General features: G+C 44.1%; 221 protein-coding genes, 3 tRNA genes and 1 other RNA gene (1 of these 225 only partly in view). 119 read left to right on the top strand and 106 right to left on the bottom strand.

Annotated elements, in window-relative coordinates:
* Window positions 1-406: 406 nt before the first annotated feature.
* Window positions 407-931: a DUF1648 domain-containing protein gene (locus tag ACPD8L_RS08065; protein WP_423942865.1), complete on the bottom strand. Its 525-nt coding sequence runs from the start codon at window positions 929-931 to the stop codon at window positions 407-409.
* The gene (locus ACPD8L_RS08060) at window positions 928-1353 is read right to left on the bottom strand and encodes a hypothetical protein (protein WP_423942863.1); all 426 of its coding nucleotides are present in this window, start codon (window positions 1351-1353) and stop codon (window positions 928-930) included. Before ACPD8L_RS08060 ends, ACPD8L_RS08065 begins: the two co-directional genes overlap by 4 nt.
* 105 nt (window positions 1354-1458) lie before the next feature.
* On the opposite strand from ACPD8L_RS08060, the gene argS reads away from it, so the two are divergent.
* Window positions 1459-3237, top strand: a complete 1779-nt coding sequence (gene argS / locus ACPD8L_RS08055; protein ID WP_423942862.1) for an arginine--tRNA ligase — start codon at window positions 1459-1461, stop codon at window positions 3235-3237.
* 2 nt (window positions 3238-3239) lie between these two features.
* Window positions 3240-4043: a zinc-dependent peptidase gene (locus tag ACPD8L_RS08050; protein ID WP_423942860.1), complete on the top strand. Its 804-nt coding sequence runs from the start codon at window positions 3240-3242 to the stop codon at window positions 4041-4043.
* Here the strand turns inward: ACPD8L_RS08050 and ACPD8L_RS08045 are convergent.
* The 3 genes from ACPD8L_RS08045 to ACPD8L_RS08035 all read right to left on the bottom strand — a co-directional run bounded on the left by ACPD8L_RS08045 (window position 4040) and on the right by ACPD8L_RS08035 (window position 8133).
* Entirely contained in the window at window positions 4040-6604 is a 2565-nt protein-coding gene (locus ACPD8L_RS08045; protein ID WP_423942858.1) for a TonB-dependent receptor, read from the bottom strand. The genes ACPD8L_RS08050 and ACPD8L_RS08045 overlap by 4 nt on opposite strands.
* The gene (locus ACPD8L_RS08040) at window positions 6582-7496 is read right to left on the bottom strand and encodes a FecR family protein (protein WP_423942856.1); all 915 of its coding nucleotides are present in this window, start codon (window positions 7494-7496) and stop codon (window positions 6582-6584) included. The genes ACPD8L_RS08045 and ACPD8L_RS08040 overlap by 23 nt, the downstream gene beginning before the upstream one ends.
* Window positions 7497-7632: 136 nt before the next feature.
* Window positions 7633-8133, bottom strand: coding sequence for an RNA polymerase sigma factor (locus ACPD8L_RS08035; RefSeq protein WP_116218552.1), 501 nt, complete (start codon window positions 8131-8133; stop codon window positions 7633-7635).
* A 113-nt stretch (window positions 8134-8246) separates the two neighbouring features.
* Between ACPD8L_RS08035 and ACPD8L_RS08030 the strand changes: the two genes are divergently transcribed.
* From ACPD8L_RS08030 to folD, 3 genes are all read left to right on the top strand, one after another.
* Window positions 8247-10010, top strand: a complete 1764-nt coding sequence (locus ACPD8L_RS08030; protein WP_421810007.1) for a hypothetical protein — start codon at window positions 8247-8249, stop codon at window positions 10008-10010.
* 104 nt (window positions 10011-10114) lie between these two features.
* On the top strand, window positions 10115-11443 hold the full coding sequence (gene ffh, locus ACPD8L_RS08025) for a signal recognition particle protein (RefSeq protein WP_116218551.1): 1329 nt from the start codon (window positions 10115-10117) through the stop codon (window positions 11441-11443).
* A 118-nt stretch (window positions 11444-11561) separates the two neighbouring features.
* Window positions 11562-12449 (top strand): bifunctional methylenetetrahydrofolate dehydrogenase/methenyltetrahydrofolate cyclohydrolase FolD, encoded by an 888-nt coding sequence (gene folD, locus ACPD8L_RS08020; RefSeq protein ID WP_423942854.1) that lies wholly within the window; start codon window positions 11562-11564, stop codon window positions 12447-12449.
* Here the strand turns inward: folD and ACPD8L_RS08015 are convergent.
* Window positions 12446-12601 (bottom strand): hypothetical protein, encoded by a 156-nt coding sequence (locus ACPD8L_RS08015; protein ID WP_181898245.1) that lies wholly within the window; start codon window positions 12599-12601, stop codon window positions 12446-12448. The genes folD and ACPD8L_RS08015 overlap by 4 nt on opposite strands.
* A 118-nt stretch (window positions 12602-12719) precedes the next feature.
* Between ACPD8L_RS08015 and ACPD8L_RS08010 the strand changes: the two genes are divergently transcribed.
* Window positions 12720-13346 (top strand): DUF2306 domain-containing protein, encoded by a 627-nt coding sequence (locus tag ACPD8L_RS08010; RefSeq protein ID WP_423942853.1) that lies wholly within the window; start codon window positions 12720-12722, stop codon window positions 13344-13346.
* A gap of 4 nt (window positions 13347-13350) precedes the next feature.
* On the opposite strand, the gene ACPD8L_RS08005 is transcribed toward ACPD8L_RS08010, so the two are convergent.
* The 3 genes from ACPD8L_RS08005 to ACPD8L_RS07995 are packed head-to-tail and all read right to left on the bottom strand — an operon-like array spanning window position 13351 to window position 15470.
* On the bottom strand, window positions 13351-14166 hold the full coding sequence (locus ACPD8L_RS08005) for a 3-keto-disaccharide hydrolase (RefSeq protein WP_423942851.1): 816 nt from the start codon (window positions 14164-14166) through the stop codon (window positions 13351-13353).
* Between the two features lie 9 nt (window positions 14167-14175).
* Window positions 14176-14598, bottom strand: coding sequence for a VOC family protein (locus tag ACPD8L_RS08000; protein WP_423942849.1), 423 nt, complete (start codon window positions 14596-14598; stop codon window positions 14176-14178).
* Window positions 14599-14630: 32 nt separating this feature from the next.
* The gene (locus ACPD8L_RS07995; protein WP_423942847.1) at window positions 14631-15470 is read right to left on the bottom strand and encodes an alpha/beta hydrolase; all 840 of its coding nucleotides are present in this window, start codon (window positions 15468-15470) and stop codon (window positions 14631-14633) included.
* A gap of 92 nt (window positions 15471-15562) precedes the next feature.
* Here ACPD8L_RS07995 and ACPD8L_RS07990 point away from each other — a divergent pair, with 92 nt between their 5' ends.
* A complete protein-coding gene (locus tag ACPD8L_RS07990) occupies window positions 15563-15991 on the top strand; it encodes a winged helix-turn-helix transcriptional regulator (protein WP_116218739.1) in 429 nt (142 codons plus the stop codon).
* A gap of 9 nt (window positions 15992-16000) precedes the next feature.
* Here the strand turns inward: ACPD8L_RS07990 and ACPD8L_RS07985 are convergent, their stop codons facing one another.
* Together ACPD8L_RS07985 and ACPD8L_RS07980 are read right to left on the bottom strand one after the other, a co-directional pair.
* Window positions 16001-16546, bottom strand: coding sequence for a hypothetical protein (locus ACPD8L_RS07985; protein WP_423942845.1), 546 nt, complete (start codon window positions 16544-16546; stop codon window positions 16001-16003).
* Window positions 16547-16552: 6 nt separating this feature from the next.
* A complete protein-coding gene (locus tag ACPD8L_RS07980) occupies window positions 16553-18061 on the bottom strand; it encodes a helicase HerA-like domain-containing protein (protein WP_423942844.1) in 1509 nt (502 codons plus the stop codon).
* Between the two features lie 83 nt (window positions 18062-18144).
* Here ACPD8L_RS07980 and ACPD8L_RS07975 point away from each other — a divergent pair, with 83 nt between their 5' ends.
* Window positions 18145-18777 carry a 7-carboxy-7-deazaguanine synthase QueE gene (locus ACPD8L_RS07975; protein WP_423942842.1) on the top strand — a complete coding sequence of 211 codons (633 nt, stop codon included), beginning with the start codon at window positions 18145-18147 and terminating at the stop codon, window positions 18775-18777.
* Between the two features lie 10 nt (window positions 18778-18787).
* Here ACPD8L_RS07975 and ACPD8L_RS07970 read toward each other — a convergent pair whose 3' ends face one another.
* Both ACPD8L_RS07970 and ACPD8L_RS07965 read right to left on the bottom strand, forming a co-directional pair.
* Window positions 18788-19615: a hypothetical protein gene (locus ACPD8L_RS07970; RefSeq protein ID WP_116218542.1), complete on the bottom strand. Its 828-nt coding sequence runs from the start codon at window positions 19613-19615 to the stop codon at window positions 18788-18790.
* A 43-nt stretch (window positions 19616-19658) separates the two neighbouring features.
* Entirely contained in the window at window positions 19659-20366 is a 708-nt protein-coding gene (locus tag ACPD8L_RS07965; RefSeq protein ID WP_423942840.1) for a class I SAM-dependent methyltransferase, read from the bottom strand.
* Between the two features lie 74 nt (window positions 20367-20440).
* Between ACPD8L_RS07965 and ACPD8L_RS07960 the strand changes: the two genes are divergently transcribed.
* Both ACPD8L_RS07960 and ACPD8L_RS07955 read left to right on the top strand, forming a co-directional pair.
* Window positions 20441-20935, top strand: coding sequence for a YkgJ family cysteine cluster protein (locus tag ACPD8L_RS07960; protein ID WP_116218540.1), 495 nt, complete (start codon window positions 20441-20443; stop codon window positions 20933-20935).
* 22 nt (window positions 20936-20957) lie between these two features.
* On the top strand, window positions 20958-21788 hold the full coding sequence (locus ACPD8L_RS07955) for a sterol desaturase family protein (protein WP_423942838.1): 831 nt from the start codon (window positions 20958-20960) through the stop codon (window positions 21786-21788).
* On the opposite strand, the gene ACPD8L_RS07950 is transcribed toward ACPD8L_RS07955, so the two are convergent.
* On the bottom strand, window positions 21785-23011 hold the full coding sequence (locus ACPD8L_RS07950; protein WP_423942836.1) for an exo-beta-N-acetylmuramidase NamZ family protein: 1227 nt from the start codon (window positions 23009-23011) through the stop codon (window positions 21785-21787). The genes ACPD8L_RS07955 and ACPD8L_RS07950 overlap by 4 nt on opposite strands.
* Window positions 23012-23014: 3 nt before the next feature.
* On the opposite strand from ACPD8L_RS07950, the gene ACPD8L_RS07945 reads away from it, so the two are divergent.
* The 6 genes from ACPD8L_RS07945 (at window position 23015) to ACPD8L_RS07920 (ending at window position 32993) form a co-directional block, all read left to right on the top strand.
* Window positions 23015-24256, top strand: a complete 1242-nt coding sequence (locus ACPD8L_RS07945) for an ABC transporter permease (RefSeq protein ID WP_423942835.1) — start codon at window positions 23015-23017, stop codon at window positions 24254-24256.
* A gap of 73 nt (window positions 24257-24329) precedes the next feature.
* Complete coding sequence (locus tag ACPD8L_RS07940; protein ID WP_293302085.1) at window positions 24330-25310, top strand: PLP-dependent cysteine synthase family protein; 981 nt, start codon at window positions 24330-24332, stop codon at window positions 25308-25310.
* Between the two features lie 32 nt (window positions 25311-25342).
* Complete coding sequence (locus ACPD8L_RS07935; RefSeq protein WP_423942833.1) at window positions 25343-26638, top strand: M20/M25/M40 family metallo-hydrolase; 1296 nt, start codon at window positions 25343-25345, stop codon at window positions 26636-26638.
* Between the two features lie 3 nt (window positions 26639-26641).
* On the top strand, window positions 26642-27415 hold the full coding sequence (locus ACPD8L_RS07930; protein ID WP_423942832.1) for an aldose 1-epimerase: 774 nt from the start codon (window positions 26642-26644) through the stop codon (window positions 27413-27415).
* Window positions 27416-27740: 325 nt separating this feature from the next.
* Window positions 27741-29786 (top strand): BspA family leucine-rich repeat surface protein, encoded by a 2046-nt coding sequence (locus tag ACPD8L_RS07925; RefSeq protein ID WP_423942831.1) that lies wholly within the window; start codon window positions 27741-27743, stop codon window positions 29784-29786.
* A gap of 819 nt (window positions 29787-30605) precedes the next feature.
* Complete coding sequence (locus ACPD8L_RS07920; protein ID WP_423942829.1) at window positions 30606-32993, top strand: BspA family leucine-rich repeat surface protein; 2388 nt, start codon at window positions 30606-30608, stop codon at window positions 32991-32993.
* A 430-nt stretch (window positions 32994-33423) separates the two neighbouring features.
* Here the strand turns inward: ACPD8L_RS07920 and ACPD8L_RS07915 are convergent, their stop codons facing one another.
* The 4 genes from ACPD8L_RS07915 to ACPD8L_RS07900 form a co-directional block, all read right to left on the bottom strand.
* A complete protein-coding gene (locus ACPD8L_RS07915; protein ID WP_423942827.1) occupies window positions 33424-34785 on the bottom strand; it encodes an exonuclease domain-containing protein in 1362 nt (453 codons plus the stop codon).
* Between the two features lie 66 nt (window positions 34786-34851).
* Window positions 34852-37263 (bottom strand): outer membrane beta-barrel protein, encoded by a 2412-nt coding sequence (locus ACPD8L_RS07910; protein ID WP_423942825.1) that lies wholly within the window; start codon window positions 37261-37263, stop codon window positions 34852-34854.
* A 179-nt stretch (window positions 37264-37442) separates the two neighbouring features.
* The gene (locus ACPD8L_RS07905) at window positions 37443-38528 is read right to left on the bottom strand and encodes a sensor histidine kinase (RefSeq protein WP_421809993.1); all 1086 of its coding nucleotides are present in this window, start codon (window positions 38526-38528) and stop codon (window positions 37443-37445) included.
* Window positions 38525-39298, bottom strand: a complete 774-nt coding sequence (locus ACPD8L_RS07900) for a LytR/AlgR family response regulator transcription factor (protein WP_423942824.1) — start codon at window positions 39296-39298, stop codon at window positions 38525-38527. Before ACPD8L_RS07900 ends, ACPD8L_RS07905 begins: the two co-directional genes overlap by 4 nt.
* Window positions 39299-39570: 272 nt before the next feature.
* Between ACPD8L_RS07900 and ACPD8L_RS07895 the strand changes: the two genes are divergently transcribed.
* Genes ACPD8L_RS07895 through ACPD8L_RS07880 form a run of 4 tightly spaced genes read left to right on the top strand, consistent with a single transcriptional unit; the run spans window position 39571 to window position 46046 of the window.
* Window positions 39571-42192, top strand: a complete 2622-nt coding sequence (locus ACPD8L_RS07895) for a DUF5916 domain-containing protein (protein ID WP_423942822.1) — start codon at window positions 39571-39573, stop codon at window positions 42190-42192.
* A 28-nt stretch (window positions 42193-42220) separates the two neighbouring features.
* The gene (locus ACPD8L_RS07890; RefSeq protein ID WP_423942821.1) at window positions 42221-43564 is read left to right on the top strand and encodes a hypothetical protein; all 1344 of its coding nucleotides are present in this window, start codon (window positions 42221-42223) and stop codon (window positions 43562-43564) included.
* A gap of 11 nt (window positions 43565-43575) precedes the next feature.
* Window positions 43576-44022, top strand: coding sequence for a YybH family protein (locus ACPD8L_RS07885; RefSeq protein ID WP_423942819.1), 447 nt, complete (start codon window positions 43576-43578; stop codon window positions 44020-44022).
* 38 nt (window positions 44023-44060) lie between these two features.
* Window positions 44061-46046 (top strand): M13 family metallopeptidase, encoded by a 1986-nt coding sequence (locus tag ACPD8L_RS07880; RefSeq protein WP_423942817.1) that lies wholly within the window; start codon window positions 44061-44063, stop codon window positions 46044-46046.
* 54 nt (window positions 46047-46100) lie between these two features.
* On the opposite strand, the gene ACPD8L_RS07875 is transcribed toward ACPD8L_RS07880, so the two are convergent.
* On the bottom strand, window positions 46101-46946 hold the full coding sequence (locus ACPD8L_RS07875; RefSeq protein WP_423942815.1) for an AraC family transcriptional regulator: 846 nt from the start codon (window positions 46944-46946) through the stop codon (window positions 46101-46103).
* 132 nt (window positions 46947-47078) lie between these two features.
* On the opposite strand from ACPD8L_RS07875, the gene ACPD8L_RS07870 reads away from it, so the two are divergent.
* The 3 genes from ACPD8L_RS07870 to ACPD8L_RS07860 are packed head-to-tail and all read left to right on the top strand — an operon-like array spanning window position 47079 to window position 50574.
* Complete coding sequence (locus ACPD8L_RS07870) at window positions 47079-48002, top strand: dihydrodipicolinate synthase family protein (protein ID WP_423942813.1); 924 nt, start codon at window positions 47079-47081, stop codon at window positions 48000-48002.
* On the top strand, window positions 48002-49522 hold the full coding sequence (locus tag ACPD8L_RS07865; protein WP_423942811.1) for an aldehyde dehydrogenase (NADP(+)): 1521 nt from the start codon (window positions 48002-48004) through the stop codon (window positions 49520-49522). The genes ACPD8L_RS07870 and ACPD8L_RS07865 overlap by 1 nt, the downstream gene beginning before the upstream one ends.
* A 44-nt stretch (window positions 49523-49566) precedes the next feature.
* Entirely contained in the window at window positions 49567-50574 is a 1008-nt protein-coding gene (locus ACPD8L_RS07860) for a 4-hydroxyproline epimerase (protein WP_423942810.1), read from the top strand.
* A gap of 15 nt (window positions 50575-50589) precedes the next feature.
* On the opposite strand, the gene ACPD8L_RS07855 is transcribed toward ACPD8L_RS07860, so the two are convergent.
* Entirely contained in the window at window positions 50590-53751 is a 3162-nt protein-coding gene (locus tag ACPD8L_RS07855) for a WD40/YVTN/BNR-like repeat-containing protein (RefSeq protein ID WP_423942809.1), read from the bottom strand.
* Between the two features lie 251 nt (window positions 53752-54002).
* Here ACPD8L_RS07855 and ACPD8L_RS07850 point away from each other — a divergent pair, with 251 nt between their 5' ends.
* The 5 genes from ACPD8L_RS07850 to ACPD8L_RS07830 are packed head-to-tail and all read left to right on the top strand — an operon-like array spanning window position 54003 to window position 60115.
* Window positions 54003-54983 carry an ROK family protein gene (locus ACPD8L_RS07850; protein WP_293302043.1) on the top strand — a complete coding sequence of 327 codons (981 nt, stop codon included), beginning with the start codon at window positions 54003-54005 and terminating at the stop codon, window positions 54981-54983.
* A gap of 8 nt (window positions 54984-54991) precedes the next feature.
* Window positions 54992-56155: an MFS transporter gene (locus ACPD8L_RS07845; protein WP_147300864.1), complete on the top strand. Its 1164-nt coding sequence runs from the start codon at window positions 54992-54994 to the stop codon at window positions 56153-56155.
* Window positions 56156-56172: 17 nt separating this feature from the next.
* Window positions 56173-56934: a sugar isomerase domain-containing protein gene (locus ACPD8L_RS07840; protein WP_423942807.1), complete on the top strand. Its 762-nt coding sequence runs from the start codon at window positions 56173-56175 to the stop codon at window positions 56932-56934.
* Between the two features lie 9 nt (window positions 56935-56943).
* Window positions 56944-57585, top strand: a complete 642-nt coding sequence (locus ACPD8L_RS07835) for a ChbG/HpnK family deacetylase (protein ID WP_116218516.1) — start codon at window positions 56944-56946, stop codon at window positions 57583-57585.
* Window positions 57586-57610: 25 nt separating this feature from the next.
* Window positions 57611-60115 carry a bifunctional glycoside hydrolase family 9 protein/polysaccharide deacetylase gene (locus tag ACPD8L_RS07830; RefSeq protein ID WP_423942806.1) on the top strand — a complete coding sequence of 835 codons (2505 nt, stop codon included), beginning with the start codon at window positions 57611-57613 and terminating at the stop codon, window positions 60113-60115.
* A 23-nt stretch (window positions 60116-60138) separates the two neighbouring features.
* Here ACPD8L_RS07830 and ACPD8L_RS07825 read toward each other — a convergent pair whose 3' ends face one another.
* Complete coding sequence (locus tag ACPD8L_RS07825) at window positions 60139-60885, bottom strand: DeoR/GlpR family DNA-binding transcription regulator (RefSeq protein ID WP_423942805.1); 747 nt, start codon at window positions 60883-60885, stop codon at window positions 60139-60141.
* Window positions 60886-61199: 314 nt separating this feature from the next.
* Here ACPD8L_RS07825 and ACPD8L_RS07820 point away from each other — a divergent pair, with 314 nt between their 5' ends.
* Both ACPD8L_RS07820 and ACPD8L_RS07815 read left to right on the top strand, forming a co-directional pair.
* A complete protein-coding gene (locus ACPD8L_RS07820; protein ID WP_423942803.1) occupies window positions 61200-62276 on the top strand; it encodes a DUF4434 domain-containing protein in 1077 nt (358 codons plus the stop codon).
* Window positions 62277-62390: 114 nt separating this feature from the next.
* Complete coding sequence (locus ACPD8L_RS07815; protein WP_423942802.1) at window positions 62391-63803, top strand: sugar porter family MFS transporter; 1413 nt, start codon at window positions 62391-62393, stop codon at window positions 63801-63803.
* 2 nt (window positions 63804-63805) lie between these two features.
* On the opposite strand, the gene ACPD8L_RS07810 is transcribed toward ACPD8L_RS07815, so the two are convergent.
* On the bottom strand, window positions 63806-65047 hold the full coding sequence (locus ACPD8L_RS07810) for an ROK family transcriptional regulator (protein WP_423942800.1): 1242 nt from the start codon (window positions 65045-65047) through the stop codon (window positions 63806-63808).
* Between the two features lie 287 nt (window positions 65048-65334).
* Between ACPD8L_RS07810 and ACPD8L_RS07805 the strand changes: the two genes are divergently transcribed.
* The gene (locus ACPD8L_RS07805) at window positions 65335-66525 is read left to right on the top strand and encodes a n-acyl-d-glucosamine 2-epimerase (RefSeq protein ID WP_423942798.1); all 1191 of its coding nucleotides are present in this window, start codon (window positions 65335-65337) and stop codon (window positions 66523-66525) included.
* 36 nt (window positions 66526-66561) lie between these two features.
* On the opposite strand, the gene ssrA is transcribed toward ACPD8L_RS07805, so the two are convergent.
* Window positions 66562-66962, bottom strand: a transfer-messenger RNA (tmRNA) gene (gene ssrA, locus ACPD8L_RS07800).
* Between the two features lie 234 nt (window positions 66963-67196).
* Here ssrA and ACPD8L_RS07795 point away from each other — a divergent pair.
* Complete coding sequence (locus tag ACPD8L_RS07795; RefSeq protein ID WP_423942796.1) at window positions 67197-68402, top strand: NAD(P)-dependent oxidoreductase; 1206 nt, start codon at window positions 67197-67199, stop codon at window positions 68400-68402.
* 78 nt (window positions 68403-68480) lie between these two features.
* Window positions 68481-68756, top strand: coding sequence for a hypothetical protein (locus tag ACPD8L_RS07790; protein ID WP_423942795.1), 276 nt, complete (start codon window positions 68481-68483; stop codon window positions 68754-68756).
* Here ACPD8L_RS07790 and ACPD8L_RS07785 read toward each other — a convergent pair.
* Entirely contained in the window at window positions 68753-69874 is a 1122-nt protein-coding gene (locus tag ACPD8L_RS07785) for an Sb-PDE family phosphodiesterase (RefSeq protein ID WP_423942794.1), read from the bottom strand. The two genes, ACPD8L_RS07790 and ACPD8L_RS07785, sit on opposite strands and share 4 nt — an antisense overlap.
* A gap of 109 nt (window positions 69875-69983) precedes the next feature.
* Between ACPD8L_RS07785 and ACPD8L_RS07780 the strand changes: the two genes are divergently transcribed.
* Window positions 69984-70349, top strand: coding sequence for a DUF1801 domain-containing protein (locus tag ACPD8L_RS07780; protein ID WP_423942792.1), 366 nt, complete (start codon window positions 69984-69986; stop codon window positions 70347-70349).
* Here the strand turns inward: ACPD8L_RS07780 and ACPD8L_RS07775 are convergent, their stop codons facing one another.
* The 6 genes from ACPD8L_RS07775 to kdsA all read right to left on the bottom strand — a co-directional run bounded on the left by ACPD8L_RS07775 (window position 70350) and on the right by kdsA (window position 76640).
* The gene (locus tag ACPD8L_RS07775) at window positions 70350-71921 is read right to left on the bottom strand and encodes a PepSY-associated TM helix domain-containing protein (RefSeq protein WP_423942791.1); all 1572 of its coding nucleotides are present in this window, start codon (window positions 71919-71921) and stop codon (window positions 70350-70352) included. It lies immediately after the preceding gene.
* Window positions 71922-71925: 4 nt separating this feature from the next.
* Window positions 71926-72225 carry a hypothetical protein gene (locus ACPD8L_RS07770; RefSeq protein WP_116218398.1) on the bottom strand — a complete coding sequence of 100 codons (300 nt, stop codon included), beginning with the start codon at window positions 72223-72225 and terminating at the stop codon, window positions 71926-71928.
* A 3-nt stretch (window positions 72226-72228) separates the two neighbouring features.
* The gene (locus ACPD8L_RS07765) at window positions 72229-72561 is read right to left on the bottom strand and encodes a hypothetical protein (protein ID WP_116218397.1); all 333 of its coding nucleotides are present in this window, start codon (window positions 72559-72561) and stop codon (window positions 72229-72231) included.
* A gap of 3 nt (window positions 72562-72564) precedes the next feature.
* Entirely contained in the window at window positions 72565-73284 is a 720-nt protein-coding gene (locus ACPD8L_RS07760; RefSeq protein ID WP_293302009.1) for a DUF4198 domain-containing protein, read from the bottom strand.
* A gap of 53 nt (window positions 73285-73337) precedes the next feature.
* Window positions 73338-75659, bottom strand: coding sequence for a TonB-dependent siderophore receptor (locus tag ACPD8L_RS07755; RefSeq protein ID WP_423942789.1), 2322 nt, complete (start codon window positions 75657-75659; stop codon window positions 73338-73340).
* Window positions 75660-75821: 162 nt separating this feature from the next.
* Window positions 75822-76640: a 3-deoxy-8-phosphooctulonate synthase gene (gene kdsA / locus ACPD8L_RS07750; protein ID WP_423942787.1), complete on the bottom strand. Its 819-nt coding sequence runs from the start codon at window positions 76638-76640 to the stop codon at window positions 75822-75824.
* Window positions 76641-76710: 70 nt separating this feature from the next.
* On the opposite strand from kdsA, the gene ACPD8L_RS07745 reads away from it, so the two are divergent.
* From ACPD8L_RS07745 to typA, 3 genes are all read left to right on the top strand, one after another.
* The gene (locus ACPD8L_RS07745; protein WP_423942785.1) at window positions 76711-77268 is read left to right on the top strand and encodes a hypothetical protein; all 558 of its coding nucleotides are present in this window, start codon (window positions 76711-76713) and stop codon (window positions 77266-77268) included.
* Window positions 77269-77334: 66 nt separating this feature from the next.
* Window positions 77335-77874 (top strand): hypothetical protein, encoded by a 540-nt coding sequence (locus ACPD8L_RS07740; RefSeq protein WP_423942784.1) that lies wholly within the window; start codon window positions 77335-77337, stop codon window positions 77872-77874.
* A 100-nt stretch (window positions 77875-77974) separates the two neighbouring features.
* A complete protein-coding gene (gene typA / locus ACPD8L_RS07735; protein ID WP_116218393.1) occupies window positions 77975-79774 on the top strand; it encodes a translational GTPase TypA in 1800 nt (599 codons plus the stop codon).
* Window positions 79775-79867: 93 nt separating this feature from the next.
* Here typA and ppgK read toward each other — a convergent pair whose 3' ends face one another.
* From ppgK to ACPD8L_RS07695, 8 genes are all read right to left on the bottom strand, one after another.
* On the bottom strand, window positions 79868-80626 hold the full coding sequence (gene ppgK, locus ACPD8L_RS07730; RefSeq protein WP_116218392.1) for a polyphosphate--glucose phosphotransferase: 759 nt from the start codon (window positions 80624-80626) through the stop codon (window positions 79868-79870).
* 152 nt (window positions 80627-80778) lie between these two features.
* Window positions 80779-81441, bottom strand: coding sequence for a hypothetical protein (locus tag ACPD8L_RS07725; RefSeq protein ID WP_423942782.1), 663 nt, complete (start codon window positions 81439-81441; stop codon window positions 80779-80781).
* Window positions 81442-81453: 12 nt separating this feature from the next.
* The gene (locus ACPD8L_RS07720; RefSeq protein WP_423942780.1) at window positions 81454-82230 is read right to left on the bottom strand and encodes a dioxygenase family protein; all 777 of its coding nucleotides are present in this window, start codon (window positions 82228-82230) and stop codon (window positions 81454-81456) included.
* A gap of 105 nt (window positions 82231-82335) precedes the next feature.
* Window positions 82336-83019 carry a LytR/AlgR family response regulator transcription factor gene (locus ACPD8L_RS07715; RefSeq protein WP_423942778.1) on the bottom strand — a complete coding sequence of 228 codons (684 nt, stop codon included), beginning with the start codon at window positions 83017-83019 and terminating at the stop codon, window positions 82336-82338.
* Complete coding sequence (locus ACPD8L_RS07710; RefSeq protein WP_423942776.1) at window positions 83016-84041, bottom strand: sensor histidine kinase; 1026 nt, start codon at window positions 84039-84041, stop codon at window positions 83016-83018. Before ACPD8L_RS07710 ends, ACPD8L_RS07715 begins: the two co-directional genes overlap by 4 nt.
* 114 nt (window positions 84042-84155) lie before the next feature.
* Window positions 84156-84839 (bottom strand): cell division ATP-binding protein FtsE, encoded by a 684-nt coding sequence (locus tag ACPD8L_RS07705; protein ID WP_116218387.1) that lies wholly within the window; start codon window positions 84837-84839, stop codon window positions 84156-84158.
* Window positions 84840-84932: 93 nt separating this feature from the next.
* Window positions 84933-86045 (bottom strand): DUF3137 domain-containing protein, encoded by a 1113-nt coding sequence (locus tag ACPD8L_RS07700; protein WP_423942774.1) that lies wholly within the window; start codon window positions 86043-86045, stop codon window positions 84933-84935.
* A gap of 9 nt (window positions 86046-86054) precedes the next feature.
* Complete coding sequence (locus ACPD8L_RS07695; protein ID WP_293301982.1) at window positions 86055-86603, bottom strand: LemA family protein; 549 nt, start codon at window positions 86601-86603, stop codon at window positions 86055-86057.
* Window positions 86604-86932: 329 nt separating this feature from the next.
* Between ACPD8L_RS07695 and ACPD8L_RS07690 the strand changes: the two genes are divergently transcribed.
* The 5 genes from ACPD8L_RS07690 to ACPD8L_RS07670 all read left to right on the top strand — a co-directional run bounded on the left by ACPD8L_RS07690 (window position 86933) and on the right by ACPD8L_RS07670 (window position 95038).
* Entirely contained in the window at window positions 86933-89956 is a 3024-nt protein-coding gene (locus tag ACPD8L_RS07690; RefSeq protein ID WP_423942772.1) for a tetratricopeptide repeat protein, read from the top strand.
* A 13-nt stretch (window positions 89957-89969) separates the two neighbouring features.
* Entirely contained in the window at window positions 89970-91721 is a 1752-nt protein-coding gene (locus ACPD8L_RS07685) for a TonB-dependent receptor (protein ID WP_423942770.1), read from the top strand.
* A gap of 102 nt (window positions 91722-91823) precedes the next feature.
* Window positions 91824-92912 (top strand): OmpA family protein, encoded by a 1089-nt coding sequence (locus ACPD8L_RS07680; RefSeq protein WP_423942768.1) that lies wholly within the window; start codon window positions 91824-91826, stop codon window positions 92910-92912.
* A 50-nt stretch (window positions 92913-92962) separates the two neighbouring features.
* Window positions 92963-94582 (top strand): amidohydrolase, encoded by a 1620-nt coding sequence (locus ACPD8L_RS07675; RefSeq protein WP_423942767.1) that lies wholly within the window; start codon window positions 92963-92965, stop codon window positions 94580-94582.
* Between the two features lie 24 nt (window positions 94583-94606).
* Window positions 94607-95038 carry a hypothetical protein gene (locus tag ACPD8L_RS07670; protein WP_423942765.1) on the top strand — a complete coding sequence of 144 codons (432 nt, stop codon included), beginning with the start codon at window positions 94607-94609 and terminating at the stop codon, window positions 95036-95038.
* A gap of 46 nt (window positions 95039-95084) precedes the next feature.
* Here the strand turns inward: ACPD8L_RS07670 and ACPD8L_RS07665 are convergent, their stop codons facing one another.
* The gene (locus ACPD8L_RS07665; protein ID WP_116218382.1) at window positions 95085-95615 is read right to left on the bottom strand and encodes a DUF2911 domain-containing protein; all 531 of its coding nucleotides are present in this window, start codon (window positions 95613-95615) and stop codon (window positions 95085-95087) included.
* A 241-nt stretch (window positions 95616-95856) separates the two neighbouring features.
* On the opposite strand from ACPD8L_RS07665, the gene asnB reads away from it, so the two are divergent.
* The 3 genes from asnB (at window position 95857) to ACPD8L_RS07650 (ending at window position 100798) form a co-directional block, all read left to right on the top strand.
* Window positions 95857-97527, top strand: a complete 1671-nt coding sequence (asnB, locus tag ACPD8L_RS07660; RefSeq protein ID WP_423942763.1) for an asparagine synthase B — start codon at window positions 95857-95859, stop codon at window positions 97525-97527.
* Window positions 97528-97770: 243 nt separating this feature from the next.
* Entirely contained in the window at window positions 97771-99711 is a 1941-nt protein-coding gene (gene gyrB, locus ACPD8L_RS07655) for a DNA topoisomerase (ATP-hydrolyzing) subunit B (protein WP_116218380.1), read from the top strand.
* Between the two features lie 73 nt (window positions 99712-99784).
* The gene (locus tag ACPD8L_RS07650) at window positions 99785-100798 is read left to right on the top strand and encodes a DUF6588 family protein (protein WP_116218379.1); all 1014 of its coding nucleotides are present in this window, start codon (window positions 99785-99787) and stop codon (window positions 100796-100798) included.
* A 78-nt stretch (window positions 100799-100876) separates the two neighbouring features.
* On the opposite strand, the gene ACPD8L_RS07645 is transcribed toward ACPD8L_RS07650, so the two are convergent.
* Entirely contained in the window at window positions 100877-101248 is a 372-nt protein-coding gene (locus tag ACPD8L_RS07645; protein WP_116218378.1) for a hypothetical protein, read from the bottom strand.
* Window positions 101249-101498: 250 nt separating this feature from the next.
* Between ACPD8L_RS07645 and mdh the strand changes: the two genes are divergently transcribed.
* Together mdh and secDF are read left to right on the top strand one after the other, a co-directional pair.
* Window positions 101499-102425 (top strand): malate dehydrogenase, encoded by a 927-nt coding sequence (mdh, locus tag ACPD8L_RS07640; RefSeq protein WP_116218377.1) that lies wholly within the window; start codon window positions 101499-101501, stop codon window positions 102423-102425.
* Window positions 102426-102647: 222 nt separating this feature from the next.
* Entirely contained in the window at window positions 102648-105611 is a 2964-nt protein-coding gene (secDF, locus tag ACPD8L_RS07635) for a protein translocase subunit SecDF (RefSeq protein ID WP_116218376.1), read from the top strand.
* A 73-nt stretch (window positions 105612-105684) separates the two neighbouring features.
* Here secDF and ACPD8L_RS07630 read toward each other — a convergent pair whose 3' ends face one another.
* From ACPD8L_RS07630 to exaC, 8 genes are all read right to left on the bottom strand, one after another.
* Window positions 105685-106200 (bottom strand): GNAT family N-acetyltransferase, encoded by a 516-nt coding sequence (locus tag ACPD8L_RS07630; protein ID WP_423942760.1) that lies wholly within the window; start codon window positions 106198-106200, stop codon window positions 105685-105687.
* Window positions 106187-107446 (bottom strand): ABC transporter ATP-binding protein, encoded by a 1260-nt coding sequence (locus ACPD8L_RS07625; RefSeq protein ID WP_423942759.1) that lies wholly within the window; start codon window positions 107444-107446, stop codon window positions 106187-106189. The genes ACPD8L_RS07630 and ACPD8L_RS07625 overlap by 14 nt, the downstream gene beginning before the upstream one ends.
* A gap of 41 nt (window positions 107447-107487) precedes the next feature.
* Window positions 107488-108012, bottom strand: coding sequence for a GNAT family N-acetyltransferase (locus tag ACPD8L_RS07620; protein WP_423942758.1), 525 nt, complete (start codon window positions 108010-108012; stop codon window positions 107488-107490).
* Window positions 108012-108488, bottom strand: coding sequence for a DUF192 domain-containing protein (locus tag ACPD8L_RS07615; RefSeq protein ID WP_116218372.1), 477 nt, complete (start codon window positions 108486-108488; stop codon window positions 108012-108014). The genes ACPD8L_RS07620 and ACPD8L_RS07615 overlap by 1 nt, the downstream gene beginning before the upstream one ends.
* 2 nt (window positions 108489-108490) lie before the next feature.
* Window positions 108491-109459, bottom strand: coding sequence for a prolipoprotein diacylglyceryl transferase (gene lgt / locus ACPD8L_RS07610; RefSeq protein WP_116218371.1), 969 nt, complete (start codon window positions 109457-109459; stop codon window positions 108491-108493).
* Between the two features lie 124 nt (window positions 109460-109583).
* The gene (yidD, locus tag ACPD8L_RS07605; protein WP_181898255.1) at window positions 109584-109808 is read right to left on the bottom strand and encodes a membrane protein insertion efficiency factor YidD; all 225 of its coding nucleotides are present in this window, start codon (window positions 109806-109808) and stop codon (window positions 109584-109586) included.
* A 55-nt stretch (window positions 109809-109863) separates the two neighbouring features.
* Window positions 109864-110244, bottom strand: a complete 381-nt coding sequence (locus tag ACPD8L_RS07600) for a DUF779 domain-containing protein (RefSeq protein WP_116218369.1) — start codon at window positions 110242-110244, stop codon at window positions 109864-109866.
* 10 nt (window positions 110245-110254) lie between these two features.
* Window positions 110255-111778 carry an acetaldehyde dehydrogenase ExaC gene (gene exaC / locus ACPD8L_RS07595; protein ID WP_423942757.1) on the bottom strand — a complete coding sequence of 508 codons (1524 nt, stop codon included), beginning with the start codon at window positions 111776-111778 and terminating at the stop codon, window positions 110255-110257.
* 184 nt (window positions 111779-111962) lie between these two features.
* Between exaC and ACPD8L_RS07590 the strand changes: the two genes are divergently transcribed.
* Window positions 111963-112895, top strand: a complete 933-nt coding sequence (locus tag ACPD8L_RS07590) for a helix-turn-helix domain-containing protein (protein WP_293301952.1) — start codon at window positions 111963-111965, stop codon at window positions 112893-112895.
* A gap of 5 nt (window positions 112896-112900) precedes the next feature.
* Here ACPD8L_RS07590 and cysS read toward each other — a convergent pair whose 3' ends face one another.
* Window positions 112901-114382, bottom strand: a complete 1482-nt coding sequence (gene cysS, locus ACPD8L_RS07585; RefSeq protein ID WP_421809919.1) for a cysteine--tRNA ligase — start codon at window positions 114380-114382, stop codon at window positions 112901-112903.
* 14 nt (window positions 114383-114396) lie between these two features.
* Window positions 114397-115077: a GTP cyclohydrolase I FolE gene (gene folE / locus ACPD8L_RS07580; protein ID WP_116218365.1), complete on the bottom strand. Its 681-nt coding sequence runs from the start codon at window positions 115075-115077 to the stop codon at window positions 114397-114399.
* A 133-nt stretch (window positions 115078-115210) separates the two neighbouring features.
* Here folE and ACPD8L_RS07575 point away from each other — a divergent pair, with 133 nt between their 5' ends.
* Window positions 115211-117013, top strand: a complete 1803-nt coding sequence (locus ACPD8L_RS07575) for a T9SS type B sorting domain-containing protein (protein WP_423942755.1) — start codon at window positions 115211-115213, stop codon at window positions 117011-117013.
* Between the two features lie 113 nt (window positions 117014-117126).
* Window positions 117127-118566, top strand: coding sequence for a T9SS type B sorting domain-containing protein (locus ACPD8L_RS07570; protein ID WP_423942753.1), 1440 nt, complete (start codon window positions 117127-117129; stop codon window positions 118564-118566).
* A 53-nt stretch (window positions 118567-118619) separates the two neighbouring features.
* On the opposite strand, the gene ACPD8L_RS07565 is transcribed toward ACPD8L_RS07570, so the two are convergent.
* Together ACPD8L_RS07565 and ACPD8L_RS07560 are read right to left on the bottom strand one after the other, a co-directional pair.
* Window positions 118620-120119 carry an OmpP1/FadL family transporter gene (locus ACPD8L_RS07565; RefSeq protein ID WP_423942751.1) on the bottom strand — a complete coding sequence of 500 codons (1500 nt, stop codon included), beginning with the start codon at window positions 120117-120119 and terminating at the stop codon, window positions 118620-118622.
* Window positions 120120-120157: 38 nt separating this feature from the next.
* A complete protein-coding gene (locus tag ACPD8L_RS07560; protein ID WP_423942750.1) occupies window positions 120158-121450 on the bottom strand; it encodes a hypothetical protein in 1293 nt (430 codons plus the stop codon).
* 94 nt (window positions 121451-121544) lie between these two features.
* On the opposite strand from ACPD8L_RS07560, the gene proS reads away from it, so the two are divergent.
* The 4 genes from proS to rpsT all read left to right on the top strand — a co-directional run bounded on the left by proS (window position 121545) and on the right by rpsT (window position 123588).
* Complete coding sequence (proS, locus tag ACPD8L_RS07555; protein WP_423942749.1) at window positions 121545-123020, top strand: proline--tRNA ligase; 1476 nt, start codon at window positions 121545-121547, stop codon at window positions 123018-123020.
* A gap of 79 nt (window positions 123021-123099) precedes the next feature.
* Window positions 123100-123171 (top strand) — tRNA-Glu (locus tag ACPD8L_RS07550).
* 59 nt (window positions 123172-123230) lie between these two features.
* Window positions 123231-123302: transfer RNA gene (locus ACPD8L_RS07545), tRNA-Glu, on the top strand.
* Window positions 123303-123336: 34 nt separating this feature from the next.
* On the top strand, window positions 123337-123588 hold the full coding sequence (rpsT, locus tag ACPD8L_RS07540; protein WP_116218360.1) for a 30S ribosomal protein S20: 252 nt from the start codon (window positions 123337-123339) through the stop codon (window positions 123586-123588).
* A gap of 87 nt (window positions 123589-123675) precedes the next feature.
* Here the strand turns inward: rpsT and ACPD8L_RS07535 are convergent, their stop codons facing one another.
* The 3 genes from ACPD8L_RS07535 to rho form a co-directional block, all read right to left on the bottom strand.
* Window positions 123676-124365 carry a hypothetical protein gene (locus ACPD8L_RS07535; protein ID WP_423942748.1) on the bottom strand — a complete coding sequence of 230 codons (690 nt, stop codon included), beginning with the start codon at window positions 124363-124365 and terminating at the stop codon, window positions 123676-123678.
* A gap of 13 nt (window positions 124366-124378) precedes the next feature.
* Entirely contained in the window at window positions 124379-125056 is a 678-nt protein-coding gene (locus tag ACPD8L_RS07530) for a hypothetical protein (protein WP_116218358.1), read from the bottom strand.
* Between the two features lie 137 nt (window positions 125057-125193).
* Complete coding sequence (gene rho, locus ACPD8L_RS07525) at window positions 125194-126786, bottom strand: transcription termination factor Rho (protein WP_421809912.1); 1593 nt, start codon at window positions 126784-126786, stop codon at window positions 125194-125196.
* Between the two features lie 194 nt (window positions 126787-126980).
* On the opposite strand from rho, the gene ACPD8L_RS07520 reads away from it, so the two are divergent.
* Window positions 126981-127391: a DUF4293 domain-containing protein gene (locus tag ACPD8L_RS07520; protein ID WP_116218356.1), complete on the top strand. Its 411-nt coding sequence runs from the start codon at window positions 126981-126983 to the stop codon at window positions 127389-127391.
* A gap of 66 nt (window positions 127392-127457) precedes the next feature.
* Here ACPD8L_RS07520 and ACPD8L_RS07515 read toward each other — a convergent pair whose 3' ends face one another.
* Complete coding sequence (locus ACPD8L_RS07515; protein ID WP_293301931.1) at window positions 127458-127952, bottom strand: metallophosphoesterase family protein; 495 nt, start codon at window positions 127950-127952, stop codon at window positions 127458-127460.
* Window positions 127953-128040: 88 nt separating this feature from the next.
* Here ACPD8L_RS07515 and truA point away from each other — a divergent pair, with 88 nt between their 5' ends.
* A complete protein-coding gene (truA, locus tag ACPD8L_RS07510) occupies window positions 128041-128793 on the top strand; it encodes a tRNA pseudouridine(38-40) synthase TruA (RefSeq protein ID WP_423942746.1) in 753 nt (250 codons plus the stop codon).
* Window positions 128780-130552, top strand: a complete 1773-nt coding sequence (locus ACPD8L_RS07505) for an ABC transporter ATP-binding protein (RefSeq protein WP_423942744.1) — start codon at window positions 128780-128782, stop codon at window positions 130550-130552. The genes truA and ACPD8L_RS07505 overlap by 14 nt, the downstream gene beginning before the upstream one ends.
* Before the next feature lie 3 nt (window positions 130553-130555).
* Here ACPD8L_RS07505 and ACPD8L_RS07500 read toward each other — a convergent pair whose 3' ends face one another.
* From ACPD8L_RS07500 to folP, 3 genes are read right to left on the bottom strand one after another with little or no spacing between them, the layout of a single operon-like run.
* Window positions 130556-131320 (bottom strand): DUF3667 domain-containing protein, encoded by a 765-nt coding sequence (locus tag ACPD8L_RS07500; protein ID WP_423942743.1) that lies wholly within the window; start codon window positions 131318-131320, stop codon window positions 130556-130558.
* On the bottom strand, window positions 131320-132105 hold the full coding sequence (gene cdaA / locus ACPD8L_RS07495) for a diadenylate cyclase CdaA (protein WP_423942741.1): 786 nt from the start codon (window positions 132103-132105) through the stop codon (window positions 131320-131322). The genes ACPD8L_RS07500 and cdaA overlap by 1 nt, the downstream gene beginning before the upstream one ends.
* Window positions 132106-132149: 44 nt before the next feature.
* The gene (gene folP / locus ACPD8L_RS07490; RefSeq protein WP_421809908.1) at window positions 132150-132983 is read right to left on the bottom strand and encodes a dihydropteroate synthase; all 834 of its coding nucleotides are present in this window, start codon (window positions 132981-132983) and stop codon (window positions 132150-132152) included.
* A 93-nt stretch (window positions 132984-133076) separates the two neighbouring features.
* On the opposite strand from folP, the gene ACPD8L_RS07485 reads away from it, so the two are divergent.
* The 6 genes from ACPD8L_RS07485 (at window position 133077) to ACPD8L_RS07460 (ending at window position 137633) form a co-directional block, all read left to right on the top strand.
* Window positions 133077-133616: a DUF1599 domain-containing protein gene (locus tag ACPD8L_RS07485; protein WP_136565740.1), complete on the top strand. Its 540-nt coding sequence runs from the start codon at window positions 133077-133079 to the stop codon at window positions 133614-133616.
* A gap of 181 nt (window positions 133617-133797) precedes the next feature.
* Window positions 133798-134892: a BT_3928 family protein gene (locus ACPD8L_RS07480; protein WP_116218348.1), complete on the top strand. Its 1095-nt coding sequence runs from the start codon at window positions 133798-133800 to the stop codon at window positions 134890-134892.
* Between the two features lie 24 nt (window positions 134893-134916).
* Entirely contained in the window at window positions 134917-135666 is a 750-nt protein-coding gene (gene tpiA / locus ACPD8L_RS07475; protein ID WP_293301916.1) for a triose-phosphate isomerase, read from the top strand.
* Window positions 135667-135675: 9 nt separating this feature from the next.
* Window positions 135676-136509: a 50S ribosomal protein L11 methyltransferase gene (gene prmA, locus ACPD8L_RS07470; protein ID WP_423942739.1), complete on the top strand. Its 834-nt coding sequence runs from the start codon at window positions 135676-135678 to the stop codon at window positions 136507-136509.
* Between the two features lie 22 nt (window positions 136510-136531).
* Window positions 136532-136807 (top strand): ATP-dependent Clp protease adaptor ClpS, encoded by a 276-nt coding sequence (locus ACPD8L_RS07465; protein WP_116218345.1) that lies wholly within the window; start codon window positions 136532-136534, stop codon window positions 136805-136807.
* A gap of 223 nt (window positions 136808-137030) precedes the next feature.
* Window positions 137031-137633, top strand: a complete 603-nt coding sequence (locus tag ACPD8L_RS07460; RefSeq protein ID WP_116218344.1) for a hypothetical protein — start codon at window positions 137031-137033, stop codon at window positions 137631-137633.
* 53 nt (window positions 137634-137686) lie between these two features.
* Here ACPD8L_RS07460 and ACPD8L_RS07455 read toward each other — a convergent pair whose 3' ends face one another.
* Complete coding sequence (locus ACPD8L_RS07455; protein ID WP_421809905.1) at window positions 137687-138682, bottom strand: helix-turn-helix domain-containing protein; 996 nt, start codon at window positions 138680-138682, stop codon at window positions 137687-137689.
* A gap of 152 nt (window positions 138683-138834) precedes the next feature.
* Between ACPD8L_RS07455 and ACPD8L_RS07450 the strand changes: the two genes are divergently transcribed.
* Window positions 138835-140085: a hypothetical protein gene (locus tag ACPD8L_RS07450; protein ID WP_421809904.1), complete on the top strand. Its 1251-nt coding sequence runs from the start codon at window positions 138835-138837 to the stop codon at window positions 140083-140085.
* 175 nt (window positions 140086-140260) lie between these two features.
* Here ACPD8L_RS07450 and ACPD8L_RS07445 read toward each other — a convergent pair whose 3' ends face one another.
* The 3 genes from ACPD8L_RS07445 to ACPD8L_RS07435 all read right to left on the bottom strand — a co-directional run bounded on the left by ACPD8L_RS07445 (window position 140261) and on the right by ACPD8L_RS07435 (window position 142006).
* Window positions 140261-141028, bottom strand: coding sequence for a hypothetical protein (locus ACPD8L_RS07445; RefSeq protein ID WP_421809903.1), 768 nt, complete (start codon window positions 141026-141028; stop codon window positions 140261-140263).
* A gap of 127 nt (window positions 141029-141155) precedes the next feature.
* Window positions 141156-141749: a hypothetical protein gene (locus ACPD8L_RS07440; protein ID WP_421809902.1), complete on the bottom strand. Its 594-nt coding sequence runs from the start codon at window positions 141747-141749 to the stop codon at window positions 141156-141158.
* Window positions 141750-141932: 183 nt separating this feature from the next.
* Window positions 141933-142006, bottom strand: a tRNA-Arg gene (locus tag ACPD8L_RS07435).
* 67 nt (window positions 142007-142073) lie between these two features.
* Between ACPD8L_RS07435 and ACPD8L_RS07430 the strand changes: the two genes are divergently transcribed.
* A complete protein-coding gene (locus ACPD8L_RS07430; RefSeq protein WP_116218341.1) occupies window positions 142074-142586 on the top strand; it encodes an adenine phosphoribosyltransferase in 513 nt (170 codons plus the stop codon).
* On the opposite strand, the gene ACPD8L_RS07425 is transcribed toward ACPD8L_RS07430, so the two are convergent.
* Window positions 142583-142726, bottom strand: a complete 144-nt coding sequence (locus tag ACPD8L_RS07425) for an SsrA-binding protein (protein ID WP_293301902.1) — start codon at window positions 142724-142726, stop codon at window positions 142583-142585. The genes ACPD8L_RS07430 and ACPD8L_RS07425 overlap by 4 nt on opposite strands.
* Window positions 142727-142828: 102 nt before the next feature.
* Complete coding sequence (locus tag ACPD8L_RS07420; RefSeq protein WP_423942737.1) at window positions 142829-144607, bottom strand: DUF885 domain-containing protein; 1779 nt, start codon at window positions 144605-144607, stop codon at window positions 142829-142831.
* Window positions 144608-145255: 648 nt separating this feature from the next.
* Here ACPD8L_RS07420 and ACPD8L_RS07415 point away from each other — a divergent pair.
* Complete coding sequence (locus ACPD8L_RS07415) at window positions 145256-146194, top strand: calcium/sodium antiporter (RefSeq protein WP_293301900.1); 939 nt, start codon at window positions 145256-145258, stop codon at window positions 146192-146194.
* 66 nt (window positions 146195-146260) lie between these two features.
* Here ACPD8L_RS07415 and ACPD8L_RS07410 read toward each other — a convergent pair whose 3' ends face one another.
* A complete protein-coding gene (locus tag ACPD8L_RS07410) occupies window positions 146261-147271 on the bottom strand; it encodes a glutamine synthetase beta-grasp domain-containing protein (protein WP_293301898.1) in 1011 nt (336 codons plus the stop codon).
* Between the two features lie 210 nt (window positions 147272-147481).
* Here ACPD8L_RS07410 and ACPD8L_RS07405 point away from each other — a divergent pair, with 210 nt between their 5' ends.
* The 9 genes from ACPD8L_RS07405 (at window position 147482) to pyrF (ending at window position 156376) form a co-directional block, all read left to right on the top strand.
* Complete coding sequence (locus tag ACPD8L_RS07405; RefSeq protein WP_421809866.1) at window positions 147482-149668, top strand: glutamine synthetase III family protein; 2187 nt, start codon at window positions 147482-147484, stop codon at window positions 149666-149668.
* 58 nt (window positions 149669-149726) lie between these two features.
* Window positions 149727-150905: an AIR synthase related protein gene (locus ACPD8L_RS07400; protein WP_423942735.1), complete on the top strand. Its 1179-nt coding sequence runs from the start codon at window positions 149727-149729 to the stop codon at window positions 150903-150905.
* Between the two features lie 46 nt (window positions 150906-150951).
* Window positions 150952-151392, top strand: coding sequence for a QcrA and Rieske domain-containing protein (locus tag ACPD8L_RS07395; RefSeq protein ID WP_293301893.1), 441 nt, complete (start codon window positions 150952-150954; stop codon window positions 151390-151392).
* A 22-nt stretch (window positions 151393-151414) separates the two neighbouring features.
* The gene (locus ACPD8L_RS07390; protein WP_423942733.1) at window positions 151415-151852 is read left to right on the top strand and encodes a thioredoxin family protein; all 438 of its coding nucleotides are present in this window, start codon (window positions 151415-151417) and stop codon (window positions 151850-151852) included.
* 44 nt (window positions 151853-151896) lie between these two features.
* Complete coding sequence (locus tag ACPD8L_RS07385; protein WP_423942732.1) at window positions 151897-152847, top strand: FAD:protein FMN transferase; 951 nt, start codon at window positions 151897-151899, stop codon at window positions 152845-152847.
* Window positions 152848-152855: 8 nt separating this feature from the next.
* A complete protein-coding gene (locus ACPD8L_RS07380) occupies window positions 152856-153065 on the top strand; it encodes a DUF4266 domain-containing protein (RefSeq protein ID WP_116218332.1) in 210 nt (69 codons plus the stop codon).
* A gap of 15 nt (window positions 153066-153080) precedes the next feature.
* Window positions 153081-154373 carry a DUF3570 domain-containing protein gene (locus ACPD8L_RS07375; protein WP_421811001.1) on the top strand — a complete coding sequence of 431 codons (1293 nt, stop codon included), beginning with the start codon at window positions 153081-153083 and terminating at the stop codon, window positions 154371-154373.
* Window positions 154374-154438: 65 nt separating this feature from the next.
* Window positions 154439-155515: a peptide chain release factor 1 gene (gene prfA, locus ACPD8L_RS07370; protein WP_421809863.1), complete on the top strand. Its 1077-nt coding sequence runs from the start codon at window positions 154439-154441 to the stop codon at window positions 155513-155515.
* Between the two features lie 30 nt (window positions 155516-155545).
* Entirely contained in the window at window positions 155546-156376 is an 831-nt protein-coding gene (pyrF, locus tag ACPD8L_RS07365; protein WP_421809862.1) for an orotidine-5'-phosphate decarboxylase, read from the top strand.
* Here the strand turns inward: pyrF and ACPD8L_RS07360 are convergent.
* Window positions 156373-156567, bottom strand: a complete 195-nt coding sequence (locus tag ACPD8L_RS07360; protein ID WP_116218329.1) for a hypothetical protein — start codon at window positions 156565-156567, stop codon at window positions 156373-156375. The two genes, pyrF and ACPD8L_RS07360, sit on opposite strands and share 4 nt — an antisense overlap.
* Window positions 156568-156776: 209 nt before the next feature.
* Between ACPD8L_RS07360 and ACPD8L_RS07355 the strand changes: the two genes are divergently transcribed.
* Entirely contained in the window at window positions 156777-157283 is a 507-nt protein-coding gene (locus ACPD8L_RS07355; RefSeq protein ID WP_116218328.1) for a hypothetical protein, read from the top strand.
* Between the two features lie 224 nt (window positions 157284-157507).
* Here ACPD8L_RS07355 and ACPD8L_RS07350 read toward each other — a convergent pair whose 3' ends face one another.
* From ACPD8L_RS07350 to ACPD8L_RS07335, 4 genes are all read right to left on the bottom strand, one after another.
* Window positions 157508-158212: a DUF4197 domain-containing protein gene (locus ACPD8L_RS07350; protein WP_116218327.1), complete on the bottom strand. Its 705-nt coding sequence runs from the start codon at window positions 158210-158212 to the stop codon at window positions 157508-157510.
* A gap of 193 nt (window positions 158213-158405) precedes the next feature.
* The gene (locus ACPD8L_RS07345) at window positions 158406-160196 is read right to left on the bottom strand and encodes a RagB/SusD family nutrient uptake outer membrane protein (RefSeq protein ID WP_423942730.1); all 1791 of its coding nucleotides are present in this window, start codon (window positions 160194-160196) and stop codon (window positions 158406-158408) included.
* 31 nt (window positions 160197-160227) lie between these two features.
* Complete coding sequence (locus ACPD8L_RS07340) at window positions 160228-163482, bottom strand: SusC/RagA family TonB-linked outer membrane protein (protein ID WP_423942728.1); 3255 nt, start codon at window positions 163480-163482, stop codon at window positions 160228-160230.
* Window positions 163483-163511: 29 nt separating this feature from the next.
* A complete protein-coding gene (locus ACPD8L_RS07335; protein ID WP_423942726.1) occupies window positions 163512-164765 on the bottom strand; it encodes an alkaline phosphatase family protein in 1254 nt (417 codons plus the stop codon).
* A gap of 170 nt (window positions 164766-164935) precedes the next feature.
* On the opposite strand from ACPD8L_RS07335, the gene ACPD8L_RS07330 reads away from it, so the two are divergent.
* Both ACPD8L_RS07330 and ACPD8L_RS07325 read left to right on the top strand, forming a co-directional pair.
* Entirely contained in the window at window positions 164936-165538 is a 603-nt protein-coding gene (locus ACPD8L_RS07330) for a TetR family transcriptional regulator (protein WP_293301872.1), read from the top strand.
* Window positions 165538-165780, top strand: coding sequence for a CBU_0592 family membrane protein (locus ACPD8L_RS07325; RefSeq protein ID WP_116218322.1), 243 nt, complete (start codon window positions 165538-165540; stop codon window positions 165778-165780). The genes ACPD8L_RS07330 and ACPD8L_RS07325 overlap by 1 nt, the downstream gene beginning before the upstream one ends.
* 16 nt (window positions 165781-165796) lie before the next feature.
* Here the strand turns inward: ACPD8L_RS07325 and purU are convergent, their stop codons facing one another.
* Window positions 165797-166645: a formyltetrahydrofolate deformylase gene (gene purU / locus ACPD8L_RS07320; protein WP_423942724.1), complete on the bottom strand. Its 849-nt coding sequence runs from the start codon at window positions 166643-166645 to the stop codon at window positions 165797-165799.
* Between the two features lie 142 nt (window positions 166646-166787).
* On the opposite strand from purU, the gene ACPD8L_RS07315 reads away from it, so the two are divergent.
* The gene (locus ACPD8L_RS07315; RefSeq protein ID WP_423942722.1) at window positions 166788-170246 is read left to right on the top strand and encodes a methylmalonyl-CoA mutase family protein; all 3459 of its coding nucleotides are present in this window, start codon (window positions 166788-166790) and stop codon (window positions 170244-170246) included.
* An 8-nt stretch (window positions 170247-170254) separates the two neighbouring features.
* Here the strand turns inward: ACPD8L_RS07315 and ACPD8L_RS07310 are convergent, their stop codons facing one another.
* Window positions 170255-170656, bottom strand: coding sequence for a hypothetical protein (locus ACPD8L_RS07310; RefSeq protein ID WP_116218320.1), 402 nt, complete (start codon window positions 170654-170656; stop codon window positions 170255-170257).
* Window positions 170657-170779: 123 nt separating this feature from the next.
* Between ACPD8L_RS07310 and ACPD8L_RS07305 the strand changes: the two genes are divergently transcribed.
* Together ACPD8L_RS07305 and ACPD8L_RS07300 are read left to right on the top strand one after the other, a co-directional pair.
* The gene (locus tag ACPD8L_RS07305) at window positions 170780-171232 is read left to right on the top strand and encodes an Lrp/AsnC family transcriptional regulator (RefSeq protein ID WP_116218319.1); all 453 of its coding nucleotides are present in this window, start codon (window positions 170780-170782) and stop codon (window positions 171230-171232) included.
* Between the two features lie 94 nt (window positions 171233-171326).
* On the top strand, window positions 171327-172700 hold the full coding sequence (locus tag ACPD8L_RS07300; RefSeq protein ID WP_423942721.1) for an alpha/beta hydrolase: 1374 nt from the start codon (window positions 171327-171329) through the stop codon (window positions 172698-172700).
* Here the strand turns inward: ACPD8L_RS07300 and ACPD8L_RS07295 are convergent.
* Window positions 172684-173424, bottom strand: a complete 741-nt coding sequence (locus ACPD8L_RS07295; RefSeq protein WP_423942719.1) for a DJ-1/PfpI family protein — start codon at window positions 173422-173424, stop codon at window positions 172684-172686. The genes ACPD8L_RS07300 and ACPD8L_RS07295 overlap by 17 nt on opposite strands.
* Window positions 173425-173483: 59 nt before the next feature.
* Here ACPD8L_RS07295 and ACPD8L_RS07290 point away from each other — a divergent pair, with 59 nt between their 5' ends.
* The gene (locus ACPD8L_RS07290) at window positions 173484-174122 is read left to right on the top strand and encodes a DUF1684 domain-containing protein (protein WP_423942718.1); all 639 of its coding nucleotides are present in this window, start codon (window positions 173484-173486) and stop codon (window positions 174120-174122) included.
* A 39-nt stretch (window positions 174123-174161) separates the two neighbouring features.
* On the opposite strand, the gene ACPD8L_RS07285 is transcribed toward ACPD8L_RS07290, so the two are convergent.
* From ACPD8L_RS07285 to ACPD8L_RS07260, 6 genes are all read right to left on the bottom strand, one after another.
* Complete coding sequence (locus tag ACPD8L_RS07285) at window positions 174162-175214, bottom strand: outer membrane beta-barrel protein (protein WP_116218315.1); 1053 nt, start codon at window positions 175212-175214, stop codon at window positions 174162-174164.
* 122 nt (window positions 175215-175336) lie between these two features.
* Window positions 175337-176620: an ammonium transporter gene (locus ACPD8L_RS07280; protein ID WP_421809852.1), complete on the bottom strand. Its 1284-nt coding sequence runs from the start codon at window positions 176618-176620 to the stop codon at window positions 175337-175339.
* Window positions 176621-176653: 33 nt separating this feature from the next.
* A complete protein-coding gene (locus ACPD8L_RS07275) occupies window positions 176654-176992 on the bottom strand; it encodes a P-II family nitrogen regulator (protein WP_116218313.1) in 339 nt (112 codons plus the stop codon).
* Between the two features lie 278 nt (window positions 176993-177270).
* On the bottom strand, window positions 177271-177645 hold the full coding sequence (gene crcB, locus ACPD8L_RS07270) for a fluoride efflux transporter CrcB (protein WP_116218312.1): 375 nt from the start codon (window positions 177643-177645) through the stop codon (window positions 177271-177273).
* A 15-nt stretch (window positions 177646-177660) separates the two neighbouring features.
* Window positions 177661-177840 (bottom strand): hypothetical protein, encoded by a 180-nt coding sequence (locus tag ACPD8L_RS07265; RefSeq protein ID WP_293301855.1) that lies wholly within the window; start codon window positions 177838-177840, stop codon window positions 177661-177663.
* Window positions 177841-177955: 115 nt separating this feature from the next.
* On the bottom strand, window positions 177956-178144 hold the full coding sequence (locus ACPD8L_RS07260; RefSeq protein ID WP_116218310.1) for a hypothetical protein: 189 nt from the start codon (window positions 178142-178144) through the stop codon (window positions 177956-177958).
* Between the two features lie 40 nt (window positions 178145-178184).
* Between ACPD8L_RS07260 and ACPD8L_RS07255 the strand changes: the two genes are divergently transcribed.
* Window positions 178185-178571 (top strand): pyrophosphohydrolase domain-containing protein, encoded by a 387-nt coding sequence (locus ACPD8L_RS07255; RefSeq protein ID WP_116218309.1) that lies wholly within the window; start codon window positions 178185-178187, stop codon window positions 178569-178571.
* 29 nt (window positions 178572-178600) lie between these two features.
* Here the strand turns inward: ACPD8L_RS07255 and ACPD8L_RS07250 are convergent, their stop codons facing one another.
* Entirely contained in the window at window positions 178601-179668 is a 1068-nt protein-coding gene (locus ACPD8L_RS07250; RefSeq protein WP_116218308.1) for a branched-chain amino acid aminotransferase, read from the bottom strand.
* A gap of 150 nt (window positions 179669-179818) precedes the next feature.
* Between ACPD8L_RS07250 and ACPD8L_RS07245 the strand changes: the two genes are divergently transcribed.
* The 10 genes from ACPD8L_RS07245 to ACPD8L_RS07200 all read left to right on the top strand — a co-directional run bounded on the left by ACPD8L_RS07245 (window position 179819) and on the right by ACPD8L_RS07200 (window position 189227).
* A complete protein-coding gene (locus ACPD8L_RS07245) occupies window positions 179819-180244 on the top strand; it encodes a DUF4920 domain-containing protein (protein WP_421809850.1) in 426 nt (141 codons plus the stop codon).
* A gap of 2 nt (window positions 180245-180246) precedes the next feature.
* A complete protein-coding gene (gene mnmC2 / locus ACPD8L_RS07240) occupies window positions 180247-180909 on the top strand; it encodes a tRNA (5-methylaminomethyl-2-thiouridine)(34)-methyltransferase MnmC2 (protein ID WP_423942715.1) in 663 nt (220 codons plus the stop codon).
* A 136-nt stretch (window positions 180910-181045) separates the two neighbouring features.
* On the top strand, window positions 181046-182002 hold the full coding sequence (locus ACPD8L_RS07235; RefSeq protein WP_423942713.1) for a TIGR01777 family oxidoreductase: 957 nt from the start codon (window positions 181046-181048) through the stop codon (window positions 182000-182002).
* Between the two features lie 133 nt (window positions 182003-182135).
* Window positions 182136-182690 carry a nucleotide exchange factor GrpE gene (locus tag ACPD8L_RS07230; RefSeq protein WP_293301844.1) on the top strand — a complete coding sequence of 185 codons (555 nt, stop codon included), beginning with the start codon at window positions 182136-182138 and terminating at the stop codon, window positions 182688-182690.
* Between the two features lie 6 nt (window positions 182691-182696).
* Window positions 182697-183815 carry a molecular chaperone DnaJ gene (gene dnaJ, locus ACPD8L_RS07225; protein ID WP_116218303.1) on the top strand — a complete coding sequence of 373 codons (1119 nt, stop codon included), beginning with the start codon at window positions 182697-182699 and terminating at the stop codon, window positions 183813-183815.
* Window positions 183816-183998: 183 nt separating this feature from the next.
* Window positions 183999-184937 carry an ABC transporter ATP-binding protein gene (locus tag ACPD8L_RS07220; RefSeq protein ID WP_293301840.1) on the top strand — a complete coding sequence of 313 codons (939 nt, stop codon included), beginning with the start codon at window positions 183999-184001 and terminating at the stop codon, window positions 184935-184937.
* Window positions 184930-186267 carry an ABC transporter permease gene (locus ACPD8L_RS07215; RefSeq protein ID WP_423942980.1) on the top strand — a complete coding sequence of 446 codons (1338 nt, stop codon included), beginning with the start codon at window positions 184930-184932 and terminating at the stop codon, window positions 186265-186267. Before ACPD8L_RS07220 ends, ACPD8L_RS07215 begins: the two co-directional genes overlap by 8 nt.
* A 1-nt stretch (window position 186268) precedes the next feature.
* Window positions 186269-187153 (top strand): mechanosensitive ion channel family protein, encoded by an 885-nt coding sequence (locus ACPD8L_RS07210; RefSeq protein ID WP_293301838.1) that lies wholly within the window; start codon window positions 186269-186271, stop codon window positions 187151-187153.
* Between the two features lie 55 nt (window positions 187154-187208).
* Window positions 187209-188054: a DUF6268 family outer membrane beta-barrel protein gene (locus ACPD8L_RS07205; RefSeq protein ID WP_423942712.1), complete on the top strand. Its 846-nt coding sequence runs from the start codon at window positions 187209-187211 to the stop codon at window positions 188052-188054.
* A 9-nt stretch (window positions 188055-188063) separates the two neighbouring features.
* Entirely contained in the window at window positions 188064-189227 is a 1164-nt protein-coding gene (locus tag ACPD8L_RS07200) for a sigma-54-dependent transcriptional regulator (protein WP_293301835.1), read from the top strand.
* Here the strand turns inward: ACPD8L_RS07200 and ACPD8L_RS07195 are convergent, their stop codons facing one another.
* On the bottom strand, window positions 189228-189944 hold the full coding sequence (locus ACPD8L_RS07195; protein ID WP_147300853.1) for a hypothetical protein: 717 nt from the start codon (window positions 189942-189944) through the stop codon (window positions 189228-189230).
* Between the two features lie 177 nt (window positions 189945-190121).
* Between ACPD8L_RS07195 and ACPD8L_RS07190 the strand changes: the two genes are divergently transcribed.
* Window positions 190122-191006 (top strand): PPK2 family polyphosphate kinase, encoded by an 885-nt coding sequence (locus ACPD8L_RS07190; protein ID WP_423942711.1) that lies wholly within the window; start codon window positions 190122-190124, stop codon window positions 191004-191006.
* On the top strand, window positions 191003-192400 hold the full coding sequence (locus ACPD8L_RS07185) for a M20/M25/M40 family metallo-hydrolase (RefSeq protein ID WP_423942709.1): 1398 nt from the start codon (window positions 191003-191005) through the stop codon (window positions 192398-192400). Before ACPD8L_RS07190 ends, ACPD8L_RS07185 begins: the two co-directional genes overlap by 4 nt.
* Window positions 192401-192457: 57 nt before the next feature.
* Here the strand turns inward: ACPD8L_RS07185 and ACPD8L_RS07180 are convergent, their stop codons facing one another.
* Together ACPD8L_RS07180 and ACPD8L_RS07175 are read right to left on the bottom strand one after the other, a co-directional pair.
* The gene (locus ACPD8L_RS07180) at window positions 192458-193027 is read right to left on the bottom strand and encodes a PepSY domain-containing protein (protein WP_423942708.1); all 570 of its coding nucleotides are present in this window, start codon (window positions 193025-193027) and stop codon (window positions 192458-192460) included.
* Between the two features lie 82 nt (window positions 193028-193109).
* Entirely contained in the window at window positions 193110-193301 is a 192-nt protein-coding gene (locus ACPD8L_RS07175; protein ID WP_423942706.1) for a SymE family type I addiction module toxin, read from the bottom strand.
* Between the two features lie 95 nt (window positions 193302-193396).
* On the opposite strand from ACPD8L_RS07175, the gene ACPD8L_RS07170 reads away from it, so the two are divergent.
* The gene (locus tag ACPD8L_RS07170; RefSeq protein ID WP_423942704.1) at window positions 193397-193612 is read left to right on the top strand and encodes a helix-turn-helix transcriptional regulator; all 216 of its coding nucleotides are present in this window, start codon (window positions 193397-193399) and stop codon (window positions 193610-193612) included.
* Window positions 193613-193669: 57 nt separating this feature from the next.
* On the opposite strand, the gene ACPD8L_RS07165 is transcribed toward ACPD8L_RS07170, so the two are convergent.
* Window positions 193670-193957 (bottom strand): hypothetical protein, encoded by a 288-nt coding sequence (locus ACPD8L_RS07165; protein ID WP_421809842.1) that lies wholly within the window; start codon window positions 193955-193957, stop codon window positions 193670-193672.
* An 11-nt stretch (window positions 193958-193968) separates the two neighbouring features.
* Window positions 193969-194277, bottom strand: coding sequence for a hypothetical protein (locus tag ACPD8L_RS07160; protein WP_421809841.1), 309 nt, complete (start codon window positions 194275-194277; stop codon window positions 193969-193971).
* Window positions 194278-194570: 293 nt separating this feature from the next.
* Here ACPD8L_RS07160 and ACPD8L_RS07155 point away from each other — a divergent pair, with 293 nt between their 5' ends.
* Entirely contained in the window at window positions 194571-194786 is a 216-nt protein-coding gene (locus ACPD8L_RS07155) for a helix-turn-helix domain-containing protein (RefSeq protein ID WP_293301818.1), read from the top strand.
* 51 nt (window positions 194787-194837) lie between these two features.
* Here the strand turns inward: ACPD8L_RS07155 and ACPD8L_RS07150 are convergent, their stop codons facing one another.
* The 5 genes from ACPD8L_RS07150 to ACPD8L_RS07130 form a co-directional block, all read right to left on the bottom strand.
* The gene (locus ACPD8L_RS07150; RefSeq protein WP_423942702.1) at window positions 194838-195431 is read right to left on the bottom strand and encodes a DKNYY domain-containing protein; all 594 of its coding nucleotides are present in this window, start codon (window positions 195429-195431) and stop codon (window positions 194838-194840) included.
* A 113-nt stretch (window positions 195432-195544) separates the two neighbouring features.
* On the bottom strand, window positions 195545-195934 hold the full coding sequence (locus tag ACPD8L_RS07145; RefSeq protein WP_116218290.1) for a nuclear transport factor 2 family protein: 390 nt from the start codon (window positions 195932-195934) through the stop codon (window positions 195545-195547).
* A gap of 25 nt (window positions 195935-195959) precedes the next feature.
* Window positions 195960-196337, bottom strand: a complete 378-nt coding sequence (locus ACPD8L_RS07140) for a nuclear transport factor 2 family protein (RefSeq protein WP_423942701.1) — start codon at window positions 196335-196337, stop codon at window positions 195960-195962.
* A gap of 61 nt (window positions 196338-196398) precedes the next feature.
* Entirely contained in the window at window positions 196399-197022 is a 624-nt protein-coding gene (locus ACPD8L_RS07135) for a class I SAM-dependent methyltransferase (RefSeq protein WP_421809837.1), read from the bottom strand.
* A gap of 19 nt (window positions 197023-197041) precedes the next feature.
* Window positions 197042-198121 carry a redoxin domain-containing protein gene (locus tag ACPD8L_RS07130; protein WP_423942698.1) on the bottom strand — a complete coding sequence of 360 codons (1080 nt, stop codon included), beginning with the start codon at window positions 198119-198121 and terminating at the stop codon, window positions 197042-197044.
* A gap of 135 nt (window positions 198122-198256) precedes the next feature.
* Here ACPD8L_RS07130 and ACPD8L_RS07125 point away from each other — a divergent pair, with 135 nt between their 5' ends.
* Window positions 198257-199189, top strand: coding sequence for a peptidylprolyl isomerase (locus ACPD8L_RS07125; RefSeq protein WP_421809835.1), 933 nt, complete (start codon window positions 198257-198259; stop codon window positions 199187-199189).
* A gap of 469 nt (window positions 199190-199658) precedes the next feature.
* On the opposite strand, the gene ACPD8L_RS07120 is transcribed toward ACPD8L_RS07125, so the two are convergent.
* Window positions 199659-199853 carry a cold-shock protein gene (locus tag ACPD8L_RS07120; protein WP_116218286.1) on the bottom strand — a complete coding sequence of 65 codons (195 nt, stop codon included), beginning with the start codon at window positions 199851-199853 and terminating at the stop codon, window positions 199659-199661.
* Between the two features lie 87 nt (window positions 199854-199940).
* Window positions 199941-200579: a peroxiredoxin gene (locus ACPD8L_RS07115; protein WP_116218285.1), complete on the bottom strand. Its 639-nt coding sequence runs from the start codon at window positions 200577-200579 to the stop codon at window positions 199941-199943.
* A 165-nt stretch (window positions 200580-200744) separates the two neighbouring features.
* On the opposite strand from ACPD8L_RS07115, the gene ACPD8L_RS07110 reads away from it, so the two are divergent.
* The gene (locus ACPD8L_RS07110) at window positions 200745-201287 is read left to right on the top strand and encodes a YfiT family bacillithiol transferase (protein WP_423942696.1); all 543 of its coding nucleotides are present in this window, start codon (window positions 200745-200747) and stop codon (window positions 201285-201287) included.
* A gap of 1 nt (window position 201288) precedes the next feature.
* Here ACPD8L_RS07110 and ACPD8L_RS07105 read toward each other — a convergent pair whose 3' ends face one another.
* Genes ACPD8L_RS07105 through ACPD8L_RS07095 form a run of 3 tightly spaced genes read right to left on the bottom strand, consistent with a single transcriptional unit; the run spans window position 201289 to window position 202691 of the window.
* Window positions 201289-201810, bottom strand: coding sequence for a GNAT family N-acetyltransferase (locus ACPD8L_RS07105; RefSeq protein ID WP_423942694.1), 522 nt, complete (start codon window positions 201808-201810; stop codon window positions 201289-201291).
* A 2-nt stretch (window positions 201811-201812) separates the two neighbouring features.
* Complete coding sequence (locus ACPD8L_RS07100) at window positions 201813-202136, bottom strand: cupin domain-containing protein (protein ID WP_423942692.1); 324 nt, start codon at window positions 202134-202136, stop codon at window positions 201813-201815.
* On the bottom strand, window positions 202137-202691 hold the full coding sequence (locus ACPD8L_RS07095; RefSeq protein WP_423942691.1) for a thioredoxin family protein: 555 nt from the start codon (window positions 202689-202691) through the stop codon (window positions 202137-202139). It abuts the gene before it with no gap.
* Between the two features lie 107 nt (window positions 202692-202798).
* On the opposite strand from ACPD8L_RS07095, the gene ACPD8L_RS07090 reads away from it, so the two are divergent.
* Window positions 202799-203716, top strand: coding sequence for a bile acid:sodium symporter family protein (locus tag ACPD8L_RS07090; protein ID WP_423942689.1), 918 nt, complete (start codon window positions 202799-202801; stop codon window positions 203714-203716).
* The gene (locus tag ACPD8L_RS07085; RefSeq protein WP_423942687.1) at window positions 203716-204762 is read left to right on the top strand and encodes a lysophospholipid acyltransferase family protein; all 1047 of its coding nucleotides are present in this window, start codon (window positions 203716-203718) and stop codon (window positions 204760-204762) included. Before ACPD8L_RS07090 ends, ACPD8L_RS07085 begins: the two co-directional genes overlap by 1 nt.
* Here ACPD8L_RS07085 and ACPD8L_RS07080 read toward each other — a convergent pair.
* From ACPD8L_RS07080 to ACPD8L_RS07070, 3 genes are all read right to left on the bottom strand, one after another.
* Window positions 204737-207265: a M14 family zinc carboxypeptidase gene (locus tag ACPD8L_RS07080; protein WP_423942685.1), complete on the bottom strand. Its 2529-nt coding sequence runs from the start codon at window positions 207263-207265 to the stop codon at window positions 204737-204739. The genes ACPD8L_RS07085 and ACPD8L_RS07080 overlap by 26 nt on opposite strands.
* Window positions 207266-207350: 85 nt before the next feature.
* A complete protein-coding gene (locus ACPD8L_RS07075; protein ID WP_116218278.1) occupies window positions 207351-207722 on the bottom strand; it encodes a PUR family DNA/RNA-binding protein in 372 nt (123 codons plus the stop codon).
* Between the two features lie 83 nt (window positions 207723-207805).
* On the bottom strand, window positions 207806-209557 hold the full coding sequence (locus tag ACPD8L_RS07070) for an ABC transporter ATP-binding protein (protein ID WP_116218718.1): 1752 nt from the start codon (window positions 209555-209557) through the stop codon (window positions 207806-207808).
* A gap of 177 nt (window positions 209558-209734) precedes the next feature.
* Between ACPD8L_RS07070 and nusB the strand changes: the two genes are divergently transcribed.
* From nusB to ACPD8L_RS07045, 5 genes are all read left to right on the top strand, one after another.
* Window positions 209735-210682, top strand: coding sequence for a transcription antitermination factor NusB (nusB, locus tag ACPD8L_RS07065; RefSeq protein ID WP_116218277.1), 948 nt, complete (start codon window positions 209735-209737; stop codon window positions 210680-210682).
* 38 nt (window positions 210683-210720) lie between these two features.
* A complete protein-coding gene (locus tag ACPD8L_RS07060) occupies window positions 210721-211200 on the top strand; it encodes a DUF1573 domain-containing protein (protein ID WP_116218276.1) in 480 nt (159 codons plus the stop codon).
* Between the two features lie 13 nt (window positions 211201-211213).
* Window positions 211214-211501, top strand: a complete 288-nt coding sequence (gene yajC / locus ACPD8L_RS07055) for a preprotein translocase subunit YajC (protein WP_423942682.1) — start codon at window positions 211214-211216, stop codon at window positions 211499-211501.
* Between the two features lie 88 nt (window positions 211502-211589).
* Complete coding sequence (locus tag ACPD8L_RS07050) at window positions 211590-212936, top strand: Gfo/Idh/MocA family protein (RefSeq protein WP_421809830.1); 1347 nt, start codon at window positions 211590-211592, stop codon at window positions 212934-212936.
* 15 nt (window positions 212937-212951) lie between these two features.
* Window positions 212952-213869: a hypothetical protein gene (locus ACPD8L_RS07045; protein ID WP_423942681.1), complete on the top strand. Its 918-nt coding sequence runs from the start codon at window positions 212952-212954 to the stop codon at window positions 213867-213869.
* Window positions 213870-213871: 2 nt separating this feature from the next.
* Here ACPD8L_RS07045 and ACPD8L_RS07040 read toward each other — a convergent pair whose 3' ends face one another.
* Both ACPD8L_RS07040 and pepT read right to left on the bottom strand, forming a co-directional pair.
* Window positions 213872-214462: a YdeI/OmpD-associated family protein gene (locus tag ACPD8L_RS07040; RefSeq protein ID WP_421809828.1), complete on the bottom strand. Its 591-nt coding sequence runs from the start codon at window positions 214460-214462 to the stop codon at window positions 213872-213874.
* Window position 214463: 1 nt separating this feature from the next.
* Complete coding sequence (gene pepT / locus ACPD8L_RS07035; RefSeq protein WP_421809827.1) at window positions 214464-215693, bottom strand: peptidase T; 1230 nt, start codon at window positions 215691-215693, stop codon at window positions 214464-214466.
* Between the two features lie 100 nt (window positions 215694-215793).
* On the opposite strand from pepT, the gene ACPD8L_RS07030 reads away from it, so the two are divergent.
* The 7 genes from ACPD8L_RS07030 (at window position 215794) to ACPD8L_RS07000 (ending at window position 221260) form a co-directional block, all read left to right on the top strand.
* Entirely contained in the window at window positions 215794-216213 is a 420-nt protein-coding gene (locus tag ACPD8L_RS07030; RefSeq protein WP_423942679.1) for a hypothetical protein, read from the top strand.
* Window positions 216214-216267: 54 nt separating this feature from the next.
* Complete coding sequence (locus ACPD8L_RS07025) at window positions 216268-217308, top strand: quinone-dependent dihydroorotate dehydrogenase (RefSeq protein ID WP_423942678.1); 1041 nt, start codon at window positions 216268-216270, stop codon at window positions 217306-217308.
* 6 nt (window positions 217309-217314) lie between these two features.
* Window positions 217315-217974: a LysE family translocator gene (locus ACPD8L_RS07020; RefSeq protein ID WP_423942676.1), complete on the top strand. Its 660-nt coding sequence runs from the start codon at window positions 217315-217317 to the stop codon at window positions 217972-217974.
* 21 nt (window positions 217975-217995) lie between these two features.
* Window positions 217996-218859: a hydroxymethylglutaryl-CoA lyase gene (locus ACPD8L_RS07015; protein ID WP_423942674.1), complete on the top strand. Its 864-nt coding sequence runs from the start codon at window positions 217996-217998 to the stop codon at window positions 218857-218859.
* A gap of 118 nt (window positions 218860-218977) precedes the next feature.
* Window positions 218978-220156, top strand: a complete 1179-nt coding sequence (locus ACPD8L_RS07010; protein ID WP_423942672.1) for a hypothetical protein — start codon at window positions 218978-218980, stop codon at window positions 220154-220156.
* A 76-nt stretch (window positions 220157-220232) separates the two neighbouring features.
* Window positions 220233-220763: an FMN-binding protein gene (locus ACPD8L_RS07005; RefSeq protein WP_181898205.1), complete on the top strand. Its 531-nt coding sequence runs from the start codon at window positions 220233-220235 to the stop codon at window positions 220761-220763.
* Window positions 220763-221260 carry a hypothetical protein gene (locus ACPD8L_RS07000; protein ID WP_116218263.1) on the top strand — a complete coding sequence of 166 codons (498 nt, stop codon included), beginning with the start codon at window positions 220763-220765 and terminating at the stop codon, window positions 221258-221260. The genes ACPD8L_RS07005 and ACPD8L_RS07000 overlap by 1 nt, the downstream gene beginning before the upstream one ends.
* A 31-nt stretch (window positions 221261-221291) precedes the next feature.
* Here ACPD8L_RS07000 and ACPD8L_RS06995 read toward each other — a convergent pair whose 3' ends face one another.
* Complete coding sequence (locus tag ACPD8L_RS06995) at window positions 221292-221642, bottom strand: DUF6686 family protein (protein ID WP_116218262.1); 351 nt, start codon at window positions 221640-221642, stop codon at window positions 221292-221294.
* 146 nt (window positions 221643-221788) lie between these two features.
* Here ACPD8L_RS06995 and guaB point away from each other — a divergent pair, with 146 nt between their 5' ends.
* Window positions 221789-223261 carry an IMP dehydrogenase gene (guaB, locus tag ACPD8L_RS06990; protein WP_116218261.1) on the top strand — a complete coding sequence of 491 codons (1473 nt, stop codon included), beginning with the start codon at window positions 221789-221791 and terminating at the stop codon, window positions 223259-223261.
* A gap of 15 nt (window positions 223262-223276) precedes the next feature.
* Here guaB and ACPD8L_RS06985 read toward each other — a convergent pair whose 3' ends face one another.
* The 3 genes from ACPD8L_RS06985 to lysA form a co-directional block, all read right to left on the bottom strand.
* Window positions 223277-223792 (bottom strand): thioredoxin family protein, encoded by a 516-nt coding sequence (locus ACPD8L_RS06985; protein WP_116218716.1) that lies wholly within the window; start codon window positions 223790-223792, stop codon window positions 223277-223279.
* A gap of 70 nt (window positions 223793-223862) precedes the next feature.
* The gene (locus tag ACPD8L_RS06980) at window positions 223863-224276 is read right to left on the bottom strand and encodes a DUF3995 domain-containing protein (protein ID WP_421809819.1); all 414 of its coding nucleotides are present in this window, start codon (window positions 224274-224276) and stop codon (window positions 223863-223865) included.
* Window positions 224276-225514 carry a diaminopimelate decarboxylase gene (gene lysA, locus ACPD8L_RS06975; RefSeq protein WP_293301764.1) on the bottom strand — a complete coding sequence of 413 codons (1239 nt, stop codon included), beginning with the start codon at window positions 225512-225514 and terminating at the stop codon, window positions 224276-224278. The genes ACPD8L_RS06980 and lysA overlap by 1 nt, the downstream gene beginning before the upstream one ends.
* Window positions 225515-225675: 161 nt before the next feature.
* On the opposite strand from lysA, the gene ACPD8L_RS06970 reads away from it, so the two are divergent.
* The 5 genes from ACPD8L_RS06970 (at window position 225676) to ACPD8L_RS06950 (ending at window position 229375) form a co-directional block, all read left to right on the top strand.
* The gene (locus tag ACPD8L_RS06970) at window positions 225676-226314 is read left to right on the top strand and encodes an LON peptidase substrate-binding domain-containing protein (RefSeq protein ID WP_423942669.1); all 639 of its coding nucleotides are present in this window, start codon (window positions 225676-225678) and stop codon (window positions 226312-226314) included.
* Between the two features lie 128 nt (window positions 226315-226442).
* Entirely contained in the window at window positions 226443-227636 is a 1194-nt protein-coding gene (sucC, locus tag ACPD8L_RS06965; protein ID WP_421809818.1) for an ADP-forming succinate--CoA ligase subunit beta, read from the top strand.
* Window positions 227637-227974: 338 nt separating this feature from the next.
* Window positions 227975-228310 carry a hypothetical protein gene (locus ACPD8L_RS06960; RefSeq protein WP_293301759.1) on the top strand — a complete coding sequence of 112 codons (336 nt, stop codon included), beginning with the start codon at window positions 227975-227977 and terminating at the stop codon, window positions 228308-228310.
* A 121-nt stretch (window positions 228311-228431) separates the two neighbouring features.
* Entirely contained in the window at window positions 228432-228833 is a 402-nt protein-coding gene (locus ACPD8L_RS06955; RefSeq protein WP_116218255.1) for a TerB family tellurite resistance protein, read from the top strand.
* A 116-nt stretch (window positions 228834-228949) separates the two neighbouring features.
* Window positions 228950-229375: an Hsp20/alpha crystallin family protein gene (locus ACPD8L_RS06950; RefSeq protein ID WP_293301755.1), complete on the top strand. Its 426-nt coding sequence runs from the start codon at window positions 228950-228952 to the stop codon at window positions 229373-229375.
* 102 nt (window positions 229376-229477) lie between these two features.
* On the opposite strand, the gene uvrB is transcribed toward ACPD8L_RS06950, so the two are convergent.
* Window positions 229478-230686: the 3' portion of an excinuclease ABC subunit UvrB gene (gene uvrB / locus ACPD8L_RS06945; RefSeq protein WP_423942667.1), read on the bottom strand. Its footprint extends 780 nt past the window's final position; 1209 of the gene's 1989 nt are visible here — the last part of the coding sequence; its start codon lies beyond the right edge, outside the window; its stop codon occupies window positions 229478-229480.

The raw sequence follows: 230686 nt of genomic DNA, 5'->3' as shown, positions 1-230686 counted from the left end.
TTTTGACACGAATGCCACGGATTTACTCGAATTTCCCATGTCATTCTGAGTGAAACGAAGAATCTCTTTTGGGTTCAGATTTCTCAATCGATGCTTTGCATCTCATATCGAAATGACGATTTGCTTTTTTTGTCATTTTGAGCCTTGTCCTGAGGGTGGCCGAAGGAGCTGTGAGAAATCTCTTTTGGTTTGACACGAATGCCACGAATTTTCTCCAATGTCTTATGTCATTTCGAACGAATGTGAGAAATCTATGGGTTAGTTGGGATTTCTCAATCGTCCCAACTGCTTTCGGGACTCATTTCGAAATGACGATTTGCCTGTTTTGTCATTTCGAGCGCAGTCGAGAAATCTCTTTTGGTTTGACACAAATGCCACAAATGCCACAAATTTACTCGAATTGAACCTAGACCTCTTTTCTTGCCACCACTACCATTCTATAGGCGTAGTAAAGCGGTAGAAATCCATTGAACACCCATAGGGCGATCAGAAGCTTCACCTCCAAGGTGTCTACCCAGCCCTTTAGTTTTAGGAGGATGATCCCGGTGGTGATTAAAAAGCCTACCACAAAACAGAAGTTCATCACCGCCAGCATGCGAAGGGCCAATGGATATAATTTGGGGGCATTTTCCTCGGTGACCTTAACGGGGTAGTTCATGAGCCACGGTTTCAGTTTCATGACAACAAGTCCCATAAACAGGTGTAGCACGGCACTGAGAATAGGTATCACCCAAAGGGTGGATTTATGCCCGTACCCGTCCACTTCGCCCTGAAAGTTGAAATGGGTGGGGATGGTCTCCGGTAGGTCCATGTAGACCGCAAGGACCAAAACCGTATTGAAGGCCACGACCATCCATCCCGCACGGTGCAACTTTTGGTCAATGTGCGAGGGCTTTATGTCGACTCTTGGATTTTTTTTAAAGAAACTCATAGGTCTTCAATAGAGGTTGGTGCATTGTTTGCTTTATGGTCCAGCAACTTTTTGAAGAACTTTTGAACGGCCTTGGTGTCGGACATGACCTTGATGAAATGATGGTCCATATGGATGGAGTGTACGGCCATTTCGCCTTTGTACAGGGTCAGTTTGTAGTAGGGGATAATGAGCCCGTAGGTTTCCAACAGCGAACGGAACCGCACAATGATGCCCTTGGGCCGCAGTTCTATGTTGCAGGAGTTGAGGTTGTTGTCCAAAATGAGGAGATTGTGGATTTCTATGCTGGTCTCGGTGATAAAGAGTTTTGGGGAGCCAATACCGCCCATGGAGAACCTTTCCCTTAAGGGAAAAGGCTTGCCTACCGACTCGTCAATTTTTCGGGTGATGTCCTTGTTGGAGTAAGAGACGTTCAGAAGCATGCTTAAAAATACTCAAAATTGTGTGTATGTGATACGCTTGGAGGAAGGAATCCTGTGACAAAAGCGCAAAAAATGTGTAGTTTTGCGGGCTGAAATGCTTTAGAGATGAGTTTGCAGAACGATTTGAGCCTGAAGGTCATTGCGGCCGTAAAAGAACTGTACCAAGTGGAACTTCCCACAGTGGAGTTTCAACCTACCCGAAAGGACTTTGAGGGGGATATTACCGTAGTGGTGTTTCCCATGTTGCGCCATATCAAAGGGAATCCTGTACAGATTGGCACCCAAATCGGGGATTATCTGCAGGAGCATGTGGACGAGGTGGCCAAGTGCAACGTGGTGCAAGGCTTTTTGAACGTCGTTATCGAAGATGGCTACTATCTCGATTTTTTCAACAACATCAAGGATGTAAAGGATTATGGTTATGCCGAAGCGGGGTCCAAGGATGCCGTGATGGTGGAATATTCCTCACCCAATACCAACAAACCGTTGCATTTGGGGCATATCCGAAACAACCTATTGGGATATTCCGTGGCCGAAATCTTAAAAGCTTCCGGAAAGAAAGTATACAAGACCCAGATTATCAATGACCGAGGCATCCACATCTGCAAGAGTATGTTGGCCTGGCAACAATTTGGTGATGGGGAAACCCCGGAATCCTCTGGACTGAAAGGGGACCATTTGGTGGGGAAATACTATGTGGCATTCGACAAAGCCTATAAAGAACAGATTGCCGGATTGGTTGCTGATGGAATTGCCAAGGACCAAGCAGAGAAAGAAGCGCCCATTTTGTTGGAAGCCCAAGAAATGCTCCGTAAATGGGAAGCGGGTGATGCCGAGGTGGTTTCCCTTTGGAAAAAGATGAACAGTTGGGTATATGCCGGTTTTGATACCACCTATAAAAACCTTGGGGTGGATTTTGATCAACTCTATTACGAAAGCGATACCTATCTGTTGGGTCGTGATGTAGTCAAGGAGGGTCTGGAGAAGGGAGTCTTCTTTAAAAAAGAAGATGGCAGTGTGTGGATCGACCTTACCGATGAGGGACTGGATGAGAAGATTGTACTGCGCTCCGATGGTACCGCGGTCTACATGACCCAAGATATCGGTACCGCCATTCAGCGGGTAACGGATTTTCCCGATATCAACGGGATGGTCTATACCGTTGGAAATGAGCAGGACTACCACTTTAAAGTGTTGTTCCTCATCCTGAAGAAATTGGGATATACTTGGGCGGAACAATTGTACCATTTGAGCTATGGTATGGTGGACCTCCCCAGCGGCAAGATGAAGAGCAGGGAAGGCACTGTGGTGGATGCGGATGACCTCATCACCAACATGGAGGAGACTGCAGAGGCCATTTCGGCCGAGCTGGGTAAACTGGAAGGCTATTCCGAAGAAGAAAAGCAGCAACTGTACCGAACCATTGGGTTGGGTGCCCTAAAATATTACATCCTCAAAGTGGATCCCAAAAAACGGATTTTGTTCAATCCGGAAGAGTCTGTGGACTTTCAGGGCAACACGGGACCGTTCATTCAATATACGTATGCCAGGATTCAATCCATTTTGCGAAAAGCAGAAAATGTCAGGTCGAGCGCAGTCGAGACCTCTTTGGAACTGCACGAAAAGGAAAAGGAGTTGTTGAAAGGCATTCAGCAGTTTCCTGAAACCGTGCAGTTGGCCGCGGAAAACTTTAGTCCGGCCTTGATTGCCAATTACACCTATGATTTGGTGAAGGAGTTCAACTCCTTTTATCAGCAGGTGTCCATTTTGGGCGAGCCCGATGAAACCAAAAAACAGTTCCGGGTACAGTTGTCCCAAAAAGTAGGAGAGGTGATCCAGTCCGCTTTTAGACTTTTGGGGATTGATGTTCCTGAGCGGATGTAGTTTTGGGAGTCACTGGGGTTGACATATTTGCCATAGCCTGTATTCTCTTTATACTTTCCTATTTGGTTTATATCGTCAATTATGCCATTGACCTCTATGAGCTAAATCCTTTTAATAGACCAAAGCCACTTACCCCAAAGGAAATTTTTATCATTCAGTCCAAAATCCCCTCGATCAATAGGTTGGATTTGGAACAGCGTGAAAATTTATTCACAAGGGTTTCTTGGTTCAGGACAAGAAAACATTTTACTTTTAGAGGTCCTGTTGCTCATAAACAGGAATTAAAACTTTTGGTCAGTGCTGCTGCATGTTTATTGACACTGGGGATGAGAAATTATAAATTTCGAAGGTCCGTGCACCGTATAGTGATCTATCCCTCGGAATATTATTCCTTGATCAATAGAAAGCATCATCTAGGGGAGTATAACGTTGGTCTTAAAACTGTTGTTTTTGCTGCGGATAACTTACAAAAAGGTTTTGAGCGATCGGATGACAATGTTAATCTTGCAATTCATGAGTTTTCACATGCCTTGTACCATGAAACAAAAGGCAGGAATTCATGGGAGTCCTTGAAATTTCAAGCTGGATTCAGAAGGATGGAAAGAATGTTCTCGGATGAAAGTTTTATATCGCGGATGGAGTCCACAGGTTATTTTAGAGACTATGCCAAGGTGAACATATTGGAATTTTTTGCGGTGGCCTGTGAAAATTTTATGGAAACACCGGAACTTTTTAAAAGAGATTTTCCAACACTATTTGAAACATTCAAGAAGATGTTCAACCTTGATTTGGACAATCTTTCTTAGAAACTCACCCTAAAACTCACATTGGGGGTAATGCCCAAGGAAACACTTTCCACAGCTTCAATCTGGTTTTCATCATTAACACGGTAATACCGGTTCAGGCTATTTTTTCGGTTGGTCATATTTAAGAGGGATACCCCTGCATTGGCACGTATCCTTCGGGAGAGATCAAAACTGTAGATGGCAGAGGCATCGGCCCTGAAATATTCGGGAAGACGACTGCTGTTGGGGGATCTATAATTGATTCTGGCCGGGAAAAAAGAGTTGTCCAATGCCTCATCCCCATCCAAGGGTTCGGTATAGGGTTTTCCGGTCCGGTAATTGATCCCCAGACTCAATTTTAGGTTTTGGTAGTTGTAGGTTCCCGCAAAGGAGACGGTATGCCGGATGTCCAGATTGTTGGGGAAGCTATGGGGCACAATGGAGTCAAAAGTGTAATCATTTTTGTTGTAGGTATAGCTCAGCCATGTGCTATAATGGTCGCCTCTTTTGTTGATGAGGAACTCAATCCCCTTTACATCATAGCTACCTATTTCCCCACTGAATTGATTTTGGTTCTGGAAACCTTGGGTGCGGGTGCTGATCCCATCCACATTCTTATAAAACCCTTCAAGGCCCAGATAAAAATTGTTCTTTTCGTAATTGATGCCCACCGAACCTTGCATACTCTGTGTCACAGGAAGGGTGTCATCGTTGGATAAGGTCCATCGGCGTTTTTCAATCCCCAAAAAGTTTTGTTCCAAATCGATGATCTGGTTGGTGGTCTGACTTTTAAATTCCCCCAGCACTTGGGCACGCAGATAATTGGCCAACTTAAAGTTGAGGTTGATGCGAGGTTCCACCAATAGTTTGTTGAACGTGTACAGGTTTTCGATAAGGTTGACCCGGGCGCCAAATTTTCCAATGAATTTGTTTTCGTAAGTGCGGTATCCAATTTCGGAATAGGGTGAATGAATACGAATGACCCCCTTGATGTTCGTATCAAAACTGGGTTGGGTCACAAAAGCCCGATTGATAACCCCTGTTTCAATATATTGAAAGCCGTTAGTCCATTCTAGCTGGTCCGAGAACTGATATTCGGTGTTAAGCTTAATGGCCCTTTCGTCCACAATGTTTTTTTGTTCCAATTGTTGTATCTGGTTGGCATAGATGCTTTGGGCATCCAAATTGTACCTGGAATAATACAGGTTGAGGTGAGTGGAAAACCTATCGGACCACTGACTTAGCAATTGCCCACCAACGGAAATATTGGTCTGTTCCAAAATACTCTGGGTGGTTTCGTCATTGGTTTCATCAGTTTCCACATATTCCAGATTGTTGTTGATGTGGATGGCACTGAACCTTACTTTGTGATAATCATTGATGTCATAGAGCAATTTTCCGGTGAAATCATAGAAAAAGAAATTCTCGTTCCGGGAAATGTTGTCGTCCACCGTAACATTATTCTCGTCGATGACTTTACTGTCCTGAAAGGCCCTGTCAAAGAATTTGCTGTAAGTGGGGGTATTCAGAAAATCTGTAGTGGAGCGTCTCGCGGAAAACTGAAGCCCGATTTTATCGTTCAACGGAAATTGGCCAAAAATATCCCCACTGATAAAGTTGAAACCTGCACCACCTTCAAAACCGTCGGTGATGTGGTTGTTGGTCTCCATTTGAATGACGCTGCTCACCCCATCACCAAAGGCAGCGGGCGTCCCATTTTTTATAACGGAGACCTTATCGGTCAGATAAGGGTTAAAGGCAGATATCAACCCAAAAAAATGCCCAAACTGATACATTTTTATGCCGTTCCACAGTACGAGGTTCTGGTCGTTGGTGCCACCCCTCACATTGATGTCGGATACGGTCTCATCAATACTTTTTATACCGGGCAGCGCCTGAACGGTCTGTAACACATCGGGTTCTATAAGTCCTGGCAGGATTCCAAATTCAGCGGTGTTCAAGGTAATACTCCCATCTTGTTCTTTGAGGATTCCCGTGGTCAAATACTTGTATACAATGACCTCATCCAATTGTTCGTAGTGCGGGGCCATCAGGATTTTTGCACACGATTCTTGGCGGATCAAATCTTCAATGGGAATGTACTTGGTGAGATAGCCCAAATATCGAATTTTAAGAGAGGCATCCCTAGGTATGTTGTTCATGGAAAAACTGCCATTGGTATCCGTGGTCTGGGCAATCTTGGTTCCTAAAACCTCCAAGGAAGCACCGGGAATGGTATTTTCGGCAAAGTTGTCCAGTACCGTTCCGCAAAGGGATACATGGGAACTCTTGGTCAGGGTATAGTAGCGTTCATCAAGTTTTTCTGCCCGTATCTGAAATTTGGACTCGATATAGTTTAGAATGTCCTCCAAACTGACTCTGTTCTCCGGAACGGAGAGCTTGAAATCGTCCAAATCCTCATTGAGATATGAAAATTTGATATTGAACCGATCTTCCAAGGTTTTTATATAAGAAATAAGGTCAACAGGGGTTTGCTGTTTTTCCTGGGCGGGTAGGGTGAGGAAGAACAGTAAAAAGCCCAACAAAAGGCAGAACTGGCTATTGCGGAGTGTTCCCAGCATAGAAAAGTACATTATCACCCTCAAGTTTGTAATGGATTTGGGAGGGGGTACTTATACTTTTTAACGCCATATTGAGGTCTGTGTTGTTGAAAGTGCCTGTAAAAAGTAATGCTGTGTTTATATTCTCAGTTTTTACATGGACATTGAACTGTCTTTCCAGCTCGGCGAACACATATTCCAGGGGAATGCCCTCAAAGCTACTTTCATTGTTCATCCAAGAAGGTTGGGCTTCCTTGGGTTGGGATGTGTCCACCAATTTTCCATTGATAACCAAAAACGAAGAACCGGCGGGCAGTTTGGTCTCTTGGTTGTTGAACGCAACACTTACCAATCCTTCATAACAGGTGACCTCAAAAAAACCCTTGCGGTTTTCCACATTGAACTGGGTGCCCAATACAGCTACGGTTCCATGGTCTGTTGCCACAGTGAATTTTTTTCCTTTGGCCACCTTAAAGAAGGCCTCTCCATTCAAGGAGACGTTTCGTTCCTTGTCCCAATTCTTTTTACTGTAGGAAATCTGGGAATCGGCATTGAGGAAAATCTCGGAGTTGTCGGGAAGAGTCACCTCTGTGCGTTCTGCAAATTGCGTACTGATGGATTCATCCAAGGTGTTGAGGTAGAAATAGGAACCGGCAAGCATAATGGCAATGACGGCAGCCACCTTAAGGAATTTCTTGAACGGGTTAAGGGTAATGACCTTCGGGGTTTGGCCCATACGCTCCTCGTTGATGCGCTCAAAAGCTTGGTCCATATCAAAATCAGGAGCTTTCAATGTGCTTGAAACCTCCTTGAGTTTCTGATAGGAAGCATACTCGTCGGACTTTTTAAATTCCGCGAGTTCTTCCTCGGAAAGCTCTCCGTTGAGCCATTTTGCCAAGTAATTTTCTTGCATGGTTTCTATGCTTTACCTTATTATAACAACACTCTTCTAAAAAACCCTACTTTTTCAATTTACAATCTTGCAATGAGCAATGTTCAATAATAGTTAACCGCAATTGATTATTGCTAATTGTGAATTGTCCATTGTATCATATCCCATCAATCTGTTCCCTCAGACTTTTTAGGGCCAAATGCATTCGTTTTTCAATAGCTTTTATACTTACGCCTTCCATTTCGGCAATTTCTGCATATTTTTTCCCATCGATCCTATTCAATAAAAAAGTGGTGCGTTGGTTTTCGGGAAGTTCGTTCAGCGCATTTTCCAGTTTTTCCCTGTATTGCTTTTCCTCCATCAAAAATTCCGGGGAGAGATTAGAGGAATGGTCATCCACGGAGTTCGCATACTTCAACCGCACTTTTTCGGCCTTGATTACATTTAAATATAGATTGTTGGCCACTGTATAGACGTAGGATTTCGCCTTTTCCGGGCTTACCTTGGCGCAATTCTCCCAAAGCTTTACAAAAGCTTCCTGCACGGCATCATTTGCTTTTTCGGCATTGCCAAACTTATAATAGATGTAATTGAATACCGTTTTGGAATGGGCCTTGAATATGGAACTGAAGATCTGATCTTCGCAAACATTGCTCATAGGAAGGAGTTTGTTTCCTTCTCAAAGATATTTTAAAAAATTTAAGAAAGGGTAGGGTTTTTTTTTTGAGAGTTGTTTTAGGAATGAATTCTAACCCCAAAATTCAAATTGTTATGAAAAAGTTGATAAGCAACTTCTTTTACACCGGCCTTTTTCTTTTGGCCCTTAATTTTACCGCCTGCCAAGATGAGTTCGAAGAAGTTGGAGGCCCCCAAGAACAAGAAACTATCATCGCCAATTCCAATACGGCCCAATTGATCCAAAAAACATCAGCGAAAGATGGCTCGTATGACAATATCGTTGATCGCGCCAGTTGTTTCGCCGTTAACTTCCCCTATACCGTTGAAGTAAATGGTATTCAAATCACCATTGATTCCAAGGAAGATCTGCATACCATTGAAGAAATCTTTGATGAGTTGGAAGATGATGACGATATTTTGGATATCATTTTTCCCATTACCATTACCCTTTCCGATTTTAGTGAAATTGTAATCCAAAGCAAGGATCAACTGGAAGAAATGGCCAGGGATTGCCTTGAAGGAGGTGACGATGACGACATTGAATGTATCGATTTTGTCTACCCCATCACGCTCTTCACTTTTGATGTGAACAACCAATTGTCCGGTGAGGTCCAGATTGAAAGCGATGAGCAAATGAGAAAGTTTTTTGCCGAACTTGAGGATAATGCCTTGGTGAGCATAGATTTTCCCATTACCCTAAAAAAATATGACGGTACCGAAATTGTTGTCGAGAACAATACGGCACTGGCCGCTGCCTTGAGCAATGCCAAGGACGATTGTGACGAGGATGATGACGATGACTACAACGATGACGATTTTACCGAAGAGCGATTGGATGCCTATTTGGTGGAATGTCCTTGGGAAGTACGTGAAGTGATTCGTGATGATGTGGACCAAACCGGTCAATATTTTGAATATTTGATGACGTTTGCCGAAGATGGTACCGTAGCAGTAAAAGTGGCCAGCGGAAATACCATTAATGGTACATGGAGTACTAGCCAGTCCGATCATGGGCCCTTGTTGACCTTGGAATTTGATACCCTTGTTGATTTTAATTTGGAATGGGTGGTCTATGAAATTGGTGAAGGCAAAATCAAGCTTTATGCTGAAGGCGGCAATAGAATTGTCCTAAAACAACGATGTGACATCAATCCTGGGGAAGAACCAGACCCTGATACGTTGAGAGCTATCCTAAGTGAGTGTGAGTGGATCATTAAAAAGGTGAAAAACCAAGGGGAAGAGATTGAAAGATTGTTGGGCTATGAATTCAAGTTTATGGCAGAAGGTGTGGTTACCTTGAGCAATGGCGTATCAACTTCTGAAGGTACTTGGGAAATAGGTCTTAACAGCCAGTTGGTGTTGTCGCTTATGATTACTATGGGTGATGAACCTGGGGTCAGCTTTGAATGGCCTTTGAGGGACCTTGCCAATGATAGGCTTAAGTTCGATGTAGAGGATATCGGATATGAATTGATCCTACAACGGGTCTGTAATGATAATGCCGATGATGAGGACGTGGCCGAAATCAGAAACATCATGATGGGTGGACCATGGATGGTTGCGCAGTATAAAGAAAACAATGAAGACCTTACCAGTGAATACGCTACTATGGAATTCAATTTCGATACCATGCACCAAGTAGGGGTATCCATAAATGATGATCCAATTGCCGAAGGACTTTGGAGAGTATTGAGAAACCATGACGGGGTACTCAAATTCTACCTAAATCTGGGCGCAGAAGGCTCTTTGGGAGAGCTTACCGAGGACTGGTACATCAACATGGTTGAGGCCAACAGAATTGAACTGGTACACGAACAAGAGAACTCAACGGAGATTTTGGTCTTCGAAAAACCATAAAATTACCCCAATCTGTTAGTTTGAAAAGGACGGCTCTCCCCAAAGCCGTCCTTTTCTTTTTAATTATTCTTAAATTTGTCCCTCTTTTAAACTGAAGTAAGAACATGTTCGACAATTTAAGCGATAAACTGGATAAGGCGCTCCACGTCCTCAAAGGACATGGACAGATTACGGAGATCAATGTGGCGGAGACCCTTAAGGAAGTTCGTAGGGCCCTTTTGGATGCCGATGTCAACTTTAAGATAGCCAAGGAATTTACCAATACCGTAAAAGAAAAGGCATTGGGTCAGAATGTACTGACCACCCTGCAGCCTGGCCAGCTTATGGTCAAGATTGTCAAGGACGAGCTTACCCAGCTTATGGGTGGCGATGCCGAGGATATAGACCTGTCAGGAAATCCATCCGTGATTTTAATGTCCGGTCTGCAAGGTTCCGGTAAGACCACCTTTTCCGGAAAATTGGCCAATTACCTCAAAAACAAGAAAACCAAAAAACCATTGTTGGTAGCCTGTGATGTGTACCGTCCCGCTGCGATTGACCAGTTGCATGTGGTCGGGGAGCAAATAGGGGTAGAGGTATATTCCGATCGGGAGAACAATGATCCCGTGGCCATTGCCAAGGCCGGTATAAAACACGCAAAAAGTTTAGGTTGCAATGTGGTGATCGTGGATACTGCAGGTCGATTGGCCGTGGATGAACAGATGATGACCGAGATTGCCAACATCCATAAAGCCATTGAGCCCCAAGAGACCCTTTTTGTGGTGGATTCCATGACCGGTCAGGATGCGGTGAATACCGCCAAGGCCTTTAACGATGTGCTCAACTTTGATGGGGTTATCTTGACCAAATTGGATGGTGATACCCGTGGGGGTGCAGCCATTTCCATTAAATCTGTGGTGGACAAGCCCATCAAGTTCATCGGTACCGGTGAAAAAATGGAGGCCATAGACGTTTTCCACCCTTCAAGGATGGCCGATCGTATTTTGGGGATGGGAGATGTGGTTTCCTTGGTGGAACGTGCCCAAGAGCAGTTCGATGAGGAACAGGCCCGCAAGATCCAAAAGAAAATTGCCAAGAACAAGTTTGGTTTTGACGATTTCCTAAGTCAGATTCAGCAGATCAAGCGGATGGGGAACATGAAAGACCTTATGGGGATGATTCCCGGTGCAGGAAAGGCCCTGAAAGGTTTGGATATCGATGATGATGCCTTTAAGCATATTGAGGCCATTATCCATTCCATGACCCCAGATGAACGCTCTACACCATCCAAACTCAATGCCAGTCGTAAAAAGCGTATTGCTGCAGGTAGTGGTACTTCCATCCAAGAAGTGAATCAATTGCTGAAACAGTTCGACCAAATGAGCAAAATGATGAAGATGATGCAAGGCGGAGGCGGCAAAAAGATGATGCAGATGATGCAGAACATGCGATAATTTTATCAGACATCAGACATCAGACATCAGACATCAGACATCAGACATCAGACATCAGACATCAGACAATAGATAAAAGAGCCATTATTTAATTACCCAACAAAACCAAAACCAGACCATGGAAATCCTTGACGGAAAGAAAATATCAAACCAAATCAAAGAAGAGATCGCCGTTGAGGTGGCCCAAATGAAAGAAAGAGGGGAAAAAGTACCCCATTTGGCCGCTATTTTGGTAGGGAACGATGGTGCTAGCCTAACCTATGTGGGCAGTAAAGTACGTTCCTGTAAAAAAATAGGTTTCGAATCCACCTTGGTCCACCTTCCCGAAGACACCACGGAAGATGCCCTATTAAAGCAGGTAGCGGAACTTAATGCCAATCCTGATATTGACGGATATATTGTACAGCTGCCCCTGCCCAAACATATTGATGAGGAAAAGGTATTGTTGGCCGTTGACCCCAATAAGGATGTGGACGGTTTTCATCCCACCAATTTTGGTAGAATGGCGCTCGATATGGAGTCGTTTATTCCCGCTACTCCCTTTGGTATTATGGAGCTGCTGCGCCGATACGATGTGGATACCTCTGGAAAACATGCCGTAGTGATCGGGAGGAGCCATATTGTGGGAAGGCCCATCAGTATTTTGATGAGTCAGAAAGGAAAAGCGGCCGATGCCACGGTCACCTTGACCCATAGTAGGACCAAGGACCTTAAATCGATTACCTTACAGGCCGATATTGTGGTCTCGGCGTTGGGAGTCCCCAATTTCCTTAAGGCCGATATGGTGAAGGACGGCGTAGTGGTCATTGATGTGGGCATTACCCGTGTTCCTGATGAAACCAAGGAAAAAGGGTACTACATCACCGGTGATGTCGATTTTGAAAATGTAAGCAAAAAAGCATCGTACATTACCCCGGTTCCCGGAGGAGTGGGCCCCATGACCATTGCCATGTTGTTGAAAAACACCCTTTTGGCCAGGGAAAGGCACAAGACCAAAGAAGCCTAATTCACATTTTCGGCCTCCATACTTTTCAGTAAGGTCTGTTGCTCCTCATCAGGAGTGATACGATCAAATTCGGTTTCGCCCTCTTCATTGGTGCAACTGGTTACCGCCATAGATGAAAAAAGGACGGTGATCAAGAGTAATATTATTTTCATGATGATAGATTTGGGAGGCACAATGGCCGGTTCATCACTGTATATAACGATTTAGGTTTTTGATTCTTGTTTTTTCAACCAAATATTCGATAACTTACCTGTCTGAAAATCAAAAGGTATGGCCGCTATGGTTAGAAACAGGGTAGCTTGGATAGTATTCGCTTTATTGGCCATCGGTATTGGACTATACCCTTTGGCCTATGTGTTCTCATCTGGGGATTTTGGTCTATTGGCAGGGAAAACCAAGGAACTTTTGGCCAATCAAATATGGCGTACCGCCTTCTACGGGCATATTTCCTTTGGTGGGTTGGCCCTTTTGATGGGTTGGTCGCAGTTTAGCAAAAGCTTGCGATCCAAACACCTGAAGCTTCATCGAACCTTGGGAAAGATTTATGTGGGTTCAGCCATCATAAGCGGAACCTGCGGAGTATATCTGGGCTTTTTCGCAACAGGAGGTATTGTTCCAGCACTTGGATTTATAGGGCTGGGATTGATATGGTTGTACACCACGGGACGGGCATACGTGGCCATTAGAAAAAAAGACCTGTCCTTGCACCAGGGAATGATGATATACAGTTACGCGGCCTGTTTTGCTGCAGTAACCCTTCGAATTTGGCTGCCGATACTGACATTGATTTTTGGTGAGTTCTTGATTGCCTACAAGATTGTGGCCTGGCTTTGCTGGGTGCCCAATATGGTATTTGCCCATTTGTGGGTGAGGAGAAAAGGGCTCACTTTGGAATGAGTTCTTACTCCTCAAGAATCTTTAACTCCACTTTCCTAAAATCTATGGCTTGGCCTTCACTTTGAAGCGCAATGAATCCTTCTTTTAGAGGGGTCCCATCAATTTTAATGGATTCGTCATAGCGATTGGCCACACCACCGCCAATCTGGGGTTTGCTATATTCCAGCACCTTTTTGCCATTGATGGTGTGGGTAATCAAAGAATCGGCATGTACAATCAGCTCTGCACGTACCCATTCCCCAACGGGATAGGTGTCGCTGGAAGAACTAATGCAGTGCCTCGGATCAATCTGTCCTTCATAAACCACATCTGTGCCCGGGGAACACATGTTTCCGGTTGGTCTGGATTCTCCTTTGTTTACTTCCGCAAGAAACTGCATCTCCACGGAAATGGGCCAATCTTGCTCCTTGGGCATGGTTCTGGGGTCTTGGGAGTGGAACATGACCCCACTGTTTAGCAATGTATAATCTGGTGCTGTCCCGTACCATCCCTTCACAAACCGATATTCCACAACCAAATGATAGTTGGAAAAAGGCTGGTCGTAATACAAATGACCATAGCGTTCATTGAAATGGCCTTTATAGTTATCATACCTCACCTGAAGAATACTATCTTTTACCCTAAAGGTATCCCCAAAATTATCCCCAACCTCATAGTGGTGAATTTTTGCAGTCCAATTGTCCAAATTTGCCCCATTGAATAGTTGAATCCATTCACCTTGGTCTTTTCCAGTTTCCTTGTTTTTTTGCTTGCAGCCGAGGGCGAATACTGTTATTGCCAGTGTTGAAGCTAGCAGAAAAATGGGCTTTACGTTTTTCATGGTTGGCTTCTATTTGGCGAACAATTGTCCCATATCTTTAAAAGCCTTGAACTCTAGGGCATTTCCTGCAGGATCCAAAAAGAACATGGTGGCTTGTTCCCCAACCTCTCCCTTAAAACGGATATAGGGCTCAATGATGAATTCGACTCCTTTATGCTTCAATTTTTCAGAAAAGGATTCAAAGGTTTCCCAAGGCAATACCACTCCATAATGGGGCACGGGAACATTTTTGCCGTCTACCGGATTGGTATGGAGGTCTTCTTCCGATTTGGGTTTGTAATGGATGACCAACTGATGACCAAAAAGATTAAAATCTACCCAATGGTCACTGCTGCGGCCTTCTTCACACTCTAGAACATCCCTATAAAAAATCCGGCAATCATCCAGATTATGGACGGGAATGGCAACATGGAAAGGGGTAATTTGCTGCATGGTGATTTTTTCTGAAAATTAGGGTTTCTTCCCTAGGCTTCCAAAAATTCTATGATTTGATTGTTCACATCATCTTGGTGCATGGAATGGCCCAGTCCTTCGGTACTTACCAAAGTGCTTCCGGTCCATTGCTCATGTACCGCTGCCGAGGCATGGTACGGGGCAACGGCATCCAGCACATCATGGAAGAGCAACCCTTTTTTTTGGTTGGATTGGGCAAATTTGGATGTGGAAAATTCCTCTATATGGAACCCAAACCGGTCTAGGATATAGCTGTCCAAGGATTTCATGACACGGTCGTTGAACTTCAATATATTTTGAAAGTGGTCCATGATTTCATGGAATTCGGAAGGCGATCCAATGGTGATGATCTTTTCAACTTTTGGATTGGGGTTTTTGTATTCATTGTACATCAAGGTCATACCCCCAACCGAATGTCCGATAAGGTGTTTGGGGTCGTGTTTTTTGACCATATGGTGCACAGCTTGTTCATAAAGGGGTACATAAAGAAGGTTGCCGGTGGAGTGACCGTGCGAAGGAGCATCAAAGGCAATGATATTAAAATTGGCCTCCCGGAGTTTCTTGATGAGGTTTCGCCAGCGAAACGTATTGCTCTCCCATCCATGGACCAATAATACCGTTTCCTTTTCACCGGGCCAGTGATAGGACTGTATTTGATGTCCTGCCACTTCTTCGACCGTATGCTTGGCCTCTTCCAGATATTGGGCCTGTTGGGGCTGTACGCGTCCTTTTCGAACCGTACAGAACAAGCAAAAGGCCTTATGTGCTGCTTTTTTAGGGGCTACAAGGGTATAGACATTGAAATATTGTCCGTAGGCCAAGGGAACTATTTTGTTCAGCAGTTTTTTCATTCTGGTTACTTTTTGTAACTTACTCTTTAATGGAAACTAAAATTACAGATTCATTTCCAAAGAAAAAAGAAGTCACTCAACCCCAACTAAGTATGGAAACAGAAACTATTGCTGAAAATCAGAAAGTTAGGATGTCAAAAAAGTTGGAAAAAATGTTCGGGCACATCGATTATAAGAATCCGCCCGAGCTATGCCCGGTGCGGGATGTGATGTCCGTGGCCTCAGACCAATGGAGTACATTGATCATTCTATGGCTGGGCTATTTTCCGGAACTGCGTTTCAATAAGCTCAAAAAATATGTATACGGGATTTCCAATAAAGTCTTGAGCCAACGCTTGAAGGTGCTGGAGGCCGATGGTTATATTTCCCGAAAGGCCTATGCCGAAGTACCCATCAGGGTAGAGTACAGACTCACAGAATTTGGACAATCCTACGTGGAAAAATTACTGGAACTTACCGAATGGATGCAGGCCAACAGTCCAAAAGTATTGGCCAACCGCGAACGCTATGGATTGATTTGACGCATAAGGCTATTCCCAACCGAGCATCAAATATTTTATTTTGGCCTCGTTGGGTATTTGAACGGCCTCGATATCTGTTGTGGTAAAGCGTAAGTCGGATGGCAACTCTTCTTTCCCAAGGGTGAAATACAGGTTGCTTTGCTTTGGAAAGATCACGATACTGTTCAACGTGGTCACGATCTTTTTAATAGGATATTTCTTCTGAATCTCCCCAAACGTACTCTGCAGGCCAATGCCCTTGTCCGAAAGGTATCTGGGATCCATGATCCTTACATTGGAAATGGTGGGAATGCTATCGGTATTTGGGGTGAGTGTCAGCAAATGCTGTCCCCCTTTTTCAAAGACCTCTATCTTTTTGTTACTGGAACCCAACTGTGCCAATGCAGTGTCCCTTACAATGGAATCCCCGGCAAATAGGGTTTCCAGTTCAGAAACGGGGGAGCTTTTCTCCAGTGGCCCTACACTGTTTTCCGTGATAAGGAATGTGGTGTTTTTTTCACAGGATAATATCAACAAGGTGCCCAAAACGGTTAGGGCCTGTAATGTTCTTTTCATAAGTTGTTATCGGATTACTTTTTTCAATACGCCCATGACCCCCCTAATAAAGGTGGCACTGGTCAATACTTTGACCACGGGGTTCATCCGTGTGCTCCTTCGGGTAGAGGATCTACTGGAGGTAGTTCTTTGTTCTTTTTCCTTTTCGGCCTCTTTTTCGGCTTTTTCAATTTTTTCATTGAGGATTTCGTAGGCACTTTCCCTATCGATTTCCTCATTGTATTTTTTGATCAATTTGGATTGGCCCAAAGCTTCTTTGAGCTCGGCATCCGTTAAAATATCCATTCGGCTCATGGGTGCCCGCATCATGGTGGCCGCCAAAGGGGTGGGTCGTCCCTTTTCGTCCAATGCAGAAACCAAGGCTTCCCCGGTTCCCAATGAGGTGAGCACTTCCGCAGTATCGTAAAACTCTGAAATGGGGTAGTTTTGTGCGGTGAGCTTTATGGCTTTTCGATCCTTGGCGGTAAAGGCGCGGAGCGCATGCTGTACCTTGAGGCCCAATTGAGCCAGCACATCGTCCGGTACATCGGTGGGATTTTGGGTGACAAAATAGAGTCCAATCCCCTTGGAGCGAATCAACTTTACAATACTTTCTATCTGGTCCAACAGTGCTTTGGAGGCATTGTCGAAAATTAAATGGGCCTCATCGATAAAGAGGACCAATTCGGGGCGTTCACTATCGCCCTGTTCCGGAAAAGTGGAATAGATTTCGGCCAATAGGCTCAACATGAATGTTGAGAACAATTTGGGTCGGTCTTGGATATCGGTCAATCGAATAATGTTCACATAGCCCCTTCCATTTTCATCGATACGCACCAAATCTTCCACATCAAAGGATTTTTCCCCAAAGAAAATATCGGCCCCTTGTTGTTCCAATTCAATGATTTTCCGCAGAATGGTACCCGTAGAGCTAGTGGAGATACGGCCATAGGCTTTCTGGAATTCCTCTTTGCCCTCTCCGGTGGCATATTGGAGTACTTTCTTGAAATCCTTCAGGTCCAACAGCGGAAGCTTGTTGTCATCACAATATTTGAAGACTACGGCCACAATACCTTCCTGGGTTACCGAAAGGTCCAAAATCCGGGACAGTAGCACGGGTCCAAACTCGGAGACCGTGGCCCGTAGACGTACCCCATCCTGTTCGGAAAGGGACAGGATTTCAACAGGAAACCCCTTGGCCTCAAAAGGGAGCCCAATTTTTTCATGTCGTTCATCAATTTTGGGATGTCCGGGACTGGGTTGGGCAATTCCACTAAGATCTCCTTTGAGGTCCATGAGCAGAACCGGAATACCCTTATCGGATAGGTTTTCGGCAAGCACCTGCAAGGTTTTGGTCTTTCCCGTACCCGTGGCACCTGCAATGAGACCATGGCGGTTAAGGGTTTTCAAGGGAATTTTGATAAAGGCGTTGGTAATGGTCTCCCCCTCCAACATACCTGCTCCAACGGTAATATAGTCGCCTTTTGTAGTATAACCCTGCTCTATTTGTTCAAAGAATTTTTCTTTGTTGTCCATTGCGATGAATTTGAGATAAAAGTAGGGGAATTTATGGGAAAGAGAAAAGATGAGGTGAACAAGACTATGCCTATCTTTGCACTATGGTTGAAGACAATGTTATGGATTTGGTGGACAAGGGCTTGATGCTTCCCTTGATGGAAGAATTTTATACCATTCAAGGTGAGGGGTACCATAAAGGTACGGCCGCCTATTTTATACGGGTAGGGGGTTGCGATGTGGGATGCCATTGGTGCGATGTGAAGGAAAGCTGGAACGCCGAGACCCATCCTCCAACGGCCGTGGACCATATTGTGGACCATGCCGCAAAATATTCCAATACCATAGTGGTCACGGGAGGCGAACCTTTGACTTGGGATATGGGTCCCTTGACCGAGGGATTGAAAGCAAAGAACCTTCAAACCCATATTGAAACTTCTGGGGCCTATCCCTTGACCGGGATTTGGGACTGGATTTGTCTTTCCCCAAAAAAGAACAAATTACCTGAAGGTGAAATCTACGCAAAGGCAGATGAGCTAAAGGTCATTGTCTACAATAAACATGATTTTATTTTTGCCGAGGAACAGGCTGCGAAGGTCAAAGAGGATTGTATCCTTTATTTACAGCCGGAATGGAGTGTGCGTGACAAAATAGTCCCCATGATCGTGGAGTATGTAATGCAACACCCCAAATGGAAAGTTTCCTTGCAGACCCACAAGTATTTGAATATCCCTTAATTCTTGGTTGTCAGCGTCCCCCGTTGGATTGAAGGTCCAAGATGCATTCCGCGTCCAGTTCCGGTATTGCGGCCAAGCCTTTGGAAACATTGCTACGCATCATTTTGGCCAAGGAACCGCCAAATTGTAGTTCGGCGCGCATAAGGCATCCCTCCACATTGCAATGGTTATTTCCAATTTCACCTTGGGTTTCATCCACCTCAGTATCTTCGTGGTCAGGGTTTACTGGATCGCTGCCCAAATTAACAAGCCCCAATAAATGGCCAAATTCGTGATTTAGGGTAGCGGCCTCAACATCGGCGACACTGATGGTTACACTGTTTCCGACCAATTCGCGTATAGTGGCTTCATAGATGACCATGGAGGTATTTCGGTAAACCGCGCCAAGGGTCACCAGACCTTCACTTTTGTCATCGTTTTCAGAGGGTGCGTCTGCAAAGTAAATATATAGGGCCATAGTATTGCCTGTATTGTAGGCGGTCCTGTTTTCGCTTTCCATTTCAGCGATTTCCTCGTTGGTCAGCGACTCTTGGTTGGGGGAGGAAAGTTCCTTGTACGTAAACTCAACGGATTCCTTAAAGGTTCTGGCCCTCAGAAACGTTTCAAAGGTGGCAATGGCCTCCGCGGTTGGTCTAAACCCGGACACATAGCCTATCTCAATCAATAAATTGCTGTAGTTGGTATTGGCCAACAAGTCATTGGCCGATGCTCCCGTGGCCAATAGGTTGGCCGATTTGTTCACCCCGTTGGAACTAGGGTCGTTGTTTTCTGCATCTTTTGAGCAGCCCAAAAATAAGGTCAAAGCCCAAAAAAAATAAAGAGTGATTTTCTTTTTCATAACGGTGAATATAAGATAAAACGCTGCATTACAGAATCTAGTATCATTTTTTGGTGATTCGGGCCAGATAATCATAGTGCTTTCCTGAACTCACCAGCTCGCAATTGAGATTGTTGGACAGGCATGCATTGGACAAGGTATTATAATCCAAATAAAGCCATGTAAAAGAATCACTTTTATGTCCTTTATAGGTCATGGCAAACTCAACCTCCCCATAATATTGACCAGTATTGGGAATCCAATATCCCCCATCCTCATCTTGGTCGAACATATAAATGATATCGCTGGAATCCAACAATATCTGTCCATTGGGCAGCAATAATGAAGCCAAATGTTGTAAAAACTTGTCCAAATGGTTCAGTTTTCCCGTCAAACCTATGCCGTTCATGAGTAAGAGCAAGGTATCGAACCTTTCATCTGCATAATCGAGGATGGCACTGTTCACTGTTGATTTTACCCCACGTTCTTCACAAACCGTAATCGCCCCGGCAGAGTAATCCAAGGCAGTGACCTCCAAGCCCTTTTTTTGAAGGTATAAGGAATGACTGCCCGCTCCACAACCAATATCGAGCACTTTTCCTTTGGCCAAGGCAAGTGCTTTTTTTTCCAATGGGGGCATTTCTCTATAATTCCGGAACAAATAGGGAAGGGGAATGGTGTCTTCCTCATCCAAGGAAGAATGGGTGATAATGTCCTCTGTGTAGTTTCCTTGATGGTAATCCATCAAGGCCATTCCAAATACATCTGCCATGATTGGGATTTATCTGTTACAAAGGTGTGACTTTAATTGCAGAGTAAGGTTTAAAATGGATAAGTTTGTTTGTTATGGATGAAAATCTTGAAGAACTGCCCAAGCGGGCCAAGGAAAAACATGCCGAAAACAAGAAATTCTTCGCCAAACTAAAAAAGCGACCTCCCAAGGATTTGGACTACACTATGCAACAACTGCATGCTGAGGAGTTTGAGCGAACGGACTGTCTTACTTGTGCCAATTGTTGCAAGACCACGGGACCTCTTTTCACCAATGCTGATGTTGAACGCATTGCCAAACATTTTAGATTGCGACCGTCACAGTTCATTGACCAATATCTTAGGGTAGATGAGGAGAACGACTATGTTTTGCAGGAAGTGCCCTGTGCTTTTTTGGGAGCGGACAATTATTGTTCGATCTATGATGTCCGGCCCAAGGCGTGCCGTGAATTTCCACATACGGACCGGAAGAAGTTTCAGCAGATCAGTAACCTTACGCTGAAGAATGTGGCCATTTGTCCTGCCGCTTTTCATATTGTGGAAGAAATGAAAAGGCGTATCAAGCTTTGATGATTTTTCATATCTTGGGAATATGGAACAGTTAATGGCCTATTTTGAAACCATTCCCTCTTGGCACCGAAGCCTTATTTTGGTGGGTGGAATTACTTTTTTCTGGATTTTGGAAGGCATCATGCCTCTTTTTAGCGTACCGTATAAAAAATGGCGGCACTCCATTCCCAATTTTTTCTTTACCATGACCACCATTTTGGTGAACTTTCCTTTGGCCTTTTTACTGTTGAAAACTTCGGATTGGGCCGTGACCAATGATTTTGGGATCATCAATTGGCTCCCGGAAATGCCCTTATGGCTCTATGTAGTCCTTGGGGTCATGTTTTTGGATTTAATCGGTGCCTATACCGCCCATTGGGTGGAGCATAAGGTAAAACCATTTTGGATGGTTCATTTGGTGCACCATTCGGACCATAATGTAGATACCACTACGGCCAACAGACACCATCCTTTGGAAAGTTTGATTCGATATACGTTTACCTTGATCGGAGTTTTCGTGGTTGGCGCTCCCATTGGCATCATCATGTTGTACCAAAGCTTGTCGGTGGTGCTTTCGCAGTTCAACCATGCCAATATTAGACTGCCCAAAAAAATGGATATGGCCATAAGTTGGGTCATTGTAAGCCCGGATATGCACAAAGTGCACCATCACTACCAATTGCCCTATACCGATTCCAACTACGGCAATATTTTCTCCATTTGGGACCGTCTGTTCGGCACCTATATGGCCATGGACACTGACCAAATTGTGTATGGCGTGGATACCTTTCCGGATGAAAAGGAGAACAGTAGCATTAAAGGATTGCTAAAGCAACCCTTTCATAAATACAGACGACCGACCACTGAGGATTAGTCGTAAATCAGATATTTTTCCCGGATTTTTTTGAAAGCGGTAAGGTCATCTTGCCATGTGGCCTTGATCTCAGCTTCGGAGAGCCCTTGCTCTATTTGCTGCTGAAGCAAAGGTGTGCCGGCATGTTTGGTGAAGCCACTGGTGCGGAAAAACTTGGACTTGTCCAAGGTATTGTTGTACGCATCCATGACCCATTTCACGGAAACCTCGTTCATCCGTTCCATTTTGGATAGGTCTTTTCCATAACAGGTTTTCCCATCTTCCTTAGGGGTTTTGGACCCAAAATTAGGAGCTGGGACATAGCTGAAATCATATTGGGTACTGTCCATAAAAGAAGCCCCATACCGTTGAAACTGAAACTCCGTTCCCCTACCGGCATTGACGTGGGTGCCCTCAAAAAGTCCTAAACTGGGGTATAGGGTAATGGCCACATCACTGGGTAGATTGGGGGAAGGTCGTATAGGAAGGTGATAATCGGACTCGTGGGTATAGTTTTCAAGGGTGATAACGGTTAAATCGGCCTTTCTTCCATCTTCCAACCAATTTTCCCCATTCAACATTTGGGCATATTCACCAATGGTCATCCCATAGACCAGCGGAATGGGATTAAGGCCCAGATAGCTTTTGTGTTCCTCCATCATCGTAGGTCCATCCACATAATGCCCGTTGGGATTGGGCCTATCCAGTACAATAATAGGGGTATTGTGTTCGGCACAGGCTTCCATCACCAGTTGTAGGGTGGCAATATAGGTGTAGAACCTGACCCCAACATCCTGGATGTCAAAAATCATTACATCCAATTGGTCCAACTGTTCTTTGGAAGGCTTTCTGTTTTTTCCGTAGAGGGAAATTATGGGAAGCCCGGTCTTGGCATCAACCCCGTCCGTGACGTGTTCGCCGGCATCCGCCTCGCCTCTAAATCCGTGTTCGGGGGCAAAGGCCTGTTTTACATCGACCCCAAGTGAAAGCAAGGAATCCACTAAGTGGACATGCCCTTTATCATTGAAGACTACACTGGTTTGGTTGGCCACGACCCCTACCTTTTTGCCTTGGAGCAAAGGGAGGTAAACTTCCGTTCTATTGGCAGCCACCTTGATTTCGGGAACAGGCTCCGTTTGAACCGTTGCAACTTCTGGATTCTCCTTTTTTTGCTGTTCCCTACAGGAGGAAAGCACCAAAACCAACAATAAAACTGTACTTTTGAAAATAGATAAAATGGGCATTCGTTGAATTTAGAATTGTTTATTACTAAGCGCCTGATCACAGGGAAAGAAGATAAAATTAGCATTTCTGCCCCTATAATAAAAATTGCCATTGCCGCAATTGCCATTGGCGTGGTCATGATGCTCATTGCTTTGGCTACCGGCGTTGGACTGAAACGCAAGATACGGGAAAAGGTGGCTGCTTTTAACGGCCATATCCAAATTTCCAATTACGACAATAACATTTCCGAGGTTTCCCTCTCGCCCATACCGCTCCAGCAGGATTTTTATCCCGAGTTCAAGAATGTGGAAGGCGTAAGGCATGTGCAGGCCGTGGCCACCAAAGGAGGTATTATCCGTACCGAGGACACCTTTGAGGGGATGCTGGCCAAGGGTGTGGGCAAGGATTACGATTGGTCGGTCTTTGCCGAGTACATCGTTGATGGCAAATTGCCGGATTTTACCGGAAAACTGAATGAAGAAGCGTTGGTTTCAAGGACTATGGCCAATCGCTTGCAATTGAAAGTGGGCGACTCCTTCTTTTCCTTTTTCTTAAAGGATGGGGATGCCAATCAAGTACCCAATAACCGAAAGTTTGAAGTCGTTGGAATTTACGACAGTGGTTTTGAAGAGTTCGATGCTACCTACGTTTTTGTGGATATCCGGCATATCCAGCGCATGAACAAATGGGATGGGGACCAAGTGGGCAATTTTGAGGTTTTTCTGGACGATTTTGACCAGTTGGAGGACAAAAGCAATGAGATTTATGGCAAAACCATTTCCAGTTTGGACACCCAGAACATCAAGTCCAAATATTACCGGATTTTTGAATGGATCGGGCTGTTCGATTTTAATATTGCCCTGATCATTGGTATCATGATCATAGTGGGTGGAATAAACATGATCACGGCCCTTTTGGTGTTGATTTTGGAACGTACCCAAATGATCGGGATCCTAAAGGCATTGGGGTCCGCCAACTGGAGCATTCGAAAAGTGTTCTTGTACAATGCCGCCTATTTGATCACCATTGGATTGTTGTGGGGCAATGTCATCGGACTCGGTGTTTTGTTCCTTCAGAACAAATACCGCATGTTCAAGTTCCCCAATCCCGAAGAGTACTACATCGACTACATTCCCGTGTATTTGGACGCACCCATGGTCCTGCTGTTGAATCTGGGCGTTATGGCATTATGCCTATTGATGCTGTTGGTTCCCTCGTACATCATCACTAAAATTACCCCGGTAAAAGCCATCAAGTTCGAGTAAGGCAATCCTCTTTTTTACAACTAAATAGCGCAAAGTATAGCGGATTATCCAAAAAACTATCTTTGTAGGGACTATGGATTATGCAAACAACATTCTCGAGACCATCGGAAACACTCCAATGGTGAAAATCAACACATTGGTGTCCGAACTACCCTGTCTGGTTTTGGCCAAATACGAGACCTTTAACCCCGGAAACTCGGTCAAGGACCGTATGGCCCTTCAAATGGTGGAGGATGCCGAAGCTGCTGGAATCCTAAAGCCTGGCGGGACCATCATCGAAGGAACTTCCGGGAATACGGGGATGGGGTTAGCCCTAGCTGCAGTGGTAAAAGGGTATCAAATGATCTGTGTGATCAGTGACAAGCAATCCAAGGAAAAGATAGATATTCTCAAAGCCATGGGGAGCAAGGTGTATGTTTGTCCTACCGATGTGGCCCCGGACGACCCCCGAAGCTATTATTCCACAGCAAAGCGATTGTCCACTGAAATTCCCAATTCGTGGTATGTGAATCAATACGATAACCCAGGCAATACCAAGGCCCATTATTTGACCACTGGACCTGAAATCTGGAAACAGACCGATGGCAAGATCACTCATTTTGTGGTGGGTGTAGGAACAGGGGGCACCATTTCAGGAGTAGGGAAATACCTCAAGGAACAAAACCCAGATATCAAGGTTTGGGGAGTGGATACCTATGGCTCGGTCTTCAAAAAATATCATGAAACTGGCATTTTTGACCAGAACGAAATCTATCCATACATCACAGAAGGGATAGGGGAGGATATCCTTCCCAAGAATGTGGATTTTGACATTATTGACGGTTTCACCAAGGTAACGGATAAGGACGCGGCCATATACACCCGTCGTTTGGCCCGCGAAGAAGGCATGTTCTTGGGCAATTCTGCCGGAGCGGCCATTAAAGGGGTACTGCAGTTAAGGGAGCACTTCACCAAGGACGATGTGGTCGTGGTACTCTTCCATGATCATGGCAGTAGGTATGTGGGCAAAATGTTCAATGACGATTGGATGCGCGAAAAAGGGTTTATCGAGTAAAATTTGATAAATTCGGGGCAAAACATCGTATTATGAGCCTCAAGCACTTGGCAACTTTCATTGCCCTTATCGCAACATGTTCCATCACTGCACAAAAACTTTCCCGGACTGAAAAGAAGATCATCACTTCCATTGAAAAGAACAATACGGAAGCCATTCAATTTTTGGAGAAAGTGGTGAATATCAATAGTGGTACCCTGAATGCCGAAGGGGTCAGGGAAGTGGGTATGGTTTTCAAGGATGCCTTCGATGCCATCGATTTTAATACCCAATGGATAGAAATGCCCAATGACATGGACAGGGGCGGTCATCTATTTGCCGAAACCTCGGGCAAAAAGGGCAAAAAACTGCTTCTTATTGGGCATTTGGACACTGTTTTTGAGGAAGACAGTCCCTTCCAGACCTTTGAAATGGTGAACGATAGCATTGCCCATGCACCGGGCGGAAACGATATGAAAGGAGGAGATGTGATTATGCTATATGCCCTCAAAGCATTGCAGGAAAACGGACTGTTGAAAGATGCCCAAATCATTGCAGCCTTCACAGGGGATGAGGAAAGTACCGGAAAACCGCTGTCCATTAGCAGAAAGGATTTGATTGAAGCGGCCCAACGAAGTGATATTGCCCTTGGATTTGAGACTTCAACAGGATTCAACAATGCCACCGTGGCCCGAAGGGGCGCCTCGGGATGGGCAGTGGAAGTAGAGGGTAAACGGGCGCATTCCTCCGGGATTTTCAATGAAGATGTGGGGGCTGGGGCCATTTTTGAAATCTCACGTATCCTTCATCAATTTTATACCGATGTCAAAGGGGAGGACCTGTTGACCTTCAACCCCGGAACCCTTTTGGGTGGAACCTTTGTTAATTTTGATGCTTCCACAAGTAAAGGCGATGTGTTTGGAAAGACCAATGTGGTGGCACAAAAGGCCATGGTAAGGGGTGGACTTCGGTTCATTTCTGAAGAACAGAAAGAACGCGCCCGAAACAAAATGCGCGAAATTGTGGGGCAGAACCTACCACATACATCGGCCACCATCAGTTTTACGGATAGTTACCCCGCCATGAAGCCCACCGAGGGCAACCTCCAATTGTTGAATACCCTGAACCAAGTAAGCTTGGATCTAAAGCAAGGTGAAGTATTGGCCTATGACCCGGGAAAACGAGGCGCGGCCGATGTTTCCTTCGTGGCCCAATATGTGGATTGCTTGGATGGTCTGGGTACCATGGGTACAGGGGCGCATACCCCCGAGGAAACCGTTAACCTTAACACCATTGAGGCTTTGACCAAGCGTACGGCCATTCTTATTTACCGATTGATAAACCAATAATCCATGGTCCAGTTAAAAAGTAAAAGTGCCGTCGTAGGCATAGATGCCGGTGAATTGGTAAGTTTTTTGGTGGACGGCCATGAGTTCATCCATCAAAAAGGAAGTCCGGGATGGCGAAGTTCGGATACCGAAATGTTTCCCATCATTGGTCCCATGAACGAGGCAGGTTACCGTGTTCAAGTGCCAAATGGCATTGCCATTCAGGATCAACATGGATTGCTTCGGGAATTGGAATACCAGTTGCTTTCCCAGACCGAAGACTCGGCGGTTTTTGTAAAGGAATATAAGGCGGACACTCCTGTAAAAAATTCCAAATACCCAGAAAAGTCCCCCGAACCGCAACAGGTATGGCCCTATAGTTTTGGGTTTAAAAAATCTTTTTTGTTGAAGGGAGATACTTTGGAAATTACCTTCACAGTTTCCGGGGAAAGGGATATGCCCTTTATGCTGGGTTACCATCCGGCTTTTAAACTTCATACAAATTCCCCTGTCATTCTCGCCAATGGCAAGGAAATTTCATTGGATGATGTATTAGAGGTAGGGAACCGAGCCTTTCATGTGGAAGATTGTAGCAAAATCATGCTCAAAGATGAAAAGGAAATCACTATTGAAACAGAAGGCTTTGGTCAGTTCATGTGCTGGACCGAGGTACGCAACATGCTCTGTATTGAGCCCATCTCGTTTTACCCGTATTCGGTAGATCAACGGGAACTGTATTTGGGATTTCAATACTTAAAAGATACAGACGCTGTTTTTAAGGTCCGCATAACAGCTTGAGGTTACCTACGTTGTCATTTCGAGGGAGCTTGCGACCGAGAAATCTCTCTTTCATTTCAGATTTCTCACCCCCGATACATCGAGAGGTTCGAAATGACGGTAAGAGCATTCAGGCTAATTTGTGCAAGCCGTTTCAAAACCATAAAAGCCTAAAGAACAAGTTCAATGATTTGGTCCTAATAGGAAGATATTGGTCATTGTTGATTGTCCATTGAACATTGAAACCCCCATCCGTCAACCCAAAAGGGCCATCCGTCAATTCACTGCCCCAGATCACCTTCAAAATGGGCAAATTGTGGTTTTAATCCCAATAGACCCATTTATCATGAAAATCAAAAATCTGTTCCGCACTCTCCTTTTCGCATTTTTGGTGATTTCCTGTGGCAAGGAAGATGACCCAAAGCCACCAACCGGCACCAATGAGGCCCCCACCATTTCCGCGCAGGCCTTTACCGCCAATGAGAACATTGGAAGCGGGACTTCTTTCGGAGCGGTTGCTGCCAGTGACCCGGATGGTGATGCATTGGAATTTTCCATCACTGCGAACGACAACGGTCTTTTTGAGATTGGAAAAACGGATGGCAAGCTGACCCTGGCCAGCGGCAAGCAACTGGACTATGCCACCAAGGCGCAGCACAGCATCACGGTAAAGGTGGACGACGGCACGGACAATGCCCAGGCCAAGATGACAATCAACGTTACCAAGGCGGACCCAGAGAACCAAGCACCGATATTTGTTGAAGCCGAGTATAGCTTCTCGGTTAATGAGAACATAACAGATGCCGATGAAATAGGCTCAGTAATGGCAACGGACAATGAAGACAACGACCTCCAGTACTCTATCGTTCAAAACGTTTCCGGGCTTTTCAAAATTGGGGCCACGGACGGCAAGCTGACCCTGGCCGCAGGCAAGCAATTGGATTTTGAGACTACAGATACCTACATGATTACCGTACAAGTGAGCGATGGGGAACTTTCAGCAGATGTTGCAATTACGATCAGCGTACAGAATATCAATGAGATGCCTGTAATCACCAATTCTATGCCCATTACGGTAACAGTCAGTGAAGCTATTGCTGATGATGCGGTAATAACTACGCTTATGGCAACAGACCCTGAGGGAGGCACCTTGGAGTTTTCCATCGCAGAAGATGTGGACAATCTCTTTGAGATTGGAATGGCCAATGGGGAACTAAGCCTGCAAACGGGCAAGATAATGGACTATGAGACGGCTATCGAACATACCATATCTGTACAAGTAAATGATGGAGAACTTTCTACATATACAGAAGTGACCATTTCTGTAAAGAATGTACTGGAGGCGGACCCCAACGATGAGGTTGCCTTTGTGACCACGTGGAAGACCACATCAGCAATGGAAGAGGTGCAGATTGGAGTTTACATATATGCAGATTATGATTTTATTGTGAACTGGGGAGATGGTACTATTGAACATTATATTTTAAATGATCAAACCTTTTTTTCCCATGTCTATGAAAACGCGGGAACCTATAAAGTGGCCATAGAAGGTGATTTTCCTCATATTAGAATGGGCAGTGTTGATGATGTTTTCAAGGGAAAACTGGAGAGCATTGATCAATGGGGCAATTTGGCATGGTATTCTTTTGAACAAGCTTTCTTTGGATGCACCAATATGGTATATAATGCCACTGACGTTCCTAACCTATCCGAAGCTGTAAATATGGCCGAGATGTTCAGGAATGCAACAAAATTCAATGGGGATTTAAACTCTTGGGATGTTAAAAATGTGTGGATAATGAAAGGAATGTTTCAGGGAGCTTCTTTGTTCAATGGCAATATAAGCAGTTGGAATGTTTCTGCGGTTACCAATATGTGGGGTATGTTTTATGGAGCTTCCAAGTTTAATGGAGATATAAGTGAATGGTCCGTGGGTAATGTTACCACTATGAGGAATATGTTTTTACTTGCGAGTGATTTTGATGGGAATATTGGGGGATGGAATGTAGAAAAAGTTGTAGACTTTGGGAATATGTTTTTTGGTGCTACCTCTTTTAACCAAGATCTCAGCGAGTGGGTGTTCAATACCCATGAAAGTATAGATATGTCATCTATGTTCAGTGATGCAACGGCCTTTAATCAGGATTTGGGGAATTGGAACATTACAAAGGTAACCGATATGGCAAATATGTTTAATGATTCCGGTATGTCTGCCCCCATGTATGGCAATACCTTGGTTGGTTGGTCCCAGTTGGCCAATATTCCCCAGGATATAACCCTTAATGCCCTAAATGTTGAATATTGTGATACGCCAGAAGTACAGGGAGCAAGAACCCTATTGGTGTCAGCTGGTTGGACCATCACTGGGGATGCCCCTGTAAACTGCAATTGATCATGATTCATTTTTGTTCATTTAAGTAGGTTAAGTGGGAGGCTTTACAGTCTCCCTTTTTTATACACATCGGTTTCATGCCACATCGAGTTGATATCCAGAGCGTACGAAGGTGCAATCAAGATGTGCTTACTGGTACTGTCATTTCGAAATGAGCGTAGCGATTGAGAAATCTCTTTCCCATTTTAGATTTCTCACGTCACCCTTCGACTGCGCTCAGGATGACCGTTCTAAATGACCCAGAAAAACGAGCTGTCATTCCGCACTTGATGCGGAATCCACCGCAGTGCCTTGTCATTTCGAGGGAGCTTGCGACCGAGAAATCTCTTTTCCATCTTAGATTTCTCACAGCTCCTTCGCCAAACGCTCAGGACAGGATTTGAAATGATGGTAAGAGCATTCAGGCTAATTCGTGCAATCCGTGTCCACCCACTGTACTGCGATGCTGAAACCAGTTCAGCATGACGGTCGGGACAATGACTTTAATCGTGTAATCTTTGTTCCTCTGTCATTTCGAGGGAGCTTCGACTGAGAAATCTCTCTTTCATTTCAGATTTCTCACCCCCGATACATCGAGAGGTTCGAAATGACGGTAAGAGCATTCAGGCTAATTTGTGCAAGCCGTTTCAAAACCATAAAAGCCTAAAGAACAAGTTCAATGATTTGGTCCTAATAGGAAGATATTGGTCATTGTTGATTGTCCATTGAACATTGAAACCCCCATCCGTCAATCCAAACAGGGCATCCGTCAGATCAGGACCAGTATTCCTAAAAATAAGTACCTACTTGCCGTACAATAGTAATTAAAAAAGAGCATTTATGGACTTGAAAAGTTTTTTCACGATGATTTTGATGATGGCCCTTGTGTGGTCGTGTGGCAAGAATGACGATTCGGGAGCCCCGGAGGAAGAGAATACGCCTCCAATGGTCAATGCCAAAATTTTTAGTGTCAGTGAAGCTATTGGGCCAGAATACGCAATCGGTATTGTCGATGCCTCGGATGACGAAGGCGACGACTTGGTCTTCAGTACGGCGCATGAGCTGTTCGAAATCGGAAACGTATCCGGGGTTTTGAGCCTAAGAAATGGCAAGAGCCTGGATTTTGACCTTAAAAATCAACACATTTTGGAAGTCAATGTCAGTGATGGAAAAGCTACTTCCAGTGCCAATATGACCATCAATGTGATGGAAGTAGGTGGCACCAATCAACCTCCAACTATAACTGCGCAGGTATTTGAGGTGTCTGAGGACATCACGGATACAGATGAAATTGGAACGGTGACCGCATTGGATGAGGAAGGGGACGATTTGGAGTTCTTCATTACGGAAGATCTATTGGGTCTCTTTGGAATCACACCGGAAGGTGGACTTACGTTATTGCAAGATAAAAAGTTGGATTACGATTTAGCTACGGAACATGTCATCACCGTTAGTGTGTTTGATGGGAATAGTATGGCAAGTGCCATCATCACCATCAAGGTTACGCAAGGAAATCAGCCCCCTGTTGCGGAAGCCCAAATATTTGAAGCTTCGGAAGATATCACGGATGCAAATGAAATTGGAGTGGTGACTGCATTGGATGAGGAAGGGGACGACTTGGAGTTCTCTATAGTTGAGGATGAATCCGGTCTGTTTGTGATGAGTACTTCCGGGGAGCTCCATTTAGCGGAAGGCCAACAGTTGGATTATGAGACGGCCATCGAACATACTATTACCGTTGGGGTGGACGATGGCATTCATACCATACAAGTAGATGTGACCGTGAATGTGCTCAACGTAATCGAGAGCATGCAGGAAGAAGACACTTCTTTTGTCACCACATGGAAAACCATGAACAATGCGGAGACCATCTCCATTGGCACAAACGCTGCTTATACCTATGATTATACTATAGATTGGGGCGATGGCACTGCAGTGGAGCATATTACCTCATCAGAAGATGCAGAGCATATATATGACACTGCCGGCACCTATACCGTGGCCATACAGGGGGAGTTCCCAAAAATCAGTATGTCATTAAATTCAAGTGCTCCTAAATTAATGTCCATAGAGCAATGGGGCAGTATTGTATGGAAATCATTTTCCCACTCCTTTTCGGGTTGTACTTTCATGATGTACAATGCCAAGGATGACCCCATTTTGTCCAATGTTACCTCCATGACCAGTATGTTCAGGGATGCCAGTTCTTTTACAGGCGAAAATTTTGAAGATTGGGATGTTAGCACTATAGAGAGCATGGATCTCATGTTTGCTGGGGCCACCAACTTTAATGGGGATATTAGCGGATGGAATGTTACAGTTGTGGAGTTTATTAGCAGTATGTTTGAGGATGCCACCTACTTTAACCGTGATCTTAATGGTTGGGATGTAAGTAATGTAACGAACATGAATCGGGTTTTTAGAGGAGCCACCAGTTTCAATGGAAAAATCGATGAATGGGATGTCAGCAATGTTGATGATATGGAAAACATGTTTCAAGGGGCAACTTCCTTTAACCAAAGTCTTAAGGGTTGGGATGTGTCCGGAGTGTATCTAATGGGGAATATGTTTGAAAATGCAACGGCTTTTAATGGGGATGTTAGCGATTGGAAACCAATCCAAGCAGATGATATGGGAGATATGTTCCATGGGGCCAGTAGCTTTAATGGCGATGTCAGTGGTTGGGAAACCCCAAAAGTTAAAAATATGGTAGGTATGTTCGAAGGGGCTAGTAATTTTAACAGTCCCATGGGCGGATGGGATGTAAGTAATGTAGACGATATGCGAAGAATGTTCGAAGGGGCTACCAGCTTTGACCAAGACCTTACAGACTGGGATGTGGGCAAGGTGCAAAGCATGGGGCGTATGTTCAAAGGGGCTACCAGTTTTAATGGGGATATTAGTGGATGGAATTTGACCCAAAACGAACCAGAGGTTGAAATGTATAGAATGTTTGAAGGAGCCACCAGCTTTGACCAAGATCTTGGGGGCTGGAATATTGAAAAAGTGAGTACCATGAACTATATCTTTGACAATTCTGGAATGTCCAAGGAGAACTATAGCGCCACCTTGGTGGGCTGGTCAGCACAGGATAATGCATTTGGTGGAAACAATATAGGTGCCTTGAACATAGCATATTGCAATACCGCTGCGGTTATGACCGCAAGAACAACATTGGAAAGCAATGGCTGGGAGATAGTGGGTGATACCCCTGTAAACTGCAATTGATCATGATTCATTTTTGTTCATTTAAGTAGGTTAAGTGGGAGGCTTTACAGTCTCCCTTTTTTTATACACATCGGTTTCATGCCATATCGAGTTGATATCCAGAGCGTACGAAGATGTAATCAAGACATGCTTACTGGTACTGTCATTTCGAAATGACCCAGAAAAACGAGCTGTCATTCCGCACTTGATGCGGAATCCACCGCAATACCTTTGTCATTTCGAGGGAGCTTGCGACCGAGAAATCTCTTTCCCATTATAGATTTCTCACGTCACCCTTCGACTGCGCTCAGGATGACCGTTCGAAATGACCATGGGTATATTCGTGACAATTTGCGTAATTTGTGTCCAGAAAGAGATTCTTCGCTCTGCTCAGAATGACAGTAAAAGTGTCATGGATATTTGTGGAATTCGTGCAATTCGTGTCAATCACTTACAACACAAAAGACTCCAACTTGGGTAACAAGGCCTCCACAATACGTTGCGTTTCCAAAGTGTGTTTCTGTGGAATGATGTGCGCCTCAATATCCTTCAAAGAAGACACCTCCAGCTCTTGATCAATAAAACCATACCCTTTGTACACCCCTTCAGCAATGAGGACTACGGCACTTTCCTCTGGGTTTCTACCTTTCTCCTTGATGACCCTGACCTCTGTTTCCAAGGATTTGGTTTCTAGAATGGCGTTTTTCACTTTTTGGTTGTAATCATCGATGGATTCTTCGCCTCTACATATCCCCTCACAACTGGTAATCTCATGATGCGAACAGGCTGATTGCGTTTGTTGCAGATGGCAATACTTGGGACATAGCGCAAAATTTTTGCACATTTCATGCAAATAGGCCCTGCAATCGGTTTGGTTGTAAAAAATCTTTATGGGGTTGGGTGCCCCTTTCATGGAATTATAGGCCAAATGGGTGATTCCATTTCTATCCTCATACTGAAAAATGGCGTATTGCCGTACCGTTCGCTTTTGGGCCCGGTTGTATAAGGGAAATAAACGTTTAATTTCCGCTGATTCCATAAGCAGCGCCACCAATTCACTTCCTGAAAGTTTAAAATCGATATCGGCTGTTTCGCTACAGAGCTGGATTTCCTTGGTGCTCTTGTCGTAAAAATGGCCAAGCACCCTTTTTTTCAGGTTAATGGCCTTTCCCACATAAATGATTTCCCCATTTTGGTTCTTAAAATAGTAGATGCCCGGTTGGGCGGGGATTTTATTGAAAACCGATTTGGGCAAGTGAGGCGGCAAAGTGGCCTCTTGGCTTCGGGCATTGAGAAACTTTTGGAACACCGGTTCCGAATTGGGGGTGTTCAACAATTTTTGGAACAGCAGGGTAGTGGCATGGGCATCGCCCCGGGCCCGGTGTCGGTCCGTTAATGGGATTTGAATCGCGGAGCAGAGCTTTCCCAAGCTATAAGATCGCAATCCGGGAATGAGTTTTCGGGACAAGCGAACCGTGCACAGTTTTTTTCGGGTAAAGTCCATCCCTATGCTCCGAAACTCCTCCTTGATTACCCCATAGTCAAAATTCACGGCATGGGCCACAAAGATGCAGTCTTGCGTTAGGGCCAGAACCTTTTCTGCAATTTCAGGGAAAGTGGGGGCATTTTGCACCATCTGGTCATCAATTCCCGTAAGTCCGGTGATAAAATATGGGATGGGACATTGCGGGTTCACCAAGGAAGTGAATTCCTCTACAATCTGGGTGCCATCAAACTTAAAAATGGCAATTTCGGTGATTTTGTTCCCCTTGATTCCGTTCCCAGTGGTCTCTATGTCGATGATGGTATACAACTTCGCAAAAGTTCGAGCATTAAAGTTAGAACTTTTTTAAAGTAAACCCCAAGCAGAAATTTATGGTTACCCTTCGTTTTGTTGTCGTGCCCGGTCCATTTCCTGTTGGATTTCGGACTGCCTTCTACGAACCGGCTGTACCGACTGTTTTCCAAATCGCCAAGAAATGGAAAGGGTGGCGTAACGGGTGTCCCGGTAGCTGGTGAAGGAATCGTCCAGATTGCCAAAAGCGGTCCTTCCAGTGGGGTATTGGTTCCAGAAAATGTCATTGATATTGAACCGTAGCGTCATGGCATCCTTGAACAAGTTTTTCTGGAGTCCCACGGAAAAGGACGAAATGGTCTCGGCCCGGGTAATGCTTCCATAGTGGGGGAAGAGATAAAACGCCCCGGCCTGTAATCGGTAACCGTTCCCCAATCCAAAACTGTGGTTGGTGTTGAGACTTACCACAGGATTGCTGCGGTCAAAATTGAACCCATTGATCTCTCCATCAAAATCATTGATGGATGCGTTGAGGTTCCAATTGCTCTGCCACCAATTGCTGAACTGTATGGGAAGACTGGCCACAAAGGAATAGCTTTTCAGTCTGTCGATGTTGATGGGACGCACGATGACCACCTCTTGGTCCCCATCCCGAATGATGGCCATGGTCAAATGGTCTTCTGTAATCCCTACATTAAATGCAAAATAGTAACGCTGTTTGAAGGTGTAATTGACCTCACTTACCCACGTGAACTGGGGTTGCAGATAGGGATTTCCCTCACGGTAGGTATTGGTGTTCACAAAGGTGCGAAAGGGATTGAGCTGGCCATAACCGGGACGGTCAATACGCCTGCCCGCCGATACACCCAAGGTATGCTTTTCGTTAAACGTATAGTTGTAGGAAGCTGTGGGAAACAGGTTCAAATAATCCATTGTATTGACCGTGTTGGTGGTAATCTGGTTGCCAATAACAGAAGTGTTTTCGGCCCGTAGCCCCACTTGCGCATTCCATTTTTCACGGTTGATGTTATAGCTCACATAGCCCGCATATATATCTTCATCATAGATGAAATGGTTGCTGAGGTTGGTGTTTGGGGTGGTGACCCCGTTGTTCTCATTCACATAGGCCAAGTCGTTATCCGATTTCACCCAAGTGTTTTTCCAACCGGCCTCAAAACGATCTCCATTTTTAAAGGGCAGTTCATAATCCACAGTGATTCCGGTGAGGTTCAGGAAACCGTCCACATCCCCCAAAAGAATGTCTTGGGCAGTGGTATTGCTTTCAAAAAAGTCGAAATTGGAAACAAACCTTTGGTCGGACCAATTGCTGTAACGGGCATGGTCAAAATTGAAGTTCAGGGCACTTTTGTTCACAAAGTTGTGTCTGGCGTTAAGGTTGGCTGTAAACTGGTTCCATTCGGAGGCGATGTCCGTAGCGGTGTTCTCCTCCGAAATTAGATCCCAGTCCGTGTTGTACCCTAATACGTTGCTGGTGGAAATATTTTTGGTGTTGTTGTTGAGTCCGGTGAACAGAACCCCGAGTGTGGTCTTCTCGCTTACCGTATAGTCCAACCCTAACCTTCCGGTATGGGTTTTTAAAGGCAATTCAAAATCATTTTGAAGGTCGTAATAGCCTTGGGGCTCGTCTCCATTCAAGAATATCCTATCAATGACAATTTCTTGGTATTGATTGCGGTCGGTATAGGAATACTGACCGTAGAGATTCAATTTTTCGGTTCTGTGGTTAAAGTCCATGGCGCTGTTCCATCTGAAATAACGCCCGTATCCCGGGCTCAGGGTAATACTTCCATTGGTACCATACAGTTTCCCTTTTTTGGTGACAATATTGATGATACCCGCATTGCCCTGTGCCTCATAACGAACTGAGGGATTGGTAATGATCTCTATTTTCTCGATATTGGAAGAAGGCAGGCTACGCAGTAAATTGGCCAATTGTTCCCCTTGTAATCGGGTGTCCTTGCCATCCATATAGATTCGTACCCCGGTGCGACCACTGAGGGATATAACATCATCTTGATCTATGATGACCCCTGGGGCTTTTTCCAACAACTCCATGGTGGAGTTTCCCGTGTTCACGATACTGTTCTCTACATTGAGTACCAGCTTGTCCTGTTCTTTTTGAATGAAGGGTTTTTGACCTACCACGGCAACTTCTTCAAGCGCTTGGGTCTGGTCTTCCAAAGTAATGTTGCCCAAGCTAGTGTTGGATAGGTCGGTCACGGTTTTGGTCTGAAAACCTACATAGGAAATGGATAAATAGCTGTTCTGTGGTTGTTTTACATCAATGTTGAACACCCCATCCATATCGGTGATGGCACCTTTTAACAAGGTCGAATCGGACTTGCTCATGGCCACCACATTGGCAAAGGCGATGGCGGCATTATTGGAATCCACTATTTTTCCCTTGAACGAAGTTTGTGCAAACGCTTGACCTACGACTGCAAGAAATAGCAGTACCCCTATTTTTTTAACCATACCTGTGTAGCTATAAGAACTAAAGCCAACTTAAATAGTTGGCTTTAGCATAAATCATCAAACAAAACCATTGTTTTGAAAACTGTTGCTAAACTCGGATTTTCTAAACGTAATTGGATAAAATAGAATCTGTTGACCATGTATTTGATGTGAATGACTTTTAAGGTGCATTGAATGTTCTAGGTCATGGGAATGGTAATCACTGTCTTTACCCCATGGGGCATATTTTCAAAATGAAAATCGGATTTTCCATGATATAGTGCCTGTAACCGTTCCTTGATGTTGATGATGCCAATACCACTATTGGAGTAAATGGGGTATTTAGGGATTTTTTTTCCATTGTTTTCCACGGACAGCAAAATGGAGCCTTCCTTTTTCTGAATGGACAGGTGTATGTTCAATTTTTTGTTTTCCTGGGAGAATCCATGCTTGATGGAATTTTCAATGATGGGCTGTATCAACAGTCGGGGAATCTGTTTATGCAGAATGGACTCCTCTACTTCCTGTGTGATGACCAGGTCTTCTTGAAAACGCTGCTTTAAAATATTGGTGTAATACTCCAAGATTTCCAGTTCTTCGCGAATGGTGATGAAATTCTTGTCATCGATACTCAGGAACTTTCGCAATAGAAAACTGATATCGGCCACCATATCCTGGGCGGTATCCGGATTTTTGGGGATTAGGCTGGAGATACTGTTCAGGGTATTGAACAGAAAGTGGGGGTTGAGCTGGCTTTCCAAGGTTTTCAGTTTGAACTTGATCAGGCTGTTCTCAAGGACCTTATTCCGTATCTCCTGATTTTTTACCTGTTGCAGATAGAAATAGGCATAGATAATCAAGATCATGGAGCTGTAGAGCAAGATATTGGTGGTGACATTGAACAAAAAGGTATGGGTGACCTTTTCAAAAAAGCCAAGTTCAATGGTTATCAGTTCGTAAGTGAGCAACAAAGGTGAGATAAACCCAACAAGGTAGCTCTGCAAAATGCTCAGCACAATATGCAATGGGATGATCTTTGTCCAAGATACCCTTTTTATCAGAAGGTATTTGGTCAGCAAGGAAACGGAGCACATAAAAAGGATTACAAATGCCCAATCAACAACACTTACCAAAACCAATCCGGTAAAATCGTTGGTGACCCGTCTTGGACCACTGTACAAAAAGTAAAAGTTCCGCAGAAAATCCACAAAGGCAATAAAGGTGTAAAAGACCACCAAATAGATGATCAAAGGTCTTTCCCCGTATTTCTTCAAAAGCTTCTTCATGGTGCCAACCCCAATTTTTTAAGAAAATCCTTTTTGTATGATTTACTGATCCGGAACAGTTCCTGATCTTGCATCCGAACATCCATTTCGTTGTAATCCGAATGCACCAACTCCAACATATGGTCCACATTGATGATGGTAGATCGGTGAATCCGTACAAAATTGGAGGTATTCAACTGTACCATTAAGTTCTTGAGCGAATCCCTTACCGTATATTTTTTCTCAATACTGTAGATATCCGAATAATAGCTGGAGGCGCAGATATATTTGATGTGGTCCTTGTTCAAAAAAACCGTTCGGTTGTTCTCTCGAATGGGAAACCGGGAAGCCATGGTGTTGGGAGGATTTCCAAGATTTCCTTGGATATCCAACAAAAACTGCCTCATGTCGGTCCCGTAGTTATTGAGTTTCATTCGTTCCTCAATACGGTCCAAGGTTTCAAAAAAGCGGTGGTTCTTAAAGGGCTTTAGCAGAAAATCCAGCGCATAGTTGTTAAAAGCCTGGATGGCATAGCTATCGTAAGCGGTAATGAAAACAATGAGTGGGACGCTTTGGAGAGATAGGCTTTGGAGCACATCAAAACCGGTGAGGTCTTTCAGTTCCACATCCAAAAAAAGCACATCAGGGGCCAAGGTGTTGATCTGTTCAATGGCTTCCTCCCCATTGGCGCATTCTGCCTCAATCAGGAATTCCTTTCTTGTGCCCAACAGTTCGGTAATCCGTTTACGGGCCAATAATTCGTCATCTACAATGATTACCCTATATGCCATCGATGCAATTTAGGCGAAAATAGGAAACAATTGGGGTACGCAAACTGAAAATTGATTTTTCCATTTCAGGATAAGGGCATTTCAAATCAGATACTTGTACACTCATATCAAAATAATAGGCATCCAATTCTTTTTGGAAAGTTGGAAGGGGGCATCGGTTAAATTTAGCCGGAAATGTCAATCAAATCAATCAAAAAACGACAGTCATCACCTATATCAAAAACAATCCATCCGGATTGAAGTCAATGCAGGCTGGTGCGTAAAACAATCACATGGGAAAGATTTTTTTGTGGCCAGCTGTTTTGCTGGCTTCTATCCAGGTCTTGGATGCCCAGATCATTGAAAAAAAGAAGTATACCACCATGGCCATTGAAGATGGACGAACACCGATCATTGATGGGGCCATGGACGATCCAGTATGGGATATCGTGGAGTGGGGCGGTGATTTTATCGAGGTCCGACCAGATGAAAATACCCCACCTAGCTTTCAGACCAAGTTCAAGATCATTTACGATGCCAAATACATCTATTTTGGCATACGGGCCTTTGATGCGGCGCCGGACAGTATTGTTCGGCGCATGGGCCGTAGGGATACCTTTGATGGCGATTGGGTGGAAGTGGAAATTGACAGCTACCACGACCTACGAACTGCATTTTCCTTTACGGCAACGGTGGCTGGGGTGCGGGGGGATGAATTTATCTCTAACAACGGAGATGATTGGGACAGTAGTTGGAACCCCATTTGGGTAACCAAAACCCAGATTGATGATGAGGGTTGGATCGCCGAAATAAGAATTCCATTGAGCCAACTGAGGTTTAATGCTGATAAGGAACAGGTGTGGGGGCTTCAGGTGCTACGGCGTTATTTTAGAAATGAGGAGCGCTCCGTTTGGCAGCGCATTCCCCAAGATGCTCCGGGCTGGGTCAGTGAGTTTGGGGAACTCCATGGATTAAAAAACCTTACCCCTCAAAATCAGTTGGAAATACAGCCTTTTACGGTAACGCAGCTAAAAACCTATGAAAAAGAGGAGGGAAATCCCTTTAGGGATGGCAATGATTTTAAGTTGAACGGGGGAGTGGATGCCAAGATTGGGGTGACCAATGACCTTACGTTGGATCTCACCGTGAACCCCGATTTTGGACAGGTGGAGGCCGACCCTTCGGCCATTGCCTTGGATGGCTTCCAGATATTTTTTCAGGAACGGCGTCCCTTTTTTGTAGAGAACAAGAACATTTTTGATTACAGATTTTCGCATGCCTCGGACAATCTATTTTATTCGAGGCGCATAGGAAGGACCCCGCAAGGATACCCCAGTGTGTCTGGTGACCAATATGTGGACCGACCGGGAAACACTACTATTCTTGGTGCGGCCAAATTTTCGGGAAAGACCAAGAATGGGTGGTCCATTGGGGTTATGGAGAGTTTAACGGCCAAGGAGTATGCTGAAATCGACACCAATGGGGAGCGAAGCGAGGAATTGGTGGAACCGCTTACCAATTATTTTGTGGGGCGATTACAGAAAGACTTTAATAACAACAATTCATACGTAGGGGGTATCGTAACGGCCACCAATCGGTTTGATGTACCCGACCAACTCAATTTTTTGCATACCGATGCCTATTCGGGTGGGTTGGACTTTAAACACCAATGGAGCAACCGGAACTACTACCTCATGGGCTATTCCATTTTTAGTAAGGTAAAGGGGAGCAGGGAGGCCATTGCCGCCACCCAAAATACCTTGACGCACTTGTTCCAACGCACGGATGCCGATCATGTGGAGGTGGATTTCACCCGAACCTCCTTGGCGGGAACCGGAGGGAAATTGGAGTATGGAAAAGTAGGCGGTGGTAATTTGCGATATACCATTGGCGCTTTTTGGAAATCCCCTGAACTCGAGATCAACGATATTGGATTTTTGAGGCAGACCGATGAGTTTCGCCAATACAATACGGTGGCCTACGAATCTACCCGCCAAATGGGAAAGTTTAGGAGAGTAGGAGCCAATTTTAATTACTTCAACAGTTTTGATTTTGAGGGGAACCGCAATCGCATGCAATACCAATTTGGGGCCGATGGCACTTTTTTGAACAACTGGGGCTTTGATGTGGGCGGGGGGCATATTCCCATTAATTATCGTACAGCGCACTTGCAGGGTGGTCCACGATTCAAGCTCTCACGGGAAAATTTTGTCTGGTTCATTGCCAATACCGATTTACGTAAAAAACTACGGTTTAGTGCCGATCTGCTCTATTCGGAAGCCAAGCAAGGCCACTTCACCATTTTTGAATTTACCGGCGGGATTACCTATCAGCCCTCCAATGCGTTGAGCGTATCCTTTAGTCCACAGTATGCCAGATACCCCCATAGAACCCAATATGTCACGGAGACCCAATTCAATGGGATGCCCAGATACATTACTTCGGAAATAGACAATAAAACATTGAGCGCGGCCATTCGGGTGAACTACACCATAAATCCCAACCTCACCATTCAATACTATGGGCAGCCTTTTATTGCAAGGGGGCGGTATTCCCATTTCAATTACATCACCAATCCAGTGGCGGAAAATCTTTTTGATCGCTATGAATTGTTGGAAGAAGGGCAGATAGTTAGGCAGTCCGATACGGAAATGTATGTGGTGGATGAAAATTTGGACGGCACTGTGGATTACAGTTTCGATGATCCAGATTTTTCCTTGGTGGAGTTTCGGTCCAATTTGGTGGTACGTTGGGAATACATCCCGGGGTCGGAGCTGTTTTTGGTCTGGTCGCAGGGGATATCCAACTTCATGGACCCATCAGCCAGTTTGACCCGCGGATTGGAGTCGGGCATTTTTGGGCAAAAACCGGAGAATATTTTCTTGATGAAACTCACCTATCGATTGGCTTTATGATCATATCAAACCAGAAAAAAAGAGCTGAATGAGAAAGACAATAAACATAATCTGGGCAGTACTGATGCTGCTAAGTTGTGGATTGAAAGTAAAGGCACAGCACACCCAATATGCCATGGGTATTGTGTTCCGGGAAACCCCTTTTGCCGATATCAGAGGAGCCAAGATGGTGGCCAGGGAGGATGCGGGCAACAAAAAACATTTTGAATTGGATTATGATGAAAAGGGAAGGTTGGTGGAGTGCCGCTATGTACTCAATGATCAACTGGTTTCGTTTTCGGACCGATTTGTACGAGCGCCCAAAATTAAGGTCAGCTATCAGGAAAATAAAGAAATACGCACATTTTACAACGAGTTTGGTCATCGAACCTTGGTCTCCGGGGATGTGTATGAAGCACGGTTTGTTATTAATGAGAAAGAAGAGAGAACAGGTCTGACCTTCCACAATATTGCAGGGGACATCATTGATAATGATTTTGGCATCGCCAAATACGTTTGGGAGACTTTGCCCAATGGCGATGTTATGGAATGGCGTTACAATACCAAAGATGAGCTTGTCCGAAATCGGCCGGAATTTCAATACTTCGTAACCCTGTTCTCCTACAATACACATGGTCTACTGGCCCAAATGACCAATTTTGGAAAAGAAGGCAAGACCCCCACGCCCGATGAGGCAAATGTGGTCACTACCAAAGTTGGATACAACGCTCACGGACAGTTTACGGAATGGTCCAACTATGATGGGGAGGGCAGATTGACTCGGGGTATGACCAACATTGCCAAAATAGCCTATATCCCTTCCGATTTTTTTTCGGAACAGGAAGCTGCTTTCATTGATGAAAACAATGGGCCACAACTCACCAATTGGGGAGTTCATAAAGTAGTGTATCGTTTTGATGAACACGGCAATGAAGTAGGACGGGCTTTTTTGGATACGGAAGACAGGCCCACCAATTCCAATAGTGGTATTGGAATCATCAGAGCCACGTATAGTTCTGATGGAAGGTTTTTGGCTACAAGGTCCTTTTTTGATAAGGATGGAAACCCTATTGGATTGGGTGCGAACAAGATTCACGAATATAAGACCCAATTTGACGCAGAGGGGCGACCTATCCGCGGGTTTTACCATGATCTGGAAGGAAAGCTTGTCAATGGGTCGGGAGGTTATGCCATAGAAGAAAACCATTATGATGAAAGAGGAAGGTTGGCGGAGCGTAGCTATTTGGATGCTGATGAAAACCCGGTCAACAATACCCAAATAGGGGTTCATAGATTTGAATATCAATATAAAAATGGAACCGATTTGGAGGCGGTCAATACGTTTTTCGTAAATGGGAAAAAGGCCCAGCCCAATTGGAACCCCAACCACTAAAAATTGAAGTCATGAAAATAGTCAATGTATGTAGTGTATTGGTCATGGTACTGCTCATGGCATGTGGCCAGACCCAAGAACCACTTCCCCAAGTTTTGGAGACGTGGAAACAACAAATTGCCGATTCCGAGACCGCTTTTGCACAAATGGCCAAGGAAGAAGGGATGAACAAGGCCTTTCTGGCCTACGCCGCCGAAGATGCCGTTCTCATGAGGAACAATCAACTCATTGAGGGCAAGCAGGGTATTGCCGATTTTATGCAGAACCAAACCTCAAAAGGATTGGCTTGGAAACCGGAATTTATCGAAGTCTCCAAATCCGGGGACCTGGGCTACACCTATGGGTACTATACATTTTCCTATGAAGATGCCGAAGGCAATCCAGCAGAGGCCAAAGGCGTGTTCCATACCGTTTGGAAGCGCCAAGAGGATGGCACATGGAAATTTGTTTGGGATTGATATCGAAAAAAAACAGCAACAACTCAAAAAACGAACATATGAAAAACAGGATGATGGCAGTTTTAGCCCTAACGGCTACAACCATGGCCTTTGCACAGGGGAAACAACAGCTCCAAGACGATTTTTATACCTACGTGAACCACCAATGGTTGGACAGCACGGAAATCCCTGCGGCCTATGGCTCTTGGGGTAGCTTTCATGAGGTCTATTTTGCAAATCAGGACCGAATCAAGGGCATTTTTAAGGAGCTTACGGAGAGCAATACAACCTACGAAAAGGGTTCAACGGAGCAAATGGTGACCGATTTCTATGCCAGCTGTATGGATACCCTACGATTGGAAAATCTGGGGTTGAAACCCCTTAAAGCGTACTTGGACAAAGTGGAACAAATCACCACCAAAGAGGATTATTTAGCACTGACCGCACAGCTATATACCAAAGGTATTCAGGCGCCCATTGGGACCTACACCGTTCTGGATGCCAAGAACAGCTCCGTGTATGCCCTCTATCTAAGTCAGTCTGGCTTGAGTCTGGGCAACAGGGCCTACTACTTGGAAGACAATCCACAGTATCAGGAGTTTCGGGACAAATACCTGGAATTGATGACGGATATCTTCAAAATGCTGCAATTGCACCAAGGCAAGGAGCGGGAAGCGGCCCAAAAAATCTTCGAAATGGAAACCCGGATGGCCCAAATCCATAGAAGTCCGGTCCAACTTCGGGATTCGGAAAGGAACTATAACAAAAAGACCATGGCCGAGCTCAACCAACTCACATTCAATGTGGATTGGCCCAAGTATTTTAAGGATTTGGGGTTGAACAAGGAAGTGGACTATGTTATCGTGAACCAACCCGAGTTTTTGGCCATGTTCGACCGAATGTTGGATGATTTCTCCATTGCCGATTGGAAGACCTATATGCAATGGAAGGTGATTCGGGGAACAACCCCCATGTTGAACAATGCCATCCGAGATCGAAGCTTTGCTTTTTACCAAACCACATTGAATGGGGTGGAAGAGGAGTTTCCGCGTTGGCAATTGGCACAAAACTCTACAGACATAAATTTGGGTCAACCTTTGGGCAAGCTCTTCGTGGAAAAATACTTTCCCAAGCGGAACAAGGACAAAATGATTGGCCTCATCGATAATTTAAAGCAAGCGTTCCATCAACGGATAAATCGGTATACATGGATGACTGAAGAGACCAAAATCCAGGCCCGCCATAAACTGGATAAAATGGGAGTAAAAGTAGGGTACCCCGATAAATGGTTGGATTATACTGCGGTGGACATCAAGGCCAATGATTACTTTGGCAACGTAATCAGGTTAAGGGAGCATGACTATTTGCGGCAATTGAACCGTTTGGGAGACTCAATTGACCCCAATGCGTGGGGCATGACCCCGCCCACGGTCAATGCGTATTTTTCTGCCTATCGGAATGAAATTGTCTTCCCCGCAGGGATTCTTAACCCGCCTTTTTTTGATTATGATGCCGATGATGCCACCAATTATGGTTCTGTAGGGGTTATCATTGGGCATGAGATCACCCATGGATTTGATGACAATGGCAGTCTGTACGACGCCGATGGAAACCTGAAGTCCTGGTGGACCCCCGAGGATAGGGAACGGTTTGAGGCAAGGGCCAAAAAGATAGAGGAACAGTTTGATGCCTACGTGGTACTGGATTCCATCCATGTGAACGGCAAGCTCACTTTGGGAGAAAATATTGGCGACTTGGGCGGCTTGGCCATTGCCTTTGAAGCCATGAAAATCAATCAGGCCGAAAAAGGTGCCCAAGTCATCAACGGACTAACGGATGAGCAGCGATTTTTTCTCGCTTATGCCAAAATGTGGCGAGGTAAGTATCGGGATAAGTCCTTGGAAAACCTAGTAAAAACAGATACACATTCCCCTAGTTTTTATCGGGCCAATGGAGCATTGTCCAATTTTGAGGAATTCATCAAAGCTTTTGATATTCCCAAAGGCAGCAAAATGCGGCGTGAGGAAATCATAACTATTTGGTAGGGTTGTTATTTATGTTCATGGAAAGGGTCCGGCCATTTTGGTTTGGGTCCTTTTCTATTGAAATTGTCCCCTGTATTGGGTGGGAGTGCACCCTTTCAGTTCCTTGAATTTTCTATTGAAATTGGCCAAGTTGCTAAAACCACAAAGTTCAGAAACCAAGGAAATGGGAAGTTCGGGTTGGTAGATGATTCGTTTTCCGGCATTCTCTATCCGTATTTCAATCAAAAACTGAAAGAAGGTCTTGTTGGTACGCTTTTTAAAATACCTACAAAAGGCATTTTTGCTCATATGGGCTATTTCCGAAACCTCTTGCAAGGTAATTTGCTCGTGGTAGTGATCCATGACGTGATCGAATACCTTGTTCAAGCGTTTTCCCTCATCGTCCGAAAAAGCCTTGTTGTATACAAATGAAGAAAGAGGTTGGGTTTCGGATTTTGTTATTTGGTTGATAATCAAAAGTAGGGAGGCAATCTGTTCCAATTTGTTCTGTTGCCGTAACTGCTTAAAAAGAGCGATGGTATTTTCCTTATGGGAAACCACTTTCATCCCGTATACCGATTGTTGAAAGAAGGGGTGGGTGGCCGCGAGGTCGGGAAGAGCGAAAAAATCTTTTCCAAAGGAATCCTGGTCAAAAAACAATGTGCGCATGACGGATTTATTCGTGGTGTTGGTATCACTCCGGAAAACATGGGGGACATAACTCCCAATCACTAAAATGTCGTTGGTCTTATATTCATTGAAGGAATCCCCAACAATAAGGGTGCCTGCTCCCTTTTCAATGTAGCTTATCTGGATTTCGGCATGTTGATGGAGTTGATCATAGAAAACCTTTTCCCGGTCCTCTTGGTACACCAAGGCTTCATCTTTGGGTTTGGGTATTTTAAAGGGTAGTATTTTCATAAGAATGATACAAAAATCATCATAAAATACATAAAAAATATGTTTATAGGATAATATAATATTGGAACTGGGTAATTTTCAGACCGAAGATTGGGCTTGTCTCTTCTAATTTTGTGATTAAAACATATCGTTATGCTACAATGGAAAGGCGTAATGCCAGCAGTTACCACAAAGTTCACCGCTAGTGACCAATTGGACCTTGACATGTTTGAAAAGAACATCAAAGCGCAGATGGAGGCAGGGGTCCATGGAATTATCTTGGGAGGTACCCTAGGGGAAGCCAGTACCCTTGAACCGGATGAGAAAGAAACCCTGATCAAAACCTCATTGGCCATAGCGGATGGAAAAATACCTGTGGTCATGAATGTTGCGGAGCAAAGCACCAAGGGAGCCATTCTCATGGCTCAACAGGCTGAAAAGGCAGGTGCAGACGGACTCATGGTATTACCTCCCATGAGGTACAGGGCCACCGATTTTGAAACCGTGACCTACTTCAAGGCCATTGCCAACAATACTTCACTGCCCATAATGCTCTACAATAACCCTGTGGATTATAAAATTGAGGTAACTTTGGATATGTTGGAAGATTTGCTGGAATGCAGCAATATTCAAGCGATAAAGGAATCAACAAGGGATATTACCAATATCATCCGATTACAGAATCGTTTTGGGGACCGTGTAAAGGTGTTCACAGGCGTGGATACCTTGGGTCTGGAAAGTTTGGCCATAGGGGCCGATGGTTGGGTAGCCGGCCTGGTCTGTGCCTTTCCAGCCGAAACGGTTGCGATTTACGAATTGGTTAAAGCGGGAAGGATCAACGAGGCCCTTGAAATCTACAGATGGTTCATGCCCTTGTTGGAACTGGACATCAGCCCACAATTGGTGCAGAACATTAAATTGGCCGAAGTGGCCACGGGCATCGGTGCGGAAAATGTGAGGCCACCTAGATTGCCCTTGCAGGGTGGGGAAAGACAAAGGGTATTGAAAATCATCGAAACAGGCCTAAAGAATAGACCCACATTACCCGATTATAAAAAACTCAGTAGCAACGCATAATGATTACAGGCAAAAACTACATTGGAAACAACTTGAGTGGGAAAGGGGATGTGAAATTCACGACCTTGAACCCAAAATTGAACACGGAGAACCCTTCAACTTTTGTGGAAGCCACCACTGAAGAAGTGGATATGGCCGCTGAATTGGCTTGGGATGCTTTCAAAACATTCAGAAAGATTCCCGGAAAGCAACGGGCGGCGTTCTTGAATGCCATTGCAGACCATATTTTGGAGTTGGACGAGGAATTGGTGGAAAGATATACTTCCGAAACCGGACTTCCCGAAGGAAGGGCCAAAGGCGAGCGAGGACGGACCGTTTTTCAATTGCGGTCTTTTGCCGAGTTGGTTGCCCAGGACGATTGGCGGGAAAATACATTTGATGCGGCTGAACCGGACCGAAAGCCTATTCCCAAAGTGGATTTAAGAAAAACCTTGATTCCCATGGGACCTGTGGCGGTATTTGGGGCGAGCAACTTTCCGTTGGCCTATTCCACGGCAGGCGGGGATACAGCAAGTGCTTTGGCGGTAGGGTGTCCTGTGATTGTGAAGTCGCATCCCATGCATGCGGGTACCTCGGAATTGGTGGCTTCTGCCATTGTCAAGGCGGCCCAAGAGACAGGAATGCCCAATGGGGTATTTTCCTGTGTCAACGGAGGTGTGGACGTGGGAGTGAACTTGGTGAAACATCCCAAGATAAAGGCAGTAGGATTTACCGGAAGTATCACAGGAGGTCGAGCACTGTTCGATTTGGCCTCACAACGGGAGGAACCCATCCCGGTATTCGCGGAAATGGGGAGTATCAACCCCGTGGTCATCACGCCCAAGGCCATTTCCCGAAGGGCCGATGAAATTGCGCAAACCTATGCAGATTCCATAACATTGGGAACAGGACAGTTTTGTACCAATCCGGGATTGCTGTTGACCATCAAGGATTCCAATACCCGAAATTTTGTCGAAACATTGGCTGAAAAGACCGTGGCCATTACACCACAGTGCATGTTGCACCCCAATATTAAAAAGGGGTATTTGAAGAATGGTGGGGAGGTGACCTCCCAAAAAGGTGTGGAAAGTATTTCCAAAAGGGATGAAGATGTGAAGGTCAATGATGCCCCAGCGGAAGTTGCCACAGTTTCAGGAGCCGATTTTTTGAACAACCCCAAAATGCACAAAGAGGTTTTTGGGCCTTTTTCTTTGGTGGTACAGTGCAAGGATGAAGAAGAACTCTTTCAGGTCATTGAAAACTTGGAAGGCCAGTTGACCGGAACCTTGATTGCTGAAAAAGATGATGATTTGGATTTGGAAACCTTGGTGGATGTGCTCCAAAACAGGGTAGGGCGTATCATTTACAACGGTGTTCCCACTGGGGTTGAGGTGTGCCCGTCCATGCAGCATGGCGGACCTTATCCGGCATCTACGGATTCGAGGTTCACTGCGGTGGGCATCCATTCCATCAAAAGATGGGCAAGGCCGATCAGTTACCAATCCTTTCCAGAAGAATTGTTGCCCACTTACTTGAAGTAAGGTTGTATTTTTAAGCACGATATAATTTAGTTGAAGCGCTAGCCGTGGCAAGAAAGACGTTTTTTTGTGTGGATGCCCACACCTGTGGAAACCCTGTGCGTTTGGTAGCAGGAGGAGGTCCCATCCTTTTGGGACGGAATATGAGTGAAAAACGACAGCATTTCCTCAAGGAATTTGACTGGATTCGAAAAGGGCTTATGTTTGAGCCAAGGGGCCATGATATGATGAGTGGCAGTATCCTCTTTCCGCCACACGAGCCCGAAAATGACATTGCAATTCTTTTTATTGAAACCTCAGGCTGTTTGCCCATGTGCGGTCATGGGACTATTGGGACCATCACCATTGCTTTGGAGGAAGGATTAATTCAGCCTAAAATCCCTGGAAAAGTTAGAATGGAAGCCCCTGCGGGTTTGGTCGAGATCGAATACCAACAGACGGGCATGAAAGTGGATTGGGTGAAATTGGTAAATGTGAAATCCTATTTGGCGGCCGAAAACCTGACCGTGGAATGCCCGGAGTTGGGAGAAATCACCTTTGATGTGGCCTATGGCGGGAACTACTACGCCATTGTGGACCCGCAGGATAATTTTAACGGAGTACATGATTTTTCAGCATCCAAGATCATTCAGTATTCCAAGGTGGTCCGGGAACGAATCAATGCAAAATATCCCGATAGATTCATCCATCCTGAGAATACGACGATTCGGGATGTCAGTCACATGATGTGGACAGGAAACCCTTTAGAGCCAACCTCGTCAGGGAGAAATGCCGTGTTTTATGGAGACAAGGCTATTGATCGTTCGCCTTGCGGCACGGGAACATCGGCCCGTTTGGCGCAATTGCATGCGAAGGGCAAGTTGAAGGTAGGGGAAGACTTCATCCATGAAAGTTTTATTGGGAGTAAGTTTATTGGCAGGGTTGAAAAAGAGACTACTTTGACCAATGTCAATGCCATTGTACCCAGCATCCAAGGGTGGGCACAAATAACAGGGTATAACACCATCATCATAGATGATGACGATCCCTATGCCCATGGATTTCAGGTTTTGTAGAGCTTACTGTGTTGATTAAGACTTGATTTTCTTGTCCAATAGTATCTGAAGCTCACTTTTTTTCAATTGACTATTGAAATTTTTGACTTCTACGTTCATAAAGGTTTTGAATTTGTCATCAACGTCTTTGAGCCTTTTGTTGAAAATGGAGTAGACCTCCCCTTGTTGGTCAGTGGGTCTAAAGTCCAAACCGTTTCCGGTGATATCGCTGGCAAGGGCACTTAAACGACCGTATAGTTTCATCGGGGACCGAAAGGCATCTTCCCGGGCACCGGTCAAATGAATGTCATACAGGGAAGCAGCAATAGCTTCGGCCATGGATTGGAGCTGTTCTGCCTTTTTCTTATCGTTTTTGTTTCGCAACTGTGGAATGATCTCATTCAGTTCGGCCCGAATGGATTCAATATCATTGATCATGGTCACCGCCAAGTTTATGGCATCCCTGAGCTCTAGGGAAAAGGCCACTTGTTTTTTGATGTCCTCCAAGGTTCCTTCGGTGGAAGGGTCTTTCAGGACTTCCACTTCCCGGACATATGCTGTTTCCCCAACAATCAGTTTTACTTTATAGGTATCTGGCACCACTCTGGGACCGTATTGTCCCCGCATCAAATCCAAGTCCCAGGTGACCAAGGGACGCCAACCCTCACCGTTCAGTTGTACCCAAGGTCGGCCAGGGGGAGTGGATTGCAATTTGGGTTTGTAAGTGGGTTCGTATCTAAGGTCCCACATCACCCTATGGATGCCGGCGTCATTCTTTCCTTGGAGTGTGCGCACGATTTCATCATTGGAGGTAAGAATCTGGATTTCCACTTTTTGGTCGGTACTGTCTTTTAAGAAGTAGTTGATGTCTGCCCCATAGGCAGGATTGGTACCGGAGTTAAGACTGGGTCCGTCGGTCTTTATGCTCTGTTTTTCCTGAAACCGATAGGAGGGCCGTATGCTGAACAGATGGGCATCCTTGCCTTGGGCATTCATGTCGTATTCGCGTAGAGGCGAAATATTGTCCAGAATGTAATACCCTCTTCCGTAGGTTCCCACGACCAAATCATCAAACCGCTCCTGGATTTCCAACCAATATACCGGTGCTGGGGGGAGATTGTTTCGCAGGCGCATCCAACTTTGCCCATCATTGGTGCTCACATAGATACCATTGTCCACACCCAAATAGAGCATGCCCTCCCTTTTGGGGTCTTCCTTGATCACATGGGCAAAACTATGGACGGATTTAGGCACTGTGCCGCTGACCAGCTTCCAGCTTTCGCCATAATCCGAAGTTTTGTACACATAAGGGTCAAAATCGCCCATTTGGTGAAGGTCCACGGAAATGTATGCCGTTCCCTTCTTGAATCGGGAAGGCTCTATATTGGCAATGGTCCCCCATTGGGGAAGGTCTGGAATGTTTTGGGTTACATTGGTCCAAGTTTCCCCTCCGTTTTGGGTTAAATGTACCTGCCCGTCATTGCTTCCGGTCCAGATGTGTCCCGGTTCCAATTTGGATTCTGCAATACTAAAGAGCGTGGCGCCATCAAAAGTCATTAGGTTATCAATGGCCACCCCGCCTGAATTTTGTTGGTGTGTCTTGTCGTTTAAGGTCAAATCGGGACTAATGACCTGCCAACTTTGTCCGTCATCATCACTTTTATGCACAAACTGGCTCCCTACATACACCCGATGTGGGGTATGGGGCGAAAAAGCCAACGGAAAGTTCCAATGCCATCGGTACTTTAATTTGCCAGGTTCCCATCCATATCCGGCTTCGGGCCAAACGCGCACATCACGAGCATGGCCGGTTCGGGCATTGTACCGTTGAAGTCCACCATCATAGCAACCGGACCAAACTATATCATTGTCAAAGGGGTCAGGTTGGGCAAATCCACTTTCACAACCTCCCACACCTTCCCAGAGACCTAGGGGAATATAACCTTGAAGACTGTTGCTGGGCCCTTTGTACGAATACCCATCCTGACGGTTTCCATATACATTATACGGGATTTTGTCATCAACCGCGGCGTGGTACATTTGGGCAATGGGCAGGACGATTCGCTGAAAGCTTACCCCGTGGTTTAGGGTGATGCTCGCGCAACCGTCATGGGCGACCATCATACGGTCTGCATTGGTGGGGTCCAGCCAAATATCGTGATTGTCCCCGCCTGCGGCATATCCTCCGGATATGGTTTTTCCGGCATCTGTTGAGGTGCTGAATTTTACACTGGCAAAATAGATTTCGTCCGGGTCTGCCGGGGAAACGGCCATACGGGTGTAGTACGGTGCCCTTTCGGCAATATCATGGTTTCGGGTTTGAAGGGTCCATGTATTACCAAAGTCCTCGGAACGATATAGGGCCGGGCTGTCAATTTCAAAAAGGGCATAGACTACATCAGGTTGGGAAGGGGCAATGGCCACGGCTGTTTTCCCAACGGGTTGGTCTTTTCCTCCGGGCAAGCCGTATTTGGATAGCGCTTCCCAAGAATTGCCGCCATCGGTGGTGCGGTACACACCGCCTCCCGGTCCACCACTGTTCAGACCCCAGGTATTGATGTGAATCGACCACATGCCTACGAGCAGTCGGTCTGGATTTTTTAGGTCGATGGCCAGTTCTGCCGCTCCTGTATGCTCATCTATGAACAAGATCTGTTTCCAAGTTTTTCCACCATCAGTGGTTTTGTACACGCCACGTTCCTGTTGGGGGCCATAAGTATGGCCCAGTGCAGCGGCATAGACAATGTTCGGATTAGTGGGGTGAACGATTACCCTCCCGATACGTCCAGTTTTTTCAAGGCCCATTCTTTTCCAGGTTTTTCCTGCATCTTCAGACTTGTAGATGCCATCACCCATGGCGTGGGCTGGACGGATGACAAAAGTCTCACCCGTTCCTACCCATACGATGTTGGGGTTTGAAGGAGCCAAAGCCACCGATCCAATGGAGGAAACCTCTTGACCGTCAAAAATAGGATTCCAGTTGATGCCTCCATCCATGGTTTTCCAAAGGCCACCTGATGCTGCACCAATATAATTGACCATGGGGTCGCCCGGCACCCCTGCTATGGCAATGGCCCTATTGCCTTCGGGCCCTATAAACCGAAATGTAAGATTTTCAAAAAGCGTTGAATCTACTTGGGACCACGAAGTGGTGGTCTGTAGACAGAAATAGGATAACAACAGGAATAGGATTCTCATAAAGGTCTGTTTAGATGGGTCGTGCGAACTAAGATAACTAAAAAGGATGGTGCCGGGGAGGTATAGGCCACAAGAACATTTTTAGTGCAAAGGACTTTATTTAAATCCATTGACTAAATATGCGCGTTTAATGCAGTTATTGAATTTAAAAGAAAATAAAAATGCATAAAAACAGCATAAAATGAATTACAAAAGTACATTGAATGTATTTTTTGCTTAAATTGTGCACGTTGTTAAAGAAATCAAGAGGTATGGAGGACGATAAGAAGGTGGTGATCGGCATTGATCTAGGGGGGACCAAAGCGGCTGGAGGGCTTTTCCGGCTTGAGGGTGCCCTATTGACCAAAAGAGTAAAGAAGCTTGAGGGAAGAACGGGTGAGGCTGTTGGGGTCTTGATCGTGGATTTGATAAATGGGCTTTTGCGAATTGCAAAGGAGGAAGGATTGCAGGTGACCGCTATTGGAATTTGTGTTCCCGGAATATACAACGAAATAGACAACACGGTTTGGGCTCCAAATATTCCCGGATGGGAAGAATTTAGATTGAAGGAAGTCATTGAACAAGGTATGAGTGCTGCCAGAATACCGGTGGCTATCGACAATGACCGTTCCTGTTCCATTCTTGCTGAAGTTTGGAAAGGAAAGGCCAAAGGTTGTAGACATGCGTTGTTTGTTACTGTGGGTACGGGGATAGGCGTTGGTATCTGGGCCAATGGTATGGTCTTGAACGGTGCCCATGGAATTGCCGGTTCCATTGGATGGATGGGAATGGACGTAGCGCTCTCTTCCACCGACCGTCAAAGAGGGAATTTGGAACAATATGCGTCGGGAAGTGGAATTTCGAGTCATGCCGCCAAACTTCTCGAAGAATCCCCTGGGGTTGAGAGCAGTCTGCGAAGAATCCCCAAAAAGGCCCTTTCCGCAGAAGATGTATTCAAAGCTTATCAGGCAAATGACCCGATTGCAGTTTCTGCTTTGGAAACGGCCATTGCCTATTGGGGTGTCTTTACGGCCAATTTGATAAGCACATTCAACCCGGAGAAAATCATTTTTGGAGGAGGTGTTTTTGGTCCCGCTTCCCAATTTATGGATAAGATCGTATCGGTGTCCGAACAATGGGCCCAACCCATCAGTTTTGGCAAAGTGTCCATAGAGGCTTCTACCTTGGAAGGTGATGCAGGACTGGTGGGAGCGGGCTATTTGGCACTTAAGTCATTGAAGAATAAAGTTTAATTGTGGTAATGGAAGGCTCAAAATACAATTACAAAGTGGTTTTTGTGGCAGCATGTCTGGGCATGTTGCTGTTTGGGGTCGTGATGATTTCCTTGGGGTCATTGTTGCCTTCCATTTCAAAAAGAATCTATCTCAGCAAGCTAGAAACAGGGGCTACCCTGTCTTTGTTGCCCTTTGGTATATTGCTGGGGTCCATGGTCTTTGGTCCCTTGGTAGATCGGTTTGGGTACAAGTTTATATTGATTATTGGAGGGCTACTTTCATTTTTTGGATTTGAAGGCCTTGGTATTGCGGCCCAGTCTAATCATTTGAATTGGGCCATTGTTGTGATCGGACTGGGAGGTGGAATTTTGAACGGTGCCACCAATGCCTTGGTTTCGGATATCAGTAAGGATAAGCACAGTGCCAATTTAAGCCTGTTGGGCGTCTTCTATGGTGTGGGTGCTTTGGGTGTTCCTGCCATGGTGGGCTTTTTGCAAAAATATTTGGAACTGGATGTGCTCATTTTTTGGATGGGTATGGGGATGTTATTGCCCGTGATCCTTTTTGTCATAACCGCTTTTCCGAAACCAAAAAATGCCCAAGGGTTTCCTATTGCCCAAGGTTTTGGAATGTTGAAGGATCCCATTCTGTTGCTATTGGGCTTTGTCTTGTTTTTTCAAAGTGGACTGGAAGGGATAGCCAATAATTGGACCACAACATTTTTGGAATCTGAAAGGCAGTTTGAGGCAGCGGATGCTTTGTTTACCCTGTCCCTTTTTGTGGCCGGACTTTGTGTTGCCCGATTGCTGTTGGGGAAAATATTACGGGTGATGAACCCATATACAGTATTGCTTTTAAGTGTCTGTGTTCTTATGGCAAGTGCATCCGTTATCTGGATTTTTCAAACCCATTTACTTTCCTTGATTGGCCTTGTGGGCTTCGGATTTGGTCTTGCAGCTGGTTTTCCGGTGGTGTTGGGCTACGTAGGAAAAATGTACAAAGAATTAACGGGTACCGCCTTTAGTCTGGTCATTACCATAGCGTTGATCGGAAATGTATTGAGCAACCATCTTATGGGGTGGGTTTCCCAATACTTCGGCATAGGGTTTTATCCGGTGCTTCTGATGCTACTGGTATTGGTCATGGGTGGACTTATACTCGGATTGCGAAGAAAATTAAATCAATTTTAATATTAAATATATCAGTAATGTTAGCAAAACAGTGGCTTAACAATGCCAGGAATGTAATGTCCGAAATCGAGGAAACCCAAATGGAGAACATTCAAAAAGCGGCCGAGATCATGGCCGATTCAATAGAAAAGGGAAAATGGGTACATACCTTTGGGTGTGGCCACGCCACGCTGCCCATTGAGGAAATGTATCCCAGAATTGGTGGGTTTGTGGGCTTTCATCCCATTGTGGAGCTACCCCTTACCTTTTTCACCAACATTGTTGGTCAGATGGGGGTGGATCAGTTTATCTTTTTGGAGCGGGTGGAAGGTTATGGCCGTGAGATCATGAAAGGGCACAATTTTGACAAGGAAGATACCATGTGGCTGTTCTCCCATACCGGGGTCAATGCCGTAAACATCGATATTGCTTTGGATGCCAAGGAAAAAGGCATGAAGGTCATCGTGTTCGGTTCAGCGGCCGAAGCCAAAGATAAGACCACCAAACATTCCTGTGGAAAAACATTGTTTGAACTTGCCGATTTGGTGGTGGACACCTGTGCGCCAGGTGAAGATGCGTCAGTGCCATTGAAGAACCATGTGGACAAAGTGGGCCCGGTTTCCACTATGGCGTTTATCACGGCGGTGTGGATGACCGTTACCACAGTGGCCGAAATATTGGCCGACAGAGGGGTCAAACTCCATATCCATCCATCGCACAATGTCCCCGGGGATTCAACCTCCAAGCAGCGGTTGGCAGATGCGTTGAGTGAATACAAGAGAAGGATTGCAGGGGTTTAAGATTGAAACATGGCGTACTTGATAATCAACGCGGATGATTTTGGAATGAGCGATCATTTCAATGGGAGTATCATCCAACTTTTGTTGGAAAAGAAAATCACTTCCACAACGGTGATGGTAAACCGAATTTCGGATAGCCAGGCCGCAACGGTGAAGGAGCTAAAATATCTAAATGGATACAGTGATATCAGCGTTGGTCTGCATGTTGAGTTCACGTATGACAAGCATAGGGAACAAGTGGAGGGGCAATACCAGAAATTCATCGATATTTTTGGTATAGCTCCTAGCCATTTGGATGTGCACAAAGAGCATTTGCACACCAAGTACCACTCCATTGTGGCAAAGTTTTGTCGCGAGAAAGGATTACCGTTCCGGAATCATGGTAAGGCTTTTAGGGGAGTGGTGATGCCGGACAAAAAATATTTTTATGGTTCCGTGGAGGATTTTTTGGAAATAGATGATTGGCTAAAGGGACTGAAAAAGGGAAAGACCTATGAGTTGGTCTTTCACCCCGGTACCTATGACCCCAGTTGCTATTCCAGTCTTAATAGGGACAGACAATGGGATATTGACCATATTGGGAGAATCCATAGGGACTATTTGAATTATAATTTTGATTTGATCAACTTCAATGACCTTAAAAAGGATTGATTGGATCGTTAAACTACTTTTTGATATGAAAAACAGGCAGCTGTTGGTTCTTTTTCTTTTTTGCTTGACCTTGGGTAGTGCCCAAGAGGAAAAATCTTGGATACGGATAAATAATTTGGGGTATTTGCCCCAATCCATAAAAGTGGCGGTATTGGGGTCCAAAGCAAATATGGACGTAATATCATTTTCCTTGGTGGATGCGGTTACGGGAAAACAGGTGTATTCATCCAAAAAAGTGACGCCCAAGGGTGCTTACGGCCCTTTTGAATCATCGTATCGGTTGGATTTTAGTGACTTTGAGGGAACTGGAAAGTATTTTGTTCAGGCCAATGGCATTACCTCCCCAGAGTTTGATATCAACGCCGATGTTTACGACAACACGGCGGATTTTCTTTTAAAATATATGCGGCAACAGCGCTGCGGATACAATCCATTTTTAACGGATTCGTGCCATTTGGATGATGGTTATATCATCTATAACCCCAAAAGGGAAGGGGAACGCATTGATGTCACCGGCGGATGGCATGATGCTACGGATTATTTGCAATACACGGCTACTTCGGCCAATGCGGTATACCAATTGTTGTTGGCCTACAGGGAAAACCCGGGAGCATTCGGGGATAGGTTCCAAGCCAACGGACTCCCGGGAAAAAATGGCATTCCCGATGTGATTGATGAGGCCAAGTTCGGGATGGATTGGCTCAAAAAAATGAACCCTTCCCCAGAAGAGTACTACAACCAAATTGCGGATGACAGGGACCATGCTGGGTACCGTTTGCCCAACAAGGACACTGTGGTTTACGACGAGAACAGAAAGGGTAGGCCAGTCTATTTGGCCTCTGCTGAAAAGCAAGGACTTAAAAAATATCAAAACCGCTCCACTGGGGTGGCTTCCACGGCCGGTAAGTTTGCCTCTTCTTTTGCCATGGGAGGGATGATATTGAAAGAATTCTACCCAGATTATACCGAGGATCTTCTTTCCCGGGCGGTGGATGCTTATAAGTATGGCAAAAAGAATCCAGGGGTCAGTCAGACGGCACCGTGCAAGGGGCCTTATTTTTATGAAGAGGAAAACTGGTATGATGATATGGAACTGGCTGCCGGGGCCCTGTACAATCTTACAGGAGATGATAGGTATAAAAGGGAAGGGATTGATTTTGCCGATCAAGAACAGGTTTCCCCATGGATGGGAAGGGATACCGTTCGGCATTACCAATATTACCCTTTTTTGAATGCTGGACATTTTGAGCTAGGTGTTTCAGGAAAAAAAGAAAAGGCCAAGGATATGGCCGCACTCTACAAAAAAGGTCTGGAGGCCATTCGGCAACGGGGAAAAGACAATGCTTTCCTCATAGGAACGCCCTTTGTGTGGTGTTCCAATAACTTTGTCACCGCCGCGGTAACACAATCGCATATGTACCATGAACTTACCGGGGATGACACTTATTTGGAAATGGAAGCAGCGCTCAGGGATTGGTTGTTCGGGTGTAATCCATGGGGAACAAGTATGATCGTTGGGTTGCCAGAGCACGCCGATTCGCCTGTAAAACCCCATTCATCCTTGACCGTGCTGGAGGGATATGCTACCTATGGAGGGTTGGTGGATGGACCTGTGTATGGTTCCATTTTCAATAGCCTTATCGGTATCAAGTTGGAAGAGGATGATAGTTATGCAGAGTTTCAGTCCGATTTGGTGGTCTATCATGATGATGTTGGGGATTATTCCACCAACGAGCCCACCATGGATGGGACAGCCTCTTTGGTATATTATTTATCTTCCATGGAATCCAAAAGCCAAAAAACTGGGCATCAAAAAGCGAATTTCACCTATGATGATAGCGGAGCTTTGATACGTGGGAACACTTCCGAAAAGAAAATCAACCTAACATTTACCGGAGATCAATATGCCGATGGGTTGCCCACTATATTGACGGTGTTGGACAAACATCAAATCAAGGGATCGTTCTTTTTTACAGGGAATTTTTATCGAAATCCAAAGTATGCAGGCTTGATCAAGAAACTAAAGGACGGAGGACATTACTTGGGAGCACATTCGGATAAGCATTTGCTCTACAATGACTGGTCTGACCAAAAGATGCTGTTGGTAAGCCAAGAAGAGTTTCAGCAAGATTTGTTGGACAATTATAAAATCATGGCGCAACATGGGGTGCAAAAAGAGGATGCTCCCTTTTTCTTGCCTCCTTACGAGTGGAACAGTAGTGAAATTACGCAATGGACCAACCAATTGGACCTGAGTTTGATCAATTACACGCCCGGGACCATTTCCCATGCGGATTACACCACTCCAGATATGAAAAACTACCGGGGCAGTGATGAGATCATGGAATCCATTTTAGCTTATGAAGCAAAGGAGGGGTTGAATGGTTTCTTGCTTTTGACGCATGTGGGCACGGACCCCAAACGCACGGATAAACTGTATGCCAAGCTGGAAGAGCTTATAATTGCCTTGAACGGTAGGGGCTACGATTTTGTGGCCTTGGCCGAGGTGTTGGATAAAAAGAATCCGTGACGACGGAAAGTGTTTTTATAGTTCTAGAGTAGTGTAACGCCTGTGGCCCGGTACTCGTCCAACCTCTTGTCCGTAGGGTCCAAATCGGTGATAAGGGTGGAGATTTCATCAATGTCACATACAATATGACTCTGTTTTCGGTCGAGTTTGTCCGAGGTAACCAAGGAAATGGTCTGGTCCGAAGCGGCCACAAACTCCCGTTTAATGCTGGCTACCTCATAGGAGCCTTCGGTAATGCCGGATGGGGTGATGCTCCCTGTTCCCACAAAGGCGTAATCGACCTTGAGCCTGGAGATTTTTTGTATAACGTCCAAACTAATGGTGACCAAAGAGTTTTTGTTGATTTTTCCGCCCAAAAAGAAAAGTTCAATATTGGGGCGATTGGCCAATTCCATGGCAATGGGCAAACAATAGGTGTAAACGGTAGCCCGGATATCGTTGGGCAGAAAACGTGCCATGGTCAGGTTGGTTGTGCCGTCGCTTATGATCATGGAAGCGCCATCATCAATAAGGGTCACCGCCTTTTTGGCAATCGATTCCTTTTTGTCGTTGTTGATGATAAGGTTGTGATTGTAGCTGTAATATTTTTGGGTCTTGCTGATGGCTCCGCCATGCACCTTATTAATGAGACCTTCGGCCGAAAGGCTGTTCAAGTCCCTTCGTATGGTGTCTTCGGAAACATTCAGCTCCATGGCCAATTCATTGGAATACACTTTTCTTTTGGAATTGACCAGATTGAGAATGATGTCTTGTCTTTTGTCCTTGTTCATTGCGTGGAATAAAATGCTAAACTAAGGATTTGCAGGACTATTTACATGGAATACGTGCATTTTGATGCGATTTTGATGGTCATTGCATATGATTTTAGGGAAAATACATCAATATTGCGCAGATGATGCGGGTTTTTGGGTATTGTCAACAATTCAAATAGATCTATTAAATGGATTCTTTTATGGCGGACCATGTGTGGGGTGAATTGTATATTTTAGTGACTCGGATTATTTGGAGTCGCCTTGATGCCACATTTCTCCCGACCTTATAAATAACTCACTTAAACTTGATTGAAGAATACTAAAAACTTTTTATGGGAAAACAAGATTCAAAGCGTAGACAATTTATGAAGAATGCCGTGCTCGGTGGAACGGCTTTATTTGCAGAACCGTATTTAAATGCCTCAGAGCCTGGGGTTGTCCATGAAGAATCAAATTTGATAGTTCCGAAGCAACAGGGGCTACAGATAACGGGCACTTTCTTGGATGAAATATCCCATGATATTCCCCATCAGAATTGGGGTGAAAAGGAATGGGAAAAGGATTTTCAGCATATGAAGGCAATTGGGATAGATACGGTGATCATGATCAGGTCCGGTTACAGGAAGTTTATCACCTATCCCTCGGAATATCTTCTTTCAAAAGGGTGTTATAGGCCTTCGGTAGACTTATTGGAGTTATTTCTTCGGCTTGCGGAAAAGTATAAAATGAAGTTCTATTTCGGTCTATACGACTCAGGAGAATATTGGGATACTGGGGATCTGACCAAGGAAATCGATTCCAATCTGTATGTAATCGATGAGGTTTGGAAGAACTATGGTAGTCGGTACAAAAGTTTTCAGGGCTGGTACTTAAGTGGTGAGATCAGCAGAAGGACCAAGGGCGCCATTACATCTTTTCACAAGTTGGGCAAACAGTGTAAAGAGGTCTCTGGCGGACTGCCCACATTGATTTCCCCTTGGATAGATGGAAAAAAGGCCGTGGCCGCGGCTTCGGGAACTCTGACCAAATCCGAAGCGGTGTCCGTTGTGGAGCATGAAAAAGAGTGGGACGAAATATTTTCCGGAATCCATGAAGTCGTGGATGCCTGTGCCTTTCAAGACGGGCATATTGATTATGATGAATTGGATGCCTTCTTTGAAGTAAACAAAAAATTGGCCGATCGCTATGGAATAGAGTGTTGGACGAATGCTGAATCCTTTAGTAGGGATATGCCCATAAAATTTTTCCCTATAAAATTTGATAAGCTGAGAATGAAGCTCGAAGCGGCGCAACGGGCAAACTATCATAAGGCCATTACCTTCGAGTTTTCGCATTTCATGAGCCCGCAATCGGCATATCTCCAAGCGGGTCATCTATATAACCGATATAGGGAGTATTTTGGGATATAAACTTTGGGAAGACGAGTGTTGCGGTTTTGTGTATTTGAATTTGTAAAAAAAATTATTAATAAGGATTATTATAAAAATAAATATCATTAAGTTGCAGTTCATTAAGCGTGTATTATGAATCTTGATCAAATCGGCAAAGAAGGCAATCTGGGGTATGTGGTTTTTATTTCGGCTGTGGCGGCCCTTGGGGGGTTTCTTTTTGGCTACGACACTGCGGTGATTTCGGGAACCATAACCATGGTGACTTCGCAATTTGAACTGGATTCCGTCTTGCAAGGGTGGTATGTAAGTTCAGCTTTGATAGGTTCTATTGGTGGAGTGTTGGCCGCCGGCTACATTAGTGATTTGATCGGCAGAAAAAAAGCCATGTTGATTTCCTCCGTTTTCTTCTTCGTATCTGCGGTAGGTTGCGCGTTGGCAACGGATATGCTCCAGCTTGTCTCGTTTCGGATATGTGGTGGGATTGGTATTGGGATGATATCGATCATTTCCCCAATGTATATTTCGGAGATAGCTTTTGCAAAATACAGGGGGGCAATGGTCACCTTGTACCAATTGGCGATTACCGTCGGTTTTTTGGCGGCATATCTTGTGAATTTCGAGTTGCTCGATTTTTCGGATAGCGTTGGCCAACTTGAAGGAGCTCAATGGAATAAATTGCTTGTGGAGGAGGTATGGAGGGGAATGTTGGGCATGGAAGCGTTTCCTGCGCTGCTCTTTTTATTGATGGTATTCCTTTTGCCGGAAAGTCCCAGATGGTTGTTCTTTAGGGGTGATGAAAATAAATCGACAATGGTGCTGGGTAAGATTTACAGTTCTCCTTCGAAAATTCAGGAAGAAGTACATGAGATGAAGGTTTCTTTGGGTGAGGCGGATAAAGGAAATTGGAGGCTGTTGTTGAAGCCCAATTTCTTGAAGGCGATACTCATTGGTGCCGCAGTGGCCATATTGGGACAGTTCATGGGTGTGAATGCCGTGCTGTATTATGGTCCCACTATTTTCGAACAAAGTGGGATGTCTGGTGGGGATGCTCTGTTTTATCAAGTATTCGTTGGGGGTGTCAATGTACTTACCACTATTCTCGCGTTGTACATCATTGACAAGGTGGGGAGAAAGAAACTGGTGTATTTTGGTGTGACCGGGATGATACTTACGTTACTGCTGATCTCGGGCTACTTTGTTAAAGCTTCTGAATGGAATATCCCATCCTATGTGTTGTTGATCTTGTTCTTGGCATATGTTTTCTTTACGGCCATTTCCATTTCCGCAGTAATTTTTGTGCTGCTTTCCGAGATGTACCCAACCAAGATTCGCGGTATGGCCATGTCCATTGCGGGATTTTCGCTTTGGACGGGAACCTTTATCGTAGGGCAGTTGACACCATGGCTTTTGGAGGTGTTGAGCCCCCAGGGAACCTTTGTGTTATTTGCGGTAATGTGTTTCCCTTACATGTACATCATATGGAAACTGGTTCCGGAGACAACGGGCAAGACCCTTGAGGAGATAGAGCGGTTTTGGGAACAATAAAGTTAGGAGGGGTTTGGATTCAAAACCTTGTGTTTTGCCAAATAACAGGCACCCAGTACTCCGGCTCCCTCGTCACCTTTTGATAGCTCCAATTGTGTGTCGGCCCTTACAATGCTTAGGGAGTATTTGTTGACGGTCATTTGGAGGGGTAGAAAGAAATGGTCTTTGGATTTCGCCAAGGCACCTCCAAAAATGATGAGTTCCGGATTGTATAAATGTATCAGGGTAGTGATTCCCTTTCCGAGTTTTTCGGCCATGATTCCAATAAGTTCAATGCTTAGGGTGTCATCATTGTTGGCTGCTTTGATAATGTCGTCCATTCTGATATTATCAAGATTCTCAAAGCTATGCTGCAGGGATGAGGATTGCCCTTCCTTGAGTTTGTCCTTGAACTGTTTTTCAAGGGCCCTTCCTGAAACTTCCGTTTCCAGGCAGCCTTTTTTACCGCATATGCAGATAATTTCGTTATCGAAAAAAGGGATATGCCCAAACTCTCCTGCATAGCCCGATTTTCCATACAAAAGCTTCCCTTGGGCAAGTACGCCCAGTCCCAGACCATAATCTGCATTTATGTAAAGGATGTTTCCGCTGTCCTTGGATTTGTGGCTGTAAAATTCATAAAATGCCCTGGCCCGAGTGTCGTTTTCAATAAAACAGGGGATTCCAATTTTTTCTTCAAGGATGCTGCTTAATGGGGTTTTTGTGAAGTTGAAAAAATTGTGGCTATATCCGCTTAAATGGTTTACACGGCCGGAAAGGTTGACGCCGATGCGTACAATTTTGTTCCTCCAATCGGCATTTTTGTCTATAAAATGGTTGATGATGTCGCACAATTGAAGCAAGGACTTTTCTGAGTTTTCCAAGTTGAATTCAATGTCCTTGGAAAAATGGATGGGATTCTCATTGAAGTCCATTAGTCCAATTTCTATGGAGTTGTGTCCTAAATCAACCCCTAAAAAATACATGGAATCACCAATGAGCCCATAAAGGTGGGGGCGTCTGCCTACGTCGGTCTCTGCCTTGCCAAGATCTTCAATGAGCCCTTCATCTATGAGCTCTTGGATGAGTTTGTTTACCTTGGGGGAGCTGGAATTGAATTTTTTTGAGATGTCGTTGATCGTTGTGGCTCCTTTTTTGTCCAGCAGTCGAATGATCTTTTTTTTAAGCTGATGGTTTTTAAAAACGACACCGCTTTTTTGCTCGTCCGGAATATCGTTGAAAATACTATGCTTGTTTTGTTTCATTCTTTCTTTTTTGGACCGGGAGCGATGATAAAAATAGTAAGAAAACTATAATGACAATAAAAACGGACTATCTAAACAGGGCGGTTTTGTTGGTGGGTTTTCATGGGTGGTTGCTAAGATGTTAGCGGGTAGTGTTTTAAAAGGATTGTCAAACGAATTTGATTTCATCTCACACAATTATATTAATAAAATAATTTATTAACTATTGGATAATTAAGATTAAAAATTTAATATTGTTTGGTGTCGCTCAAGAAATACAAGAAAAATAAAATTAAAGGCTACAGGTTTTGGGTATAGGAAAAGAAGATTTTGGAAAGTACAAGGAGATTTACAAGGAAAATTTATTGGGGTATGTCCTGCCTTTTTGGGAGAAACATTCCATTGACAAAGAGGATGGAGGATTTTACACCTGTTTGGGTGTGGATGGGAGTGTGTATGATACGGATAAGTTTGTATGGCTTCAATGTAGGCAGGTGTGGATGTTTGCCAAACTTTACAATGAGGTTGAACCTAGGGGGAGTTGGCTTGATATAGCGCTCCATGGTGCCGACTTTTTGCAGAAATTCGGTAGAAGCGATTCTGGACGATGGTACTTTTCCCTGGATAAAAAAGGAAGTCCTTTGGTGCAGCCCTATAATATCTTTTCGGATTGTTTTGCATCCATGGCATTTGGCCAGCTGGGGAAAATCACGGAAAAAACCGAACACACTGCCATAGCAACCCAAACTTTTTATAACATCCTTGATGCACAGGATAATCCAAAAGGAAAATACGAAAAGACATATCCAGGTACCAGGGAGCTGCAAAGTTTAAGCTTGCCCATGATCCTGAGTAATTTAGTATTGGAACTCAGCCATATTCTGGATGCCAAGGTGGTGGACGATCAGCTTAACAGTGTCAAAAATAAGATCCTATCCTATTTTTATAAGCCGGAATACGGCCTGATCATGGAGAATGTGGGTAGGGACGGTAGTTTCAGCGATACATTTCAAGGCAGACTTGTCAATCCGGGGCATGGACTGGAAACCCTATGGTTTTTAATGGACATTGCCGAGCGGCAAAATGATAGGGAACTCATTCAAAAGTGCACGGATGCCGTGATATCCACATTGGAGTACGGTTGGGATTCAGAATACGGAGGGCTGTTTTATTTTATGGACCTCAAAGGCCACCCTCCCGAGCAATTGGAATGGGACCATAAACTTTGGTGGCCCCATATCGAAGCCATGATAGCCTGTGCAAAAGGGTATTATTTGACCGGTGATGTGCGTTGTTGGAAATGGTTGATGACACTACATGAGTATACATGGGCACATTTTGTGGATGAAGATCAAGGGGAATGGCTTGGTTATTTGTCCAGGGAAGGTAAAGTGACACATCACCTGAAGGGCGGAAAATGGAAGGGGTGTTTCCATGTGCCAAGAGGGGTGTTGTATTTATGGGAATTGATGGCCAAGTTGGAAAACCAAATAAAATAAAAAACCTGCAAATCAGAGATTTACAGGTTTAATGTTTTGTGGAGCCGGAGGGATTCGAACCCTCGTCCAAACAAGCAATAACTAGGCTTTCTACATGCTTAGTCCAAGTTCAATTTTCGATGCACGACCGACCAAGGACCGCCTATCGTACACTTAGCTTCTTTAGTTTAGGATTCTTGCCGAAGCCACAAAAATCCGGTGTTGACTTTTATGGTGCCCCAAAAAAGGTCGCCATCAACAAGGGCTACCAAGGGACATTCAGCTTTCCCGCCTTGCGGGACTAGGCTTGGACTTACTATAATTCAGTCAATTAAGCAGCTAAAGCGTAGTTAGACTCGCCATTTAAAAAAGTTGAGACATTGAATTAACGAGCATCATTCCCATAGCTCGACATGCTTACATAGCCATTGGTCTCGCTGTCAAAACCAGTCGGCCCCGTAATGAGATTTCATTCCTGCGTAGGCAGGAATCTTTCTCAATTTTTTCAAAGAACTAATACTAGCGTTTCCACCTTTCGCTTCGCTCTAGGCGGTCGGGCTATCGGCTATACTTGGTATTTGCCTCTATCCCTAACGCGGTTGGCAAAGGTAACTTATATCTTCAAAAGATAAAAAGTTTGCTTACCCTGTCCAATACTCTTATTTTGGTCAACAATTATACCAAAGCGTAGTATGAAGTTCGGAATTATACGTGAGCGGAAAAACCCGCCAGATCGTAGGGTAGTCTTGTCACCTGCGGAATGTCAAAAAGTCTTGGATAGCTTTCCTGATGCCCAAATTGAGGTGGAAACCTCCCCCATAAGGGTCTTTTCCGATGAAGAATATCAAGAGAAGGGCATTCTCGTAACCGATACCATGCAAGACTGTGATGTATTGCTTGGTGTAAAGGAAGTGCCCATTGAAGCCCTTCTTCCCCATAAAAAGTATTTCTTCTTTTCGCACACCATAAAAAAGCAACCCTATAATCGGGATTTGCTGCGTGCCGTTCTGGAAAAAAATATTGAACTCTACGATCACGAAGTGATCACCAATGTCAAAGAGCAACGTTTGGTGGCTTTCGGCCGGTATGCGGGTATCGTGGGGGCCTATAATGGTATCAGGGCCTATGGACTAAAGCTTGGTCTGTTTAACTTGCCCAAGGCTGAGAACTTGGAGGACCAACAAGCATTGATCAAAGCATTGAAAGGAATTAAACTGCCCGCCATCAAAATTGTTTTGACCGGCAGGGGAAGGGTAGGTAATGGTGCCCGGGAAATGTTGGATGCCATGGAAATAAAGCGGGTCAATGTTTCCGATTACCTGAACAAAACCTATCAAGAGCCCGTATACTGCCAGATTGATGCATCTGAATACAACAAACGAAAGGACGGGGTGCGTGGCAATAAGGTCGATTTCTTTCAAAATCCTCAGGAATATCAATCCAACTTCTTCCGTTTTGCCAAAGTGACCGACTTCTATATTGCAGGACATTTTTATGGGGATGGCGCCCCATATCTCTATACAAGGGAAGATGCAAGGCATCCTGATTTCAAGATTAAGGTGGTGGCCGATATCAGTTGTGATATAGATGGTCCCGTGGCTTCCACTATACGACCATCAACCATTGCCGATCCCATATATGGCTATGACCCCATTTCGGAAACGGAAATTGACTTTATGGATGCCAAAGCCATAGCGGTCATGGCGGTGGACAACCTTCCTTGCGAATTGCCAAGGGATGCCAGTAATGGTTTTGGGGAGGCGTTCTCCAAATATGTGATCCCAGCTTTTTTCAATGGGGATGAGGATGGTATTTTGGAACGGGCCCGGATGACCCAAAATGGAAAATTGACGCCCCGATTCGCCTATCTCCAAAAATATGTGGATGGGGTGGAATAGCCCATTTCATCGGTATACGGAACACGTTGTGGAACATAGCGTATTTTTTAGTATATTGATTCTCTTATTCTGCTGAAAATGAAGTTCAATTGGATATTGTCAGACCATGCCGATTCCTCCGATAAACGGGCATGCATAGACATGGAATATAGGCTTAGGCCCAGAATTACCAAGTTTCTGCTATCCAAGTTCGATGGGGATTGCTGTACCGATTTTTCCTGTTTTCATTTTGATGTGGATATGAAAAACCAATGGGTGTGGATTTCGGACAAGACCCCAGCGGACCACATTGAAAAAATCCGTATCGATTTTGATACGGAAATCAACGGACACGAACTCTTTTCCGTGGCTTAATCCTTGTTTTCAACGGTAATGTCCCACTGAACGATAGGATGCTGTTTGGGTGCTACATAGGCTCCCAACGCCTTTAGGTTTAAGGATAGGGAATCCAGTTTTTCCAAGGTTTTTATTTGAATCACTTTAGTGCCCTCTGCTGGAACGGTGAACACTGCAGGACTGGAGTAAAAGGTATACGGCATCTGGTTCTCAAAGATCAAATCACTGCTTGATAAATTCTTTAGGGTAACCTTTAAAATGGAGGTTTTGTTGATGTATGTGGCTTCCTCAATGGAAATGCATGCTTTGAGCAGGGGCAATAGGTTCTCTTCCTTCCCGACCAAAAGGGAGTTGTATACGGCAACGGTACGTCCTGCAAACAACGCTTCTTTAACCGATTCCGCTGTTTTTTCTTTTGCAAAAACCAAAGTAATGGGGCGATTATGGCCTTTTTCAGTATAGTCCCAATCAATTAAACCATGGATGTCACTGGTGCCCATAATGGTAAGATTGTTCTCTAGGGCCAAGGCCAAGGATTCTTCCGCGTAGTCTCCCATATTGATGACCTCTATACCCTGCAATTCCCCGTTTTTGATACGTTCTTTTTGGAAATCGCTTAAAATGGGATTTCCTTTTGGAGATTGCGGATACCATGCCGGGTGGTTCCAAAATACAAAGGCCCCTTGTTTTTTGGCTTCCCCAAAAACAGTTTCCGCCTTGTCATGCAACAACTTATTGGCATCTTGGATAAAAATGGCATTGTTGTGACCCATGGGGGCGCCGCGGGTGATTTCAGAACCATTGATGATCAAAAGGTCATGGTCCTTTGCTTCGGCCAAGGCCAACTCAAAAGAACGGTTTCTATCGGGATGGGGAATATCCTCCTTATGCGGTTGATACTCCAAATGCTCGGTTAAGGAAATCACGTCCAAATTTTCCCGTAGGGCTTCCGATACCCTAATGGTGGGCCAAACATTTCCATCCGAGAAAACCGTGTGCTGATGGAAATCTGTTTTTAGGGTTTTATAATTGGGAACATCTGGGAAGGTCATCGCTCTTGAGCTGGTGTGCGAATGCTCTTGGGCAAAAATCACAATGGAGGCAAAGAGGAGTAAAAAGAGAGGTTGGAGTTTCATGGTTTTTGGTTTTTTCAAATGTATGAAACAGCTGGGTATTATCACTTTGCAGGAATAATTATTTGGGTTAAGAAATGGTGAATTGAAATCAAATTCTGATTTTTGACACATGAATCCAGCTGAAGATTATATCATCAACCAAGAGGAACCTTTTAAAAGTATATTACTGCAACTGCAGGTTTTGGTGGAGAGCGAGGTACCTGATGTGGAACTCAAATACAAGTATCGCATTCCTTTCTATTATCTGAAGGGGAAACCATTTTGTTACCTAAATGTGTCCCCTAAAAAAGGCTATGTGGATGTAGGTTTTTGGAGTTCGGCACACCTTAGCGTTCATTTGGATAAAATGGTCACCGAGGGTAGAAAAGTAATGCGTTCACTTCGGTACCATACTCTGGAGGATCTTGATGCTGAAGTCTTTGTAGCCGTTATCAAAGATGCAGAAACCGTGAACCATAAGGGTTTTTGGAAATGATCAACCTTTGGTTGGCGTCAGTTTGGCCCTTTTTGTACTTAGTTTGAAGAAAGCGATCCAAAGTGAGGCAATACCCAAAACCAGCCAAAGCAAATCCACCAAAAGAATATGTTGATATCCATTTTGATAGGCTATCCACATCCAATTGCCTGTTGTGATTCCATTGGCAATCGGAACCAATAAGCCCAAAATGCCACCAGAGATCAAGGTCCATTTATTGGTAAAGGCAATATCCTTTTTAAGGATAAAGAACACGCTTGCGACCAACCAAATTGGAAAATAGGTTTGGTAGAGGAAACCCATATTTACTGTGGGTGCAAACTTTACGATGATAAATTCCAAAGCGGTAACGGGCAACAAGGTAAGGCAGATGGCCATATACCAATTCGCCACTTGTTGGTTAAACTTTCGGCGTTTTTCCGGGATGTTCTTTTTATCTCGTGCCACCAACCAAATCATAATCCCAGAGAGGATGACAAAGCAAGAAACCAGTCCAAGAATAAAGGAGATTACTCGTAAGCCATAGCCTGCGTAATCGCCAAAATGGAGACGGAACATCATATTTTTTACCCCATCCAAATAAGAAGTTTGGGCAATAGGTACTTTCTCCTGTTCTATGGAACCATCGGCAATTTTATAAATACGGTATCCCAGACCGTTCAGTTTGGTGTCATACCCAAGATATCCGCTAATGGCGGCGTGCATGTTTTGGTCGCCATAGTTGAAAATATGGGTCTCCGTAACCCTAAAATCACCCCATTCTTCTTTCATCTCGGCAATATATTGGTCCAAGTTGATGGTTTGGTCCAGTTTTTCGTTCTGGAATTCGTAAACCGGGTGGTTGTATTCCAAATCTTCAAACAATTGGTTTTGGTCACCATCGTAGAGCCCCGCTACAAGAGGAAGCATCAATATGCCCTTCAACAGGAAAAAGGCCCCGGTAACGGCATATACAAACTGGAATGGAAATCCTATCACCCCAAGGGCAGTATGGGCATCGGTCCACATTGCTTTTATTTTGGCCCAAGGGCGAAACACATAAAAGTTGGAGACAATTTTGTTCCAATGTACCAGTATGCCCGTAATGATCGCAAACAGAAAAAAGAAAGCCACCAATCCAGCCAAGTAACGGCCATAGGGGTATGGAATCTGATCGAGAAAGTGAAGTCGGTATAAGAACTCCCCCAAATGGTAATTGCTAGCGTAATTATTGGTCTTGGTCTTGGCCTCGGGGTCCAAATAGAAAAATACGGGAGTTTTTTCCTCTTCTGATGCCAATGAATCCTTGGAAGCCCCCAAGTTTACGGAAATACTTCTTTCGTTGTAATAATGTCGCAGTTCCACATCCCGACCGTACAAATTGTACTCTTTGGAAAGGTCGTTAAGATGCCCATCCATGCTGCCGGGCAATGCATCTTCCTGACTTACGGAATGTCCACGTTGCCAATTGGCAATTTCATCCCTGAAAAAAGAGAAAGATCCCGTAAAAAAAATGACATAGAGTGCCACACTGATCACAATACCACTCACGGTATGCGTATGGAACAAAATATTGTAAATGCGGTTTCCCATAGTTTTAAACAAGAGGGTTGGTTTGGTTTCCAAAATAAAATATGACAAAGAGCACTAAACTGGCCAAGAGATACATGCCCCAGACCTTCCATCCGTTCTTGCCCAAAAAAGCCAAGACCATCAGTACGGCCCAAAGGATGAAAGCGGAAAATGTACTGGTAATAATAACAGCTACGTGGTTGAACCAACTGGCCAAGGCCATATGGAACATAATGGCCACCATAAGACCTCCCAAAATGGCAGCGGTTATTTTGGCAAATCGTTGCGAGGGGGATGGGGTCAAATATTTTTTGTTGGCTGGCATAGGTTAAAACAATAAAGTTTCAAAAAGGATGGAACATAAAAAAAGGATACCCAAAAAGCGATAGTTCAACAAGCGTAAGGGGGCCAGGAGAATCACCAAACTGGCAACGGTCATCAAAAGGATGAAAAAAGTGAAGGTTCCGGAACCAAGACCCCATAAAAAACAGCTAAGCCCCAATGAAAAAATCATTAGGGCCAAACTGGCTGATTGAGCTATTTTTTTATGTTCACCTGTCCATTTTTCAGTGCCCAGTTCACCTATGGCGGCCATCTTTTTAGAGGTACCGTAAAGCAGATAAAAGGCCATAAAAGTGAGCAATGAAATAAGGGTCACCATAGCTTATGGTTTTATGCAATAGGTGGCGCAATGCCAAATAAACTCATAGTCATCCCCTTTGTATGTGCCAGGAACTTCTTCTTTGGTCGTGGTCTCCACAATGTACTTGGTGTTCCAAGGCAGGGCAAAGGATACTTCGCCATTGTCATCGGTGTGCAAGGTCTTTGACCAAAGGTCCGCCACATAGACTTGCAATTCGTTTTTTGCCAAAGGTTGGTCTTTGTACAGTACTTGAAGTTTGACTTCATTCCCATTATTGGCCAATTGCTTTACCACAATACCGTTGGGATTTGCTGTTTTGGTATCGGCATCCGTACTGCCTATCCGGACCTTGGCGGTTGAGTGATAATGGGTTTTGAAGATGCCAAAATCATACTGGGTGTAATCAATGACATCAATCTCATCATTGTTCATTACCACTGTGTACACACCATTCTTGTTTGGAGTGAAATGGGCCAGATAATGGTCTTTCTTGGGAGTGGTGTTCAGTTGGGTTTTAGTGCCATCGGGAGCAATTACCCAAAGGGTAAACTTTGAAACGGCTGGGAAAGCTTCCCCTTCCACCTCTTCAATAACCCCATAGGTGTATTCCCCAAAGTGCACACGGACTTCATGGGGCTGGCCCAAGGTTCCGTTGCCCTCGGTCTCTATCCATAGGTAATGGGCGTTGGCAGAAGCCAGTCCAAAAAGGAAGAGCAATAACGCAATGCAATTTGTTTTCATGATATCAGGTTTTTAAAGGCCCATATATGCAATGGGCCCAATGTTATGGTTGCTTAAAAGGTGTATGCTACGGTTACCCTACCGTTGATTCCCGGTTCTGATTGCCAGTACAGATAGGTTCCATAATCAGACCCGGAATACAGGTATTCATCAAGGATATTGTTGATGTTCAATTGAACCCTGAAATGGTCATTTCTCCATGATAGGGCCCCATCTAACCTGAAATAGTTGGGTAGGTCGGATTGGTTGTCAGCGGCCCAAGCCCATGTGGAACGGTCCAATTGGTATTGATATCCCAAGGATGCCCCAAATCCGCTCAATGCCGATGTCTCGGAAAAATTGTAGTTCAACCATCCATTGGTCACATGTTTGGAGTGGCCGGCCACAAGGCTGCCCGATTTATCTTTTACATTGGTGTTGGCATAGTTGAGAATGATGTTCAATTCTGGGGTAATCTGCCCTTGTGCATCAAATTCAATTCCCTTGGATTCGATTTCACCGGAGTAGATGGAGAAATTATCGTTGGGATAGGCTGGGTCGCCCACCAAGATTTTGTTTTTGTTGATTTTATAAACACCCAATGACGTCCGCAGTCTCCCATCAAAGAAGTTGGCCTTGATACCTCCTTCAATGTCTTTTCCTTCCACAGGGTCATTAAGCAATTCGCCTGAGCTGTTCACGCCACTTTGTGGTAAAAAGGATTGGTCGTACAATGCGTAGGCGGTCAAGGTGGGAACAATATCCACACTTAAACCTACCCGCGGGGTAAAAACATCATCTGTTTCTGTTTTGCCAAGGGTATAGAGATTGGTGTATCTACCAGCCAATGTAAATCGGATATGGTTATCGAGGAACCCAATCTCATCTTGGGCATAATAGGCCCTTACGGTATTCGCACCATAAGGAGTGCCACCATTACGATATTGAACAGAGGCAGAACGGTCAAAAACAGGCTCTGGACTGGTACCATAAACCGGATTGAAAATATTGAACGGGGTAGTGGTATCCACTACGGAAGATTCAAACCAATCGGCCCAGTACGACTTGTCACTATAGTCAAAGCCTCCCATGACCTTATGGGAAACACCACCCGTATTGAAATTTCCATAAAGATATACTTGTGCATACTTGCCCAAGGAAAGCGCATCCCATTTGGATACATAGCGATAGGCATCCCCATTTTCCTGAAGGGAAAGCAACCAGGTTGAATTACCTACTTGATCATAGCGCAAATACCCCAATTGTCCTTCCATACTCCAATTATCGGAAAACTCATGCTTTAGGTTGGCAAAGAAGGTCACCTCTTGGATGTCCGTTACTGGGTAATCGTTATTGGTGAATTTAAAATCCCTGTCCAAACTGGCATATCCGGCACTGGAGGGTGCAAAAACATAGGCAGAACCAATGTAAGATTCGGCTTGTTGCAGGTTCATTTCCGCGGTAACGGAAGTCCGGTCTGAAAATTTGTAGGTAAGAGAGGGGGCTATACCGTATCGGGTAACATCCTCATTGCCCCTATGGCTATCGCTGGTTTGCAACATGGCATTGAACCGTCCCAATAGTTTTCCATTTTCGGAGAGTTTTCCGCTAACATCAACAGTACCACGGTAAAAATCGAAACTTCCGACACTGAAAGAAGCATTGGCAATAAATTGCTCGGTAGGCTTTTTGGTGACTACGTTATAGAAACCGCCAGGTTCACCCGCAGACATCATAAATCCGGCAGGACCTTTGACAAATTCAATGCGTTCCACGGTGTTCATATCTTCAGACAATGGTCCCCAGCTATCTTGAACATTGATACCATTTCTGAAGGCAGGCAAACGAAAACCGCGCATGTTGATGCGGGCAAAATGTCCCCAGTGTTCCAACATGGTCACTCCACTGACATTACGGATAACGCCATCCATGATGCTTGTGGCCTGTTGGTCTTGAAGGATTTCAGAACTGATGACCTGTACATTTTGGGGCAGCTCCACCAATTTGGTCTTTAACCGTAAAGAAGTGGAAGGCTCATTTTCCACGTACTTGTTTTGATGGCCTTCAACAATCACCTCGTTCAATTGTTCGTTCTTTTCAATCAAGGCAATGGTGGTTACAGAAGTTGTTCTGTTGGCCAAAACATTTGCTGAAATGGTCTGGCTTTCATACCCTATCATTGAAAAGGTAAGGGTATAGGAGCCAGGGGACAGATCCTGAATCAGGTAACTACCGGAATCATCCGTAGTGGTACCCAGACTGGTATGTGAAATGGCAATGTTTACGTTGGATAGTGGATTGTTTCTTGAATCGATCACTTTGCCTTTAAGGCTTCCAGTTTGTGCGTGCGAAGCAAAACATACCGCAAAACTGAGGAGGAGAAATATATTCTTCATGAGGTTATTTATAATTGGTCTAAATAAATTTTGATTGCAAATGTATAAGCCGATGCCTACTTACGCAAGGAATATTTAGACTAATTAAAAATAAAGTTGAAAAAAAATTCTAATCACATGATTAACAATGGGTTAATCGTAGCACTTTACTTAATTTCTATGTTAGAGGGAGTTAATGGTACGTCGGATGGCCGTTAAATCGGTCAGTAATTTTTCCAATAAGCTTAGATCCAGCATGTTTGCACCATCACTTTTGGCATTGGTTGGGTCAAAATGGGTTTCCATAAAAAGACCGTCCACACCAGCTGCGATACCCGCGCGGGCCATGGTGCCGATCAGTGCTGGTCTACCCCCGGTAACCCCAGAGGATTGGTTGGGCTGTTGTAGGGAGTGGGTCACATCCAATACCACAGGTGCGTACTGCTTCATAGTGGGAATGCCCCTAAAATCAACAATCATGTCCTGATAGCCGAACATGGTACCTCTATCTGTAATAATGGCCTGTTCGTTGCCTGTTTCCGTAACCTTGGTAACGGCATGTTTCATGCTTTCAGGGCTCATAAACTGCCCTTTCTTTAGATTGACCACCTTTCCGGTTTCTGCAGCGGCGACCACCAAATCGGTCTGGCGTACCAAAAATGCAGGTATTTGAAGCACATCCACATACTCGGCGGCCATCGAGGCATCCGAAATTTCATGGATGTCGGTAACCGTGGGCACCTTGAAGGTCTCGGAGACTTTTCTCAGGATTTTCAATGCCTTTTCATCCCCGATTCCGGTAAAGGAATCAAGGCGACTTCGATTGGCCTTCTTAAAACTTCCTTTGAACACATAGGGAATTTGCAGTTTATCCGTGATGGCCACTGCCTTTTCCGCTATTCGCATGGCCATTTCCTCGCCTTCAATGGCGCAGGGACCGGCCAATAGAAAAAAGTTGTTGCTATCTGCATGTTTTATTTGGGGAATGGCATCTAATCGCATGGGCATATATTTTCAACAAAAATACTATTTTGAAAAAGTAAATGTTATAAGAATACCAAATTAACCTACCATGCGTCGTTTTCTTTATATGGTATTCTTGTTTTCCGGTATTTCTTCCTTTGCCCAATACGGTATGAATTGCGAGATTCGGCAAATCAAAATCAACATTTTTAACCCAGGGGTGGAGTACGAAATGGGTTTGGGAGTGAACAGTACATTGGATGTACGGGTAGCTTGGCAGATGGCTTTGGAACCCGCCAGTACAGCACCTATGGAAAATCTTGATTTTTTCCCCGCCATCACGGTCCAGAACCGATATTATCACAATTTCAATGGGAGACAGCGAAGAAGAAAACCCATCTATGGGAATTCCGGGAATTACTTGGCCCCTTCGGCGGCGATATTTTCACCCGGGAGTCGTGTGGTGGAGAACAGGATTGTGGATGGGGTTCATGGCTATGGAGGTCTGGTATATGGGGTACAGCGCAGCTATGATTCCGGAATAAGTTTCTCCATTGATGCCGGAGCAGGGTACTATGTGGGGCCTTTTAAAGGGGGCATTTATCCCGTGGTAAATTTGAGCTTGGGCTGGATTGTGAGTGAAAAAAGATGGTGTGTGGGGCGTTGACAGCATCAATAAATATGTTTTTTGGCGTGATGTTTGAGGAACCAAACCATACTCAATCCAACATCCATGAAAAACATTGCTTCCTTACTTTTTGTAGTATTCTTTGGAAACCTTGTTGTGGCCCAATCCACAAAGTATACTGAAGACCATCAATTGACCCTGAATTTCTTGCTTCCAGGAGTTGTGTATGAATATGGGGTTTCCAATAACTCTTCTTTGGCGGCAGAAGCAACTATTGGGTTTGCATATCGGGAATCCACCTTTTTTGATAGTGGGATCGGTATTTATCCAATTGGGCGCATACAATATCGGTACTACTATAATTTTGACAGACGTTTGAATAAGGAAAAGCGTATTGAGGGCAATACCGGAAATTATATTGCCCCCACCTTTGCCATTCAAGGGGGAAAGGCCGTAATCGGAGATTTGGACTACGTTTCTGACTTTTTTGGTGGCGTAGGCGTGGTGTATGGTCTTCAGCGGACTGGACAGAAAGGACTACAGTTTCGATTTGAGGTTGGCCCCGCCCTTTTTTTTGATGAATTCGACACTGGTCCCGGAATGTTGATGGCTCTAAAGCTCGGTTGGGTGATTCCAAAGAGATAAGGTTTTTGAAACTTTCTCAAAATCAATAAGATAAAAATAACACTTTAGCGTATTGACAAGTAGAAAATAGCAGTATCTTTGCGGGCTTAAAAAATAGGTTATGTCCAAAATCAAGAACATCGCAATCATTGCCCACGTAGACCACGGTAAGACTACTTTGGTTGATAAAATTATGTATCACTGCCAGTTGTTTCGGGATAATGAGAACAAGGGCGATTTAATTTTGGACAACAACGACCTGGAGCGGGAGCGCGGAATCACCATTGTTTCCAAGAATGTTTCCGTTCAATACAAAGACACCAAGATCAATATTATAGATACCCCTGGGCACGCCGATTTCGGTGGGGAAGTGGAACGTGTCCTCAACATGGCCGATGGGGTATTGTTGCTGGTGGATGCCTTTGAAGGCCCTATGCCACAGACCCGTTTTGTATTGCAAAAGGCCATTGACCTTGGATTGAAACCCTGTGTGGTGGTCAACAAGGTGGATAAAGAAAACTGTACGCCCGAAGAGGTACATGAAAAGGTATTTGACCTTATGTTTGAATTGGGTGCCGAGGAATGGCAATTGGATTTCCCAGTGGTATATGGCTCTGCCAAGAACAACTGGATGAGTACCGATTGGCAAAAACCTACCGAAAATATTGAACCACTTTTGGACATGGTGGTGGAACATATCCCGGAATTTAAACCTGAACAGGGTTCCACTCAGTTGCTGATCACATCCTTGGATTTTTCATCCTTTACCGGGCGAATCGCCATTGGTAGGTTGCAACGTGGTACTTTAAAGGAGGGACAACAGATTTCATTGGTGAAGCGGGACGGCAGCATTGTAAAGACCCGTATCAAGGAGCTGTTCACCTTTGAAGGTCTGGGCAGACAAAAAGTTTCGGAAGTAACTGCTGGCGATATTTGTGCCATTGTAGGTATGGAAGGTTTTGAAATAGGGGATACCGTAGCGGATTTTGAAAATCCTGAAAAGTTGAAGACCATCGCCATTGATGAACCCACCATGAGCATGTTGTTCACCATCAATGACAGTCCATTTTTTGGAAAGGATGGAAAGTTTGTTACCTCAAGGCATATCAAGGAAAGATTGGAAAAGGAGTTGGAGAAGAACTTGGCCCTTAGGGTACAGGAGACCAACAGTGCCGATAAATTCATGGTGTTTGGCCGTGGGGTATTGCACCTTTCCGTTTTGATCGAGACCATGCGTAGGGAAGGTTACGAACTTCAGATTGGACAGCCGCAGGTAATCATCAAGGAAGTGGATGGTGTAAAATGTGAGCCCGTGGAGCACCTCACCATAGATTTGCCAGAAGAGGTTTCCGGAAAGGCTGTGGAAATGGTTTCCGTAAGAAAAGGGGAAATGATCAGTATGGAGGCCAAAGGCTCCAGAATGGTATGTGAATTCATGATTCCTTCCAGGGGGATCATTGGATTGCGAAACCAATTGTTGACCGCTACTGCCGGTGAGGCCATTATGGCCCACCGATTTAAGGAATACCAACCCTTGAAAGGGGACATTGCACAGCGATTGAACGGTTCCTTGATTTCCATGGAAAATGGAACCGCTATTCCTTATTCCATTGATAAATTGCAGGAAAGAGGTAAGTTTTTCATTGATCCGGGAGAGGAAATCTATGAAGGTCAGGTAATTGGTGAAAACTCCAGGGGAGATGACATGACCATAAACGTGACCAAGACCAAGAAACTTTCCAATGTTCGTTCCGCCGGTGCGGATGACAAGGCCAAAATTGTACCGGCCATCAAGTTTTCATTGGAAGAAGCCTTGGAATACATCCAAAAAGATGAGTATGTTGAGGTAACTCCCAACCATCTTAGACTTCGAAAAATTTATTTGAAGGAAGTAGACCGTAAGCGAAACAAGGCAAGCTAAGGAGTCAAGACGTTTTTAGCGTCCCTTACTGGAGATTGCCAACGGAATTGTCCACTGGCGGTGGGTTTGTACTTGAACTTGATTCTTACTGGATCAATGCAAGTGCCCGTGATGCTGTTCGCGCAAACAACCTACGGCAGCCCCAATGATTCCGGCATGGTTCATCAGTTCCGCTTTTACCACTTTGGTTTCAACATCGATCAGATGTTTAAACTGATCCCAGTCCTTTGACGTACCTCCGCCAACAATGATCAGGTCGGGGTTTACGATCAATTCCACCAAATTCAGGAATTTATTGAAACGCTTGCCCCACTTTTTGTAGCTGAGCCCTTCGCGCTCCTTGGCAGAGGCCGCGGCCCACTTTTCAATCTTCTTGTATTTTTTATAGGGAATCTGTCCCAATTCAAAATTGGGAAGTAGAACGCCATTGTAGAAAGCTCCGCTGCCCAACCCGGTACCAATGGTGATCATGATTACAAGGCCATCCTGACCCTTTCCGGCACCGTAGTTCATGGAGGCATAACCAGCGGCATCGGCATCGTTCAAAACGGTAACCTCGTGCCCGGTGGCTTCGGTGAACAATTCATCAATGTTGACGCCTACCCAGCTAGGGTCCAAATTACCCGGGGATATACAGACTCCGTTTTTTACAATGGTAGGGAAGCCACAGCCCACAGGTCCACTATAATTGAAGTGTTCCACAATTTCGGCTACAACTTTGGCCATGTCCTTCGGTTTTCTGGACTTTGGAGTGGGAATGCGATACCTTTCGGTTAACATTTCGCCAGTTTCTGCATTCACCAAGGCTCCTTTAATGCCCGATCCACCAATATCAATACCAAGAATTTCCATAAATGGAAGGAATTTTTGTTTGGGCAAAGAAACAAAAAAGTTTTTGGGAATGATAATAATGTGTTTTGAAGACCATATGGTTTAATAGCAAAAAGACCAGAACAGTTACTTTTGGTAACAGTCTGGCCTTTGGGATCAAAAACAAAACCAAGTCAACATGAATTATTTTCTTCCACTATCAAAACAATGGCATTTTCTGAAAGAGCCTCCAGCTCCAACAGTCTTGTATGGCTTAATATCAAGCTATCCCTAGATTCCAACAACCGATTTTGTACTTCAAAAGCACCATTGATCACAAAGGTCAGAAGTATGTTTTCTTGTTCAGTGGTGGTAAAGAAGCCTTCCTTTCTTCCATCAAAAACCCCAAATAGGATATTAACGGGCTTCTTTCCATAAATGATGTTCAGTTGGTTATGGGAATAGGTGTCAAAAGTTATTTTTTCCGGGACCAAGTCCATTTTTACCCAAATCTGAAGATAGTTGACCAGAACATCTTCGTTTTTATTGGTAATGCGGAAAGCGTTTCCCTTTTTAAGGTTAATGACCTGCAATTCCTCTGGAAACGTGTGCAATTCATTTGAACCATTGGAACAATAGGTAATGCTACCTACCAATGGGATCAAAATAAGGGAAATGTCTTCCTCGGTAGTAAAAGATCTGGATGCTCTTGGAGCCAAGGTCTCATCGGAAAGCCGTACAACTTTTTTAAGCTTTTTATTGTTTTGTAGTGGTACGGAGAGGCATCTGTATTGTTCGGATCGATCACATGCTCTTTTGTGGCTCACAAATAGTTGGGCAGGGTGCTGGACAATCATCTTCAAAATGGTTTAGGCATTGACGTATATATCGTGGGTAAGAGTAAATCCTTCAGAAACACTGCCTCCAACACTGGCCAATTCTTCATCTACGCCATCGCTAAAAACGTTGTCTTGGGAATGGTAGGTGTACCCGTTCATACCCTTGGTATATCCATATTCACTGGCGGCATTTACGCGTACCACTGCACTGTTCTCTCCTTCCGGAAAAGCAATCTGGGTAACCAACAGAGAATTGCCATCCGCATCATAGATGTGAACGTGTATGTGTGTTGATCGTCCGTTGTACCATCCGGGAAAGATAGTCGCGAATTCTACAGTTCCACTGGAATTGCTTACCTGTCTGCCGCGTAAAAAGCTGGTATTGGTATAATTGGTGGACTGCATGCCACTGCCTCCATATTCTGAATAATTTCCATCCTTATCGCAATGCCATACATCCACTATGGCGCCTTCGAGCGCATTACAGCTATCATTGACGTTGCGAATGGTGATGTTCATGTCCAAATCAATTCCAGTACGGTCCCCAACAATGTCCACGCGTTCCAAATCTTCCGGGTCGTGGGTTGGGAATGGTCCTTCGGTCTCGCTTGGAGTTACCCCGCAGTCTCCAGAGGTGTTGTCATCGGTGGTAGACCCCGTATCACTTTCTGAAGTAGTATCAGTGCTTGATTCATCATCTATGTAAAGGGAGTCTTCATTGTCTTTTGAACAGGAGGTCAAAAGCGATAAACTGGTCACGGACAAGCCGGCCAACCCCATGCCTTTTAGAAATTCCTTTCGTTTCATATCACAATATTTTAATGATTATGGGGTAAATCTATATAGGCACCAAAGCTGATGGTAATTATTGCGGTCAATGCCTTGAAAGGTGAGGTGAAAGGAGTAGGGTTGTTAAAGGTTTTCTAAAATATTGGCTTTGTATGATTTACCCAATGGAATGGCGAATTCACCAATTTTAGCCACATCTTTATAGATGCCGGTTATTTTTTTTGTTGGGACGATGTAGGAGCGATGTGCCCTTAGAAACATGGGTTTGGGGAGTTTTTCATAGATGTCCTTCATGGTGGACCTGGCCACAATTTTAGTATCGTCCTCCAAGATAATCTTCACATAATCGTCAAAGGCCTCGATCAGTATAATATCCTCAAGGGGAATATGGTGCAGTTTATAGTCGGCCCGGATAGATAGGTGCGTTTGGACATTGGGGTTGGCCCGTTCCAGCTCCAGTTGTCTTTTGGTTTTTTCCACGGCGGTCTGAAAGCGTTGGAAGGAAAATGGCTTTAATAGATAATCAATGGCGTTTACATTGAAACCTTCCAAGGCGTAATGGTCATAAGCAGTGGTAAATATAACCTTGGTCTGCTGTTTCAGGGATCTATAAAGTTCCAGTCCATTCAACCCTGGCATTCGAATATCCAGAAAGAGTAGGTCTACATCGAACTTGTTGAGATAGCGGATGGCCTTGCCTTGTTCGGTAAAAGTATGTGCCAAATCCAAATATTCGATTTGGTCACAGTAGGCTTGAATGATTTCCAGTGCCAATACTTCATCGTCCAATGCCACAGCTTTTATCATGAAAGGTCGATTGAAAGGTTCACCATATAAAAATTGTCTCTTTGGTCTATATGCAATTGGTATTTTTCAGGATAAAAGTAATCCAGTCGCTTCCTGGTGTTTTTATTGCCCTCTGTTGTTGGTTCCATAAAGCTGCTATTCTTTACGGTGATTTTATTCTCAACGATAAGCTCAACATTATGGAATCCAATATTGATAAAAATACGGATATTGGAAAGTTCGTCCGGGTTAACTCCATATTTGAAAGCATTTTCAACATAGTTGATCAGTATGATAGGAGCGATTTTTTGGCCTTTGGGGTTTCCTTGTATCTCATAAACCAAGTTGGCATGTTTGCCTATTCGAAGCTTCTGTAGGTCTATGTAATCCGTTATGTACTGAATTTCACGTTCCAAGGATACTTTTTCGGCATGGCTTTCCGTGACCACATAACGCATCATTTCCGATAGCTTTAATACCGCCCATGGCGCCTCATCCGATTTCTTTAAGGTAAGGGCATAAACACTGTTCAGTGTATTGAACAAAAAGTGAGGATTGATTTGGGCTTTTAGATAGTTCACCTCGGCTTTCAATTTCTCATTTTGAATGGCATTGAGCCTATTGTCCAATCGAAGCAAAATTGAAAGGAAGGCAATCATGGAGAACTGGACAATGAACGTGTCCCTGAAACCAAAAAGGTCAATGGGAGCCGTTTTGTGGGGTGGAGTATTCGGAAAGGGGAGTGTAGATGGAGGTTTTGGGTTGTTTATAATGAGATTGGGGGTGAAGGAAACAACTATAAAGCAAGCCAACAGAAGAAATGCGTAGATCCATCTTTTTTCCTTTGAATAAAATTTGGGTATCAAAATATAGTAGTTCAGATAGAAGAAGGCAAATAGCAGAAAATATGCCAAAAGACTGCGTTGGAAACCAGGTGCCTTGGCCATATTCTGGAATGAGCCAAAATCCGGAGAGGTCAGTATGGGGACACTCAGTAATCCCATACCGATTAGGAAGTTGATCCAAAGGTTGCGATTTTTCAAATGTTTACGTTTAGGTTAACGATTAAACCTAGTCCAATGAGAATCAAAGATTAAAAAAATGAGGTGAACACCTTCCAGTGCAGGGTTAATGTCATTTTTTGGTCCTCAAAGAACTCAAACTGCCTTCTGTACAACCTCAAAAACCTTGCTTCCGTCACATTTCAAGGTTTTATGCGGGTATTTCAAGATCAATGCGTAGTCATGGGTGGCCATGATTATGGTGCGACCATTCTGGTTGATTTCCTGAAGCACTTTCATGACCTCCACGCTGGTCTGTGGATCCAGGTTTCCAGTGGGCTCGTCTGCCAAGATAAGTTCTGGGTCGTTCAAAAGGGCGCGGGCAATGGCAATGCGTTGCTGTTCCCCGCCGGAAAGTTCATGGGGATACTTGAATCCTTTGGATTTCATGCCGACCTTGTCCAGAACCTCTTCGATTTTGGCATTCATTTTTGACGGGTCTGTCCAACCGGTGGCTTTGAGCACAAAAAGAAGATTGTTGTTCACGTTGCGATCAGGGAGCAATTTAAAATCCTGAAAAACAATGCCCAGTTTTCTACGTAGGTAGGGGATGTTCTTTTCCTCGAGCTTTCTTAGGTCAAAATCTGCCACTTGGCCATTGCCTTGTTTCAGGGGAATATCGGCATAAAGTGTTTTCATAAAACTACTTTTACCGCTGCCCGTTTTTCCAATGATATATACAAACTCACCTTTTTTTACTTCAAGGTCAATGTTCTGCAGGACAAGGTTCTCATTTTGGAATACGGCTACGTCCTCTAATTTTACAATGGTTTCAGGCATAATATCTCTTCAGGAAACAATACAAAAGTATTTGAATTTACTGTAATAGTATCAAAATAAATCGTTAATGCAAGTTTTGGTGGGCAAACAAGGTCATTGTTTCCAGATTTTGGTATTCAGGTTCAAATCCTCCACAATGCCCATGGCGGCGCTGATATCTTCATAAAAGAGCTCAATGGCGTTGGACGTGGTCAAGTTCTTGCTGTCGTTCAAACTGAAAAAGCCATAGGGATGATGTACTCCCATATACAGCTTGTTTTCTTTGAATGAAAGCATGATCGGTTTGTTCACCTTTCTTTTTAGGTTGGTTATTCGTTCCATTAGGGAAGGGGTCAAAATATAGCGTGCCTCCACCTGATCGGTACTGTAGACCACAAACTCTTTTTCAAACTCAGGGTTTTCAAGGTTGACCAAAGGGTCTCGGTTCAGATTCAATTGTTGGATGGTCTTTGCAAGGTACCCCACTTTTTTTTCAAGCTGATCGGGAAGGACAATGGTGGTACCATTGAATTTTTTGTTGAAGTCCATGATGGCAAACATGCCTAGGAAACTGCTTCCGGTCTGTTCAAAGCTATGCTTTTTGGAAAGCCATGGTCTCAGGTAGGTGGAGAACAACATGAAATGGGTGAAAAAGGGAATATACATAAGATAGGAGCCATAAAGGCTTTGATTGAGGATCTTTACATCACCCATCTTTATGGAAGTCTCCCGTATTTTTCCCGATAAGAGGCCAAAGTTGAGATTGTGGACTTTGGGTCGTGTGTGATGTTTTGATGAATTGACCTGGAGATAGCTTGGGATGAGTTTACTGGCCTCTATTTCCTTGGAGGTGATCTGTAGGTTTTCATTGAATGCAAACTCAGGAGCTGTTTTCTTGAGAAGGGTTTTTAGAATTTCCCTTTCTGCCCCTTTATACTTGTTTTTCAGGTTTTGTGATGCTGTCAAGAACACAAAAAATGGAATCCAGTACAACACCATGATGGTTTGGAAGGAAAACCATGAATGGGCTTGGGACAATTGGCTCATCCATTTGAGATAACTGGCACTGCTGGTATACATGAAGATAGGCAAAGAGGTAAAGCCAACGAGTATGATGGCAATGAAGAATGCATTGCCAACCTTAAAGAAACGATAGCGCTTGCGTAGTTTCTCAGCCTTTGTCAGTAATGGCAGGAGTTCCTTTTTTAGGGTTGTAAAATCCATCATCCTAAAACTTTAGTCAAAGGAGATTGATGGGAGTTCCGCTTCCAAGGGGTCGATGATAAAAAAGGTTTTTGGGGAATACCCCATGATTTTGCCCACAAGATTGGAAGGAAACATTTCCAGGGCATTGTTAAAGGAGTTTACGGATGCATTATAAGCCCTTCTTGCGGCAGAAATTTGTTCTTCCACCTCGTTTAAACTGGATTGGAGTAGCAAGAAGTTTTCACTCGATTTCAGATCAGGATAAGCTTCAACGGCTATCTGGAGTTTCCCCAACATTTGGTTCATTTGGTTTTCTAGGTTCAACCGCTCTTCGTTGGTATGGTCTTGGGTCACGATTTTCTCTCGCAATTTGGTGATTTCGGTCAGGGTTTCCCGTTCATGGACCATATATCCCTTAACTGTTTTTACCAGTTGGGGAATCAGGTCTGTTCTCTTTTTCAGCATAACATCTATACTGCTATAAGCTTCGAGGGTCTTGTTTTTTTTGGCGATTAAATTGTTGAACAAAAAAATGATCAATAAAAGAAGTACAATAAAAAGAATAATGGCATAAGTCATGGCTCTGCATATTGGATTAAACATCAGATGAACAATGTGTTTGATCAAAGGCAAAAGAGGTTGTGGCCCTTGATCGGTACTGTGAGGTTGAACTGTGAAAACAAAAAAATGCCACAGATTGTCCTTGAACTTGGACAAGATGTTGATGACATTGTTATTTTTGAGGTATGAAAGCTCTAGAGGTAATCGAGCTTTGAAACCAAAAGTAGTAATTCTTGAAAAACCACCAAGGAATACCCAATGTAAATTCGACATATTACGATCTAAATATACTTTGGCTCAAATTTTGACGTTATGGTAAAAGTTAGTCGAGAACAGCGTAGAACACTATGAATCGAAAAAACCTCCTCCTTATTCCCATGGTATTGGGAACTTTTTTTGTGCTTTCGGCACAGGAAACCAAAGTATATACCCACGAAAACAAAGCATACCAAGACGCTCTGGCCTTGTACAATAACCAACAGTACCAAGCGGCACAGACCATCTTTGAAGAGGTGAAGACCAGCACCAAGGACCAAGAGACCGAGGCCAATAGCGCTTACTACGCTGCCAATGCCGCCATTCGTTTGAACCAGCGCGGAGCCGATAAAATGATGGAGGATTTTGTGGAGCGCTATCCCACCTCCACCAAACGGAACTCTGCATTTTTGGATGTGGCCGATTACTATTTTGAGACTGGAAAATACCCTTACGCCCTAAAATGGTACAAGAAAGTGGATGAATCCGCCATGGCCTATTCGGATAGGGAACGGTTTAACTTTAATAACGGATATGCCCTTTACGCTTCCAAAAGACCACAAGAGGCAGAACGCTATTTGAACAAGGTGAGCACATCCCAAAAATATGGGTCGCAGGCCAAGTACTATTTAGGCTATATCGCCTATGAGCAAGATGACTATGATCAGGCCACCGCTCGCTTCGACCAAATCACCGACCAAGATGTGCTAAACGAAAAATTATCGTATTACCAAGCGGACTTGAATTTTAAACTGGGCAAGTTCGAGGAGGCCATTGCCATGGCCAAAAAGCAATTGCCCAAATCCAATAGGCAGGAAGTTTCCGAACTCAACAAAATTATAGGAGAAAGCTATTTTAACTTGAAGCAATATGCCGAAGCTATTCCCTATTTGGAAGAATACAAAGGCAAACGGGGAAAATGGAGCAATACCGATTACTACCTTTTGGGCTATAGCCATTATAAGCAAGGTGACTATGAAAATGCAATCCAACAGTTCAATAAAATTATAGGGGGCAACAACAACGTGTCGCAGAATGCCTATTACCATTTAGCGGAATGCTACCTGAAGCTGGACAAAAAATCGGAGGCCCTCAATGCATTTCGGAATGCTTCCCAAATGGACTTCAGTCCGGAAATCCAAAAAGATGCTTTTCTCAACTACGCAAGGCTCAGTTATGAGATAGGCAACGCTTACGAACCCGTTCCACAAGTATTGACCTCTTATCTTGAAAAATATCCAAAGGATAAGTACCAATTGGAAATTCAAGAGCTTTTGGTGGATTCGTACATCACATCCAAAAATTTTGAGGGAGCCATGCAGCTGTTGGAGGAAAATAAAAACTACGCGAGTAAGGAGACCTACCAAAAAGTGGCTTTCTATCGTGGGGTGGAACTCTTTATCGATGGGGATTACGAAGCTGCATTGGAACGATTTTCCAAGTCGTTGAGGAGTGCGGAAAATAAAGGATTTGAAGCTAGGGCCCTGTATTGGAAGGCAGAATCGGCCTATAGATTGAACCGTTTTGAGGAAGCCTTGGTGGATTTTGTGAAATTACAAAGTCTTCCAGCAGCCCGATCCATGCCGGAATATCCAGAACTGGATTACAATCTGGGATACTGCTATTTTAAGTTGAAGGATTACAACAATGCCATTGCCTATTTCAAAAATGTGGTGAATTCCAATACCCTTGATGCCCAACGGAAGAACGACGGCTATTTGCGATTGGGGGACAGCTATTTTGTGACCAGCAAATACCAATTGGCCATGAGGGCCTATGATGAATCCTCCAAAATGAATGGCCCGGAACGGGATTATGCTGCTTTTCAGAAAACACTCAGCAGCGGATTTTTGGGGAACAATTCGGCCAAAATTGAAGGTTTGAACGAATTTTTGACCCGATATCCTACCTCTACCTTACGCGACGATGCCCTTTTTGAACTGGGGAACTCCTTGATTAAAAATGGTCAGGAAAGCGAAGGATTGAGAACCTATGACCGATTGGTCGCGGAGTATTCACAGAGCAAATTCGCTCCTCGTGGAATGCTAAGGCAGGGATTGGTGCACTACAACGCTAGTAGAAACCAACAGGCATTGGACAAGCTCAAGGAAGTGGTCCAGAAGTATCCCAACACCCCAGAGGCCAAACAGGCGGTGGCCACGGCCAAATTGATTTATGTGGACGAAGGAAGGGTAAGTGAGTATGCCGCTTGGGCCCGTAATCTGGATTTCGTGGAAGTTACGGACGCTGAACTGGACAATGCCAGTTTTGAATCGGCCGACCGGAAATATGTGGAAGGGAAAACCGATGCCGCCATTCGGGGATATGAAGATTATCTAAAGGAATTTCCCAACGGACTCCATGCCCAAAACGCCAATTTTTCATTGGCCCAATTGTACTTCTCCAAAGGAGAAAAGGACAAGGCCCTGCCCAAATATCAAACGGTGGCCAACAACGGAAATGGCGAATATACCGAACAGGCCCTTACCCGGGTCTGTGAAATCTATGTGGAAAAACAGGATTACAAAAGTGCCATTCCCTATCTAAAACGATTGGAAAGCAGTGCGGACATTGTGGAAAACCGAACCTTTGCCCAATCCAATTTAATGAAAGGGTATTACGGACAAGAGGATTACCGTCAGACCATTGCTTATGCAGAAAAAGTGTTGAAAGCACCCAAAATTGATGACCGCATCAAGAGCGATGCCCAAATCATGATAGCGCGATCTGCCATCGCAACAAACAATGAGGCCCTGGCCAAGACCGCATATCAGGATGTGAAGAAAATTGCCACGGGTGAGTTGGCGGCCGAAGCTTGGTATTACGACGCCTATTTCAAGAACCAAGAACAGGATTTTGAAGGCTCGAATGTAGCCGTGCAAAAATTGGCAAAAGACTATTCGGCCTACAAGAAATGGGGAGGCAAAGGACTGGTGATCATGGCCAAGAACTTTTACAATTTGGGTGATGCTTTTCAGGCCACCTATATCTTGGAAAGTGTGATCAGCAACTTTGCCGAGTTTGATGATATCGTCGCCGAAGCCAAAGGGGAGCTCACCGTGATCAAGGCCAAACAGGCCGAAAGCAATTCTTCAGTAGACCCCAACGGAAACTAAATCCAGACACAGCATGCAAAAGAGAACCTATATATTTTCACTGATATTTTTGAGCCTTTATGGAATCGTTGTCGCCCAAGAAACCGATGACATTGGTACGGAAACGGTAACGGTGGTAAAACCGTATTCCCCCACCGTTTCGGATGCCTTCAAAATAAAGTCGGCACCCAACCTCAATGATTCCATAGTACTGCAAAAGAAGAAAATCGATTACAGTATTTTTTCGGTCCCTGTGGCCTCAACCTTTACCCCGGCCAAAGGAAAAGCCTCTGGAGTGGAGCGGACGCCGCCCCCCACCTTGTACAATTCCTATGCTTCGGTAGGATTGGGCAATTACAATAATGCCCTTGTGGATGTATACACCAGTCGGGAATTTAATCGGGGGGAGGATTTGTTGGATTTTGGATTGACCCACCAATCTTCCCGTGGAGATTTGGATTCGACCCCCTTGGAAACCGATTTCTACAACACCAAATTGAACGCCTCCTACGCCAAAAAGGATCGGTACATGGATTGGGGTGCCAGCATCGGATTGCAACATCAATTGTACAATTGGTACGGTATTGAGAATGATGCGTTCGATGAAACTACCGTGGCTGCCATGGACGAACAGCAAAACTATTTCAATGCCGAGGCCAAGGCACATCTCAACATGGAGGATTCATTCTTCAAGACCGGAAACATCTTGTTGCGCCGGTTTTGGGATGCCACAGAGTCCGCTGAGAATCGGGTGGTCATCAATCCTACTTTGGAATTGCCCATTACCGAAGAATTGGTGACGATTGGGGCCAAGGTGGACTTTGTGAACGGGAATTTTAAGAATGCCTCCCTGAACAATACGGCCAATGACGGCGAAATCAACTACAGTCAATTGCAAGCAGGGGTCACACCCAGCCTTTTGATCTTGCGGGATGACCTTACCGTAAACCTTGGGGCCAGTTTTGTGTATGGATTGGATACAGAGAACAGCGACAGTAATTTCTATATCTACCCTGCGGTTACTGCTTCTTATAGGGTATTGGACGAAAACGTGATCGCCTACGGAGGAATCGAGGGCGAACTGAAACAGAATTCCTATCACGATTTTGTAATGGATAACCCCTATGTGTCACCCACATTGAATATAATGCCCACCGACCAACAGTATGAGGGCTATGTGGGACTCAAAGGACAGTTGACTTCCAATATCGGCTATAACATCAAGGGGTCGTACACGGCAGAGAACGGGAAACCACTTTTCTTTTTGAATCCACAGAACCTGCTTCGGGATGATGAAAAAAGCTACTATTATGGCAACTCCTTTCAGGTTTTTTATGATGATGTAAAAACCTTGGGCATTTTTGGGGAGTTGAACGTGGATGTGAATCGTAACTTTAGCTTGGGCGTCAATGCGGAATTTTATGATTATGATACCGAAACGGATAACCCTGCTTGGAACCTGCCCACCATCAAAGGGTCTTTGTTCATGGATTACCAAATCAATGATCAATGGTATTTTGGGGCCAATCTCTTCTATGTAGGGGAACGCGATGATTTGGTATCGCAGGCAACTGTGGGAGCGGAACCGTTCGAGTTTCCTTCGGCCATAGTTACTTTGGACAGCTTTTTTGATGCCAATGCCCATGCCGGGTATCACATCAATGAGCAGCTTTCGATTTTCATAAAGGCATCCAATATCGCCAACAGCGATTACCAGCGATGGGCCAATTTTAGGGTACAGGGCTTTCAGGCCTTGGCAGGGGTGTCTTACAAGTTTGACTTCTGATTTGTAGGTAAATACGCAATAATTTGTTAAAAATGGCGTTTTAAACCTTGCGCCAGTCCCAAATGTGTACCATGATTGGTTGCTCCAATTCAATTGGAAACCATGCAGCTACGACGCTTTCACATAGTGCTTTCCATTGGCTTTGTGCTAATGTTTTCTTCAACAAAGGCCCAGAACTTAGTTCGTAATGGGGGTTTTGAGGATTACAAGACCTGCCCCGTTAAAATGAGCAACCTGAACAAGGATGCGGAACATTGGAGTGCACCTACCTTGGGAACCACGGACTATTTCAACGAATGTAGCAGGACCAAATTGGGTATTCCCATGAACTTTAAAGGGAAACAGGAGGCCTTTGAGGGTACTGCTTATGCAGGAATGTATCTGTATGCCCCAAAGGATTACAGGGAATATATTCAGATACACTTGACCGAAACCTTGCAAAGAGGACATCGATATCGCTTGCGACTGGTTATGAGCCTTTCCGAAAAATCTGATGGGGCCGTAATGGATATGGGGGCCGTATTTGCGGAAAAACCTTTGTCCATTCACACGAAAAGACAACTTTCCCACAGGGCTTTGACGTCTCAGATTGTACAGACCACCCATATTAAACAGTTCTCTGCACCCCATTTTTATGATGACAAGCAAAATTGGACGGAACTTACCATGGATATTGTGGCTAAAGGATTTGAAACACACCTCATTCTGGGGAATTTCATGAGCAATGCCGCTACGCGTTATCTCGATTTTAAAAACAACAATCCCAATGCGGAAGGCTATGCCTATTACTATTTGGATGATATTTCGTTAACCTATCTGGGTCCCGAATACCAGCCCAATGAAGTTTATGTATTGGATCATGTCAATTTTAAATTTGACCGATTTGATTTACAGCCCAAGGCCAAGCAAAGCCTTCAGGATGTGTTTGAATACCTGGAAAAACATCCCAACCTCAAAGTGTCCATCAGTGGGCATACGGACGATTTGGGTTCCGATTCCTATAACGATGTCCTATCCAAGGAACGGGCCAGTAGCGTTGCCAAATATCTTATGGGTCTCGGCCTCGAAAAGAACAGGATTACCTACAAAGGATATGGGGACAAAGTTCCCTTGGATACCACCCTTACGGATAAAGCCCGAAGAAAAAACCGCAGGGTGGAATTCGTGATGACCGAGTTTGTGGATGAGTAACCCCTGAATATTCCCTACATTTTCTATTTTTGGAGGAAACCATCCGTTCCATGAAAAAGTATATCCTCCTGTTCTCCATAGGTTTATTCTTTGCCTGCAATCCAAAAGAAGAAGTAGATTTAATCGTTTACAATGCCAATATTTATACGGTTGATGGCGATTTTTCCAAGGCCTGTTGCATGGCCATCAAAGATGGAAAATTTGTGGCCGTGACCGAAACGGCTGATATCTATCAAAAATATACCGCAAAGGAAGAACTGGATGCCAAAGGGAAGACCATAGTTCCCGGTTTCATTGACGCCCATTGTCATTTTTATGCACTGGGACTGAACCAACAGGTAGTGGATTTGGTGGGGACCACCAGTTTTGAAGAAATCTTGGATAAGGTTGTGGCCTTTCAGGAAGAACGCCCGTCCGATTTTGTTTTTGGCAGGGGATGGGACCAGAACGATTGGGAAGTGAAGGAGTTTCCCACCAAGGACAAATTGGACGAAATATTTCCGGATACCCCTGTTGTACTGAGTAGAATCGATGGACATGCAATTTTGGTCAACCAAAAGGCTTTGGATTTGGCCGGAATCACTGTGGATACCAAAGCTGTAGGGGGTGATATCATCAAAAAGGATGGAAAATTGACAGGAGTTTTGGTGGATGGCCCCATGGGAATGGTCTACGCCATTATGCCCCAACCCGATAAACAAGCACAGGTACAGGCACTAAAAGATGCCGAAAAACTATGTTTCGATTATGGATTGACCACAGTGGATGACGCCGGTTTGGATCGGGAAACCATTGAGCTTATAGACAGTTTGCAGCAAGCTGGGGATTTGTCCATTCGGATATACGCCATGGTAAGCAGTTCTCCTTCGAACCTGGATTATTTCCTGAACAAGGGAATCTTAAAAACCGAGAAGTTGAATGTGCGCTCCGTAAAAGTATATGGAGATGGCGCATTGGGATCTAGAGGGGCGGCGTTAAGAGCGCCTTATTCCGATCAGCCCGGTCATTTTGGGGCCATGGTCACTCCGGTGGATCAAATTGGGGCGTTGGCGGAGCGTATTGCCGCATCGGACTATCAAATGAATACCCATGCCATTGGGGATTCTGCCAATGTAGTGGTATTGCGAGCCTACGAAAAAGCTTTGGAAGGAAAACAAGGCCGTCGTTGGAAGGTGGAACACGCACAGGTAATCTCTCCCGCGGATTTCGATTATTTTGAAAAAGGAATCATTCCATCCGTACAACCCACGCATGCCACCAGTGATATGTATTGGGCCGAAGACCGTTTGGGACCAGATCGCGTAAAAGGGGCCTATGCCTTCAAAGAACTATTGGACAAAGCGGGAACTGTAGCTTTGGGAACCGATTTTCCCGTGGAGCAAGTGAGTCCGTTCTTAACCTTTTATGCTGCGGTGGCCCGCAAGGATGTCAATAACTACCCTGAGGGAGGATTTCAAATGGAAAACGCCCTGTCCCGCGAAGAAACCCTGAAAGGAATGACCATTTGGGCGGCCCATTCCAATTTTGAGGAGCAAGAGAAAGGAAGCATAGAACCTGGTAAACTTGCCGATTTTGTGATTCTGAGCGAGGATATTATGAACGTTCCCATAGAGCAGGTTCCCCAACTGACGGCAGATCAGGTATATGTTGCGGGGAAGCAGGTAAAATAACGACTTCTTGTCATTCTGAACAAAGTGAAGAATCCATTTAAATCCTGGTTCATCAAAACTTTATTTGGGAGTTTTTTGTTGCTTGCCGCTTCCAATTGTAAAAGTGACCCGTCACCAAGATATGAGGATTTTGATGAGGAAGATTTTCTAATGGTACCAGGAATTGTTATCAAAAAGACAAGAACTCCAATCGTTGGAGGTCGTGGGTGGTATGAATATAATATTCATTATGCCTATAACCTTGATTCAGACACGGTGTTGGTTGGCAAGGAAATGGATGTGGAACTGGCAGTGAGTGAAGGGGATGGAATCTATGTTTTGGTGCACAAGGAAGATGAAAATGTAAGTTTTCTTGCCGGGGGGAGAATCTTACCAAGTCAAGAGCACATTATTGAGAATTATCTGGAAAAATCAAAAGAACACGGTGTTAAATATTATGGAGTTCAGATAGAATAAAAAAAGGAGGCTTATGCCTCCCTTTCCTTTTTCATAGCAATAAATTTTAGAAACTGATGGGTAGGAAAACACGGGTGGTTCCCCATCCTAAGACCATATCACCTTCATCTTCAAAGGTGATGGAAAATGCCTCCAACTCCTCATCATCGGTACCGGCCTTTGCCGTAACCCTTGCAACATCGGCGGCACTATCATACGAGTAAGCGCCCCATTGGTTCAAATTACTGTTTAGGATAACTGTCCATTCGTTGTCACCGGGAATAGTGAAAAGTGAATAAGTGCCCGCTTTAACGGCTTTTCCACCAATGTTGGCGTCCTTATACAGAATGATTTCCGTGCATTCATTGGCTCCGGTCCGCCATACCTTTCCGGCCGGGGCAAGCTCTGAAATGCTACGTCCTTTCAATTGTGGACGGCTGTAAATAACTTTTATGGCTTTGTCGGATTCCCTATAGCTGGTAGGGTAGGTGGCAATATCGGCCGGACTTTTGTCCAATCCGCTGAAGTTCTGTGCCGTTAGCTCAGAAGTAAAGACCAACGCCAAGGTTAAAAAAGTAAATAAGAATACATTTTTCATGATTGCGATTTTAGTTGTTTTCAAAACTAGGATGTAAAAAGATGCTGTTTTAATAAAGAGACGTTAAAATTTATGAACCTTACAAAGTGTTCAATATTTTAATGAAAACACATTTTATACTTTCAATACGTTTTATAAATCCATATAAATATGTTATAATGAAATTAAAAATGTATTATTTGTTTTATTTAAAAACATATAGGGTCATATTTGCATAGAAATTGTTACTAATACTCGATTTATGTGTGGAATTGTATGCGCATTTGATGTGAAGGAAAGTACAGAGGTACTTAGACCACAATTACTGGAGATGTCAAAAAAGATAAGGCACAGAGGTCCGGATTGGAGTGGAATTTATGCAGATGACAAAGCTATTTTGGCCCATGAGCGATTGGCCATTGTAGATCCGGCTTCAGGAAAACAGCCTTTATTCAGTGCCGATGGCAAGCTGGTTTTGGCTGCCAATGGTGAAATATATAATCACAGGGAACTCAGAAAGCAGTTTGAAGGGGAGTACGAGTTCAAGACGCAGTCCGACTGTGAGGTGATTTTGGCACTCTATCAGAAAAAAGGAATGGACTTCATTGATGAAATGAACGGCATTTTTGGCTTTGCCATCTATGATAGTGAGAAAGATGAATATTTCATCGCCAGAGATCACATGGGAATCATTCCCCTATATATTGGATGGGACAAGAACGGGACCTTTTATGTGGCTTCGGAATTGAAAGCCTTGGAGGGAACCTGTTCCAAAATAGAACTTTTTCCTCCCGGACATTATATGCACAGTTCGGATGGGGAGTTTAAAAGATGGTACAAGAGGGATTGGATGGAGTACGAGGCCGTCAAGGAAAACGAGACCAGTATTGAAGAAGTGAAAAAAGCTTTGGAAGACGCCGTGCATCGTCAGTTGATGTCCGATGTGCCCTACGGGGTTCTGTTGTCCGGGGGATTGGATTCCTCGGTTACCTCGGCCATTGCCAAAAGATATTCCCAAAAACGTATTGAGTCCGGGGATACTGCCGATGCATGGTGGCCCCAGTTGCACTCCTTTTCGGTAGGCTTGGAAGGTTCGCCGGATTTAGCCGCCGCACAAAAAGTGGCCGATCATATTGGGACCGTACATCACGAGATAAAATTCACCATTCAAGAAGGCTTGGATGCCATCAAGGATGTGATCTATAACCTGGAAACCTACGACATTACCACGATCAGGGCTTCCACGCCCATGTACCTTATGGCCAGGGTCATTAAGTCCATGGGGATAAAAATGGTCCTTTCGGGAGAAGGTGCCGATGAGCTTTTTGGAGGATACCTATATTTCCACAAGGCGCCAAGTCCAAAGGATTTCCATGAAGAGACCGTACGAAAATTGGATAAGCTCCACATGTACGATTGTCTTCGTGCCAACAAATCCTTGGCGGCATGGGGTATAGAGGGCAGGGTTCCGTTTTTGGACAAGGAGTTCATGGATGTGGCCATGCGAATCAACCCAAAGGATAAGATGATCAATGGAGAGCGTATGGAGAAGTGGGTAGTGCGTAAAGCATTTGAATCCTACTTGCCCGAAAGTGTGGCTTGGAGACAAAAAGAGCAGTTTTCAGATGGTGTGGGATATAGCTGGATAGATACGTTGAAGAGTTTGGTGCAGGAAGAGGTGAGCGATGAGCAATTGGCCAACGCCCACTTTAAGTTCCCTATCCAGACCCCAACGTCCAAGGAAGAATACTATTACCGTTCCATTTTTGAAAGTCACTTCCCTTCCGATGCGGCAGCGTTGAGTGTGCCACAAGAACCATCAGTGGCCTGTAGCACCAAGATTGCACTGGAGTGGGACGAAGCCTTCAAGAACATGAACGATCCATCAGGTAGAGCTGTGGCCAATGTACACACGGATGCCTATATTAAATAAGAATTTTAAGATTATGTAGAAGGAAGATGTTGTTTTGTTTCATTTTCAATTAGTCGGAAAAGCCCCTTGGAGAAGGGGCTTTTTGTTTTTGTTACGCTTTGGATGCCCAGAGCGGGAAGTTGTTGGTTTTCCACATTTTTTTGTTGATAACTTAGGGGGTTCAGGGGGCTTCTAGGGCCTATTTCATGGGGGTATTACTTATATTTGTAGGATTTGAAAATTTGAAGGCAAACACAAGAATATATGAGCGAAGAAGCAAATAAAAAACAGTACTCGGCGGATAGTATCCAGGCTCTTGAGGGCATGGAGCACGTACGTATGAGACCTTCCATGTATATTGGCGATGTAGGGGTCAGAGGGTTGCACCATTTGGTATATGAAGTAGTGGACAACTCCATCGATGAGGCCATGGCTGGATATTGTGATACCATTGATGTGATCATCAACGAGGACAATTCCATCACTACCAAGGACAACGGTAGGGGTATCCCTGTGGGCTTGCATAAAAAAGAAGGTGTTTCTGCCTTGGAAGTGGTTATGACCAAGATCGGTGCCGGGGGTAAGTTCGACAAGGACTCGTACAAGGTATCCGGGGGTCTTCACGGGGTCGGGGTATCCTGTGTGAACGCACTTTCAAAACATTTAAAGGCAACCGTCTACCGTGAAGGTAAGATTTGGGAACAGGAATATGAAAGGGGAAAAACACTGTACCCGGTCAAAAGTGTTGGGGATAGCAATGAAACCGGTACCATCGTCACTTTTGTGCCAGATGATACCATTTTCTCCCAAACCACGGAGTATAGCTACGAGACCCTATCCAATAGAATGCGTGAACTGGCCTATCTGAACAAGGGCATCACCATTACATTGACGGATAAACGGAATAAGGACGATAAAGGAGAGTTTATTTCCGAAACCTTCCATTCCGAAGAAGGATTGAAGGAATTCATCAAATTCTTGGATGGCAACCGTGAACCATTGATTCAAAGTGTCATCTCCATGGAAGGAGAGAAAAATGGCATTCCTGTTGAAGTGGCCATGGTCTACAATACAGGATATACCGAGAACCTGCATTCCTATGTGAACAACATCAATACCCACGAAGGAGGTACGCACTTGTCCGGTTTTAGAAGGGGTCTTACCACCACACTAAAGAAATATGCCGATAATTCCGGTATGTTGGACAAATTGAAGTTTGAAATATCCGGGGACGATTTTAGGGAAGGACTTACGGCCATTGTGTCCGTAAAGGTAGCAGAACCCCAATTTGAAGGTCAGACCAAGACCAAACTGGGTAACCGTGAGGTAACCAGTGCCGTTAGTCAGGCCGTTTCTGAAATGTTGACCGATTATCTGGAAGAGCATCCTGAAGATGCCAAACAGATTGTAGAGAAAGTAAAGCTGGCCGCGCAGGCAAGGCATGCGGCTGCCAAGGCCCGTGAGTTGGTACAGCGCAAAAACCCCATGAGTGTGGGGGGGTTGCCTGGAAAACTTTCAGATTGCTCGGAACAGGATCCTACCAAGTGCGAAGTGTTCTTGGTGGAGGGAGATTCCGCGGGAGGTACGGCCAAACAAGGTAGGGATAGGAACTTTCAGGCCATCCTGCCGCTTCGGGGTAAAATCCTGAATGTTGAAAAAGCCATGCAACACAAGGTCTTCGAAAATGAGGAAATCAAGAATATTTATACCGCCCTTGGGGTAACCATCGGTACCGAAGAAGATAGCAAGGCGTTGAACTTGGACAAATTGCGCTACCATAAAGTTGTGATCATGTGTGATGCGGATGTGGATGGTAGCCACATTGAAACCTTGATTCTTACGTTTTTCTTCCGATACATGCGTGAGTTGATCGAGAACGGACACGTTTATATTGCCACTCCGCCATTGTATTTGGTGAAAAAAGGAGCCAAAAGACGCTATGCTTGGAATGACAGGGAAAGGGATGAAATCATTGAGTCCATGAACGGTGGGGCCAGCATCCAACGTTACAAGGGTCTTGGTGAGATGAATGCCGAACAATTATGGGATACCACCATGAATCCTGAATTTAGGACCTTGCGCCAAGTAACTATAGACAACGCCACGGAATCTGACCGAATTTTCTCCATGCTGATGGGTGATGAGGTGCCTCCGAGGAGGGAATTTATAGAGAAAAATGCTGTTTATGCCAACATAGACGCATAGATATCAGCTGTTTCACAACAAAAACTCGCCCCTCAAAGGCGAGTTTTTTAGTTTTAGGTAAAAATTTTACAAAATGAAAAAAATAATTCTTTTGGTGACATTGTGCAATTTTTCCTTGGCAATGGCCCAATCCAATCTTAACGACATTCTGGCCGCAGGTCTTGATGATGCTGAACGGTTTACCACGGCATGGTTGAATCCGGTTACCGAAGCCGGGGTTTACAGCATTTCCAATGGATGGTACAATACCGCCGATGCGAAGCCCTTGGGCGGTTTTGAGATTTCCATTGTAGGAAACCTTACGGGATTCAAGAACAAAGACAATAAAAAAGCGTTCACCCTGGATACGAACGATTATGAAAATCTCCAGTTTGAAGATGGCAGTACCTCCAAATTGGTGTCCACTGCTTTAGGGGACATTGAAGGTGTAGGAGTCTATGTGGAAGCAGAGATAGCCCCGGGTGTTACCGAGCGTGTGGACTTTGAATTGCCGTCCGGTTTGGCTTCTGAAAATCTTAATTTTGTGCCTTCAGGGTATATTCAGGCCAGTGTGGGGCTCATTAAGGGAACCGAAGTGAAAGCGCGGTTTTTGCCTAAAATCAATACGGATGATGTGAAGATCGGTCTCTTCGGATTCGGGATACAGCACGATTTTACCAAGCACCTTCCAGCCGATAAGATACTTCCCGTTGCCATTTCCGCGGTAATCGGGTATACCAATCTGAGCGGGGAATACGATTTTACCGATACCGATGTCATTGATGGGGAAAACCAACGTATCGATGCCAAGTTCAGCTCATGGAATTTCAGTGCTGTGGCGTCCACACGTTTGCCAGTGATCAATTTCTATGGCGGATTGGGATACATCACCGGAAAATCCGATACCGACGTTCTGGGAACTTATCAGGTGCAGTCTGGACCTTTTCAGACCACTTACGAAGACCCGTTCAAAATCAGTAATAAAGTTAGCGGAGTAGTGGCCAATGTCGGCACCAAACTGAAGCTGGGGTTTTTTCGACTCAATGCTGATTACAACATAGGGGAATTCAACACCTTTACCTTTGGTGTAAACTTTGGATTTAGGTAAGACAGAAAATATAACCGACCATTAAAAAGGCCCCAACAAAGTTGGGGCCTTTTATTCTCATATAGGTAGTCTTGCCAGTTAATCCCTGGTGGCAAAGACCGAACCATTTTCCAGGGTTAAAATCTCAGGGTCGCTTGCATGTTCTAAATTGACCGTGATATCGGTAACCTGTGGGTCACCGTAAATTATGGTGTAGGTGCCGTTTTCTTCGGACCACTTAAAATCGGTATAAAAAACCAGTTTGGAATTGGAATAGCTTTGGTATCTTCCTAGGTAAACATCATTGAAAATCCATTCTTCGCGGGTGGTGTTGGAACTTTTTCCCTCAATGGATGAGGTTTGTGTTTTGGCCCAGATGCCCAAAATAGGGTCATTGTTCTCTGGGATTCGGCTACAGTTGCTTATGGCAACAAGGCCTATTATGGACAGCAATGAGAAGAGCTTCTTCATAGGTCAAGTAGGTTAAAACAGATTTTGGGACTATGAGAACGTTAATTTGTAGGAAAGTATTGCGTGAGGGATGGGGCTTACATCCAATTTGGACCATATCTTCGATGAACTGCATATTTTGTTAACAATTCAATGGATTTTGTCCATTTGTGTTATGTGTCAAGATTTGAAGCACTAAAACTGGTGAAAGTCAGTTTTTTTCTGGGCTAAATGCCTTATTTTTGAGCGATTAAAATTTAAACCTATAAACATGAAAGTTACCGTAGTTGGAGCAGGCGCAGTTGGAGCAAGCTGTGCGGAGTATATTGCAATGAAAAATTTTGCATCAGAAGTTGTTTTGTTGGACATCAAGGAAGGATATGCCGAAGGAAAGGCCATGGATTTGATGCAAACAGCGTCCTTGAATGGTTTCGATACCAAGATTACCGGGACCACCAATGATTATTCCAAGACAGCGGGTAGCGATATTGCGGTAATCACCTCTGGAATTCCACGTAAACCGGGAATGACACGGGAAGAACTTATAGGAATCAATGCAGGAATTGTAAAGACTGTGGCTACCAACCTTTTGGAGCATTCCCCAAATACCATCATCATTGTGGTGAGTAACCCTATGGATACCATGACCTATTTGGTGCACAAGGCTACAGGTCTTCCCAAGAACAGGATCATTGGTATGGGTGGTGCTTTGGACAGTGCCCGTTTCAAGTACAGATTGGCAGAAGCGCTTGAAGCACCCATCTCTGATGTGGATGGAATGGTAATCGGTGGCCACAGTGACGTGGGTATGGTGCCCCTAATTGAACATGCCACACGTAATAGTGTAAAAGTTTCGGAATTCCTTTCCGAAGATAAAATGCAGTGGGTCGTGGAAGAGACCAAAGTTGGTGGCGCCACGTTGACCAAGCTATTGGGAACCAGTGCTTGGTATGCCCCCGGAGCTGCAGTTTCCGGACTGGTACAGGCCATTGCTTGCGACCAAAAGAAAATGTACCCATGTTCCACATTTTTGGAAGGAGAGTACGGATTGGACGATATCTGTATAGGAGTTCCCGTGTTGTTGGGTAAAAACGGGATTGAGAAAATCGTTGAGATAGAGCTTAGCGATGCCGAAAAGGCCAAGATGCAGGAAAGTGCTGCCGGGGTTAAAAAAACCAACGGACTGCTTCAACTGTAATTTAGGTCAGGATACCATATAAAGTGTCATTTTGAGCCAAAAAAGCGGTGGATTTCCCGGAAATGATTCTAGGATTTCGCCTCTGGTTCAAAATGACATTTTTTGTTTTTATGGCGTAACCGTAAAGTAGAATTGCAATTACATCAATTTCTATTGGCAAATCTTATCGGAAATGATATATTTGCACGCTGTTTAAGAAAACTTCTAAAAATTTAATAATCCATGCAGAATAAAGGACTTATAAGGCTTTTCGCGATCCTTTTTGGCTTGGTGAGTATCTATCAGTTATCCTTTACTTTTATTACAAGTAAGTTGGAAAAGGATGCTGAGACTTACGCTGTTAGCCAAATTTCGGAAGCTGAGGAAGATTATGTCGCCAAGCGTGAAGCTTTAGAGGCATCGTATTTGGATTCCATCAGTGACAACACTGTTTTGGGCTTTACCAGCTATGATGATGCCAAGAAAAAGGAGCTGAACAAGGGGTTGGACCTTAAAGGAGGGATCAACGTTACCCTGCAGATTTCCGTAAAGGACATCTTGAAAGGTTTGGCCAACAATACCAAAAACCCGGTTTTCAACAAAGCATTGGCAGATGCCGATAATGCCTCCAAAAATAGCGATGCTACCTATTTGGAGCTGTTTTTTGAAGCTTTTGACAATATCAAGGGAGATACCAAACTGGCCTCTCCGGATATTTTTGCCAATAAGGGCCTTAGTGATGATATCAATTTTCAAATGACCGATGATGAGGTAAAACCTATCATCAGAAGAAAGATTGATGAGTCCATTGTTTCTGCATTTGAGGTACTCCGTGAGCGTATCGATGGTTTTGGGGTAACTCAACCAAACATTCAGCGTGAAGGAAACTCTGGCCGTATTTTGGTCGAACTTCCAGGCGCAAGGGATATTGCCCGTGCACAGGAATTGCTGTCCAGTACCGCCCAGTTGGAATTTTGGGAAACCTACGAGCAAGGAAACCAAAGTTTGGGGGCCTTCTTGGTAAGTGCCAATGAAAGATTGAAAGAGATTTTGGAGCCAGAAGTGGTTGAGGAAGTCATTGCCAAGCCAGAATCCGAAATAGATTCCTTATTGTCCGATGTGGCCCAAGATTCTTTGGATATGACTCCGCAGACGAATCCATTGTTGGGCAAATTGATTCCTGCCAACCCAGGAAGCCATGCCATAGCAAGGGCTTTGGTATCGGATACGGCGGAAATCGGTGGGTATTTAAGAATGCCCCAGATCAAAAGATTGGTGCCTAACGACATTCAGTTTGTCAAGTTTCTTTGGGAGAGACCGGCCCAAGATGCTGAAGTAGTGGAATTATATGCCCTTAAATCCAATAGGGACGGGGTTCCAAGAATCAGTGGTGATGTAGTTTCTGACGCTCAGGACACTTTTGACCAATATAACAAGCCTGCGGTGAACATGACCATGAACACTCGCGGTGCCAAGGAATGGGAGAAACTTACTGGGGATGCCTATGGTAACCAAACCGGTATCGCCATTGTTTTGGACAATAAAGTATATACAGCTCCCGGAGTTTCCACAGGACCCATTTCAGGTGGACGTTCTGAGATCACGGGAACCTTTACCGTAAACGAGACCAAGGATATTGCCAATGTATTGCGTGCGGGTAAACTTCCTGCATCTGCCGAGATTATCCAATCCGAGGTGGTTGGACCATCATTGGGGCAAGAGGCCATTGACAGTGGTTTTATGTCGTTTATGATAGCCATGGCCTTCGTGTTGGTATGGATGATTTTCTACTACGGAAGAGCAGGTGTCTTTGCAGACATAGCCCTAATATTCAACATTCTGTTGATTTTTGGGGTATTGACAAGTTTGGGAGCGGTATTGACCCTTCCCGGTATAGCAGGTATCGTGTTGACCATTGGTATGTCAGTGGATGCCAACGTGCTTATTTTTGAAAGGATAAAAGAAGAGTTGGTCCGAGGGAAAGGAAAGGCCCAAGCCATTGCTGATGGTTTTGGAAATGCATTGTCCTCTATTTTGGATGCGAACATTACCACTGGGTTGACCGCGATCATTCTTTTCGTTTTTGGTTCAGGACCCATTAAAGGATTTGCCACTACCTTATTGATAGGTATCGTAACATCTTTGTTCACGGCCATTTTTGTAACTCGATTGATGATTGAGGCCTATACGGCCAAAAAAGGTAGACGTTTGGATTTCTCCACAGCGATTACCAAGAACTTGTTCAGCAATCTGCATATTGATTTCTTGTCCAAAAGAAAGATAGCCTACATTATTTCTGGAATTTTGTTGGTGGTAAGTACATTTTCCCTATTCACCAATGGACTTCAGCAAGGGGTTGATTTCATCGGGGGACGCTCCTATCAGATTCGTTTTGAGAAAGCGGTGAACCCTTCAGAAATTGCTTCAGAATTGAATGAGGTATTTGGTAGCGGAACCAATGTGAAAACTTTTGGGGATGCCAACCAGATTAAGGTGACCACTCCATATAAAGTGGATGAGGAAGGTGTGGAAGTTGATAGCGAGATTCAGGACATGCTTTACACCACACTTCAAAAATACTTGCCCGATGGTACTTCCTTTGAAGACTTTACCGTAGGGGCATCTGAAAAATCCATAGGAATCTTGCAGTCGGTAAAAGTAGGACCTACCATAGCGGATGATATCAAGAAAAACGCCTTCTTGGCCATTCTGGGATCATTGGCGGTAGTATTCCTTTATATCCTATTGCGATTTAGAAAATGGCAGTTCTCATTGGGTGCCGTTGTAGCGGTGTTCCACGATGTGGTGATCGTATTGGGAATCTTCTCACTAACCGGTAGCGTGATGCCTTTTAACATGGAAATCGACCAAGCGTTTATTGCGGCCATTCTTACGGTAATCGGTTACTCGTTGAACGATACCGTGGTGGTATTTGACCGAATCCGGGAAATAGTGGGCCTTAAAGGTTGGAAAGCTGGTGAGAATATCAACGAGGCTTTGAACAGTACTTTGAGCCGTACATTGAATACATCCTTGACCACGCTGATTGTATTATTGGCCATCTTCATATTTGGAGGGGAGAGTTTAAGAGGATTCATGTTCGCCATGATCATTGGTGTGATTGTAGGTACCTACTCATCCGTGTTCATCGCAACACCTGTGATGTTCGATTCTTTGAAGAAGAAAATTGCTGGAGTGACAGCATAGATTAAGTTTTAGATTATATGAATAAAAGCCGCTCATTGAGCGGCTTTTATTTTTTGTATGGGTTATACTTTGCTTAGAGGAGTTTTTTACCCATGGCATGAAACTCAAAATGCTCGGCCCCAATTTGAAAAGAGTGGCTTCCAAGGAATGAAAAACCATTCTTTTCATAAAATGCAATGGCTCTTTTATTTTCCTTGAGCACAGAAAGCCAGATGTGTTCAAAACCATCCGATTGGGCTTTTTGTAGGAGTTCGGTCTGGAGGGCCAAACCTACTTTTTGGGATAGAAAATCCTTGAGGACATATATCTTTTGGAGTTGGCACACATTTTTGGAATCAATAAAAGGGGAAGGGGAATGCAGTTTGAGTTTTGCATATCCCACTGGAAGTCCATTAATATGGGCCAGCCAATAAGTATTGCTATTTTTTTGCAAACTCTTGGCCAGCTTTTCCACGGCAAAGGTTCGATTGTAATAGTCCAACAAATCGGTCTTGTCCTTAAAGAGATGACCAAAGGTCTCGGTAAAGGTAAATCTGCCCAAAAGGGCAATACTGGTGGCGTCTGCCTCGGTAGCTCTACGGATTTTCATAATGGATTACCTTTCCAACCGAACCTGTGGGTTTCATATTCAGTACATAGTTGAATTGGGGATTCAACCCGGCTTCGGTTCTATGTGAAACAAAAATAATAGTGGTATGGCTTTCTTGGGCAATTTTATTGACCAATGCCACGAAAAGGGCCGCACCGGCATCGTCCAGTCCGGCAGTGGGTTCATCCAAAATAAGAAGTGGAGGGTGTTTGATCATGGCGCGGGCAGTCATGACCAACCGTTTGTTCCCTGCAGAAAGCTCTCGAAATAGTTGGTCTCTTTTGTCGTACAGATTCAAAACCTTAAGCCATTCGCGGGCCAATAGTTTTTCGGTCTGTGTGGGCAGCACATATAGTCCAATGGAATCGTGAAGTCCTGAGATGACCATATGTTCCAGGGTGTGGTACCCTCCAAATTTGTCGGTCATGGCCGGAGTGTAATAACCAATCTTTTTTTTGAGGTCCCAGACACTCTCCCCACTGCCTTTTCTCTTGCCAAAAAGCGAAAGTTTTTCCCCGTACCCTTTGTGGCTGTCTCCGGTAATCATGGATAAAAGTGTGGTTTTTCCACTGCCGTTGGGGCCTATCAGTTGCCAAAACTCTCCCTGTTTTACTTTCCATTGGATGGTATCCAGGACTTTTCGGCCGTCAAAACTGACCGATACGCCATCAAAATGAACCAGGTCCAAATCGTCAAGGGGGATGGGGTCCAAAGGAGGGGGGATTGACCCGGAAAATGATGTGGTATTCTGTTGATTGGCTTCCCAAAAGGATTCTTTGGAGGTGTACTGAACTAAGGTATTTCCTACAAGCTTAAAAAAGTCCGTGGTAATAGGTAGGATGTCCTCCGACCGGCTTACCAGTTGAACCAATATTTTAGTTGTCCCAATAGTGCAAAATTCTTCCTTTAAATAGGTTTGCGTAGCCGAGTCCAAATTATCAAATGGATTCACCAAAACGAGAAAATCAGTGTTTTGATCCATTAAGTGGTTAAGCAGTGCCTTTTTTTGCTCCCCACTGCTCATGGATTTTAAAGACTGATGAGTGGAATGGGTCAAGATTTTGAGATCGTGCCGTTCTTCTTCGTCCATGAACCGTTCTATCTCCTTTCGTGAAAACAATGCTCCTTTTTTTTGGGTCAACTCTTCAAAACCTTCCACAAAAACTTGATGCAATAGATTGTGGATCAAGCTGGATGTGTTGGAGGCATTATTGATTAAAACGGCAAAATTTCTGGTGCTTTGCATGCTTTGGAGGAAAATCTATATTCAAGGCATGAAATTAGAGATTATGCCCGATCTACCCTAAAAATATGTACTGGATTGTTTTTGTAGGAAGTGGTCTTTTGTAAATGCATGCCATTTTTTAAGGCCACTTTTTGTGAAGGAACATTGTCTACATGGATGATGGAAATCAAGGAATCGGCAAAATGATGTTCAAAAGCAAATTCCTTACATTTTTGGGCCGCTTCAATGGCAAAACCCTGTTGCCAAAACTGGGGCAATACGGAATAGCCTATTTCCAGTTCCTCCATCTGGTCGACTGTTTGGACAAGTAGGCCGCAGATGCCCACCAATTGCCCGGTTTCTTGAAGGACCAAGGCGTTCATGCCGCCCAAATCATTTTCATAGCGTTCAAAAATACGATCAAATTGTAACTGGCATGCTTCAACGGGGTCTGAGGGAAGACCGTCCCAATACTGGATCGATTTGGGCTCATGGTAAAACGGCAGCCAATCATCAAAATCCGATGGTTGGATACTGCGAAAGAGCAATCGCTCCGTAGTTTGACCTTCCAGGAGATATTTCGACATTATTTTTTGGTAAAGGAAATACTGTCGCCCACTTGCAGTCCCAGCTTGTCCGAAAGCCCGGCATTAACTTCCAAGACGTATTTGATAGGGACCTCTGAGGAAAGACTAGTTTCATCATTGGGTCGTGCATTTTTCTGAAAGCTGGCAATTTTTAGAGCATCATCAATATAGATGATGTCCAAGGGAATCTCGGTGTTCTTCATGTAAAAATAATGCATGGCCACATCGGGGAAGATAAAGAGCATTCCTTGATTTTGTTCCATGGATTCCCGGTACATGAGGCCGGTTTGGGTCTCGTAGTCGGTATCGGCAATTTCAATGTCAAAATGGACCAAGAGGGAATCCGTTTCACGTTGCAGAATGGAAAGTTCTCCCTCTTTTTTGAATTCAATCGTAGCAGTCTTTATTTCTTTCTTGTTCTCCGTTTTGCACGAAACTACGATGAGGAAAAAAAAGACAATGGGCAGGTAACGCATAATCAGTGATATCTTGTTGAGGGTATCGGCTTGTACATGAAAAGAATCCCAAGAACGATCAAGGGGATGCTTAACCATTGCCCAGTGGAAAAAAGTCCTAGGTTTTCCTCAAACCCTCCTTGACTTTTCTTGAAAAATTCCACCGCAAAACGAACCGAGAACAAAAGTGCCAAGAACAATCCAAAAAGGAACCCTCTTTTATTTCCTTTGTTCGTTTTCCAATAGAGCAGATACAGGATAACGAATACAAATAGGTAGCAAATGCCTTCATACAACTGTGCGGGATGCCTGTAGGGTATAGATTGCAAAACATCGATGAATTCAGGGTTGTTTTCAATGGCATTGTATGCGGCCTGTTCCGTTTTTTCTTGGGTCAAGGCGATGGCCTTGTGTAAGGGCATGTCATCGGAATCCCGGATAAATCGAGTGGCCAGAAAAAAGGACTTGTCCACAATCTTTCCATTGATCTCGGAATTGAAAAAGTTGCCGATACGGACAAAGCAGGCACCAATGGCAGAGGGAATCACCAAACGGTCCAACAACCATACCACCCCTATATCATCCCATTTTCTGCAATAGAGCCATACCCCAATGATGGCGGCAATGGTGGCGCCATGGCTGGCAAGCCCTGTAAAACCTGTAAACTCATACCCGTTTATAAAGCCAAACAAGGTGCTGTTCGCACTCTCCCGAATGGGTAAAAGAATTTCCAACAAGTGTTTTTTGTAATACGCCCAGTCATAAAAAAAGACATGTCCCAAACGGGCGCCCAACATAATGGAAACCACGGTGTATATGAAAAGGGAGTCCAGTTTTTCCATGGACTTTTTCTCTCTTTCGAAAATCCTTTTCATAATAAACCAACCCACTACAAAGGCGGCAATCCAAAGTAGGTTGTAATATTTTATCTGAATGAATCCTATTTTGAACAGTGTTCCTTCGGGATTCCAATTAAAACCAAGAAAATACATCAAACTAATTTTTGGACTAATATAACTACTTTGAGTGGACGGGCCGTTGGATTATTGCATTTTTGACCCCTGTTGCTGTTACGACTTATAAAAGTTTACAGGCATTGCGAATTTATGGTTGTAGTCACGGTACAGGGTCATATCCTTTACCGCCCCATGGATTGCAGCTTGCTATTCGTTTTAAGGAAAGCCATCCTCCTTTGAACAGACCATGCTTCTTTAGGGCTTCCAAGGTGTATTGCGAGCATGTGGGGGAGTATCTACAGGTGGCGGGGAGGTAGGGTGAAATAAGGAGTTGATAGGCTCTTACCAGCAATACAAAAGGGGCTATCAAAATTCGTTTCATTATAGGGGATAAGGAGGTGCAAGGTAAAAAAAAGCCCCGACTTAAGCCGGGGCAAGAGTCATACTTCTTCTGACGCCAAATGAATCGGGGTCAAATGTTCCCGTTCCTGGTCCGTGAACATTCGGGATTTGATTACGAAACGGATGCCCAAGGGAATTTCCAAACTAAAGCTGGAACCACGCCCCTTGGTCACATCAACGGTAAGTTGGGTGTGTTGCCAATAGTCAAATTGGTCTTTACTCATGTAGAAATCACAGTCATGGATAGCCCCCAACCACACATCGGTCTCATTGAGCATCAACTCCCCTTTTGGAAAGCACATGGGAGAGGAACCATCGCAGCAGCCTCCACTTTGATGGAACATGAGCTGGCCATGTTCTTCCCTTAGCTGGTCTATGATTTTCATGGCATCTTCCGAAACCAAAACGCGTTCTGTCATCATCTGTGTTTTAGAAAAAGCCCAAAGCACTTTTGTCGTAGGAAATCAGCATGTTTTTGGTTTGTCGGTAATGATTGAGCATCATTTTATGGGTTTCCCTACCAATACCTGATTTTTTGTATCCCCCAAAGGGAGCATGGGCAGGATAGGCGTGGTAACAATTTATCCAAACCCTACCGGCTTGTATTTCCCTTGAGATTTTGTAGGCCTGGTGCATGTCGCGGGTCCATACCCCGGCGCCAAGTCCGTAGAGGGTGTCATTGGCTATTTCCAAGGCCTCGGCTTCATCCTTGAACGTGGTAACGCAGACCACGGGACCAAAGATTTCCTCTTGGAAGACCCGCATTTTGTTATTCCCTTTTAAGATGGTAGGCTGAATATAGTATCCACCCTCGAGTCCTTCGTTATAGGCAGCATCACCGCCGGTAAGCACCTCGCAGCCCTCTTCCTTTCCTATATTGATGTAGTTGAGGATTTTCTCATACTGATCGTTGGAGGCCTGGGCTCCCATCATGGTGTCCGGGTCGAGTGGATGCCCCAACTTTACTGCTTTGGTACGTTCAACCACACGTTCGATGAACTGGTCAAATATGCTTTCCTGAACCAGCATTCGGGATGGGCAGGTACAGACTTCTCCTTGGTTCAAAGCGAACATCACGGCGCCTTCCAGACATTTGTCAAAGAATTCATCATCGGCATCCATGATACTTTCAAAGAACACGTTGGGAGATTTGCCACCCAATTCCAAAGTTACGGGGGTGATATTTTTTGAAGCATACTGCATGATCAATTGCCCTGTAGTGGTTTCACCGGTAAAGGCCACTTTGTTGATACGCGGACTGGAGGCCAAGGGTTTTCCGGCTTCAACCCCAAATCCGTTGACAATATTGAGTACCCCGGCAGGAAGGATATCCTCGATCAGTTCCATGAATACCAGAATGCCCACAGGGGTCTGTTCTGCAGGTTTTAGTACCACGCAGTTCCCGGCGGCCAGTGCAGGGGCCACTTTCCATGCGGCCATTAGTAAGGGAAAATTCCAAGGAATAATTTGTCCCACTACGCCCAAAGGTTCCAAAATGTTCATGGAGACCGTGTTCGAATCCAATTCGCTGACCGAACCTTCCTCGGCGCGGATCACTCCGGCAAAATACCTGAAATGATCTATGGCCAATGGAAGATCGGCGGCACGGGTTTCCCTTAACGGTTTTCCATTGTCCCAGGTTTCTGCTCGGGCCAATACTTCAAGATTCTTTTCCATGGCATCGGCAATCTTCAACAATAGGTTGCTGCGGTAGGTGGCCGATGAGCTGTTCCATTCTGGTGCGGCTTCCCAAGCGGCATCAATGGCTTTCTCGATATCCTCGGCCGTAGATCGTGCAATTTTGGTGAACGCTTGTCCATCTACCGGAGAGATGTTGTCAAAATACTCACCTTTGGTAGGTGGGGTCCACTTGCCGCCGATATAGTTTTCATACTGGTTTTTGAACGTAGGTTTTTCCAAAACGCTACGTTCCGTAGTTTGTACATTGCTCATAATACTGGGTGTTTGTTGTAATTAATTTTTAGAAGGACATAAGGTCCAATGTGTTGATTCTAAAAGTATTGAATTTGATACCCGCTCATCTGACGTATTCTATTATTCTAGTGAACAATACTGTTCGTGGTTGTGTTTTTAACAATTAATGCAGCATAATTTTTTATATTTAATAAGTATTAGGTTGAAATTTTACGAAGTAGGTATCGATATGCAGCTTTCCGAACGATTTTTTAAGGATCGAAAACTGGAACATTTGGTGGAAAACCAAACTTCCTATACCCTGAACAATGCCGCCATGCATGTTTTTGAAACGCATCTGCAGGCGGAACGGGTCTTGCTTCAATTTGACCAGCCTGTATTGGCCTCTATGCTCATTGGAAAGAAGGTGATGCATCTTCGAGATAAGAAGTCATTCGATTTTTTACCTGGGGAATCCTTGATTTTGCCTTCCAATGAAATGATGTGCATAGATTTTCCCGAGGCCGATCAAGATAACCCTACCCGCTGTTTGGCCATGGCCATATCGGATGAGAAGATACGTAGGGTCATTGGGCTCATGAACGAGACCATGCCCAAACATGATGGGTCTGAATGGACCTTTGTGGATTACAATTTCCATTTTACCAATGATGCCAGTATCTATGGTATTATCCAGCGGTTGCTCTATCTTTTCACCGAAAACCACCCCTCCAAGGATTTCTTTGTGGACAATATGTTACAGGAGCTGATTGTTCGTATTCTTCAGGGGAGCAGAAGAGAGACCATTGGACAAAATGCTTCAAAATTGGCGGGTCATAACCGATTGGCCTATGCCATTGATTATATCTCCAGTCATTTGCATGAAAACCTATCGGTGGGTGAACTGAGTAAAAAAGCCTGCATGAGCGAATCCCATTTTCATAAGACCTTTAAAGAGGAATTGGGGGTAACGCCAATCGAATACATCAACAGTGAACGGATTAAAATGGCTGTAAAGCTTTTGCAGGACCCCAATAAAAAGATAAAGGAAATCTACTTGGAGTGCGGTTTTGAAAACCGTTCCTATTTCAATCGACTGTTCAAACGAAAAATCAAAGCATCTCCCGGAGAATATCAGTCCAAGTTTATGGGTTGATCCTATTAATTAATGCTGAACGTGGTGCCGTCCTTTCCATCCTTTAATTGGATGCCCAAGGTGGTCAATTCATCCCTAATTTTGTCCGAAGTGGCAAAATCCTTGTTGGCCCTGGCTTCATTACGTAGTTCAATCAGCAATTCCATGACACCGTTCAAAGCGTTGGAATCATTTTGGCCCATGGATTGGTTCTCAATACCCAGAACATCATAAACAAAACTGTTCATAGTGGATGCAAGCAAAGCTTTGTCCGCTTCAGTGATGGTTTCGTCACCTTCCTTAATCAGGTTGATGTGTTTTACGGCATCAAAAAGATGTGCAATAAGGATGGGGGTGTTGAAATCATCGTTCATGGCATCGTAGCATTTTTGCTTCCATGCTTCCACATCAAAATTAGAGGACGTGCCCGTTTTTAAACCTTCCAAACAGTTTAGGGCATCCATCAATCGGTTGTATCCCTTTTCCGAAGCCTGGAGCGCATCATCACTGAGGTCCAAGATACTGGTGTAGTGGGCCTGCATCATGAAAAAACGTACTGTGGCAGGGGAATAGGCCTTGCTCAAAATGTCGTTGTTACCACTTATGATTTCAGAGGGATAAATATTGTTGCCCGTGGATTTGGACATTTTCTTTCCGTTAAGGGTAAGCATATTGGCATGAAGCCAATATTTTACAGGAGATTTTCCTGTGCTGGCCTCGGCCTGCGCAATTTCGCATTCGTGGTGCGGAAATTTTAAATCCATTCCCCCGCCGTGAATATCAAAGGTCTCCCCCAAATATTTGGTACTCATGGCAGTACATTCCAAATGCCAGCCTGGGAAACCATCGCCCCATGGTGAAGGCCAGCGCATGATGTGCTGCGGTTCGGCTTTTTTCCAAAGGGCAAAATCCTGCGGATTTTGTTTTTCATCCTGGGCGGTAAGCTCACGGGTGTTGGCGATCATATCTTCCAACTTCCTTCCGCTCAACTTTCCATATTCGTGGTCTTTGTTGAACTTGACCACATCAAAATACACGGAACCATTGACCTCGTAAGCAAATCCTTTTTCCAGGATTTCCTTGATGATCTCTATCTGCTCAATAATGTGCCCTGTTGCCGTGGGCTCTATGCTTGGGGGCAATAGGTTGAATTGCTGCAGGGTGTTATGGAAATCCACGGTGTAGCGTTGTACCACTTCCATGGGTTCAATCTGCTCCAACTTGGCTTTTTTGGCAATTTTGTCCTCCCCGTCATCGGCATCGTTTTCCAAATGCCCTGCGTCAGTAATATTCCGAACATAGCGAACTTTATACCCCAAATGTTTAAAGTACCTGAAAATCATATCAAAGGACATAAAGGTGCGGCAATTGCCCAAATGTACATTGCTATACACCGTTGGGCCACATACATACATGCCCACATGGCCTTCGTTTATGGGTTGAAAAACCTCTTTTTTTCCAGAAAGTGAATTGTGTACTTTTAGATTTTGATCTTTAAAAAGTTGCATTTAAAAAGGTAGGATTAAAAGTCGGTATCCAGGTTAATGTAATCCAAAAACTCCCGTCTTACGGCTTCATCTTTGAATTTTCCACCATATTCAGATGTCACTGTGCTGCTTTCAATATCACGGATTCCCCTTGAATTTACGCAAAGGTGTTTTGCATCAATAACACAGGCTACATCTTCGGTGCCCAGTACCCTTTGCATCTCTTTCACGATCTGGATGTTCAATCGTTCCTGTACTTGGGGCCGTTTGGCATAATAGTCCACAATACGGTTCATTTTGGAAAGCCCTACCACCGTACCGTTGGAAATATAGGCAATGTGTGCCCTTCCCACGATGGGCAATAAGTGGTGTTCACAAGTGGAATACAGCACAATGTTCTTTTCCACCAACATTTCGCCGTACTTGTATTTGTTTTTGAATGTGGAGGATTCCGGCTTTCTTTTGGGATGCAATCCACCAAAAACTTCCTTAACGTACATCTTGGCCACTCTTTTAGGTGTTCCGGCCAAGCTGTCATCATCCAAATCGAGGCCGAGAGTCAACATAATTTCACGTACACTTTTCTGTATCCGTTCAATTTTTTCCTCATCACTCAATACAAAAGCATCTTCCCTCATAGGGGTCTCGGTTGAAGAGCCAACATGATCGTTGCCCCTATCTTCATACTGTTCTTCCAATGCCTGCTCTATTTTCATAGCTGTTTCTTCAAGAAAGCAAAGATATACATTAATGAACTATTTAACATCTGATAGCGGGGGTTTGACAACATAAATTATTGTTAAGGAGGGGGACTTTCTACTTTTATAATGCCCAAACCTACAGTCTTTTATGGTAAAACCCGTTTTAAAGATTCTATTATGTTGTCTGTTCTGGCAATTTGGATATGCCCAAGTATCGCCGGATTGTGCCACCGTTATTCCCATTTGTAACAACACGCCCATTAATGGGGGGACCAATGGTTTTGGTACGGATGACTTCTATGGGGCCGCTTCTAGCGGTTGTTTGGAGCAGACTGTCTCGGGAACCATAGAATCCAACTCGGCATGGTACCGTTTTCGTACTGGGGCATCAGGGCAATTGGGGTTCAATATTGGACACAATAGCTCGGAAGACTGGGATTTTGCACTCTACCAAGCCAGTGATTGCAGCTCATTGGGAGAGCCTATTCGATGTAATTTTTTTGATAATAGCGACTCCAAAAGGTTTATTGGAGTGGGGGTAGACCCAACGGGTGATGAGGAATCCGTCCACTATGAAGATTGGCTCCAAGTGGAACCTGGACAGGATTACTATCTGTTCATCAACAACTTTAGCAATGTCAATTCTGGATTTTCCATACAGTTTACAGGCGATATTTGGTTGACCAATCCCTATGATGCCTTGGACTGTTCCATCATCAACAATCTTTTGGGGCCACCGATAGCTGCTTGTGCGGATGAAACCGTGGTGTTGGATGCCACCACCTCTGGTGCGGTAAGTTATGAGTGGTACAGGGATGCGGGCAGTGGATTTCAATTGATCTCGGGAGCAAATGCTTCTACCTATACCGTGCCGAATTCTGCGCAATACCGGGTTGTGGTCGCAACCGGGACGGGTACCATTATAAGTGATGTCCAAGTGGGGTTCAATGCCATTCCTGTCACGGGAACCATGGGTGATGTGGCTTTTTGCCATACACCCGATACCATTTTTGACCTAGAAACAAAAGACGGGGAGGCCTTGGGTTCCCAAAGTCCAAACGATTTTATAGTGAGCTACCATAGTTCGCAAGCTGATGCCGATGCAGGAATAAATCCTTTGGAAAAGCAATACGCTAAAAGCCCTGGGCAAGAAACTGTCTATGTACGGACCACCTCATTGGCCAATCCGGATTGTTATGATGCTTCCGTGAGTTTCCTGTTGGACGCCATTGAGGTCCCGGAACTGACCTTTTCGGAACAGATGGTGATTTGTGAAGGAGCTGGTGCCATCGTCATTGGGGAGACCATGCCTAATCCCAATTATACCTATCAATGGAATACAGGGGAGCAAAGTCCAAGTATCATGGTTTCCCAAGAAGGGGAATATACGGTCACCGCTACCCATACCTCCAGTGGTTCCTCTTGCGAAACCACCAAGACCATTACCGTGAATATTTCAGAATTGCCGGTGATAACGGATGTGGAAATCGATGACTTTAAACCGAGGAATACGGTTAGAATCATCACTGAAAGCAATACCGAATTGGAATACCGATTGGATGATGGGGATTTTCAGTCCAGTAATACCTTTGAAGATGTCCTTCCCGGAAGGCATGAAGTCACCATGCGCGATATTTATGGGTGCGGTGAGGTCAAGGAAGATATTGTGGTGGTAGGCTATCTGTCCAGCTTTTCGCCAAACGGAGATGTGCTCAACGAACAGTGGCATGTGGAAGGGCTTTCAGAATTGAGCTCGCCCATAGTCACTATTTATGACCGCTATGGTAAATTGATCAAACAGATGACGGAGTTTGATGCTGGATGGGACGGAAACTTGAATGGTCAGCCATTGCCCTCCACCGATTATTGGTTCAAATTGTCCTATTTGGATGATAACGGTAATAGAGTGGACGCCAAATATCTTCAGAGCCATTTTTCTTTGGTACGGTAGGTGAAATGCATTTCATCGATTAACGGCATATTTTTTCGACAAAAAATACTAAAAGGGCTTACTATGGAGTTATAGAGGTTATATGTAGCATAACCTTTAGCCCCAAAAATTCTATGAGAGCTCTATTTAGCGCTGTATGTTGCTTTTTACTTTCCTTTTTGGCAGCAAGCGCTCAAAACTCCCCAGATTGTAGAACAGCTATTCCTGTGTGTGCAGATGCCCCTATTATGGGAACCACTGATGGGAGTGGAGATATTGACGATTTTGACCCCGAGGTAATCATCCAGACAGGTTGTTTGGAAAAAGGGAGCAATAGCTCGGCCAATATTGAGCACAATACGGGCTGGTACGTTTTTAGGGCAGGTACCGATGGGCAAATTGGATTTGATATTGAAGCGCTTCCCAGTCCGGGTGGTATTATTACGGCAGAGTGGGATTTTGCGGTATACGGACCTTTTGACCAGACCACGGGACAAAATTTTTGTACCATAGTGGGTGATGGAACCGCCCAGCCCATTCGATGCAATTACGAGACCAATGATACCGGTTTTACAGGAATTGGGGTCAACCCCGTGGATGGTAGGGAAGGAGCTCCCTTTGTAAAACAGAGCCAAAATACCTATGATGAATGGCTGGATGTCACCGCGGGTGAAATCTACTACCTGTACATCAACAATTATAACACCAATTTTGATGATGACCCAGAGTCGTTTATCCTGACATTTACCGGTACTTCGGTGGATAACGATCAAGATACGGCCTTGGATTGTACGCTTCGGGATGAATTTTTGGGCTTGGATATTTCGGCCTGTGAAGGTGACCCGGATATTGTATTGAGTGCACTAAACTCTCCTGCCGGTCCAAATATTACCAATGTGACTTGGGAGCTTGATGCCGATGATGACGGAACGTATGAAACCGTTCTGGCCAGTGGACCCACTGAGGTGGAATATACAGTGACCAGTCCCAATTCTGGACGATATCGAGTAACCATTGAACATACCTTTGGTGCTCCTATTACGGATGATATTTTAATCACGTATTATGGTATCCCAAGTTTAACGGTAACCATTTTGGATGATTTGGTATACAGCGACCAAACGGACCCCTATAACGTTGAGTTTGTACCCGATGGGGATGGGGATTATGAATATGCCATCAATGGCGGGGAATTTCAGGACGACCCCATTTTTATGGATGTACCTCCCGGAATGAACGAAGTGGTCATCAATGATAAGAATGGATGTGGCATGTCGGACCCGATTCCGTTTTTGGTGGTGGGCTATCCCAAATTCTTCACACCCAATGGGGATGGAGTGCACGATAGCTGGAATGTGTATGGTATTGACCAGTTGTCCAATCCAACGGTATTCATCTTTGACCGCTATGGTAAATTGTTGAAGCAGTTGGATATCAATGCGGGTTGGGATGGTACGTTCAATGGAAGGGACTTACCTTCTTCGGACTATTGGTTTAAGTTGGAATATGATCGTGATGACCAAGGGGTATTGGTGGCGCGGTCCGTTCGCAGACACTTTTCCTTGGTGCGCTAAAAAGAAAAAGGCCGGAATTCCTCCGACCTTATATTTTTTCAAAATGCTTTATGTTAGAACTTGACCGTATATCCCAAGGAGATATTGGTGTTGATTCTATTGATCATGGCTGCGTTGTTGATGCCGGAATCAAACAGGAAGGTATTTACATCCTGTTCTGTTCGGCTAAAGGCCAAGTCCAGTCTGCTTCCGCCAAAGCTGTAGCCAATACCGCCGGAGAAACCATTTAGGTCCCCGATGATCTCCCCATTTTCATAAGGACTTTGCTCGTAGCGATATCCTGCTCTTAAACTCACTTCATCAATACGGAATTCCCCACCCAATCGATAGGTGTTTACAACACCCAAGGCGTCAGCTATAAAATCGTTTTCCGAAGAAAAATTTGGATCTGATGTAGGTCTGAGCTCCGCCTGGGACATGTCTTGGTATCCATAGTCAAAACTCAACAGGCCATCCTGTCCAAATACAATCGCAACGCTTCCGGTAAGTTTACCCGGGGTCTTGATTCGATACTCTTCGTATAGGTTCACGATACCAAAGTCAATAAAATTGATGTCGGACACCGCCAATGAAGAGTTGATGCGCTGTGATGTGTCATCCGTCAACTCATACCAAGTAGGGGATTGATAGCTACCGCCAACACGGACACTTTCGTTCAATTTGGCAATGGCGCCCAAACTGAAAGAAAATCCATATCCCTCTGTGTGCAAAAGATTGTCAAAGGTGGTGAATTGCACGGGTGAATCCTGATCGTATCCAGTTTCATCCATAAGTGTGACTCTATCGTACAAAATATTATGGAAGTTCAGGGAAGCCCCTAAATAAAGGTTTTCTTGGTATTGCCCAGCAAAGTTCACGGTGAACTTGCTGTTGTAACCGCTAGTGCTCTGTCGGTATTCCTGATTGACACTATTGTATTCCGCATTGGAAAAATAGGAAGTGTTGTTATCATCGTCCACGGTAGGTTCAATAATACCTGCTTGAAACCCGAGAAAGGCTTGTTGGGCACCAAACCCAAGACCGGAACCAATGTCCAGATAGGCGTCCTCGATAAATTCGCCCTGTTGTACACGCAAGGGGCCAAGGGCTTGTCCTTGCGCAAAGTTTAAGAAGTAGTTGTCTATGCCCAAAGCGGTATTTCCTTCGGCAACAAATCTGTCATCAAAGTTTTGGACCATGTCATAGTTAAAGGCCAATGCAAGTTTCTGCCATGGACTGTTTGCGGATTTGAATACCAAAACCCCACCAATCTGATTGAATTCCAATGAGTTATCCGTTGTATTTCGAAGGCTGTTCCCAAAAAGGGCATCATTGTTTCTGTGATAGTTGGACCCGGTGACGCTCAGTTCACTAAAATTGAAGACCGCAGAGCCGGCAGGGTTCACATTCAAGGCCGATAAATCGCCACCAAGTGCGCCAAATGCACCGCCCATGGCTTGGAATCTGGCCGTTCCTTGAATATTTTCGGTACTGTACCGCAAAACGTCGTCTATGGTTTGCGCCGTTGCAAAAGTGCATGCCAATACCATTATGAAAGTTGAGATTCGTTTCATTTTCAATTTTTTAATGAGTTAAGATGGATTTCTGGGATTTACTGTCTTCCGCCACTTCTTCCTGATGAGCGCGAGCCGCCGCTAGATCTACCTCCAGAACTTCTGGAGCTACTACCGGAACTTCTGTAGCTTCCACTGCTTCTGGAACTGGAGCCACTGCTTCTATAGCCACTGCTTCTTGAGCTTGACCGAGAAGAAGATCTGCTATAGTTGCTTCGGCTTGGAGCACTACTTCTGGAAGATTGGTAACTTCTTGTGCTTCTTCCGGAGCTGCGATAGCTTGGTGAGGAAGAGCTGCGGTTCACGGTCCCACTTCGTCTGTAGGTGCCACTGCTTCTTGTGGAAGGAGAGCTTCCGTAAGATCTGTATGTGCTTGAGCCACCGTTGCTATATCTTGGAGTGGTCCGCGTACTTCTGCTGCTTCTGTAATCCCTGTTCCGTGCCATGGCATCGGCGCTTACGGTTCGTCTTGAACCCAAACCGCTATAGGTTCTGGAACTTCTTGAGGTAGTAGCCGTTCTTCTACTTAAATTGGAGCGTCCACTGTCCGTCCTGTATCTTGAGGTGTATCCGCTTGTTCTGGTCCTGGCGGCCAAATTGGAACTTCTTCTAAGAGTTGTTCCGGGAATGGTATTGTACCCTCTTCGAGTACGGTTATAGGCATAATTTCTACCGTAATGGTTGTTGTTGTAATAGGGTCTCCAGCCATAGTTGTAGTATCCACCCCAACCACCATAGTAGCCTGCATATCCCCAGCCACCATAGTATGGGTAACCGCCCCAACCGTAGTATCCGCCCCAGCCCCAACGGTTAAATCTCCAAGGTCTGTTCCAGCCCCATCCCCAGCCGTAGTAAGGATAGCCCCAGCCAAAATTCCAATAAGGGTCGTTCCAGCCGTAAAAGCCACCCCATCCCCAATTGTTGTCATATACATTGATGGTAAGGCTGGTAGGGTTGTCTCCCCATCCGGGGTTGCCATTATAGGTGTTGTTGTAGGCGAAATAGTCGGTTTGCTCACCCAATGGAATGGTGTCGTTTTGCATTTGACTGGAATAGCTATCAATATCGGTGAAGATTTCCTCGTCCAATATTTCGGCATATTCATCAGCCTTTTGGCCAAAATAATCGCCATATATGTTTTGTTCCTGTTCCTCAATGCGCATGGCCTCTGCAGATTTTTTCTCTACACGGACTACGCGGTCACCGCTTGAATAAATGCCATCTTCGTAATAGGAAGCTTGCTGATACGAACCACAGGAAGCCACAAGGAGGGTGGCCACTGGGAGTATGGCAAGAGCTTGAAATTTTCTGTGGGGTATTAACTTTATCATTGCGCAATTTTTATTGTTGAACATATTAAAAATAATTAGTTTTACCGAATTATTTCGCTAATAAAATCACAAGTTTTGTGCCAAACTATAGTAGATGGGTAAAAATTTAACGAGTAGAGCAGAGGATTATTCCAAATGGTATAATGAACTTGTCGTAAAGTCAGATTTAGCTGAGAATTCGGGAGTTAGGGGATGTATGGTCATTAAACCCTATGGTTATGCCATATGGGAAAAGATGCAGGCCCAATTGGATAAAATGTTCAAGGAAACGGGTCATGAGAATGCTTATTTCCCCTTGTTCATTCCTAAATCTTACTTAAGTAAGGAGGCAAGTCACGTAGAAGGTTTTGCGAAGGAATGTGCAGTGGTTACCCATTACCGATTGAAGAATGCGGAGGACGGTAGTGGGATCATCGTGGATGAGGATGCCAAGTTGGAAGAGGAGCTCATTGTGCGTCCTACTTCCGAAACCATTATTTGGGATACGTATAGAAGATGGGTGCAGTCCTACCGCGATTTGCCCATTATGGTGAACCAATGGGCCAATGTGGTCCGATGGGAAATGCGTACGCGGCTCTTTTTGCGCACGGCCGAGTTTTTATGGCAAGAAGGGCATACGGCCCATGCCACTCGGGAAGAAGCCGTGGCCGAAGCGGAACAAATGATGAACGTATATGCCGAGTTTGTTGAAGAGCATATGGGTGTTCCGGTAATGAAGGGAACCAAGACCGCCAGCGAGCGTTTTGCAGGAGCGGAGGAAACGTACTGTATCGAGGCATTGATGCAAGACGGAAAAGCACTCCAAGCGGGAACCTCACACTTTTTGGGGCAGAACTTTGCCAAGGCATTTGATGTGAAATTCGCCAATAAAGAAGGAAAACAGGAATATGTATGGGCTACCTCTTGGGGGGTTTCCACACGACTCATGGGAGCCTTGGTCATGACACACAGTGATGACAATGGTTTGGTGCTTCCGCCTAAACTGGCACCCATTCAAGTGGTGATTGTGCCTATTTATAAAGGACTGGACCAGCTGGATGCCATTTCTGAAAAAGTGGAACCTTTGGTGAAGGAGCTACGTTCCAAGGGTCTTTCAGTAAAATACGATAAAAGGGATACCCATAAACCGGGATTCAAGTTCAATGAGTATGAACTGAAAGGAGTTCCCGTGCGTTTGGCCGTTGGGCAACGCGATTTGGAAAATGGGACCTATGAAGTGGCTCGAAGGGATACCATGCAAAAAGAGTCCGTAAAGGCGGAAGATGTTGTGGAAAAGGTGGTGTCCCTTATGAACGAAATCCAAGAGAACATTTACAATAAAGCCCTTGCGTATAGAAAGGAGCATATCACCCAAGTGGATACCTACGAGGAGTTTAAGCGTGTGATTGAGGAAAAGGGTGGATTTGTCTCCGCACATTGGGACGGAACGGCCGAAACCGAAGAGCGGGTAAAAGAGGAGACCAAGGCTACCATTCGCTGCATTCCATTGAATGTGGAAAAGGAAGAAGGAGTCTGTATGGTAACCGGAAAACCATCAACCCAAAGGGTATTGTTTGCAAAGGCTTATTAAGTAGGTGCAAAAAATAATAATTACTGTTGCAAGACTTAAAAATAGTTGTATTTTTGCATCCGCAATTGTGCAACCTTATGGCCCGTTCGTCTAGGGGTTAGGACGCCAGGTTTTCATCCTGGTAACAGGGGTTCGATTCCCCTACGGGCTACAAAGTTCAATGGAATACTGGAAAACACTGGTCTTTGATCAGGTTTTCAAATTAATTACGGCCCGTTCGTCTAGGGGTTAGGACGCCAGGTTTTCATCCTGGTAACAGGGGTTCGATTCCCCTACGGGCTACAAAAAAAGGATTTAGAAAGTATAAATTTAGGCAATGGCAAACCATAAGTCAGCATTAAAGAGAATCAGAAGAAACGAAGCAGTACGCTTGCGTAATAGGTATCAGCACAAAACCGTGCGTAATGCCATCAAGAAATTGCGTAGCGAGGAAGACAAGAAAGCTGCAGAGGCTTTGTTGCCTACTGTTGTTGGAATGATCGATAAATTGGCGAAGAAGAATATTATCCACGCCAATAAGGCTTCCAACTTGAAAAGCAAATTGATGAGCAGAGTTGCAGGAATGTAACATTTGCCATAAATCAGTATAAAAAAAGCTCCCGATAAGGGAGCTTTTTTTATGGTCTAAACTTTTTTATTCTTCTTTGGATTGTGTTCAACGGAAGGCTTTTCTCTGTCCTAGCAACAAACCAATGATAAAAAAGGAATACAAGATTAAAATGAGAAAAAGTAAGGCGCTTCGCAAATGTAAATAGAACCATAAGTTGGCATTGGTGTGGCCAATCAGTAATATATAGGGTACTGTCAGGTAAAAGATAAAACTGCCCACACTTATCCAAAACAACAAATTGTTTTTTTGGGGATAGGGATTGATTTCCTGTCTTTTTTCCTTAAAGTAAAAAATGATGCTCATGATCAAAACCCAAGATCCTACAATGTCTCCATAGAAGAGGCCTTCATAAAAGGGGTTTTTAAAGAAAATGTTTACCACATACCCCAATAGCATCACCATGACCCCGTATCGTATCCATTTTTTATACTGCTTGGATTGAATGGTTTTGTAGTATATCCGACAGAAAAACAAAAATGTAATGATCTGGTAGATATTATAAATGATGATATTGCGCCAAGCGTACCGCTCATCCGAAAAGAACTGGAAATCTTCATAATATTTAATAAAATAGCCGAGCAACTCCGTAAAGAAGGTGTAGGCAATGAACATGGGTAAGTATTTTAAGACGGTGTCAAAATACCGTCTATACGTAAATACCGATATCAGCCATGTCAATAAGTACAAAGGAAGATAGTACTGATCCTTTAAAAAAGTGTAGAGCTCTTGGACCATGACGGTCTATTAATTAATAATCAGTCCATGGTGGAGGGGATGAGTTCCCTCTGTTCAGGGCAAGGCTTTGTTCTCCTGCGGCACTTGCGGGGCTACTGAGACTGGGCACGAAACTGGCTTGCGATTTTTGTTTGTTGTCCAAGGTACTACCCACTTCGGTTTGCCCTACGGCATTTTTGATGAGTTTTGCTTTGCCATCGGCACCAATATAGAATCCGTATTCACCGCCATCTGCTTTCATGGCAGGAACGATAAAAATGGAATTCTGTCTGGGATGCACAATCTTTTTTCCATCAGGGAAATCTTCCTGATCTGGATAATTGGCAAAATAAAAACGAAGTGAGGAAATGTCCACTTGCGCATTTTGGGCTTCTTGCTCCAAGAAAGCCATGTATTGTTTGATCTCTTCGTAGCTGAATGCGGTGAACCGGGCAACTTCAAACTTGCTTTCCGGGCTGCGTTCTGCTTCAAACTGTTGAATGATTTCAGCCCTGTTCTTGGTGTAATTATCGTACAGGGACTTTGATTCTTCCAAGGAAATGATTCCTTTGGGGGGCTCAATCCTTTCTTGGGATTGTTCAGCGGCATTGGATTCTGTGGATTCTTCCTTTTTTGGAGCTTGCTGACAGGCCCCAAGCATTAGTAAAAAAGCACCTAGAGCAATAGCTGCTATTTTTTTGTTTTTTTTCATCTTTTCAAAGTATTAAAGTTCGGTTTTGAGGAAACGATTTAAAGATATGCTTTTTCTTTAAAACGGGTAAAGAAAAAACCCTCAGGAATTTTCCTGAGGGTTTTTAAATTATTGAATTACAGTATATTGAAAAATAACTATTCATTCATGGTCAATAGGAACTCTTCGTTGTTCCTGGTTTGCTTTATACGCTGCTCCATAAACTCCATGGCTTCCACAGGGTTCATGTCCGCCAAATACTTGCGCATGATCCACATCCGTTGAATGGTATTTTCATCCAACAATAGGTCATCTCTTCGCGTAGAGGAAGAAATAAGGTCGATGGCAGGGAAGATCCTTCGGTTGGAAATACGTCTATCCAACTGAAGTTCCATATTGCCCGTACCCTTGAATTCCTCAAAGATAACCTCGTCCATTTTGGAGCCGGTCTCTGTCAATGCCGTGGCGATGATGGAAAGAGATCCACCATTTTCAATATTTCTGGCCGCACCAAAGAACCTTTTGGGCTTGTGTAGGGCATTGGCATCAACACCTCCACTCAATACCTTTCCGGAAGCAGGCTGTACCGTATTGTAAGCACGGGCCAAACGTGTGATGGAGTCCAAAAGGATCACTACATCATGACCACATTCCACCAATCTTTTGGCTTTGTCCAATACAATATTGGCTACACGCACGTGCTCGGAAGCCTCCTTGTCAAAGGTAGAGGCAACCACCTCGCCACGTACATTACGTTGCATGTCGGTAACCTCCTCAGGACGCTCATCAATCAAAAGGATGATCTGGTATACCTCGGGATGGTTGGCGGCAATGGCGTTGGCAATATCCTTCAAGAGCATGGTCTTACCCGTTTTGGGCTGTGATACGATCATACCACGCTGTCCCTTACCAATAGGTGAGAACAAGTCCATGATCCGTGTTGAGATAGTGCTTTGTCTTTCTGCCAATTTGAATTTTTCCTTTGGGAACAAAGGTGTCAAGTGTTCAAAAGCAACACGGTCACGGACCACTTGGGGATCCAAACCGTTGATTTTGTTCACCTTGATCAAAGGAAAATATTTTTCACCTTCTTTCGGAGGTCTAATGTTTCCTAAAACTGTATCTCCAGATTTTAGACCAAACAATCTAATTTGGGATTGTGACACATAAATATCATCGGGAGAGGAAAGATAGTTGTAGTCCGAAGAACGCAAGAACCCGTATCCGTCCTGCATAATGTCCAATACCCCTTCGCTCTCAATAATGCTGTCAAACTCAAACTCAGGCTCTTTATACCTGTTTTTCAAGTCTTTGTCAAAATTGCTGTTCTTTTTGTCGTGCGAATTGTTTTTTTGGTGTTGGTTGTTTCTCCTATTGTTTTGTCCCTTTTGTGGACTATTTTGTTTGTGCTCTTTTTTGGGAGCATGTCCTTTGGTTTCTTCTTTTTTCTCCTCGGAACCAGTTTCTTTTACATTCTCAGTGGTTTCTTTGGGGGTGTTTTTTTGCTCCTGGGCCGGAGCTTGCGCCTTGGGGCGTGGAGTTCTTTCGCGTCGGGGTTTTGGAGCTGCAGCTTTTTTCTCGGGAGCAGCTGCGGTCTCTACTACCGCTTTTGGGTTGGATGCCTGTACATCAAGAATTTGGTATACCAAGTCCAATTTTTTTAAAGACTTGAATTTGGGGACGTTAAGACCCTTTGCAATTTCTTGCAGTTCAGGAAGCTTTTTAGCTTTTAGATCTGAAATCTCGAACATTAAGTGATGAATAAGTTAAACGTGTCTAAATCTGAAAATAATTGAAGTAAAAGTTATTGGGGTGCTACTGGAGGAAAGATTTCCTGGGTAAGTACTTCGCTAATAACGCCACAAGTATACAAATTATTTTTTAAGAATATGGGCTCATTTTTCAAAAAGACGCCTATTTTTGCATTTCCAAAGCAATTTGCACAATGATTCAACGGATTCAGACGTTTTTTTTGCTGGTAGTCGCCCTGTTGACGGGTGTACTTCCCTTTTTTCTGAATTTGTGGGTAACGGTTGATGGTGCGGAAATCTATGCCCAAAACGAAGTGTTGGTCAGCATTGTGTTTTATGTATCTGCGGTCTTGGCCGTAGTGTCCATTTTAATGTATAAAAACAGACAAAATCAATTTGTGGTAAACAGATTGAATATGATATTGAATCTTTTTTTACTAGGATTTTTCGTTTATCGGTCGCTAAGTCTATCCGGAGAGACCCAGGTCTCTGAGAAGGGTATTGGGATGCTGATTCCTGTATTTTCTATCGTTTTTCTGGTCCTGGCCAACAGGGCTATCAAAAAGGATGAAGATCTTGTAAAATCTGTTGATCGCTTACGTTAAACCTAACATCTTAGTAGTATTAGTGCGAAGAAAATCCCGGCCTTGGTCGGGATTTTTGTTTTTCGGCTATCGTTGTCCCAATTCAATTACCTCCAAATCCGAGATTTTATCCCCGTCTATCACAAACCTGAGCATGGTTCGTATTTGATGAAACCCATGTTTGCCGCATGCGCCGGGATTCATGTGAAGCAACCCTAGTTTTTTGTCGTTCATCACCTTTAAGATATGGGAATGCCCACAGATGAATAGTTTTGGGGGATTATTGCGAATCTCATCCCGTACCCTGACATTATATCTGTTCGGATAGCCCCCTATATGCGTGATCCATACATCCACACCCTCACACATAAACCGATTGTTTTCTGGAAATTCCTTTTGAATCACATGGTCGTCAATGTTGCCGTGTACCCCACGAACAGGCTTTAAGGCCTCCAATTGGTCGGTCACCTCCAAACTTCCAATGTCCCCTGCATGCCAAATTTCATCGGCCTGCGCCGCATACTTTAAGATGTTGGAATCTATATGTCCGTGGGTGTCCGAGAGTAAAAGAATCTTGGTCATAACGCTAAAAATATGCTAAAAAATAGAGCTTGGGTTCGTGTTGGGTGGGATTGGATTATCTTTAACAACTTAAAAGTAAGGGATCCCTTTGAGATATTTTATCCAATTTTCCTATTTCGGGAAAGCATACCACGGATGGCAGAACCAACCCAATGCCATTACCGTGCAGGAAGTGCTTGAAAAAGCCTTGTCCACCCTTTTGCGACAGAAGTTGAGCGTCGTGGGAGCGGGCAGGACCGATACCGGTGTGCATGCGAAGGAGATGTTTGCCCATTTCGATTTTGATGAGATTAGGGACAGGGAAGAATTGGTGTATCGACTGAATGCTTTTTTGCCCGAAGATATTTCCGTTCAGGGGATATTTCGAATGGTTCCCGAGGCCCATGCCCGGTTTGATGCGGTTGAACGTACCTATGAATATTGGCTGGTTCAGAAAAAGAGTCCTTTTTATTTCGATTTTGCCCATTATGCAAAGCATTCCCTAGATTTTGAAACGATGAACCAAGCCGCTTCCCTTTTATTGGGGCATAAGGATTTTGAGTGCTTTTCCAAATCCAACAGCGATGTAAAGACCTTTTTGTGTGATGTGAAAGAGGCTGCTTGGGAAAAGAAGGACGATAAATGGGTGTTCACCATCACGGCAGATCGTTTTCTAAGGAACATGGTGAGGGCCATAGTGGGAACGTTGTTGGATGTAGGGATGGGGAAGATAAACCCTGAGGATATCAACACGATATTGGAGAGCAAGGATAGGGGTGAGGCAGGGGTATCCGTCCCGGCAAAAGGATTATATTTGACCAAGGTTTTATATCCAAAAGAACGATTTGATGAGCAAAAGTGACGAAATAGGAAAAGCATTTGATTTTGGCCTGTTCAAACGGGTTTTTGCACACACCAAACCCTACAGGGGCATCTTTTGGGTAGTGGCACTTGCGGCCATACTTTCAGCAGCTTTTGCAGTGGAAATTCCCATCTTGGTGCGTGACATCGTCAACGAGGCTTTGGAAAACAAGGACAGTCAAAAATTGTTGATCACCATACTTTTTATGTTGGCGGTATTGGTGGGGCAGGTGGTCACCCAACTCTTGTTCAGCTATTACGCCAACCTTTTGGGGGAATCCGTGATCAAGGATATCCGTATCCGTCTTTTTGAAAAGATGATGAGCTTTAAAATGACCTATTTTGACAACTCCTCCATTGGGGTTTTGGTCACAAGGGCCGTGGCCGATATGCAACGTATCGGTGAAATTTTCAGTCAAGGATTTTTTATGATCGTGGCCGATGTCCTCAAAATGTTATTGGGTGCGGCGATTATGCTCTATACCAATTGGAAGCTGGCTTTGATCGTTTTTGCCATCTTACCCGTGATCTTGATCGCTACGCGTTTGTTTCAGCAAGCCATGAAAGTGGCTTTTATTGAGGTTCGGGCGCAGGTGGCCAACCTCAATTCCTTTGTGCAGGAACGCATCGCGGGAATGAAGATCGTACAACTTTTTAACCGAGAGGAAATCGAAAAGGAAAAGTTCAGGGTCATCAATGAGAAACATCAAAATGCATGGCTCAAGACGGTTTGGTACAACTCCATCTTCTTCCCAGTGGCCGAGATATCCTATTCCATAGGAATTGGTATGGTGGTTTATTTTGGGGTGATCCAGAATATTGAAAATGTGGCCCTCAACGATACAGGTTCCATTTTTGCCTTCTTTTTCCTGATGGACCTTTTGTTCCGTCCGTTGCGACAGATTGCCGATAAGTTCAACACCCTTCAAATGGGAATGGTGGCTGCCAACCGGGTGTTCAAGATTTTGGATACGGATAGCCATATTGCCGATGAAGGCGATGTGGAAAAAGCAGAAGTCAAAGGAGATATCGAGTTCAATGATGTACGGTTTGGCTACATTAAGGATGAAGAGGTGCTCCATGGCATTTCTTTTAAGGTGGATGCCGGTGAAACCGTGGCCATTGTTGGGGCAACCGGAGCTGGAAAATCCACTATCATCAATCTGCTCAACCGGTTTTACGAGATCAATTCAGGTTCGATTTTAGTGGATGGTATCAATATTCAAGAGTACACCCTAAAATCCCTGAGGTCCCATATTGCCATTGTATTGCAGGATGTCTTCCTGTTTGCGGACACTATAGCCCATAACATTTCATTGCGTGATGAGTCCATAACCGTGTCCCAGATAGAGGATGCCGCCAAGCAAATAGGAGTACATGATTTTATTTCCAGCCTTCCCGGTGGATATCAATACAATGTGAAGGAAAGGGGTTCTATGCTTTCCAGTGGACAGCGCCAATTGATCGCCTTTTTGAGGGCCTACGTAAGCAATCCAAGCATTTTGATATTGGATGAGGCCACCTCTTCTGTGGATACGTATTCCGAACAATTGATTCAACAGGCCACGGACAAGATTACCGAAGGAAGAACGTCCATCATCATTGCCCATCGACTCGCCACCATTAAAAAGGCCAGCAAGATCATTGTCATGGATCAAGGGCAAATCGTTGAAATAGGCACCCATAAAGAGCTTTTGAAAAAAGGAGGGTACTACAGCGACCTATATGAGGCGCAGTTCTTGGCCGAAGAAGTTGCTTGATTTTTATGCTCTAAAATCCTCTAGGGATACTCGTCCCGTGGCCAAGGAAACGAACAAAATTAGTGTTCCAATGACCAGCATGAGTATGGTAAAGAGAATGAGGTAGATAAAACCACGGAGAAAAGCACTCCAAAAACCAATTTGATATATTTTTTTGAATACATAGAATTGGTAGGTTACTGTCAGGAGCAAAAAAATCCAGGTAAAAAGGTCATATCTTAGGTTTGTTAACCCAAATAACGGTAGGCAAACAATCACTTGAACCATGGAAACCTGGCCGGTGATATAGGCATTGGCCACCAAATGTTCCGTGAAATTCATTTTTTTCTTGTCAAAAAAAAGGAACCACGTCATCAAGGCATACATCGGGACGATCAAATAGGTAATGATACTCTGATAGTCGAATATATAATCCATATTCGGTGTTTTCCCATTGCGGGTGATGTTGCCCGGTGTCAAATCAATGTGATATACATTCCGAAGCACAAAAAACAGAATTCCCACCAACGTTATGGCTATGGCAAAGTAGCTAAAGGGACTCATGTGTTTTTTTCTGGTTCCAGAGATGTAACCAGTGATGACACGCTCTGGTTGTGTGAAGAGATGCCTGAAAGTTTTGAATAGGGTATTGTCTAGATTAAAGACCAGATAGACTAAATCCTGAGTAACGCTTTTAAGGGTGAGTCTATCGCGAACTACTTTCGCGCCACAAGAAGGGCAATAACCATAGTCAGGATGTAAACTGGTTTGGCAATTTTTGCATTCCACTATTCAAGGTCTTTTTTGATGAGGGCAATTAACTCTTCCACATTTTTAAAAGGAATGAATTCCCCATTTTTGATGTAGGAGATGGAACCGGTTTCCTCACTCACCACCAGACAAACAGCATCTGTTTTCTCTGTAATGCCCACGGCGGCTCTATGCCTCAAACCAAAACGCAATGGAATGTTTCGATCATTGGAAACGGGCAAAATTACCCTTGTGGCTGTAATAAAATTGTCCTGGATTACTATGGCGCCATCATGGAGTGGGCTGTTCTTGAAGAAAATACTTTCCAGAATAGGTTGGGTGATCTCAATGTTCATGACATCTCCAGTAGACTTGACGATATCCAAGGAATTGTTGCGCTCTATTACAATGATGGCCCCTGTCTTGGTGTCGGCCATACGGTCGCAAGCCCCAACAATGGCGTCCACGTCCGTGTCCGAGGGCATGGCTTCCTGTTTCAAAAACTTGAAATGACGGATAAAGCTTCGCTTGGAAGCCAGATTGGTGGAACCGATCATCAATAAGAACTTCCGGATTTCCTGCTGGAACACAATGATCAAGGCAATAAGCCCAATATTCATGAACCCACCCACCATACTGCTGATCATTTTCATTTGCAGCAGTTCCGTGAGCTTCCACAAGGCCCAAACAATGACGATTCCAATAAAGATATTGATGGCCACAGTGCCCCGCACCAATTTGTACACGTAGTAGAGTAGCGCGGCCACTAAGACAATGTCTATGATATCTGTGATTTTAAACTCGAGAAAATTTAGAAAATCCAACCGCGGTGTTTTTGTAAAATTAGCAAAAATAGAAGAACCAAAAACTAGAGGGCATTGGCTTTTAAGGCCGATACCAGTTTCACACATTCCATAGCCTCCTTGACATCATGGACCCGTAGAATATTTGCCCCTTTCAACAACGCAATCGTGTGGAGGGCGGTGGTGCCGTTCAAAGCTTCCTTTGGGTTGGAATCCAATACTTTATAGATCATGGATTTTCGGCTCAATCCAATCAAAAGAGGCAAGCCGAACGTCTTGAAAAGGTCCAAATGGTTCAACAGGGTATAGTTTTGTTCGGTGGTCTTGGCAAAGCCAAAGCCGGGATCTATGATGATGTCATTGATCTTTTTGGAAGTAGCTTCCTGCACTTTTTCGGAAAAATAATGCCGAAGATCCTTGATCAAATCGGTATAAGTGGCCTCTTTCTGCATGGATTGCGGGGTGCCTTTCAAATGCATCATGATATACGGTACCTGATATTGGGCAACCGTGCGGAACATCTCCTGATCTAAATTTCCAGCGGAAATATCATTGATGATGGCCGCACCTCTTTCCAAACTTTCGGCAGCGACCCTGCTCCGGAAGGTGTCCACGGAAATCAAGGTGTCCGGGAATTTTTTCAGGATCAATTCTATGACCGGTAGCATACGCTTCAGCTCCTCGTCTTCATCCACATGTTCCGCCCCTGGTCGTGAGCTGTAGGCACCCATATCTATAAAGGTGGCCCCATGATCTAGCATGTATTCCACTTGATTCAATATAGAAGCTTCGTCCTTGTAGGTTCCCCCATCAAAAAAAGAATCTGGGGTAAGGTTAAGAATACCCATCACTTTGGGCACCGTAAGATCTATAAGTTCACCTTTACAGTTTATGGTCATAAAAAATATCTCCTTTGTTGGGTTTCACTATCTTTGGCAAAGTGCTCTGGGCACATTTATTTGGACGAAATTTACGCAAATTAGCAACAATACATGCAGCAGACTTCCCAACAGTACGATGCGGTGATCCATACCTGCCGGGAATTGTTTTTGAAAAAAGCACAGGACTACGGTACCGCCTGGCGGATTTTGCGCCTACCTTCCCTGACCGATCAGATTTTCATCAAGGCCCAACGTATTCGTAGCCTACAACAGAACGATGTGCGAAAGGTGGACGAAGGGGAACAATCGGAATTCATTGGGATCATCAATTATGCGATTATGGCCCTGATCCAGATTAAAAAAGGAGTGGCGGAACAACCCGATCTGACCGCCGAGGAGGCTATTGCCCTATATGATGCCGAGGTGGCCATCACCAAAAAATTGATGGAAGACAAAAACCATGATTACGGAGAGGCATGGCGGGATATGCGGGTAAGTTCGCTGACGGACCTGATCCTGCAGAAGTTGCTTCGCGTAAAACAGATTGAGGACAATCAAGGTGCCACATTGGTAAGTGAAGGCGTGGATGCCAATTATCAGGATATGATCAACTACGCAGTTTTTGCACTGATTCATCTAAATTCCGAATAACAGATGATGACAAGGGAATTTGTGTTTAGGGGAAAAAGAGTCAAGAACCAAGACAAAGAAGATAGTTGAGTTTTTTACCAATCACATATCATATCTATAGCCATCAACCCATTGGTGAAACTTCGTGTGGTTTGTGTCAGATTAAGGTTTTTGATAAGTTGGAATTTATTTTGAAAAAAACATGAAATATTTAGTTTGGATTTCAAGGGTCTTTGTAGGGGTGCTTTTCATCATCAGTGGCCTTATTAAATTGAACGACCCCGTAGGATTTTCGTTCAAATTGGAGGAATATTTTAGCCCTGGGGTGCTGGACTTGCCCTTTTTTCTGCCCATGGCCTTGGGTATTTCGATTTTTGTGGTGATTGTGGAGGTGATCTTGGGGGTATTGCTCCTTATTGGCTTTAAACCGAAGCTTACGGTTTGGAGTCTTTTGCTGATGATCGTATTTTTTACCTTCCTTACGTTTTACTCCGCCTATTTCAACAAAGTGACCGATTGTGGATGTTTTGGTGATGCCGTAAAACTGACCCCTTGGGAATCGTTCACCAAGGATGTGGTGTTATTGGTTTTCATTCTGATTTTATTTTATGGAAGAAAATACATCACTCCACTTTTCAACACAAAAACCAATTGGATGGTGGGAGCAGCAGCTCTGCTGGCCTGTATTTTATTTGCCAACCATGTGTTGAACCATTTACCATCGGTGGATTTCAGGCCCTATAAAATTGGCGCCAATATCCAAGAGGGGATGACGGTTCCGGATGATGCGCCACAACCCCTGTACGAATATGCTTGGCGTTTTAAGGTGGATGGAGGCGAACAAACCATAGTCACCAATGGGGAATACCCGAGCGTGGAAGGTGAGTTCATAGATGTGGAGACCACACAGATCCAAGCAGGATACGAACCTCCCATCCATGATTTCACCATTGAAAAGGACGGTCAGGATTATGCTGCCGAACTTTTGGAAGAGGATAAGCTGATCATGGTGGTAGCATACGATCTGGCCAAAAGCAACTACGATTTTTTCCCCGAAGTGGCCCAAGTGACCAATGAAGCAAAGAAAAAGGGATATACGGTAATCGGTATGTCGGCCTCAAGTGACGATTTGGCCAATCAGGTGGAACAAAAATATAAGCTGGATTTCGACTTTTACTTTACGGATGAGACTACATTGAAGACCATTGTGCGTTCCAATCCCGCAATATTGGTTTTACGAAAGGGCACTATTCAGCAAAAAGTGCATTACAACGACTTAGATAAACTTACGCTTTAAACATAACCCACAAAAAAACAAAACATGAGAACGAAGATAGTGGCAGGAAACTGGAAGATGAACAAGAATAGGGAAGAGACCGAGGCTTTGTTGGCCGAACTTTCCGCAAAACTGCCCGACACCAAAGCGGAGGTCATTGTGGCTCCCACTTTTGTGAACCTGGAAACGGCCCAACGAAGCTTGGAATCCTCCACCATCAAAGTGGCGGCCCAGAATATGCATTTTGCCGAAAGCGGTGCCTATACTGGTGAAATCTCTGCGGATATGCTCTTGAACTTGGATATAGATACGGTTATCTTGGGTCATTCTGAGCGACGCTCTTACTTTGGTGAAACCGATGAGCTATTGGCAAAGAAAATGGACACCGCGGTTGCCAAGGGACTAAAAGCTATTTTTTGTTTTGGTGAAGAACTGGAGGACAGGAAATCCGACAACCATTTTTCCGTAGTGGAAAGCCAATTGAAAAACGGATTGTTCCATTTGGAGGCCAGTGCTTGGAAGAACATCGTTTTGGCCTATGAGCCTGTTTGGGCCATAGGAACTGGAGAGACTGCTTCCCCGGAGCAAGCCCAGGAAATGCATGCCTTTATCCGCAAGACCATTGCAGAGGCCTACAATGCTTCCATCGCTGATGAAGTTTCCATCCTCTATGGAGGAAGTGTGAAACCAAACAATGCAGAGGAGATTTTTTCCAAACCCGATGTGGACGGAGGATTGATCGGAGGGGCTTCCTTGGTGGCTTCGGACTTTGTGGCCATCATCAACGCCATTTGATCGGAAACTATGGGATTGGTATATCTCGAGTATGATTTTACAATAAAACCGGCTCAACCGGCAACGGATATTTTGATTGCCGAACTGGGAGAGGTGGGGTTTGAGAGTTTTGTGGAGAATGAAACCGGACTTTTGGCCTATATCTTAAAATCGGATTGGCGGGAGGATATTTTGAACGGACTTTATATTCTGCAACAACCGGGTTTTGAGATTTCATGGACCCAAAAAGAAATCCAACAACAAAACTGGAATGCCGAATGGGAACGGAATTTCCATCCCATTACCGTTGGGGACAGATGTATGGTGCGTGCCCCGTTCCATCCCGCAGCTGAGGTGGAGTATGACATTGTGATAGAACCCAAAATGAGTTTTGGAACCGGGCACCATGAAACCACCCATATGATGCTCCAGCATATTTTGGATATGGATGTTCAAGGGAAATCGGTATTGGATATGGGTTGCGGAACCGGGGTTTTGGCCATTTTGGCCAAAAAGAAGGGGGCAGGACCTGTAGATGCCATAGACATTGACGAATGGTGCTACTTGAACACCCAAGAAAACATAGAGCGGAATGATTGTGGGAGTATCAAAGCCTTTCAAGGCGATAGCAGTTTGTTGAAAGGAAAAGAATACGATGTGATCTTGGCCAACATCAACCGCAATATATTGATGGAAGATATTCCTGTCTATGTGGAGTGCCTTACTTCTGGGGGAACACTTTTATTAAGTGGCTTTTATTCGGGGGATTTGGATGCAATTTACTCAAAATGTGCAGCCTACGGATTACAATTTGAAAAAAATCTGGAAAAGAACAATTGGATTTCAGCAAAATATGTAAATTAGAAAGGCTTTAACTCCATGGATTATGGGCACTAGGGAAAAAGAATCGGAAGACCTGCTTCTCGAGGAAGAGGTTGTAGAGCAGAATGAGATTGTATTGTTCAATGACAATGTGAATACGTTTGACCATGTCATTGAAACCTTGATCAAAGTGTGTGAGCATACCCCTGAACAGGCTGAACAATGCTCCTTGATCGTACACTACAATGGCAAATGCACGGTGAAGACCGGGGAGTATTCCTATCTTGAACCCAAATGTTCCCAATTATTGGAGGCCGGATTGAGCGCTGAAATCGTTTAAAGCGTTTTTTATTTTTCGCCGTTCATTTTTATCCCAACAAGTTTAATGAGTGTTTTCCTTTTCAGGGAAAGTTCCTGAAAGGGTCATATATTTTAATGTATAAGCCGAACAATGGAGTAAAAATCACAAATTCTTTACTTGTGACTTGAGGTAATAATGAGCCAATCACTTTAATTTTACACATGAAAACCAATGCAGTATCGTAAAACATCGTATCTAGGGAATGGGCGAATTTTTTAAGGCAGAACTAAAGGACCGTTTTCTGGAATATGCATTGGACCGAAAGGATTATTTTGAGATACAGACTCTCTACGATGAATTTCTCCGACCCAATTACAGCCTACACTTTGTTGAGCGTTTGATAAAGGATATACAGGAGTACGATCCCAATTTACTAGATATTATGAGTGGCAATGGGGTGGAGATATTTTTGTTGGCCTCAACGCCCAGTACCCAGGATTTTTTGAATGATGGGGGGTTTATGGATATGTACGTCAAAGAGGAGGAAAAGTGGGATGTTTTTTTGGAGCAATTGCCTGCCGTTAAAAAAAACGGTAAAGAGAAAAAGCAATTGTTCAAGAAGAAGTCCCCTGTGCTTAAAAAGGAGAAAACGTTACTATTTGGACTCATAGCAGCGGTGGCCATAAGCTTTTTGTTCACCCTGTTCAGTATTTTAAAAGAGAGTTTGTTTGAACCCCAATATGTTCCCGCAGATGATTTTGAGCGCGAAATGGAACGCATTCGTTTGGAGTATCTGGAAGAAAACCAACGGTTACAGTTGGAACTGAAAGAGGCGCGCAGAAACCTGGATTCCTTAAAAAGATAAACCTTGAGCCATGATTTTGTTTAAAGGTTGAGGGAAGGTCAAAAGGGGTATGGTTAGGAAGATTTGTTTTGCTGCTGCCTTTGATAGGCCCGTGGGGTCATATTCGTTTCCTTTTTAAAAGCACTGTAAAAGGCAGAAGATGTGTTGAAACCTGCATCATAGGCCAGATTTTCAACCTTTTCATGGGCAAAATCAATATGGGAGAGTTTGGATGTGATTTCTTGAATCCTAAAGCTATTGATCACATCCTTAAAGCTTTTTCCATAAATGGATTTTACCCCATTTGATACCAAGTAAGCAGGGGTACCGATCATTTTAGAGAACTGTGCAATGGAAATCCCTGGTTGCACAAAAGCCCGTTCCACCTCAAGGGCATGGATTATTTTATCCTTCACCTCTTTTGGGGTGACTACTGGGCGATTTTTGCTTCGGAACATGGGGGTTCTCAATGCTATAAAAAACAGGATATAGATGGTCAGAGAAGCCAATAGGATGCCCCATATGTAAAATGTCCTACTGGAAATGTACAACTGGAGGGAGAATATCAGCCATAATCCAAGAACCCCATAAAATAGGGAATTGTGCCATTTTGATACCTTCCCCATGGACCACTTGCCAAACACTAAGCGATACCCCACAACAATAAGGTATCCCATTAAAAAGTGCCCCGCCCAAACGTAAAGTCCAAATGCAGGAAAGACTTCATTGGCCGCAAGGATAAATGCGACGAAGGGAATGATCATATGTAAAAGGTGCTGCCATTGAAACTTTTTCCCACCCGTAAGCGTGTATGTAAAGTAGAGGAACAGCAACGGTCCCATAAGAACCGAGCCTAATAGCCCAAATGAAATACCCACTACGGAAGACCCGTGAAAAACATAGGAGAACAATGATTTGGAAAGCCGCATCACCAAGGCCAAGAACAAGAGCCCCACGGCAAGGTCTCCCCATTTGTTTTCGTTGCGCACCAACAAAAAGTAAAGGGCCATCATCAATCCGCTGGAGATGGCTGCCCCGGAAAAAATGGTCAATGCTACGGAAGGTTCCATGTGTTTTGGTTTGGGCTCAAGTTAAAGCCTATGCCTTTCGTAATATGTTAAAATTCATATAAATGGATGTCCGCTTTTTTGTAAACAGGATAAAAAAACATCAGGCTACATCCATATTTGGGCATTGAGTCAAGTATAAGCCATCACATATCATGAAAGTTACAAAAACACTGATTTTGGCCTGTTTGGTCATAGTTTGCAATCTAGGTCATGGGCAACAATCGGATGGAACCCACCGAAGTGAATACTATGCTGTGTTGCCCTTTTGGGAATCTCCCTATCAACCTGTAAAAGGAGGGTATCCCATTACCGAAGAAGAGGCGTTGCACCGAATCAACCTAAAAGTGGACTATAATGCAAGCAACCAGGTTATCGCAACCCATGTTCGTATTGGAGAGGAGTACAAGGAGTTTGAAGGTCGATTTGGAAACCTGAACATCAATGCACCCCATACCAAAATCACCCATTCCCCGGATAAGGAAGTGCACCATTTTTTTGACCGTTTTGGGAACCGGGTTTCGGTGATGGGGAAGGTGTACGCCAAGATTTATGAAAAGGATGCATTGGGGAGAAACATCTCCTTGACTTTTATTGATGCCAACGATGAGCCGGTTTCTGACTGGTTTGGTGTGATGAGCTACCAATGGTTCCACGAGCCCAATGGAAGCATTATTGAGGAACGTTTGGACAGTAATGGGGAACTGATTCCTTTGCGAGGAGAGTTTCATTTTTTACGGACCCGTATGACCTTTGATGGATACGGATACTTCGGAACCCTTGAAAATGTTGATGCAGAGGGCAATTTGGTCAATACCGATAATGGAGCAGCTTTTTTTAAGTATTACTACGATTCCCAAGGACGTTTTGACCGTTGGGAGGTTTTTGATGCCAACGGAAAACCTGCCATTGGGCCTTCCCATACTGCCGGGGAACAAAATGTGTGGAATGGTTATGAATTGGAGGATATTGTGTTTTTTGACCAACAGAAGAATCCGGCTACCCATTGGTCCGGAGCGGAGAGGTGGCATTTTGAAACCGATGGATTTGGGAATAGGACCCTGTTGGAATTTCAAGATGGTGAGGGGAATCCCAAGAATGCCAATGGAGGATATGCAAAATATGTGGCCGAATGGACTGCAAATGGAAAGCATTTACTTTCCGAGACCTACTTGGATGAAAAAGGATTGAAAACCGTTCATAAGATTTCGGGAGTACACCGGGTGGAGTATGTTAGAAACCCTTTAGGGTTGATTTTGGAAAAACGATATCTGGATAAGGAACACAACCTAATGAATAGAAAGGATAGTGGGGTTGCCCTTGAAAAGAAACGTTATGATGTCAACCATGCTTTAATCACAACCGAATTGTTCGATGTTCATGGAAACCATATCCAAAATCCATAACGCCGATTGGAAAGTTGCTCTTTTGTTTCTTAGAGTTTTTATATCAATTATAGTCTCTTTGGTGATAACAATTTTATTGATTAGGGAACTTGAGATATTAACTATTTCAAGGTTCTTTGAAAAAGTATTTTTTGGCCTCTTCTTTTGTTTCTTTGTTTGGAGATACAATAGAGATTTATTCTGATATACGTTTACCTTTCCAATCTTCCCCAGTATATTCGAAAAGTCTGGGTATGGATGCCCAATAACCGTAGTTTTTCTCAACATCGTCTGACTGAAGCAACATGGTTGAGTCTCCTCTAATAATCATTCTACTGTTGCCATATTTTAGGATTCCCCTCATTTCTACTGTCGTACTATTCAAAAGGTTGAGGGAGAAAATGACATTTAAATGTTTGTCCACAATCTCCATTCCCCTATCATCATAGTTATATTTGTAATTATTGGGGTCTATATCGATTAGGTAGTTGTCTTTAATAATGGTAACTGGAAGGCCTTCAATGTCGTATAGTTTTGCAGTCAAAAGAAATTCGCCATCTTCTGATATTCTATAACTAAGTGTACACAGCTCATTAGCAGGGATTAATTTTCCAATAATACAAGATGACAACGATGATGGAATTTCATGTGTAACGAAGTATCCTGGTTTTCCGTCAAGTCCCACACTGTATTTGAACTTAATTTCAGGCTCCATTATTCCCCTCTCGAATATAATCCCACCGAGCCTTTCTTTTGGCCATATTAAATTATTTAACCAACCACCGATAGTGATTGGAATGAAAAGTTCCAGTACAATCCAAATTACTATGGTGATCAGCCCCCCTCTTAACCACTTTATTCTTTTAATATAGTGCTTGCGACAATATCCAAATTTGTGGGCATAATTTAAGCAATATCCATCTTCCTCCCGGACCTTGCACCATCTTTTAATTTTGTCAGTCATAATTTTGAATATAGCATTAAGAGTGATATTTGTTGTTTGGTTAATGGGCCAAATCAATAATGAGAAAAAAGATAGAATAACTGAGACAAACTTTTAAAGCAATCCTCGCTCCTAGATTCTATGTAGATTACTTCTTAACCTTTTCTGTCTTGTTCTTAACAATTTCAATTTTCATCTCTTTGATATTTTTCTTTAAAGCTCTTATCTCTTTTTCCATCATGCTTGTTTTTGCAGAATCTTGGATGATTTTAACATCAAATGGAGGTTGTGCTGGTTTATCGGACAGAAAGAAGATTATGATGTTAAATATTAGAAGTGAACAGGCAATAAAGATTGAAAAATTTGCTCTCTTTCGTGCTCTTGACGCTTGTTCCTTTGATTCTTTAAGTAGTAGGTAATTTACGTAATCTTTGGTTGAACCACCTTTAAGAAAAAATGGAAATGCAAAAACAAGGTGGATTCGATTAAAGTAGACATCATCAATTTTTCCGACCACAAGAATTCTCTTGGATGCATGCAAAAAAACTGACTTTTGTGTTTCAGTATCTAATTGCTCATTGGTAAAATTTTCTACTAACCATAAGCGAAAATTATATTCAGCATGGCTTGAAACATTTATTTTGCCATTCCTTAAAATCTTTTCATCAAAGTCTGAATAGAATACTCCCTGAGTCTTTAAGGCGCCTAATTCTAAAGCTTTTATAAAAATGTTACTGTCCATAACTTCTCTTTTTTTGAGTTCAAGCCAGATTAAAGCATAAATGACGTAAGCAAAAAGCAGCTATTGTCAAATAAGAAAATTCAATAACTTCTTTTCGTAATGAACAGGTAAGTCAAAGTATATGGGTATGGGCAAAAAAAAAGGAGTTGTTGATATTTCTTCTCCAACTCCTTCATTTTTCAGTGACCGCGGCAGGATTCAAACCTGCAACCTTCTGAGCCGTAATCAGATGCGCTATTCAGTTGCGCCACGCGGCCTTTTAACAGGGCTGCAAATATATTTCTTTTTACCTTTACTACAAAACCTGTGCTGTCAAAAAAATCTATGGATTTAGCTTCCTACATTCGTGATATAGAAGACTTTCCCAAAGCCGGTGTCATCTTCAAGGACATAACCCCACTTTTAAGTGATCCAAAAGCACTCAACAAAGCCTGCGATGTGCTTTGCGGTTTTGCAAGCCATATGCATATTGATAAAGTGGTGGGGGTAGACAGTAGAGGGTTCATCTTTGCGCCATTATTGGCCTCGCGTTTAGGAGCTGGATTTGTTCCGGTAAGAAAATCGGGAAAACTGCCCCATACTACCATTTCGGAGTCCTATGAACTGGAGTACGGTTCGGAAATTTTGGAAATCCATACCGATGCCATCAAAAAAGGCGAAAAGGTGTTGGTCCATGACGATGTGTTGGCCACTGGAGGAACAGCCAATGCCGTCTGCAAATTGATTGAAAAACTGGGAGGGGAAGTGGTGCAGTGCAATTTTTTAATAGAGCTTACCTTCCTAAATGGCGCCGAAAAACTGAATGGCTATCAGATAGAGGCCCTTTTGCAGTATTAGTCCAAAGCGTTTTTGGTAACATAATACCGCCAGCCTATAATGGCCAGCTGCAATTTGGAGGCCTTGGATAGGTCCAATCCTCTTTTGGTAAAAGAAGGAAGTACTACCTTGTTGATTTTTGCCAAGATTTTGAAAAGCATGGTGTTAGGTGTTGGTCAAAACAAATATAACCAAGATATTGGGTTACGGGCAACCGTGGTGCAAAAGAAAAGGGCCAATTCAATTGGCCCTTTTCTTAAATCCTATTGGTTGGAGGCGATCCAACGGTCAATTTTATCTTCCAACAATGCCAAGGGAACACAGCCGGTTTCCAAAACTTGATTGTGGAATTGCCCAATGTTGAACTGGTCTCCAAGGGCATCTTCAGCTTTTTTGCGAAGCTCCCTGATTTTCAGCTGTCCTATTTTGTAGGATAGGGCCTGACCAGGGTTGGCCATGTAGCGCTCAATTTCTGAAGTGATGCTGGCTTCAGATTCAGCTTCATTGTCCAACGAGTATTGAATGGCTTCTTCGCGGGTCCATCCTTTGGAGTGTAGACCGGTATCCACGACCAATCTAACGGCACGGTGCATTTCGGCACCCAACATTCCAAAATACTGGTAGGGGTCTGTGTACAATCCCAATTCTTTGCCCAATGATTCGGTATAAAGGGCCCAGCCTTCCCCATAGCCGCTGTACCAAAGGGTTTTTCTGAATTCTGGAAGTTCCTCGTTCTCTTGGGTCAATGATATTTGATAGTGGTGCCCGGGAATGGCCTCATGTAGGAATAGGGATTCATCCGAATAGGTGTTGTAATGGGTCACATCGGGGATGGGGACATAGAAAATACCAGGTCGAGTGCCATCCAGGGATCCTTGATTGTATTCGGCACTTGCCGAATTCTCACGAAATGCTTCGGTCCGCCTTACCTCAAAAGGGGTTTTCGGTTTTTTGTCGAACAGTTTTTCAATCTGGGGCTTCATGCGCTCATGGATGGCATTGAAATTGTCGATTACCTGTTGCGGGTCCGTAAAGGGCATAAGGTCCTTATTGTTTCGAACGTAATCGAAAAACGCCTTTAAGTCCCCTTCAAAACCGACCTGCTCCTTAATTTTTTCCATTTCGGAACGTATACGGGCCACTTCGCTCAATCCCAATTCATGGATTTCGGCGGCGGTCATATTGGTGGTCGTGTATTTTTTAATTTGATGGGCATAATGGGCATCTCCATTGGGTTCGCCCTGTATGCCGCTGGATTCACGGCCAGCCTCAAGATAATCGGTGCTCATAAAATTGTAGAGACTTTCATAGGCGGGAATGACCTTGTTGGTGATCATGTCCTCGTAGGCTTTGGTGAGCGACGCCTTTTGTTCCTCGGTAAAATCGGCAGGCATATTTTTTATGGGTTGGTAGAACAGATGCTGGTCCAAATCCTTTCCCGTTTGGGACTGGAGCTGGGGCAGGACTTTTACGATCAATGACTTTGGGAGGACATGGCCTTTTTCCATACCCTCTTTCATTTTGGTTTCCGTGCTGGACAGCCATTCCAAATAGCCATCTACCCGTTTCATCCAATTCTCGTAATCCTCTACCGTATTGAAGGGTTGTGCACTGGAGCCACTTGCCAATTGCCCCACAAATAAATTGGGGGACCACATTTGGTCAATGGGAGTAAGGTCCGCGTTAAAATTGAACTCATCCAGATTAATGTTGCATTCCCATAACAGGATGGCCTTGCTCATCTGTTCACTCTCCGTAAGGCTTTCATCTGGGAACTGGGATAGTTTTTCCTTATATCCTTCATAGTAGGCTTTTGATTCCCCCTTGTACACATCGGAAAGCATATTGGGGAAGGAGTCGTCGTACCTGTGGTCGCCGGCCATAGTGGCCTGTAAGGGATTCAGTTTGAGCCCATCCTCATAATAGTTGTCCAATACGGTAGCAAACTCAGTACTTTTTGAGGGGGTTTCCTCATTCTTCGGTTCATTTTTGCAAGAAGCCATGGCAATAAGTGCCATAGCTACAATTGTTATTTTTTTCACTTTTTTTGAGTTGATTTGTTAGAGGTGTAAAATAATCAAATCGATAGCATTTATATGCTAAACTTTTAATAAAAGTGAAATTCCGCATTGATGGGAATGTTTGGCATGTGAACCGATGTGCAAAAAAGCCTTTGGATTTTTGTTGGCATTAGACAAAAATAGTTTCAATGATAAGCATGAAGAGCATCACAAAAAGTTTGACAATGGTAATCATTATTGGATTGATTTTTAGGTTAAAAAATGATTGTTGGCCGATTACTTTTTTCAATTTAAAATGACAGAAATCATGTCTCCAAACTTTTCAATGAAAATCTATACAATTGCATACAAGATTGTAGGTTTTTAAATGAAATGCTCCTTGGATATTTTGTACTTCTCTTGAAAAAAGTTACATATTTAAATGTATATTGATAAAATGAATTATAAAATGTAACATTTGTAGGGCCATTTTTGATCCCTTTTTAAAAACCAAGGGGGATTTCGTTTAGAAATGGGGTGTTTTGAACGATTTCATTATTTGGAAATCACGTTTTGTTGTGTGTGGACCATGGTAATTCATGAGTCGTCATATTGAATTTGGATAAGCTTTTGTACCTCCCTATTCAAGACAATAAATCTTCCCATATCTTTGCCACAAAATCGAACTACTTGGAAAATACGCTTTATATAATTATTGGTCTTGTATTGCTTATCGCAGGAGGAAATTGGTTGTTGAAATCTGCTGTGGCCCTTTCGCTCCGTTTGGCTATTCCTAAAATTGTGATAGGGATGACGGTGGTCTCCTTTGCCACTTCGGCCCCGGAACTTATTGTAAGCATAAAGGCGGCATTGGATGGGTTCCCAGACTTGGCTTTGGGCAACGTGGTAGGGTCCAACATTGCCAATTTGGGTCTGGTGTTGGCCATAACGGTACTTATGGGGAGTATAGATGTTCGAAAAAGTTTTTATACCACGGATTGGCCGGTTATGATGGTGGCCTCCCTGCTGTTCTGTGGGTTTATTTATTTTGATGGGGTCTTGCAGCAGTACGAAGGAATTATTCTGGTTTCCTTTTTGTTCCTCTTTTTGGTATATCTGCTCCGGTTTCAAAAAACCGCTGTCGTGGATGAAATGCCGGAGGATGATGAATACTTGCCCATGTATAAGACCGCATTGTATTTAGGTATAGGGGGCACGGCACTTTGGGGAGGGTCTGAACTTCTTATTGAGGGAGCCGTGGGTATGGCCTCGGCCTTTGGTGTGAGCGATCGCGTTATTGGTATAACGGTGGTTTCTGTGGGAACCAGTATTCCAGAACTCGCTGCCTCGGTAATTGCCGTGTTAAAACAGGAAAAGGCCATTTCCTTGGGGAATTTGATAGGCTCCAATATTTTCAACCTTTTGGCAGTTTTGGGAATTACATCCATAATCACCCCGATTACTGTGGTGGACCAAGGATTGCTTTCCAGTGATATCTTCTGGATGTTGGGGATTTCCCTGTTGATATTGCCCTTGGTATTTTTTCCAAAGGGATTGCGCTTGGGCTGGCGGGACGGTTTAATACTGTTGGCCTTTTATGTAACCTTCGTATATATTACCCTAAACTAAAAACCGCCCCTTTGGAGGGACGGTTTTCAAATCAACAACTAATTTATACACAAACATTGGTGTGTCCTATACGTCGGCAGATTTCACTGTTTTAATGATTCTGGCCGCTACTCGGTATGGATCTGCGTTGGAAGCAGGTCTTCTATCTTCCAACCATCCTTTCCATCCTTTTTCAACGGTCAAGATTGGAATACGGATGGAAGCACCCCTATCGGATACACCGTAACTGAAATCTTTGATGGAAGCAGTCTCGTGCTTACCGGTCAAACGCTCATCATTGAACTCACCATAAACTTCAATATGCTCTTTGGTTACAGGTCGGAAGGCCTCACATACTTTTTCGTAGGTTTCTTTAGATCCACAAGTTCTCAAAAGTGTATTGGAGAAGTTTGCGTGCATACCGGAACCGTTCCAATCCCCTTTGATGGGTTTTGGGTGGTATTCAATATAGTATCCGTAGCTTTCTGTCAACCTTTGAAGTAGGTAGCGAGCCACCCAGATTTCATCACCGGCTTTTTTGGCGCCTTTGGCGAACAACTGGAACTCCCACTGTCCGGCAGCAACCTCTTGGTTGATACCTTCAAACTGTAGTCCAGCCTCCAAGCATAGGTCGGCATGCTCTTCAACCAAGTCCCTGCCCCAAGTGTTTCGGCCACCTACAGAACAGTAGTAAAGACCTTGTGGGCCAGGATAACCACCAACAGGGAAACCAAGTGGTAATTGCGTGGCTGTATCCATGATAAAGTACTCTTGTTCAAAACCGAACCAAAAATCATCATCTTCATCATCAATGGTGGCCCTGGAGTTGCTCGCATGGGCAGTTCCATCTGGATTCAACACCTCGGTCATCACCAAATACCCATTTCTTCTTGCAGGGTCAGGATAGATAGCAACAGGTTTCAACAAACAGTCAGAAGAACCACCCTCGGCTTGCTTGGTGGAGGAACCATCGAAAGACCACATTGGGCAATCTTCCAATTTACCGCTAAAATCCTCTTCAATTCGTGTTTTGCTTCTAATGTTGGCTGTTGGCTCATAACCATCCAACCATAAATACTCTAATTTAGATTTGCTCATAATTTTGGTAGTTATATGTTCTCAAATTCACGATTGACAAAAATAGTTTTTTCATTTGATAATATATCTTTTAGAGGGTTAAAATGGCTAAAATGACATTATAATTTTTATTACCCCTGTTTAAACGGGGGTAGCATGAAAAAAAAGTATTTTTAGGCAAATAAATTATTAAATTGTTAATTGTAGCTTTGTGGACTAAACTTTTTGAGAATGCCAAAAATGAGATTTGAGGCTTTGCTGGAAAGCCGTAAAAGAGAACATATACAGATGGACGAGACTGGAAAGCGGTCCGATTTGTTTGGCAGAAATGTGTTCAATGAAGACAAGATGCTTCAATTTCTGACCAAAGAAGCTTTTGAGAATGTAAAATCGGCCATTTTTCAGGGCAATAAGATAGATAGGAAGATAGCTGACCAAGTAGCGGAGGGCATGAAAGCCTGGGCGTTGTCCATGGGTGCTACCCATTATACCCATTGGTTTCAACCCTTGACCGGGGCCACCGCGGAAAAACATGACGCTTTCTTTGATATCATGTCCGATGGCAAGGCCATGGAAAAGTTTGGCGGTGCACAATTGGTGCAGCAAGAGCCCGATGCTTCCAGTTTTCCCAGCGGCGGAATACGAAACACCTTTGAAGCAAGGGGTTACACGGCTTGGGATCCCACTTCCCCCGCTTTTATTTATAAGACCACACTTTGTATTCCTACCATTTTTGTAGCGTATACCGGAGAGGCGTTGGACAATAAGGCTCCTTTGTTGAGGGCTTTGTATGCTATAGATCAAGCGGCCACGGATGTTGCACAGTACTTTGATAAGAATGTGCGTAAAGTATATGCCACTTTGGGGTGGGAGCAAGAATACTTTTTGGTGGACAAGGCCTTGGTGCAGTCCCGGTTGGATTTGGTAATGGCCGGTAGGACCCTTGTGGGGAGTTTGGCGGCGAAGGGCCAGCAGTTGGACGATCATTATTTTGGAGTGATACCACCAAGAGTACTCAGTTTTATGAGTGATCTGGAAAAACAATGCACCAAATTGGGCATTCCTGTAAAAACACGGCATAATGAAGTAGCTCCCAACCAGTTTGAGCTCGCCCCTGTTTTTGAAGAAGCTAATCTTTCCGTGGACCATAACTTATTATTGATGGATGTTATGGAAGAGATAGCCGACAAGCATAATTTTAGGGTGCTCTTCCATGAAAAACCCTTCGAGGGCATCAATGGTTCGGGAAAACACAATAATTGGTCTTTGGCCACAGATACCGGAGTGAATCTGCTCAGCCCCGGGACCACTCCTATGAAGAACCTTCAGTTTTTGACCTTTTTTGTCAATACCATAAAGGCGGTGGATACCTATGAGGAATTATTGCGCTCCTCCATAGCATCGGCAAGTAATGACCATAGGCTGGGGGCCAATGAGGCACCCCCCTCGATCCTATCCATTTTTATAGGAAAGCAACTGAGCGATGTGCTCGATGAATTGGAAGGGGTTTCCAAAGGAAAATTGTCGCCAGAGGAGAAAACGGAACTCAAACTCAATGTAGTAGGGAAAATCCCGGAAATCTTATTGGACAATACAGACCGAAACCGGACTTCTCCCTTTGCCTTTACGGGCAATAAGTTTGAAATGAGGGGAGTGGGCTCCAAGACCAATTGTGCCAAGCCTATGACCATTCTCAACACCATTATGGCCAAACAGCTCACCGATTTCAAGAAAGAGGTGGATGCACTCATTGATAAAAAGAACCTCAAAAAGGATGAGGCTGTATTCAATGTGCTGCGTGAGTACATCAAAACGTCCAAGCGAATCCGTTTTGAAGGCGATGGCTATGGGGAAGAATGGCAGTTGGAGGCACGAAGGCGAAAGCTGAGCAATAATAAAAACACTCCGCAAGCCCTAGAGGTAATCACTTCCAAGGAAAGTGTGGCCCTGTTCAAGGATATGGGGGTCATGAACGAAGTGGAGCTCAAGGCTCACCAGGAAGTGGAACTGGGAGCCTATATATTCCATATCCAAATAGAAGGAAGGGTATTGGGGGAGATGGTCTATAGTCATATTGTCCCGGCCGCCATTCGCTATCAAAATACCTTGTTGGAGAACATTTCCGGTTTAAAGGAAGTGTATGGGGCGGCCCACAAAAAAGTGGCCGAACCCCAATTGAACATCTTGGAGCAGGTAGGGGAGCATATTGTTGAGATCAAGAAATTGACCGATGAAATGACTGAGGCGCGAAAGCGGGCCAATGGACTTTCCACGGCCCAAAAGAAAGCGGAGGCGTATTGCGATAATGTAAAACCCTATTTTGATGCCATCCGTGAACAGTCCGATAAACTGGAAAAACTCATCGCGGACGATTTATGGCCATTTACCAAATACAGCGAGTTGTTGTTCGCAAAATAGGAAAGAACGGTTAACGATTAATTCGTGGCTTTCCGTTATTTTTGCCCAAAGCAAAGAAATGTCATCGGAAACCAGTAAAAGATATGCGCAGCGAGGGGTTTCGGCCTCCAAGGAAGATGTGCACAATGCCATCAAGAACATTGATAAAGGTCTCTTTCCCAAAGCCTTCTGTAAAATTGTCCCAGATTATTTGACCGGAAGCGAGGAGCATTGTTTGATCATGCACGCCGATGGCGCAGGTACCAAATCCTCCTTGGCTTATATGTATTGGAAGGAAACCGGGGATATCTCCGTTTGGAAAGGGATTGCCCAAGATGCCTTGATCATGAATGTGGACGACCTTATCTGCGTGGGGGCCACGGACAATATTATGTTGTCTTCTACCATTGGAAGGAACAAAAACCTGATTCCCGGGGAGGTCATTTCGGCCATTATCAATGGAACCGAAGAACTTATTTCTGATTTAAAAAAGCATGGGATCACCATACATTCCACAGGTGGTGAAACGGCAGATGTTGGGGATTTGGTGAGGACTATCATTGTGGATTCCACAGTCACCGCGAGGATGGAACGCTCCAAGGTGGTGGACAATGCCAATATCAAGCCCGGGGATGTCATCGTGGGACTGGCCTCTTTTGGGAAGGCCACTTATGAAACGGAATATAACGGTGGAATGGGCAGCAATGGGCTGACCTCTGCCCGCCATGACGTATTTGGAAAATATTTGGCCCAAAAATTTCCCGAAAGTTACGATGCTTCGGTACCAGAGGAATTGGTGTATTCTGGGGAAGTGGAATTGACGGACAAAGTGGCTAATTCCCCTTTGGATGCTGGAAAATTGGTGCTTTCGCCTACCCGGACTTACGCGCCCATCATAAAAAAGGTGCTGGAAAAATACAATACCGATCAGGTTCACGGAATGGTGCACTGCAGTGGCGGGGCACAGACCAAGATTCTCCACTTTGTGGAGAACCTTCATATCATTAAAGACAATATGTTCGCTGTTCCTCCGCTATTCAAGTTGATTCAGGAGCAATCCGGGACCGATTGGAAGGAAATGTACCAAGTGTTCAATTGTGGACACCGTATGGAATTGTATGTGGATGAAAAGATAGCTGAAGACATTGTTTCCATTTCAAGGCAGTTTGATGTCGATGCCCAGATAATTGGCAGGGTTGAGGCCTCTGAACAGAAAAAACTCACCATTCAAAGCACTTACGGAAAGTTTGAATATTAGGTATACGATTTAGCCTGATTTCACGTTCTTTTATAAACCTCACGCTATGGAAAGGAAGGAATTTCTTCGAAGTTTGGGGGCAGGTGCTGCATTTGCCCTAACATTTCCCTGTATTCACGGATGCTCCAAAGATGAAGTGGACGGCAATATCGTGGAAGAGCCCACCGGAGTGGATTTTACGGTAGACCTTACATCCCAAGAAGCCCAGGCCCTTGTGGCCAATGGAGGCTTCATCCTGAAAAATTTAGTGGTGATCGCCAAAAACTTGGAAGGCGACTATGTGGCCGCAAGTCAGGTGTGTAGCCACGAATCCTATGATCAAGTACGTTTTGTCAACCAAGATGGAGGGATTTTTTATTGTGATGTCCATGGTTCCCGATTTGCCCAAAATGGGACACCGCTGAACCAAGTGGATAGCAAACCGGCCAAAACCTTGAAAATTTATAATACCGAGCTCGAAGGCAGTGTCCTTCGAATTTTTGAATAAGTATCATTTTTACCCCAAATCCATGAAGCAGTTCCTAGGCATTATGTTCTTTGTAGCCTTTGGCGGCCTGCACGCCCAAGAATGGCAAAACAGTTTTGATGAGGCCGTGGTTCTGGCCAATGCTGAGGACAAACCTATTGTTTTGGTCTTTTCCGGGTCCGATTGGTGCGCACCTTGCATACGTTTAAAGAAACAAATTTGGGAATCCGAGGAGTTTAAGGCTTATGCATCTGAACACTATGTGATGTATAATGCGGATTTTCCCCGGAAGAAAAAAAATGAACTCCCCCCGACCTTATCGGATGCCAATGCATCCCTTGCAGAAAAGTACAACCCCAAAGGACATTTTCCATTGGTTGTGGTTTTGGATAAACATCAATCTGTTTTGGGCAAGACCGGGTTTAATGTGAGGACATCACCAAAAAAGTACATCTCCATTTTGAACGGTTTTATACAATGAGAATGTTTTTGGTCCTTTGCTGCAGTCTATCTTGTCTGCTGTCTATGGGACAGTTGGACCGAAAGGACATTACCGTAAAGAAAACCCTGAAGTTAATGGGAACCCGGTTCGAGATTACCGTGGTGGCCCCTAACGAAGAGATAGGCTACTTGGATATTGATGAGGCTGTTTCGGAAATAGAACGGATTGAAAAAATGATTTCGTCCTGGGACGAAGCCTCGGAAACCTCGCGTATCAATAAAAATGCAGGGGTACAACCTGTAAAAGTCAGTCCAGAGCTCTACGGACTTATAGAACGCTCCATAAAAATTTCAGAAATAACCGATGGTGCGTTTGATATCAGTTATGCTTCCATGGACAAGATTTGGAGGTTTGACGGAACCATGGACAGTATCCCATCTGAAACGGAAATCAAAAACTCCATTGCCAAAATAGGGTATCAAAAAATTATATTGGATCCGAGCCAGCAAACGGTCTTTTTAAAGGAGCGTGGTATGCGCATCAGCTTTGGTGCCATTGGAAAAGGATATGCCGCGGATCGGGCCAAGGAGCTTTTGTCCTCCAAGGGGGTCAAAGGAGGAATCATCAATGCATCGGGAGATCTGACCACTTGGGGCACCAAGGTGACCGGGGAGAAGTGGTTGGTGGGCATTGCCAATCCGTTGAGCAAGGAAAAGGTGTTCAGTTGGTTGCCTATTGTGGAATCTTCTGTGGCCACTTCGGGCAACTACGAAAAGTTTATAATGTTCAAAGGGATAAAATATTCCCATATCATTGATCCCAGGACAGGATATCCTACCACGGGCATCAACAGCGTATCCATTTTTGCCAAACAGGCCGAGCTTTGCGATGCCTTGGCAACGGCTGTTTTTATCATGGGAAAGGATAGTGGCATCCACTTGATCAATCAAATAGATGGTGTGGAAGCGGTGGTGGTGGATTCCGATAATAAAATCCACAAGAGTTCAGGGATTATTTTTGATACGAATCCGTAAATTTAACCATGGCAAAACCCATTCTTTTTGTGCTGATATTGATTTGTTCCAGTTCTTGTGTGGTGGTGCGTGAGTATGACAAGGCATACATCAATGACGCTGAAATGCAATTGAGTGCCAGACCTTGTGAACGGTTCGAGACCAATTTCCATATTTATCGAGAAGCTTCTTCCGGGGCCAATGGTGGCAAAACGGGAGGGGGCTGCGGTTGTAATTAAATTGATGCGCCAGTGATGTTCCAAAACAACCTTACAAAGAAATCAACCATCCTGATTTTTTTTCTGTGCCTGGCCATGGGGTGGTCCCAGCAAGACAATACCAGCTACAAAAGACGCGTGTTGGAAACCAGCGAGGTGGACCTGCTGTTCAGCTATTACAACCAAGATGGCAATCATGCGGCCGTAACTGGGGGAGAGGGCACCGAAGATCTTACGGATGCCACATCGAGCATTGTGCTGCGTATGCCCTTGAACGAGGATGATGTGCTTACGGTTGATGTGGGTATATCGGCCTACACTTCTGCGTCATCCAGTAATGTGAACCCTTTGGATGGTGGGCTCAATGTCACCCCATTCGATGCTTCTTCCGGGGAGTCCCGAAAAGACATATTGGCCTATGTCAAACCCACGTACCAGCATAGCTCCGAAGACCGTAACACCATTTGGAGTGCCAACGCGTATGTGTCTTCAGAATACGATTATTTCTCCATTGGCTTTGGCGGTAATTACACCCGATTGTTCAATGAGAAGAACACGGAATTGAGTTTGGGAGGTACGGTTTTTTTGGATAAATGGAATGCCATTTACCCCATTGAGCTACGACCAGGGTTCTTTGATGATAGGATAACTGGAAATGGGGCCTACATGCCCAACTTTACCGAGTTCGATAAGGAAAACCGAAACTCATACTCACTTTCATTGAGCTTTTCCCAAATATTGGGCAAAAGAGTGCAAGGGGCGCTTTTTGTGGATTTGGTATCCCAGAACGGGCTGTTGAGTACCCCGTTCCAAAGGGTGTACTTTGGGGATACGGAAGATTTTTTCATTGATGATTTTCAATTGGCGGATGATGTGGAGCACCTGCCGGACAGTAGGTTAAAGGTTCCTTTTGGAGGTAGACTCAATTATTATGTGAACGATTTTCTGGTGTTGCGATCCTATTATCGTCTGTATTGGGATGATTGGGGCATTACCTCACATACGGCCAATCTGGAACTTCCTTTTAAACTCACGGATAAGTTTACGCTCTATCCCGCGTATCGATATTACACCCAAACTGCGGCCGATTATTTCCATCCAAAGGAAACGGCCCTCTCCACGTCTGAATTTTATACCTCGGATTACGATCTGTCCAAATATGATGCCCATCAATATGGGGTTGGGGCCCAATACAAGGATATCTTTACCAGTGCCAAGGTGCTTAATTTTGGATTGAAGACCATAGACCTGCGTTTCAGCCAGTATGATCGTAGTGATGGCCTCAATGCCTTTATCCTTACTTTGGGGACCACTTTTGTGGGGAACTGAGACAAAGTAGCGAAACACAATCCAACCAAAAATCGTAAATTCGCAACCTTAACGAGGATGGATTTATGCTAGACAAGCTCAACATTGTAAAACAGCGTTTTGATGAGGTTTCGGACTTGATCATTCAGCCTGATGTAATTGCCGACCAAAAGCGATACATTAAGCTGAATAAGGAATACAAGGACCTGAAAGTGCTCTCGGATAAACGGGAGGAATATATCAACCTTACCAACAATATTACGGAGGCCGAGGAGATCATTGCGGATGGAAGTGATGCCGAAATGGTGGAAATGGCCAAAATGCAGTTGGAGGAAGCCAAAGGGGCATTGCCCAAATTGGAAGACGAAATAAAGTTCCTGCTCATTCCCAAAGACCCGGAAGATGCCAAGGATGTGGTCATGGAAATTAGGGCCGGGACCGGTGGTGACGAGGCCAGTATCTTTGCGGGCGACCTGTACCGCATGTATGCCAAATACTGCGAATCCAAAGGATGGCGTACCAATATCATTGACCTTAGTGAAGGAACCAGCGGTGGATATAAGGAAATCCACTTTGAGGTTTCCGGGGAAGACGTATACGGTACGTTAAAGTTTGAAGCAGGGGTGCACCGGGTGCAACGGGTGCCCCAGACCGAGACCCAAGGTAGGGTGCATACCAGTGCTGCAACGGTAATGGTTATTCCAGAAGCTGAGGATTTTGATGTGCAGATAGACCCCAAGGATGTTAGAATCGATTATTTCTGTTCTTCCGGTCCAGGTGGACAGTCGGTGAACACTACCTATTCCGCCGTTCGTTTGACGCACATCCCTACGGGATTGGTGGCGCAGTGTCAGGATGAAAAATCCCAGCACAAGAACAAGGACAAGGCGTTTAAAGTGCTTCGTTCCAGATTGTACGACATGGAGCTGGCCAAAAAACAAGCCGAGGATGCCGCCAAAAGAAATTCCCAAGTAAGTAGTGGTGACCGTTCGGCAAAGATCAGAACATACAATTATCCCCAAGGTCGGGTCACGGACCACAGAATCGGTCTCACGCTGTACGACTTGCAGAACATTATCAATGGGGATATCCAAAAGATCATTGATGAGTTGATGTTAGTGGAGAACACCGAGAAATTAAAAGAAGCCTCAGAAATTTTTTAACCGCCAGAAGTCGATCCAGAATACCTATCCATGAAAATAGAGCAGTTAGTTTCGCAGATCCATCAAAAAAAATCCTTTCTGTGTGTAGGTTTGGATACTGACCTTGAGAAAATCCCCCAACACCTGCTCCAAGAGGAAGACCCTATTTTTGCTTTCAATAAGGCCATCATAGAGGCTACCCATGAATATTGTGTGGCCTACAAGCCCAATATTGCGTTCTATGAAGCTTATGGTATCCAAGGTTGGAAATCCTTGGAAAGGACCATGGACTACTTAAATAAAAACCACCCTGAAGTTTTTACCATTGCCGATGCCAAGCGGGGAGATATTGGAAATACATCCACCCGATATGCCAAGGCCTTTTTTGAAACCTTGAATTTTGATTCCGTCACCATTGCACCTTACATGGGCCGCGATTCTGTGGAGCCCTTTCTGGATTTTGAGGACAAGCATGTTATTTTATTGGCATTGACATCCAACCAAGGAGCTTTTGATTTTCAGACCAAAAAAATAGGGAAAGAAGAACTTTACAAAGAGGTGTTGCGGACCTCCAAAACGTATAAAAATTCGGAAAGGTTGATGTACGTGGTGGGAGCTACCAAGGCTACTTATCTTAAGGAAATCAGGGAAATTGTGCCTGAAAGTTTTTTGTTGGTGCCCGGCGTGGGGGCGCAAGGGGGAAGCTTACAGGAAGTCTGCCAATACGGAATGGCCCAAAATGTAGGGCTATTGGTCAACTCTTCCCGGGGAATTCTCTATGCCTCCCAAGGGATGGATTTCGCAGATGCTGCTGCGGACAAGGCTAAAGCCATTCAAATGGATATGGCCGTTGAATTGGGAAAATTGCATCAAGGGTCTTAACGCAAAGCTTCCAATATCTTTTTGATGCCTTGGGCCTTTCTTTTGAAAAATTCGCCAAGATGGGTGTCCATTGATGAAACATTGGCCGCTTTTTCAAGAAAGTTGTTATATCTGAACTCCAAAATGGAGATGGCTTGATTTCCACTGGTGATCGGGGTCACTGTCCCAACTTTACAATACTGATTGTTCATATCTCAAGATTTGTTATAACAAAGATACGGTCAAAACAGGCTTGTGGATTATGGGGAAGAGGGGTATACGTCTAAAAATCAGGTACTTTATATAAAATTTAACATTGGTGGGTGGTTTGTGGGTGCTCCTTTACATTTATTAAGGGATAAATTAACGTACATTTAGGAGAGTCGTTTTATCGTTCCAACGAAAACTAAAATCCAGAGGTATGAAAAAATTGATATTGCCTTTTGTCCTATTATTTTTTCTCCATGCCCATGCCCAGAACAATGCTTCTTGCAATTGTTGTTCAGAGAATCAAAAAGCTTTTGATTTTTGGATTGGAGAATGGACCGTAACAAATTCCGCCAACGGTGCTCCTGCAGGAGAAAGTAGTATAAGTAGGGAGGAAAATGGATGTGTGATCCGCGAAAATTGGACCAGTGCCACTCCCGGGTATACAGGTACAAGCCTTAATTTCTTTAATATCGTTGAGCAGCAATGGGAACAGTTGTGGGTAGATAATACCGGCGCACACCTAAAATTAAAAGGAAATAGGGTGGGAAACCAGATGATGTTGACTTCCGGTGAGTTTGTCAAGGATGATGGCCTAATGTACAGAAACCGGATTACGTGGACTAAAAATGAGGATGGTACCGTTCGGCAACTTTGGGAGGTTTTACAAGGAGAACAGGTAGTGTCAGTGGCATTTGATGGGTTGTACAAAAAGAAGTGATATTGCTTTGGGGTGGTCCAACAAAAAAACCGGTGCGAACACCGGTTTTAAACTAACTAACTCAAAAAAATGCTAACTCAGATAATTCTAACTGTTGCAAAATTCCTGTTTAACCCTTGGACTAAGGTTAAATTAACTTTAGGATTTTGTTATAAATATCTAATTTTATTGAGTTTATAACGATAATTTTTTCCCCTTATTGTGTAATTCTGAAAAAATTATGATTAATCTTGAAGAGCAAACACCTTTTTTAACAAATCTGTTGTTCTAGAGGAAATTTTTGTCCGAATTTCCTTCTCTTCCACCGCAATCATAGCATACACTCCAGACAGGGCCTGATTGGTGGTGTAATCCGTTAAATCTGGGTTTACGTTGTTGGTAAGGGGCAAATTGTTGTACTTGGTAATGATATTGCTCCAAATCTGGTCGGCCCCCACCTTTTGAAATGAATTTTTAATGATGGGATTGAATTTTTGGTACAGTTTGGTCTTGGTGGAACCTTCCAGATACTGCGTGGCAGCATTGTCATTTCCCAATAGAATCTGTTTGGCGTCATTAAAAGTGATTCCTTTGACAGCTTCAACAAAAATAGGCGTGGCTTCGCCTACGGCATCTTCCGCGGCACGGTTGATGATTCGGAGGCCCTCATCGGCCAAACTCCCCAAACCTACGTCCCGCAAGGTCTTGTCAACCTTTTGTAACTCCTGGGGCAGTAATATTTTTACAAGCTCATTTTTAAAGAAGCCATTTTCCAGGGCCAGTTTATTTACCTGTTTCTCAATGCCCATGTTCAGGGCTTCCCTAAGACCTTGGGCAATTTCCGCATTTCCTATTCCTGTGGTCCCTTGGGGCAATTGGTTTACTACCTGTTGTAGTTCGGTGCATCCCACAAACTGAAATAGTAGAATACATAGCAGTGCTCGTTTCATGGTGTGTTTTTTATAGTTATGGGGTGAAAATACGCTATAACCATAAAAAAATAGTCTTTATGGGCAGATTTTCGAGGAAAGTTGAGGGGCAACGGTAGTTGGTTGGGAATTGGAAGGAACCTTTGTTGCACCAAAAATAAAGGAGACCACTAGGCCTCCTTTATTAAAGCAAACTAACTCAAACAACTGAAGCCTAATCCCATCCAAAAACCTGTTCCAAATTGGGGTTGAGGGTAACTTCTGTAGCAGGGATGGGTCTATAATAATCTTTGGGTTCTTCAAAAGTGCCTCTTTCCGGTGTGGCTATCACATAGCCACTGGAACCATTGGTAAGATATACATCTACATCTTCACCAATAGTACCGGCCCGATAATAGATCAAGGTAACATCCAAGCTATTGGTCTCCCGGTCCTCAGGATTGGGAACTACATCAGAAGCGCCAAGAAGAACGATGTCTTCAATGCCGTCACCCGTAAGGTCGTATTTGCCCAAGCCAGGAAAGTATAAACCGCGAGGTTCCTTTTCCATTAATTTTCCGGCTTTCCATCGGTTCAGGTCTTCCAACCGCCTTCCTTCCAAGGCAAGCTCCACCCTTCTTTCCCTGCGTATTTCCAAAAGAACAGGGCTGCTTACATTGGGGTATCTGGCAGCTTGAACAGGGTCTGAAGCTACGGACATGGTAAGAGTGGGCATGCCCACTCTGCTGCGCAATTCGTTTATAGTGGCATCCAAAATGCTTTGTGAAACGGAGCCCAGTTCGGCTTCCGCCTCGGCATGGGTCAGTAGTACCTCGGCATAACGGAATACCGGTACATCCACATCATTCCTGAAATCTTGGTCCAAACTATTGGTGAAACCTTTGATTTGGTGATATCCCGTAAAGTTTTTGTTCAATTGTTGAACATAGTTGGCCGCACCGGAGGAATAGTTGGTCACATAGATGAGTTCCCAGCCTGGAAAGGCATAGGTCTGGCTCAATCTAGGGTCCCGATCGGTGAACTCTTCCACAAACGTCAAGGTTTCATAATTGGGCTGGTCGCTCAGATAAGTACCATCTGCCATCAAGTAGCTTTCCACAAGGTCACGTGCGGGAGACATCTCATAATTTCCAAAAACCCCGCTCCATGCGCCACTATCCTTTACATTGGCTATATTGATGTTGGTAAAGATAACTTCGGGGTTTGAGGTCAGGTCCTCACTCGAAAACAAGGTATAGTAATCGGAGTTGGGATTTCCTGTGTTGTAAATGGAGAAATTACCACTATCCATGATCTGCTTTGAAAAATTGGAAGCCATTTGCAAATAAGTGTTGGCGGTCCCGGCCAGACTCAATTCGTCATGATATTTTCTGTAGGTTCCCTCAAAAAGGGCATTTCTGCTGGCATAGGCCAGAACCAACCATTTGTTCACAGCACCTTGGGGTTGGTCTTCCAAGACATGGTCAATGGCAAACTGATAATCCTCGAAGATCTTTTCAATGACAAAATCACGTGAATCACTGGCTTTGTACAACTCCTCGGAATCGGTGGTCAATACCGTATCATACCACGGTACATTGGAATAGCGCTTTATTTTTCCCATGTAAAACTGGGCCCTGAAAAATCGGGCTACACCATCGTAGTGGTTTCTAATCTCTTCGGAAACATCTGCTTTGGGGGAATTCTCAAGAAATAGGTTGATGTTTCGGAGGTAATTCCAATCCCAACCTGAAGTTATGGTATTGGAGTTGGCCTCCGTGGTCATGATCGTCTTGATTTCGCGATTTCCCGTGGTGGCGGAATTGTCGGTGGCTTCATCAGCGTAGTACATTCCAAATCCTGGAAAGCTGTACAGGCCGTTTATATAGATGGACAGATCTTCTTCAGTATTGAAGAAATTGTCGGCAACGATCTCGGTTTCGGGCAAGCGCTCCAAAAAGTCGTCATTACAGGATGATACCAAGGCCAGTACCATCAGAATACTTATGTTGAATACCTTTTTCATGATGAAGGTTTAACGTGTTCGTGTTGTTTGATTAAAAATTGACATTGACTCCAAAAGAATATTTTCTCTGGTAGGGATATTGGTATCCACTGGTCTCTCCCCTAGGGGCACTGTATGCAGGGTTGATACGTTCGTTGATATCGGAAACTGCCTCGGGATCGAAGAAATCGGCAATTTGGGACCATTCAAACAAATTGTCGCCACTAAAGTATAGACGTACCGAAGAGATGCCCATATTCTTGGTGAACTTATTGGGGATGGTATACCCGAATGTGATGTTCTTCAGCCTCAAGTAGGAACCGTCCAATAAGTAAGCGGTCTGTGGAATGGCCAAACCTTGGGCCTGGTCCAAACGCTCTCCCAAGTTCCTATCTGCCAACCAAGCTTGGAGCACAGGGTATCGGGCATCGGTATTGGCGTTGGCCAACCCGGCATTGATGTAGGATTGTGAATGGTTGGCTACACGGTCGGCACTGTCATCAGAAGCCCTATAAAAATCCTGTAGGTGTTCATAACCACCCGAATATGGTTGTTGGTAAAAGCCCCAGTACAGATAATCCCTTGGATAGTAGTCACGTTTGGCTACACCCTGAAGGAAAACACCAAGGTCAAAATTATTCCAGTCAAAGTTGAGGTTAAGCCCGAAACGGTATCTAGGCAACATATTTCCAATGACTTTCATGTCCTTGGGGTCATCGGCGGACAGTCCTTTTTCAATTTTCTGGTTTCCATCCAAGTCTACATATTTGGGCCAGCCTTCTACAATTTCGAGGGCGCCCCACGGAATGATGCTGGTTTCATCCAATGCATCGATTTCTTCTTGAGATCTAAAGAAACCATCGGAGGTAAGTCCCCAAATTTCGCCAATTTCCATGCCTTCATAATATTGCAAGAGGCTATTGTTGGGGTTGTCAAATCGGGTAATGGTGGATTTACTATCACTCAAATTAAACTTGGCACTAAATCGCAACGGGTTGTTGGGGTTTCCAAAATTGTTCTGATAGCTCAAGGACAATTCCCAACCTTTTGTCCGTAGGTCTCCTGCATTTTCTTTGGGTTCACTGGCGCCCAAAACAGCCGGTAGATCCTTGCCCAGTGTTAGCATTCCTTTGGTATCCCGGATGAAGTAATCAAAAGAAGCATTGAATTTATTGTTGAACATGCCTAGGTCAACACCAACGTTCTTGGAAACCACTTCTTCCCAAGTATAGTTGTTGGAAACAATCCCAGGTGCCGTGATTTTTAAAGGCAGTTCGCCGTCGATGATATAATCGGACAAGTCCGATCCCATGGAAGGAATGTAGTCAAAGGAACCATCGTTCAATTTATCATATCCTACATCCTGGTTTCCAAGGGAACCATAGGATGCCCTGAACTTAAGTAGGTTCAAGGTTGGGTATAACGACTTCATAAAGTTTTCATTGGCAACGTTCCAAGCGAGGGAAACGGATGGGAAGAATCCAAAACGTTTGTCTTTTGGGAACCTTGAGGAACCATCATACCTTCCATTGAGTTCCAAAATATAGCGATCCTTATAGATGTAATTGGCCCTGTAGAACAACCCGCGAAGCGCCCATGATCGTATGTATTGGTTGCCATACAATGTGCCTGTTGCCAATTCTAGGGTCGGGAGCGAAGAAGAGATGACGGCGTCCCGGTTAAGGGTCACGTAGTCATATCGGGACTCTTCTTGGTTGTAACCGCCCAAAAGTGTAAGGGCATGATCACCAAAGTTTTTGTTGAAGGTTCCGTAGATGTTCAATACCTGATATTGCTCATCGGAGAATCGCTTCCATACTTCGTTTATTCCTTCTTCACGAACATCGTCCGGACCGTATCCTATTTGAAACTTGGCATAATTGGCATCATAATTATAATGCTCTTTGCGAAGGGTATATTCGGCATTCACTTTTAGAATGTCCTTGATCAACCAAGCCTGGGTGTCAAAAGTAGTCTGAAAGGTGTTGGTTTTTCCAGTTTCATTGCCACCATCCGTCAAACGGGCGCCCATCCACCCAACATCGGTATTGGCCCAGCTGCCATCGGGGTTTTTGTCCCAATCCGTAGGGGCAAAGTTGTACAGGGTCTGAATGTTGAAATAGGAAGGGTTTTTCCGCTTTGAGATTAGATAGGAAGTATTGTTCCCCAAACTTAACCAATCGTTCAGTTGCACGTTGATCCTACTTCGGAGCCCTGTTCTACTAAAATAGTCATCGGCAATTTTTAAGGAGCCATTGTGTTTGTTGTGGGATGCGGAAAGGTAATAGCTCACCTTTTCCGATCCACCGGTAAAGCTCAAGTTATGGTTTTGGGAATAGGTGTTGTTGGACAAGAAATAATTGGTCCAGTTTTCATTGCCCATATATTCCCATAGCCCGGGATTATTGATGCTTTCCCTGACCCCAACAGTACTAAGTGGATTATCGCTTCGTTCCCTTGCCCAAGCCAGTCTTTCGGCTGAGGTTCCCACGCCCGTCCATGGCGTATTGTCCTCGGACAAACGTTGTAATGCCAGATAGATGTAGGGATCGGTGGTTTTCTCGGGTACAACGGTCGGGGAGCCCAAGGTAACGTAGGTATTGTATCGAATGGATGTTTTTTCCTTGCTACCTGTCTTGGTGGTGATCAAAAGTACCCCAAATGCAGCTCTTGCTCCATAAATTGCCGCGGAAGAGGCATCTTTTAGTACCGAAATACTTTCAATGTCCTCTGGCGCTATCAAATTCAAAAGCGATACATCCGAAGGGACGCCATCAATGATTACCAAGGGATTTCCTCCGTTGATGGAGGTAAAACCCCGAATGTTCACTACAGGATTGGCTCCGGGGGCACCACTGTTGAAATCAATGTTCAGACCCGGGGAAATACCCTGCAGGCCTTGGGTTACATTGTTGATGGGCCTAGTGTCCAATTGCTCTACGGATACGTTGTTCACAGCACCGGAAAGATTCACTTTCTTCTGGGTGCCAAAACCAACGACGACCACTTCGCCCAGACTTTGGACATCTTCTTCCAGCACCACATTTATGGTATTGGATGTGCCAACGGTCACTTCCTTGGTAGTAAAACCAATGTAGGAGAATTCCAGAACTTGGCCTTCTTCCACCGTAATGGAATAGTTTCCGTCAAAGTCGGATGCGGTTCCGTTCGTTGTGCCTTTGACCATTACGGTCACACCGGCCAATGGCACATCGGAGGCATCAACGATGGTACCTGAGACTTCCTTCTGGCCATAGCCCAGAAAGGAGGTGGTTAAAAACAGTACAAAAAGTAAGACGTTTTTCATTTCATGTTTGCATTTAGATGGTTTAGTAGTTATTTATTTTCCAAGATCCATGTGTTCAATTTGGTATTTGGGGTTTCCAAAACGAGTTTGCAAAATCCCTTGGGGAGTTTTCTTAGGGAAAGGGTTGTCCCGCCTTCCTCTAGGGTCACGGTCTTTACCAACTTGTAGGTGTCTTTTCCTCCCGAGTTAAATTCATTGGTGTCGCTCATGTACAGTTTGGCCTCCCCTTTGGCAAGGTGCTTCCATGACAGAACAAGTTTTTTGCCTTCTTTTTTTGCCTTTAGGTCCATGGCATCCACGGGCTGTATCAAGGAGATCCCGTCCCACTCCCTTTTTATATCCAAGGGAACATTAAGGTTTAGAAAGTCTGTCATGGTGGGTAGAATGTCCACAACTGCAGGGGTCTGTTCCTTGAAGTAGGTATTGGTGTTTTGGGAATTGGTCACGATCCAAGTGCTGCGCTCCCGATCACTCTGACCACCATGCCCCTTACCATCCTTGGAACTTCTACCATGATCGGTAGTTACAATAAGCAACCATTCTTCTTTATGGGCTGATTGCCGCTTTTTTATGGCCTGCCAAATTTTGCCCACAAGGGCATCTTCAAACTGTATGGCTGCGTTAAATCGTTCACTATCACCAAATCCATGCCCCATGTCATCGGAGAACTCCAGGTAGACCCACGAAGCATCCGGGGCCTTTTCAAGAATGGTCTTTGCGGCATGGTCGGCGACCGTGTAGTCAATCAATTTCATAAAGTTTCTTTGGGCATCATGTGGATAGTTGATGGTATCATGCTCCAGCCCATCAAAGGCATAGTCAACTTTTATATGGTTTGTTTCCGGGAGACCATCACCAATGAGTTTGGTTCTATTGTCCAGCCAAGAAGAAAATACCGCTACCGTTCCGTTGGGGCGTTGGTCTTTGAATAATTTAAAGATGGTAGGGTAGCTATAGTTGGGTTTTTTAATGCCATTGCCCCATACATTGTGTTTGTTGGCCCATGTGCCTGTAAGAAGGCTATTGTAGCCCACTGCGGAGATGGTAGGGGTTTCGGAATAGGTATCTTTTCCACCACCAACATAGGCATTGGTGTATCCTCCCGAGGTTCCAATACTATCCAGATAAGGCGTATGGGCATTTTTTAGTTGATCGGCCGAGATGCCATCCACAATGATGAACACCACTTTTTTTGCAATGGAATCCAGCCTAGTCGTAGAGCTTGCATAAGTAGTGGTAAGGCCCAAAAAGGCAGTGAGAAAAAGAAGATAGTTAGCTTTCATGATGATGTGTTAAACGATGGGTCAAAGAAATGTAAATTGAATAAACGTTCAATTAATAAATATTTAAGTGATCGTTACGAAATTATAAAATAAATTAATTGAACGTTCAGTCAATTTATTTTTTTAAAAAAAAGAGTATTATTGCTTTAACATTATAATTTGGACGAACCATGGGAAGAAAGAGTTTGGGGCCAACAAGGCGATTGGAAATCATAAAGGCATTTTATGAGGTGTCCAAGGAGATTGGACTGGAAAATGCTTCCATAGCCAAAGTGGCCAAAGCCATGGGAATCAGCAATGGTCTGGTCATGCACTATTTTAATACCAAGGACGAACTATTGATAGGGTTGAACGAATATATTCTTCAACAACACCTTAAGGTATTGGTGGAAGATCATTTGGGAACCATAAAGACCCAAAAGGATCTTGAGGCGTTGATCTATAATCTATTTTCAAGAAAATGGAACCAGTATTTTGACGATGGGGTGTTTTATAGCTGCTATGCCCTTATATATAGGAACAAGGCCTTCAATGACAGTTTTAAAGAGTACCTACTGCAATTGCACGATGTATTGCGGGAAGAATTGAAACAGGCGCATAACAATGGGATCATAATCAATACCAATATTGATGAGCTCACCGAAATCATCTTTGCCCTGATTGATGGATCGTATTACTACATGGGAATGTTCCAACAAAATGATAAAGCCCATCAAAAGCAACAGGAAATCTACATAAGGCACTGTTTGGACCTTTTTAAATATGCGGATTGATGGGAGTTTTCTTTGAGCTGTTGGGCTGGGTTGGTTCGTATTGTTTTCTGTTTTCCTACTATATGTTGATTCGTGGAAAGTGGACTTCCAATCAACCTGTATACCATTGGTACAACATTATCGGTAGCGTCCTTTTTGTGGCCAACGGTGCCTATTATTCAGCCTGGGCCGTACTGTTCATTAATTTTGTGTGGGGCGTCATTGCCTGTTTTGGATTGTATAAATCCGTGTCAACCAAATAGAGATTCCGGCTGTTGACTATGAAAAAATCACTGTCTTATTATTGTAGACCATGGTTTTTCGGGCTACATGGAGCTGCACGGCACGGGAAAGTACAATTCGTTCCAAATCCCTTCCCTTGGCGATAAAATCCTTGATGGAATGCGAGTGGGAAACTGCGGTCACATCCTGCTCTATGATAGGTCCTGCGTCCAGTTCCGCGGTAACATAGTGACTGGTGGCGCCAATGATCTTTACCCCGCGTTCAAAAGCGGCATGATACGGTTTGGCCCCAACAAAAGCAGGCAAGAAAGAGTGGTGTATGTTAATGATTTTCTGGGGATAATTATCAATTAATTGGTCTGATACGATTTGCATGTAACGCGCCAATACAATGAAATCCACTTGATGCTCCTTTAATAGTTCCAGTTGTTCGGCTTCGGCACTTTCCTTGGTTTCCTTGGTGACGGGAACATGGTAAAATGGAATCTGGAATTGCTCCGCAACATATGCCAAATCTTGGTGATTGCTTAAGATGAAAGGAATGTCCACCATTAATTCCCCTGAGTTGAACCTGCTCAAAAGGTCATAAAGGCAGTGGTTGTATTTGGATACAAAGATGGCCATTTTGGGTTTGTGGGCCTCCATATGGATATCCCACTCCATATTGAACTCTTTGGCCAGGGAAGCATCGAACTTTTCCTTAAAGTCATCCAAGATCACTTCCGTTTCAAACTCGCTCTGCAACCGCATAAAGAATACTCCCGCTTGTTTGTCCACATGCTGGTCCAAATAAATTACGTTTCCTTCTTGTTGATGTATGAATGTGGTTACCGACCGTATAATGCCGGATTGGTCGGGACAATGGATAAGAATAGTGAGCTTCATGGGCTAAATTAGACCGATAAAATTATAACATTCAAAAAAGGAAGACTACACAGCTGTTGTTTTTTTGTAATATTCTGAATAAAATCGAATTTGACTTGCATTTTCTGTAAATTGCATAGCAAAAAAAGACCCTTTATTGAAAATGGAACAAACCAAACCCTATAAACCCCAAAATAAAATCAGGATCGTGACCGCAGCCTCACTTTTTGATGGTCATGATGCGGCAATCAATATCATGAGGCGTATTATTCAAGCCACTGGGGTCGAGGTGATTCATTTGGGACATGACAGAAGTGTGGCCGAAGTGGTGGACTGTGCCATTCAGGAAGATGCCAATGCCATTGCCATGACCTCATATCAAGGAGGCCACAATGAGTACTTCAGGTATATGTTCGATTTACTTCAAGAAAGAGGAGCGGGACATATCAAGATTTTTGGAGGCGGGGGAGGTGTCATCCTTCCAGAGGAAATAAAGGAATTGATGGCCTATGGGATAGAGCGCATCTATTCACCCGATGATGGTAGGCAGATGGGATTGCAGGGTATGATCAATGATTTGGTGCAGCGCTGTGATACCCAAGTCCCGGATTTAATACTTCCCAAAGGGAATAAGGTCGGAAAAGTACTGGAAGAGAAAGATGTCAATTCAATTGCTAGGTTGATTTCCTTGGCCGAAAACAGACATGAAGCGTTTGAAAAATATCAAAATGAAATACAGAGTGGTGCGACGGACGTACCTGTTTTGGGAATCACAGGGACGGGAGGCGCCGGAAAGTCCAGCTTGGTGGATGAACTGGTGCGCCGGTTTTTAGCGGATTTTCCAGATAAACATGTGGGCATCATTTCTGTGGATCCTTCCAAACGCAAAACGGGAGGTGCCTTATTAGGGGATAGGATTAGAATGAATGCCATCCATAATGAGCGGGTATACATGCGGTCGTTGGCAACCCGGCAGTCCAATTTGGCCCTTTCCAAACATGTGTCCGAAGCCGTTCAGGTGCTCAAGGCCGCAAAATATGACCTGATTGTTCTGGAAACTTCAGGGATAGGTCAGTCCGATACTGAGATTTTGGAACATAGCGATGTGTCGCTCTATGTGATGACCCCTGAGTTTGGTGCTGCTACCCAGTTGGAGAAAATAGATATGTTGGACTTTGCGGATGTGGTGGCCATCAACAAGTTTGATAAAAGAGGAGCCTTGGATGCGCTTCGCGATGTGAAAAAACAATACGCAAGAAACCATGGACTGTGGCATGCCAAGGAGGAAGACCTTCCCATTTTTGGAACCATTGCCTCGCAGTTCAATGACCCGGGAATGAACAACCTCTACAAAATGGTCATGGATACCTTGGTGGAAAAAGCAGGGTCCAACCTGGTCTCGCATTTTGAGGTGACCCAGGAAATGGCGGAAAAAATATATGTGATTCCACCCTCCCGCACCCGATACCTCTCGGAAATATCCGAGAATAATAGGTCTTATGACGTCAGGGTGTCCGATCAGGCCAAGGTGGCCCAAAAGCTGTACGGTATTTTTCTCACTATGGCCAGTGTTTTGAATCTGGATCAAAATAAAGCGGAGGAATCATTTTTGGATAAATCTGGTTTGAATGAGGAAAAAATTCTTTCCCAATCCAATGATGCGGATGAAAAGAGCTTATTGGTCCTATTGATCAAAGAGTTTGATAAGGTGAAGATGCACCTCCTGCCACAGCATTGGGAAGCTATCTTAAAATGGCGGGATACGGTTGCCCAATACAAATCCGAGGTCTATTCTTTCAAAGTGCGGGATAAGGAAGTCAATATTAAAACCCATACCCAATCACTTTCCCATAGTGAAATCCCAAAAGTGGCTTTGCCCAAATACAAAGCTTGGGGCGATATCCTCAGTTGGATTTTACAAGAGAACGTACCCGGAGAATTTCCGTATACCGCAGGGCTGTATCCCTTCAAGCGCGAAGGGGAGGACCCTACACGAATGTTTGCAGGGGAAGGAGGACCGGAGCGTACCAACCGAAGGTTCCATTATGTAAGTCTGGATATGCCGGCAAAGCGTCTCTCCACAGCTTTTGATTCCGTGACACTTTACGGGAACGACCCAGACCATAGGCCGGATATTTATGGAAAAATTGGAAATGCGGGAGTGTCCATCTGTTGTTTGGACGATGCCAAAAAGCTCTATTCCGGGTTTGATTTGAGCAACCCCCTGACCTCTGTGAGCATGACCATCAATGGACCGGCACCTATGCTGTTGGGTTTCTTCATGAATGCCGCCATTGATCAGAATTGTGAGAAGTACATCAAGGAAAAAGGGCTTGAAAGTGAAGTTGAAAAGAAGATGAGCAACATCTTTGAAAAGAAAGGAGTAGCCCGCCCTACCTATTTTGGTGACCTTCCCGAAGGGAATAATGGTTTGGGGTTGATGCTCTTGGGAGTTACCGGGGATCAAGTGTTGTCCAAAGAGGTGTATGAAAAAATCAAGAAAGAAACCCTGAGCCAGGTTAGGGGAACGGTACAGGCCGATATTTTAAAGGAAGACCAAGCGCAGAATACCTGTATTTTTTCCACTGAGTTTGCGCTAAGGTTGATGGGGGATGTGCAGGAATATTTCATTGAGCATCAAGTACGCAACTTTTACTCGGTCTCCATTTCGGGCTATCATATTGCAGAAGCGGGGGCCAATCCCATTACGCAATTGGCTTTTACCCTCTCCAATGGATTTACCTATGTGGAATATTATTTGAGCCGGGGAATGGACATTGATAAGTTTGGTCCCAACCTGTCATTCTTCTTTTCCAATGGGGTAGACCCTGAGTATGCCGTAATTGGAAGGGTGGCCCGAAGGATTTGGGCCAAGGCGCTCAAGGAAAAATATGGGGCCAACCCTAGGGCCCAAATGTTAAAGTACCATATCCAAACCTCGGGAAGGAGCTTGCATGCCCAGGAAATTGACTTTAATGATATCCGGACCACGCTCCAGGCACTTTATGCCATATATGACAACTGCAACTCCCTGCATACCAATGCCTATGATGAGGCCATTACCACCCCTACCGAGGAATCCGTCCGAAGGGCCATGGCCATCCAGTTGATCATCAATAAGGAATTGGGGTTGGCCAAAAACGAAAATCCCTTGCAAGGGTCTTTTATCATTGAAGAGCTTACCGATTTGGTGGAGGAAGCCGTGTTAATGGAGTTTGATAGAATCACAGAGCGCGGCGGGGTTTTGGGGGCTATGGAGACCATGTACCAACGTTCCAAGATTCAGGAGGAGAGTCTTCACTATGAAACCTTAAAACATTCAGGGGAATACCCAATTATAGGGGTGAATACCTTCCTGAGTTCCAAAGGTTCGCCCACTATATTGCCTGCGGAAGTGATTCGGGCAACGGAAGAAGAAAAGAAGAACCAGATTGAAACCTTAAAACAGCTGCATAAAAGAGAAAAGGACATAGCTGGGATACAATTGATTGAACTTCAGCAGGTGGCCATTCAAAACGGAAACATTTTCGAAAAATTAATGGAAGTTACCAAGTACTGTTCCTTGGGACAAATCACCAAGGCCCTGTTCCAAGTAGGTGGACAATATAGACGCAATATGTAAAAGAGGGGTTAGTCGTTCCGGTTATGGAAAGACCTTCTCCATTTTTTAAAGGAAGCCCTAAAAATCTTGATTTCCTTTCGAAGTAGGTTGAGGTACTCCTTTTCCTTGACCCCGTCACGCTCCAAGCCGTTACAATAGGCCAAAATGTTTCGGGTCATGATGTTGATGTAGTTTAAACTGCGCATCCGAACGGAATACGAGTTGCTCAAGGCAGCCTGTTCTACTTCTCGGGTTATGAGAAGGGCATCATTTTTAAGGGATTGGGAGATGTCATCCCGGAAATTGTCAATCTTGCGTAATGACAGAATCTCTTTATTGTAGGAAAAATAGGAAGCTACGGCCTCGCTCAAATCGCGCAAGGCCAAAGATTTGCGGTATACACCCAAAGAATTAAGAGAACTTCTCTCCATGGTTTTCAAAGCAATTTTGTCTTATAAAATTACGCACGAATTAAAAATCACGACTTTATTTTCAAAAGAGAAAAACAAGTTCTACCTTTAAATATAAAATTTAATAGGCTTTTTTCTTAATATATGAAGATAGATGAGCTTAATTGGCAAATATTAGGGCATTTGCAGCGCAATGCAAGGGAATCTTTTGCCAATATTGGCCGTAAAGTAGGGCTTACGCCGCCCGCAGTGGCAGAACGGGTCAAGAAAATGGAAGACTTGGGAATCATTGAAGGATATGGGGCCAATATTTCCTACGTATTGGCCGGCCATCAGCTCAAGGCCATCATTATGTTAAGAGCTTTTATGGGTAAGCTAAAACCCTTTTTGGACAAGGTGAAGTCCTTTCAGGAAGTGGTCAATTGTTATCGCATCACAGGAAATGAAAACATCATTATGGAAGTGGTGCTGAAAGATCAGGCCCATTTAGAAAAGTTTATTGACGAACTGATTGTATATGGGGAATGTAGGACCCATATTGTATTGTCCAACATAGTGGCCCATGCCCCTATAAAGAATGCCAAGGCAAAAAAGTGAAATTTGTTGCTAAGTTCTTTTTTGGCTAGATTTTTGTTGCAATAGAACTATGAAAAAAACATACGCATTAGTTTTTCTTTCGGTGATTTGTTCGATGTCCGCATCAGCACAAAAAATAACCTTAAAAAAAGGGGAAATCATAGAAAACTTATCCGTCAACGACTCCCTTTCAAGTACTTTTTCATTATTTCTACCTTCCAATTTTACCACGGATAGGCAGTGGCCATTGCTAGTGGTTTTTGATATGGAAGGGAAAGAGAGGCAGGCCTTGTCCATGTTTTTGATATCTGCGGAAAAGGAAGGTTACGTATTGGCCGCCCCCAAGGTTTTGGACAGCGTTTCAATCACCAACAATATGGTAACCACCTTGGGAACCATTGAGAGTGTTGTGGGAATGCTGCCCATTAAAAATGAAAGAATTTATACGGCGGGAACTGCTTCTGGAGGGCGTTTTGCAAGCTTGACACCTACCTTTATCAAAGGAATAAAAGGGGTCATGACCATAAGTGCTTCCTTGGCCAATACGGAATTGTTGAGTAGTAGGCAGTCTTTCCATTTTATTGGTATGGTCAATAGAAACAACTATAACTATCCCACATTGCTGGCGGATGAAAAGCTGTTGGATACCTATAAGTTTCCGAACCATATCCTGCTATTTGACGGAAGCAATGAATGGCCCACCAACGATTACCTCAGTAAAGGAATGCAGTTGTTCACACTCCAGGCCATGGGAAGAAAATGGATACCAAAGGATTCAGCTTATATTGAGAATGCATTCAAAGAAGACCTTGAAAAGGTCAATACCCTAAAAAATTCCGGAAAATTTATTTGGGCCGAACAGTATTTGGGAGAAATGATGAGTATGTACGGTGCCCATAAAAATTTGGATTCCTTGCGATTGGTACAGAAAGAATTGAGGAGAAATAAGCAGTTTAGGGCCATGAGACGGGAAGAGCAGGCAGCCTTCCTGAAGGAGTCGTTGCTCAAACAAGACTACCAATATTATATGGAGGAGGATATGCTAACCTATAACTTTAATAATTTGGGTTGGTGGAACTATCAAATGACCGAAATAAATAAGTTCGTTTCCAGTGCTAATACCTTTGAAGTGGAAATGGGTAATCGCTTATTGGGATTTGTAAATGCACTGGCAGCTGACAATATCCAAATGGTGCTATCCAATGAGATGGTAGATGAAGATGCCCTTGCATTCTTGTATATGTTGAAGACCTTATTGGAGCCGGAAAACTTTGATTTTTACTTGAAAACCGTCTCCTTGAGTGCCAAAAACGAGGATTTTGGTACTGCTTTGTTCTATTTGGAAGAGGCCTTAAAGAAAGGTTTCAAGGACAAGGATAGGTTGTATGGTTTGGAGCATACGGCATTATTTCGAATCACTCCGGAGTTCAATACATTGGTGTCCAAATATTTAAAGGATGCCCTGTACGATACTATTGAGGAGGAATAGACTTTGGTACGTTGTCAAGGTTCCAGTCAATGACCAATCCGCCTGCAATGGATTCCGCAATTTCTTTTCCATAAAGATATTCGCATAGGTACAAGGCGGCTTCAAAACTTTTTGCCCCGCCCGCCGAGGTGATGAATTTTCCGTCATGAACAAACAAAACACTGTCCTTTACCTTAAGATGTGGGAACATTTCCTTGTATTTTTCTATATCACTGGGAAAAGTGGTGGAAGCCACACTGTCCAAAATCCCTGATTTGGCCAACACAAAAGCCCCATCGCAATGTGAGGTTACAAATAGTGCCTCCTTGCTTGCCTTGCGCACAAAATTCAGCATGGTGGTGTCCTGTAGGTCAGTGTCCAAATGATGTTCGGCACTGGGTACGACCAAAATATCGATTTTGGGAATGGAGTCCCGGGTGTAATCAAAATCCGGGAGTATGCGTATGCCCTCAAAGGAAGTAATGGGTTCCAAAGTATTGGCCACACTGAAGGTGTTCATGGCCTTGATACCCTTTCTGAACTGGGTATGTTGAAAGATGTCATAAGGTGCTGTAAACTCGGTGTTGTACACCCCGTCCATGATCAAGAATGCCACATTGTACCGATTTGGCTTTAAGACGGGCAGTTGTCGATGGGCATCAGAATCGTTTTTTCCTTCGGATTTCTTATCTGCACAGGCTGTCAGAAAAATGATTATCGCAAAACAGAACACTTTTTTTATCATAGTGCCACTAAGGTAGCATTAAGAATCATTTCCGCTACTTTTGTAATAAAATTATGCACATGAAATATTCTTTTGTGGTTTTTATGGTCTTGTTGATGGCCTGTGGAAGAGGTAAAAAATATCATGATGATGTTAAAGTTGCCTCCCCTGATTCATCCATGTTGGCAGCTATTTTAAACTATCAGAAAGAGACGAACGAAAGTTTCAGGGATCCTGAAACTTCGCCTTTGCCAGACAAATATCGCAAAGATTTTACCGGATTGGATTTTTATGATCCGGATACCACTTATGTGGTCAACGCCAAATTGGTGCTTACCCCGGACGCTGTTCCATTTTTATTGCCCACCACCACGGATAGGAAAAGTAGGGAAGTGGTGTATGGGATTGCACATTTCCGCCTAAATGGGGAAGAGCATAAACTGGAGGTCTATCGAAGTTTGGACCTGGTAGGGGAAGAAGGGTATGAGGATTATCTGTTCCTTCCTTTTTTGGATGACACTAATGGAAAGGAAACCTACGGTGGTGGTAGATACATAGATTTATCCATTCCTGAGGGGGATACCTTGGTAATCGACTTCAATAAGGCGTATAACCCCTATTGCGTGTATAACAAAAAATACTCCTGCCCTCTAGTGCCGAGGCAAAATTATTTGAGAACTAAAGTGAGGGCAGGAGTGAAAGATTTCAATAAAGACTAAAAAGTCGTTTTGTATTGAAACAAAAGATATTCCTTGGGATTAAAAAGAATATATTGCTGCAATCAGGACCGACGCCAAACTGGCCGTTGGATCCCTGTCATTATCCAAAAAAACATCTTCAGAGGCACTATCTAAGCGAATTTCCGGTTTTAAGATCAAATCCCCAATGGTTGCACTTCCCGTAAATGTCAAGGCAAATACACTGGCATCACCGTCGGCATCGAATTGATCGCCAATGGCCCCGAAGAAATCCCCTTCCATGAAATATTCGGCACGAAGCCCCACGGAAAAGGTTTCTGAGGTTTTGTACTGTGGATACAGCGCCAATCCGGTAAAGGTGCCCCCGTTGTCCTCTTGACTGAAATGAGCAGCATTGATGCCTAAAAAGAGCTCTTCGGTAAGGTCAAAACCACCGGTGTAATCCACTTCAAAGCCACCCTGACTGTACAGGAAATTCAGGAATTGCCCCGAATATCCCAATTGGGCGCCTACGGCATAATCCCCGGTACCGTTCAGTTCCGTTAAATCGGTTGGATTCATTACGGCCAACATGGCGGACCAGTCGTTTCCCAAATCAACATCGGCCTTTAAACCGGTATGGCTAAAAGGGCCGTAGGAAAACAAATAGGAGGTACTGTAATTGAAATTGGCCGCTGGGGAAATCACCTCATACCCCAAAAAGGTGTTGAAATTACCAAAGGTAAGGGTCATGGATTCGCTTACATTCCAATAGACATACAACTGGTTTACAATGTCACCTGTTGCGGAATACATGGGCGATGCGAAAGTGGCGTCCGTCCCCCTAGGGCCAAATACCAGATCGGCTACAAAGCCCACCTTTTCACCTTCATAGGTTCCAATAAGGTTGGCCATGCCCAAGGCAAAGCCATCCAGGTTGGCAAATGAGGATCCAGGGGCAATGGCTTCTTCGCCATTGGGAGCTGTGATATTGGATCTGTAATACACATCAGCAGTCCCACTAAAATTGAATTTTGGCTTTTCTTCTTCTTGGGCGAGCAGTCCCATAGAAATCAGCGCCAGTGCTGGAAAAGCGACTTTTTTTGCGTAATTTGCATTCGTAATCTTTTTCATCTTGGAATCGATTTAGATGCCCTTCATGGAAGGACATGCGGTTAGTAAATAGAGTTAGTTTGAAAAGATTATATAACGGAGCGTTCTGCCAAACGCTCCGTTTTTAGTTTGGAAAGGTTAGTTTAGTTGTTTTGGGAGGAAATATGCTCCGGATAGGCTTCCATTCCGTGTTCGTGAAGGTCCAAACCTTCGATTTCCTCTTTTTCGGAAACTCTTAGACCCATGGTCTTTTTCAAAATGAACAAGATGATGAAGGAAGCTAAAGCGGACCATAGGATATAGGATAGAGATCCATAGGTCTGTACCCAAAGGAGTTTGGCGCCACCACCGTAAAGCAATCCACCATCCAAGGCAAAAAGGCCTACGAGCACGGTTCCCAAAAAGCCGCATACACCATGGACGGAAATAGCACCCACGGGATCGTCAATTTTTAACCTTTTGTCGATAAATTCAATGGAGCATACTACTACGATACCACAGACAAGTCCAATGGCCAATGCTCCAAAAGTGTTTACGGCCCCGCAACCTGCAGTAATGCCCACCAAGCCGGCCAAAGCACCGTTCAAGGTCATGGAGATATCTGCTTTACCATACCTGAACCACGTAAAGAAAAGGGCTCCAATGGCTCCAATGGCTGCAGCTAAATTGGTGTTGATGATCACACTGACCGCGCTGACCGTATTGTCGCCGCCCCAAGCCAATTGGGAACCACCATTAAAACCAAACCACCCCAACCACAGGATAAATACCCCAAGGGCGCCAAAAGCCATATTGTGACCTGCAATCACTTTTGCTTTTCCATCTACATATTTTCCGATCCTGGGACCCACTAGAATTGCGGCCACCAAAGCGGCAGCACCACCAACGGCATGAACGACGGAGGATCCTGCAAAATCAATGAACCCTGCGGTGTTCAACCATGCGTCATCGTCAAAGGGCCAATACCAACTACCTGAAATAGGGTAGATCAAAGTGGTAAGCAAGGCTGAAAAGATAAGGTAGGTTGAAAATTTGGTCCTACCCGCTATGGCTCCTGAAACAATGGTTGCGGCAGTTGCGCAGAATACGGTCTGGAAGAACAGGTTGTGCCAATCCGTGGCACTGAAAAAGAAGTATCCTTGATCGGAAGGGCTGGATCTAAAAAAGCCACCGCCTACCAAATCGCTGCCATACATAATGGCATAACCAACGGCCCAGAACATAATGGAACCAACGGAAAGGTCCATAAAGTTCTTCATGATAATGTTGCCCGAGTTCTTACTGCGGGTAAATCCGATTTCGACCAAAGTGAACCCTGCCTGCATAAAAAATACCAGAATGGCCGCTATCGTTATCCATAATGCGCCCATATCGCCATTGATCGTTTCAACAGCTTTATCTATCGCTTCTTGTCCTTGTACAATCATAATCTAAGTTTTTTTGAGTTTTTGGCTGTTTGTTTAGTTGATTCCTGCGCTACCACTTTCCTTGGTCCGTATTCTGTATGCTTCGATCATGTCGGAAACAAAGATTTTTCCATCGCCCACGTTTCCTGTGCTTGCGGTGTCCAATAGAACATTGATGGTTCTTTCCAAGAAATCATCTGAAACCACAATGACCAAATACCTTCTTTGGATATCGCTGGTGCTATAAGATATTCCACGGTATACATGACCTTGTTTTTCATTTCCTACTCCCGTTACATCCCAGTAACTGAAGAAGTTGACCTCAATCTGATGAAGGGCTTTTTTGACCTCATCAAACTTTGATTTTCTAATAATCGCCTCGATTTTTTTCATAAGTAAAACTGTTAATTGATTTGCCAAATATATGTTAATTGATAAAAGACCACTCTTTATGAGGGGGGTATTGACTAATTTTTAGTAAAATTTAAAAACAACCCCCATTTTTTTTAGGGTATGATATTTTAAATGTGTTTTTTGTGGAATATCTATGGTCTTCTTTGGATGTGGAATGAAGAAAAAATGACTTAGTGTGTTAAAAACCAGACAAGTAGTGTTTTAATGCGTGGTTTTTATCAAAAAGTAATGATAAATGATAGGTGATTGAGAATGGGTTACTCGCCCAATTTTGATAACCATAGGCCTAGGACAACGGCCAAAATACCTACGGTGATGCTAGAGATCAGATAAATGGAAAAATGAAGTAGCTCACTGTTTCTGAGAAGGAAATGCTTTTCAAAGGCAAAAGCGGAAAAAGTAGTGAAGCCTCCGCAGAAACCCGTAGCCAAAAACAAGGTGCTGTTTTGGGAAAGAATGTTGCCCCTGACCGATAGACCCAAGATAAGTCCTATAAGTAGACACCCTATTATATTGACTAAAAAAGTGCCCAGAAAAAAATTTGGGGATAATGGATTCAGAGGTTTTGAAATGGCATATCGTAGAACACTGCCTAACCCTCCACCCAAAAAAACAAGAATGGCCTGTTTCATACCCAAAGGTACAAACTATACCGCTTTCTTGTATTCAGATTCGGGAGACTCGCTTGGGAATAATTTTCTAACGGATGTCTCAGAAATTTTTTGAATGGGTTTTCTAAGGTCGTTCAGACCTCCATTGACACTAAAAATCAACAGTAATGCATTAATGGCAAGTAAAATAAGAAGAAGGCTAAAAAATGTGGTCATCTATCTCTGGCTGAACAATTGTTTTACAAAAGTACGTATTTTCCTATATTTTGGTTGGAATGAGGTAATAAAAGTTGTCAATGCCCCCATTTTTGTTGGGAACTCATGTTCAGTGTTAATTTTTGAGGAAGTTTTTGATCAAGAATAGGATAATAATGAATACTATGAATGAAATCAAGACCCATTTTACCCCGGTATAGTTTTTTTTGTGGAGCTTTTTGTCCTTTCGGTAAGTAAAAGAAATGGCGGCAACAAAGACAATAATAAAAAGTACGGCGAAAATTAGCTGTCCGGAGCTGAACATATTTTATATTTTTATGCAAAGCTAAATCAAAACAAGTGTAATGGAAAGTAAAATAAAGGCGGTGGAGCAGTTCCACATTTCTTTTGGTCTGGGAGTATCCAAAAAACCCGTGGCCGATTTGGGTGAAGCAAAGAACCTTTTGCGGTTCAACCTTATGGATGAGGAAAATAAAGAATATCTGGAAGCGGCCAATGATGGAGATCTCATTGAGGTGGCCGATGCACTGGGGGATATGCTCTATATTCTATGTGGGACCATTCTGGAACATGGGATGCAGTATAAAATAGAGGAGGTGTTCGAAGAGATCCAAAGGAGTAACATGAGCAAGTTGGGGGAAGATGGAAAGCCTATATATCGGGAAGATGGGAAAGTGATGAAAGGGCCAAATTATTTTAAGCCTGACATCCAAACCATCATGGACAAATAAAAAAAAAGGCACCTTAAGGTGCCTTTTTTTTACTGAACAGGATAGCGCCAGCCGAATTTGTCCTCGGCCCTATTGTATTGGATATCCGTGATTCTCTTTTTGAGACGGGACGCATAACTGTCCGCCAACTCAGGAAGGTCATAATCCTCTCCTTTATATCCAAAGGCTCCTATTGGTGAGACGACCGCGGCCGTACCTGCACCGAACATTTCTTTTAAGGAACCATTTTTTGCGGCTTCCACGATTTCCTTTACAGAAACCTTACGTACTTCTGTTTTGATGCCTTCATCTTTGGCAATGTCCAAGATGCTCTTTCTGGTAATGCCGTCTAGGATACGGTCATTGGTAGGTGCAGTGAGCAAAGTGTCTCCAATGCGTACAAACACGTTCATGGCGCCGGCCTCTTCGATAAATTCGTGGGCATTGTCGTCGGTCCAAATAACTTGTTGGTATCCTTTCTCCGCAGCCAATTGTGTTGGATAAAATTGCCCGGCATAATTTCCTCCAGCCTTGGCATACCCCACACCACCGTTGGCGGCACGAGAGTACTTTTCCTCTATCAATACCTTGACACTTCCGGAAAAGTAGGCTCCGGACGGGGCGCAGGCTATGATAAATTTATAGGCATCGGCCGGTGAGGCATGAAAGCCCGTTCCCGATGCAAACATAAAAGGTCTTATATATAAGGAGCTGCCAGGAGTTGTGGGAACCCAATCTTTTTCCAATTGCAATAGGGCGGTGAGCCCGTCCATGAAATGGGATTCAGGTAGCTCGGGAATGGCCAATCGCTTGGCCGATTTGTTCAATCGCTTGTGGTTTTCCAACGGACGGAAGAGCCAGATTTTTTCGTCTTCGTCCTTGTAAGCCTTCATCCCTTCAAAAATAGATTGGCCATAATGGAAAATCTTTGCAGAGGGATCCAGGGTAATGGGTTGGTAAGGGACAATCTTTGGAGCCTTCCACTCCCCATTTTCATAATCACAGACCAGCATATGGTCCGTATACGTGCTTCCAAAAGAAAGATTTTCAAAATCCACATCATGGATTTTGGATGTTTTTGCCTTCTCGACTGTGATGTTGTTCATTACCGCTTCCATATCATTAACTTTGGAAGGTTAAAATTAGCTATTTATTGTTAGTTTTAGGGGTTTCATAATTCTAATTTCTGTTCTTTGTCCAGAAATACTCAAATATTGTCTAAAATGAGGTCTTTTAACATTTTTTGTACTGTTTTTTTAGTCTTTTCCATGCAAGTCGCTTTGGCACAACACTCGGGGGAAGGAGCGTATTATGGCAATAAGTTTACTGTTTCTGAGAAAAAAGACAATGGCAGGACTATTTATGAAGGTCTTACCGCTAAGGATTCCCTGCAAACGCAATTGTCCGGGGAAATCAAGGAAGTGTGTCAGGCAAAAGGATGTTGGATGAAGGTTGAGATTGCTCCCCAAGAAGAAGTGTTCGTAAGGTTCAAGGACTATGGCTTTTTTGTGCCCAAAGATGCCGCGGACAAAAAGGTCTTCATGCAGGGCATGGCCTTTTTGGAGGAGATGTCGGTGGATGACCAAAAACATTACGCAAAGGATAGCGGCGCTTCGGAAGAAGAAATCAATCAAATCAAAGAGCCAAAACGGATACTACGGTTTGAGGCCGAAGGGGTTCTCATCAAAGATTAAATTTGAAGCGAAAGATCATAACCACCGGTGATGGTTCAAAGACCATCCAAATAGAAGATTGGGACGAACAGTACCATTCCAAGCACGGGGCTATCCAGGAGGCCTACCATGTTTTTATTGAACATGGATTACGACTGTTCAGTAATACCGATATTCAACTTCTGGAAATTGGCTTTGGAACGGGATTGAATGCACTGATCACCCTTTTGGAATCCAAAAAACAACAACTGAACATAGCATATGTGGGGGTAGAGGCCTATCCGGTATCCATGGAAGAAATTGCGGAGCTGGATTATTGCGCCGAATTGAATGCCTTGGACCATCAAGAGAGGTTCGAGGAAATGCATCGGTCCCCTTGGGAAAAGAGTACGTTGATTACCCAAGATTTTTCATTGCACAAACAGCAAAAAGATTTCAAGGAAATCACCGATTCGGATACCTACAATCTCATTTATTTTGATGCCTTTGGCGCTCGGGTCCAACCAGAACTATGGACCGAGGAAATCTTTGAAAAGATGTATCGGGCGCTCAAAACCAATGGGGTTCTGGTCACCTATGCCGCCAAGGGAAGCGTGCGAAGGGCCATGCAGCAAGTGGGCTTTACCGTGGAGCGACTCCCTGGTCCACCGGGGAAACGGGAAATGCTTCGAGCCACCAAAGATTGAACCATATCAAGGCTTTGTTAACGGAACCACCTTCCTTTATCTTAAATTCACTTAAAGTCGGCATATTTGTGTTAAACCTAAATTAATACCTAAGGAACAGCACTTTAAACCTGTAAATTTGTATTAAAATGATTGTATGAAGGTGTTGATTACGGGAGCTACGGGTTTAATTGGTGGGGCAATCGTCAAGGTATTGCGGTCCAAAGGTATTGCCGTGAATTACTTGACGACACAAAAACGGAAAATAGAACAATCCGAAGATTACCGTGGTTTTTATTGGAACCCAAATAAGGGTGAATTGGATATGGCCTGTTTTGATGGGGTCGATGCCATTATCAACCTGGCAGGGGCCAGTATTGCCAAACGTTGGACACCAATACACAAGAAGAAAGTGCTCACTAGCCGTATCAACAGTCTGCGGACATTGTATAGGGCCATGGAAAAATTGGATTCTTCCGGTATAGGCTTATTGATTTCAGCATCTGCCATTGGGATTTACCCGGACTCCCTTTCCAAATTTTATGAAGAACAGGAACCGCAGGTAGATGACAGTTTTGTGGGGGAAGTGGCCCAAAAATGGGAGGCTGAAGCGGATACGTTTAAAAATTTGGGAGTCAATGTTTCCAAAATACGCATAGGAATTGTGCTGTCCGATCAAGGAGGGGCTTTGCCCCAAATGGCTTTCCCTGTGAAAAGATATGTGGGAGCACCATTGGGTAGCGGGGAGCAATGGCAATCTTGGATACATATTGAGGATTTGGCACAATTGTTTGTGTTCATCTTGGAAAATGATCTCGGTGGAACTTATAATGGTGTGGCTCCCAACCCGGTGACCAATGCCAAAATGACCAAGGAACTTGCACGTAACTTGGATCGGCCGTTGTGGTTGCCCCATGTGCCCAAGTTTGTCCTGAAAATGCTTTTGGGTAAAATGTCGTACCTGCTATTGGCCAGTCAGCGGGTGAGCAGTAAAAAGATTGAAAACGAGGGCTTCACCTTTCAACACCCCAATATTTGTTTGGCCCTGCAACATATTTATACCGAAAAAGATGAAAAAACCTCGGTAGACTCTGTTTCTGAAGAGCTTGTATGATGAGGTGATGGAGTTTTTTGTACAGGATAAATCCGCCTTGAGCGGATTTTTTTATGTTTTGTGGTGACATTTTGACATTTTTGGGCAATTGGCAGTAATTTTGCCATTTCAAAAAAGAATAAAACAGACGCATATGAGCAAGAAAAGTAAAGTTGAGGATATGGAAGGGTTTTCTGAAGAAGCCCAAACGGTCAATCCTGAGCTGAACGATGAAAATATGAACGGGGCTGAAGAGATTTCCGAAGAAGAGGGGCTACGTGAGGAACTGGCCAAGGAGAAGGATAAATTTTTGAGGCTTTTTGCCGAGTTTGAAAACTTTAAGAAAAGAACCTCAAAGGAACGTATGGAGCTGTTCAAAACGGCCGGACAGGAAGTCATGGTCTCCCTGTTGCCCGTAATGGACGATTTTGACCGTGCCTTGAAAGAGCTTGCAAAATCCGAGGACAAAGAAATGTTCAAAGGCGTTGAGCTTATCAACAACAAGTTCAAGGAAACCCTAAAAAATAAGGGTTTGGAGCAGATTGAGGTAAAAGAAGGCGATGCGTTTGATGCTGAAGTGCACGACGCCATTACCCAAATTCCGGCACCCGATAAAAAATTGAAAGGTAAAATCATTGATGTGGTCGAAAAAGGCTTTAAGCTAGGAGATCGTATCATTCGACACCCTAAGGTGGTCGTTGGCAACTAATAGTTTATGAAGGAGGATTTTTACGAAATACTGGGTGTCTCAAAAGGAGCATCGGCCGCAGAAATAAAGAAAGCCTACAGAAAAAAGGCCATTGAATTCCATCCAGATAAAAACCCTGGGGATACCAAGGCAGAGGAGATGTTCAAAAAGGCGGCCGAAGCCTATGAAGTGTTGAGCGATCCAGACAAGCGTGCACGCTACGATCAGTTCGGCCATGCCGCTTTCGATGGTAGTTCCGGATTTGGTGGCGGAGGTATGAACATGGACGATATCTTCAGTCAGTTTGGGGATATCTTTGGAGGTGCCTTTGGAGGAGGTTTCAGCGGATTTGGCGGATTTGGTGGCGGAGGCCAGCGTAGGATGAAAGGGAGCAATCTGCGTATTCGGGTGAAACTGACTTTGGAGGAAGTGGCCAACGGCGTGGAGAAGAAGGTGAAGGTTAGAAGAAAGCTTCAGGCGGACGGAGTGACCTATAAGACCTGTTCAACCTGTAATGGAAGTGGGCAGATCACCAAGATCACCAATACCATTTTAGGTCGAATGCAGACCGCAACCACCTGTCATACCTGTGGCGGTTCCGGGCAGACCATAGATCATCGCCCTTCGGGGGCAGATGCCCAAGGACTTAAGGTAGAGGAAGAGACCGTTTCCATTAAAATACCACCGGGTGTTGAGGATGGTATGCAGCTAAAAGTGTCCGGAAAAGGAAATGAAGCTCCAGGAAATGGAGTGGCGGGAGACCTTTTGGTGGCCATTGAAACCCTTGAGCATGAAACCCTAAAAAGGGAAGGGGACAATCTGCACTATGATCTTTATGTCAGCATTTCAGAAGCTGTTTTGGGAAGTTCCAAGGAAATCGATGCCATTGGAGGCAAGGTCCGTATAAAATTGGAGCCCGGAATCCAATCCGGAAAAATATTGAGACTCCGAGGAAAAGGGGTCAACAGCATCAATGGTTATGGCAGTGGAGACCTTTTGGTCCATGTGAATGTGTGGACTCCAAAGGAATTGAACAAGGAACAGCGGGAGTTTTTTGAACGGATGCAAAGTGATGAGAATTTTGTCCCAAAGCCCGAAAAATCGGACAAATCCTTTTTTGAAAAGGTGAAAGATATGTTCTCCTAAGAAGAAAAAACTTGCTGTTTAAATAAAAAACGTATATTTGAAACTGATGTTGGGTGACCAATATCTAATTTTCTTTTTCATAGCAATTTTTTTCCCATCCTTGAAATTTTTAAGGGTGGGTTTTTGTTTTTAGGGAAAACCAATCTTTTTGGGCAAATACATATCTTTGAAAAAATTGTATGCATGGATAACATCCTTGTTGCCAAAAATGTTTCCAAATCATATGGAAACTATACCGCGCTGAGCAGCATTTCACTCAATATACCTAAGAATTGTATCTATGGTCTACTAGGTCCCAATGGGGCAGGGAAGACTTCGTTTATACGTATCATCAACCAAATAACCCACCCAGATACCGGTGAGATTTTGTTCAATGGGGAACCCTTGGCTCCGCAACATATATCTTATATAGGATACTTGCCAGAGGAACGCGGTTTATACAAGAGCATGAAAGTGGGGGAACAGGCCCTGTACCTTGCTCAGCTCAAAGGACTTTCCAAGGCTGAGGCCAAAAAACGATTGAAATACTGGTTTGATCGTTTAGATATTGGGGATTGGTGGAACAAAAAAATCCAAGAGCTCTCCAAAGGAATGGCGCAGAAGATACAATTCATCGTTACGGTGCTCCATGAGCCCAAACTGTTGATTTTTGATGAACCCTTCAGCGGTTTTGACCCCATAAACGCCAATATCATCAAAGATGAGATCCTTCAGCTTAAGGAAAAGGGAACATCCATTATTTTTTCCACACACCGTATGGAATCCGTGGAAGAGCTTTGCGAATATATTGCCCTGATCCATAAGTCGGAGAAAATATTGGACGGCAAACTATCCGAGATCAAGAAGGCTTACAAGAACAATGTTTTCAATGTGGGATTGGAAATCCAGCAAGATGTGGATGCTTTGATGGGGAACTTGAACAAAAACTACAACATCCTATCGTCCAGTTTTGATGGTGGGGAAAACCAATTGGACTTTAGGGTGCAATTACCTTCTTCCCACACAGCAGGAATATTGGCGGAACTTTCCAGTATGGCCAATGTGAACCGTTTTGAGGAAACCATACCCTCGGCCAACGATATTTTTATTCAAACCGTAAACAACAAGGACAATGATAGGTAAGTTGGGGTTGATCATCAAGCGGGAGTATTTGGCAAAGGTGCGGAACCGTTCGTTTATTGTCATGACCATTCTTAGCCCCCTACTGATTGTGGGCATGATTGTGTTGATAGCCTACCTCACCAAGATAAACGACAATGAGAAGCGGGTGATTTCCATTCTTAATGAAAGTGCTTTTTTTCATCAGGAATTCAAACCTACGGAACAGATTTCCTATATCCATTTGGATGGTATTGACTTGGAAGAGGCAAAAGATTCCATTAATTCCATGGGGTACTATGGACTGTTGTATCTTCCTTATGGGAAAGATGTCGAGACAGTGGCAAAATCAGCCTATCTGTATACCAAGGACAATCCCAATACACAGATGACCCAGCACTTGGAGGGCATTATCCAAAGACGGTTACGACAAGGTCGATTGGAAAAACTAGGGGTGTCCCAAGATCAATTTTCACAAGTGGAACAACCTTTTGAAATCAATCTGGCCACCTTTGATGGTGAAAAAAGTGTAAAAGGAATCAATGAGATCAAGGCATTTATTGGAGGTGGTTTTGGCTATGCCATTATGATGTTCATTATTATCTATGGAGGCTTTGTAATGCGCAGCGTCATTGAGGAAAAGACCAGCAGGATCATAGAGGTGATCATCTCTTCGGTAAAACCTTTCCAACTGATGTTGGGCAAGATCATTGGCACCTCGCTGGCCGGGATTACCCAGTTTACCATCTGGTTGATATCCGCTTCATTGTTGCTGTTTTTGGCCGTGATGCTCTTTGGAATAGATTTGGGGTCCATGGCCAACAATACCAATATGCCTCCCGGTGCCATGAACGAGATGTCCCAACTAGCCACCATGGATAGTGAGATGATGACGTATGCCAGGGAGATATTGGATATTCCTTGGGGGTTGTTGATCGTATCGTTTTTCATCTATTTTGTACTGGGCTACTTGATCTACAGTTCCATTTATGCTGCCATTGGTGCCGCAGTGGACAATGAAACCGATACGCAACAATTTATTTTTCCTATTATTTTACCACTTATGTTGGCCATTTATGTGGGGTTCTTCTCTGTTTTCAGTAACCCACATGGCCCTATCGCAGTAGGCTTTTCCTTGTTTCCACTCACTTCGCCCATTGTAATGTTGATGCGTTTGCCTGGGGGAATTGGAGAAGGTGGTGTACCTTTATGGCAATTGTTGGTGTCCATAGGCCTATTGATCATTACCTTTTTGGGAATTGTGTCCTTGGCGGCAAAAATCTATAGGGTAGGCATACTGATGTATGGTAAGAAACCAACCTATAAAGAGTTGATAAAGTGGTTACGATATTAACATGCAGGTAGATAACGAAATAGAGGAAATCATCAAAGAGGATATTTGGGGCTCCATAAAGGACTTCCTCAACCTCGGTTTCCATATTGGAGAAGGGGAAAAGACCATTAACCTTACTATTGGATTGCTTCTATTGCTGACCATCAGTATTGTAGTGGCCAAGTTTGCCCTTAAATGGGTCAGATATTTACTTACCCATAAAATGGAGCGGGAAGACAAGCAAAAGTTCTCCAGCGTCTTCAAGTTTACCAATTATGTAATTTATCTAGTGGTGATTCTGGTCACCCTGAGTGCTGCGGGGATAGACATCACATTGATCATAACGGCCTCTGCTGCCCTGTTCGTGGGCTTGGGTCTGGCGCTACAGGAACTTTTCAAGGATATTCTTGGAGGTATTTTGATCATTGTGGACAAATCCCTTCAAGTGGGGGACATTGTGGAGGTGGATGACAAGGTGGGCAAGATTTTTGAAATAAAGCTCAGGACCACACGGGCCATTACCCGGGACGACAAGGTGGTGATCATACCCAACCACAAGTTCATCAATGACATCATGTACAACTACACCCAAAACCATCGTACCACACGCGAAAGTGTAAGCGTGGGAGTGGCCTACGGGAGTAATGTGCAGCTGGTGACCCAGATTTTGGAACGGGTGGCCGCGGAACAGAAGCAAATCCTTAAAAATCCCAAACCCTTTGTGCTTTTTGATGATTTTGGAGATTCGGCCCTCATGTTTTCCGTACATTTTTTTACCAATGACAGTTTTAGCGATCCCAGGGTCAAGAGCGAAATGCGCTATAAGATCAATACGTTGTTCGCGGAAAATAACATAAGCATTCCGTTTCCACAGCGCGATGTACATATCATTCAGCAAAAACCTTAAAAAGATAAAAACCTCGGCACGCAATTCAATACTTTGGGGATGTTTAGCAACCCTTATGGTACTTTTTGTCCCAAAAGCATTGGGTCAGAGTACCGATATTCTAAGAGTGGAATACCTTAATATTCCAGAAAACGATTCGGGAATCAAGACCCAACGGTACAAGCTCCTGTTCAATCTACCTATAAAGATCAACGCCAAAAAGGACTACCTGATCACGGGTATGGAGTACAATCGTTTTGACATTGGATACTCCCAAGATTTTCCTTTTGATAAAAGTGAGCTGATACGTTTTCATGTAGTGGACATGAACTTGGGAATCATTACCAAATGGAATCCCAGTTGGAATTTTGTAGCGATTCTTACCCCGAGAATGGCCTCCAATTTCACAAGTGGAACCATTACCGATGATTTTTTTCTGAATGCCACGGCCGCATTCTGGAAAGAAGAACCTAATGCCGATAAGCCTTTTCGGATAGTATTGGGACTCACTTATAACAGTACCACGGGTATACCGGTGCCCTTGCCCCTGATCAACTACTATAAGAAGTTTCATCCCAAGTGGTCCTACACCATGGGAATGCCCCGTTCCAACTTTCGGCATCACTTCAATGAAAAGCACTCGTTGGAATTGGCACTGTTCTTGGATGGATATTTTATGAATATCCAGGACAATATCATGTTGCCTTATAATCAAATAGCATCCAAAATATCATTGACCGCTTTGGTGGGTACAATGGGGTATCAGTACAATATAACCAAGAACATGTCCCTTTTCCTAATGGCCGGACGCTCCATTGCACAGGAAGGGAAGTTACGGAACGATAAACAAGGCGATGTTTATTTGTTGAATAATGAGGCAAATTTTTATATTAGGACTGGGTTCAAAATAGGAATCTTTTAAAACACGTGTATGTCTAAAATCTTGGTAATAGAAGATGAATCTGCCATTAGGCGGGTTTTGGTGAAAATTTTGGTCGAAGAGAGCGATACTTATAATGTGCAAGAGGCCGAAGATGGGTTAAGCGGTATCGAGGCCATTAAAAAAGAAGACTTTGATCTGGTACTTTGCGATATAAAAATGCCCAAAATGGATGGGGTGGAAGTATTGGAGGCCGCAAAAAAAATAAAACCGGAGACTCCCTTTATCATGATCTCCGGGCATGGTGATCTGGATACTGCCGTGAACACCATGCGGATGGGTGCCTTTGACTATATCTCAAAACCACCGGACCTTAACCGATTGCTCACCACGGTACGCAATGCCTTGGACCGAAAGGAGTTGGTGGTAGAGAACAAGATCTTGAAAAAGAAAGTGTCCAAGAACTATGAAATGGTAGGTGATAGTGAGGAAATCGAGGTCATTAAGGAAATGATAGAAAAAGTGGCCCCGACCGATGCCCGCGTACTGATCACGGGCTCCAATGGTACCGGAAAGGAATTGGTGGCCCACTGGCTGCACCAAAAAAGCCCACGGTCCGCAGCGCCTTTTATTGAGGTGAACTGTGCGGCCATACCTTCAGAGCTTATAGAGAGTGAGCTCTTCGGACATGTGAAGGGAGCGTTTACCTCCGCGGTCAAGGACAGGGCAGGCAAGTTTGAGGCGGCCAATAAAGGCACCATCTTTTTGGATGAGATAGGCGACATGAGCCTTTCGGCACAGGCCAAGGTGCTCCGTGCCCTTCAGGAAAACAAGATTTCCCGTGTAGGTTCCGATAAGGACATCAAAGTGGATGTTAGGGTATTGGCTGCGACCAACAAAGATTTAAAAAAGGAAATAGAAGAAGGTAAATTCAGGGAAGACCTTTACCATCGTTTGGCGGTGATCTTGATTAAGGTACCTGCGTTGAACGATAGAAGGGACGATATTCCCATTCTTATCGAGCACTTTGCCAAGAAAATAGCTTCGGAACAAGGAGCAGTACCCAAGGATTTTTCCAAAAAGGCCACCGAGTTGCTCAAGAGCTATGATTGGACCGGTAATGTAAGGGAGCTCCGTAATGTGGTGGAGCGACTCATTATTCTAGGGGGCAAGGAAGTATCGGAGGAAGATGTGAAACTCTTCGCCAGTAAATAATCAGTCCATACTCTTGCAATCATCGAGCTGGGTCAAGGCGTCCTGGGTCAGGGTCTTTACCCGTTGATGGTATTCCTTTTTGTGGGGGGATAGTTCTGTGTTGAGCAAAATCAACCTGGATTCCTCATGAATATTGTTGACAAACCTTCGTGCTTCATCACAATCCACTTCCTTCACCACTTTTTCCAAGGAAGATTCAAAACCTAAAAGACAATTGTGCACCTGTTGTTTTACAGCACCCTCATGGGTAAGGAACATCCCGTTTTGGTTGTCCAGGGCCTCTTTGGTGTTCATGACCAAAATAGAATTCCCGTAGACGCTCGCGTTTTCCTGTTCATAGACGCGTAAGACCTTGATGCCTATCATGGTGCTTTCCAAGGCAAGATGCAGTGATTTTTTGGAAGTTTTGAACGAATCCGTCTTTGTGGCGATCTTCAGTTCGGTCAATACATTTTCAAGGCTTTCAATGGTACCTTCGCAACCACAATCCAAAAAGTTGGACCGGGTTTTTTCAATGCCGTTCAAAGCTTTGTAGGCATGGTATTTCACCATTCCAAAGTCTTTGGCAATAACGGCATCCTCAATTTTGCTTTTGATGTACTCGAGGTTGGAATTGGCATATTCGCAAGCATTGGCGCTTGATGTGGATGTCATGGGCCACAGGCCAAGGGGGACCATGGCAAAGACCATAAGTAGGGTAATCTTTCTACATTTCATAACGCATTGGATTTGGGACGTTGCGTTTTTAGGTTTCACTAAGTTAGGGGCAAGCAAGAGCGGAGGTGGAATAAAATCGATAAAAAAGCACTCTTGTCCCATAAACGGTAAAAATGTCGACGAACGGCAGTTTTTTATCAGTTGAAAGAATGGATAAAATGGACTATATTGAATCCCATGGAAAAAATCAATACGGAAACTTATAAGGTGAAAGAAGGGGTGGATTTATCCCAATTGACTACATATCAGGATTTTGGAGCCTCTGAAAAGGAACTGAAAAAGGCACTCAAAAACATCCGAAAGGATTTGGGCGAGTTCCAGGATACCATGTACGCCCATGGAAAATACGGGGTCTTGGTCTGTTTGCAGGGCATGGATACCGCGGGAAAGGACAGCTTGATCAGGGAAGTCTTCAAAGACTTCAATGCAAGGGGAGTGGCAGTCCATAGTTTTAAGGTGCCCACACCATTGGAATTGCGGCACGACTATCTATGGCGACATTATGTTGCCTTGCCGGAACGGGGCAAGTTTTCCGTATTCAACAGGACCCATTATGAGAATGTATTGGTCACCAAAGTGCATCCCGAATATATTTTGGGGGAAAATATACCCGGAGTGGAATCGGTTTCCGATATAAACGATGCTTTTTGGGAGAAGCGCTACAGACAAATCAACGATTTTGAAAAGCATGCAGCTGAAAATGGTACGGTGATCTTTAAGTTCTTTCTGCATCTTTCCAAAGAAGAACAACGTCAACGCTTATTGCGTAGAATCCATTTAAAGCGAAAAAATTGGAAGTTCTCCCCGGGCGACCTTGAAGAGCGTAAACTTTGGAGCGACTATCAAGATTGTTACGAGGAAGCCTTGAACAAAACCTCCAGGGACCACGCGCCTTGGTTTGTGGTTCCGGCGGACAATAAAGAGGCGGCCCGTGTCATTGTGGCATCGGTGATGCTGGAAGCGTTAAAAAAGTACAAAGATATCAAGGAACCCGAGCTCGATGATAAAATAAAGGCTAATTTAGAAACCTTTAAACAAGAACTGGAAAAAGAATCCCCATGAAAAAAGTACTCCTTTTGGCCCTTTTGCTGGCAAGTACCCCATTTTTTTCACAATCTGACGACGAAAAACAAATCAAGGCCATATACGATAAAGCCCTGACCGATGGGCAGGCGTATGAATGGTTGGATTACCTTTCCAATCAGATCGGTGGTCGTTTGTCAGGTTCGGTACAGGCCCAACAGGCCGTGGAATACACCAAGGGCCAGTTGGATTCCTTGGGGTTGGACCGCGTGTGGCTGCAACCCGTAATGGTGCCCAAGTGGGTGAGGGGACTCCCGGAGTTTGCCTACATGGAGACCAAGCCCGGACTCACCACCAATATGCCCATTTGTGCCTTGGGAGGTTCCGTGGCCACGCCAGATGGTGGCCTAAAGGCCAATATTGTTGAGGTGCAGGGGATAGAAGACCTTCAAAAGCTGGGAAAGGATAAAATAGCGGGAAAGATTGTCTTTTACAATCGACCTATGGACCCTACGCTGATCAGTACTTTCGCATCGTATTCCGGTTGTGTGGACCAACGGTATTCCGGTGCGGCCGAGGCGGCCAAGTATGGCGCTTTGGGTGTGATCGTGCGTTCCATGAACCTGCGATTGGATGATTATCCCCACACGGGTTCCATGAGCTATGGCGATACGCCCGTTTCGCAAAGGATTCCAGCGGCGGCCATCAGTACCAACGGGGCCGATTTGTTGAGCACCACCTTAAAACTCAATCCCAACATCAAATTTTATTTTAAGCAGAACTGCAAACAATACGAGGATGTACAATCTTATAACGTTATTGGTGAGATCAAGGGAAGTACCTATCCCAATGAAGTCATGGTCGTGGGTGGACATTTGGATTCTTGGGATTTGGGCGATGGTTCCCATGACGATGGTGCCGGTTGTGTGCAGAGCATGGACGTCCTTAGATTGTTGAAGAAGACCGGATACAAGCCCAAGCGTACCATTCGCGTAGTGCTGTTCATGAATGAGGAAAATGGGCTTCGCGGGGGCAACAAATATGCCGAAGTGGCCTTGAGCAAGAACGAAAACCACGTCTTTGCCTTGGAAAGCGATTCAGGTGGATTTACCCCAAGGGGTTTTTCACTGGATTGTTCCGATGAAAATTTTGACCAGATCCAAAGCTGGAAAAGCTTATTCGAACCTTATTTGATCCATTTGTTCGTGAAAGGATATAGCGGTGCGGACATTGGCCCCATGAAAAACCCCGATATTGTCCTAGCCGGTCTGGTACCCGATTCACAAAGGTATTTTGACCATCACCATGCCGAGAACGACACTTTTGAGCATGTGAACAAACGAGAATTGGAACTGGGAGCAGCCTCTATGGCCAGTTTGGTATACCTTATGGATAAGTATGGTGCCATTCCAACTTCAAAAATAAAAGGGTAGTCTTAACAGGAAACAGGAAACAGGAGTTAGGAGCCAGAAGGTATCGGATAAATCGGATTAGGTTATGGGCTTTTTTGCCTTCCGCATTCTTTTGGGTCCGTACCACAACCAAAAACCGGTGATGGTGAACAACAAGAGTGAAGTGCCCATAACAGTGGTGTATACCAATTTTATCACTCCCGAAGTTCCCAGATAGCGATCCAAAATGGAGCCGTCATGTACTTTTTCCAAAAAATCCGAACGGCGCTGACCAATGGAAAGTACATCGCCTGTGGCACCATCCAACTGTACTTCGTAGTATTCGTCCACAAAGACAAACTTTACCATGCCCTTGTCCTTGCGCATATCAATCCGGTCCAGTTCCAAGGAAAGTTGGGGAGAAACAGCGTTGTGCAAGGTGTTGCAGGCAATGGTATGCAGGCTATCCACCGGGAGCCAGTCCCGTAGATCGGTGGAAGTGCCCTTTTGCGACTCGGGAAGGATCATCCCGGCGGTGTTCTTTTTCCAGCCGAGCAACAGGCCGGAGACCGATATGAAAAAGAAGAACACAAATAAAAAGGCACCCGTGGTACGGTGCACTTTTCTAAAAACCCGTAAAATTTTCGCCTGCTTTTTTCTTTTCCCCATACAACTGTAAAATCGGTACAAACAATCCTATAAAGATCGGCAAAATTTATGAGATCGCCAGTGGACTAAACATTGTTTGAAACTACGGCCCGTAATCTTCCACTACGGTAAGGGTAAGTTTTTTGTCCTGCATGATCACCTGTACCATTTTTCCCTCCTCAAAACCCAACTCCTTGAGCCAATGGCCCTCCAACCGTATTTCGGGCACCAGAATGTTGTCCCAGGTACGGCGACGGAATTGGGAATGGATTTTTAGGGTCTTATAATTACTCAATTGTCATACAGTTATATGACAATAATAAAACATTAAATCGATTTGTCAAACTTTTGTATGACAAAAGTGTCACATTAATAGTTGACATTTGTTTTGTGGACAGAGAAGGTTTAAAAAAGAAGCTGGGAAAACGCGTGGTTCAACTCCGGGAAGAAAAGGGGTGGAGCCAAGCCGAGTTGGCGCGTGCATGCAAGAAAGACCGACAAGCTCTGGAGAAGATTGAAAATGGAAAAGTAAATCCCACGGTCTACACCTTATATGAAATTGCCCAAGTTCTGGAAGTTCCCTTGCTGGAGCTTTTTAGGTTTTAAGGCTGACCAGATGTTACAGTTGTAAGTTTTGATGATAGCAAGATTATGTTAGCCGTCTTATTTTAGTTTTTTCTTGTTGGCCAACTGTTTCTTTGCCTCTAATTGCTGCTTACCCACTAATTCAGTTTTCTGGGAAAGCTGCTTTTTAGCCTCCAATTGTTGTTTGCTGGTCAGTTCAGCTTTTTTGGAAAGTTGTTTTTTAGCTTCCAGTTGCTGTTTGCTCACCAAATCGGATTTCTGGGATAATTGTTTTTTAGCTTCCAGTTGCTGTTTGCTCACCAAATCGGATTTCTGGGATAATTGCTTTTTTGCCTCGAGCTGTAATTTTGAAACATCTTCATTCATAATATCTATTTTTAAAGGTTTGGAATATGCTTTTTTACAAATTTGATTTGTTCTTCAGTCAATCCGTTGAATAGATTTTCCGGTATAAGCGATTCAGGGTCAAAATTGCAACCTTCGGTTAAGCTTGGATTTTCTCCATTTTGAAGTTTTCTTACCTGCTCTTCAAACCCAGGAATACATAAATTGTTTAGGGGGCAGGTAATACAGGGTGTCCTGTCTCTAGAAGCAAGCAGATATTTAGCTTCGGAAATACAATACTCTTCAAATTCTGGGCCATTATATCTTTTGGAAGGATTGGTATTGTATTTTTTTAAACTCATAACTATCTGATTTTTATAAAAATACATAATTTTTTGTACTAAAAGACTTATTTTCGTATATAAAAATTATTACAAAAAATGATTTTAAACCTCTCATGTTTAATTAGTGAGATATCATTAGGGGAAAAAGCAAAAATGACCTACGTCATAGTAATACACCGCAGGCCATTCTATAGGAATATTGCTCTAAATTTCCTTAAAGAATACTGTGTTGATGAAGTAATGGTATGGTGCTTCCTTCTTTACCTTTTAGCCCCTTAAGCTTAACCTGTTAGATATAGTGACCATGAAAAATGCAAAATGACAAATATCTAGTACAGTTGGGAGTCCGTATCAAGGAAAAGCGGGAAGCAAAAGGCATGGACCAAAAAGCCTTTGCGTTTGATTGTGGCATTGGAAGAACCCAATTGTATATGATAGAAAACGGAAAGACCAATCCACGTTTGGGTACTTTGATGAAAATTGCGGATGGTCTTGAGGTTCCCTTGCTGGAGCTTTTTAGGTTTTAAGGATGGCCGTTAGGTTATTGGGCAATTTTTATGGCCAACAGGATACATGGCCTATTCAACTCTTTTATACCCTTTGAATTTTTGTGTTTGTGTTTTGGCCTCAGCACTTCCTCCTGTAATGATCGCATTCACGCTCAAGGTGTCCAGCCATGTATACCCCTCATTTTGTTTTATGAAGAATGATTTTGTTGAAGAGGTTTTCATACCACTACTTTTTGTGATTTCAAATTCCTCTATGTTGTCAACGTTCATTGGCAAATTTCCATTAAAAATCCGCTCATCATCTTTTGCATAGGGCCACTCAATGATTTCAAAAGTGCTTGGATTGGCAAAAATCACGATTTCAGTATCCAAATAGACATTTTTTTTGTCTTTGGCATATCCATTTTCTGTGATGACTTTAAATGTTTCTGGATCACAGTTTTCAATTTCAATGCCTCTCCAATACACAGAGTTCTTGTCCCTTGCGTATTCTGGGGAGTCCAATATTGTAAAAGTGGATATGTCCGCGTTGATTTTTCTAACGTGTTTTCCTGCCTCGCTATGTAGCACCCAGGCCCAGTTTCCATCGATTTTTTTATAACCTTCTCCGCAAGACATGAGTAAAATGGGAATGATGAGTATATGTATAGCTTTAAATTTCATTTTTTAGTTGTGCCAAAACCTTTTATCTGGTTTACGGATGAAATCCTCCCAAAAAATACTGAAAAATCCATAATAATCTGCTTTGAAGATTTAATGGATAGTGTACAAGTGCATCATTTCATGGCCTCGGCCACCAATCTGGTGTCGGTATATTGGGTAAACTTGATGATTTTCCCGTTTTTCAAGACATACCGATGGGCAAAATCCGCGGTCATGGATTTCCCCGTTTTGGCATAGGTGCCCTTGTACTGCCCAATGGCAAAGACCGATTCGCCCGCATCCACATATTCGTCAATGGTTGCGGCCCAAGAGGTCCAGTTTTCCCCAAAATTCTGGAACACGTTCTTGAGAATGGCATCGAACCCCATATGGTGCCCTCCATTGGGAAAGCCCTTCATTTGGATCCATTCAATGTCCGGGGCAAATTTCTCCTTTATGGCGTTGGTGTCTCCTTTGGAGAAGTCTAGGTACAGCTCCTTTATGGTTTCAATGTTCGATTTCATTTTCTGTGGATCTATGCGGTTCGTTTTATAGTTTGATGACGTAGGAGGTCATGGTCTTGATTTTTTCCCCTTTGGCCCCTTTGAATTCATAAAAATCCGAAAAGGCATACTGCTTTCCGTTCCGCATCACCATGGTCCCGCGTACAGCTCCTTCTTTTCCATGGCTAAGGATCTGGTCCAGGAATAATTCCGATATATTTTCGGTGGTCATTTGTTCCAATGCATCAGCAAATTGTTCCTTTCCCTCTATTTTTCCATTCCCGACAATGGTCCAGACGATATCATCTGTTACGTTGTTCAGAAGGAATTTTACATTGGCTTTGACAAACGCACTGTTGAACTCTTTCAGGAATGCCATTTTTGGGGAATTTCCGCAGTTGGGCTTTGAAATGATTTTTGTCATCCAGCAAGTTTTTGGTCTAAGTTCAGGGTTTCCAGTTTCAAAAAAGAGTGATTTGTTGATTTTATTTTTTCCGGCCTACAAACCTAACCACAGACCCTGTTCCCACATGAAAAAGTCCTTCACTGAGTTCAACCTCTTTTTCCACAAGTTCGGTGATTTCGTAATCGGTAAAATCTGCAAGCAACTCCTCAACGGAGAAAAGACTTTCCAAATCCCTTGGGCCACCTACTTTGGGATTTTTCTCCCGGTAGGGCAGGTGTTTTTTCCCAAAAGCCTCGAAAATCACCGTTCCATCCTTACGTAAATAAGTACTGAGCAGTTTATGGTATGCGGATTTAATGGACGCCGGAAAATGGGCATAGATCAGTGCAATGGCATCAAACTGCCCTTCGGTATAGTCCAAATCTGGGAGTTGACCTACTTTGTAGTCCAAGGAAACCTTGTTCTTTTCGGCAAGCTGTAATGCTTTTTTCCGTCCTTCCGTACTGATGTCGAACGCGGAAACGGTCCAACCCAATTTGGCGGCGTACACGGCATTGCGGCCTTCGCCCTCGGCAGCAAAAAGGATGCTTCCGGGTTCTAGTTTTTCCAATTGTCCACGCAGATACTCATTGGGTTGTTCACCAAAGGCATATGCGGTGTTGCTATACCGTTCGTCCCATCGTTTTAACCAAGGGTCTTTCATGATATTTTAATTTCGTGCATTAATCAAATACTTCTTTGAGCTTGTTTTTTAGGGCGTTCCCACGGATAAACCGTGCCACGATTTTTCCATTTTCATCAATGAGTAAATTGTCCGGGATGTCCCGTACCCCATAGATCATGGCGGCTTCATTGTTGGCTCCTTTTAGGTCGCTAACGTTGGCCCAAGTGAGCCCATCTTTTTCAATGGCCCCTTTCCATCGATTTTCATCGGAATCCAAGGAAACTCCCAAGATTTCAAATCCTTGGTCATGGTACTGGTCATAGAGTTCCACCAGTTCAGGGTTGAAACTTCGGCACGGTCCGCACCAAGAGGCCCAAAACTCTATCAGGGTGTATTTGCCTTTCATTTCGGAAAGCCGGACCATTTGTCCAGCGGTGTTGGATTGTTCAAAATCGACATAGTTGTCACCGATGGCAAGGGTCTGGTTCTTGGCAATGAATTCCTGTATGGTCTTTCCTTCTTCCGAAGCCTTTAGTTCCGTGCCCAAGGAAGAAAACAATTGTTCGGTTTTATGCCCGCCGAGACGTTCCTTGGACCAGTTCAATCGGGTAAGACTTTCATAGGATTCAGGATATTCCGCAATAAACTTTTGGTTGATGCCCACTTCCACATTCTGCATTTGCTCATAGATCATGAAAAGGGAATCCCTATTGCTGTCCGTTACCATGGCCTCCAATTTTTCCATTTCATTAAAGATGGAATCTTTGCGCGACAAAAGTAAAACGGACTCATCCTGTGTTTTGGAGCCAGTGATTTCGGCATCCGAAAAACGTCCTTTTTCGCCAACAACCCTTATTTCGGCATTTTCCAACCAGAAGGTCTTGTCGTCCCTGCTATTGGGCATTCGTACATGGGCCAAAGTAGGTCGGTCCAGGTTTCCCTTAAATTGAAACTTTTCATCCATGACAACCGTGGAATCCACAACTTTATGGGTATTGGGGAAGAAGTATAGAAGAATATGGGTTCCGTCAGGTACATTCTTTGCGGTTCCTTGGATGGTAAACCCACGGGTATCCGTTTTGTTTTGACAAGAGGTTGCTATTGCAAATACTAGGAAGATGATGCCGAGCTGTTTCATGGTCAGTAAATTTTTGCCCTATAAAAATACTTCTTATTTGGCAAAAGATCGGACCTTCAAGGGATTGCCCTTTAAAACCCCTACCTTTGCAATCTTGTAAAAGATAACACCCAATAATTTTTATAATCAGAAGATATGGAAGACGGAATCTACGCGAAATTCAACACCTCCAAAGGTGAAATATTGGTAAAGCTTACTTATGATAAAACCCCGGGTACCGTGGGTAATTTTGTGGCTTTGGCAGAAGGTAACATGGAAAATTCGGCAAAACCGCAGGGCAAGCCCTATTATGATGGGTTAAAGTTCCATAGGGTAATTGCCGACTTTATGGTTCAAGGAGGGTGTCCTTTGGGAACCGGTACCGGTGATCCCGGATATAAATTTGATGATGAGTTCCATCCTGAGTTGACCCATGAGGGGCCAGGAGTGCTTTCCATGGCCAATGCAGGTCCTGGTACCAATGGCAGCCAGTTTTTCATTACCCATGTGGCCACACCTTGGTTGGACAACAAGCATACCGTATTCGGACATGTGGAGCATGGACAGGAAGTAGTGGATGCCATTGCCCAAGGCGATGCGATTGAAAGTTTGGAAATTGTGAGGGTAGGGGATGATGCCCAAAATTGGAATGCCATTGAAGCTTTCAGGACTTTTGAGGGAGCCCGGGAGAAACGAATTGCGGAAGCCAAGGCCAAAGCCGAAGCAGAGATGGAAGAATTGGCAGCCGGGTTTGATAAAACCGATAGTGGTCTGCGATACAAGATCATTCAAAAAGGAAGCGGGGCCAAACCTCAAAAAGGCAGTACGGTTTCTGTCCATTACGAAGGTTGTTTGTCCGATGGACAGGTTTTTGACTCATCCTATAAAAGAAATCAGCCCATTGAATTTAGCCTGGGTGTAGGTCAGGTCATTCCAGGATGGGATGAAGGGATTGGACTGTTGCAGGTTGGGGACAAGGCCCGATTTGTGATCCCATCACACTTGGCTTATGGAAGTGCGGGAGCTGGAGGGGTTATTCCTCCTGATGCCACTTTGATTTTTGATGTGGAACTTATGGGGGTAAAATAAATAACTTCCAGAGATATGCAATATTAAAAAAGCTTCCATAACAGGGAGCTTTTTTATTTGGCTCTATTGACGCTGACCAAAAGCAAACAAAAGTTAAGGATAAGCAATAGCAGTAAAACGGTAAAGAATGTGCCCATATCGGAATTTCTCTTTAGTTGATAACAATCCAACGTAAAAATACCCTACCGTATTGTCCTAAATTTAAAGTCAGAATCTAGTGTTTATTGAAAATTCCACCGGAAAAGTTCTTTTTGGAGCCATTGACACTCAAAACAAGTAACAATGCATTAATGACCAAAAGGAGAAGGAGTATCCCAAAAAAAGTGTTCATAGCATTTCATTTAATGGTTATGGGGAACGGTGTTTGTAGAATAGATATAAAAAAGAAAAGAGGTTGCGTTTAATTTTTCAAAAAATAAAAAACCCGGGAAAAACCCGGGTTTTATTTATAAAAAAGAGCGTTTGTACCTTAATCAATAACTTGTACGTTTACGGCGTTCAATCCTTTTTTACCTTGTTGTAGTTCAAATTCTACAACGTCACCTTCCCTAATTTCGTCGATTAGACCTGAAATGTGTACAAAGTGATCTGTTTCTGAACCTTCTTCAGTGATAAAGCCATAACCTTTTGAATCGTTGAAGAATTTTACTGTTCCTTTACTCATAATAAATACTAAAAAATTAATTTGAGCAGCGAATGTACGTTTAATTTATTGATAATTAGGGTTTTTGTTCTTTTTTCTCAAAAAAGATTATGCAGTGGGGTCTGGTGTCAACCTCAAATACGGCTTAACTTCTTCAACCCCACCCGAAAAGATTTGTTTTGCTTCTTCGGTGGGTATGGCCGGACTGACCACAACTTTTTCCCCATTTTTCCAGTTTGCGGGTGTGGCCACTTTATGGTTGGCCGTCAATTGTAGGGAATCTACAACCCTTAAAAGCTCGTAAAAGTTCCGCCCGGTGGATGCAGGATAGGTCAAGATCAATTTTACCTTTTTGTCCGGACCAATAATAAATACTGAACGAACGGTAAGCGTATCGTTGGCATTGGGGTGGATCATATCATATAGGTCGGATACTTTTCGGTCCTCATCGGCAATGATGGGAAAATTGACCACAGTGTTCTGTGTTTCGTTGATATCCTTGATCCATTCCTTGTGCGATTCGGCACCATCAACGCTCAATGCCATCATTTTTACATGGCGTTTGTCAAATTCGTCCTTGAACTTGGCGGCAGTGCCCAGTTCTGTTGTGCAGACCGGGGTAAAATCGGCAGGATGCGAAAAAAGAATGCCCCAACCATCACCAAGATAGTCGTAAAAGTTCAATGTGCCCTCAGAAGTTGCGGCAGTGAAATCAGGAGCGGTATCGCCCAATCGTAATGCGGCCATATATGTCTTGTTTTTAGATTAAAAAATAGTTGTCCTACAAAATTAGTAGATAATTCAATTGCATGTTTTTCATGGCGTTAAAAGTGTATTAAAATTAAGGTTACTCTTCATATTTTATGGTTGTACACGATATCATTCTGTAAAAGAGTTCCTTATTTTTGGTGTATGGAAAAAGAACAATTGGAGCAACTTCGTTACCCTATTGGGCATTATCAAATTCCCGACCCAATCACGCAGCAACATTTGGATGAATGGATCTCTGTTTTGGAGAACCTTCCCCAACGCTTGGCCGACATGGTCCTCCCGCTTTCCGAGGACCAACTGGAAGCCCCGTATAGACCGGAAGGTTGGACCGTAAGGCAATTGGTGCACCACATTGCGGACAGTCACCATCATAGTTATATCCGATTTAAATGGGCACTTACGGAAGACAATCCACTGATCAAACCCTATGATGAGAAGGCATGGGCAGCGTTGTTTGATTCCAAATCAGCTCCCATACAGATGTCATTGGACCATTTGAGGGTAGTGCATGCCAAGTTGGTCTATCTGTTGAAAGGGCTATCAGAAGAAGACCTCCAACGGAAGTTTACCCATCCGGATGGAAATGAAGAGACCACCCTAAAAGAGAATATTGGACGCTACGCATGGCACGGTAGTCACCATTTTGCCCATATCAAGAAACTTTTGGAGCGTAAGGGTTGGTAATTTAAAGGGTTTTGGTCAAAATATACATGGCTTTTTCCGACGCTTTGGCCCCGGCTAGGGTAAGCTCGCTTTCCCGTTTTACCACAAATCCATTTTTCTGATAAAATTGAATGGGATTTCCCTTTTGCATGGTATCCAACCAGACTACTTTCTTTTTTAGTGCCAAGGCTTCCTGTTCAATCAGTTGAAGCACTTTTTTGCCCAGTCCCTTGCCGGAATGGGCTTTCAGTAGATAGATTTTTTCTGCTTTTAGGGAAATGTCATCAGAAAGCTCATCAATACCGCAATTCTTGACCAATTTTACAATTCCAGCGACTTCTTGTCCAACTTTTACAAGGTAGTGGGCCGCATTGGGGTCCTCCAACTCTTGTGTTACGACAGATTTTTCAAGGCTATGGGCAATATAAGGGGTTGGGTCCCCATTCTCCCATAAATGTAGATAATGCTCCCGATACGATTTTTGCCCGACCGAACAGTACATGTCCAACGTGGATAGATCCACAATTTCCAAAGTGGCTTCCATGCTTATGGATTATTTTCCCCTCCTTCAGGGCCATAAAAAAGTACCCAAGTGGCAAAATCATCGGTAAAGTTTTCAAATCGATGTTCGACCCCGGTAGGTACAAAAAGAAAATCGCCTGGTGAAAAAGTAGTTCTTGCCCCGTTGTTCAAAAACTCACCACTTCCCGAAATTACCACGTATACCTCATCCCTCGAATGGGGTTGTTGAAGGTCCACTTTTTCCGGTTTGTAGATCTCCACGGACAAGGTCCCATGCGCAAACAAGTTCAGGAAAGGACTGTCTTGGGTTGATAATTGTTGGAGCGCCTCTTTTGGGTTGATCTTCATTTACTTCCATTTAATATTGCAGCCAATACTGGGTTTCTGATTGGAATCGATAGCGTTTCCGTTTAAAACGGCATTCATGGCATTGCGCAGGTCACTGCCGGTCAAGGGCAGGCCATTCCCTGGTCTGGAATCGTCCAATTGCCCCCTGTAAACCAGTTCCAAGTTTGCATCGAACAGATAAAAATCCGGGGTGCAGGCAGCATCATAGGCCTTGGCCACTTCTTGGGTCTCATCATAGAGATAGGGAAACGAATATTCCATTGCCTTGGCCTTCTCTTTCATAAGGTCAGGGGCATCTTTCGGATAATTGGCCACATCATTGCTGGAAATGGCCACAAAGCCAATTCCTTTTGCCTGATATTCCTTCCCCAATCTGGATAGCTCAGGGTTTACATGGACCACAAAAGGGCAATGGTTGCAGATGAACATCACCACGGTTCCGTTCTTTCCCTTCAGTTTTTCCAAAGAAAGGGTCATGTTGGACACGGTGTCCAATAATTCAAATTCTGGGGCTTTGGTGCCCAGTGGAAGCATGTTACTAGGGGTACGGGCCATATCTTTTTTTTACCGTTTAAAGGTATAAAATTCATGGGCTTTCTTCTAAAAGTAGAATACCCATTAATGGAAAGAATCCTGTATATTGTGAAGGTAACACCATTGTTTTGGAGCAAATCATAGATACGGTACACATCAATTTTGATGAGAAATCGCTTTGGACCTTGAACATGGCCTTGGCCTTGGTCATGTTTGGTGTGGCTTTGGAAATCTCCTTCACAGACTTCAAACGGCTGTTCCGGACTCCAAAACCCGTGATTGCCGGTGTTTTTTGTCAGTTTTTGGTGCTGCCGGCCATCACCTTTGCCTTGGTCTGGATTGTGGAGCCTATACCCAGTATGGCTTTGGGCATGTTTATGGTAGCGGCCTGCCCAGGGGGCAATGTGTCCAACTTCTTCACCCATTTTTCCAAAGGAAACGCAGCTTTGTCGGTCACGCTGACCGCTATTGCAACCCTCTTGGCCATTTTTATGACTCCGATCAATCTAAGTTTTTGGGGTGGAATGTATGGACCAACAGCCTCCATTTTAAAAGAAGTTTCCATTTCTCCCTATGAAATGGTGAAATTGGTGGCCCTTTTGTTGGGCATACCCTTGGTATTGGGAATGTTGTTCAACCATTATGCCCCTCGTACCGCAAAGAAAATGGCAAGAGGGTTTAAAATAGGCTCTTTGTTGTTCTTTGTGGTCTTGGTGTTTTTGGCATTATATAAGAACATCGATGTTTTTATGGAGTATGTGCTCTACGTTTTTTGGCTGGTAGTGGTACATAATCTGGTGGCCTTGTTGACCGGGTTTTCCGTTGCGAAATCTTTGGGACTGTCCCAAGAGAACATACGCTGCATCACCATAGAGACAGGCATCCAGAACTCAGGATTGGGACTGCTGTTGATTTTTACGTTTTTTGATGGCTTGGGCGGTATGGCCCTGTTGACCGCTTTTTGGGGAATTTGGCATCTCGTTTCCGGATTGGTGCTGGGTACGGTTTGGGGGTATAGGCCCATTGAAAAAGAAGAACTGGTCTGATGCGAGGATTGGCATATTCCATTCTTAAACTTTGGGTTGCTACAGGCTTGTTTTTCTATTACAGGAAAGTCAAGGTAGTGGGTAAAGAAAAAATTCCTTTGGATAAGCCGGTGCTGTTTCTTTCCAATCATCAGAATGCGCTTATGGATGTGCTCCTGATTGCGGTGTATTGTGGCAGAAAACCTTGGTTTTTGACCCGTTCCGATGTTTTTAAGAACTCTTTTTTAAAGTCGTTTTTCAACTTTTTGCAAATGATGGCGGTGTACCGGATAAGGGATGGTAAGTCCAGTGTTCCTAAAAATAAGGCCGTATTTAAAAAATGTGCCCATTTGTTGGAAGCCAAGCATGCCATTCTGTTGTTTCCCGAAGCCAACCATAGTTTGCAAAGAAGGGTAAGGCCCCTGAGCAAAGGGTTTACCCGTATTGTGGAAGCCACTTTGGAACAAAAGCCAAATTTGGATGTCCAGTTGGTGCCTATTGGGCAAAACTATGCCTATCCGCAGCAAGCGGGAGATGCAGCAACCCTGGTTTTTGGGAATCCCATTCCTGTCCAGGACCATAAAAATGCCCCTGATTTTATAAGCAAACTGAAAGAAGAGGTTCAGTATAGCCTCATGAAATTGACGACCCATATCCCGGAAACAGAATATGATGGTGCCATACAAAGTCTTGGAGAAAATGGAGAGCAGTATCTTGAGCCCACAGCGGTAAATGCACTGATTTCGCAAGGTGATTCTTTGAAGGAAACCGAAACGGGAAAGAAAGTAGGAAACCCATTTCCAAAAGCCTTGTTTACCATATGGAACCTACCATTTATTTTGTTGTGGAGAAGTGTATTGAAACCTAAAGTCCCTGAAGCTGAATTTGAAGCTACGTTTCGCTTTGGTTTTGTGCTATTGGTCTACCCAATGATATATGGAATCTGCTTTTTGCTTATATGGAATTGGTACAACACAAAAACGGCATGCCTTTTTGTGTTAGGGCATGCCGTGGTAAATCTTGTCCTTGTAAAAATGGGTATTACATCATCGGTCCAAAGAAAATAGCATTCATCAACAGTTTGTTGGTGCCATACCAGAAGGCCCTAAAATTGGTGTTGTCGGTAAAAAGTACAACCCTTCCTTTGCCCATTCGTTTGACTTTGAACGGAACGCTGTTCTTGATGAGTTCGGCATTTTCCTCCGAAATATAACCGCTTAGTAACGGGTTATTGGTATACTGGATGGGATTGTCATAGCTGTTCTTTTCCGGTTCCAAATAGATATTGGTATTTCGGAACAAGGCCAACCTATCATTTTTATATCCGTAATTGATAGGGTGGGAACGATCTAATTTAGCTTCAAAAATGGCACCACCCGTAACTTGGGCTCCTTGAAAATCCTCCTTTTGGTCAAAGGCAATGTTCTTGGCGACCAAGGTGTCCTTACGCAGAACAAGGTCCAGGAACTCATTGCTTTTAAACCAATTGGCCGTGTTACGGTATCCAATAATGGTACCACCATTTTTCACCCATTCCTTGACCTTTTCGGCACCTTTTTTATCCAAAAGCGTACCACCTCCCCAACCGGTTCCTGTAAGGATCAAGGCTGTATAGGAATCAAGATCGACACTGTTGAAATAGCGCGTATCTATTTTGGTGATTTTCATATCGTAGCGAGTGTCAAATAGATGCCAGATTTCACCGGCATCATAGGAGCGGGTACCTTCACCTACCAATAAGGCCACTTTCTGTTTTTTCAAGGCTTCAAAATCATTGCTACCCAAATCAATGCCTTGGGTAAGGCCCGTGGAAACCCCGCTGATATGGATGCCACTTTCTTGGGCTACGGTATTCAAAAAGGCATACAGCTCATCGGTATCCAATTTTTGGTTCTGTACCGGAACCATGATGGAACCATAATCATACCGGGTACCCTCTAAAGTAAACGGCGATTTGGCGGCCTTTGCCCGCAATCCTTTTTCCAATATTTTGTTCAGGGCTTTTGGGGTGTAATATTCATGCCATTCAAATACATAGGCGTAGTTGCTTTTTTGACTGACACTTCCTTGGGGATGTTTAAAATCGACAATTTCCGGTCCTGCATTGGACAGAGAGTTGAGCTCGGCATAATCCACATTGAAAGCCAATGGAAAGGTCCAAGCCGAAATGTCATAGAAGAGACTATCCGTAAAAGTGGTCCGCTTCTCAAACATCGCCTTGATCAATCTTGGGTTTTTCTGGTTCATGGGAACCACGTAGCTGTTACCTTGTTTAAAGGTTTTCCCATTGATGGTGGCATCTGAGGCCAATTCATGGAACTTTATTTTGTGCCTTTTAAGAATTTCTGCCAAATGCCAAGCTTTGGAGGCATCCTTGCTATCCCCGAAAATCAAGGCCTTGGTTTTACTACGCGATGCTTCGTTGCGCATGTTGGCATAGAACCCTTGCTGGTAGTCCAAAATTTTGGTGCGCATGTTCTGTGCGGCCTCTATGGTGGAAAGCGCTGTGGTAAACTGGTTTCGTATGGTAAAAGGAAAGGTCAAGAGGCCGTTGTCACTCTCTTGGATATGGCCCCGTGAACTACCTTGTTCAAAAAGAATCCCAATACCGCCGTTCACATCCGGAAATGTGGAACCCTTGCCATAGTAATAGTCGTCATAATTTTCTTCGGAATAGTACAACGAACCAATTTTGTCCAAAGCCTTGGCATGATAGCTTCCAATTTCCTTGGTGAGCTCTTGGTTGATTTTAGGAGTCAATGGATGTACCCGTGTCGGCTCCCCAGGTTGAAAGAAAAATGTGGAGTTAGTGCCCATTTCATGGTGGTCGGTCAGGATATTGGGCAGCCATTGGTGAAAGGTTTCAATTCGGGCCCTACTCTCCGGTAATTGTACGGGCAGCCAATCCCGGTTCATATCAAACCAATAGTGATTGGTACGTCCACCAGGCCAAACCTCGTGGTACTCCCTTTCGTTGCTGTCCGGATTTAGGTTTTGACTCTTATGGATATTGGCCCAATAGGCAAAGCGCTGTAGCCCATCTGGGTTGAAACTCGGGTCCATAAGGATAATGGTGTTGTCCAAAAGGGATTCAATTTCTGGACCTTGGGCTGCGGCAAGGTAATAGGCGTAGGCCAATCCGGCATTGGCGCCACTGGGTTCATTACCATGGATGGAAAAACCTTGGTAGACCACAATGGGCATATTGGCGGTATCTGTATTGCCATTTCCTTCGGAAAGTGCCACATGTTGTTGGCGTATGCTTTCCAAATTTTGATGGTTTTTGGGTGAAGTGACCGTAAGTAGTAGTAAAGGTCTGCCTTCAAAAGTGGTCCCTCTATTTTCAATGCTTATCCGGTCACTGGATGCGGCGAGTTGTTGCATATAGAACACCAATTTATCATGGGTCACATGCCATTCCCCAACCTCGTGGCCGATGACTTCGGCGGGTTTTGGGATACTACTATCGTACGAGATGTTGTTGGGTAGATAATAGTCCAGCGTAACTTGTTGGGCACTTAGATTTAGGCCCATGATTAGCGCCAAGAATAGGAAATTGATTTTTTTCATGAGGTCATTTTGAATTAGTCGTGTGATAAAAATAAAAAAACGGCCTGCATTTGCAGGCCGTTTTGTCTTTTTTTAAAACGATGTTTTAAATGTCATCAAAGCTCACATCGGTAAAACTCCCCGAAGCGGTTCCGTTTTCACTGATGTCCCTTTCTTCTTTTTTGAAATCTTTTTGATGACGCTCAGAAATTACTTCTTGACCTTTTTCGTCAATAATGTAATCCATCATCTCTTCCATGATTTCCTTAAAAGCGGTAAAATCTTCCTTGTATAGGTAAATCTTGTGCTTTTTGTAGTGGAAAGAACCATCATCATGGGTAAACTTTTTACTTTCCGTAATGGTTAAGTAGTAATCGCCGGCCTTGGTGCTCCTTACATCAAAAAAGTAAGTTCTTCTCCCGGCCCGTAAGACTTTGGAGTAAATTTCTTCCTGATCCATGATATCTTTCTCGCCCATGTGGTCTTGTGTTGTAATTAGTTCCTTATGTTGTATAATTCTACCAAAAATGTAAAAAAAAAGCTAATTCAGCAACTTTTTTATTAATCTTTCCCTGAAAGCTGATTGATATAGAGTTCTTTATAATATCCATCAACATTGTTCAACTGGTCATGGGTGCCCTCTTGGATGATTTTACCATTTTCAAGTACAATGATCTTGTCGGCATTTTTGGCAGAAGAGACCCTGTGGCTTACGATCAAAGTGGTCTTGTTCTCGGATGCTCGTTTGAGATTGTTCAGGATTTCTTCCTCGGTTTCGGTGTCCACAGCGGACAAACAATCATCAAAAAGATAGATTTTAGGGTCTTTGAGCAATGCCCGCGCAATGGAGACCCGTTGCTTTTGTCCCCCGCTTAAGGTAATGCCCCGCTCCCCTAAAATGGTATCGTATTTTTTGGCAAATCCCTGAATGTTGTCGTGGACAACCGCTTTTTGGGCCACGGCCACAATCTCATCAAATGAGGCATTTTCATCGCCAAATCGGATGTTGTTCTCTATGGTGTCCGAAAAAAGGAAGGCATCTTGCGGTACTGCACCAATGGAGCTCCGTAGACTGTTCAGGTTGAGTTTTTGAACGGGAATACCATCCACCAAAACCTCTCCCGAAGAGGTGTCGTACAGACGGGCCACCAAATCCAAAATGGTTGATTTCCCGGATCCCGTTTTCCCCAAAAAGGCCACAGTCTCCCCGGCCTTTATTGTAAAGGATACATTATCCAAGGCAGTAATGTTGGTGTCGTCATAGGTAAAGGACACGTTTTTGAACTCAATATCCCCTTTGATGGGCGTGGACTCAGCAACCTCATTTTTAATGGTGGGCTGTATCGTTAAAAACTCATTGATTCGTTTTTGGGATGCTTCGGCCCTTTGGATGATGGAGGTAAGCCATCCCACAATGGCCACCGGCCACGTGAGCATGTTTACATATAGGATGAACTCCGCAATGATTCCGAAGGATTCTATTTTTCCATCAATATATTGCATGCCACCTACGTAGATGACAATAGTGTTACTGATTCCGATAAGGAGGACCATCAAGGGAAAAAACCAAGCGTTTACCTTGGCCAACGCCATGCTGGTATCCTTGCCTTCGGTGGCCAGGTTCCTGAGCTCTTGGTTGATGCGTGGTTCTATGCTGTAGGCTTTGATGACCGAAACCCCTGAGAAAGACTCTTGGGTAAAAGTGGACAGGGTGGACAGAAACTCTTGGACCTTGGTGCTTCTTTTATGGATGATCTTACTAATCTGATAGATCAAGACCGATAAAACAGGAAGGGGCAATAAGGTATATGCTGCCAAGGTGGGTGCCTTTATGAACATCAAAGGGATCAAACAGGCAAAAAGCGTAAGGGTCTGGATACCGTACATGATGGCCGGTCCCCCATACATCCGAACTTGGTTGACATCCTCACTGATACGGTTCATGAGATCTCCTACACGGTTTTTCTTATAAAAATCAAGGTTTAGGATTTGATAGTGGTCAAATACCTCGTTTTTCAAATCATATTCAATATACCTGGATACGTTGATAATGGTCTGTCGCATCAAAAAAGTGAACAGTGCCGAAAGTAGGGCGGCACCAACAACAATCAATATATAATGGAATAGGGATTGCTTTGCTTCGGCAAGAGTAATGGTATTTCCGGTATACTTTTCTACAATCTGGATGGAATTGTTCACGTAATGGGGCAGTACCAAAGAGAACAATCGGGCAACGATGGTGATCAAAACCCCCATCAATAGCTTAAACCAATATTTTTTGAAGTATTTATTAAGGTGTTTCAGTTCCTTCATAGGAGGGAAGGTGGTTTTTAGAACGTCTGTTGATTGACAATCGAACAAAGATATACCATTGGCCCAAAAATAAATGTTATAAAACTGATAAGAAAACAACTTTGGTAGGCCACATCGAAATATAAGGTTATTTTTGCGCAGTGAAAGCCAATCAATGACTTTAAAAGTTCTTTAAAAATGCTTACTAGAAGGCATATCAGAGTAAAAGTGATGCAGTGTATCTATGCACTGGTCCAATCCAAGGACGATTCCTTGCAGAAACAGGAAAAATTCCTAAGAGTGAGCATTGAGAATATGTACGTGCTCTATTTGTTGGTATTGAGCCTCTTGGCCGAACTGCAGCGACTGGCTGCCAAACATGCCAGTCATGCCACAAAAAAATACCTTGCCACAGAAGAAGATGGTTATCCCGATCGCGAAAAGTTCGTGAAGAACCGACTGTTGCTCCAGATTTCCGAGAATGAGCTCCTCAAAGGGGAACTCTCCAAAAGAAAGCTGGACAACTGGTACTTGAATGACGAATACGTGAAGATCCTATACAAGGAGGTCGTGGCCAGCGATATCTACAAGGCTTACATGACCAACGGAAAGAACGATTATGAGGACGATAGGGAAGTAGTGCTCCAGCTTTTCAAGGAAATTATAGCCCCCAACGATAAGATCTATGAGTATTTTGAGGATGACAAACTTACTTGGGTGGACGATTTTCCCATTGTAAATACCTATTTGGCCAAACGTTTGCGCAAGGCCACTGAAACCTCTGGTGAACGTTATTTTATCCCCGCGTTGCTCAAGGATCAGCAAGATATGGTCTTTGCCAATGACCTGTTGACCAAGACCTTGTTACATGACGCCAAATGGGAGAAGGAAATTGAGGGGAAAACCCCCAATTGGGACAATGACCGTATTGCCGAGATCGATTTGATCATCCTAAAAATGGCCATCTGTGAGCTGCTCAACTTTCCATCCATTCCGGAGAAAGTGACCCTAAATGAGTATTTGGAGATTGCCAAGGAGTACTCCACGCCCAAGAGCAGTATCTTTATCAACGGGGTTTTGGACAAATTGGCCAAGGAATACAAATCCGATGGAAGACTTCAAAAAATAGGTAGAGGACTACAATAAACAATATTTGAGTATTTTTGGAAAAACAAATTATTATCATGAAAAGAATAACAACAATTTTTAGTTTGATCATGGCCGTTGCCGTGATGGGCGTTTCCTGCAAGGACAAGGCATCCAACAAAATCGTTGCGGACAATGTGGAAAGCGCAACTTCAAGGGATGAAGCACAAAAGCAACTTCCCGTGATGAGCTTTGAAAAGGCCGAGCATGATTTTGGTGCCATAGCCCAAGGCACTCCGCAAGAAACCACATTCAAGTTCACCAACACCGGTAATGCCCCTTTGATCATCACCGATGCAAAGAGTAGCTGTGGTTGCACCGTACCGGAATATCCAAAGAATGCGCCTATTGCTCCTGGTGAAACTGGCGAATTGTTGGTAAAATTCAATGGTTCTGGACAAAATCAAGTGACCAAGACCATTACCGTTACGGCCAATACAGAAAAAGGAACCGAGATCTTAAGAATCAAGGCCTTCGTTAATCCTAAGGAAGCAGCTCCTGCTGGTCCTGTTAAATAGATAAAATACCTAAATGGGAAATATAGGCGATTTTTTACCTCTGATATTGATTTTTGCGGTGGCGTATTTCTTTATGATCCGTCCACAGATCAAGCGTCAGAAGGATGAGAAGAAGTTTACTTCGGAGTTGAAAAAAGGAGACCGCATCATCACCAAAAGCGGACTTCATGGCAAGATCGTGGAAATGAACGACAAGGATTTCTCCTGTGTCATTGAAACCATGGCTGGCCGTTTAAAGTTTGATCGTTCCGCCATTTCCATGGAAATGAGCAAAAAATTGAACGCCGCTTCGGACAAATAATAGCTTCTAGAGCAATATAGATTAAAACGTCCCCTGCAATTGAGTTTGCGGGGGACGTTTTTTTGTATCTTATTCAAAATTTGAAAAAATGGGCACTAGAAGACAATTCATTAGAAAGGGGTCATTGTATACGGTCGGTTTGGGAACCTCCTTGTTCTTTCCCACTGAAATTTTGGCCTCGCTGCGAAGGACCGTGAGCCCCAATGACAAGATTCAAGTGGGATTAATCGGGTGCAACGGAATGGGCTTTGCAGACCTTACCTCCCTCTTGAAGAACAGTGAAGTGGAGGTGGTGGCCCTTTGTGATGTGGATGAAAATGTCCTTCGTGCCAAGACTGCAGATTTGAAAAAGGCCAACATCAAAAAACCAAAGTGGTATACTGACTATCGGAAAATGTTGGACGATAAGGATATTGATATTGTCATCGTGGGAACCCCCGATCATTGGCACTGTCTTCAGTTGGTGGATGCCGTGGATGCTGGCAAGGACGTCTATTGTGAAAAGCCCATTGCCAATTCCATAGCAGAATGCGAAGCCATGCTTTCGGCCGTGGATGCCAGTGACCGAATGGTACAGATAGGACAGTGGCAACGTAGCCAACCCCACTTTGTGGATGCCATAAACTATGTGCATTCCGGGAAATTGGGGCAAATACGTTTGGTAAAGACCTGGGCCTACCAAGGGTGGATGAAATCCATTCCCGAAGTGCCTAATGCTCCCGCACCGGAAGGGGTGGATTATAAAATGTGGTTGGGCCCTGCCCAAGACCGACCTTTCAACAAGAACCGGTTCCATTTCGATTTTAGATGGTTTTGGGACTATGCAGGAGGATTGATGACCGATTGGGGCGTACACTTGATTGACTATGCCCTCTATGGCATGAAGGCCTCTACGCCCAAATCAGTGATGGCCATGGGTGGAAAGTTTGCTTATCCCGATGATGCTGCCGAGACCCCGGATACCCTACAAACTGTGTATGAGTTCGATGGGTTTTCACTTCTTTGGGAGCACGCCAATGGCATTGACGGCGGAAACTATGGAAGAAACCATGGGATAGCCTTCATTGGCAACAACGGAACCTTGGTGTTGGACCGTGGAGGTTGGGAGGTAATTCCGGAGAAACATCGGCCTAACTGGAGCGAGGATTTGGGTCCCAAAATAGCAGGAGTAGGCCTGCAGACTGTAAAAGCCAATGGTCTGGATTTGCATACAGTGAATTTCTTGGAAGCCATCAAGAAAAGGGACAAAAGCATTCTTAATGCTCCAATTAAAGTAGGGTACGATGCCGCCGTGGTCAGCCATATGGGCAATGTGGCCTATAAAACAGGGGAACGCCTGTTCTGGGATGCCCAAAAAGGTCGGTTCAACCATAAAGAAGCCGATGTACTGTTGACCAATGAATACCATAACGGCTGGAAAATGCCCAAAAAGTAAGCTTCCATAAATTTTATGAATACATTTAATACTATCCGTTTCCAAGTGATAAGTTTGGGGTTTGTATGCGTGCTGATGTTGGGTTGTGCCACTTCAAAAAACGAAGTTGCCATCCAAGTAAGGCAGACCCCTTCTCCCATGCAAGACCATATTCGGGAACACGCCCGATTGAAAAACGAAGAACCTCCGGGCACCAAAATCGTGTTGGAGGGTATATTGTCCAAACCGGTCACGGTATACTTGCCCTCTGCAGCGGAGGGAATTCAAGAATTGGATTTGCTCATCCACTTCCATGGAGCACCCTTTGTGGCCATGCAGGCCGTTCACAATTTGAAAAAACCCATGGCTTTGGCCGTGGTGCAACAAGGTTCTGGTTCCTCGGTCTATGCAGCACCTTTTGTTGATGTGGCAGTCTATCCCCGTTTGTTGAAGGCCATACAGGACAAACTGGATGTGGACCGGATGGGAAAGGTGTATTTTAGTTCCTTTAGTGCGGGATATGGTGCCGTCCGTGAGTTGTTGAAAACCCATGAAGCCAAAATAGACGGCATTTTACTCTTGGATGGGCTGCACACCGATTACATCCCCGAGGCTACTCCTTTGGCCCAAGGCGGACAATTGAATGCAGAAAAAATGAAAGGTTTCTTAGCTTTTGCCCAAAAGGCGGTCAGCGGAGAAAAGAAAATGTTGATTACCCATTCCGAAATTTTCCCAGGGACCTATGCCAGTACCACCGAGACCGCGGATTGGTTGATCAACGAACTCGGATTACAACGAAACCCTATCTTGGAATGGGGTCCCATGGGCATGCAGCAAGTGTCCGAAACCCAAAAGGGCAATTTTTCGGTCAGGGCATTTGTGGGGAATACGGCCCCAGATCATGTGGATCATTTACACGGGCTAGAGGCTTTTGTAAAGGACTTGGTAGATTAAATTTAGCGGTAGGCATCGTGTAGACCCACCCCTTTTTGGATCAAGGGCAATATTTTTTCCAACCGTCTTAGTTTGGTCTGCTCTTGTTTGGCTTCCAAGATGTATTCGCAAAACTCCTTTTGCTTGTAGGGGGTAAAATTTTTAAAGGCGGTTTGCAACTCCTTACTTTCCTTTAATTTTTGCTGAAGCAGTGCCGGGATGGTCACTTTTGAAGTTTTCTCCGCCTTGACCTCCATGCCCTTTTTCTGGTTTTCAATGGCTTCTTTCATGTAATTGATAACTGCTTTTTCATCAATCCCGTCCAATGCATGGAACTTCCAGTGCCGCATGCCTTTGGTCTTTCCTTCTTGGGCATTTTCCAACACTTTTTTGGGGTCTTTCAGAAACACCCCGTTGAAGAACCAAATCCCAAAATGGTTTTTGAACTTACAGATGCCAAATACATTTTTGCCATTGACCGTATACACCGGAAAACTCCATTTAAAGTCCTCCTCACTTTCGGTCTGTAGGGCCAGCCTTCGCAGGTATGCTATACCTTCCTTGAACGGATGGTCGTTATCGTAATAGGCTTCTATTTTTCCGGATTTTTCCATGTCATTTGATCTGACTGGCAGTAAGTTCGCAAATTTTTACGATAACCCTAACCGCTTTTTCCATACTTTCCAAAGGAACATATTCATATTTTCCATGAAAATTGTGTCCCCCGGCAAAAATATTGGGGCAGGGTAGCCCCATAAAACTCAACTGTGACCCGTCCGTTCCCCCCCTAATGGGTTTTATGATAGGTTCAATGCCCAAAGACTCCATGGCCTCTTGGGCAATCTCTACAATATGGAACACGGGTTCCACCTTTTCGCGCATGTTGCGGTATTGGTCTTCGATTTCCACCGTGATACAATCCCCGTGTTTTTGGGCGAGCTTGTCCGCAATACTGGCCAATAGTTCCTTTCTGGCTTGAAAATGTATGGCATCGTGGTCGCGGATGATCATATCTATTTGGGCATTCTCTATCTCCCCCTTTATTTTGTGCACATGGAAAAAGCCTTCCATGCCCGTGGTGTGTTCGGGAACTTCCCGTGGGGGGAGCAGGCTTAAAAATTCGTTGGCAATGGCAATGGCGTTCACCATCTTGTTCTTGGCATACCCGGGGTGGACACTCTTTCCCTTAACAATGATCTTGGCGCTGGCCGCATTGAAATTTTCATACTCCAGTTCGCCCACTTGGCTGCCGTCCATGGTATAGGCCCAATCGGCACCGAATTTTTTTACGTCGAACTTATGCGCACCCCTACCTATTTCCTCATCTGGGGTAAAGGCCACCCGTATCTTTCCGTGTTTGATCTCGGGATGTTGGGCCAAATATTCCATGGCCGTGATAATCTCGGCGATGCCCGCCTTGTCATCGGCGCCCAATAAAGTATTCCCATCCGTGGTGATCAAGGTCTGACCTTGGTACTGTAATAGATCTTCAAAATAGTCTGGGGAAAGCACAATGTCTTTTGCTTTGTTGAGGATAATATCCTTACCGTCATAATCTTTTATGATCTGTGGTTTTACATTCCTTCCCGAAAAATCAGGAGAGGTGTCCATATGCGAGATAAAACCTATGGTGGGCACTTTTTTGTCCGTGTTGGCGGGTAGGGTTGCCATGATATAGGCATTTTCATCAATGGAAACTTCCTGCAAACCAATCTGGTGCAGTTCCAAGACCAGTTTTTTGGCCAAAGTCCATTGTTTTTCAGTACTGGGCGTGGTTTTGGAATATGGGTCGCTTTGGGTATCGGTGGTTACATAATCCAGAAATCGGGACAAAAGTTTTTCCATGCTGTGCTTTTCATCAAAAATAATGGTTATTCAATCGTGATATTAAGAAAGCGGGGTTTAAAAAAAGTATATTTCTCCCACTTTTTAAAATCAACCTAAATTGAAGGGAGCTGTTTTGTTCATTTTCCTATTATCGATGTTTCTTGGGTCGGCCCAAGAGGAGTGTGCCTTGGGGGTGGGGGGCATGGACGATGGGACCATTGCGGAAGTGTTTCAACTGAACGAGGAGCAAAAGGAAAGCCTTAAAAATTGGAGTGCTGAACTGAAAATTCGAAATGAAATCCTGAGAAATCGGGCCGAATTTCTATTAAAACAGCACGAAGAAAGTCCGCCTAAAGTGCTGATGACGGTTTCCCGCGAATACAAAACCATTATGGACAGCATGAAGCTGAACATTCGGATGATGGATAAAAGGCTGTTGTCAATCTTCAATCCAAAACAGTACAGCTTTTATGTAAAATTATGCGATCAGCTTACGTTGCGCCCTATCCATGTAAATAAGTCGGTTGACGAAAAATAAATGATTTGCTGTGTTCTGTTTTAAGAGTTTTTATTTTTGTTGAAAATCTGTTGAATGTATAAGATCCTCATCCGCCCAATCCTGTTTTTGTTTGACCCGGAAGCAGTGCACCACTTTTCATTTTGGGCCATAAAACTGTTTTCGAGATTGGGGTTGGGACCTTTGTTCAGAAGTATTTTTGAAGTAAGGAATCCCAAGTTGGAACGAGAGGTTTTTGGAATAAAATTTAAGAATCCCGTTGGTTTGGCCGCTGGTTTTGACAAGGATGCCAAGCTCTACAATGAATTTTCCGATTTCGGCTTTGGTTTTGTGGAAATAGGTACACTCACGCCCAAACCGCAGCCTGGAAATCCCAAGAAAAGATTGTTCCGGTTGCGACAAGACAAGGCTATCATCAACCGCATGGGATTTAATAACAAGGGGGTTTTTGAGGCGGTGGAGCAACTCAAGAAAAAACACAGGGTAATCGTTGGGGGAAATATTGGAAAGAACAAGGTCACCCCCAATGATCAGGCCATTAAGGACTACCTCATCTGTTTTGAAGCCCTATTTGATCATGTGGATTATTTTGTGGTCAATGTGAGCTCACCCAATACGCCAGGTTTGCGAGAACTCCAAGATAAGGAACCTTTGACCAATCTTCTGAAAAAGTTAAAAAGACAGAACAGTAAACAGGCCAAAAAATCCAAGCAAAAAGAAAAACCAATCCTTTTAAAGATTGCCCCGGACTTGACCAATGATCAGTTGTTGGATATTATTGATATTGTTGGGACCACTGAAATTGATGGGGTCATTGCTTCAAACACCACTATTTCCAGGGAAGGTCTAAAATCCCATCTTATACTTACAGAGGAAAAGGGGGGACTTAGCGGCAAACCCTTGACCCAAAGGAGTACGGAGGTCATTCGGTTTTTGGCGGAAAAGAGCAACAAGGCATTTCCCATTATTGGGGTAGGGGGCATACATTCTCCCGAAGATGCCCTTGAAAAACTGGATGCCGGTGCCGATTTGGTCCAGTTGTACACCGGGTTCATCTATGAAGGTCCTGCCCTGATCAAAAAAATCAACAAGGCCATTTTGGCCCGCACATCCTAAGACAAGATGCAACATGTGTTCCTGCTGAGCCCTGAGACCATAAATTATCCCATTCTGATTGGGTTTTTGGTGTCTTCAGCGGCTTTGGCCATTTCCCCGGGACCGGACAATATATTTGTGCTTACCCAGAGCATATCCAATGGAGTCAAGGCCGGGTTGGCCACGGTAGCAGGTTTGGTGAGTGGATGTTTGGTGCATACCACTTTGCTGGCTTTTGGTGTGTCAGAGGTTATAAAACGAAGTGACGGTCTGTTTTTGGGCATCAAGCTGTTTGGGGCGGCCTATTTGGTGTATTTGGCCATAAAAGTATACAGAAGTGACGCGTCCATTCTTTTGGATAAGGAAAAGCAACCATCCCAAGGTCCTTTTAAACTGTTCAAGACCGGTTTTGCCATGAATGTGCTCAACCCCAAGGTTACCATCTTCTTTTTGGCATTTTTTCCTGGATTTCTGTTCAGTGAAACATTGGGAACCGTAATGCAGTTCTATATCCTTGGTCTGCTCTTTATGCTGGTGGCCTTCATTATTTTTGGAACCATTGCCGTATTGGCAGGAAGCATTTCAACCTATTTGATGCGCCATCCCAAGGCAGGTATTTCCCTGAAATGGGTTCAAATTGTAGTTTTTTTGGGAATCGCCATTTATCTATTGCTATCGGATAAATAGTGGTAATTTTACAGGCAACCTATGTCAAAGATCAAGCTCATAGAATGTCCAAGGGATGCCATGCAGGGCATCAAGACCTTTATTCCCACTGAGGAGAAAGCAAGGTATATCCAATCCCTTTTAGGCTGTGGTTTTGATACGTTGGATTTTGGCAGCTTTGTCTCCCCCAAGGCCATTCCGCAAATGCAGGATACCGCAGAGGTGTTGGCACGGTTGGATCTTACCAAGACCAAAAGCAAGCTCTTGGCCATTGTGGCCAATATTCGGGGTGCCGATGATGCATGTCAGCATGAAGCCATTAAGTATTTGGGATTTCCTTTTTCAATTTCCGAAAACTTTCAAATGCGAAATACCCATAAGACCATAGCACAATCGGTGGATACCCTTAAGGGTATTCTGGAGTTGGCCAACGCCCATAACAAAGAAGTGGTGACGTATATTTCCATGGGATTTGGGAATCCTTATGGTGATCCTTGGAACGTTGAGATAGTAGGGGAGTGGACCGAAAGATTGGCCGCCATGGGCACTAAAATCTTGTCCCTTTCCGATACCATTGGGAGTTCCACCGCAGAGACCATTTCGTATTTGTTTTCCAATCTTATTCCCAAATATCCGGATATTGAATTTGGCGCCCATTTGCATACCACCCCGACCAAATGGCATGAAAAAGTGGATGCCGCCTACAAAGCAGGTTGTAGACGCTTTGATGGGGCGGTACAAGGCTTTGGAGGTTGCCCCATGGCCAAGGATGAACTCACCGGGAATATGCCCACCGAGAAAATGCTTTCCTATTTTACCACGGAAAAAGCGGACACCGGTGTGAACTGGATGGTCTTTGAAGCCGCTTACAACAAGGCGACCGAACTTTTCTCCGCCTACCATTGAGGTATTCAACGTATTTACTCCTAAACGTTACGTCTTTAATTTTATTTAAACTAAGTCTAATTAAATTTGGCTGCTTCGTAGTGTAGAAATATATTTGCCGCGCAATTATTGAAACACCATGAAACAAACAACAATTCTATTTGCTTTACTATGTGCATCATTCACGTTCGCACAGACCAAAACCGACTCGATCCAGTTGGATCCACAGAAACAGATCAACGCCGCACAGCGTTTACTTTCAGGGAACTATGCTTCTGCAGTGACCGTAGGGGCCTATGGTGAAATGCTGTACAATCAGCCTGAAGGGGATAACGGGGAACTGGATGTGCAACGTCTGGTACTCCTTTTCGGATATCGCTTTGACGACCGTACCCAATTTGTTACGGAAGTGGAGTTTGAGCATGTTGAAGAAGTTTTTATAGAACAAGCTTTTGTAAACTATAATGCGGCTCCCAATCTTAACATCCGAGGAGGTTTGATGTTGGTACCCATGGGAATTATCAACGAGTTCCATGAACCCACCACGTTTAATGGAACGGAACGTCCTGGTTTGGACAATTCCATTGTTCCCACCACTTGGCGTGAGCTTGGGGTAGGGGTAACCGGAAGGTTCAACTCCATTTCCTTGGGATATCAGGCTTATCTTTTTAATGGGTTTAAATCCACTGAAGCCGATGGAGAAGGCGGTGTGGCCGGAAAATTGGGTGGTTCCAGTGGCCTTCGGGGAGGAAGACAAAAGGGAATCCAATCCACCATTGATAGCCCTAACCTATCCACAAAATTGGATTACTACGGCATTCCCGGACTGCGTTTGGGCTTTTCAACCTATTTTGGACGTACCCAGGCCGATGACGATGTAGAGGAGTTTGATGGGGCAGATATAGGTATCGCCATGTTTGGATTGGATGCCCGTTATGCGTATCAAAACTTTACGGCAAGGGGACAATTTATCCATGCTTCGTTATCGGATACCGATGCCTATAACGATTTGACCGGAAGTAATCTGGGAAGTGCCTTGCAGGGTTGGTACTTGGAAGGAGCTTATAATGTCCTCCCAGCCGGAAATAGACAAAAACTTTTTGCTTTTGCCCGGTACGAGATGTACAATACCCACGCGGATACCGAAGGAGGTTTGGTGAAGAATGAAGCTTATGACCGAACTGATGTAACCACGGGATTGACCTACCATATTGCACCAGGAGTGGTGGTCAAAGGTGACTATCAGTTCCGAAGCAATGCCGCGGATAACTCGGATGTACAGGACCGATTGAACTTTGGAATAGGAGTTTGGTTCTAAAAAAATATAGACAGGGCGGATGTAATATTCCGCCCTGTTTTTATTCATAATGAGTCTAAATTAATATATTTGTGGGATGAAATCGGCAAAACCATATGTAGTTATTCCCCTTGTTTTGATGCTCCTTGCATTCACCGCTCCCAAAGAGGTGAACAAAAGGGTGCTCAAAGAAGTGGAAAAGACCTTTGAAGTTGTGGATTTTGCCCTGCAACCCATTACCATCCCAAACGATTTGAATGCGCAGCTCCCCACCAAAATTTCTGGGGAAAATTTATACCAGATTACTGTTGGAAACGCAATTTTGGGTTATGCATTTTTTGACCAAGCCCCAAGTAAGACTGCAAATTTTGATTATTTGGTGCTTTTTGATGATACCGTGAAAATCATCAACACAAAAGTACTGGTGTACCGGGAAGAATATGGAGGTGAGATTGGGAGTAAAAGATGGTTGAAGCAATTTTTAGGAAAAACAGGCGGGGACCGTGTGAATCCTGAGACCAACATCGACGCCATATCCGGTGCCACCATTTCGGTAAATTCCATGACCCGGTCCATGGACAACCTGCTTCAGACCATTGGAATACTTCAGGATAAAGGACATCTGTAATGGTATATAACGGTCTATTGTCCACTTTTCCCAAAGAAATACGCCTGTTCATAGGCACTTTTGTGGTTATACTTTCCATTGGGTTCTTCACAGGATTGCTCTTCATCAAGGAAACCGATTCCACTTCGCCCGCAGGCATTGAGGAAAATTATTTGGGCAACGAGGAAGACGAAGAGGCAACGGTGATGAAGTTCAAGAAGGGTGATCGTGAGATGCTCACCATTGTGCATACCCACATTTTGTCCATGTCCATGATCTTTTTTTTGTTGGGTGGATTGCTATGGTTGACCCACTTGCCTAAAAAATGGAAACTTTTTTTGACCATCGAGCCCTTTCTGTCCGTGATTTTAACCTTTGGAGGAATTTATCTCATGTGGAAGGGCATATCTTGGTTTAAGTATGTGGTCATTTTCTCCGGGGTATTAATGACCCTTACCTTTAGCTGCTCTGCAGCTGTGGTTTTGTGGCAGTGTGCCAGACCCTCCCAAAAGCGATAAGCTTTGGAGGGCAACTGATTTCCAGAACCTGTTAGTTTTCAATAAATCGATAATCAATATCGTGGTACCCGATAAGTTCCGGTCGGGGCTTTTTATAGCGTAACAATTGTTTTATTTCGAACAGTTCTTCCTTGTTCACTAGGATGATAAAGTGCTTTTTACCTACGGAAATGGGAATTTTACGTTGTTGGGACCAATGTCTCAATTGTTTTTCCCAATACGATGCATCCAATTGGAGGATGTATTCCTTGAACGCTTCCAGTTCCCATTCGTATAATTCAAAACATAGGTTGTTGAAAATCAATTGGAAGAGTTTACTTCGGTTACAAAAGGTCAGTATACCATTCTTGGATTGGTCCAGAATAATCAGGGATTCACACATAATAATTGCATTAGGTGATAAAGATATCAATTATTTATAATAAGTCTAAATAAAAATAAATTAGATCTCAGGTGAACCAAATGTGAAAAGAGATAGATATGAATTAAAAAGGTGGTATATTTGCACGCAATTAATTCGTAATTGCAATGGAAGCCCACCTTAACAAAATTGTTGGCGAAGGATTGACCTATGATGACGTCCTACTTGTGCCAGCCTACTCCGAAGTACTTCCCCGGGAAGTCAATATCCAATCCAAGTTTACTAGAAACATTACCATTAATGTTCCCATTGTTTCTGCAGCAATGGACACGGTTACCGAATCGCGCATGGCTATTGCCATGGCCCGCGAAGGAGGAATTGGGGTCTTACATAAAAATATGACCATAGAGCAGCAGGCGCTTAAAGTCCGTAAGGTAAAAAGAGCGGAAAGCGGCATGATCATGGACCCAGTGACCCTTCCCCTGAACTCTAAGGTAAGGGATGCCAAGGCCAACATGAAGGAACACAGTATTGGGGGTATCCCCATTGTGGACGACAACAAAAAGTTGATCGGGATTGTGACCAATAGGGATTTGCGTTTTGAAAAAAACAACGACCGTCCCATTGGGGAGGTCATGACTTCGGAGAATTTGGTCACTGTGGGAGAGGGAACCTCATTACAGCAGGCTGAGGTCATCCTTCAAGAAAACAAGATTGAAAAACTACCCGTGGTGAACGACAAAGACGAATTGGTCGGTCTCATTACGTTTAGGGACATTACCAAGCTGACCCAAAAGCCCATTGCCAATAAAGACCAGTATGGGCGTTTACGGGTGGCCGCTGCCATTGGGGTAACCGCTGATGCAGTGGAAAGGGCAGGTGCCTTGGTAAATGCTGGGGTGGATGCCATTATTATCGATACAGCACACGGTCACACCAAAGGTGTGGTCAGTATTTTGAAGGAAGTCAAAAAATCCTACCCAGAACTTGAAGTGGTTGTGGGCAATATAGCTACTGGTGAAGCCGCCAAGTATTTGGTGGAAGCCGGTGCCGATGCGGTAAAAGTGGGCATTGGGCCAGGCTCCATTTGTACAACCCGAGTGGTGGCAGGTGTCGGATTCCCACAGTTTTCCGCGGTTTTGGAAGTGGCAGCCGCCATCAAGGGCACAGGGGTTCCTGTAATTGCTGACGGTGGGATACGATATACGGGTGATATTCCCAAAGCCATTGCGGCTGGTGCCGATACGGTGATGTTGGGCTCCTTGCTGGCAGGTACCAAGGAATCCCCAGGGGAAACCATTATTTATGAAGGGCGAAAGTTCAAGTCGTACCGAGGCATGGGCTCCGTTGAAGCCATGAAATCGGGTAGTAAGGACCGTTACTTCCAAGATGTGGAGGACGATATCAAAAAACTCGTTCCCGAAGGTATTGTGGGCCGAGTACCCTACAAAGGCGACCTATACGAAAGCATGCACCAATTTATTGGTGGTCTCCGTGCCGGAATGGGCTACTGTGGCGCCAAGGATATTGAAACCTTGAAAGAAACAGGAAAGTTTGTGAAAATCACTTCCAGTGGAATCCATGAAAGTCATCCGCATGATGTGACCATCACTAAGGAAAGTCCAAATTACAGTAGGTAATAAGAGTAGTTGGGTTTATTTTCCGGCATACGTTTGCCAATCCTTATCCTTGTAGATATTGTCCCCAAAATAACGGGCAATTTGAAGGAACGGCTCCACTTTTTGGTATCCGGGTACCGGGGAGAGCATTTTTAAATCCTCATCCAAAAAGACTACTGTGGGATAGCTCATTTTTCCTTGCAACAGGGCTGCGGCAAATTCATGATAGCCTCTTCTTCCAGAAGGGACAAACTTGAAGGTCTTCCCTTGGAATTCGATGGGGTCTTTGCCTTCGGCGTCCAATTTTACCATGTAAAAGTTATCCTGCATATAGGTGGAGACTTCAGGGTTTTGGAAAGTATCCTTATCCATTTTTTTGCACCATCCGCACCAATCGGTGTATACATCGATGAATATTTTTTTGGGTTGGGCATCGGTTTGGGACAATTGCACGGCTTCTTCCCAAGACATCCAATTGATATCCTGTGCTTGGGCTTGAAACCCTACAAAAAGAAGAAACAATAAACTGATTTGGGTAAAAATTGTGCGCATAGTGCTTTTGTTTTGAGGTATTGGTCTACCGATCATTACAAAACTAACGAAAATTGTGCCAAAAAAGTATTCAACCCCACATCTCCAAAATGAAGATAAGTACAGCGACCATCAAGGTCAATGGGGAATAATACCTTGTATCCATGAATGCAAAATTTGTGCTTTTCACGGATTTGAAAAAACCTACATATTTAAAATCCCCAATGGTCCTTGCCAAGAACAGAAAACCTATTCCCATCGAGACGTAGGTCAACCCTTCAACATGGATGAATTTCAAAGCCTTGTTAAGGTAAACGGATGCAAAAAGCGCTAGGAACAACCCTACGAGAAGCGTGCCCACCTTTCCGGGCTTCATCATTAATTTACCTTCTTCAGTAGTGGGGAGTACCTGGGTAGGATCCTTGATACCAAAAAGAACCCAATACAGATGCAATCCGGAAAGGAAGATGAATATGGTGGCAACTAGCAGGGCTATGACCTCCATTATTTTACGACCTCCTTTTTGGGCGCCTCAAAAAGTTCCTTTACATCCACCTGGTTTTTGAGGATGTCATCAAAGGTTTCCCTTTCTCGAATAAGATGCGCTTTGTCGTTGTACCATAAAACCTCCGCAGGTCTGAACCTCGAGTTGTAGTTGCTGGCCATGGTAAAGCAATAGGCCCCGGCATTTTTAAAGCACAGAATATCGCCTTCGGAAATTTCATTGATCCTACGATTGCTGCCAAAAGTATCCGTTTCGCAGATATAGCCTACCACAGAGTAGTACCGCTCCCTTCCTTTGGGGTTGGAAATGTTGACAATCTCATGTGTTGAGCCATACAGCATAGGGCGTATCAAATGGTTGAATCCTGAGTCTACGCTGGCAAAAACTGTGGAGGTGGTCTGTTTTACCACATTCACCTTGGCCAAGAAGTATCCGGCCTCGCTCACCAAGAATTTACCGGGTTCAAAGGCCAACGTGAGCTCTCGACCATATTCGGCACAAAATTCATTGAACCTAGCAGTCAATTTTTTGCCTAATTCCTCTACATTGGTATGAATGTCCCCTTTTTTATAGGGAACCTTAAATCCACTGCCAAAATCAATGAATTCCAAATCCTTGAAGTTCTTGGCCGTTTCAAATAGGATTTCCGAGGCGTAAAGGAATACATCAATGTCCAAAATATCACTTCCGGTATGCATGTGGATACCGTTTATGGTCATATTGGTGAGTTCCACAATACGGAGCAAATGTGGAATTTGGTGTATGCTGATGCCAAATTTGGAGTCGATATGTCCTACGGAAATTTTTGAATTCCCTCCCGCCATTACGTGGGGATTGATCCGAATGCAAACTGGAATATCCGGATGCTTGCTTCCAAACTGCTCCAAAATGGATAGGTTGTCTATATTGATTTGAACCCCAAGCGCCGCAGCCTGCTCAATTTCTTCCAAAGAGACCCCATTGGGTGTGAAGATGATGGATTCAGGGGCAAAACCTGCCAAAAGTCCCAACTTTACCTCTTGAATGGAGACCGTGTCCAGACCGCTTCCCAAATGGTTCATGAACCTTAGGATACTGATATTGGACAGCGCTTTGGCGGCATAATTCAATCTAAGATTGGATACGCCTTCAAAGGCTTGGGTCAATCTGTGGTATTGCGAAGCTATCTTTTCAGCATCGTAAACGTAAAGTGGAGCCCCGAACTCACCTGCGAGCTTCAATAAATTTTTGGAATTCATATCATTAGTCTTTCGCGCAAAACTAAGCCTTGTACTTGGGTTGTACAAGAATAAAAGCGCTGTAAATATATTTGTAACAAATTGTTTTAAAAATAACAATCGGTGTTTTTTTGGACTTGCTCTTTTGGGTTTCGCATTGTACATTTAGGCAAACTCCAACAATGAGACTACCGCTATTTCCTTTGCAATCTGTTTTTTTTCCTGGCGAGACCGTTCCGCTCCACATTTTTGAAGAGCGGTATAAACAGTTGATCAATGATTGTAGAAAGGAAGCGATCACTTTTGGGATTCCTGTGTTCATCAACGATACCCTTTCCTATGGTACCGAAGTGCAATTGGTCGAGGTAGTGACCACATATGACAATGGGGAAATGGATGTGGTCTGTGTGGCCCGGCAAGTATTTAAAATACTTTCCTTTGAGAACCAGATGGAAGGGAAACTTTATGCGGGTGGGGACGTTGAGTTTTTGGATATGGAGAGCACTGCTGATGAAAATCTGAGGACGGAAGTGTTGGTTATGGTAGAGGAGTTGTACGACCTCATGGATGTGCCCTTTACCCAAATTTCCCCGAAACAATTCAGTAGTTATACCTTGGCCCATAAAATGGGACTCTCTTTTGAACAGGAATATGAACTGCTACAAATCTCCAACGAGACCGATCGGCTGTTGTTCATCAAAAATCATTTGGAGTCCACCACGGCTGTTTTAAACCAAGTAAACCGCACCAAGGCTGTCATTGAAATGAATGGACATTTCAAGAATTTTGATCCATTGGACTTCGAGGACTTTAAAATTTGACGGGATAATCCTATAAAATCCCATCTAATTGTTATAGTTGTGGCCTTAGAGGGCAATTATTCTTTTTTCATCTTCTATTTCTCGGTGGGGTTTTCTATTTTTGTCGGCAAACAAAAGTTAATTCACAGATGAATCTTCACGAATATCAAGGAAAAGAAATTTTAGCCAGTTTTGGGGTAAGGATACAACGCGGAATTGTTGCCCGAAATGCCAATGAAGCGGTAGATGCCGCCAAACAACTTACGCAGGAAACGGGTACCGGATGGCACGTAATCAAAGCCCAGGTACATGCAGGAGGCCGTGGTAAAGGTGGAGGCGTTAAGCTGGCGAAGAACTTGAAAGAGGTTGAGGAATTGGCAGGGAACATTATTGGAATGAACCTGGTTACGCCGCAAACATCTGCCGAAGGTAAAAAAGTGCACCAAGTTTTGGTTGCCGAGGATGTATATTACCCTGGGGATAGTGAGACCAATGAGTTTTATATGTCTGTTTTGTTGAATAGGGCTTCAGGAAGAAATATGGTCATGTACTCCACAGAAGGAGGAATGGATATTGAGGAAGTGGCCGAAAAGACCCCTCACTTGATCTTTACCGAAGAAATTGATCCAGCAACTGGACTTTTGCCTTTTCAGGCAAGACGTATTGCCTTTAACCTAGGGCTTTCCGGAACTGCATTCAAGGAAATGGTAAAATTTGTCACTGCATTGTACAAGGCGTATGAGCAAAGTGATGCCAGTTTGTTCGAGATCAATCCGGTATTGAAGACCTCGGACGATAAAATTATGGCTGTTGATGCCAAAGTATCCATCGATGACAATGCATTGTACAGAAGAAAGACCTATGCTGAAATGCGTGACCTTCGCGAGGAAAACCCCATTGAGGTTGAAGCACGTGAAGTAGGATTGAACTATGTGGATTTGGATGGTAACGTAGGATGTATGGTGAACGGGGCCGGGTTGGCCATGGCCACAATGGATTTGATCAAGATGGCCGGCGGTGAGCCTGCCAACTTTTTGGATGTAGGAGGTACAGCTGATGCCAAAAGGGTGGAGGAAGCCTTTAGGATTATTCTTAAGGATCCCAATGTAAAAGCGATATTGATCAACATCTTTGGAGGTATCGTACGTTGTGATCGTGTGGCCCAAGGTGTAGTGGATGCCTATAAAAATATGGGCGATGCCATCAAGGTTCCTATCATTGTTAGGTTGCAGGGTACCAATGCGGAATTGGCCAAAGAAATTATAGATAACTCTGGACTGGCGGTACATTCTGCAGTACAGTTCCAAGAGGCCGCTGATAAAGTGAAAGAAGTTTTGGGATAATTTCCCTTTTGTTTCAAGATATGGGGCAACGTTTTTTTAACGTTGCCCTTTTTTATTTTATGCATTTTTAACTGTAATCCTTTTCCTATTTATCAGAAAACGGGAACTTTCTGTAAAAGTCTTTACCTAAAATAGAACCTATGGTGATAAGCTTTCAAAATGCATTTTGGAAAATGGAAAAGTTATGGATATTAAGCCAACGTTATAGGAATTAAACGTCGGTTAAATCATTCATGGAGGCATGGTCTTGGTTGATTTTGACAGTAATTTTGACTTGAATTTATATGTGAAATTCATTAGTAACACCATTCAAAATCAGTAAATCAAAAAACGAAACCATGAAAAAAATCAAAGTTGTTTCAATGATCCTAATGTTGTTTGCCACCATGTCGGTTTTTGCCAACTCAGGAGCAGACGTGAATCCCGAGGCGAGCCTTTGTGCACAAATCCGAGGGATGTTGAAAAAGAATTCCTTTAAGGTGGCCTCAGAAGATTGGACGGCCCAAGTTTTCTTTACCATCAATAAGGATGGTGAACTAGTAGTACTTTCTGTTGACACTGAGAACAGCAGTCTTGAAAACTTTATCAAAGGTAGGTTGAACTATCGTAAGGTGGATTTGGATAACATCCCTTCCGGTAAGGTTTTTACCCTTCCTGTGCGAGTTACCGCATAAGTCGGGCGAGAAATGTAAGCTTATTATAAAAAGCCTTGGGTAGTCCCCAAGGCTTTCTTATGTACTAAAAAGGGGGTTTTGGAGTTATGTAATAGAGGAACCTGTTAAATAGTGAGCGCCCATGGGTACCTACAAGGAAAAATTGAGTATTCTTTCGGAGATGATCGCCTTTGCAAGGGTGGATCATACTTTGAAGGAATCCGAATACCAATTTTTGCTCAAGGTCGCCACCAACCTTGGAGTCGAAAAAGAGGTCTTTGATCATCTTTTGAGTGAAAAATCCCCAAAAGTCATCCTTAAAACCCAAGCCGAGCGTATAGTCCAGTTTCACAGGTTGTTACTCTTGATGAACGTTGACCAAGAACAGCATAAAAAGGAGGTGAGCACCCTCTACAACATTGGTCTTCATATGGGGCTTCCTCCAGCTGCCATCAGTCAAGTTCTAGAGGTGATGCACAACTACCCCAATAAGGTCATTCCGCCAGATGTACTGATCAATATTTTCAAGGCACATTACAACTAACGACATATTGTCATAATTCTATGTTAAAAACATGTCAAAAAGGCATGAATTGACTAGTGGTATATAATTTGTCCTATGCATGGTGATTGAAAGTTTAACCTAAAAAATAAATCGCCATGAGTATAGTAAAAAGAAACAATCTGATTTTTCCATCCCTATTAAACGATTTTATGGGTCCTGATTGGCTTGGAGGTACCGATAAGTGGAACACTACGGTCCCTGCGGTCAATATTAAGGACAATGAAAAGGAATTTGAATTGGAGTTGGCTGTTCCTGGGGTCAAGAAGGATGATTTTACCGTAGAGGTAGACCATGATGTCCTTACCATTTCCAGCGAAATGAAATCTGAAAATGAAGAGACCAAGGACAACTACACCCGAAAGGAATTTTCCTATTCTTCCTTCAAAAGGGCCTTTACCTTGCCAGAAACCGTGGACGGTTCCAAAATCGATGCAAAATATGAGGATGGGATATTGAGGCTGACCTTGCCCAAAAAACAAGAGGCATTGCCCAAACCCAAACGATTGATTTCAATCGGGTAAGTAAAATATGAAGAGCACCAACTATAGGTGTTTCATGATGGTTGGATTAGTTGGTTAGTTAGTTGGCGCGCCCCTGCAGTATTGTTTGGGGCGCGCTTTCTTTTAGTCCTGTTCTTGGAGCATTTTTATCTCATCCCGTAGTTTGGCGGCTTCCATAAAATTGAGTTCTTTGGCCGCTTTTTCCATGGCCTTTCGCTTGTCCCGTATCAGTTTTTCACGTTGATCTTGGGTAAGGTACTCCAAATCGGGTTCCGCGGCCCGCAACTCTTCTTTTTGAAAATGATAGGTGGACACTGAGTTTTTGGCCAGTGCATTGTCCAGATTCTTTTTCAAGGCCTTCGGGGTAATGTTATGCTCCGTATTATAGGCCATTTGTTTTTCCCTACGATAATTCGTCTCATCAATGGTTTTTTGCATGCTTTCAGTAATCTTGTCCGCATACATGATGGCCTTGCCGTTGAGGTTTCTGGCGGCACGGCCCACAGTTTGGGTAAGGGAACGATTGCTTCGCAAAAATCCTTCTTTATCCGCATCCAAAATGGCCACTAGGGAGACTTCAGGTAAATCCAATCCCTCCCTGAGCAGGTTTACCCCGATGAGAACATCAAAAAGTCCTTTTCTGAGGTCCTGCATGATCTCTACCCGTTCCAAGGTATCCACATCACTGTGTATATAGCGACATCGGATGTCTATTCGAGCCAAATACTTGGTCAGTTCCTCGGCCATTCGTTTGGTCAGCGTGGTCACAAGGGTACGCTCGTCCAATTCCACACGTTGTTGGATTTCTTCCACCAAATCATCAATTTGATTGGCACTGGGTCGCACCTCAATGATGGGATCCAAAAGCCCCGTAGGGCGAATGACCTGTTCCACGTAAATGCCTTGGCTCAGTTCCAGTTCGTAATCTGCCGGAGTGGCACTCACATAGATAACTTGGTTTTGAAGGGTCTCGAACTCCTCAAATTTTAAAGGACGGTTGTCCATCGCAGCTGGAAGTCGGAATCCGTACTCCACCAGATTTTCCTTTCTGGAGCGGTCCCCACCATACATGGCGTGGACTTGTGGGATGGTCACATGGCTTTCATCGACCACCATAAGATAATCGTCCGGGAAATAATCCAACAAACAGAAAGGGCGGGTGCCGGGTTCCCTGCCGTCCAAGTAGCGGGAATAGTTTTCAATTCCGGAGCAATATCCCAGCTCTCGGATCATTTCCAAATCAAAATTCGTTCGTTCATCCAATCGTTTGGCTTCCAAGGGTCGACCAATCTCTTTGAAATAATCCACTTGTTTTACCAAATCGTCCTGTAT

This window comes from Flagellimonas algicida, from assembly GCF_049629585.1.
Classification (GTDB): Bacteria; Bacteroidota; Bacteroidia; order Flavobacteriales; family Flavobacteriaceae; genus Flagellimonas.
Note: the sequence above shows the minus strand (reverse complement) of the source record. Positions and strands in the feature narration are given on the sequence as shown.

Bases quoted from the DNA above. Each gene is read 5' to 3' on its own strand.
- ACPD8L_RS08065 (WP_423942865.1), bottom strand. From the start codon at position 931: ATGAGTTTCTTTAAAAAAAATCCAAGAGTCGACATAAAGCCCTCGCAC.
- ACPD8L_RS08060 (WP_423942863.1), bottom strand. From the start codon at position 1,353: ATGCTTCTGAACGTCTCTTACTCCAACAAGGACATCACCCGAAAAATT.
- argS (WP_423942862.1), top strand. From the start codon at position 1,459: ATGAGTTTGCAGAACGATTTGAGCCTGAAGGTCATTGCGGCCGTAAAA.
- ACPD8L_RS08045 (WP_423942858.1), bottom strand. From the start codon at position 6,604: ATGCTGGGAACACTCCGCAATAGCCAGTTCTGCCTTTTGTTGGGCTTT.
- ACPD8L_RS08040 (WP_423942856.1), bottom strand. From the start codon at position 7,496: ATGCAAGAAAATTACTTGGCAAAATGGCTCAACGGAGAGCTTTCCGAG.
- ACPD8L_RS08035 (WP_116218552.1), bottom strand. From the start codon at position 8,133: ATGAGCAATGTTTGCGAAGATCAGATCTTCAGTTCCATATTCAAGGCC.
- ACPD8L_RS08030 (WP_421810007.1), top strand. From the start codon at position 8,247: ATGAAAAAGTTGATAAGCAACTTCTTTTACACCGGCCTTTTTCTTTTG.
- ffh (WP_116218551.1), top strand. From the start codon at position 10,115: ATGTTCGACAATTTAAGCGATAAACTGGATAAGGCGCTCCACGTCCTC.
- folD (WP_423942854.1), top strand. From the start codon at position 11,562: ATGGAAATCCTTGACGGAAAGAAAATATCAAACCAAATCAAAGAAGAG.
- ACPD8L_RS08015 (WP_181898245.1), bottom strand. From the start codon at position 12,601: ATGAAAATAATATTACTCTTGATCACCGTCCTTTTTTCATCTATGGCG.
- ACPD8L_RS08010 (WP_423942853.1), top strand. From the start codon at position 12,720: ATGGCCGCTATGGTTAGAAACAGGGTAGCTTGGATAGTATTCGCTTTA.
- ACPD8L_RS08005 (WP_423942851.1), bottom strand. From the start codon at position 14,166: ATGAAAAACGTAAAGCCCATTTTTCTGCTAGCTTCAACACTGGCAATA.
- ACPD8L_RS08000 (WP_423942849.1), bottom strand. From the start codon at position 14,598: ATGCAGCAAATTACCCCTTTCCATGTTGCCATTCCCGTCCATAATCTG.
- ACPD8L_RS07995 (WP_423942847.1), bottom strand. From the start codon at position 15,470: ATGAAAAAACTGCTGAACAAAATAGTTCCCTTGGCCTACGGACAATAT.
- ACPD8L_RS07990 (WP_116218739.1), top strand. From the start codon at position 15,563: ATGGAAACAGAAACTATTGCTGAAAATCAGAAAGTTAGGATGTCAAAA.
- ACPD8L_RS07985 (WP_423942845.1), bottom strand. From the start codon at position 16,546: ATGAAAAGAACATTACAGGCCCTAACCGTTTTGGGCACCTTGTTGATA.
- ACPD8L_RS07980 (WP_423942844.1), bottom strand. From the start codon at position 18,061: ATGGACAACAAAGAAAAATTCTTTGAACAAATAGAGCAGGGTTATACT.
- ACPD8L_RS07975 (WP_423942842.1), top strand. From the start codon at position 18,145: ATGGTTGAAGACAATGTTATGGATTTGGTGGACAAGGGCTTGATGCTT.
- ACPD8L_RS07970 (WP_116218542.1), bottom strand. From the start codon at position 19,615: ATGAAAAAGAAAATCACTCTTTATTTTTTTTGGGCTTTGACCTTATTT.
- ACPD8L_RS07965 (WP_423942840.1), bottom strand. From the start codon at position 20,366: ATGGCAGATGTATTTGGAATGGCCTTGATGGATTACCATCAAGGAAAC.
- ACPD8L_RS07960 (WP_116218540.1), top strand. From the start codon at position 20,441: ATGGATGAAAATCTTGAAGAACTGCCCAAGCGGGCCAAGGAAAAACAT.
- ACPD8L_RS07955 (WP_423942838.1), top strand. From the start codon at position 20,958: ATGGAACAGTTAATGGCCTATTTTGAAACCATTCCCTCTTGGCACCGA.
- ACPD8L_RS07950 (WP_423942836.1), bottom strand. From the start codon at position 23,011: ATGCCCATTTTATCTATTTTCAAAAGTACAGTTTTATTGTTGGTTTTG.
- ACPD8L_RS07940 (WP_293302085.1), top strand. From the start codon at position 24,330: ATGGATTATGCAAACAACATTCTCGAGACCATCGGAAACACTCCAATG.
- ACPD8L_RS07935 (WP_423942833.1), top strand. From the start codon at position 25,343: ATGAGCCTCAAGCACTTGGCAACTTTCATTGCCCTTATCGCAACATGT.
- ACPD8L_RS07930 (WP_423942832.1), top strand. From the start codon at position 26,642: ATGGTCCAGTTAAAAAGTAAAAGTGCCGTCGTAGGCATAGATGCCGGT.
- ACPD8L_RS07925 (WP_423942831.1), top strand. From the start codon at position 27,741: ATGAAAATCAAAAATCTGTTCCGCACTCTCCTTTTCGCATTTTTGGTG.
- ACPD8L_RS07920 (WP_423942829.1), top strand. From the start codon at position 30,606: ATGGACTTGAAAAGTTTTTTCACGATGATTTTGATGATGGCCCTTGTG.
- ACPD8L_RS07910 (WP_423942825.1), bottom strand. From the start codon at position 37,263: ATGGTTAAAAAAATAGGGGTACTGCTATTTCTTGCAGTCGTAGGTCAA.
- ACPD8L_RS07905 (WP_421809993.1), bottom strand. From the start codon at position 38,528: ATGAAGAAGCTTTTGAAGAAATACGGGGAAAGACCTTTGATCATCTAT.
- ACPD8L_RS07900 (WP_423942824.1), bottom strand. From the start codon at position 39,298: ATGGCATATAGGGTAATCATTGTAGATGACGAATTATTGGCCCGTAAA.
- ACPD8L_RS07895 (WP_423942822.1), top strand. From the start codon at position 39,571: ATGGGAAAGATTTTTTTGTGGCCAGCTGTTTTGCTGGCTTCTATCCAG.
- ACPD8L_RS07890 (WP_423942821.1), top strand. From the start codon at position 42,221: ATGAGAAAGACAATAAACATAATCTGGGCAGTACTGATGCTGCTAAGT.
- ACPD8L_RS07885 (WP_423942819.1), top strand. From the start codon at position 43,576: ATGAAAATAGTCAATGTATGTAGTGTATTGGTCATGGTACTGCTCATG.
- ACPD8L_RS07880 (WP_423942817.1), top strand. From the start codon at position 44,061: ATGAAAAACAGGATGATGGCAGTTTTAGCCCTAACGGCTACAACCATG.
- ACPD8L_RS07875 (WP_423942815.1), bottom strand. From the start codon at position 46,946: ATGAAAATACTACCCTTTAAAATACCCAAACCCAAAGATGAAGCCTTG.
- ACPD8L_RS07870 (WP_423942813.1), top strand. From the start codon at position 47,079: ATGCTACAATGGAAAGGCGTAATGCCAGCAGTTACCACAAAGTTCACC.
- ACPD8L_RS07865 (WP_423942811.1), top strand. From the start codon at position 48,002: ATGATTACAGGCAAAAACTACATTGGAAACAACTTGAGTGGGAAAGGG.
- ACPD8L_RS07855 (WP_423942809.1), bottom strand. From the start codon at position 53,751: ATGAGAATCCTATTCCTGTTGTTATCCTATTTCTGTCTACAGACCACC.
- ACPD8L_RS07850 (WP_293302043.1), top strand. From the start codon at position 54,003: ATGGAGGACGATAAGAAGGTGGTGATCGGCATTGATCTAGGGGGGACC.
- ACPD8L_RS07845 (WP_147300864.1), top strand. From the start codon at position 54,992: ATGGAAGGCTCAAAATACAATTACAAAGTGGTTTTTGTGGCAGCATGT.
- ACPD8L_RS07840 (WP_423942807.1), top strand. From the start codon at position 56,173: ATGTTAGCAAAACAGTGGCTTAACAATGCCAGGAATGTAATGTCCGAA.
- ACPD8L_RS07835 (WP_116218516.1), top strand. From the start codon at position 56,944: ATGGCGTACTTGATAATCAACGCGGATGATTTTGGAATGAGCGATCAT.
- ACPD8L_RS07830 (WP_423942806.1), top strand. From the start codon at position 57,611: ATGAAAAACAGGCAGCTGTTGGTTCTTTTTCTTTTTTGCTTGACCTTG.
- ACPD8L_RS07825 (WP_423942805.1), bottom strand. From the start codon at position 60,885: ATGAACAAGGACAAAAGACAAGACATCATTCTCAATCTGGTCAATTCC.
- ACPD8L_RS07820 (WP_423942803.1), top strand. From the start codon at position 61,200: ATGGGAAAACAAGATTCAAAGCGTAGACAATTTATGAAGAATGCCGTG.
- ACPD8L_RS07815 (WP_423942802.1), top strand. From the start codon at position 62,391: ATGAATCTTGATCAAATCGGCAAAGAAGGCAATCTGGGGTATGTGGTT.
- ACPD8L_RS07810 (WP_423942800.1), bottom strand. From the start codon at position 65,047: ATGAAACAAAACAAGCATAGTATTTTCAACGATATTCCGGACGAGCAA.
- ACPD8L_RS07795 (WP_423942796.1), top strand. From the start codon at position 67,197: ATGAAGTTCGGAATTATACGTGAGCGGAAAAACCCGCCAGATCGTAGG.
- ACPD8L_RS07790 (WP_423942795.1), top strand. From the start codon at position 68,481: ATGAAGTTCAATTGGATATTGTCAGACCATGCCGATTCCTCCGATAAA.
- ACPD8L_RS07785 (WP_423942794.1), bottom strand. From the start codon at position 69,874: ATGAAACTCCAACCTCTCTTTTTACTCCTCTTTGCCTCCATTGTGATT.
- ACPD8L_RS07780 (WP_423942792.1), top strand. From the start codon at position 69,984: ATGAATCCAGCTGAAGATTATATCATCAACCAAGAGGAACCTTTTAAA.
- ACPD8L_RS07775 (WP_423942791.1), bottom strand. From the start codon at position 71,921: ATGGGAAACCGCATTTACAATATTTTGTTCCATACGCATACCGTGAGT.
- ACPD8L_RS07770 (WP_116218398.1), bottom strand. From the start codon at position 72,225: ATGCCAGCCAACAAAAAATATTTGACCCCATCCCCCTCGCAACGATTT.
- ACPD8L_RS07765 (WP_116218397.1), bottom strand. From the start codon at position 72,561: ATGGTGACCCTTATTTCATTGCTCACTTTTATGGCCTTTTATCTGCTT.
- ACPD8L_RS07760 (WP_293302009.1), bottom strand. From the start codon at position 73,284: ATGAAAACAAATTGCATTGCGTTATTGCTCTTCCTTTTTGGACTGGCT.
- ACPD8L_RS07755 (WP_423942789.1), bottom strand. From the start codon at position 75,659: ATGAAGAATATATTTCTCCTCCTCAGTTTTGCGGTATGTTTTGCTTCG.
- kdsA (WP_423942787.1), bottom strand. From the start codon at position 76,640: ATGCGATTAGATGCCATTCCCCAAATAAAACATGCAGATAGCAACAAC.
- ACPD8L_RS07745 (WP_423942785.1), top strand. From the start codon at position 76,711: ATGCGTCGTTTTCTTTATATGGTATTCTTGTTTTCCGGTATTTCTTCC.
- ACPD8L_RS07740 (WP_423942784.1), top strand. From the start codon at position 77,335: ATGAAAAACATTGCTTCCTTACTTTTTGTAGTATTCTTTGGAAACCTT.
- typA (WP_116218393.1), top strand. From the start codon at position 77,975: ATGTCCAAAATCAAGAACATCGCAATCATTGCCCACGTAGACCACGGT.
- ppgK (WP_116218392.1), bottom strand. From the start codon at position 80,626: ATGGAAATTCTTGGTATTGATATTGGTGGATCGGGCATTAAAGGAGCC.
- ACPD8L_RS07725 (WP_423942782.1), bottom strand. From the start codon at position 81,441: ATGATTGTCCAGCACCCTGCCCAACTATTTGTGAGCCACAAAAGAGCA.
- ACPD8L_RS07720 (WP_423942780.1), bottom strand. From the start codon at position 82,230: ATGAAACGAAAGGAATTTCTAAAAGGCATGGGGTTGGCCGGCTTGTCC.
- ACPD8L_RS07715 (WP_423942778.1), bottom strand. From the start codon at position 83,019: ATGATAAAAGCTGTGGCATTGGACGATGAAGTATTGGCACTGGAAATC.
- ACPD8L_RS07705 (WP_116218387.1), bottom strand. From the start codon at position 84,839: ATGCCTGAAACCATTGTAAAATTAGAGGACGTAGCCGTATTCCAAAAT.
- ACPD8L_RS07700 (WP_423942774.1), bottom strand. From the start codon at position 86,045: ATGATGGATTTTACAACCCTAAAAAAGGAACTCCTGCCATTACTGACA.
- ACPD8L_RS07695 (WP_293301982.1), bottom strand. From the start codon at position 86,603: ATGACTTATGCCATTATTCTTTTTATTGTACTTCTTTTATTGATCATT.
- ACPD8L_RS07690 (WP_423942772.1), top strand. From the start codon at position 86,933: ATGAATCGAAAAAACCTCCTCCTTATTCCCATGGTATTGGGAACTTTT.
- ACPD8L_RS07685 (WP_423942770.1), top strand. From the start codon at position 89,970: ATGCAAAAGAGAACCTATATATTTTCACTGATATTTTTGAGCCTTTAT.
- ACPD8L_RS07680 (WP_423942768.1), top strand. From the start codon at position 91,824: ATGCAGCTACGACGCTTTCACATAGTGCTTTCCATTGGCTTTGTGCTA.
- ACPD8L_RS07675 (WP_423942767.1), top strand. From the start codon at position 92,963: ATGAAAAAGTATATCCTCCTGTTCTCCATAGGTTTATTCTTTGCCTGC.
- ACPD8L_RS07665 (WP_116218382.1), bottom strand. From the start codon at position 95,615: ATGAAAAATGTATTCTTATTTACTTTTTTAACCTTGGCGTTGGTCTTT.
- asnB (WP_423942763.1), top strand. From the start codon at position 95,857: ATGTGTGGAATTGTATGCGCATTTGATGTGAAGGAAAGTACAGAGGTA.
- gyrB (WP_116218380.1), top strand. From the start codon at position 97,771: ATGAGCGAAGAAGCAAATAAAAAACAGTACTCGGCGGATAGTATCCAG.
- ACPD8L_RS07650 (WP_116218379.1), top strand. From the start codon at position 99,785: ATGAAAAAAATAATTCTTTTGGTGACATTGTGCAATTTTTCCTTGGCA.
- ACPD8L_RS07645 (WP_116218378.1), bottom strand. From the start codon at position 101,248: ATGAAGAAGCTCTTCTCATTGCTGTCCATAATAGGCCTTGTTGCCATA.
- mdh (WP_116218377.1), top strand. From the start codon at position 101,499: ATGAAAGTTACCGTAGTTGGAGCAGGCGCAGTTGGAGCAAGCTGTGCG.
- secDF (WP_116218376.1), top strand. From the start codon at position 102,648: ATGCAGAATAAAGGACTTATAAGGCTTTTCGCGATCCTTTTTGGCTTG.
- ACPD8L_RS07630 (WP_423942760.1), bottom strand. From the start codon at position 106,200: ATGAAAATCCGTAGAGCTACCGAGGCAGACGCCACCAGTATTGCCCTT.
- ACPD8L_RS07625 (WP_423942759.1), bottom strand. From the start codon at position 107,446: ATGCAAAGCACCAGAAATTTTGCCGTTTTAATCAATAATGCCTCCAAC.
- ACPD8L_RS07620 (WP_423942758.1), bottom strand. From the start codon at position 108,012: ATGTCGAAATATCTCCTGGAAGGTCAAACTACGGAGCGATTGCTCTTT.
- ACPD8L_RS07615 (WP_116218372.1), bottom strand. From the start codon at position 108,488: ATGCGTTACCTGCCCATTGTCTTTTTTTTCCTCATCGTAGTTTCGTGC.
- lgt (WP_116218371.1), bottom strand. From the start codon at position 109,459: ATGTATTTTCTTGGTTTTAATTGGAATCCCGAAGGAACACTGTTCAAA.
- ACPD8L_RS07600 (WP_116218369.1), bottom strand. From the start codon at position 110,244: ATGACAGAACGCGTTTTGGTTTCGGAAGATGCCATGAAAATCATAGAC.
- exaC (WP_423942757.1), bottom strand. From the start codon at position 111,778: ATGAGCAATGTACAAACTACGGAACGTAGCGTTTTGGAAAAACCTACG.
- cysS (WP_421809919.1), bottom strand. From the start codon at position 114,382: ATGCAACTTTTTAAAGATCAAAATCTAAAAGTACACAATTCACTTTCT.
- folE (WP_116218365.1), bottom strand. From the start codon at position 115,077: ATGAAAATAGAGCAGGCATTGGAAGAACAGTATGAAGATAGGGGCAAC.
- ACPD8L_RS07575 (WP_423942755.1), top strand. From the start codon at position 115,211: ATGGTAAAACCCGTTTTAAAGATTCTATTATGTTGTCTGTTCTGGCAA.
- ACPD8L_RS07570 (WP_423942753.1), top strand. From the start codon at position 117,127: ATGAGAGCTCTATTTAGCGCTGTATGTTGCTTTTTACTTTCCTTTTTG.
- ACPD8L_RS07565 (WP_423942751.1), bottom strand. From the start codon at position 120,119: ATGAAACGAATCTCAACTTTCATAATGGTATTGGCATGCACTTTTGCA.
- ACPD8L_RS07560 (WP_423942750.1), bottom strand. From the start codon at position 121,450: ATGATAAAGTTAATACCCCACAGAAAATTTCAAGCTCTTGCCATACTC.
- proS (WP_423942749.1), top strand. From the start codon at position 121,545: ATGGGTAAAAATTTAACGAGTAGAGCAGAGGATTATTCCAAATGGTAT.
- rpsT (WP_116218360.1), top strand. From the start codon at position 123,337: ATGGCAAACCATAAGTCAGCATTAAAGAGAATCAGAAGAAACGAAGCA.
- ACPD8L_RS07535 (WP_423942748.1), bottom strand. From the start codon at position 124,365: ATGGTCCAAGAGCTCTACACTTTTTTAAAGGATCAGTACTATCTTCCT.
- ACPD8L_RS07530 (WP_116218358.1), bottom strand. From the start codon at position 125,056: ATGAAAAAAAACAAAAAAATAGCAGCTATTGCTCTAGGTGCTTTTTTA.
- rho (WP_421809912.1), bottom strand. From the start codon at position 126,786: ATGTTCGAGATTTCAGATCTAAAAGCTAAAAAGCTTCCTGAACTGCAA.
- ACPD8L_RS07520 (WP_116218356.1), top strand. From the start codon at position 126,981: ATGATTCAACGGATTCAGACGTTTTTTTTGCTGGTAGTCGCCCTGTTG.
- ACPD8L_RS07515 (WP_293301931.1), bottom strand. From the start codon at position 127,952: ATGACCAAGATTCTTTTACTCTCGGACACCCACGGACATATAGATTCC.
- ACPD8L_RS07505 (WP_423942744.1), top strand. From the start codon at position 128,780: ATGAGCAAAAGTGACGAAATAGGAAAAGCATTTGATTTTGGCCTGTTC.
- folP (WP_421809908.1), bottom strand. From the start codon at position 132,983: ATGACCATAAACTGTAAAGGTGAACTTATAGATCTTACGGTGCCCAAA.
- ACPD8L_RS07485 (WP_136565740.1), top strand. From the start codon at position 133,077: ATGCAGCAGACTTCCCAACAGTACGATGCGGTGATCCATACCTGCCGG.
- ACPD8L_RS07480 (WP_116218348.1), top strand. From the start codon at position 133,798: ATGAAATATTTAGTTTGGATTTCAAGGGTCTTTGTAGGGGTGCTTTTC.
- tpiA (WP_293301916.1), top strand. From the start codon at position 134,917: ATGAGAACGAAGATAGTGGCAGGAAACTGGAAGATGAACAAGAATAGG.
- prmA (WP_423942739.1), top strand. From the start codon at position 135,676: ATGGGATTGGTATATCTCGAGTATGATTTTACAATAAAACCGGCTCAA.
- ACPD8L_RS07465 (WP_116218345.1), top strand. From the start codon at position 136,532: ATGGGCACTAGGGAAAAAGAATCGGAAGACCTGCTTCTCGAGGAAGAG.
- ACPD8L_RS07460 (WP_116218344.1), top strand. From the start codon at position 137,031: ATGGGCGAATTTTTTAAGGCAGAACTAAAGGACCGTTTTCTGGAATAT.
- ACPD8L_RS07455 (WP_421809905.1), bottom strand. From the start codon at position 138,682: ATGGAACCTTCCGTAGCATTGACCATTTTTTCCGGGGCAGCCATCTCC.
- ACPD8L_RS07450 (WP_421809904.1), top strand. From the start codon at position 138,835: ATGAAAGTTACAAAAACACTGATTTTGGCCTGTTTGGTCATAGTTTGC.
- ACPD8L_RS07445 (WP_421809903.1), bottom strand. From the start codon at position 141,028: ATGACTGACAAAATTAAAAGATGGTGCAAGGTCCGGGAGGAAGATGGA.
- ACPD8L_RS07440 (WP_421809902.1), bottom strand. From the start codon at position 141,749: ATGGACAGTAACATTTTTATAAAAGCTTTAGAATTAGGCGCCTTAAAG.
- ACPD8L_RS07430 (WP_116218341.1), top strand. From the start codon at position 142,074: ATGGATTTAGCTTCCTACATTCGTGATATAGAAGACTTTCCCAAAGCC.
- ACPD8L_RS07425 (WP_293301902.1), bottom strand. From the start codon at position 142,726: ATGCTTTTCAAAATCTTGGCAAAAATCAACAAGGTAGTACTTCCTTCT.
- ACPD8L_RS07410 (WP_293301898.1), bottom strand. From the start codon at position 147,271: ATGAGCAAATCTAAATTAGAGTATTTATGGTTGGATGGTTATGAGCCA.
- ACPD8L_RS07405 (WP_421809866.1), top strand. From the start codon at position 147,482: ATGCCAAAAATGAGATTTGAGGCTTTGCTGGAAAGCCGTAAAAGAGAA.
- ACPD8L_RS07400 (WP_423942735.1), top strand. From the start codon at position 149,727: ATGTCATCGGAAACCAGTAAAAGATATGCGCAGCGAGGGGTTTCGGCC.
- ACPD8L_RS07395 (WP_293301893.1), top strand. From the start codon at position 150,952: ATGGAAAGGAAGGAATTTCTTCGAAGTTTGGGGGCAGGTGCTGCATTT.
- ACPD8L_RS07390 (WP_423942733.1), top strand. From the start codon at position 151,415: ATGAAGCAGTTCCTAGGCATTATGTTCTTTGTAGCCTTTGGCGGCCTG.
- ACPD8L_RS07385 (WP_423942732.1), top strand. From the start codon at position 151,897: ATGGGACAGTTGGACCGAAAGGACATTACCGTAAAGAAAACCCTGAAG.
- ACPD8L_RS07380 (WP_116218332.1), top strand. From the start codon at position 152,856: ATGGCAAAACCCATTCTTTTTGTGCTGATATTGATTTGTTCCAGTTCT.
- ACPD8L_RS07375 (WP_421811001.1), top strand. From the start codon at position 153,081: ATGTTCCAAAACAACCTTACAAAGAAATCAACCATCCTGATTTTTTTT.
- prfA (WP_421809863.1), top strand. From the start codon at position 154,439: ATGCTAGACAAGCTCAACATTGTAAAACAGCGTTTTGATGAGGTTTCG.
- pyrF (WP_421809862.1), top strand. From the start codon at position 155,546: ATGAAAATAGAGCAGTTAGTTTCGCAGATCCATCAAAAAAAATCCTTT.
- ACPD8L_RS07360 (WP_116218329.1), bottom strand. From the start codon at position 156,567: ATGAACAATCAGTATTGTAAAGTTGGGACAGTGACCCCGATCACCAGT.
- ACPD8L_RS07355 (WP_116218328.1), top strand. From the start codon at position 156,777: ATGAAAAAATTGATATTGCCTTTTGTCCTATTATTTTTTCTCCATGCC.
- ACPD8L_RS07350 (WP_116218327.1), bottom strand. From the start codon at position 158,212: ATGAAACGAGCACTGCTATGTATTCTACTATTTCAGTTTGTGGGATGC.
- ACPD8L_RS07345 (WP_423942730.1), bottom strand. From the start codon at position 160,196: ATGAAAAAGGTATTCAACATAAGTATTCTGATGGTACTGGCCTTGGTA.
- ACPD8L_RS07340 (WP_423942728.1), bottom strand. From the start codon at position 163,482: ATGAAAAACGTCTTACTTTTTGTACTGTTTTTAACCACCTCCTTTCTG.
- ACPD8L_RS07335 (WP_423942726.1), bottom strand. From the start codon at position 164,765: ATGAAAGCTAACTATCTTCTTTTTCTCACTGCCTTTTTGGGCCTTACC.
- ACPD8L_RS07330 (WP_293301872.1), top strand. From the start codon at position 164,936: ATGGGAAGAAAGAGTTTGGGGCCAACAAGGCGATTGGAAATCATAAAG.
- ACPD8L_RS07325 (WP_116218322.1), top strand. From the start codon at position 165,538: ATGGGAGTTTTCTTTGAGCTGTTGGGCTGGGTTGGTTCGTATTGTTTT.
- purU (WP_423942724.1), bottom strand. From the start codon at position 166,645: ATGAAGCTCACTATTCTTATCCATTGTCCCGACCAATCCGGCATTATA.
- ACPD8L_RS07315 (WP_423942722.1), top strand. From the start codon at position 166,788: ATGGAACAAACCAAACCCTATAAACCCCAAAATAAAATCAGGATCGTG.
- ACPD8L_RS07310 (WP_116218320.1), bottom strand. From the start codon at position 170,656: ATGGAGAGAAGTTCTCTTAATTCTTTGGGTGTATACCGCAAATCTTTG.
- ACPD8L_RS07305 (WP_116218319.1), top strand. From the start codon at position 170,780: ATGAAGATAGATGAGCTTAATTGGCAAATATTAGGGCATTTGCAGCGC.
- ACPD8L_RS07300 (WP_423942721.1), top strand. From the start codon at position 171,327: ATGTCCGCATCAGCACAAAAAATAACCTTAAAAAAAGGGGAAATCATA.
- ACPD8L_RS07295 (WP_423942719.1), bottom strand. From the start codon at position 173,424: ATGATAAAAAAAGTGTTCTGTTTTGCGATAATCATTTTTCTGACAGCC.
- ACPD8L_RS07290 (WP_423942718.1), top strand. From the start codon at position 173,484: ATGAAATATTCTTTTGTGGTTTTTATGGTCTTGTTGATGGCCTGTGGA.
- ACPD8L_RS07285 (WP_116218315.1), bottom strand. From the start codon at position 175,214: ATGAAAAAGATTACGAATGCAAATTACGCAAAAAAAGTCGCTTTTCCA.
- ACPD8L_RS07280 (WP_421809852.1), bottom strand. From the start codon at position 176,620: ATGATTGTACAAGGACAAGAAGCGATAGATAAAGCTGTTGAAACGATC.
- ACPD8L_RS07275 (WP_116218313.1), bottom strand. From the start codon at position 176,992: ATGAAAAAAATCGAGGCGATTATTAGAAAATCAAAGTTTGATGAGGTC.
- crcB (WP_116218312.1), bottom strand. From the start codon at position 177,645: ATGAAACAGGCCATTCTTGTTTTTTTGGGTGGAGGGTTAGGCAGTGTT.
- ACPD8L_RS07265 (WP_293301855.1), bottom strand. From the start codon at position 177,840: ATGACCACATTTTTTAGCCTTCTTCTTATTTTACTTGCCATTAATGCA.
- ACPD8L_RS07260 (WP_116218310.1), bottom strand. From the start codon at position 178,144: ATGTTCAGCTCCGGACAGCTAATTTTCGCCGTACTTTTTATTATTGTC.
- ACPD8L_RS07255 (WP_116218309.1), top strand. From the start codon at position 178,185: ATGGAAAGTAAAATAAAGGCGGTGGAGCAGTTCCACATTTCTTTTGGT.
- ACPD8L_RS07250 (WP_116218308.1), bottom strand. From the start codon at position 179,668: ATGGAAGCGGTAATGAACAACATCACAGTCGAGAAGGCAAAAACATCC.
- ACPD8L_RS07245 (WP_421809850.1), top strand. From the start codon at position 179,819: ATGCAAGTCGCTTTGGCACAACACTCGGGGGAAGGAGCGTATTATGGC.
- ACPD8L_RS07235 (WP_423942713.1), top strand. From the start codon at position 181,046: ATGAAGGTGTTGATTACGGGAGCTACGGGTTTAATTGGTGGGGCAATC.
- ACPD8L_RS07230 (WP_293301844.1), top strand. From the start codon at position 182,136: ATGAGCAAGAAAAGTAAAGTTGAGGATATGGAAGGGTTTTCTGAAGAA.
- dnaJ (WP_116218303.1), top strand. From the start codon at position 182,697: ATGAAGGAGGATTTTTACGAAATACTGGGTGTCTCAAAAGGAGCATCG.
- ACPD8L_RS07220 (WP_293301840.1), top strand. From the start codon at position 183,999: ATGGATAACATCCTTGTTGCCAAAAATGTTTCCAAATCATATGGAAAC.
- ACPD8L_RS07210 (WP_293301838.1), top strand. From the start codon at position 186,269: ATGCAGGTAGATAACGAAATAGAGGAAATCATCAAAGAGGATATTTGG.
- ACPD8L_RS07205 (WP_423942712.1), top strand. From the start codon at position 187,209: ATGGTACTTTTTGTCCCAAAAGCATTGGGTCAGAGTACCGATATTCTA.
- ACPD8L_RS07200 (WP_293301835.1), top strand. From the start codon at position 188,064: ATGTCTAAAATCTTGGTAATAGAAGATGAATCTGCCATTAGGCGGGTT.
- ACPD8L_RS07195 (WP_147300853.1), bottom strand. From the start codon at position 189,944: ATGAAATGTAGAAAGATTACCCTACTTATGGTCTTTGCCATGGTCCCC.
- ACPD8L_RS07190 (WP_423942711.1), top strand. From the start codon at position 190,122: ATGGAAAAAATCAATACGGAAACTTATAAGGTGAAAGAAGGGGTGGAT.
- ACPD8L_RS07185 (WP_423942709.1), top strand. From the start codon at position 191,003: ATGAAAAAAGTACTCCTTTTGGCCCTTTTGCTGGCAAGTACCCCATTT.
- ACPD8L_RS07180 (WP_423942708.1), bottom strand. From the start codon at position 193,027: ATGGGGAAAAGAAAAAAGCAGGCGAAAATTTTACGGGTTTTTAGAAAA.
- ACPD8L_RS07165 (WP_421809842.1), bottom strand. From the start codon at position 193,957: ATGAATGAAGATGTTTCAAAATTACAGCTCGAGGCAAAAAAGCAATTA.
- ACPD8L_RS07160 (WP_421809841.1), bottom strand. From the start codon at position 194,277: ATGAGTTTAAAAAAATACAATACCAATCCTTCCAAAAGATATAATGGC.
- ACPD8L_RS07155 (WP_293301818.1), top strand. From the start codon at position 194,571: ATGCAAAATGACAAATATCTAGTACAGTTGGGAGTCCGTATCAAGGAA.
- ACPD8L_RS07150 (WP_423942702.1), bottom strand. From the start codon at position 195,431: ATGAAATTTAAAGCTATACATATACTCATCATTCCCATTTTACTCATG.
- ACPD8L_RS07145 (WP_116218290.1), bottom strand. From the start codon at position 195,934: ATGAAATCGAACATTGAAACCATAAAGGAGCTGTACCTAGACTTCTCC.
- ACPD8L_RS07140 (WP_423942701.1), bottom strand. From the start codon at position 196,337: ATGACAAAAATCATTTCAAAGCCCAACTGCGGAAATTCCCCAAAAATG.
- ACPD8L_RS07135 (WP_421809837.1), bottom strand. From the start codon at position 197,022: ATGAAAGACCCTTGGTTAAAACGATGGGACGAACGGTATAGCAACACC.
- ACPD8L_RS07130 (WP_423942698.1), bottom strand. From the start codon at position 198,121: ATGAAACAGCTCGGCATCATCTTCCTAGTATTTGCAATAGCAACCTCT.
- ACPD8L_RS07125 (WP_421809835.1), top strand. From the start codon at position 198,257: ATGGAAGACGGAATCTACGCGAAATTCAACACCTCCAAAGGTGAAATA.
- ACPD8L_RS07120 (WP_116218286.1), bottom strand. From the start codon at position 199,853: ATGAGTAAAGGAACAGTAAAATTCTTCAACGATTCAAAAGGTTATGGC.
- ACPD8L_RS07115 (WP_116218285.1), bottom strand. From the start codon at position 200,579: ATGGCCGCATTACGATTGGGCGATACCGCTCCTGATTTCACTGCCGCA.
- ACPD8L_RS07110 (WP_423942696.1), top strand. From the start codon at position 200,745: ATGGAAAAAGAACAATTGGAGCAACTTCGTTACCCTATTGGGCATTAT.
- ACPD8L_RS07105 (WP_423942694.1), bottom strand. From the start codon at position 201,810: ATGGAAGCCACTTTGGAAATTGTGGATCTATCCACGTTGGACATGTAC.
- ACPD8L_RS07100 (WP_423942692.1), bottom strand. From the start codon at position 202,136: ATGAAGATCAACCCAAAAGAGGCGCTCCAACAATTATCAACCCAAGAC.
- ACPD8L_RS07095 (WP_423942691.1), bottom strand. From the start codon at position 202,691: ATGGCCCGTACCCCTAGTAACATGCTTCCACTGGGCACCAAAGCCCCA.
- ACPD8L_RS07085 (WP_423942687.1), top strand. From the start codon at position 203,716: ATGCGAGGATTGGCATATTCCATTCTTAAACTTTGGGTTGCTACAGGC.
- ACPD8L_RS07080 (WP_423942685.1), bottom strand. From the start codon at position 207,265: ATGAAAAAAATCAATTTCCTATTCTTGGCGCTAATCATGGGCCTAAAT.
- ACPD8L_RS07075 (WP_116218278.1), bottom strand. From the start codon at position 207,722: ATGGGCGAGAAAGATATCATGGATCAGGAAGAAATTTACTCCAAAGTC.
- ACPD8L_RS07070 (WP_116218718.1), bottom strand. From the start codon at position 209,557: ATGAAGGAACTGAAACACCTTAATAAATACTTCAAAAAATATTGGTTT.
- nusB (WP_116218277.1), top strand. From the start codon at position 209,735: ATGCTTACTAGAAGGCATATCAGAGTAAAAGTGATGCAGTGTATCTAT.
- ACPD8L_RS07060 (WP_116218276.1), top strand. From the start codon at position 210,721: ATGAAAAGAATAACAACAATTTTTAGTTTGATCATGGCCGTTGCCGTG.
- yajC (WP_423942682.1), top strand. From the start codon at position 211,214: ATGGGAAATATAGGCGATTTTTTACCTCTGATATTGATTTTTGCGGTG.
- ACPD8L_RS07050 (WP_421809830.1), top strand. From the start codon at position 211,590: ATGGGCACTAGAAGACAATTCATTAGAAAGGGGTCATTGTATACGGTC.
- ACPD8L_RS07045 (WP_423942681.1), top strand. From the start codon at position 212,952: ATGAATACATTTAATACTATCCGTTTCCAAGTGATAAGTTTGGGGTTT.
- ACPD8L_RS07040 (WP_421809828.1), bottom strand. From the start codon at position 214,462: ATGGAAAAATCCGGAAAAATAGAAGCCTATTACGATAACGACCATCCG.
- pepT (WP_421809827.1), bottom strand. From the start codon at position 215,693: ATGGAAAAACTTTTGTCCCGATTTCTGGATTATGTAACCACCGATACC.
- ACPD8L_RS07025 (WP_423942678.1), top strand. From the start codon at position 216,268: ATGTATAAGATCCTCATCCGCCCAATCCTGTTTTTGTTTGACCCGGAA.
- ACPD8L_RS07020 (WP_423942676.1), top strand. From the start codon at position 217,315: ATGCAACATGTGTTCCTGCTGAGCCCTGAGACCATAAATTATCCCATT.
- ACPD8L_RS07015 (WP_423942674.1), top strand. From the start codon at position 217,996: ATGTCAAAGATCAAGCTCATAGAATGTCCAAGGGATGCCATGCAGGGC.
- ACPD8L_RS07010 (WP_423942672.1), top strand. From the start codon at position 218,978: ATGAAACAAACAACAATTCTATTTGCTTTACTATGTGCATCATTCACG.
- ACPD8L_RS07005 (WP_181898205.1), top strand. From the start codon at position 220,233: ATGAAATCGGCAAAACCATATGTAGTTATTCCCCTTGTTTTGATGCTC.
- ACPD8L_RS07000 (WP_116218263.1), top strand. From the start codon at position 220,763: ATGGTATATAACGGTCTATTGTCCACTTTTCCCAAAGAAATACGCCTG.
- ACPD8L_RS06995 (WP_116218262.1), bottom strand. From the start codon at position 221,642: ATGTGTGAATCCCTGATTATTCTGGACCAATCCAAGAATGGTATACTG.
- guaB (WP_116218261.1), top strand. From the start codon at position 221,789: ATGGAAGCCCACCTTAACAAAATTGTTGGCGAAGGATTGACCTATGAT.
- ACPD8L_RS06985 (WP_116218716.1), bottom strand. From the start codon at position 223,792: ATGCGCACAATTTTTACCCAAATCAGTTTATTGTTTCTTCTTTTTGTA.
- ACPD8L_RS06980 (WP_421809819.1), bottom strand. From the start codon at position 224,276: ATGGAGGTCATAGCCCTGCTAGTTGCCACCATATTCATCTTCCTTTCC.
- lysA (WP_293301764.1), bottom strand. From the start codon at position 225,514: ATGAATTCCAAAAATTTATTGAAGCTCGCAGGTGAGTTCGGGGCTCCA.
- ACPD8L_RS06970 (WP_423942669.1), top strand. From the start codon at position 225,676: ATGAGACTACCGCTATTTCCTTTGCAATCTGTTTTTTTTCCTGGCGAG.
- sucC (WP_421809818.1), top strand. From the start codon at position 226,443: ATGAATCTTCACGAATATCAAGGAAAAGAAATTTTAGCCAGTTTTGGG.
- ACPD8L_RS06960 (WP_293301759.1), top strand. From the start codon at position 227,975: ATGAAAAAAATCAAAGTTGTTTCAATGATCCTAATGTTGTTTGCCACC.
- ACPD8L_RS06955 (WP_116218255.1), top strand. From the start codon at position 228,432: ATGGGTACCTACAAGGAAAAATTGAGTATTCTTTCGGAGATGATCGCC.
- ACPD8L_RS06950 (WP_293301755.1), top strand. From the start codon at position 228,950: ATGAGTATAGTAAAAAGAAACAATCTGATTTTTCCATCCCTATTAAAC.